Origin of the sequence: Snodgrassella alvi (assembly GCF_002777855.1) — a bacterium.
GTDB classification, from domain to species: domain Bacteria; phylum Pseudomonadota; class Gammaproteobacteria; order Burkholderiales; family Neisseriaceae; genus Snodgrassella; species Snodgrassella alvi_E.
In genome coordinates this window covers 1-230,686 of the sequence record NZ_MEIK01000034.1, presented here as the reverse complement: position 1 = coordinate 230,686, position 230,686 = coordinate 1, and the positions used below count along the sequence as shown (strand labels likewise).

Below are 230,686 nucleotides of genomic sequence, written 5' to 3'. Positions count from 1 at the left end.
CGGCCAACACAAGTTTCCGAACAAATAGTAGGTTGACCACCTTCAATACGTGGATAGCAGAAAATGCATTTTTCTGCTTTACCTGACACCCAATTGTAGTAAATTTTCTTGTATGGACAGCCGGAAACGCACATGCGCCAGCCTCGACATTTGTCCTGATCTATCAGTACGATGCCATCTTCTTCTCGCTTATAAATGGAGCCGGAAGGACAGCTGGCCACGCAGGCTGGATTAAGACAATGCTCACACAGGCGTGGCAGATACATCATAAAGGTGTTTTCAAAAGCGGCATAAATGTCCTTCTGAATGCCATCAAACAGTTTGTCCTTTGAGCGTTTGGCAAATTCACCGCCCAGATCATCTTCCCAGTTTGGCCCCCATTCGATTTTGTCCATCTTCTTGCCAGTTAATACCGACACCGGCCGTGCCGTTGGTGGGGTTTGCATCAGTGGAGCAGCTTGCAAATGCTCGTAATCATAGGTGAACGGTTCATAGTACTGGTCGATGGCCGGCATATTTGGATTAGCAAATATATTTGCCAGTATTTTTAGGCGATTACCCTGCTTTAGCTTAAGTTTACCAGTACGTTCGCGTACCCAACCGCCTTTATATTGCTCCTGATCTTCCCAGTTTTTTGGATAACCAATACCGGGCTTGGTTTCGACGTTGTTAAACCAAGCGTATTCCACACCATCACGGCTGGTCCAGACGTTTTTGCAAGTCACGGAACAGGTATGGCAACCGATGCATTTGTCCAGATTCAGCACCATGCCGATTTGTGCACGTATTTTCATAATTTGTGTTCCTTACTTATTCAGCCGCCGGGGTTGTGGCCGGTGTATCCAGCCAGTCCACCTTGTTCATTTTGCGTACTACCACCAGCTCATCGCGGTTGGTGCCTACCGTACCGTAATAATTGAATCCCCAGGACAATTGAGCATAGCCACCAATCATATGAGTCGGTTTCATTACTACTTTAGTCACAGAATTGTGGATACCGCCACGTTTGCCAGAGAGCTCCGAACCGGGCACGTTGACAATTTTTTCCTGTGCGTGATACATCAGAATCATGGTTTCTGGCACACGCTGGCTAACAACAACGCGCGCGGTTAATGTGCCGTTGACATTAAACACTTCCACCCAGTCGTTATCCTGCAAACCGGCACGTCTAGCATCGATTTCCGACATCCATACATGTGGACCACCACGAGATAGAGTGAGCATGCGCAAGTTATCAGAATAGGTACTGTGAATCCCCCATTTCTGGTGCGGGGTGATGAAATTCAGCACAATTTCTGGATTTCCGTTGCTTTGATGGCCTTTGACATTGAGTGTAGTCTTCAGGTCTACCGTTGGCCGGTAAGAAACCAACCCTTCACCAAACAAGCGCATCCATTGATGATCTTGATAAAACTGCTGACGTCCTGTCAGCGTGCGCCATGGAATCAGTTCATGCACATTGGTATAACCTGCGTTGTAGCTGACTTTTTCACTTTCCAGACCAGACCATGTCGGAGAAGAAATAATTTTGCGCGGCTGCGCCTGAACATCACGGAAGCGAATGGCATCGTCCTCACGTGCAATTGCTAAATGGGTATGGTCGATACCGGTATTTTTAGACAAAGCCTCCCAAGCCTTAACAGCTACATGGCCATTGGTTTCCGGCGCTAAAGTCAAGATCATTTCTGCTGCATCAATAGCACTATGTAGTTTCGGCTGTCCTTTCGCTACACCATCGCTATGTGTATTATTGAGCTTGCGCAGTAAATCCACTTCTACTGCGGTCTGCCAGCTAATCCCTTTGCCTCCGTTGCCAATTTTTTCCAGCAACGGTCCTACAGAAGTAAATTTTTCATAAATGGCGCCGTAGTCACGCTCTACTACCGTCATTTTTGGCATGGTTTTACCCGGTACTGGTTCGCATTCACCCAGTTTCCAGTCTTTAGGGTCAAATGGCTGAGCCAATTCTTCTGGACTGTCATGCATCAATGGTGTTAACACCAAATCTTTGCGCACGCCTAGGTAATCTTTTGCGATTTCGGAAAATGCCTTGGCAAGACCGCGGTAAATATCCCAGTCTGTACGGCTTTCCCATAATGGTTTCACAGCCTCGCTTAATGGATGAATAAACGGATGCATGTCCGAAGTATTCAAATCGTCTTTTTCATACCAAGTAGCGGTGGGCAGCACGATATCAGCATATAAGCAAGTAGTAGACATACGGAAATCTAACACTGTAAGCAAATCAAGCTTGCCTTCAGCAGCAGGCCGTACCTTCACATCCATGGGTTTAATGGCATCGGTTTCATCGCTCATTAATGCATTCTGTGTACCCAGCAGGTATTTCAGAAAATATTCATGCCCCTTGCCCGAAGAACCAAGAATATTTGAACGCCATACAAATAGGTTGCGCGGGAAGTTTTGCGGATTGTCTGGATCATTACAAGCCATATCCAGCACACCGGCTTTCATCTGCTCAACCGCAAAAGCAATCGGGTCTTTGCCCTGCGCTTCCGCATCACGGGTCACATCTAATGGATTGCGCGCCAATTGCGGTGCAGAGGGCAGCCAGCCCATACGCTCCGCTTTTACATTGAAGTCAAGCTGACTCATATTGGCCATCTGGCCTGCATGAGTAGGTGCAATCACTTCTGCCATATCCAGTTTTTCGTGTCGCCACTGGCTGGTATGTGCATAAAAGAACGATGTGCCATTCATTTGCCGCGACGGACGGTTCCAGTCTGCAGCAAAAGCAAGCGGGGCCCAGCCTGTTTGCGGACGCAGCTTTTCCTGTCCTACGTAATGGCACCAACCACCACCGCTCTGGCCAATACAACCACACATCATCAGCATGTTGATAATGCCGCGATAAGCCATATCCATGTGGTACCAATGATTCAGACCAGCCCCCACAATTACCATACTGCGGCCATGAGTTTCATGTGCATTTTGCGCAAATTCGCGCGCCACCTGAATCACCAGCTCCGGTTTAACACCCGTATGCTTCTGCTGCCATAGAGGTGTATACGGTACATCAGCCAGATAATCATCTGTCACACCATCACCACCAAAGCCGCGGTCAATACCATAATTGGCACACATCAAATCAAATACTGTGGTGACCAAAATTTCTTTACCATCGACGCCAGTAATTTTTTTAACCGGAATATTTTTCACAATTACTTCGGCAGCATCTTCGCCACCAAAGTAATCAAAAGACACCCCCATAATCGCATCATGATTTTCGGCCAACGAAATCTGAGCCTGAATATCGGCACTGTCGGATTTTTCCGCGCGCAGATTCCATTTTCCCTGCTCGCCCCAGCGGAAACCAATCGAACCTTTTGGCGCTACAATATCGCCGCTATTTTCATCTATTACCAAAGTTTTCCATTCAGGATGATTAGTTTCATCCAGACCGCCGGCCATCTGGCTGGCTCGCAGGAAATAACCCGGCAGCAAACGACCATTGTCCCGATTCAATACCACTAGATTCGGCATATCGGTTAAGCGGCGGCAGTAATCAACAAAATAAGCCGATGGATTCTGCAAATGAAACTCTTTCAGAATCACATGTCCCATCGCCATCGCCAGCGCTGCATCTGTACCCTGCTTCGGCGCCATCCAGATATCACTGAATTTCACCATTTCGCCATAATCAGAAGACACCGCAACCGTTTTCGTACCCTTATAACGTACTTCAGTGTAAAAATGCGCATCAGGTGTACGTGTCATCGGCACATTTGAGCCCCACACCATCAGATAGTTGGCGTTGTACCAATCCGCAGATTCAGCTACATCTGTTTGTTCGCCCCATGTCTGCGGACTGGATGGCGGCAGGTCACAGTACCAATCATAAAAGGACAGCGGCACCCCGCCAATTAAGCTTAGATAGCGTGAACCAGCAGCGTAGCTCACCATCGACATTGCCGGAATCGGCGAAAAACCAATTACACGGTCAGGGCCAAATTCCTTGATTGTAAATGCATTGGCAGCGGCAATAATTTCATATGCCTCATTCCAGTCCAAACGCACAAAACCGCCCAAACCACGCTGAGATTTATATTTTTTTGCACTTTCTGGATTCTGAGTAATACTCTGCCACGCTTCAATCGCGCCCAGGCTTTGACGTTTCTCGCGCCACATGCGCAGCAAAGACGCTCGAATCATCGGATATTTCACCCGCTGAGCTGAATACACATACCAACTGTAAGAGGCACCTCGCGGGCAGCCACGTGGTTCATGATTTGGCAAATCGGCACGCGTACGCGGATAATCTGTCTGCTGCATTTCCCACGTAATCAGCCCATTTTTAACAAACACGCGCCAGCTGCAGGAACCTGTACAGTTCACCCCATGTGTCGAACGCACCACTTTGTCATGCTGCCAACGCTGGCGGTAAGCATCCTCCCACTCGCGTCCTTCAGCTACCACCGCACCATGTCCGGCAGAAAAAGTTTCCTTGGTTTTACGTAAAAAATTTAGTCTGTCTAAAAAATGGCTCATGAATTTGTGCTCCACAGAGGCCTCAGCCCCTAACAGTTTCTTATTGATTTATAATTTTTAAGCGCTATCGTCCGCGACCACAGCGCCATAACAGCAAACTAGCAGCGCGTTACTGATTGCTTACGCACATAAAACCAGTAATTAATCAGCAGACAGCTCACATAGAAAACAATAAAGCCCCACAATGCCATCGAAACACTGCCAGTAGCCTCAATCGAAGAACCGAAACTTTTTGGAATCAGAAAACCACCATACGCGCCGATGGCACCCATAAAGCCCAGCACCGTGGCTGATTCTTTAGTAGCATGCAATTCCGCACTTTTAACATCACCCTGATGCAGGTGACGGTGAAACAACGAAAAAATCCGTGGTGCCTGCGCATAAGTCGAACCATTACCAATACCACTGAACGCAAACAACAGCATAAAACTACAAAAGAAACCAACAAAATTGCCAGAATTGCTACCCATCGGCTGGCACACCAGCACCCCGATTACCCCGACAATCATCATGGCATAGCTGATTTCAGTTAATTTTGCTGCCGACATCCGGTCAGACAGCCAGCCACCAACCACGCGCAGTATCGCGCCAACAAACGGACCCAGAAAAGCTAGCTTGATGGCATCAATATGCGGAAAAGAACGGCTAATCAACAACGGAAAAGCAGCTGAAAAACCAATAAACGAACCAAACGTACCCACGTACAGCCAGCACAAAATCCAATTGTGCAAACGTTTGAAAATAATTGACTGTTCTTTTAAAGAAGAATGCAGGCTACCAATATCATCCATACCAAACCAAGCTGCCAATGTGCTGAGCACGATAAATGGCACCCAGATAAAGCCGGCATTTTGTAACCACACCTGCGTTGTACCCTGTGGCGTCGTAATAGTTTGTGCATCACCACCCAGCGCCCCGAACAGGCAGGTCGTAATCGCCAGTGGCACCGCTATCTGCACAGCAGATACCCCTAGATTCCCCAGACCAGCATTAATACCCATGGCCTGACCTTTTTCCGCTTTCGGAAAAAACAGACTGATATTGGACATCGAAGAGCTAAAATTTGCCCCGCCGAAACCACACAACAGTGCCAGCACAAACATCGTACTGTATGAAGTATTAGGATTCTGTACAGCAAAACCCAAACCTAATGCTGGAATCAGTAAGCTGGCAGTAGAAATCGTTGTCCACTTGCGTCCGCCGAAAATCGGAATCACAAAAGAATAGAATATTCGTAATGTGGCACCCGAAAGAGCAGGCAGCGCAGCTAGCCAAAACAGCTCGTTACTGCTGAACTTAAACCCCACTAGTGGCAATTTCACCACTGTCACACTCCAAACCTGCCAGATAGCAAACGCCAGCAACAAAGCAGGAACAGATATCCATAGATTTCTGCGAGCCACCGTACGGCCTTTGCTTTGCCAAAACTGACTGTCCTCTGGACGCCACTCTTTTAAAATTTTACCCATATCAACCTCAGATTATTGATGCTTCTGATTTTTCAGAGAAAAATGCATCCAGATTAAGCTAATACACACGGTGCCAAACATCAGCATAAATGAGCTGGAACGAACACCAGTCCAGTCCACCAACACACCGAACATAATCGGTAGCAGAAAACCACCTAGCCCACCAGCCAAACCGACCACACCAGAGACCGTGCCCATATCTTCCGGAAACTCATCAGAGATAAACTTAAATACAGATGCTTTACCTATCGCCAAAGCCACACCCACAACAAATAGCAAAATCGTAAATACCGTAGCATTCAAACCAATATGCATATCAAGATGACCGCTTACCGTACGGATAGACATCTGCGTCTGCGGATAAGACAACAGAAAAAATGCAATCCAACAAACCCACATCACAGCCCAAGTTACTTTATAGGCACCGTATTTATCCGACAGCCAGCCTCCGAAAGCACGCAACACTCCTCCTGGCAAGGAAAAGCACGCAGCCAGTAAAGCAGCTTGTGTGAGTGCAAAGTGATATTCACCAACGTAATAACTCACCATCCACAAAGAAATACCCACATAACCGCCAAATACTACTGAATAGAGTTGACTATATTTCAATACTTGAGGATTTTTCATCAGCAATAGCTGTGCTTTCAGACTAGGCTGTTTGGCATTGGCTAATTTCGGTTCTGGATAACTAAAAAACCAGAAAAGCAAAGTAATCACCAATAAAATTACTGCATATACCCGCGGTACTGCCTGCCAGCCATAAGCAGTAATCAAAACCGGTGCCAGAAACTTATTCAGCGCTGCGCCCGCATTGCCTGCGCCAAAAATTCCCATGGCAAGACCCTGCCGCTCCTTACGAAACCACTTTGCCACGTAAGGTGTACCAACAGAAAAAGAACCGCCTACAAGACCCAGCCACAATGCAATCCACAAAAACTGGCTATATGTATGCGCATATTCCAGCAGCCATACAGCAGGTACACACACCAGCATTAAAAGAAAAAATACAATCCGGCCACCAAAACGATCTGCCCAAATACCCAACGGCACCCGAATAAGCGAACCAGACAATACCGGCATTGCAGTTAGCAAACCAAACTCTGTTTCATTTAAATGCAGCTGTTGTTTAATCGGCAAACCAAGTACAGCAAATACCATCCAAATCATGAAGCAAATAACAAAAGCAATCGTACTGGACGTCAGCACTGTTACCGACTTTCTGACTTCAGAATTCATCTTGCACTTCCCCCAAAAAAATTTGTCCTAGTGTACGTAATCCCTCTTTCATATCCCATTAGTCATCAGATGCAGAATCGATACTTCAAAAGAACAACCATATATAAGCAAACTGGCCTATTGACAAAATCAATAGGCCAGTTCAAAACACAAAATTAAAAAATTACACAGCTACTATCCCATCACTATTTATCCAAACCGTGTTCAACAGCATAAACTGCTGCTTGAACTCGGCTCCCAAGATTAAGCTTGCGCAAAATGTTCTGCATATGAACTTTTACTGTACTTTCAGTCACTTCCAGATTACGCGCAATGAGCTTATTACTGTTACCACGTGCCAGCCAGCGTAAAATCTCCCGTTCGCGTGGCGTTAGCGGTTCCTTCAACTCATGATTTACAGGCTCCTTCCGCCTAAGCTGCGTCACCAACTTACTGGTCATTTCCGGTGAAAGCACACTGTCACCATTGATCGCTTTTTCAATACTATCAAGCAGAAATTCTGTATCAATATTTTTAAGTAGATAACCCCGTGCACCTAGGCGCATACATTCCACTAAATCACCACCGTCTTCAGATACAGTGAGCATCAGCACCACTTGTTGAGGATTATGGCTCATCATTTGCGGCAGTGCCTCTAACCCACGCATCACAGGCATATCTAAATCCAGCAACACAGCATCAGGTTGTAACTGCTGTTGCATTTTTACCCCTTCCAGCCCATCTGTAGCCTCACCCACTACCTCAAAACGCTCACAGCTATCAATTAGAGCACGCAAGCCACGCCGAAAAAGCGTATGGTCATCCACAATCAGAATCCGGTACTTTTTTTCATTAGCCATCTTTATTTCCCAAAAGAATTACTCCTGAGTATGGATATACTGACGTGGTACCATCAGCTCCACACATGCTCCACCCCCCACCCGTGCAGAAATTTTCAACTTTCCATTAATTTTAGCGGAGCGCTCTTTCATTATATGTATACCCACATGTCCTTGCTGCTCCTTCTGCAAGAGTGTATCTTCAGCAAAACCAACACCATCATCCTCAATATTCAGATTCAGCCGGTCTGCCATATATGCCAAACGTACTTCAACAGCATCTGCATGAGCATGTTTACGCACATTTGACAAAGCCTCCTGCACAATAAACACTACCTGTAACTGCACCTCTGGTTCAACTTCATATACATCACCTTCAACAGACCAATCAACAACAATATCAGTTTGTTGTTCAAATCGCTTCATTACTCCTTGCAATGAGCTAATCAGCCCTTCCGTTACCAGCCTAACACGAAAATTCGATAACAATTCGCGTACATCATCATAACATTGCTGAATGCCCTCATTAATAAATTCAAGAGTCTGTGCAGCCTGTTGTTTTTTATACTCACCTAACGCTTTTTCCAGCACCTGCACCTGAATATTCAGAAATGAAAGCGACTGAGCAATACTGTCATGCAAACCCTGTGCCATTAGATTACGTTCTTCCAGAATCGCCATCTGTTTGTCCAACTCATTTAGACGCATACTTTCAATAGCAATCCCAAACTGACTACACACAGTAGAAATCAAGCGCTGATTTTCTTCACTCAACGCAAAAGGCACTTTAGCAAACAGATGCAGCATACCAATTTCATCATCCACAGACTTCACCGCAAAGGTTAAACAAAAAGGCAAAACCTGTCTTATCTGGCAGAAACGATTACGCTCATCAAAAATAGCCAATGATTCAGTTTCAACTACCGGCACAGATTGCAACATCTGAGCACAACGCCCACCATCACAGCGATAATCTCTGAATCTATCCACCTGCTCTTCTGTCAGCCCATCAGATCCAGCCAGCTCAAGCCTCTGAGAATGCCGATTTTTCAACTGCACCACACAGGCATCTGCACCACTAAACACCTTCATTTTATGCATAAACACCTGCACAAGCACTGATAACTCATGCTGTTCTTGAAACAATGATGTCATAGCATACAAAACAGCCAAATCTTGATTACGCTTTACTAACGCCTGTGTTTGTTCCGCTACCCGATTTTCCAGCGTGTCATAGACCTCATTTAACTTAGCAGCCATCAAGTTAAAGCCTTGCGCTACCTTACCAAATTCATTAGCTGTGCCCACTTGCAAGCGCGTATCAAAACGGCCTTTACCAATCTGACTAATACCCTGATTCAAACGGAGTAACGGCGCGATAACCAAATGGTGCAGTAACAGAAGAGAAACAATTGCAGAAAAAATAGCCATCAACAGCACAAGTACCTGTAACCAGCGCAATAACTGAATATTATGAGTATTATCCTGCTCAATCAGCAGTACCAGACGATCAATCACCGCAGTAAATTCACGAGCTTCAGCCAAAAATGCCGCATCGCTCAGATGTCCATTTAAATAAGCATTACGGTCACCAAGAAAATCCTGTAACTGCTCCTCAATCTTTACTACTTGATCAAGAAGCTGCTGATGCCGCCGTCCATTAACAAAACCGGTTTCATGCAAATCATGCAGATGCGTCAGAATTTCTTCAAACTGACGTTGCTCCTGCTCAAACTGCTGCTCCGCTCCTGGTGTTTTCGTTACCAACACCATATAAAACACCCGTTTACGCAAACTCCCAGCTTCATTTATTGCCATACCCAGCTCTTCAAGCCGCCAAGACGTATTCAGCGACAACCCTACTAAACTGGTAGCCAAAAACAGCCACACAGCAATAAGCACCACCAATACTTTAGAAAGCTTCTGCCCACGTAAAAACCAACGGTCAAATTTTTGCCACAAACTTTTCATATCACCCTTGCCAATAACAGAAGGCACAGTAACTTAAACTATAACTATATTATTATTTTAAATTTAAAATCCCATAACATTATTGCGAGCATCAAATAAATTATTCAGATTATAAAACACCAACTATCATACTGTTGCCCTATTCTATTATTTTTAAATACTGAAAAAAAAATTAAAACATGACAAAGCATAAAACACTTGAAACCAAGTTAATCACATTTAAGGTTTAAATATTTACATCGTCAGTATTTCCAAAATAAAAAAATAAGGTGTTAACAACATTAACATTTTTAGTTTACTGACACATATAGACATATTCCCTATTTTTGCCCAGAAATTTTTGATCGATATGGACAATTTAATTTACCGTCTTCTGTAAGAAACAATATAAGAAGATAGAAAAAATAACTTGGAGCAAATTGTTTTAAATCAGTTAGCTTTACAAAATCCTATTTTAATTTATTTTATATTTAAGATAGACAATGCCAGCATATACACTTTATAATCATTATTAACAAATTCAGTTATTTACTTTACCTGTATTTTCTTAATAAGAGGATGAAATGGCAAAACCTGACTTCAAAACTATGTGGACAAATTTTCAGTATGTTAATGTACCCGTTAAAGAAGTAGGAAAAAAAATAGGAGGTAAAGTTCAACAAAATATTGATTCAGAAATTTTCCAGAATGCTTGTGCAATACGAATGAGCTATGCATTAAATTATTCAGGTTTTCCTATCAATCGAGATTCAAGATGGAGCACATCTTCCGGTGCCGACAAAAAATGGTATATATTTAAAGTTACTGATCTAATTCGATTTTTAGAATGTAATTTTGGTAAACCAGACATTATTACCAAATCTACTACGAATATGAGTCAATTTAATGGAGTGAAAGGTCTATTAGTATTTAATGTTTCTATTTGGTCGGATGCGTCGGGTCATGCCACATTATGGGATGGAAGCAAATGTTCTGACCACTGCTATTTTGACGATGCAAATGAGGTGAAAATGTGGAAATTAAAGTAAAACTAATTTTTAGTCTAATAGTAATTTCGATTTCTTCTGCATTCGCACAGGCGCGCCCTCCGTTAAAAAATGATTTGGAAAATTTTACCTTGAGTTATTGTCTTGCTCAGAGTGAAAGCGGAGACATAATGCAGCGGGAGGCAAAAGCGGCTGTAGGCGCCTATGTTGAACTTGGTCGCTATCCTGCTGAAGCTTATGAAGAAGCATCACTGGTTGCACGCAAGTACTCAAAGCGTCCTTATAAAAGTTATCAACAAGGCGTACAGCTAATATTAATGAAATGCATAGATGCTTCACAAAGCAAAGAAATAAAATCAATTAAAAACCGTTTTTCTCAGAGAAAATAATTTTTTACTGAAAATTATATAGATGAAACAAAATTCCTGTTTTCAGATTATTTATTTACAGATAATTCAATAATTTTATTCGTATTTATATAACTTTAATTATCAGGTTTATCCCATCTTAATTAGGCATAAACGAATATACCTTTTCAACACGTGGTAGATCTAAACGTTTCCAACTTTCACAATAAAATAAATTTTTTTGTGTATTAGTTTGTGATCTAAAACGAATTATAATTATTTAAATACATGTAATATATTTTCAGTAAATCATTAATATTTTATATATATTTGCTTTAATCTAGCCAAAATCCTTACCATGTATAGCAAAAAATTTCTAAAACTCATACCTTATTTTCTGGTATCAATATCAATCAACACCATTTCCCAAACATGGGCTCAAAATATATATACCATCGAAAAAATATCTCCCAACGGATTGATTACCGTTTCTTTATCTGTACCAGTTAATACTACCAACAATAAAAATACACAACTATCCTTACGCGACGATATACCAGTTACAAAATCACAAGTTATAAATGTAAGATGCGGACAAACCAAACTGAAACATGACAATTCAGGAAACTGGCTGCTCCCAACAACTTGTAATAAAGTTACCTGGCAAGTAAAACCAGAGCTATCAGATAATAAACCCATAGATTTGGCTAACCAATTAACACTCAAACTGAAAAAAGCAGGCTGGATATTATTTTCAGAATCTTCTTCTTTATTGCGGATCAAACATTCTGAGAGCGCATCCGTACTCACTAGTACAAACAATATCCCCCTGCTTGGCGCCACTTCAACGTTATACGGATGGGCTATCCCTCCGGTAGGTACTGCTCCGGAATTTTACATCATCGGACAACCCGAAACTCAGCAAAAAATCATAGCAGACCTTCCCGTCACCTATGTAATAGACAATCCACAACAAACCAATTGGTCTGAATTGCAGGCTTTACATCAAAAAACCCTACGTTATTTCACAACTATTCTTTCTCTACCCGCAGACCTACCAAGCAATGAAAAATCATTATTGCTAATTTGGCTAGGAACAGAAGCTGAAAACAAACAAGTAAATGGGGCAGCAGGCAGAAGAAGCTTTATCGCCAATTATGTTTATGAAAGAAATCACCGAATCAGTACAAGTGATAATGTGCATAGCCTTTTAGTTATTGCCCATGAGCAATTTCACCAGTATGCCGATATGGTACGTTACAAGCACCCTGTAGATACATCTGTCTGGATAGAAGAAAGTTTAGCTCAGTATTACGCTTTAAAATCTATGCAAAAAGCTTTATCTGCAGATGAATTTGAAGCTATTAAAAATAAATTCTTGTCACAAGATCAAAATATTTATTTCAAATTTAGTGAGATTGAACAACAAATTAAACAAAACAATTACAAAAACTATTCCCTCTTATATAGCCAAGGACCAAAATTTTGGTATGCCATGGATCAGGCACTGCTGTCTTCTTCACAAGGTAAATATGGGCTCGATTCATTATTACCTGTACTAATAAACTCTGACTGCCAAAATGGTCAACTTCCAGCTGCTTTCGTTCAAAAAGCAAACGAAATTGGAGGTAATCAAATAAATAATCTATTAAAACAATATGTTCAATAAGAAGTAAATCAAGATATTTGAAAATAAAATTTTAAATAAGGAAAATTTCTTCTACAAATAACCGTAGTATAAATATACTATTTTAAATCAGATACAACTCTACAGATTTTGGTTTGTAGTGAGTTTTTTCGCATTCTTTTTATTATTTTCTAAAACATAGAATGAATGAATTAAATCATATCCGGTAAACACCGTTCACAGTGGAGCGAAATGTTTCCTGTTTTACAAATCATACTTCTACTTCTAATCATCCGTATAAGAATTTATATAATTCAACAAATTAAGTTTAAACAGTATAAGATAATCTGAGGCCTATTTGGGTTTATTTTAATTTCACAACTTGCTACAAATTCTGCATCCATCCATTTTATCGCAGTGAGTTTGTGATTAAAAAGCTATACAGAATATATGATAAGTTTTTTACTAAAACAGCTCATTTTCAATGGCAGTTGGTGTACTAAAAATATTTTTTACCAATTTCATATTTTTTACTGATTATTCATATTTCTATAAATATCTACAAAATAATAAAAAAAAGAAATGGATTAATGACTATCAATTCAGCTTCTAACTCATTAAAAAAAGATTATTAATAAATTTGATACCTGTAAAAATACCGCAAAAGAATACAGACTTCGGCAGCTCTCCCTTTCATAAAACCTAAGCTGCCGAATCAAAATAATCAAACAATATCGAAGTAAACAATAAAATGTCTCATAAAGAATTTATTGCTATTTATTTGCCAAATAAACGTATATCGTAAATCTGCTTAAAACATTCTCTGTTCAAATCGATTCGGTTTACCTGGCAATAACATAAGAATAATAAACCAGATTTGACCAATAATCGGTATCAGAGTAATCAAAATCCACCAACCCGAGCGATCAGTATCATGCAAGCGCCTAAACTGTAATGATAAAGTAGCAATCCATACTACAAATCCAATTACCAAAACTACAAAATTAACTGTCCAATCACCCCATGTATAAATATCATTAATCGGATGGCCAAGCATTTTTTCAAGTACATACATCAGCAACATACCCAGTACATAGTTGATAACAATCGGCCACCAATAATCAGCACGGTTAGAAGTTCCAGAAAAATTAAAAATGTTGTGCCAGAAACGTTTATAAGACTCAATCATAAATCTATCTCCTAATAATAACCTGTATATATTTACACACTTAAAGACATAAATTTTTATTTCATAAATAGCCAAATTCATCTTAAAACTTATTTTTTTTTACTTCAAACCGTTTAATAATCAAAACAATTAATTACAAAATTTATTTTTCTTATAAAACCTTACGTAAATATTGATTGTTTTAGCTTTTACCTTTTTAATTGATACAATATTTAATTACTTATCAGCAATATTTTGCACTTTCATCTGCTATTTATTTTATTAAACATTGCTGACAAAGCAATACCAAGTAAAACAGCCAAAAATGATTTAATAAAATTTGCCTGTTTATTGATTTTTTTCAAAATAACTGTTCATTAAAACAACAGAATCACAACAGATTAATTAAATCTATACATATAAATACGCTGTTTTAACCATAGCTCTAGAATAATATTAATCAGACAAACTAGTTAATAAATATATAGATATCATATTAATAATATAATAACTTATAGACTTAATTGACTAATCAACTTATAAATAAAAAACCGCATACATAAAGTACACGGTTTGAATAATCGATATTTAGAATAACTAATCATCTAGATGGTTATTTTGCGGAGCAAGTACAGTACGATTACCATTTCCTTCTGCAGCAGAAACAATTCCCTCTGACTCCATTTGTTCCACCAACCGAGCTGCACGGTTGTATCCAATACGCAGCTGACGTTGTACCGAAGAAATACTTGCTTTTCGAGTTTTTACCACCAGTGCCACTGCTTCATCATAAAGAGGATCCAACTCTTCTTCACTATTGCGTAGTGACGCATTGCTAAACATATCATCATCACTGACACCGGCCGTTAAAATATCATCGATATATTTCGGCTCACCAAACTGTTTCAAATAATGCACCACACGATGCACTTCTTCATCAGCCACAAATGCCCCATGCACCCGTTCAGGATATGCTGTACCGGGAGGTAAAAACAGCATATCACCCTGTCCCAGCAGATTCTCAGCACCCATCTGGTCAAGAATGGTTCGGCTATCCACCTTGCTAGATACCTGAAAGGCAATTCGTGTAGGAATATTGGCTTTAATTAAGCCAGTAATCACATCTACACTCGGCCTCTGTGTCGCTAGTATCAAATGGATACCGGCCGCCCGAGCTTTCTGCGCCAAACGGGCAATCAGTTCCTCGATTTTCTTGCCTGCCGTCATCATCAGATCAGCAAATTCATCTACCACAACCACAATATAAGGCAGCTTTTCTAGTGGTTCTGGGTCGTCGCGATTCAACGAAAACGGATTAAACAGCTTTTTATTTTGCGCTGCTAGCTCAGCAATTTTCTGATTGAAACCGGCCAAATTACGCACACCAGCATGGCTCATCAACCGGTAGCGTTTCTCCATTTCATTTACACACCACGTTAACGCATTCGCCGCCAACTTCATATCCGTTACTACCGGTGCCAATAAATGCGGTATACCTTCATAAATGCTTAATTCCAGCATTTTAGGGTCTATCATAATGAGACGCACATCTTCCGGAGTAGCTTTAAACAGCATCGACAGAATCATCGCATTAACACCCACTGATTTACCCGATCCAGTGGTACCCGCTACCAATAAATGTGGAGCTTTGGCCAAATCGGTCACCACCGGCTGTCCAGTAATACCCTGACCCAACGCCAGCGTCAGTTTAGAACGTGATTGCTGAAATACCGGAGCCGAGAATATTTCACTCAACCGAATAATCTGCCGTTTCGGATTAGGAAGTTCCAACCCCATACAGGTTTTACCCGGAATAGTCTCAACCACACGTATAGATGCAAAGCCCAGACTGCGCGCCAAATCCTTTTCTAAGTTTACAACCTGACTGCCACGCACACCCTGAGCCGGTTCAATTTCATAGCGGGTGATAACCGGACCAGCAAAAGCATCTAATACTCGTACCTTAACTTTGAATTCAGCCAGTTTTTCTTCAATGGTAATCCCATTTTCAAGTAAGGTTTCTTCACTCTGTCGTGCAGCAGGGTCATAATACGGCGGCAATAATAAATCCATACCCGGAAGCAAAGGTTTTAAAGACGGAGCTGGTATTGATTTTTGAGGTGCAGTCTGATGCAGTGCCTTTCGTAATGCCATGCCGATTGCTGTTTGTGAATCGGATGCAGGAGAATTTATTTGCTCTGTTGGCAGCGGTTGTTGATTCAACCGGGTAACTACACTCACGCTTCTAACTTCTGGCTTTGCTTCAGATAGACTTTTTTGCACCTGTTCCGGCACTAAATCTGGAGTTGTTTCAAACTCATTATCGCCAGCAGCATCTGGCAACCAATTATCAGAAACTTCGACATCAGTATTTTCTTCTTCCGCTGCGGCCTGCTCAGAATTAAAAGATGATACTTCTTTCTGTTCTTCAGAATCGTTGAAATACGGGTCTTCAGTGGCCAGCACAGGATTTTCAACCACATCCGCTTCTTTGCTGCTTTCCTCATCGGTGTAGGAAACAACTGCATCATGGGTAGGGTTTAAATCACTAAAAGAGGTCGCATTTGCATAGCCATTACTACTTATACCTGACACAGGTGGTGGTATATCCGGCGCATACGTAAATTGATTTCCTACAGAGGGATCAGCATCATGCATAATGCTGTCACGATGTTCGTCCTCATCAAATACTGAAGAGTTGTAATCATCATCTACAGTAAAAGAATCATCCGCTGATGGTACCGCAACTACTGGCGCAGCAGCCATGGCTGCCGGCATCGGCTGAAAAGGTGTAAAACGTGTAGATAGTGGTGTATGTTCACTGCCTGCCACTCCTGTATAGGGGCTTACGGCCGACATATCAGCTACTGGAGTAGTCATCCGCACAGCATGGCGCTTACCAATTCGAGCAGCCGCCGGAATCACACTTTCGCGTACTACAGGCCGCTGAAATTTCTGCTTATTTAAAGGTGAATCGGTTTTAGCCAGATTAGCGTAAATTTCATCTTCCGCAATAACCGGTACACTATAGCCAGAATTAGCATGAGTGAACGTTTCCTGATGGCGCTGACGAGCCAATCTCTGGCGCAACAAATTTAAACGGATATCTTCTTCATTTATGACATGAACCCCATTGTGTTCACTACGCTGTCTAGGTTCGTGATGAGCGTGAGCAGAAAGGGAGTTTGCTGCATGTGCCAGATGCGAAGGAACGCCAACTGAGTTTCCCAATTTGCGCTGAGTAGCCTGCTGTAAATCATTTAAATCGAAATTTTTCAGCGCCCGAGCCTTGAGCAAAGCGGCTTGTTCAGCCTTAGTATGCAAGCGAACTCTGTTTAACGCCGGATCATCAGGAGTAATTTCTCTGGCATGCCTATTCTGCTGTTTTTGGCTATTTACTGGCTTATGCTGCCAGTTAATCTGTATCACCTCTAGCGCCGGAGCAGATTCAGCTACCGCATCCGTTAGAGGATGAGTAGCTACCTTACGTGTAGCTTCTGCTAATGTGATAACTTCCAGTTTTTTCTTCTGATTAAATACCACCGCTGGCTCAGCCACTTCTTCACTGCTTACCAAAATTTTTTCTGTAGTGGACTCTTCTTCCGTATCTGCTATCAGTTCCTTATCAGTGTAGGAGACATCAACCACTTTTGGTTCAGACTCAGTTTTATTTTCGGCGGAAGATTGCATTTCCTGTGTTGAGAAAGAATCTGCTATCGGCAACTGTGTGTTGTTTGCTTCCGGCATTTCTTCAGCAGTTTTTGCCTTCGACTGTAGATATTCTTTATCTAGCGTAGCAGGATAAGGCGTTTCGGTTTTTAAAGGTTTCGGGCTTGCCTCAGTTACAGTAATCTGTCGGGCTAGAGGATGTTTTATGGGCAACTGAGGCTTGCTCGCTACAGAATCCATTGCATCAAGCTCAGCTTGTACATTCTGCTCTGATGTTGCTGACGCAATTTCCGCCGGTGCTGCTGGTACTTTCTGTAAAGAATGTTGTGATTCTGCTGACGATTGTACTTTCTGTTGCTGCTGACTACGCCGCACTGCTAATTTTCTCACTATACTTTTCAGCAATGATACAGGAGCCGGAGCTGGAGACGACACTTTACTGTGCTTTAAATGCTCTTCATAGCGGGTTAAATAGGTCATTTCCAGCTGCCATTTACGCTCTTCAATATTGCGCCACCAGAGTAATGCGCCTATAGCCATAATTAACAGTAATAATACAATCCACCACATACGTATTCACGCTGCCTTTTGGTTAAAATCCGGTTTACAGACTCTTTTATTTTATTCGTGCTCCAACTGCACTTCTAAATTATCAATTAGACGTGTCGTCCCCAGTATAGCAGCCGCAACAATTACCAGATTTTTATCAGAAATCTGAGCTTTTGTCAGCGTTTGTGCGTGTCTGACTTCAATATAATCCACTTGCCAGCCATGCTGTTGCAAATAGGTTGCTGCACTATTTTCTAAAGCAGCAAATTGCCGATTTCCTTTTCGCATTGCTTCAGCCATAGTCCTCAACTGCGCCGATAGCTGCGCTGCCTGTTCACGTTGTTCAATTGTCAGATAGCCATTACGGCTAGACAAAGCCAAACCACTATCAGCACGCTCAATTTCAACTGGAATAATGTCAATATCCATATTCAGATCCTGCACCATTCCCTTTATTACCGCCAGTTGTTGATAATCCTTTTTACCAAAACACGCCACATCCGGCTGCACAATATTAAAGAGCTTTGTCACAATTGTGGCCACACCTCGAAAATGGCCAGGACGACTACGGCCGCAGAGCTCATTCTGAATAGCCGGAGGTTCAACAAAATATTGCTGCGTTCCATTTGGATACAATTCTGTTTCTGACGGCGCAAACACCACATCAGCACCAGCCTCAGTCAGCTTTTCCACATCCTCAGCCAATGTCCGCGGGTATAGCTCAAAATCTTCGCCCACTCCAAACTGAATGCGATTAACAAATATGCTCACCACTACCGCATCAGCATGTGCTTTGGCAGTACGCACCAAAGCCAGATGACCGGCATGCAAGTTTCCCATTGTCGGCACCAGAGCCACCCTTTTCACTTGCTTGCGCCATGAACGCAGTTCAGTAATGGTATGAAATATATGCATTATTTATCCTGTTAGACTTAATCAAATTACACCAGCACAAAATTATGTAAAGTCATGTCTCCATGAAAGCGGGATTATAGCACCGCTAAGCAGTATCACAGTGTACGGATAAAGCTTGTATCAACAGTGAAATATGTTACTATCAAGCCATACATGGCGATAAGGATGCATATTTTGAAATGCAAACCATTGTATGGTAAGCAGCCTTCAGCCAATAATTTCAATAGAATTCAGGGAGTGTATATGAAAATCAAATACTGGCTGACCGCTGTAGCCGCGTGTTCTGCACTGATACTATCTGCCTGTGGTGGCAGCAACAGCAATTCTGCTTCTGCACCTGCTCAGTCCGGTGCAGATAAAACCTATATAGTTGGCACCAATGCCGAATTTGCACCTTTTGAATCCCGCACAGCCGACGGTTCGCTCACCGGTTTTGATATTGATTTGCTCAACGCCATGGCCAAAGCTGGCAATTTCAAAGTACAGTTTAAAGATCAGCCATGGGATGGACTATTTGCTAGCCTCAACAACGGCGATCTAGACATTGTGGCTTCCGGTGTGACCATCACTGATGAGCGTAAACAAAGTATGCTATTTAGTGACCCGTATTTTGATATTTCTATGATGGTACTCACACCAAAAGCCAAAACATTCCATTCGCTGGCTGAATTAAATAATATGCATCGTGTAGCCGTAGCCACAGGCCAAACTGGTGATTTGGCAGTACAAAAAGTATTGGGTGCGCAAAGCACAAAAATTGCCCGTTTTGACAGCGTGCCCCTAGCCATCAAAGAGCTTGAAAATGGTGGTGTAGAAGCCATGGTATCCGATGGTGCCGTAATCAGTAATTATGTTAAAGCCAACGGTGCTGATAAATTCACCATTAATAAGGTACCCGAATTCGGTGTTGACCATTACGGCTTTGTGGTTCGCAAAGGCGATACAGCCACAGTGGAGAAACTGAATGATGCACTGAAAAAAATCCGCGCTAGTGGCGAATATGACAAAATATACGCAAAATACTTTTCCAACTAAACTTTAATTTGCATTCAGAAGAAAAAAAACAGCCCGTTATCCTGAATAGCGGGCTGAACTGTATGGGTCAACATTCTGGCCAAAGCCATATCTACTTTAGTTTCCATTTCTTCAAAACGCATCTGCACATTTGGCTTTTATTTCACAGCGTTCTAAAATAGCCAACTCGTTAAAATAAGCTAAAACTAAAATGAGTTATCAAATAACGGTTTTACCAGCCGGTGAAACTTTTCAGGCACCAGAGGGAGCATCGCTGCTACAGGCAGCAATCGATCAGGGAATCATGCTGCCGCATGCGTGTAAAAGTGGCTGCTGCGGAGCGTGCAAAGCTCAGCTAGTCAAGGGTCAAACTACTGAAATCAACCCACAGTCTGCCCTGAACAGTAATGACACAAATCAGCAGGATATATTACTGTGCTGCCAAAGTGCCAAAACAGACCTAACTCTATATTTGCCCAACTATAATGGCCATTCAGCTCAACCAGTACAAACGCTGACTGCACGAATTGAAGATATTCGCTATTGTGGCCATACTGCCATCCTATCGCTGAAGCTGGCACAGCGAAAACCATTTCATTTCACTGCCGGCCAGTATATCGATATTGTGCTATCCGATAATCAGCGCCGTAGTTATTCGATAGCGGGTTTTGACACAAACCGCCGGCAGTTAATTATCCATGTACGACGTCACCATGGTGGCGTCTTTTCCGAACAACTCTTTGATGGCCGCTTGCGCCCGAAAGACATTCTGCATTTTCACGGGCCACTGGGCAATTTTCAGTTAAACAGCCAGCAAAAACCACTTATTATGTTGGCCTCCGGTACCGGTATTGCACCGATTGAAGCCATGCTGGAAACACTGAAACAACAGCAATTTCAACTACCGGTATCAATATACTGGGGTATGGCAGCAGAAGAAAATTTGTATGATGCTGCCGTGCTGGATAAGCTTTGTTCTGAGTTAGCACAGGCACAGTGGTCAGCAGTATTGTCGCATCCCTCGGCATTATGGAAAGGTGCACGTGGCTATGTTCAACATGCGGCACTGGCTGCTCATCCAGATATGAATAAATATGAAGTGTATGCATGCGGCCATCCGCAAATGATACATCAGGCCAAAAATTTATTTACAAATCAGGCTGGATTGCCTGAAGACGCATTTTTTGCTGATAACTTCACCCCAGCTGTCTGAGTGATCTATGAAACTAACACCCCGTAAACATTATGCACTGAATGTATTACTCTTACTTATTTACAGCATCGTAATGATTTATGCACTGGCCTACCCGCCAAATCCTAACCGCATAATTGAAACATGGCTGGTCAGCATATTATTGCAACGTTTCTGCTCACGACTATGGTGCATCATGATGTGGCTGAGCGCAATCATTGTTCTGTTCTATCATCCTACTGCGACTCTGTACGGAAGACCGAGTTTTGGCATCGTCACTTCATTACTTAGTACCACAGCCAGTGAAGCAAGTGAATACATAGCAGCCATATCATGGCATACCTATGTAATGACAATTGTTCTGGCCGCTATACCGCTACTCATTATGCGTTTCAGCCGCCATACGGCTGTCCCACGCTGGCGCGGCTACTGGGCTATTCCGTTTGTAATCGTACTAATGGTAATGACAGTACAGACAGCGCGCAAAGGCTATACTACCGGTGGATTTGCCTTACGTGCACAGCCAATAGAATTTCTGGCCGATGCTTATCTGCAACCACGTGCCTACTTCGCCGAACTAGCAAAGATGAAAGCCGACTTAGCTAAACCAGATAATTGGCAAATTAGCAGTAGTCAACAGCAATACCGCAACTATGTATTGATTATTGGTGAAAGTGCCCGCGCAGATTATTTACATCTATACGGATTCAAATATCCGGACACCCCATTTCTGGACAAGCACGCCAGCATCATCATGGATAACATGCTGTCTGCCGGTCCCAATACGCCCATCTCGCTCTTACATGGTCTTACCCTTAGCCATGGTAAATCATTCTCAATTCAGAATAATGTGATTACTCTGGCGAAAAAAGCCGGTATGGATACAGCATGGTTGTCAAATCAGGGGGCACTTGGACAATACGATACATCCATTTCAACGATTGCTCATCAGGCCAATCACGTCACATTTCTAAAAACTACCGGCTACGATTTCGGCCAACGCAGTTATGATAATCAGCTCATTGAGCCATTGCAGAAAGTACTGGCTCAGCCTCTGGTTGCTGGTCAGTCCCGCCTGATTGTATTGCACATTATGGGTTCTCATCCCAATCCATGCGACCGGCTACCCAACCCGCCACAGCACTATGTGGAAAATAACAATAGTAATTGCTATATCGATACCATTCGTCAGACAGACACTCTATTAAGCCAGATATATACAACATTGCAGCAAAATGGTGAGCCTTTCAGCATGTTGTATTTTAGTGACCATGGCCTGAGTCATGACAAAAACACTTTTGAGAAAAACAGTTTAGTACGTTCTTCAAGCATCCTGCGCCACAACGACCATTTTTATCAGAATTATCATGTCCCGTTAGTCATTATCAACAGTGGTCAGCCTCGGCAGACACACAATCAGGCTCAGCGTAGTGGGCTGGAACTATTAGACGGAATTGCACAATGGCTGGGCATCCACTCACCACAACTACCATTTGCCAATCAGTTTTTCAGCACGACAAACAGTAACAATCCGCAAGTTCTCGACTTCAACCAGCATTTACAATCCGTCAAACAGCTGCGGAATGATCCTTTGCCTGCAGATTTACAGTAAATAAACTCACTATACTAACTATCTGTAATAAAAAATAAATATCCCTGCCCAATTTATTCAGCAGGGATATAACATTAATTTTGATTTAATTTTCTTAAACATTTTCATTTGATTTGTATCAAAACACACTCAAATGAAAACATTATAATGAATTTACTTTGATTGGTTTCCTCTTGATGTGTGTGTTTAAGTGTGGCGTTTCGCCACACTTTTTTTTATTTTAATTTTAGCTTTCTTAATCAAATCATTCAATTGTTACCGATTCCTTTTTCTTAGAACCGGATTGATTGGCGGTAGAAAAAACCAGCTCCACTTCATCAGACTGCGGCAAATAATCAATCAATACATCCCCCCCTTCACTCAGACGGCCGAAGAGCAACTCATCAGCCAGCAGCTTACGAATACGCTCCTGAATCAACCGGTGCATGGGACGAGCACCCAATGCAGCATCAAAACCGTGTTTGGCCAAATAGCTGCGTAAAGTTGGTGTAAATTCTGCCACCACCTGTTTAGCCAGCAACTGCTGCTCCAGTGCCAACAAAAACTTATCCACGACTTTCGCAATTATCGCTTGATCCAGAGCCGTAAATGGCACAATTGCATCCAGACGGTTGCGGAATTCAGGCGAAAACGCTTTCTCAATAACGGCCAGACTATCGACTTGTCCGCGCTTTCCTGTAAAGCCCAAATTAGGCTTAGCCAATTCAGCAGCACCGGCATTGGTGGTCATAATCAGAATAACATTCCGGAAATCCGCACTGCGTCCATTATTATCCGTAAGATTGGCATAATCCATCACCTGCAACAACACATTGAACACATCCGGATGTGCCTTTTCAATTTCATCCAGTAGCAGCACACAATATGGTTGCTTATTGACTGCATCAGTAAGTAATCCGCCCTGCTCAAAGCCCACATAACCCGGCGGAGAACCAATTAGACGCGAAACAGCATGTGGTTCCATATATTCCGACATATCAAACCGCAGCAAAGGCAAGTCCAGCAGCTGCGCCAGCTGTTTGGCAACTTCAGTTTTGCCAACGCCGGTCGGGCCGGCAAACAAAAAGCTGCCAATCGGCTTATCAGGCTGTTTGAGACCAGAGCGCGCCATTTTAATAGACGCCACCAGTACATCAATAGCTTGATCTTGTCCAAATACTTTTGCTTTTAAATTATCAGCAAGAAAGCGCAATACCTGCTTATCATCATGTGAAACGGTGGTTTCTGGAATACGTGCAACTTTTGCCACAATCGCCTCAATTTCAGCACGGCCGATAACTTTACGTTGTCTGGATTTCGGCTGGGTTTTTTGTGCTGCCGCGGCCTCGTCTATAATATCAATAGCTTTATCTGGCAGAAAGCGCTCATTAATATAGCGAGCAGACAACTCAGCAGCTGCCTGAAGCGCACCTCGCGTATAGCGTACCTGATGGAAATTTTCAAATGCAGGTCGCAACCCTTGTAATATCTGCACCGTTTCAGTTACCGATGGTTCTACAATATCTATTTTCTGAAATCGTCGGCTTAAAGCATGATCCTTATCAAAAATAGTACGGTATTCCTGATAAGTTGTGGCGCCAATACAGCGCATACTACCTTTAGCCAATGCCGGCTTAAGCAAATTAGACGCATCCATCGTGCCGCCAGACACACTGCCGGCACCTATAATGGTATGAATTTCATCTACAAACAATACCGCCTTATCTAGTTCGCCCAATTCTTTAATAACGGCTTTCATCCGTGCTTCAAAATCCCCGCGATACTTAGTACCGGCAAGCAAAGCGCCCATATCCAGCGAAAAAACCACTGATCCTTTGATAGATTCTGGCACCTTATCATGTACCAGCATATAAGCCAGCCCCTCTGCCAGTGCCGTTTTACCCACACCGGCTTCACCTACCAGTAAAGGATTATTCTTACGCCGCCGGCACAAAGTCTGAATCAGGCGCTGCATCTCCTCATTACGGCCAATAAGCGGGTCAATTCGGCCGGCAAGAGCCTCCCTGTTCAGATTAACAGTATAATTTTCTAAAGCTTTTACTTCAGCGTTGCCCGCATCTGCCTCATTATTTTGTTCAGTATTTTTATTCTGAACCGGATTATGATTACCAAGTGTCAGATAGCGCAGCACATCCAGACGGTTCACCGACTGCGATTCAAGAAAATAAACAGCATGGCTGTCCTTTTCAGACATAATAGCCACCAGAACATCCACAGGTGTCACCTTACCTTCAGTATGCGCAGCACGTACATGCACAATTGCCTGCTGCAATACACGCTGAAATCCAAGCGTAGGCTCCAACTCAGACTGCTCTGCCACGCTTTCCGGCAACACCGGTGTATTCTCATGGATACTTTGCTGAAGCTGTTTGGCTAGCAATTCATTATCCACTCCTACAGCCCGTAGCACCCCACTCACATCTTCACTTTGCTGCAACAGGCCGAGCAGTAAATGCTCCACACCAATAAACTCAAACGCATGGTTCCGAGCCTCGGCATAAACATACTGCAGAATTTTTTCTAGTTGCGCCGAAATCATACCCGACCTCCTGACAAAGTAACATTTTCAATTCAGAATGCAACATACAGCATTATCAGCATATACATGAAGCACTCACGTTAAAAATCAAGTAACACCCGCCGAGTGTACCGTGGCATCTAGGTTTTAATACAACATCTCATTCTTCTTCAGTCAGACACCTCAAAGGAAAGCCAGCCGCTTCGGCACGTTCAAGCACCTGATTGCATTTGGTTTCGGCAATATCCTTCTGAAACACCCCACACACACCGCGTCCAGACTCATGCACCATCAGCATAATGGCAATCGCCTGAGTATGTGGCAAATGAAACACTTCCATGAGTACAGTTACCACAAAATCCATCGGTGTGTAATCATCATTCAACAATACCACTTTATAGCGCTTCGGTGGCTTTAACATGCTTTCCTGATTCTGGCTAACAGTTTGTGTTCTAGTATTTGACATTGTGCATAAATCTACATGTATCTGTGGGTTTTTAGTAACGGTTTTAATAATTTTATCATTTTTCGGTAAGCTTGCTTGACGTTAGTTCTTAACCTATGTAAAAAGACTACTTAACAAGTCAGACATAGACTGCCAAACAAATAGTTGTACACCTGTTCACTAATTTGTAGGTTCTACTGTGTCGCAAACTTGTTCTTTATTTTGTTTTTTATGTATAGGAAGTTTCATGGCAACTGGTATTGTTAAGTGGTTTAACGACGCTAAAGGTTTTGGTTTTATTACACCTGATGAAGGTGGTGAAGATTTGTTTGCTCATTTCTCTGCAATCAATATGAACGGCTTCAAAACCTTGAAAGAAGGTCAACGCGTATCTTTTGACGTGACCACCGGTCCAAAAGGTAAACAAGCGGCCAACATTCAGGCAGCTTAATCTTAGCCGGTTGTCCGGTTAGACAAAAATAGCGGCAATGCCGCTATTTTCTGTTTGATACTGAATATACTTACATTCTGCAATTACCAGTAGCCTGTCATTTATTCATATCAGCTCAATTAGGGCCAGTTAGTTAGTTTAGACACATCAAATTTAATAGAATTCAAATAAGAAACTGAATTTGCTAAATAAATGACTGGTCCGATTTTTAATTTATGTATTTAAAAAACCTGAATAATGTCCTGATTCAGAAAATCCTATCCATTCCCCATCAGAATACAATTTCATAAGCAACCATATTAACCACCCTGCTGTTCTATTTATCTAAACTTCTTACCGATCTGCACAAAAAAACCGCAGCCTATTAGAAGCTGCGGTCTTCAACTCAAATCTGATAGTTATTCTGCTTGAACGGATGTTCCGGCTGGAAGCAGTAAATTTAGCACTATCGCCAGTAAAGCACATAGTCCTACACCAGCAAAAGCCATGGTACCGATTTTCACAACCATGCCACCTACACCCACAATCAAAACAGAACTCACAATCACCAGATTACGCGGTTGCATTAAATCCACTTTAGCATCAATCAGTGTTTTTAGCCCCAGAGAAGCAATCGTGCCAAATAGTAGCAACATGATACCGCCCATTACAGGCAACGGAATTGAGCTCAGAAAAGCATTAAATTTGCCAAAAAAGGCCATTAAAATCGCAAACACAGCTGCCCATGTCATAATTACCGGATTACTATTCTTGGTAATCATCACCGCACCGGTAACTTCACCGTAGGTTGTTACCGGAGGGCCGCCGATTAAACCGGCAATACACACACCCAAACCATCTCCAGCTAAAGTTCGATGTAAACCGGGGTCTTTCACATAATCATTACCCGTCACCTTACCAATAGCCATAATTCCGCCAATGTGCTCAATAGCCGGCGCAATCGCTACCGGCAGCATAAACAGCGCAGCCTGCCAATTAACTTGCGGAGTAGCAAAATGGGGAACAGCAAACCACGGCGCCGCAGCCATAGCACTGGTATCCACCATTCCGGTTAGCAATGCCATTATATAACCGGCTGCCACGCCTATCAGAATCGGAATCAAACGCATCATCTTACTGCCGAATACCGTCACAATTACTGTTACCGCAAAAGTAAAACCTGACAAAAACAGCGAATGCGCATAATCCACAACTTGTTTATCACCGGACTTACCCATAGCCATATTACAGGCTACCATTGCCACAGAAAGCCCAATTACCATAATCACCGGACCAATAACCACCGGCGGCAGCAAACGGTGCACCGAAGCCAGCCCGCGCCACTTAATCAGCGCAGCAAAGACAAAATACATAAAGCCAGCAGCAAACAGGCCAAACATAGTCGAACCCAAACCCCATTCCTGCATGGCATATATAATCGGGGCAATAAATGCAAACGAAGAACCCAGATATATCGGCACCTTACGTTTAGTACAAATCTGAAATAATAATGTGCCAACACCCGCACCCATCAGCGCCAGAGCTGGATTTAGCCCTGTTAACAACGGCACCAGAACCATGGCACCAAAGGCCACAAACAAAATTTGTGCGCCGGCCAGCGCTAGTTTAAATTGGTGTCCCACCCAGACACTCCCCATAAAATAATCAAAAACTCTTCATTATAGTCTAGTACCAAATAAAAAATAGTTATAATTTGTCGCCAATCAGCTAAAGCTTGAATAATTTAATTAATTTTTAAATCATAGCCTTATTTGTAAATTTAAAAAATAATTTCCATTAACTCTTGCGTATTTGTTCATTATTGCGCATAATGCGCCTCTCTTTAGCCGGCATAGCTCAGTTGGTAGAGCAGCTGACTTGTAATCAGAAGGTCCCGAGTTCGACTCTTGGTGCCGGCACCAGTTAAAAAAAAGCGTAATCAAACGATTACGCTTTTTTATTTGCAATTTAATCATTACATCTCTCGAATATCAGTCCACAATCTAAGTTTTCCTTTCTACACACCTAATCTAATAATAACGCATCCGCCATACAACCTATGGATTACAACGCTAAACAGCTAAGCCAGCCGAAACAAATCATCCAGTACAAATAATAGACTGACTTTTTATTTTCTGAAGATTTAGAGTCGAAGAAGCCTCCCACTCCTTCAAATCCATTGAGTATCTTGCTTTTCAAGTCATTCCCAACGCTATATTGCACCTTCACCCATAAAAACAGCCATAACTCATCCCAATTTACATAATTGATAACTGAAACAATTAATTCAGGCATTTATATTTACTTTAAAATAATGGTTGTGTTGTTAAACTCTTGACCATGTCCAAAAAAAATATTGTTAGGCAATACTATCCAACTGCATTAGATGCAACCAATAAATAAAATTGATTAATAAATTTTAGTATTTATTAATCAATTCATATTAGAACACCCTCATCACAAATTAATAATTCAATACAGCAAATAACAAAAAATTTAATTAAAATAAATTGTTAATCAATTATCTTCATCTCAAGTAACTATTACATCTGTTAAATTATTGTTAGCAGAAACCAATAATTTGTTTTAGAATATGCAAAAGCTGAACCAATATCGCCCATCCACCTGAGCTGCTCAGGATTACTGGATGGCGTTTTTAATTGTGGCCGACTCAGCATAATGTAACTTGCAATAATCAACTCATGTCTCATACTACCTATCAGTTAAAACCGCATGAACGCCCAATGATGGCCGGTTCCCCTTCTTTTCCGGATCATCCGTGGAAACGCCGCGTCTGCTATGCCATCATCGGCGTGATCGTAGGCTTAACTGCCGGATTTACCAATGGCATGATGCTGGCCAATATTCCTCAGATTCAAGGCTATTTGGGGCTGACACCCGAGCAAGGAGGCTGGATACAAGTCTCTTATTACATGTTTAGTGCCATTATTAGCGTCTTACTGTTTAAAATTCGACAGAATTTCGGCTTGCCACGTTATGTAAGCTATATCGTTACGGGACTAATCATTACCAACTGCCTGCAATTCTTTTTCCATGATTATCATATGGAATTATTTGCTCGCGGCATGAGCGGACTCGTAGGTGGCAGTTTAAATAGCATGGCCATGTACTACATGATGCAAGCCATGCCCGCTATACATCGCGGTAAAGGCATACTACTCGGCCTCGGCTTGACCCAGCTAAGCCAGCCGCTGGCCAGATTTCTTTCCCCTTTGCTGTTGCAGCACGAACAATTTCAGCTAGTGTTCAGCTTTCAGCTTGGCATGGCGTTGCTGGTATGCGGAGCCGTATGGCTACTTCCTATTCCTTCTGGCTATCTGGAAAAATCATTCGAAAAAATCGACCTAATTAGTTTTCCTCTAATGGCTGCAGGTATCGCCTTTATTTCCGCTGGTGCAGTGCAAGGACGCATTGTTTGGTGGGACAAAGACTGGATTGGCTGGCTGTTTGTTGCCGGCGTTGTATGCTGTATGCTTTCCGTAATTATTGAATACAACCGCAAGCGGCCAATGTTTGATATCAAATGGATGATGCATACCAACGGCATGTTGCAGGTATTGGTTTTCGGCTCACTTATCCGCGTAGCCCTGTCCGAGCAAAACATGGGTGCAGCTGGTCTAATGACAGCCTTAAGTCTAAGTAACGATCAGATGATTCATTTCTATGCCGTAACATCTTGTGGCGCAGCATTGGGACTAATGACTAGCGTACTAACATTCAAACCTACCGATATTAAATTACCACTGGTGATTTCCTTCGCCATCATCGCCATTGCCAGCTTTATGGAAGTTGGACAAAATCAGTGGTCGCGACCAGTGAATTTTTACCTACCAGAATTCATGATTGCTTTTGCATCATTATTCTTTTTCGGTCCTGTAATGATGGAGGGTATGATTCGCGCGCTCGCCAAAGATCCTGTTTACATCATGAGCTTCTCCGCTGTATTTGGATTTTCACAAACGGTCGGTGGTCTAATTGGTTCAGCTCTGCTGAACGCCTTTATCACCATCCGTACCCGTGTGCATTTAATCAATAGCGCCGATGGTTCCTATTTAACTGACCCTCAGGTTAATCAGCTTATCCAGCAAAATGCGCAAGCCAGCCAGCGATTCAGCTTCGACAGCACATGGAATCACGCATATGGCGTGAGTAAATTGATTCAGCAAGATACCATGCTGGCACAAGTAGCCGCTTACAATGATTTATTCGTTACCGTAGGCATCGGTTCATTAATCTGTTTTCTAGTAGTTGGCGCACAACGCTGGTGGCATCAGCTACATGGCACCAACCCTATCGGAAAAGAACTCAGAGGCTTTGCAGCAGCACGCCAGCGCGCGATGCAGGAACCGCCCAAACAATAAGCTAAAATAATATTTAGGATAATAATGACAAACACACCACAAAACACATCCGGACAAAAACCGGATACCGAAACAAACAAGCCTGAAACCTCGGCATCTGCCACCCAAAATTTAGGCAGCGCCTCTTCATCAGCACAGACAGGTGACAAACAGACCAGTTCAAATCAAAATAACGGTGCTGCGGCCGCCGGCCAGAATAACACGTCACCCAATCAGTGGCAGCCGCCTAAACGAAAATGGTTTGTCACCGCTATGCTGGTGCTGGTGCTGATGCTGGGTGTACTAATGATTTTACGCGCATGGAAATTGCCACCATTTCGCAATTCCATGGTTTCTACCGATAATGCTTATGTACGAGGCCAGACCACTATCATTAGCCCACAGGTCACCGGCTATGTTACCAAAGTATATGTACAGGATTTTGACGAAGTAAAAGCTGGACAGCCACTTATTCAGATAGATGATCGCATCTATAAACAGAAAGTAGCGGCTGCGGAAGCCGGAATTGGTCTGCAAGATAGCTCCCTAGCTAATTACGAACAAAACCGACGTATCAAAGAAGCCAATCTGGTTGCAAGAGAAGCAGATATAGCCAACGCACAGGCTCAGCTGGAAAAAGCACAGGCCGATATGGCAAGGGTAAATGTGCTAGTGGCAGATGGCTCTCTGTCTTTGCGTGAGCGTGACCAGACACGTGCCGCATTAAAACAGGCACAAACCGGCGTTGCAGAAGCCAAAGCCCAGTACCGCGTTGCTCAGGAAGACCTGAAAAGCACCCATGTCAATAAGGGCGGCCTGAAAGCCAATGTGGATAATGCACATGCCCAGCTAGGTCTGGCACAGATTGACCTGTCCAATACGGTAGTGAGAGCGCCGGAAAACGGACGTCTAAGTGAAATCAGCGTTAAAAATGGCCAACTAGTAAATGCTGGCACACAATTAATGTTTCTGGTACCGGCACGCAAATGGGTAGTGGCCAATTTCAAAGAAGCTCAGACAGCCAATATTCGAGTTGGTCAGCCAGCATGGTTTACCGTAGACGCATTAAACGGCGCCAAAATCAGAGGCACAGTGGAAAAAATCTCACCAGCTGCAGGCAGTGAATTTTCCGCCATCAAACCTGATACTACCACTGGCAACTTTGTCAAAGTACCGCAACGCATTGCCGTACGCATCCGTATCGATAACCATAATGAACTATTTGAACGCCTGCGCCCCGGCATGTCGGTAGTAGTCAGTATTGATACCACTAGGGTGAAAGCATGAACGCCCCATTGATTAAGTTATCCTTACTTACGGCTATGGCTATCAGCCTCAACGGTTGTATTCCTCGTATACCGGCTGTACCGGCCACAGCACGAGTACAAGCCCCCGCTCACTGGCACGAACAATCCACAACAACTAGTCAGAACGCAGATGCTCAATGGTGGAAACAGCTGAATGACCCTGTGCTGGATCAGCTCATCAATGAAGCTCTAACAAACAATATTGATTTAGCTCTGGCTCAGACCCGTGTTCAGGAAGCACTGGCTCAGGAACACGCCTCGCGTGCCTCGTTGCTACCCACACTGGAGGCCAGCGGTGGGACCACCCGCCAGAAAAGCCTGAATGCGTTTGGAGTAGCCACTTTAACACGAGTAGAACAGCCCAGTTTTCAGGCCGCCTATGAACTGGATGTATTTGGTAAAAACCGCCATGCCTATCAGGCTGGCCGTTTAAACCGACAAGCCACTGAAACGGCCGAAGCAGCAACACACCTGAGTGTAATCAGCACCACAGTGAAATCCTATATTACCCTACGAGCTCTGGATGAAAAACTCAATCTGCTACAAAAAACATTAGATGCACGACAGCGCGAACTGAAAATTGCCCAGTCCAAAGCCAATGTTGGTTATACATCCAAACTTGAGCTAAATCAGGCACAAGCAGAGTATGCCGCCACATTGCAGCAGATTCCAGTAGTCCAATCGAGTATCAGCCAGCAAGAACATGCATTGAGTATGCTGGTTGGTTCCAGCAGCCGCACCATTGAGCGTGGTTTACCATTATCCCAACTGCAAGCACCGGCCATTCCTGACATGCTGCCATCTGAACTGATGCAGAATCGTCCAGATATAGTTCAATCTTCATTATTACTGGCTGCCAGTGATGCCAATCTGGCTTTAGCGCGAGCACAGTTTCTACCGTCAGTAAAAATCAGTGCTACTTTTGGCCGCATTTTTTCCACTGCTCCGATTAAAGAACCGGTAAACGTCTGGAGTATAGGCGGCAGTATACTGGCACCCATCTTTGAAGGCGGTAGTATCAAGGCCAACTTTGATTTGAATGTAGCCAGACGCAACGAAGCTGCATGGAATTATCGAAAAACCGTGCTCACAGCGTTAAAAGAAGTGGAAGATCAGCTCTCCGCTAGCTACCGTTTGCAAGAACAGGAACAAGCATTGGAAATGGAGCAGAAAGCACTGGCTAGTGCTCTGCATCACGCTAGCAACCGCTATCATGCCGGATATTCACCTTACTTAGACGTACTGGATAGTCAGCGCAATTTGCTCAGTGTAGAAAGTCAGCTAATTCAGAGTAAAGCGGATTACCTAAACGCACAGGTTTCACTATATCAGGCATTGGGTGGCGGCTGGACACCAGCCATAAACACTGATACCCAGCATTGATATTTGGACTTATTTCTCGAAACAAGCATAATTTTTTAACGGTCAGTCAGCACCCTGCTGCAAATCGGCACAACACCCAGTATGTTAAAATTGATTTTTAATTAGTATTCGTTTAATCAGTTTTATTATGTTTATTGCTTCAGAACACATCGACCGGCTATTACCACAAACCCAGTGCAGGCAATGTGGCTATCAGGGTTGTGCTCCTTATGCACAGGCATTAAGCCGAGGCGAGGCGGCCATTAATCTGTGCACACCGGGAGGTATAGCCGTTATCCGTGATCTGGCGCAATTACTCAATGTACCGGTTATCCCTCCTGCTGACACCAATAAAGCTCAGCAGCCTAAGGCTATAGCCGTCATTGATGAAGACGAATGTATTGGGTGTACCGCCTGTATCAAAGCTTGCCCAGTAGATGCCATTTTTGGTGCAACCAAGCAAATGCATACTGTTATTACCAGCGAATGCAGTGGATGTGAATTATGTCTCCCCCCCTGTCCGGTAGACTGTATCCATATGCAGCCAGTAGCAGACCAATGGTTACCCCGCTCTCGTCTTTTAACTGAAGATATTCAAAATGAGCGCTTTGCCGCTGCTAAACAAGCTCATACCCGTTTCCAACACCGTAACGAACGCTTGCATCGTCTACAAAAACAAAAACAACAGCAACTACAGGCACGGCAGAAGAAAACCACAGCCACAACAACTAAATTAAATTCAGCAAGCAACATCAATCCAGCGGCTCTGATTGCCAAGGCCATGGCTAAAGCGCATACTCAGCAGCAGCAACGACGTGTGCCGGATAATCACGACTCATTTCAGCAACAGCAGATTGCCAAAGCTCAGCAACAGGCCAGCTACCGCCGTGCCATGCGTGATTTCCAGTATGGAAATGAAAAGCAAAAAGCAGAGGCACAGGAATGGCTGCGTTTATACAAACAACAGCACGAATCCCAACAATAATGCGCTTAACCTGACAAAATTAAATAAAAATGCTAAAATTACAGGCTAAATTAAAATAATTTAGCTGTATAAATTAACGAAATTAAACAAATGAAAAAGCTGAAACTGATTCTAGCTACCCTGACTGCCCTGTTGATGGTGAGTGCCTGCGCCATTGCAGACAAACCCAATACCCGTTATCTGTCCGGTAACTGGCAAATTCGTACTTTAAATGGTGAGCCTACTCCTGATACCAGCGCTCGAATCCGTTTCGACCCAAATACACACCAATATTATGCTTTTTTTGGCTGTAATCATATCCAAGGTAACTACCGAGATTTTCGTCACACTCTGCATCTAAGCCAACCGTTCGGTATCGATAAAATGTGTGCCAACATCGAAGATGAACGCACCGGTACCGGTACCCTCGGTTTCGTTAATTCATGGCGTATCATCAACGATACCACCGGAGTGCGGCTGCAACTGCTAGATAAACAGCACTATGTACGTGTCGAAGCTCGTTTATTAAAAGACGCTGACATCGAACAACATTAAGCTTTCCATTACATTATTAGCAATAAATAATCTACAAGCACTTACAAAACAAAATAGCCACATTGTCGTCCGCGACAATGTGGCTATTTAATTACTCTGAATTAATGCGGAGCAATCATATCTTCAGGAATCACCCACTCATCAAACTCTTCGGCAGTGAGAAAACCCAGCTCAATAGCAGCCTGTTTCAGGCTGGTATTTTGCGCATAGGCAGTTTTGGCGATTTTAGCAGCTTTTTCATAGCCGATATGGCGGTTCAAAGCTGTAACCAGCATTAGTGAATGATGCAAATTGGCATCAATTTTCTCACGTACTGGCTCAATACCTTCCGCACAACGCAGATTAAAACTATTACATGCATCTGCCAATAAGCGAACTGATTGCAGAATATTAAACACCAGCACAGGCATAAACACATTCAGTTCAAAGTTACCGGACGCACCGGCTACTGTAATCGTCGTGTCGTTACCCATTACTTGTGCTGCGACCATCGTCATAGCCTCACACTGAGTAGGATTCACTTTACCCGGCATAATACTTGAGCCAGGCTCATTGGCTGGAATAGTAATTTCACCAATGCCACAGCGCGGGCCACTGGCCAGCCAGCGGATATCGTTAGCAATCTTGTTCAGACTTACTGCCAGTGTCTTGAGGCTACCAGAAGCAAACACCACAGCATCACGGCCAGCAAGTGCTTCAAATTTATTTGGTGCAGTTACAAATGGTAAACCGGTCAGTTCCGCTAGTTTTGCTGCCGCTTTTACCGCATATTCCGGATGGCTGTTCAAGCCAGTACCCACAGCAGTACCGCCCAATGGTAATTCATACAACCAATGCAATGCCTGCTGCAAACGTTCCAGACCATGGTCCAACTGGCTAACATAGCCACTGAATTCCTGTCCTAATGTCAGCGGTGTTGCATCTTGCAAATGTGTACGGCCAATCTTAACTATATCTTTGAAGGCTTCAGCTTTAGCCGCCAATGTGTTTCTCAATGCTTTTACTGTTGGCAACAAATGCTGATTAATTTGGATAGCTGTAGCCACATGAATGGCTGTCGGGAATGAATCATTGGTAGATTGAGCATGATTCACATGATCATTTGGATGCACTGGTTTGTAGCTGCCACGAGGCTGTCCGGCAATTTCGTTAGCCACATTAGCCAGAACCTCATTCATGTTCATATTGCTCTGCGTACCAGAACCAGTCTGCCACACAACCAGAGGAAACTGGTCTGCCAGTTCGCCAGCCAAAACACGTTCTGCCGCCTGTACAATCAGTCCGGCACATTCATCACTGATGCGTCCGAGCTGCTGATTGGTCAATGCAGCTGCCTTTTTTACCAAAGCCATGGCCTGAATCATGGCTGGCGGCAAAGTTTCACCACCGATATCAAAATTTTGCAGGCTACGCTGAGTTTGCGCTCCCCAATAAACATTTTCAGATACAGCGATCTCACCCATGCTGTCATGTTCAATACGTGTATTCATAACGTCTCCATGATTGCGCACACATTTTATTTAAAATAAAACAAATATTTGTGCAGCGGTCAGGCATTAACTACACTCGCAGACCCTCTGGAATATATTTAATCCCCATTCTAAAGAAGCTTAATTGTGCAGCGATTCAGCTATCTTAGCCACCAATTTATCACATTTGTAAATAGATATTAATATAAACATAAGATTTGATTATAAATTTCCAACATCATTTACCTATCAACACTAAACTGAACTTAGATATAAATTCCTAAGCTAAGATCCTAACTGCATACCACTCTAACAGCTATTAATTATGAAAAAAAATAATAGAGGGAACAGTTTGTGGCAGAATAGAAACTACCAAACAACACATATAAAATAATGGATATAGCCTTTCAGTTTTCAGCATTACTGGCACTGGGCATAGGTGCACAATGGCTGGCGTGGTATCTGAAACAACCATCCGTACTGTTTCTGTTGTTCACTGGCATAATCATTGGGCCAGTGCTGGGATGGTTTCAGCCTGATAAAGTCATGGGCGACCTCCTTTTTCCGTGTATTTCTTTAGGTGTAGCCATTATCTTGTTTGAAGGCGCCCTTACGCTGCAATTTCACGAAATCAGCCAGCATGGCCGTGTAGTTCAAAATCTGGTGACCTTTGGCACCCTCATTACCATTGCAGTATTATCACTAGCTACTTACTGGTTGTTCAAACTGGATATACGGGTGGCTATACTGTTTGGCGCCCTCGTCTGTGTCACCGGCCCCACCGTTATCGCGCCCATGCTGCGCAGCGTCAGGCCACGTACAAAAATTGCCAATATTCTGCGCTGGGAAGGCATTATTATTGACCCCATCGGCGCCATTGCCGTTGTACTCGTCTATGAGTACATAGTTTCCAACGGCCACGAAAATTCACTGCTGCTTTTTAGCAAAATTGTGCTAGTTGCTGTAATCTGTGGCGGGCTGGGTGCTGTAATTCTCGCCAATGCCATCAAACGCTATTGGCTGCCGGAATACATGCGCAACGTCGTCACCTTCGCATTTGTGCTTATTCTGTTCTCTATTTCCAACTATCTGGAAAGCCAATCCGGCTTGCTCACGGTAACGATTTTAGGACTTACACTAGCTAACTGGCCCCAATTTCCACGCCAAAGTATTCTGGCGTTTAACGAATCCCTTACCTTACTCTTTATTCCGACATTATTCATTATTCTTGCCGCACGTATGGACCTAGCTGCGCTACTTGGTCTTGGCTGGCACGGATTGTTGCTACTGATGATTGCCATGTTCGTTGCGCGTCCGTTGGCCGTTTGGTTTTCTTCTATTCACTCCGGTTTAACCGTGCAGGAAAAACTAATGATAAGCTGGATCGGACCGCGTGGTATTGTCGCAGCCTCGATTGCCTCATTGTTTGCAATGCGTTTAGAGCACCAGCATTTAGCCGGTACAGAATTACTGGCACCATTGGTATTTCTAATAATTATTGGTACCGTGTTGATTCAGGGGCTGGGCGCAAAAACAATTGCTATCATCTTGAAAGTACGCGAACCAGCCAATAACGGCGTACTGATTGTTGGCAGCAATGATGTCGCCCTGATGCTGGCTAATACCCTAAAACAACTGAATATCGATGTTTTGGTTGCCGATTATCACTACATACAGATTGCCCGTGCCCGCATGCAGGGTCTTCGCACCTATTTCGGTAATCCGGTATCAGAAAATGCACAGACACAACTCGACCTAATTGGCATTGGTCATTTATTCGCCGTCAGCCGCGATAAAGAACTGAATACCTTATGTGAACTCCAATTTCGGCATGAATTCGGCGAGCAGAATATCTACCGTATCCGTTTTGCCGAAGAACAGCATTTAACCGCTCGCGCCCAGAAACAACATCAGTTTGTTTCCCGCCAACTGTTTGAAAAAGAGGTGACATTCGGCCGGCTGGAAAACATGCTAAACAAGCAGGCTCGGATAAAAATTACCAACATTACTGCAGCCTACAACTATCAGCAGTACTGTCAAGACCATCCGCAAGCAATTCCTCTGTTCTTACAGGATAAAAACAATACCTTATATATCATCAGCAGTGAATTTCAGCCAGCATCTGCCATTGGCAAAAGATTAATTGCATTGGATTACTGAGCATCGGTTCCGGAAATCTCAGCGAACATTGGCTCATTAAATGATTTGCTGTCTGAATCAGATTACAATTAGCTAATTTTCCGGCCAATCCAACAAGCGCTAATACTGACACGTCTGCCGCACTCGGTGCCAGCAAATATGTAAGCATTGCCAGATAAATCTTCTGCCTGATATAAAATTAATATAAGATGGTTTTATGTGTAAACCATATCGTAAAAATATAAATATTAATTTTTAGTATTTAATATCGATTCAAAAGCTTTCAAACGTTTATGAATCGACAATAGCTCAATAATGGTTTTCCACGAACTAATCAGATATTGGAACGAATCACGCACATTGCCAAACACGTTCAGAATCTGATTAATTAGCCCTAAAGTCATCGTGCCTGCTGCAATCGACGGAGATAATATGAATAAACCGAATAAATTATCCAACTGCATGTACCATGTACTCACCAAATTAAAATAGGCGTAATGAAAATACAATCGGTAGTAATTCACCCTCACCCGCTCAAAAAGCTCTTTTAACGTAGCTGGCTGGGCGCGAGTAATATCATCCTCTCCATATACCAACTCTTTCCGGTAAGCTGCTTCTACTTTCTGATTATTGAATTGCAATCCCGGTAGCTTAATCCCCACCACCATCAGCAGTACCGTACCAAATAAAGACCAGCCTATCGCCGCCCAAACCAGCGAGTATTTAATTTCACCAATCAATGCAAGCACAGGTACATGGCTCGACAATTCAAATAGAATCGGTAAAAAAGCAATCAGCACCATCACAGCCCGTACCAGACTGACACACAATTCTTCCACAATAGTGGCAAAACGCATTGTATCTTCCTGTACTCGCTGAGAGGCTCCCTCTACTGTATGTAATTTTGGCCAGTGGTCTATATAATACTGGTTCATCGCAGTGCGCCAGCGAAACACATAATGGCTGACAAAAAAAGCATTCAGCATAATCATAGTCACCGAAACCATCGCAATCAGCAAAAACGTCAGCATATTCTGATAAATATTACTGATTGGCCCTCCACCACTGCTAAGCATCTTCTGTATCATGTCCCAGAACGGTCCATACCAGGCATTAATCGCCACACTTACCTGCACATTAAACCAGATGTTAAACAGAATTAATGCCGAACCCCATATAGACCAACGCTGCCATGGATGGCGTGCCACCACCGACCAGAAAACCGCGAATATCAACGTAGCCAGCACAAACCAGATATAAAACCACACAAAAGCAGGCGACCAAAAACGTGAAAGGCCAATGGCCAGAGGCTTATCAGCATAGCCTTGCGGAAAGCCGAACCATTCACCTGCAGACTTACCTCCTGTATACCAGAGAGCAATATTTAAACCAATCCACAAAATGGCAGACAAAAAAAACCAACGAGGCTTAGGAAAAAACGACTGGAACACAATTTCATCCTGACAAAAAAAACTACCGGTTAAAAAAAGATGGTTTCAACAATGTCAGCTCGTGCGTCACCAGCCACATGCATGCATCAGCGGAGATTGTAAAGAAGCTATTAAAAAGCGAGTGACTTGCAAAGTCAATCAATATAGTTAAGCCAGACACGGATTTAGTTTAAATATCTGTTTGTTGTGTCTGTATGTGTTAAGCACAGCAATTTGGCTTAGAGCATCCATTTTAAAATGGGTTTGGATTTATTCGTGAAAATTACGTTTCAAAAAATCCACCAGCAGAAAATGAGCAATGGCTAGAAATTTTAAAATATGCCATTTTTTCCACAAAAAAATTATCCTCTATATTAAATATTTATTAGCTTATTTCACTATAAAAAGCAAAGAAACAAACCCATTATTATTATATTTTTAAGCATCAAAAATACTTAAACGGTGCAAGCAAACTAACGTACAGCCGACATCACGTTCCTGTAGTGCTTAATTTTTCATATCATTCAGGGCTATTTTGCAGACCTAAAGTAATTAAATCAATTACCATGCGTGCAGAATTTTGGCCTGCTTGCTGTAAAAACTCATCAAAACTGATGGCAGCATTAGCGTCACCATTATCGGAAATGGCTCGGATGATGACAAACGGGATATGCAACTGATAGCAGGTCTGAGCAATGGCAGCGGCTTCCATTTCCACCGCCAGCACATCAGCAAATTTATTTTTGATGGCACTGTTCTGCTCGGCAGTACCAATAAACTGATCTCCACTGACTATCAAGCCTGTATGGATATGTGCACCAGTGAATACTTGCGCCGCGCAAGTAGCTGCTTCAACCAAAAGCTGACTAGCTTTAAATCTAGGTGGCAGCTGTGGTACCTGACCAGATTCATAGCCAAAAGCGGTAACATCGACATCATGGTGAGCTACTTCTTGTCCTACCACCACATCACCAATCTGCATACCAGCTTTAAGACCGCCTGCACTTCCCGTATTAATCACATAATCAGGTGCATATCGTTCAATAATGATTGCTGTTGTCAGTGCCGCATTAACTTTACCTATTCCGCTGAGTGCCAGCACTACCCGCACACCCTTAATTTCACCTTGATAAAAATGCACTGCCCCAGCCACATCATCCTGACGTTTATCCAATTGAGTTAGTAAATAATCCAGCTCAGGCTGCATGGCAGCAATAACGGCAATTAAAGGTGTTGGCATCATTCAATCTTTGTCATATTTTTTGGATAAAAACAGGATAGCAGAATTTACTTTGTACAGCCAGATAGGCATGAATGCTTTCAATTTCACTGTTACCTAAACCTATCCAAATAATTTGATTTCACATTTAGTAGCAGAATTAAAATAAAGACAATTGCGACTGCTGTAATGCTTTTCCAGCCAGAGCAGCACCCAGCCCACTGCGTCGTTGCTGGCTATTTTTAATTCCCTGAACCATTTGTTTGGCAGTACCACAGAAAATAAACTGCTCCCGAGCACGAGTCAACGCAGTATAAAAAAGCGCTCGATTAAACAGTGGGTCATCTGCTGCAGCGTTAGTCTGAGGAGCCACAAACCATACACTATCGTATTCCGAACCTTGACTTTTGTGTACCGTAATCGCAAAGGCATCTTCGTAAGGAGGCAGACGGCTGAGAACCATCGAACGAAAAGAATTACCATCATTAAAATAGGCACACAGGTGACCAGAATGGTTTTCATCAGGAAGAATGACACCTATATCGCCATTATACAAACCCACCGCATAATCATTCTGAGTAATCATGATAGGTAAACCAGCAAACCAGCTATCAGTATTCAGAAGCAGCCGACTACGCAAAAACTGCCGGTAATGCCGATTAAATGCTTCAGCATCAGCACGCCAAGCTGTTAAAACCATAATATCATTTAGATGGCTAAAAACGGCATCAACATCATGATCGGCCACGGCCTGCCACCATGGCTGATGCAGAGCATACAAATCATGACACATCCGCTGCCAATCAGCCGATCGCACCTGCAACTGTGCCGGAAAACGGCTGACGGCATTCATAGCACTTTCATCATCACCTTTAATACAGGCAGTCGCCAAAGCACCGATACCTTGCGTAGCATCAAAACGGTAGCTGTGACTCAATGTAGCCACATGACTTGCCATTCCAGCCTCACTGCTGGTTTCGGGCAGAATCTGATTCGGCAGCAGCGTGGTAAGATTTTCTTTTAGGGCAGGAGACAACACTGTCGGCCGCGACAACTCTGCTAATACATTACCAGCACCAACAGCTGGAAGCTGATTAGCATCACCGAGCAATATCAGGCGAACATCCTCTTTCAGAGCACGCAACAATGCCCGAAACAAAGATAAATCCAGCATTGAGGATTCATCCACTACCAGAATATCCACCGGTAAAGGATGCTCAGCATCATAAGGGCCTGTTAAAAGAGGCGGTTGTAGCTGAAGCAGCCGGTGTACTGTTTGACCGCCAAGCCGTCCCAGCAAACGTCTACTGTCTTGATCTAAAGGGAGTTTACTTAAAGCTCGCTGCAAGGCATTGGCCATATGTGCTGCCGCCTTACCGGTAGGCGCCACCAAAGCAATATGCGGCGGACGTGATAATTTCCATGCGTGCTTGAGCACTAATCCCAAAATTTTGGCAACAGTAGTCGTTTTTCCGGTACCCGGCCCGCCATTTATAACCACAAAATGCTGTAATAGAGCCAGCGCCGCTGCAAACCTCTGTTGTGCACTGTCTGCATCAGGAAACCACTCAGCCAGATCAACAGCCACAGCCTCCATATCTAAAGGTACAGATTTCACTGTTGCGCGTTTCCACAGATTCTCAGCAATATCCTGTTCAAGTTGCCAGATACGGCCTGAAAACAAATGATTATCCAGCAAAATAAATGGCGTATACGCACCAGCTGCACCTACAAGCATCCGACAATTGCGGACAGATGTCCGGTATTCGCGTGGGACAACAATATAACTGTCCCCCCGATTGAACGCCCACAACAGTGCATTAGCCCAAGGTTGCATCACAGCCCATTCAGCCGGAACAACCGCACCCAGCACCTGAGTCATTGCCGCCAGAGCCGGATGGTCGGGTTGCTCAGAGCCTGCCTGCACTGTTATTTCATTTGCCATACACTGCAACCATCATCAGCCATTAACCCTACAGTTCAGTTTGCTGCAAAAGGTATTAATTTCCCATCTGATACCGTTAATACCTCATCAAAACGTACAGCAAGCTCATCATCATGGGTCACCACTACCAGACTGGTGCCTAGCTCATGTTGCAAATCGAGCATCATATCAAGCACATTACTGGCATTTTTACGATCCAGATTTCCTGTAGGTTCATCCGCCAGAATACAGGCTGGATGAGTAACCAAAGCGCGAGCAATGGCAGCACGCTGCCGCTCACCACCAGATAATTCACCAGGACGATGCGCCAAACGCTGTTTCATACCCACTTTATCCAGCATAGCTCTTGCTTGTTCTTCCGCCTGTGCTTTGGGCATGTGGCCAATCAACAAAGGCATCATCACGTTTTCCAGCGCAGTAAACTCTGGCAGCAAATGATGAAACTGATATACAAAACCCAAATACTGATTCCGCAGCTGACCAATGGCTTTCTGACTCAGCTCAGTAATATCACGCCCCATTAGGCGAATGCTGCCTGAGCTGGGTGTATCCAGACCACCCAAAAGATGTAGTAAAGTGGATTTACCACTGCCGGAAGCGCCCACCACACTGATACTTCGGCCACTCCCGATTTTGAAATTCAAATCATCCAGTACCGATACCTGTAAATGGCCATCATCATAAGTTTTACTGACATGTTCACATTCAATCACATATTCCAGCTTATTCATAACGTAATGCCTCCGCCGGTTGAGTTTTGGCAGCACGCCAGCTCGGATACAGCGTAGCCACAAAAGCCAGTAGCAAGGAAATCACCGCAATAGTACAAACATCAGTAAACTCCACATCCGACGGCAGGTAGCTAACAAAATAAATTTGCGATGGAATCAAATGTTTACCAGTTAGGTGCTCAAAAAAGGCAACAATGCGGCCAATATTCAAACCAAGAGTGACACCAAACAAGGTTCCGAAAAAAGTACCCAGAAAACCGGCTACTGCGCCCTGAATCATGAAAATACGCATCACACCGGCTGGGGAAAGCCCAAGAGTGCGTAATATAGCAATATCTGCCTGCTTTTCAGTTACCGCCATCACTAATGAAGACACCAGATTAAATGCAGCCACCGCAATTATTAGCAGCAAAATAATAAACATCATGCGTTTTTCCATCTGTACTGCATCAAAATAACTGCGGTTTTGAAAAGTCCAGTCACGAATCCAAATTTCATTCTGTAATTTAGGTGGCACAATTTTGCGAATCACATCTGGTGCATTTTGTGGGTCAGCCAGTTTCAACCTTAGACCACTTACATTATTTCCTAGCCGGTAAAGCTTTTGAGCATCACTAATATGGGTTAAAGCCAGCGTATTATCTACTTCATAAATCTTGGTTTTTACTACCCCTACCAAAGTAAACTGTTTCAGGCGCGGCACCATGCCAGCGGGAGTGACATTTCCATCAGGCGTGATAACAGTGATTTTGTCTCCAATATTAGCACCCAGCGCCTCTGCCAAATCCTTGCCCAACAAAATACCGAATTCACCAGATTTCAGTGAAGCAAAACCATTTTTGGGCATGCCGGCACCATAATCCACTACTTTACCTTCCAGTGCGGGATCAATGCCACGAATCTGCACTCCACGTACCTCGCCGGCATTGGCTAACAAAGCTTGGTCCGCTACATAGGGTGCCGTGCCCACCACCTGTGGATTCCCTTGTACTAACTTTTGCAAATCCTGCCAATGCTGATCCAGACTATTTTCATAAAAGCCCATTTCAGCATGCGGAGCGACACTGAGTAACTGATTACGAATTTCTTTTTGAAAACCATTCATCACCGACAGCACCACAATCAAAGTAGTAACTCCGAGTGCGATACCAGCAATTGACACTGCGGTAATGAATGACATAAACCCGTTACGTTTCCTGGCCCGTAAATAACGTAAACCAATCCATGTTTCCAGAGATGCCATGAGTAAAAAATTTCAATAGAAAAAACTGATTGTACCCGAGCGTAACGAGCAGCGTCATGCTCAACACTTACAATAATAATGTTAATATTCGTTAATCAAACAATCGTTTTACACCAGCAACAGTTAAGCATCTCTCATCTCAAGTAAACTAAACCATTCAAATAACTGATTACATTTAACATTTTAAATATTTTATAGAACGAACTTAATCTCTGAACCATAAAACCTAAAAGTACAAACGCATAAATATGTCAGCCTAAAAGCAAACCGCTTATATCAACCCAAGTTCATTCTAACCTTCAAAACACGCTTCCAAATACACAAATACAGCACTATTGAAAGAGCATCTACATAGCAAAAATCAGCTTAGTTTTACCAGAATTAACCGCCTAATTTTGATTATCATCAATACAATATCTTTAATATATGCCATTGTTATATATACTACTTTTGCTCAATAGAAGAGTACAAAGGTTTACGCTACCATGCGCCTATTTCTAATTTTAGACTGATTCTGATTAACTGATAATGCGTATGAATACCCCATCTTCTCCACTATATAATCCGCTTACCCTACCCAACGGGGCCATTCTGAAAAACCGGCTGGTCATGGCACCAATGACAACCTGCTGCGGATTCTATGATGGCACGGTTACCGACAACCTAATTGAATATTACCGCCAGAGAGCTGGCAGCATCGGAACTGTTATAGTGGAATGCGGGTTCGTCGATACCATGGGGCCGGCTTTTCCTGGCGCCATCGGCATACATAACGACGACTGTATCGAAGGTCTGAGCCTGCTTGCTGCGGCTATTAAAGAACAAGGTTCTAAAGCAATTATACAAATCTATCATGGCGGACGCATGGTGGAACCTCAGCTTATCGGCGGCCAAACACCAAAAGCACCCAGTGCCATCGCTATTCCTCGACCAAATGCCACAGTACCGGTAGCTATGAGCGCAGGTGAAGTGGAAGACATGATTATCAAATTCGGCGATGCCGCCAGACGAGCCATAGCCGCAGGCTTCGATGGCATCGAAATTCATGGCGCCAATACTTATTTGATTCAACAGTTTTTCTCACCTCATGCCAACCAGCGACAAGACAAATGGGGTGGTAGCCGTGAAAATCGTACCCGTTTCCCGCTAGCGGTACTAGAAATCAGCCGGCAAATGGCACAAGAACATGCAAATAAAGAATTTATCATTGGTTACCGCTTCTCACCGGAAGAGCTGGAAGTACCCGGGATTACTTTTGAAGATTCCTTGTTTCTACTAGATAAACTAGCACAAACCGGTCTTGACTATGTCCATTTCTCCATGGCTGCGACTTTACGTCCATCCATCATTGATAATGACGACGAAACACCATTAATAGACAAATACATTCAACAGCGTTCAGCAGCGCTGGCTAAAGTACCCGTAATCGGCGTAGGTAATGTAGTAAACAAGGCTGATGCAGAGACAGCCATGGCACACGGCTATGATTTGGTAGCTGCAGGACGAGCATGCGTTGCCTATCCAGATTGGGCAGATCGTATACAGCAATACGATGATTTACAACTGTGCATGAATAGCGATCAGCGTACTGAGCTGTGCATACCCGAGCCCTTATGGCGCTTTCCGCTCATCCATAGTATGGTACGAGAAATCAACACCAAAAAATTCCATGCCGGCACCTACCAGCAGACGGTCAGCGATGACTACGAAAACAAATTCGTTATCAACGTAGAGCTGGGACAGGACTTTATCAAAGATATGTCACTGATAAATGCCGAAGAGCTAGACCATGTTTCCGTCCGCAATTTCAACGAAATCAAAGAGCGGATTCTGGCTGCCAACAGCCCCTATGTCGATGCCATCAGTGGAGCCACATCACAGTGCGATGCCTTTAAAAAAGCTGTAACAAAAGCCATTTCCACCTCCTACAAAGTAGCCAGCATTGTTGAAGGCGGTGATGGAGACGACAAAACCTGTGATGTGGTTGTAGTAGGTAGTGGTGGTGCCGGACTGGCAGCAGCAATAGAAGCTTACGACAAAGGTGCATCTGTCGTCATCATTGAAAAAATGCCAATTGCCGGTGGCAATACCAATAAAGCCTCAGCCGGCATGAACGCCGCAGAAACCCTGTTCCAGCAACAGGCAGGCATTACCGACCATAAAGAATGGTTCTATAACGAAACTCTAAAAGGCGGTAAAAACAAAAACAATCCTGAACTATTACACTACTTTGTCGAACATGCGCCTGCGGCTATCAATTGGCTGGACGCAAAAGGAATCCGCTTAAACAATCTAACAACCACAGGCGGCATGAGCGTAGACCGCACCCATCGTCCGAATAATGGTGCGGCCGTAGGCGGATTTCTGATTAGCGGCTTATTGAAAAACATCAATGAGCGCGGTATCGAACTGATGCTCGATACCTCAGTCACCGATATCGAACTAAAAGATGGACGGATCAATGCAGTAATAGTGAATGACGAAGATGGCAATGAACAACGCATCAGCACCAAAGCAATCATCGTTGCCACAGGTGGTTTTGGTGCCAACGCGCAGATGGTGACACATTACCGACCAGACTTAGCAAATTTTGTAACCACCAACCACAAAGGCGCTACCGGTTCAGGCATTGCCCTGTTACAGAAAATCGGCGCTGGTACCGTTGACATGAATGAAATACAGATTCATCCCACAGTCGAACAAAAAACTGCCTATCTGATTTCAGAATCTATACGTGGCGGTGGTGCCATACTGGTATCACGGCATGGCAAACGCTTTGTCAACGAGCTAGACACACGCGATAAAGTTTCCAACAGTATCATCGCCCTTACCGATCATTATGCTTATATATTATTCGATGAGCAAATACGTCAGGAAAACAAAGCAGCAGATACCTACATCGGCAAAGGACTGGCTGTACAGGCCGATTCTTTAGTTGGACTGGCAGAAAAACTGGATATCAATCCCGAAACCCTCAGCAATACGGTAGAACGCTATAATCGTTTTGTCGAACAGCAGCATGACGAAGATTTCGGCCGCACCACCGGCATGCGCCATCCTTTAAACCAGCCATCATTCTATGCAATTCCGATTGCACCAGGTATCCACCATACCATGGGTGGTGTTACTATCAACACCAATACAGAAGTACTGGATACCAATGCGCAAGTTATTAAAGGGGCATACGCAGCAGGCGAAGTAGCTGGTGGCGTACACGGGGGTAACCGCATCGGTGGAAACGCCATTGCCGATATTATTATTTTTGGTATTCAGGCTGGTGATCAGGCAGCTGCCTATGCAAAAGACCTATAATTATTGATTTTATTTTGCTCATCACCATGTCAGAAATCTGCCATACCTACAGCCAGCAGCTCATGGGAACAACAGTTTCTCTAGAACTTTTTGTAGAAAACCTGCCGGCTGTGTCAGCTGTGTTTCAAACCATACAAGCTTTGGAAACACGATTAACGGTTAACAGAAACCATTCAGAAGTGATGAGCATCAACCATGCTGCCGGCTCACAGCCGGTAGCAGTCAGCAAACTGGTATTTGATTTAATCCGTCAGGCCAAACAGGCCAGCCTACTCCCCCATAGCTGTTTCAACTTTGCCATTGGACCACTGGTTAAACTATGGAAAATCGGTTTTAACGGCCACAGCGTCCCGCCTGCTGAAGAAATTGCCCAGCGGCTGACCCTTGCTAATCCTGAGCTAATAAAGCTAAACGAAAAAAATCATACTGTTTTTCTGACCAGAACCGGCATGGAAATAGATTTAGGCGCCATTGCCAAAGGCTATATAGCAGATATAACCAAATTGGTATTAGCCAGCTATGGCATCCATCAGGCCATAATCAACTGTGGCGGTAATGTATTAACCATTGGAAGCTCGCCCCTCAGCAGCAATCAGCAATGGCATATCGGACTTAAACGCCCGTTTGCCGCCGCAGACAGCCTGCTGGGAATTCTGCATGTGCAAAATAAATCAGTTGTAACATCTGGAATTTATGAACGCTATTTCATCCTGAATGAAAAACTGTATCACCACATCATCGATCCTCAGAGTGGCTACCCTTTAGACAATGAGCTGCAAAGTGTCACCATCATTTCCGACAACTCCTTGACTGGGGATATCTATTCCACAATTCTATATGGCTTGGGAGTAGAACGAGGGCTAAAAGAATTAGAAAAACATCAATATATGGGTGCCATATTTGTGACCAAAGACAAAAAAATAATCATCAAATCCAATCAGCACTTCGAATTTAAATCACTGGCAGATGATTACCAAATTTGCTCATATGAACTAAATTGAATTCCTGCGAACTGCCTGAAATAGCCAATACCCAAATAATAAATCAATATTTTTAATTATCATTATTTCATCAGTAATTCTTTCAGCACCGTTATTAGCCGCTGCTGTTGCTCAACCGTTCCAATACTGATACGCAAAAAATTATCAATCCTAGCTTGTTGAAAATGGCGCACCACCACACCATGCTGGCGCAAAAAGACAGCAATCTCCTCGGCAGCTTTTTCTACGTGACAAGCAAATACGAAATTAGCATAAGAAGGTAAGACTTCAAAACCCAGTTGCCGCAATTGTTCAGTCAGCCAGATACGGTTATCAATGACTTTTTTACAAGTAGTACGAAAATAGCCATCATCCTTGAAGGCAGCAATAGCCGCCGCCTGTGCCACACGATCCAGCGGATAGGAATTGAAACTGTTTTTTACTCGCTCCAGCCCTTCAATCAATTCAGCCTGCCCCAATGCCAGACCAACTCGCATACCAGCTAGCGACCGTGATTTAGATAGCGTCTGCACTACGAGTAGATTAGGATAATCTGCAATCAACTTCACCGCAGAGACACCACCAAAATCAATATAAGCTTCATCTACCAGCACCACACAATCAGGATTAGCTTGCAATATCTTTTCAATCATTGCAAGCGGTAGAATACAGCCGGTAGGTGCATTCGGGTTTGGAAAAATCACACCCGCCACTGCCCCAGTGTAATCTGCCGAATTAATGGCAAACTGCGCATCCAGTGGTATCACACGCGGTTTCACATCATACAACTGACAATACACTGGATAAAAGCTATAGCTAATATCGGGCATCAACAACTGCTGTTTACCTTGAAAAAAAGCTGCAAAAGCGTGTGCCAGCACCTCATCAGAGCCATTTCCCACAAACACTTGCGATTTTTGCAAACCATAGTAGTCTGCTACTGTCTGTTTAAAATTATCTGCATTCGGATCAGGGTATAAACGCAAATCCCCATTTACCGCGTCATGCATTGCTTGCAACACCAAAGGTGATGGTGCAAATGGATTCTCATTGGTGTTGAGTTTAACCAGATTGGAAAATTTAGGCTGCTCTCCGGGCACATAAGGCTGCAACCTTTTAGTATTCTCACTCCAAAATTTACTCATTATATTTCTATTCCTTTGTTGTAAAACTTGGTTACTTACAAACCCACACAATCGCAACCCTGCCCCGTATCACAACCGAATTCATACCGCTACAGGATCACCTGCATAGCTTGGGTTGATCAATAAAGATTCAGCATCACGCGTACTTAATTGCTCAGGCAGCAAATAATCCAATTTTTTAGCCGTTAGCACCATACATGCCGCTTCACTCAGACCACATATATATAAAGTTTTACCTTGCTGATGAAGTTTACGTGCCAACACCTGCAAATGGACAAATACCGTCACATCAGTATGACAGCCTGCACTCACATCCAGATAAACCTTCTGTACTTTCAATGTCCGAACCAAATCAAAACTACGATGGAGTAAGCTACTGGCATTAGCAAACAGCAAAATCTGTGGCAGCGTAATAACAGCTTCCTGTACTACAATCTGCACTTCTGGCAGCAACAACGGCCATGCTCGCAGACGAATAGTATGCCAGCACATCACAATCAAACCTAAAGAAATAATCAGCCATAAACCGGCACAGATACCAAACAACACAATCAGCAGTGCAGAAACACACAACCATAACAAATCACCCCATTGGCGATAATACAAGCGCAACTCACTCCAGTTTATCTGCACGCAGATTGCATAAAGCGCAATCACAGCCAGCACTGGCAGCGGAATTGCACGCCACCATGACCAGCAATAGATCAGTAACAATATCACCAGCGCTGTCAACAACGTCGAACGGGTTAATCGCAGAGCCTGATCATCTACATAACCTACACTGGCCACCATACCGCCAGTCAGCGCAGACAGAATATTAGTCAAACCAGTCAGGCCCGTGCTGTACCGGAAACGATCTGGTAAATATTGGCAAATTTCTACATTAATCAACAATGCAATCGTAGCACTCATAAATACCAGTAAAGCCCAGTCTGCATGTACTAGACTCACTTGCATCCAAACTTGCCAGTTTTGCTGTACCGGAGTAGCCACACCCAGCAATGTAAACGGCCAGATATGGCTGAGCATCCATACCAACAGCAACACCCACAAAGCTTTCGGCTGAGATTGCGTTCGCCAAAACAGCAGTAAAGCAAGAGAAAGAGCAGCCAGCACCACGCTCGGCCAGTTCCAGCTATGCCAGTCTAGCAGTAGCACCCATTGCTCCAGCCATGAGCTATTATTAGCAGCTACACCAAGAATAATCGGTGCCAGCATCACCATCAAAGTCAAGGAAATACCCATTCCAATACCGTGCCATACCGGACGGGCAATCCAGTTCATACAATGTCGTGGCAGAATCACTGTCAGCAATACTAACCAGCCTCCAGTAAACAGAGTCAGCATACTCGCTACCATAAGCCGATCCGACACCGCACCGGCATAGTAAGCTATCGATGCGGTAAGCATCAAAGCTGAAAACGGTGCGGGCGTCAGCAATACTTTATTACGGCCACCAAAAAGAAGGCAGCACAATAGCGCACACAACAAGCTGGCCAGAGCCATAGAAATGGGCAAGCCGGTGATACCGGCACAGGCAAGAGCCATCGGCAAAACATAGCCCAGCATCTTCCAGCCATGTGACAGCCATACAAAAGGCCGCCACTTAAAGCTTTTCAGTTCCAAGGTATTATCCTTTAGCCCAAATCATCAGGATAAATTATCATCAGTCGAACAAAATTCTTGAGCGCCAGATTGCAAACGCAGATGAAGAGCGCGAGCCATTTGCAAGGCCTGCTCAGAATCCTGCGCAAGAACAGTAAAATGTCCCATCTTACGACTCGGACGGACTTGTTTTTTACCATACAAATGTAAAAATGCCGTTGCATGATTCAGCACGACAGACCAGTTCGGTTCAGTTTGCGGAGGCCAGACATCACCAAGAATATTGGCCATACAGCAAGGCTGTAGCAAATCAGCAGCAGCCGGTTTTAAACCACACATTATCCTTACCTGTTGCTGAAACTGATCCGAAATACAAGCATCCATACTAAAATGGCCTGAATTATGCGGCCGAGGTGCCACTTCATTCACTACCAGCTGCATCTTGCTGCCCACAACAAACATCTCAACTGCCATGACCCCTCTATATTCCATGGCCTGAGCCAGCCGGCATGCCATCTGCTCAGCCTGCTGTAAAACTGAAAGAGGCAGTCTAGCCGGCACCAGCGAATATGCCAAAATACCATTTTCATGCTGGTTTTCTGCAACCGGAAAACACACCGTGTGCTTTTCATCAAGCCGTGCCACTACCACCGAAATTTCCGCACGCAAATCTACTTTTTTTTCCAGCACACAGCGCACCTGCCCTAATTCAGCAAAAGCAGACTTCAATTCAGCTATTGTGCTAACCGCTATCTGACCTTTACCATCATAGCCCAGCGTCGCCGTCTTCAAAATTCCTGGTAATAATTCTTCAATATGGCTATCAATATCAGATTCGGCACTAATAACACGATAAGGTACCGTTTTCAGCCCAGCTTTAGCAATCCATTCCTTTTCCTGCTGCCTATCTTGTGCAATGGCCACACATTCACCAGAAGGAGACACAGATGTATATTGTGCCAACCAGCGCATAGACTGAGCATTGACATTTTCAAATTCCGTCGTTACCGCCGCACAATCAGCCATAGCCTGTAAAGCTTTAGAATCATCGAAAGCAGCGCACAAATGCACATCAGCAAATTGAGCAGCAGGAGCTTCAGGATCAGGATCCCATACCATAACCTGATAACCCATTGTTTTAGCAGCAACTGTAAACATTGCTCCTAACTGGCCACCGCCCATAATGCCCAGCATTGAAGGTGGCAGAATACAGGAAGAAAAACAAGACATAATGGTATAGAACAACCCTCAGAATACAAACAATATCATTTTAAAATAATCTTATGCCAAAACAGCTAACCGCATTGAGATCTTATATTTACTCAGTGTCTAATTTACCTGTTAGCAAATCAATATACAAACTATCCAAACAATAACTTGGCAGCTAGGCAGACTGCAAAAAACCTTCATATCAGCCAAATATCAGAATTTTTTATAAAAAATAAAATTCTTTAAATAAATTACCTTAACCAATCAGAGAATAAAGTTAAGTAAACCCAAATATAATATTACCTTCAATTATGTTAACATAATTCAATTCATAATTACAAAATCAAACACAAATGACCAATTACAATCCGTAAATTTAAATTCAAAATTAGAATAACAGAGCAATTAATAGTCAACCTTATTAGACACCACAAACCCAAAATACATTTAAGCAGTTTTCAATTTATTCATAGCTCTAATGAAATTGCTGACTAAAAGCATCACTACAGGGTTGTAATTGCAAAGAGCCGTTAGCCCCATCCACACATAATTTACTATCCCTATCTCGAAGCTGGCGTCCCGTTAGTAACCAGTTATTTCTTCTACTTTGTGTACAAGAAACGACTCCAACATCATGATTTTTAACAGCAAGGCAACGATTGTTCAGCCATACTTTTCCCTGATGGAAATACATAGCCTCACTGATTTCTCCAGCCATACAAGTTTCAAGCAAAACAGGCTGCCATACCGAAGCCATGCTTTTCGTACGTAAACACACTCTATTGAGCGGACGCAAGCTGATACTGGAAGAAACAGGATAAACAGGTGGATAAGGTAAAACTTCAGGATAATCTGGATAAGGCAGAGCAGCAGGATATACGGGCGTATCAGAATAAATTACTGTTGCGCCAGCCGGGGCATCAATATGTACCGTTTTATTAATCGTAGTGGTTCGTGAAATAGGCAAATCAACAATAATATCGCGCTCACCATGGCCAGAATGATATATGACCGCTGCTTGGGTCAAAGCTGGACAACACAGAATACTCATCAATATCAAAATTTGCTTGACTTGTATATTGCCAATCATTATCACCTCCCGTAATCATATCCCAGAAATTATAAATGTCTGATTTCCCAACACTGGTGAATGCGTGTATTGCGAAAATCATCGGGTACAGTATTTCCAGAAATATCCCGAACGATATAGCGTTGAAGCAAACCAGCATTCAATGTGAAACTCCGCAGATTATTCGAGAAAAACAACACTCCCTGTGGCGCCAATAAATGCATCGCCCCATCAATCAACTTCTCCTGATCCCGCTGAATATCAAGAATATCTCGCATTTTCTTACTATTAGAAAAACTTGGCGGATCCATTACAATTAAATCAAACTGCTTGTTCAGTTCAGCCGCCTGCTGCAGATACAGGAACACATCAGCACGCACAATCTGATGCTTTAAACTATCCAATCCATTTAGCTCAAAATTACGTTTCGCCCATTGCAGATAAGTATTTGACAAATCTACTGTCTCGCTTAACATGGCTCCGCCAGTGGCCGCATAAACCGTAAAACTACCCGTATAGGCAAACAAATTCAAAAAACGTTTACCTTCAGCTAGATTACCTATTAACTTGCGAGTATTACGATGATCTATAAATAAACCCGTATCTAAATACTTATCCAGATTTACCCAAAAAGCACGTCCATATTCATGAATAACAAAATCCGTGCCTTCAGCACCGGTTTTTTCATACTGCTCTTTACCTTTCTGACGCGCCCGTCTTTTAACATGAATATTGTCTGCAGGCAGTCCTGTAACGAACTCTATCGCCTCTATCACCCCACCCAGCCATTCCTCATACTCTGCCTTCTGCATCAGCCAGCCAGTATCATATTCCTGCAAATGAACCTGATCCTTATAAATATCCACCGCAAACGGATATTGAGGAATATCACGGTCGTACATCCGCCATGCCTCCAGCCCCTGACGCTGAGCCCACTTACGCAAATGTTTAATATTCTTACCCAGACGGTTCGCAAAAGCACCTATATCATTACTCATAAATAAAACTTTACATATCTGCCATAAACAACCTAATACCCACATTGTAACGGAAAAAACCACCATATCCCCAGCGCATTTAAAACAACCATTTAGTCATCAGGTTGCTAAAAAACCCGAAATAACTTATAATTTAACGAATAATTTGAAGCCATCGTTTACAACCTGAGTTAATTCCGGCGTACCCAGAATCTTTTTTTATGATGTAACGCCATCTACCAATAGCCGCAGCTTTGCTTTCGTTACTTGGTTGTCGCCGATGTATAAAATATCCACACACAAGCTAACGACAACCAATTGCTATCTTTATATTATTTTCCTCCTTGGCTTAAGCTAGCAACAGTTTCCAGTAATCTATTTTCAACAAGATAAACTAGATTATCACGTTTGGTTGGTCGTTTAACCAAAGGAAAATCATGACATTGTCATTTTCAGATTTACATTTAGACAAACAGATTACCAGCGCACTTACCGCCGCCGGATACGAAACCCCAACTCCCGTACAGCTGGAATCCATTCCCGCTGTTCTTAATAATCAGGATGTAATGGTTTCTGCACAGACTGGTTCAGGCAAAACAGCTGCTTTTCTTTTGCCAACGCTACAAAAATTACTTAAACGCAGCGAAAAATCCGGCAAAGGCCCGCGGGCACTGGTATTAACACCCACACGTGAACTTGCCCAGCAAGTTGAAAAAAATGCTCAGATATACGGCAAAAATATGCCTTGGCTGCGCACAGTTACTTTAGTGGGCGGCACCGCCTTCGGACAACAAATCCGAGCCTTAGCACGTCCCATTGACCTGATCGTAGCTACTCCTGGACGATTAATGGATCACATGCGTCAGGGACGCATCGATTTTGGCCGCTTGGAAGTCCTTATTCTGGACGAAGCAGACCGCATGCTAGACATGGGTTTTATTGATGACATCGAAACCATCGTCGCAGCCACTCCTGCCGAACGTCAAACCCTGTTATTCTCAGCCACATGGGATGGCATGGTCGGCAAACTGGCGCAGAAGCTGACCAACCAGCCTCAGAAAATTGATATTGCCCGTGAAGAAAAACAAGGCAAAATCGATGAACAATTACTATATTGTGACGATATTCGTCATAAAAATCGCCTGCTAGATCATTTGTTACGTGATACCAGTATCGATCAAGCAGTAATCTTTACCGCCACCAAAGCTATGTCCGAACAACTGGCTGACGAACTATACGAAAAAGGTTTTTCTGCTAACTGTCTGCATGGAGATATGCCTCAGGGCTGGCGAAACCGCACCTTGATGGATTTACGCAAAGGCCGAATTAAAATTCTGGTCGCTACAGACGTAGCTGCACGAGGCATTGATGTACCTACTATTACGCATGTAATCAATTACGACCTCCCCAAACAGGCGGAAGATTATGTACACCGCATAGGTCGTACCGGCCGTGCAGGTCGTACCGGTTTGGCCATCACTTTTGCTGAAGTGAACGAGTATATCAAAGTACACAAAATAGAACGCTACCTCAATCGAAAACTGCCTGAACATACCATCAGTGGCATGGAACCTACTCGCAAGCGTTCTAGTAAATTTGCCAATAAAGGTCGTCGTTCATTTGGCAACCAAGGCAAAAGCGGCAACTGGAATGCCGGCCGTCGCCATAATAATGAGCAGCAGCCCAACCGTTCACGCCAAAGCAACCAAGCAGGACGTCAGGGCAGCAATCAGCAAAATAGACGTAGCAGCAACAGCCAACCAAAGCATTAATTTTTAATTATCTACACATTTATCGGGCAGCTTTTGCTGCCTGATAACTTCAAAATCATTAAGTTCAGACCATATCTGTTTTTTATCATCAAACAGAACATCTTTACTGTCTTGCAAATTTTTGTTATATCTAATATATTCTTATAACAAAACAAAAACTATTTAAAAGCACAATAATAATATTTAGGCAGGCATAAGCATTGTCACCTTATAGCAGCACCTGCAAAACCAGTATTAATGACAACAGTTGGTGCACAACACCGACAAGCGAGAAAGGATTTAACTATGCAACATCGTCGAAGATTACAAATTTTTCAGGCAGCCAAACGTGCTGCTTTTTACCAGCACGCTCAGCCGGTTAATACAAAAGAGCAGATTCCAGAAGAAAACGAAAAAAACATTATTCTATTGGAAACTGTGCACCAGTAATGGTTCTTAAGTAATACACAACAAGCCATATTGACCAAATATGGCTTGATTTATAATTATCCAGATAATCAATTTATACAATACTGACTCTATTGCAATATACAATCAACATAACATATTACCTACTTCGCTCTTGTTTGATAAATCATTTAAAATATAAAACCAACAAAAATACCAATAGCATTTAATTAAACAAATAGCCCAGTCTCTTCATCAAACAATCCTAACTGGTTTCCTATCTCGATTTGTGCGAAAATTCGGTTTATTTATCGGGCGAACTACCATGTTAGACAGAGAAGGTTATCGCCCCAATGTCGGGATAATCATCACCAACGACCGTAATGAGGTTTTCTGGGGCAAACGGGTACACGAACATTCTTGGCAGTTTCCACAAGGTGGTATCAAACCGGGAGAAAGTCCCGAAGCTGCCATGTATCGCGAATTGATGGAAGAAGTAGGCCTATTGCCACATCATGTCAAAATCATTGGGCGCACACGTGACTGGTTGCGTTATGACGTTCCCACACATTGGATTAAACGCGAATGGCGAGGTTCCTATAAGGGACAAAAACAGATATGGTATCTGCTGCGTCTGACCGGACGGGAGAGTGATATCCACCTGCGTGCCACCCACCATCCCGAATTTGACGCATGGCGCTGGCACCAGTACTGGGCACCAGTAGATGAAGTGATAGAATTCAAACGCAATGTCTATCTTAATGCACTGCATGAATTGTCACGTTTTCTGCATCAATTACCGGAGTGGGCTGAATTCGTACAAAACCGTCAGAACCACGATGATAAATATTCACTGGCTGAATAAAAGCCGCTCGTTCATCCGGCATTAACCTGCCTGATCCCAGCACAAAACAGAAACAAATTACCGAAAAAATAAATTTTTTACGGTAATTTGTTCTATATTGGCAATACCACCAGTCTGAAATAAATTATGAGCAAATCCATAACTTACGATGAATCTAGCGTAACCGTACTCAAAGGTCTGGCACCAGTTAAAGAACGGCCGGGCATGTACACCAGAACCGACAGCCCTACCCACATTATTCAGGAAGTCATAGATAATGCTGCCGATGAAGCACTTGGCGGTTATGCACAAAACATCGACGTCATCCTAAATCAGGATGGTTCAGTAACCGTAAAGGATAATGGAAGAGGCATACCAACTGGATTACATCCAACTGAGCAGGTACCCGTAGTCGAACTGGTTTTTACCCAGCTTCATGCGGGTGGTAAATTTAACAAAAAAAGTGGTGATGGTGCTTACGCTTTTTCTGGCGGACTACATGGTGTCGGCGTTTCCGTTACCAACGCCCTCTCCACCAGATTAGAAGTCACCGTTAAAAGAAACAGCAAAATTTATCAAATCGTCTTTGCCGCTGGAGAAGTTATTCAGCCGCTGACAGAAATTGGCAAATGCGCCTCCAAAGATAGTGGAACAGAAGTTCGCATCTGGCCAGACGGTCATTACTTCGACAACCCACAATACAACATAGCTGAACTTGAACGCACATTGCGTGCCAAAGCAGTATTACTGCCAGGCATCAGTGTCACCCTTACTCGGTATATCAATGGTACAGATGAAGCACAGATACAAAACTGGCACTATCCGAATGGCCTAAAAAGTTATTTACTGAATCTCCTCTCAGATAGCCAGACCGCTACACCTATCTTTGCTAGTGAAAACTATCTAGGCGCCAACCATGACACAGATTTCAATCAAGGCGAAGGTGCAGCTTATGCATTAAGCTGGGTAGAAGAAGGTAATGCACCCAGTGAAAGCTATGTAAACCTTATACCTACAGCTCTTGGCGGCACACATGAGGCAGGTCTCAAACAAGCCGTCTTTCACGCCGTCAATAATTTCATTAACCACCATAACCTGCTGCCACGCGGTGTAAAACTCCAATCAGATGATGTATTTTCCCGCGTCGCTTTTGTATTATCCGCCCGTCTGCTGGATCCACAATTTCAGGGACAAACCAAAGACAAACTCACCAGCCGTGATGCACTTAAACTGGTTGCAGCTATGTGCAGCGACCCGCTAGAGCTCTGGCTGAACCAAAATATCGACACTGGAAAAAAAATAGCCGAACTGGCCATTCGTCAAGCACAGGCTCGCATGCGCTCAACCAAAAAAATAGAAAAGAAAAAAGGATCCGGTGTAGCCGTCTTGCCAGGTAAACTTACAGACTGTGAAAGTGAAGATATACGTGAAAATGAACTATTTCTGGTTGAAGGAGATTCTGCCGGTGGTTCTGCCAAACTGGCTAGAGATAAAAATACCCAAGCCATTCTGCCCTTACGTGGCAAAGTATTAAACAGCTTCGAAATTCATCGCGATCAGTTATTTGGCAATGCAGAAATTCACGATATTTCTGTAGCCATTGGCGTTGACCCACACGGAAAAAATGATAATCCAGATTTATCCGGCCTTCGCTACGGCAAAATCGCCATATTATCCGATGCCGACGTAGACGGTGCTCACATTCAAGTACTACTACTTACCCTCTTTTATACCCACTTTCCCCGTCTGATTGATGCAGGACACATCTACGTAGCCCAGCCGCCTCTATTCAGAGTGGATGTCAACGCACAGGGTAAAAATAAACCAGCGCGTAAACTTTATGCACAGGATCAGGCAGAACTAGATGCCATTCTGGATCGACTGCAAAGCGAAAAGGTTAAAGAAAGTGCCTACAGTATCAGTCGATTTAAAGGTCTGGGAGAAATGAATCCAGATCAGCTTAAAGACACCACCATGAACCCCGATACCCGTTGCCTTTTACAAGTACAGATTAGAGAAGAAGACAGCAACGAAACCCGCAACATCTTTGTTAAACTAATGGGCAAAGGAGAAGCAGCATCCAGACGCGTATGGATGGAAGCAGAAGGAGACAAAGTAGAAACCGATATATAATGAACCATATAACCAATATCGACTTGACCTAAATACATAAGACTCTGTATCAAAGCATATCCGTAAGCAATGAAGTTTTATATAAATGTAACTACAGGTTTTTAACAAATAACAACCTGTAGTTACATTTATATGGTTAAATACGTATCAATGCTTATTTTATTTATTTATAAGAATTAAGCTAATAGTAAAAATAATATAATTAGCTTGTTCAACAATTATCAACTTACATCACGAATAAAAAACTTAAAACAAATGCTGTATAGCAAGAGCCTTCATGCAATACAGACTAAATCTACCCAAAACTTTAGAATTTAAATCAGTACAAAATCCAGCAAAATTAAAACATCTCACAGCATAACCAAATCAAGAGTCACAAACTATATAAACACATACCCTAACTAGAATGTAAAGCAAACTCTAAAAACCAAATCATTGAAATAAATGAACATAAATTTTATTTAATATTAATTTAATTAAAATATGGCAAACAAAGTCGTAAGCCATTTGCTAACTAGATATGTAAATTTATATTTCTACAAAGTAGTCACACAACTCAAAATTGAACTATAAGTCAAAACGGATATTGATTTAAATCAAATGAATGTTCTTTTAGCTATCCAGCATTCTGTCCATATTTAGAATAATGTTATAATAAAAAATAGTTTCTGAAGACCGATAAAATAGACTGAACAAATACTGCAGAATATTACTTTCAATACAACGTCAAATCAGAAAAAAAATGCATCGTAAATAAAAATAAGAATTATCTATAAAGATAATTGATAAAATTTAATAACATTTTTTTGCAAAAAAATTCACCCATCTTTATAATTAACACGGTTACAGTCAATTTTAGAGGAATTTTCATGAAATATGATTTCATCGAAGGCGTATTAAAAACACTAAACAGTACACCTGACATTACATCTTCTGCTGTTATTTCTACTGACGGTCTGCCAATCGCCTCAGCACTGCAAAGTGGCATGGATGAAGACCGAATCGGCGCCATGGCTGCGGCATTACTTTCATTGGGTAACCGCTCTGCTAAAGAAGTATTAAAAGGTTCTTTGGATAACACTATTATTCATACAGATAAAGGCTATATGCTGCTGTTTCAGGCATCTGAAGCCATCTTGTTAACCATCACCACAACACATGAAGCCAAATTAGGTTTGATTCTGTTTGAAGCTAAACGTGCATTGAAAGAACTGGCTGATCATTTTGGTTAATATTCAGTCTGCTTAACCTGAAATGTGCCATGCCTAATTAAATTCCGTACATGCAAAATAGACGATTTATCCAAAACGGTTTTTGTAATCAGCACAACACTGAAATTTTGGTTTAATCTTTCAGTATTGTTTTAAATCCAGTTTCATAAACAGGATTGATCGCTGTCAGGCAAATTCATATAAGCAAAAACCGGTTTTACTGTATGACAGAAAGTTTAATATCTTTAAGCATCCTTTAGATTAAAGCATAGCATATAATTATCGGGCGAAGATTACTCTGCCCCCGAAAAGCATATTCAGAAGTTTTCTGCAGCAATTGACGTATAACACCAAAACAGAAAGAGCTGCTACAAAAACATAATAACACTGAAATGCTTACATTAAGCACACTCATTCTTCACCAGATTAAACCAAATTGAAGGACAAATTAACATGGATATGAGTCGTTGGATTCAGCCAAAACCTCAAAGCGAATCTACAGAGTATAAAATCAAACATTATCAGCAAGAAGGGGAATCCACAGTATATGTTACCAATCAGGAATTTCCCTATCCTGATGGCGCACTGATTGTATCCCGTACTGATCTTGACGGCATCATCACACATGCCAATGATGTATTTGTTGATATCAGTGGTTGGACCCGTGATGAAATTATCGGCGCACCGCACTGCCTCTTACGTCACCCAGATATGCCAAAAGCACCGTTTGCCGACATGTGGGCTACCTTGCAAAGAAATGAACGCTGGTATGGCTATGTCAAAAACCTGCGTAAAGACGGTGGTCATTACTGGGTATATGCAACTGTTATTCCCAACCTGCGTCAGGGCAAAGTTATCGGCTATAGCTCAATCCGTCGCAAACCGAGCCGCGAAAAAGTAAATGAAATGAGCGCGAAGTATGCAGAAATGCTGAAATCTGAACAGGAAGGAAAATAATATGCTAAGTTTAATGGTTGTACCTGATTATTTGCCTGACCAATTCAGTACCTGGTATCTGCTCAATAACTACCTTCAAAAGAAAAGCGATCAGAGTATTTCACTGATCATGCCTCCTTCGTTTGATGAAGTCACAGCTCATCAGGAAAAAGAAAAAGTATCTATGCTTTTTGTTAACCCTTTTGCTGCTGGTACTTACGTACGTGAACAAGGTTATTTACCGCTCGTTAGACCTAAAAATAAATCAGACGAAATTGTTATCGTTGCAGCCGCTGATTCAGACATCAATGCAATTGAAGATCTGAAAGGAACTGTAGAATTAGCTCTTTCAAATAATGAAGATGCTAATTTCATTGGGTTACGCCTGCTAGAACCAGCTAATCTGAGTGATGATGAACTAGTTATCAAACGCAAAGATAATTTCCTTATGGTTGCCTCTGGTGTAATTCGGCATCATGCAAAAGTGGGAATTATCCAATCTGATGTATATGATAGCTTCAACTCAGTCACCAAAGATCAGCTGAAAGTATTATTGAAGAGCCGTATTAACGAAGTATCACACGTTATGCTGTATCATCCTGATGCAGTTTCCAACGCTGAACTTCTGAAAGATGTGCTTTGTAAAATGGCCGATGACGCCGATGGCGCCAATATTGTAAAAGCATTAAACTTCCCTGAAGGCTTTACTGCATTATCAGAAGAAGAAATGGAATTCATGATTGACGTTGTAGACACCATGCGCAAGTAATCAAGCTTGGAATAAACCGTATAGGATACCACCTATACGGTTTAATTTTTGGCTGCCGAATTCCTCTAATCAGAAAAGATAATAATATAGTTATCGACTACTTTATCTTTCAAATATACTGAATAGAAATATATTTTTTTCACCTACTTATCAAGTGTAATAATTCCCTTATTTTATAATTTCATAAATATAGTTAGGTGAAATTTAAAATTAACACTTTCATTTTTTTCTAATAATACAATCAACACATATATTTTTTGAAAAAAAATCTGAAATAAATAAAATTATTTTCTATTAATAACTTGAACATTTAAATATAGATATAAAACCAATCAATTGAAAATAATCAACATCAATATCTGAGCTCATCAATATTAGACAGCAGTAAAGCTTTTACCAGCCATAATTCATAGCAACATACTGGCATACCCAACTGATAATGTATCAATGCTGCCTAATGGAACACAACATGATTCTGTTATAATGGATTAAATCATAATCGTTATCAACAGCTTCAATGGCTACCATTAGCACAACAAAACCTTCACGCTATTTGCCTATATTACTAGCAATAGCAATTTTCATGCAGCAGCTGGATGCCACCATCCTGAATACTGCTCTGCCTTCTATGGCTGCAGATTTAGGCCAATCGCCTTTGAATATGCAATCGGCAATTATTGCCTATGCACTGACGCTGGCCATCATGATGCCGTTGTCAGGCTTTTTATCGGACAAATTAGGTACCCGCAAGCTCTTCATGGGATCAATGGTCATATTTATTATCGGTTCAGTACTCTGTGCAGCCAGCAACAATTTACCCCTGCTGGTATTAGCTAGGATTATTCAAGGATTAGGTGGTGCCATGCTTACGCCTGTAGCACGATTAACCATGATGCAAGCCTATGACCGCTCTAAACTGATTACCGTTATGAATTATGCCATTATGCCAGCACTTATCGGCCCAGTATTAGGTCCGATTATTGGTGGTTATCTGGTCGTCTATATGAGCTGGCACTGGATTTTTTTATTAAACGTACCAATTGGTCTGCTGGGATTACTGGTCACATGGTACATCATGCCCGATTTTAACCGGCCGGCTAATTATTTTGACGGATTGGGTTTCTTTTTATTCTCTGCGTCCGCATTTTGCATGACTCTGACCTTTGAAACCATGTCTCACGCAAATAACATTCTTTTCGGCTGTATGATGGCAGCTGCCGGAATTGGTGCATTATTTGCCTATTTAGCACATGCACGCCAGAACAACCGCGCTTTGTATCCACCTCATCTGATACTGGTACGCACGTTTCGTCTCGGATTGGCCGGTAACCTTGTTAGTCGTTTGGGTATGAGTGCTTTACCTTTATTATTACCCTTACTGTTTCAGGTTGCATTCAGCTACGATGCGGTCAATTCAGGTTGGCTACTGATGCCGTTGGCACTGGCTGCAATATTCGCCAAACCTTTCCTGAAACCATTAATGAACCATTTCGGCTACCGCAACACATTAGCATGGAACACTCGTATCATCGGCATACTTATAATGTCTCTGGCATTTATCAGTGCTGCTACCCCACAATGGCTTATTTTGCTTCATCTGTGCGTACTCGGCGCTTGTAATTCATTACAGTTTACCGGTATGAATACCATTACACTGGCTGATTTGCGGCCTAATCAAGTAAGCAGTGGTACTAGCCTAATGGCAGTTAATCAGCAGCTTGCCTTAAGTTTTGGTATCGCGATCGGTGCCTTACTTTTACAAAACCTTAGCCGAGCCAGCTTTATTCATCAAAATATCACAAGTGCCTTTCGCGTCACTTTCATTATTTTGGGCGTCTTTACCCTGCTTTCCAGCTGGATATTCGCTCGTCTGCATCCTACCGATGGTGATAATCTACTTACCAGAGAAAAATAAATTAATAATAACGTTTTATTTTTTACATAATAAAAAGACTGCCTTAAAAAGGCAGTCTTCCATTCAGCATAAATAAATTAATGAGGAATATCATCACTCAAATATACTGCTGGTTCACTTTTATCATGGGGCAGTAAAATATTCAGTATAATAGCCACAATACCCCCCATACAAATCGCGTTTTGAAACAGAATAGGCAACTGAGCAAATACTTCCGGCTCAAAAGCTACGCCCAACCCCAATCCTAAAGAAGTAGCACAGATAACTGCTTCCCGGCGGCGAATACCAGCTGTGATAATAATACGGATACCTGCTGTAACAATCAGACCAAACATAACCACCATTGCGCCACCAAGAACCGGGCTCGGAATAGTGGTAAAAATTGCGCCAACCCAAGGGAACAAGCCCAATATCACCAAAATCACTGCAATGTATTTGCCTACATGACGAGATGCAACACCGGTCATCTGAATCACACCATTATTCTGAGCAAATGTAGTTAATGGTAATGAACCAAGTGCAGTAGCAATTACAGAAACCAAGCCATCGGCCATGACTCCACCGCGTAAGCGGCTAGTATAGGCTGCTCCGTCCACCGGCTGATTGGATATCATAGCAGTAGCAGTTAAATCACCAACAGCTTCAAATACACTCAGAAGATAAATGGTACCTGCTACCATAAATGCATGCCAGTCAAAAGCAAAACCGTATTTGAATGGAATTGGAATGGTAATCAACGGCAGATCATGTAGATTGGAAAAATCAACAATACCCATAAAAATGGCGATTACATAACCAGAAATCAAACCTACCGCAATACCTGCCATACGCCACCATGCATTGCGAAAGCAGTTAAATAACAGTACGGTAAAAAGAACAAAAGTAGAAAGAGCAAGATTCGGCCATGAACCGAATGTATGATTAGCTTTAGCGGTGAGCCCCCCGCCGAAATCGGTAATCCCGACATGAATCAAGCTTAAGCCTATCATCAATACCACTACTCCACTTACCGTAGGAGTGATAATTTTTTTCAGAAACGGCAATAGCCATGATGCTCCGACTACTAAAAAGGCGCCCACAAAAGAGACGCCCAATAAAGTAGAAATCATGGTATGTTCATTCATCCCGTTTTCCTTCATGCCCAGTCCTAGCGCAATCATCACAGTAACAAATGAAAAATTAACCGATTGAATCGATAACAGCCCAGAACCGATCACCCCGAAACGGTGCACTTGAATATACGTACCGACACCTGAAGCAACCATAGACATCGATACCAAATAGGCAGTCATATCTGCCGGTAGTTTCAGTGCGCCGCCCACCACTAAAGCCGGAGCCACCATAGGTACGAATAGAGCGAGTAAATGGGTTAATGCACTCAGCAAACCATTAAAAACTGGAGGTTTATCCTCCAGACCATAGACCAGATCAGAGCGTTCTTCTTGTTTAACAACAGAGGGATTATCGGCCATGTCAACCTTTCTTATTTGCTTTATACTTGCAAAAAACGAATATAAAGCCCCGTATTTTAAGCTAACCTGATACATTTAATCTACATCAGACAATTGAGTAATAAAATCTTTAACTCAAGCAAACCACTTTTATCAAAACACATTATGAACGGCCTATTTTCCATCAAGGGATAAAATACGCTACAATCATCACATTTTTAGCTCTCCTGTAAAGGGTAGAATTATGTTGACAGGCAGCCTGGTTGCCATCGTAACGCCTATGCATGCAGATGGTAGTATTGATTACGACCAATACAAACAGCTTATTGACTGGCATATCGAATCCGGTACCGACGCTATTGTCGCTGTAGGAACCACAGGTGAATCAGCAACCCTTAGTGTTGATGAACACCTAAACGTAATTAAAACTGCTGTAGAACACGTAGCCGGACGCATTAAAGTGATTGCCGGTACAGGCGCAAATAATACGCACGAAGCCATTTATCTTGCTCGAGAAGCACAGCAAGCTGGTGCGGATATGACACTATCAGTAGTGCCTTACTACAACAAACCCAATCAGGAAGGCATATACCGCCATTTCAAGACCATAGCTGAAGCTACTTCTATTCCGATGATTCTGTACAATGTGCCAGGACGCACTGTTGCCGATATGCAACCGGATACTGCTTTACGGCTAGCTCAGATAGACAATATTGTCGGAATCAAAGAAGCCACTGGCAACATCGGCCGTGCTTGTTATCTGTTTAAACATGTTCCCGAAAATTTTGCAGTTTACTCTGGCGATGATCCTACCGCGATGGCATTCCTATTATGCGGTGGACATGGTGTTATCAGTGTGACAGCCAATGTAGCTCCGAAAATGTTTGCCGACATGTGTCATGCTGCACTACGCGGTGATATAGCCGGTGCTCGAAGCCTGAATGATAAATTACAGCGTTTGCATGGCGACCTTTTTTGCGAACCCAGTCCGGCACCTACTAAATGGGCACTGTCCCGGATCGGTAAAATCAGTCCGGTATGCCGGCTTCCCATTACGGAGTTGACTGAAGCAGGACAGGCCACAGTAACAGCAGCCATGCACGAAGCCGGCTTGATCTGAACATAAGCCTACCATATCAGAAAAATACACACAGAAAGTGGCCGATATGAATATAAGTAAAACCGTTGTCCTGACCCTGCTGGCAGCCAGTCTTGCCGCTTGTGCCAGTAAAAAAGAAAACCTACCTAAACTCGATTATCAGTCAGACAATAAAAAAATTGTTCAGCTGGATGTACCGCCAGATTTGACTGATCCCAATCAAGGTAATCGTTTCAGTGCTCCAGGCAGCTCGCTGATTAATGGTGCCGTCCGTGCCAGTGATCTGAACAAACGCAACAACAAAAACCAGCCCGCAGCCAATACACAGGTATTGACACAAGTACCGGATATTCATTTTCAACGTGATGGCAGCATCCGTTGGTTAACGGTAGACAATAAACAAGCTGCTGAGTTATGGCCTCTATTGAAAGCTTTTTGGCAAGAGCAGGGCTTTACTATAGAACGTGAAGAACCATCTATCGGCCTAATGCAGACCAACTGGGCTGAAAATCGGGCCAAACTGCCTTCAGATGCCATTCGCGGTATATTTGAAAAAGTAGGCTTGGGTGGCGTTTACTCCAGTGGTGAACGTGATATGTTTACCATCCGGTTGGAAAGAAACAATAAGGGTGGTACTGATGTCTTCTTCAGCCAGAAAGGCATGAAAGAAGTCTATACCAGCAAAGATGGTGACAGTACCGCATGGCAGCCACGCCCTAATGAACCTGAACTAGAAGCAGCATTTCTGGCACGCTTCATGCAATATTTAGGTGCAGATGCCAAACAGGTACAGCAACAGGTAGCCGCTCAACAGCAAAATCCCAATGAGAACGCTTTGGCCAGAACCGATGGCAGTAGTGTTTATCTGCTTGGCCCACAGGAACGCAACTGGCGCCGCGTTGCTCTGGCACTGGATCGCGTAGGGCTAAATGTTATTGGCGAAAATCAGAGCCAGTATGCCTATCTTGTGGAAGTGGCCGCTGCTGAAGCCTCATCTGTAACCAACAAAAAACCGGGGCTGTTTAGCCGCATGTTTGGTCGCAGCAAAAAAATCGAACGCGAGCAACAGCCTAAAGAGCAGCCGCGTTTGATGGTATTGGCTCAACCATTAAAAGATGGAGGAACACGCGTCAGTCTAGCCAATGTTGACGGTACACCTTATACCGGTAAAGATGGTAAAAAATGGATTCAGCAACTTGATCAGCAGTTGCGATAAAAACCAAAAGCCTGCTTAAAGCAGGCTTTTTTATTAGCAAACTTTTTACTTTGCACAAAAATTTTCTTTTTTTAATTTACTTTTCAATATTTGATTCTGGTAGCGAAACTCTTAAGCAAACCTAATATAAAAAAAACCATATCGTTAATTACATTAATGTCCTGATATGGATTATTTTTCTTTATAAACTTCAAATATGAGTTAAACACTATCGCACAACAATACTGTAAGATACTTTTAGCAGCTCTTTGATAATCAAATCGTGACTATAAATTATTTTGATAAATAAAACAGTATCAACACAATAATCTTAAGTTTTTAAGAACCATTATCTATAATAAAGCGTCATCAGATACAATAGCTGGCAAATAAGCTACACTTGTTTTTATCTTAAAAAATTCTTGAATCGACTAATATGAAAAAAATGATAATCAGTTATAGTTTTCTATCTATACTGATAATTGCTGCATTTATTATGGGTACCATCTTTTTTGCAGACATCCGTTACCCCTTATGGTACAGCTTGTGTTGTTTTGCAGTTGGTATTACAGGATTGGTTATTATTGCACCCTTTACAATTAAACTGATTAAAATCAGCCAGAAATCCAATCTTACATCACAAAAAACTGACTAGAATTAAACTTTAAAAAAATGAAATACAAAATAATTTTCAAAATTACATGGGGCAAGCTAAACTAAAATAACAATTTTTAAGATTTTATATATTTATTTTAAATACAATGATTAAAATAATTATTCCCTTAAGCATTAACTTTATTCTGTTTATGGTGTCCTTTTACGTTGGCTTTTCTCTTTTTCAAAAAGAGCAACGGCTATCAACATATAGTACTGTATGCTTTATCATCAGTAGTATTAAATGGCATGACATTTGTCAGAATTGTATACAGTTAACGCTTTAACATCTTTCAGAATTAAAACGTGAAACTGATTTAACACAAAATCACCTAATGTCTAAGTAATAAAAAAATTTGTTGCTATACAGTTGTTTTTGAACCTGAGTAAATGACTAAATTCAAATTTTATTAATTATTCTATCGTCATGTATATTCATGTTTATTAAAGCATTTATATTGGGTACTATCTTTTTTACAGATATCCATTATTTCTTATGGTATTTGCCTGTGCTGCTTTGCAATAGCTATTACAGGATTGATTATTATTGCACCCTTTACCATTAAACTGATTAATGTTCGCCAGAAATCTCATCTTAACATCACAAAAAACTAACTAGAATCTAAACTTTAGAAAAATAAAATACATATGGAATTTTAAGATTAAATAAGGTAAACTTCAATTAAATAACATTTCTTTATACTTTTATACATTTTATTTAAAAACCATGTTCAAAATAATAATTCTCCTTAGCATTAGCTTTATTGTATTTATAGTGTCGTTTTTCACTGGCTATTTTCTTTTTCAAAAAGAGCAACAGCTTACAACATACAGCACTGTATGCTTTATTATCAGTATATTTTGTTTAATTGTGGATATTCCATTAAGCTTGAAATTATCTAAACTAGGACAAAAACAAAAACCTTAATATCTACAGTATTAAATGGCATCACTTTTGTTAGATTTGTATTTAGTTAACGCTTTAACATTTTTTGAATTAAAACGTGAAACTGATTCAACGCAAAATCATTAAATTTTAAGTAATAAAACATATTTGTCGCTATACTGTTGTTTTTGAGCCTGCGTAAATGACAAAATTCAAACTTTTATTACTTATTCTAGCATCATGTACATTCATGTTTATTGGCTGGATAATATTGGGCTGCTATTATTGGGTACAAAATCAGCGCAATATTGCGCTGATTTGCTGTTTACTCGCATTTGTTAGCGCATTAGGCCAGTTTGCAGCGTTGGCATTCACATTACGTGAACGTGCTGCCCAGCAAATATATCGGGCTTTATCTTCTAAAGATGTTAAACATGAATAAAATTGTTCTTGCCAGTAATAATCAGGGTAAATTAACTGAGTTCAAGCGTCTGCTACAATCATTAAATATTGAAATAGTGCCACAAGCAGAATTCAATATTCCAGAATGTCCAGAACCTTATATTACTTTTGTTGAAAATGCTTTAGCAAAAGCCCGCCATGCCAGCCGCTATAGCGGCTTACCGGCATTGGCAGATGATTCAGGTATCTGTGCCAATGCACTAAAAGGCGCACCTGGAGTTTATTCCGCCCGCTACGCCGGTACAGAACCCAAATCAGATGCAGCCAACAATGCCAAACTGGATGCCGACTTACAACCATTCAGCGATAAAACTGTATTTTACGTCTGTGTATTGGTGCTAGTACGCCATCCAGATGATCCACAGCCAGTCATTGCTGATGCCATCTGGCGGGGATTGTGGCAATCCACGGCAACTGGAAACAATGGTTTTGGCTATGACCCGCATTTTTATCTTCCCGAACAGCACCTCACAGCAGCACAAATGAGTCAAGACGAAAAAAATCGTGTCAGCCATCGTGCGCAGGCGCTGAATATTTTACTCACTAAATTAAAGCAACAATCCGGTTTAAATCTGCATGTCTGAGTTTTCTCTACCATTGCACAATAACCAGACAGCCACGCCCAATTTGACAAATTTACCTCCTTTATCCCTGTATATCCATGTACCTTGGTGTGTGCGTAAGTGTCCGTACTGTGATTTCAATTCGCATCAGTTGAAACAAGAGCTTGATGAACGGGCTTATATTTCAGCTTTACTTACCGATCTTGAGGCCGAGCTTCCCTATTTCTGGGGTAGGACGGTACATACTGTCTTTATTGGTGGCGGCACGCCCAGTCTTCTATCTGCTGCGTCATTGGAACAATTGTTGAGTGGTATACGTGCCCGCATTAATCTGCAGCCCGCTGCTGAAATAACACTGGAAGCTAACCCAGGCACCTTTGAACGCCAACGCTTTGCCGGGTATGCTGCAGCCGGTATTAACCGTCTGTCAATTGGTGTACAAAGCTTTGCTGACGACAAGCTAGCCACATTGGGACGTATCCATAGTCGTGATGATGCATTAAGAGCTATCGAAGTCGGATTATCCCTGTTTCCCAAAGTAAATATAGATCTGATGTATGCATTACCCGGACAAACTCTTATGCAGGCAAAAGAAGATATTCAAACTGCTCTTGCCACTGGTTTACAGCATATCAGTGCCTATCAGTTAACTCTTGAGCCTAACACTCCTTTTGCCCATACCCCGCCGCCACAATTACCGGATGAAGACCACCTTGCCAATATAGAAGAAGTCGTGCATTCTGCTTTAAAGCAAGCCGGATTTATCCATTATGAGACGTCGGCCTTTGCCCGTTCACATCAGCAATGTCAGCATAATCTGAACTACTGGCAGTTTGGTGACTATATCGGTATCGGAGCCGGAGCACATGGTAAAATATCCAGCGCTCAGTCAATTGTGCGCACCACCCGCAGCCGCCATCCCAAAGACTATATACAAAGCATGCAGCAGCAACCACAACGCGCCATTAGCCGCCAGTCAGTTGCTGCCGGGGATTTGCCATTTGAATTCATGCTTAATGTTTTACGTTTAACAGACGGTGTACCTAGTGCATGGTTTAATGAGCGTACCGGACTTCCACTGTCGGTAATCCAGCAAGCTATCAGTGAAGCTGTTAAACGCGGCTTATTAGATGCCAACCCATTCTTTCTGCGCCCTACAACACTCGGACGCAGTTTTCTCAATGACTTGTTGGCTTTATTTCTGAAAGCCTGATTTTTTTTGACAACCCTTTTAATACGAAGGAGTAGCATTGTGAGCAAAACCATTATTCATACTGATAAGGCACCCGCTGCTATCGGCGCATATTCGCAGGCTGTCCGTGTAGGGGATACAGTATATCTGTCTGGACAGATTCCCTTGGTAGCAGAGACCATGCAAGTTGTTGCAGGTGGCTTTGCTGAGCAGGCTCATCAAGTATTCAAAAACCTACAGGCTGTAGCACAGGCAGCCGGTGGTAATCTGAATGATCTGGTGAAAGTAAACGCCTATCTCACTGATTTAAGCAATTTTTCCACCTTCAACGAAATTATGGCGCAATACTTTACTGCACCCTATCCAGCTCGTGCCGCTGTAGAAGTGTCTGCGTTACCTAAAGGCGTACTGGTAGAAGCTGAAGCTATACTAGTTTTAGAAAAATAACAGTCAGACTCGTTCAGCACAGGCAAGTATTGAGACTGCCTGTAGCTGAACGAACTGGAGAGTAAATATGGCGCAATATGTGATTGGCGATATACAAGGCTGTCTGACTGAATTTCAACAGCTTCTAAATAAACTAAATTTTAATCCCGGTACCGACACTATCTGGCTCACTGGTGACTTAGTCAATCGCGGCCCCCAGTCTCTGGCAACATTGCGTCTGGTCAAACAGCATGATGGCTGTATGCAGACTATTCTCGGCAATCATGATTTGCATTTACTCGCATTGCATTACGGTCATGGCAAACTCAAGCGTGGCGACACCATCAGTGACATTCTCAATGCCCCAGACAGAACAAATTTAATTGACTGGCTACGCCAGCAACCTCTTTACCGTGAGGAACAAGATTATGTGCTGGTACATGCTGGTATTTGGCCGGAATGGAACTGCAAACAGGCACAACGGCTAGCGGTAGAAGTGGAAACCGTATTACAAAACAATCCGCAAGAGTTTTTTGCCCGTATGTATGGCAATAAACCCGTACGCTGGAACAACAACCTCAATGGCGATGAACGGCTGCGTTTTATTACTAACAGCTTCACACGTATGCGTGCACTTACCGTTGATGGCGCCATGGATTTTGATTACAAAGGTATGCTTGGTGATATGCCATCTCAGTTAATGCCGTGGTTCAAAGCACCTGCGAGACAAAATACAGACAAAACCATTTTATTTGGCCATTGGTCAGCATTAGGACTGTACCATCAAGACAATGTTGTTTGTGTCGATACCGGAGCACTATGGGGCGGAAGTCTCACAGCTTACAACCTTAAAAACGGAAGCGTGGTACAGACACCAAGTCAAACAAAGTTAAATTTTGAAAATTAAATGCCGGTAAAATAATAATTAAAATATTACCTTTATCAAAGTGATAAATAGTTTCTGTTCTTAAAACATTGAGTTGTGCAGAGTTTTTTAATCATGTACTATTAACTCAGTAACGATAACGTTTATTTAGTCATTTTTAATACTAACCTACATTAGCTAAAAAAGACTAAGATACATCTATTGCTTCTTTACCTAAGCCAAGTATCATGGCTTATGTTATCTAATAATTTATTCATAAATACTTGAAGGAGTTGTCATGAAAAAAGTTCTAGTTCCTGCTGTCTTGTTAATGCTTGCACTGACTGGTTGTGCTTCCAAATCTCATCACAAAGCCCCCGCTGCACAATCAACTGCAACTGCCGCTGCTACTACTGCCAATGTACAGATTGACGGACGTAAAGAAGTTTCTTACCTTTGCGGTACTGGCAACGCTAAAAACAACTTACGTGTAATGTATGGTCTACAAGGCCAAAACGTTGTGGCTGCACAGGTAAACTATCAGGGTAAACTTTCTCCAGTGATGATGCGTGACGCGCGTGACGTAAATTACAATACATTCGTTTCTCCTGAAGGTATCACTTGGAAAACAGCAATTGCTACTAGCGATACTGTAGATAAAGTAGGCGCTTTAGGCTTATTACAGCCTAGCAAACAGGTTGTTAATGGTCAGGAAAGAATTGTTCCGCAAATCGTTACTCAAAACTGTGTAGTTGATAATGGTACCGTTGCTGTCGCTGCAGCTCCTGCAAAAACAAAAACTGTTAGAACTACTAAAACTGTAACTACCAAAAAAGTATACAAACACAAAAAATAAGTAACCATGTTTAAAAAACGGCAGCCTCAGAGGTTGCCGTTTTTTTTACTGATGAAATTCAGGCTTAAACTTTGGGCTATATCCGGTAATTCATACTTCAGACATATACATTAGGCCTATTTACTCTCATCCTGATGTCTTGAAAGCCTGCATCAGCGCCCTTATTTAAAGGCAGTTATTTTTCCCAACAGTTATGGCGACTGTTGATCAGCAAAGGATCATAAGACATGCAACAATTTGACGGCACCACCATTATTTCCGTTCGGCGCGGCGAAAACGTCGCCATCGGTGGCGATGGTCAAGTGACATTGGGGAACACTATTATTAAAGGTACTGCACGTAAAGTAAGGAAACTTTATAACAATCAAGTGCTGGCTGGATTTGCCGGCGGCACTGCCGATGCCTTCACACTTATTGAACTGTTTGAAAGCAAATTACAGAAACATCAGGGCAAGCTGATGCTGGCTGCCATTGAGCTGGCCAAAGAATGGCGTACCGACCGTGCTTTACGCCGACTGGAAGCCATGCTGATTGTAGCCGACAAAAAAAATACCTTAGTGATTACTGGTAATGGTGACGTACTTGAACCAGAACAAAGCATTGCTGCGATTGGTTCCGGTGGTGCATTCGCGCAGTCTGCTGCGCGGGCACTGATGGAAAATACGGAACTTGAACCTGAAGTGGTGGTTAAAAAATCACTGGAAATTGCCGGTGATATCTGCATCTATACCAACCAGAGCCATACAATCGAAACCTTATAATTGTCTTGACCGATAGTTTAAATCATTAGCATCGGTTCAGCCCTATGATAGGAACAAGATGAGTACAGTAGTAATGACACCAAACGAAATCGTTCATGAACTGGATAAACACATTATCGGCCAGAATCAGGCCAAGCGTGCTGTAGCGGTCGCACTGAGAAACCGCTACCGCCGCAGCAGAGTTGCCGAACCATTACAAAGTGAAATTGTCCCGAAAAATATTCTCATGATCGGCCCCACCGGCGTAGGTAAAACCGAAATTGCACGCCGTCTTGCCCGTCTGGCCAATGCACCCTTTATCAAGGTAGAAGCTACCAAATTTACTGAAGTTGGCTATGTCGGCCGCGACGTAGACAGCATCATTCGAGATTTGATTGAAATAGCCTTGAAAAACATCCGCAGCCAGACCATTGCAAAAAACCGCGACCGAGCTCAGGATGCCGCAGAAAACCGCGTTTTAGATGCGCTACTACCTCCTCCTCGCACAGTTGGCTTTGCAGGAGAACCACAGGAGGCTCAACCGGAAAATCATACACGTCAAAAATTCCGGCAGATGTTACGTAAAGGAGAATTGGACGATAAAGAAATTGAAATTGAAATTGCCGCCACTCCTTCACCAGCCATGTCGGTAATGGGTCCTCCAGGAATGGAAGATTTTACCAACCAGCTGCAAGACATGTTTAGCAACATGGGTCAGGGTAAAACCAAAGCGCAGAAAATGAAAGTCAGCGCAGCGATGAAGATATTGCTGGATGAAGAAGCTGCCAAACTTATCAGCGAGGATGAATTACGTGAACAAGCCATCAAAGCAGTAGAGCAGAACGGTATTGTCTTTCTGGATGAAATTGACAAAATTGCCACAGACAGCAACCGCCATGGTGGCGACGTATCACGTCAGGGCGTTCAGCGGGACTTACTCCCACTTGTGGAAGGAACAACCGTTCAAACCAAATATGGCATGATTAAAACCGATCATGTACTGTTTATTGCTTCTGGTGCATTTCATCTCAGTCGTCCCAGCGACCTGATACCTGAATTACAAGGCCGCTTTCCCATTCGAGTGGAACTAAAAAATTTAAGTGTGGACGACTTTAAAGCCATCCTCACCAGCACAAATGCCAATCTGACTGAACAATATACAGCCTTACTGGCAACAGACGATGTGAAATTACAATTTACCGAAGATGGTATTGCTCGGATTGCAGAAATTGCTTTTCAAGTGAATGAAAAAACCGAAAATATTGGCGCACGCCGCTTGCACACGGTTATGGAAAAGCTACTCGAAGAAGTATCCTTTGAAGCGCCTGCAGGAGACATCGCCATTGATGCAGCTTATGTTAATGCGCGTTTGCAGGATATAGTCGAAGACGAAGATCTGGCTCGATACGTACTATAAACCATCAATGAAGCGGCTGCGGCCGCTTTTTTTATCTGGCTGATTATTTCTTCACCGTATCTCAATTATATCGACGGCGTTTCATGATTACTACACTGACTCAAACCCATCAACCTTATCTTCATCAACGCTATTCATTAACAGGATGGCAGTACCAGCTACTGGCCACCACCATCGCCGCATTAATGATGGCTTTATCCGCCAATATTAGTATCCCATTGCAGCCAGTGCCATTATCCCTGCAATCACTAGCAGTATTACTGACCGGTGCCGGCCTTGGGCGCAAGCTTGGTGTTTTGGCTATACTTGAGTATCTACTACTTGGTGCATGCGGATTGCCATTTTTTGCTGGCGGCCATGGCGGCATTAACGTACTGGTATCGGCTTCTGCAGGTTACCTATACGGATTTGTTGTCAGTGCCTATCTGGCTGGACTAGCTGCTGAACGAGGCTATGATCGGCATTTTCTCAGCGGCTTATGTGCATTTGCTCTGGCACATCAAATTATTTTTGTGTTTGGAGTTGTTTATCTGGCATTTTATCTGCATATCGGCATTTATCATGCAGTAGAACTTGGCTATCTACCCTTTGCCGGTTTTGATTTACTTAAATTTTTTATAGCCAGTTTAATCATGTTTGCCTTGTGGCGGCATTCTGGGTCACTGAATCATTAAGTTTCAAACAAAAATAAACCGTCTAAATGCACAGATATTATTAATAGTCTGCGCTTTTAGACGGGTTGTAGTTCAAGACTGCGATTAAATAGCTGATTCGTTCTGCTCACCGGTACGTATACGTACCGCTTCTTCTACTGGCAACACAAAAATTTTACCATCACCAATTTTGCCCGAATGTGCGGCAGCCACAATAGTTTCAATAGCCTGCTCTACCCGATCATCTGGCAATACCAGCTCAATTTTTACCTTGGGTAAAAAATCCACTGCATACTCCGCACCACGATATATTTCTGTGTGCCCCTTCTGGCGCCCAAATCCTTTCACCTCAGATACAGTCATGCCACTAAAACCAACGTCAGACAATGCTTCCCGAACATCGTCCAGTTTAAAAGGCTTTACAATTGCTTCAATCTTTTTCATACGTGCACTTCCCTATAACTGTATCCACACAAGTAAAAACTACCATAACCGTATCTGAAACTCAAACCAGCACTGCCTTACAACATAAAATTAAGCAAAACTCTTGTTTTTCGCGTAAAATTGCGCCTCAGCCAAAACCCACTATCAAAGTGAGCTTACCTCATCATGTCAGTTGTACTGTCACTGTGCGGCGAGGCCGCACTTTCACCATTCCGTATCGAAAAACTGTTACAGCAGGCAGCAAAACTGCAACTGAACTGCGAGATTCAGATAAACAGCGAATACCGCTATTTCGTGGCTTCATCCGCCGAAATCACATCCGACAATCAACAGAAATTATTACAACTGTTGCGTGCCAGACCACAGAGCAGCCACGAACTGTCTGGAACTCAGCTACTTATTATTCCTCGATTGGGCACCATTTCTCCCTGGTCCTCCAAAGCCACTGATATTGCCCGCAATTGTGGGCTGAGCATGATTGAACGCATCGAGCGCGGTATTCTGTATTCTTTTTCACGCCAGCTCAGTCAGCAGGAACAGGATAAATGGCAAACAATATTGCATGACCGCATGACTGAAAGTGTGCTTACGTCAGAAAAAGAAGCAATAAAACTTTTTCATACCTCATCAGCACAGAGCTTCAATTATATAGACGTACTAGCTGAGGGCAAAAGCGCACTGGAAACAGCCAACCGGCAAATGGGCTTGGCTTTGTCTGCAGATGAAATTGATTATTTGGCAGAAAATTATCAGCAGCTACAACGCAATCCCAGCGACGTTGAGCTGATGATGTTTGCACAAGCAAATTCAGAACATTGTCGCCACAAAATTTTTAATGCTGAATTTATTATTGATGGCAAAACCCAGCCGCAATCCTTGTTTAGCCTAATCCGCGCTACTCATCAGGCACACCCCCAAGGTACACTGGTAGCATATAAAGACAATTCATCCATTATTACTGGTGCGAATATTGAACGCTTCTATCCGCGGCCTAATCAACAACAGCAATATAAATTTAATGCGGAAGAAACCCACATTTTGATGAAAGTGGAAACCCACAATCATCCGACTGCCATTGCTCCCTTCGCTGGTGCAGCCACTGGTTCGGGCGGAGAAATCCGCGATGAGGGCGCAACCGGAAAAGGAGCTCGTCCTAAAGCGGGGTTGAGCGGATTCAGCGTATCCAACCTTTCCATCCCCGAATTTACCCAGCCTTGGGAACAATACACAGCCAGCCGTAATCAGTACGGTAAGCCGACACACATCAGCAGTGCCCTAGATATCATGCTTGATGGCCCAATAGGCAGTGCAGCATTTAACAACGAATTTGGTCGCCCCAATTTGCTGGGTTATTTCCGCACCTTTGAAGAGTTATTTAGCGGCACTATGCGTGGTTTTCACAAACCCATCATGATTGCCGGCGGTCTCGGAAATATTCAGGCACAACAGGTTTTCAAAGATACCATTCCAGCCGGAGCATTACTTATTCAGCTTGGCGGTCCGGGATTACTAATCGGACTGGGCGGCGGCGCAGCTTCTAGCATGAGCACCGGCGCTAATCACGCCGACCTGGATTTTGATTCCGTGCAGCGCGGCAATCCAGAAATGGAACGGCGTGCACAAGAAGTTATTGACCGCTGCTGGCAGATGGGCACCGATAATCCGGTTATATCCATTCACGATGTCGGTGCAGGCGGTCTATCCAATGCCTTTCCCGAATTGGTAAACGATGCCGGTCGCGGTGCCACATTTGAGTTACGCCGCATTCCCTTGGAAGAACATGGCCTGAACCCACTGCAAATCTGGTGTAATGAAGCACAGGAACGCTATGTGCTGGCTATATTGCCTCAAAATTTGGCTATCTTTCAAAACATTTGCCAGCGTGAACGGTGTCCGTTCGCTATAGTAGGCACTGCCACTGATGATGGTCAATTAAAATTACGCGATGATTTATTTGACAATCTGCCGGTAGATATTTCGCTAGATGTCTTATTGGGCAAACCACCCCGAATTACCCGTACTGATTGTACCGTTACCGAATTTATCCCAGCTTTTGACGGCAGCAGGCTAGACATACGCGAAAGCCTGTACCGTGTATTACGCCTGCCAACCGTAGCCAGTAAACAATTTTTAATTACCATCGGTGACCGCAGTGTCGGTGGACTGACCCATCGTGACCAGATGGTAGGACGATTCCAGACTCCTGTTGCAGACGTAGCCGTAACAAAAATGGGCTTTAACACGCTGCTGGGCGAGGCCATGAGCATGGGTGAAAAATCACCTCTGGCTTTATTTTCCGGCGCTGCTTCAGGACGCATGGCCATCGGTGAAGCAGTAACCAACATTGCTGCTGCAGACATTGGCACGCTAGATAAAATCAAACTCTCTGCCAACTGGATGGCAGCCTGTGGTTTTGCTGGTGAAGATGCCCGTCTGTATGAAACAGTGGCGGCAGTATCGACACTGTGCCAGCAACTTAAGCTGAGTATACCAGTTGGTAAAGATTCTCTCTCTATGCAAACCATCTGGCATGATACCGGAGAGGAAAAAAGAGTGGTGTCACCACTCACAGCAGTGATTACCGCATTTGCGCCAGTAAACAACGTCTGCCACACCGTCACACCGGAGCTACAAAATATACCCGATACTACACTGTTAGCAATTGATTTGGGACAGGGTCACAGCCGTATGGGTGGTAGCGCCTTACAACAAGTATGGAAAAATCTTACTGGCCAGGCTCCCGATGTCAATTCCGCCTCTCTATTGGCTGATTTTTTCCGCATTATTCAGTCATTAATTCAGGAACAGAAAATTCTGGCCTATCATGACCGCAGCGATGGCGGGTTAGTGGTCACACTGGCTGAAATGATGTTTGCAGCGCACATCGGCGTCACCATCGACATTGCCTCGTTAATCCGGCAAATCAACGATCTGAGTCACAACCAGAAACTTCAGGATGCAGCAGTACGCTGCCTGTTTAATGAAGAACTGGGAGCAGTGATTCAAATACACAATACCGATTTAGCTCGCATTCAAGAGACTTTTGCCAATGCTGGTATGGCTGATGCCCTGCACATACTGGGTCACATCAATACGACTGACCGTTTGATGGTACATCACGGAAATACAGTTCTGCTAAATGAAAACCGCGTAGATTTACAAAAAAGCTGGAGCGAAACCAGCTATCACATGCAGCGCTTACGCGACAATCCGCACTGTGCAGACAGTGAGTTTGCCTTACTCGAACAAGAGCATTTACCCAGATTATTTGCTGAATTGAGCTTTGATCCGGCCGAAGATATTGCTTTGCCATTTATTCAGCGCGGCAAACAGCCTAAAGCAGCCATACTGCGTGAACAAGGCGTCAACGGGCAGGTAGAAATGGCTGCTGCTTTCAGCCGTGCTGGCTTTGAAGCTTATGATGTACATATGAGTGATTTGCTTACTGGAAGGGTGAGTCTCGAAGATTTTCAGCTACTGGCTGCCTGCGGCGGTTTCAGCTATGGCGATGTGCTCGGCGCCGGTGAAGGATGGGCAAAAAGTATTCTATTTAATCAGCAACTGCGGCAGAAATTTGCCGAATTTTTTGCCCGTCAGGACACGCTGACACTGGGTGTATGCAATGGCTGCCAAATGCTGAGCAATCTAGCTGAAATAATCCCAGGTGCACAATTGTGGCCACGTTTTCGCCGCAACATTTCCGAACAGTTTGAAGCTCGCCTGAGTATGGTGACCGTGCCAAAATCAACATCATTGATTTTGGCCGATATGGCCGGCAGCAGCTTACCGGTAGTGGTGAGTCACGGGGAAGGACGAGCAGATTTCAGCCATCTACCACAGTCTGATTTGCCGTCGGAGCTAGATATTGCCCTGCAATACGTAGACGGTCTCAATCAGGTCACAAATACTTATCCGCTGAACCCTAACGGTTCTCCGGCTGGTATTGCCGGTGTGTGTAGTCAGGATGGGCGAGTAACCATCATGATGCCGCATCCGGAACGGGTCTTCCAGACCGCACAAATGAGCTGGGCACCGCGTAACTGGCCAGAAATGTCTGGCTGGTACCGCCTATTTGCCAGTGCCCGCAAAGTTTTAGGCTAACATCGACAAAGGAAACATCATGCCATTACTGGATAGTTTTACAGTAGACCATACCCGTATGCATGCCCCGGCAGTACGCATAGCCAAAACCATGTCTACTCCTAAAGGGGACGAAATTACCGTATTTGATTTACGCTTCTGTCACCCCAATCAGGACATCCTGCCGGAAAAAGGCATGCACACACTCGAACATCTGTTTGCTGGTTTTATGCGCGATCATCTCAACAGCAACAATGTGGAAATTATCGATATTTCTCCCATGGGCTGCCGCACCGGCTTTTACATGAGTCTGATTGGCTCACCAGATGAAGCCACAGTAGCCAGAGCATGGGCTGCTGCGATGCAGGATGTGCTATCTGTAGCCAACCAAAACCAGATACCTGAACTGAACCGTTATCAGTGTGGCAGCTATATTATGCACTCATTGGAAGAAGCCAAGGCCATCGCCCAAAAAGTACTCGACAGTCAAATAAGCATTAATTACAACAATGACTTGAAACTAGATGAGTCACTATTGCAACACTAAAAGCGAAACACGATTACGACTGTCTAAAAATAAGTGAAGTGGTACACGGCTTATATTTTAGACAGTTTTCATTTTTATTAGTAAAACTAGCCAGATACAGCATAGATTTAAAAGCTGATAAAAAAAAACTAATACAAATTAAAAATAGATAGCAATTTTTACACTTTAATTCAAAACACGCCAAACTTAGCCAAACCATTTGTCTATCAACAAAATCATTACATCACTTAACCCATTCATTATGAAGAAGCGGATATAGTCGGTTTTGACAAGTCTTTTTTTTAAAGCAAAAAACCAGTATATTGTGTTCAGAATAACAGTTGACCACTACATTTTGTGTTGTCACTGTTTTTTTCTGCTTTACTTGTGCTAGAAAGAATAACTCATGAATGCGGTAGCCAATATAAAAGTAACCAAACGAAACGGCCGTTTGGAAGACATCAATCTGGATAAAATTCATCAAGTTGTTACTTGGGCGGCTGAAGGACTGGATAACGTATCCGTATCTCAGGTAGAAATGCGCTCACACATTCAGTTTTACAACGGCATCCGCACAGACGACATTCACGAAACCATTATTAAGGCTGCGGCTGACCTGATTTCTACCGAAACGCCGGATTATCAGTATCTGGCTGCACGGCTGGCAATATTCCACCTGCGGAAAATCGCTTTTGGCCAGTTTGAACCGCCCCATTTATATGATCATGTCACCAGCCTGACTCAGTCAGGCAAATACGATGAACATATCCTGAGTGACTACTCCCGTGCTGAATTCGATGAGCTCAACGATTGTATAGACCACAACCGTGATTTAACTTTTTCCTATGCGGCTGTCAAACAGCTGGAAGGTAAATATCTGGTACAAAATCGTGTCACCAGACAAATTTTTGAGAGCCCGCAGTTTTTATATATGTTGGTTGCTATGTGTCTGTTTGCACGCTACCCGCAGGCCACTAGGCTGGAATATGTTAAAAAATTCTATCACGCTATCAGCACGTTCAAAATTTCCCTACCCACGCCGATTATGTCCGGCGTGCGCACTCCAACCCGCCAATTTTCTTCTTGTGTCCTGATAGAATGCGATGACAGTCTAGACAGCATCAACGCCACCACCAGCGCCATCGTGAAATATGTATCGCAGCGTGCCGGCATTGGCATTAACGCTGGACGCATCCGTGCACTGGGCAGCGAAATCCGGGGCGGCGAAGCTCAACACACTGGCTGTATCCCATTTTACAAAATGTTTCAGGCAGCAGTTAAATCCTGCTCACAAGGAGGCGTACGTGGCGGTGCGGCCACACTATTCTATCCTTTGTGGCATCTAGAAGTAGAAAACCTACTTGTACTTAAAAACAACCGTGGTGTAGAAGAAAACCGCGTTCGCCATCTTGATTATGGTGTGCAGATTAATCGTCTGCTGTATACTCGGTTGATTAAAGGTGAAAATATTACCTTATTCTCTCCCTCAGAAGTACCTGGGCTATATGATGCTTTTTTTGCCGATCAGGATGAGTTTGAACGCCTGTATGCCTTATACGAAAAAGACGATAGCATCCATAGCCGCAGTATTCCGGCTATAGACTTATTCTCATTATTAATGCAGGAGCGCGCTGGAACCGGCCGCATTTATATCCAGAACGTCGACCATTGCAACACCCACAGTCCATTTGACCCTAAGCTAGCACCGGTACGTCAGTCTAATCTATGTCTGGAAATCGCCCTTCCGACCCGTCCGTTAAACGACATAAACGATCCAGACGGAGAAATTGCGCTTTGTACCTTATCCGCTTTCAATTTGGGTGCACTAAAGAATCTCGAAGAGCTGGAAGAGCTGGCCGAACTAGCTACCCGTGCGTTAGATGCTCTGCTGGATTACCAAAAGTATCCAATCAAAGCGGCCGAACTGGCCACGATGAACCGGCGTACACTTGGCATCGGCGTTATTAACTTTGCCTACTATCTGGCCAAAAACGGCGTAAAATACAGCGATGGTTCTGCCATCAGTCTTACCCACCGCACCTTTGAAGCCATTCAGTACTATCTACTCAAAGCTTCAGTCAAACTGGCCAAAGAGCTGGGCGCATGTCCTAAATTCAGCGATACAACATACGCTCAAGGCTTACTGCCGATTGATACTTACAAAAAAGATCTGGATAAAATCTGTCAGGAACCACTTCATCTAGACTGGGAAGCACTGCGTGCCGATATTGTCAAACACGGATTGCGCAATTCAACACTCACTGCACTGATGCCATCAGAAACTTCCAGTCAAATTGCCAATGCCACCAACGGCATTGAACCTCCGCGCGGACTAGTATCCGTAAAAGCATCCAAAGACGGCATTCTCAAACAAGTTGTGCCTGAGTTCGAACGTCTGCACGAGGAATATGAGCTATTATGGGATATGCCAAATAATGAAGGCTACCTGCACTTAGTAGGTATTATGCAAAAATTCATCGATCAATCTATTTCAGCCAATACCAATTACGACCCGCAGCGGTTTGAAGGGCAGAAAGTACCGATGAAACAACTAATTAAAGATTTACTTACCGCCTATAAATTTGGCCTGAAAACCCTCTATTACCAGAATACCCGCGATGGAGCCGACGACATGCAAACCAGCATTCAAGATGACGGCTGCGCCAGCGGTGCATGTAAAATATGATTTTCGGGTGCTCATGCACCCTTTTATTTCTCATTCCATTCATTAAACTAAATAAAGAGTAACGTCATGGCCTGTGAACATCTGTCAATGAACTACAGCACATTCTGTCAGAAACCAAATAACGCCCTGACAGAACCGATGTTCTTCGGTCAGCCAGTAAATGTCGCCCGCTATGATCAGCAAAAATTTGATATTTTTGAAAAACTGATTGAAAAGCAATTATCATTCTTTTGGCGTCCGGAAGAAGTAGACGTATCGCGCGATCGTATCGACTACGCCAACCTACCCGAGCATGAAAAGCATATTTTTATCAGTAATCTGAAATACCAAACACTACTTGATTCCATTCAGGGCCGCAGCCCCAATGTAGCTCTGCTGCCCTTGGTATCCATACCTGAGCTGGAAACATGGATTGAAACATGGTCGTTTTCCGAAACCATTCACTCCCGCAGTTATACACACATCATCCGCAATATCGTCAACGATCCATCCATCGTATTTGATGACATTGTACAAAACAAACACATTATTGCCCGTGCTGAAGAAATTGCCTGCTACTACGATGATTTAATCGAATATACCCAATACTATAATCTGCTGGGTGTCGGCGAACACCAGATTAACGGTAAAACTGTAGTCATCGACCTGCACGAACTGAAGAAAAAACTCTATTTGTGTCTGATGTGCGTAAACGTACTCGAAGCCATACGTTTTTATGTATCTTTTGCCTGTTCCTTCGCCTTTGCCGAACGCGAACTGATGGAAGGCAATGCCAAAATTATCAAACTGATTGCCCGTGACGAAGCATTGCATCTTACTGGTACACAGCAGATGCTTAATCTAATGCGTACTGGCGCCGACGACCCTGAAATGGCACAGATAGCTGCCGAAACCGAAGAGGAATGCTTTCAGCTTTTCCGTCGTGCTGCTATGCAGGAAAAAGACTGGGCGGAATATTTGTTTAAAGACGGTTCTATGATTGGCCTGAATAAAGACATACTTGGTCAGTACGTCGAATACATCACCAACCTGCGCATGCAGGCTGTCGGCTTACCACCAGCCTTTGAGCATGCCAAACAAAACCCGATACCTTGGATAAATGCATGGCTTTCTTCTGACAACGTTCAGGTGGCACCACAGGAGGTAGAAGTTAGTTCTTATCTTGTCGGCCAGATTGACGCAGAACTCAGTGAAGACGATTTAAGCGATTTCGAGCTATAAATCCAGACTTTCCAAAATAAACCAAGCGGACAGAACTGACCGGAATACGATAATACCAAACATGGCTTTAATCACCACTAGCGACAAAACCTTCACTCTGCAACAGGACGAAACCCTGCTGGAAGGTCTGGAACGTACCGGGCACGAAGTGGAATACCAGTGTCGCAGTGGTTATTGTGGTTCGTGCCGCCTCAGACTGCTTTCCGGACAAGTAAGCTATCCAGAGCAGCCCTTGGCATTTATTGCACCAGAAGAAATTCTGCCTTGCTGCTGTAAAGTAGAAACCGATTTACATGTAGTCTGCCATCTGCGTAGCGATACACCTGAACACAATCCTGACCTCTTTGAAAATGATTTATTTCCCGCTGGACAAAATTAAAACGTTTTCCTTTACAGCCCTACAAGGCTGAAGTATCGTAACCTATCCATAATCAATTCTAGGTAAAAGCACATGCTACTTGGCGTCAATATCGATCACGTTGCCACCGTGCGCAATGCCCGCGGCAGTATTTACCCGAGTCCGCTAGAAGCAGCACTATTGGCTGAAACGCATGGTGCAGACCTCATTACCATGCACTTACGCGAAGACCGGCGCCATATTCATGATGCCGATGTATTTGCTGTCAGAAATGCCATCAGCACACGTTTAAATTTGGAAATGGCACTCACGCCGGAGATGCTGGACAATGCACTGGCTGTTCAACCTGCTGATGTGTGCATCGTGCCGGAAAAAAGGCAGGAAATTACTACCGAAGGCGGGTTAGATGTATTATCGCAACAGGATAAAGTAGCAGAATATATTCAAAAGCTCACAGCGGCCGGTATTCGTGTTTCCTTATTTGTTGATGCCGACAGCAATCAGATACAGGCCTGCTGCGAAGTAGCTGCACCCGTTATCGAACTGCATACTGGTGCCTATGCTGATGCCGCCCCACAGCAGAGAAGGCTGCAGCTTGCTCGTATTGAAGAAGCAGCCCATCAGGCCAGCGAAATGGGTATCATCGTCAACGCTGGACATGGTCTGAACATTCATAACGTCGCCCCCATAGCGAAAATTCTGGCTATTCAGGAACTGAATATCGGCCACGCATTGATTGCACAGGCCATTTTTATCGGTCTCCCCCAAGCCATCGAACAAATGAAGGCCGCCATCTTCCGTGCGCGCAGTATTCCTTATTAATCTTTCAGCAGTAAAAGGGACAAAATGATTTACGGCATAGGTACAGACTTAGTCAAAATCGATCGCATCGCCAAAATGTGCAAAACCTACGGAGCCAATGCCGTGGCTGAAAAAATGCTATCTCGGATAGAAGCGCTGGAATGGCCTTCAGCTAATCAGCCGGTTCAATTTCTCGCAAAGCGCTTTGCCGCCAAAGAAGCATTTGCCAAAGCCGTACATACCGGTTTGCGTAGCCCGGTAACGCTTCGAAACATTGGCATCGGTCACAATGAGCTGGGCCGTCCGGAATTTATAGTAGAAAAACCCTTAGCACAATGGCTCAGCCAAAAAAACATCGGCCGTATCCATCTCAGCCTCACCGATGAAGAAAATTATATTGTGGCATTTGTCGTAGCTGAGTATCTTAAATGAATACCGACAAACTGGTAGAAGTTGTAGCCGGCGTACTATACAACCCACAAGGAGAATTTTTGCTTAGCTCCCGTCCAGCAGGTAAAGCATATGCCGGCTACTGGGAATTTGCTGGTGGAAAAGTAGAAACTGGTGAAACCTATTTAACCGCCCTACAGCGCGAATTCAAAGAAGAGCTAGGCATTGACGTCATCCAAGCCACTCCATGGCTCACCAAAATTCACAAATATGAACACGCCCATGTTCACCTGCATTTCTATCGTATTGGTGCCAGACAATGGCGGGGACAACTTTGCGCTCGGGAGCAACAAAGCTGGTGCTGGCAGCAACCGGGTAAGCTTACAGTAACACCCATGTTACCGGCTAATGCGCCTATTTTGGCGGCTCTTTCCATTCCTACGAGGATGAGAGGGCAGTTTAATACCGGTTTTCACACTGTCTCTGCCCAAGAGCCGCAGCTCAAAATACTGCCTTATCACTCTGGTATTGCCGCAGCAGTCAGCATATATGCACCTGCCAATCAATTACAGTATTTGGCACAACAACACCCTATAGACCATATCTGGGCAATCTGCTTTAGCCGTGAACAGTGGCAGCAGGCACAGTCAGCTGCTGCCATTATCTGGCCAATATCCAGTATCGATGATATAAAATTACTGCTTACCCTATTACAACAAGAGCCCTCAAGTGTGCCTGTCATGGTTTTTCAAAAGAAAACTGGTTTAACAACACCGCAACCTGATTGGATGAATCTAGGTGCACATGGCATCATCCACGAGCTGGAATAAGTAATTAAATACCATTTAAAAATCTGCTACCTATTTATTCTCATTTACCAATTCTAAACTGAAACTTTTTGCCAACATCATGTCCCAGCCTGCTAAAAATTCAACAGCTGTTATCATCGGCTTACTGATATTCATTGTGGCCGTACCGTTCATTATTGGCATAATATTCTGGCAAAACAGCCGTATAGATGCGCAAAGCACACTTAGTAACTGCAACATACGCAACGGCTGCATACTGCCTGGTGGTGCCATTATCCAGTTCACCCCACCGGCAGACGTTACCAAACCCTTTAATATCACTATGCGGCAGGTGCCTGCATCAGTTAAACGCATTAGCATCCATTTCACTATGCGCAACATGGATTTGGGTTTCAATCGTACAGACTTTAAGTCACAGGGAAATGGCCTCTGGACGGCTCATCACGCTGTGCTCCCAGTATGTGTTGATGAACGCAACGATTTTCTTGGCGACCTAACTTTGGATGGACAACATTACAATATTGTATTTTCCGCCCCCTGAATACTATATAAGCATTGCATCGCCGGCGCTTTCACCCGTACAATCACACACATTGATTACCTTGCCATCAAAAGGATTCACGCCATGCTCAGCAAAAAATTTTTTGACGATATCAGCGAAAAACTCGGCGATACCATCAGCAATAGCCCCATCAAAGACATGGAAAAAAATGTTAAATCCATGCTAGGTAGTGCTTTTAATCGCATGGATCTGATTACCCGTGAAGAATTTGATATCCAGCAGCAGGTTCTTCTTAAAACCAGGGAAAAACTGGCTGAACTGGAAAGCCGCGTGATAGCACTGGAAGCTTTACTGGCACAAAACAGCAATGCCGACAGCGCACAACCAATATCTTCCGCAGAAAATAATAACACTTCACCTGCCTAAGGAACTAAGCCATGTCATGGGCAGTTGTATATAGTCGTGCACTGGCTGGCATGGCAGCACCATTAGTAGAAGTAGAAGCACATCTGGCCAACGGTCTACCAGCATTTAGTATAGTAGGATTACCGGATACAGAAGTTAAAGAAAGCCGCGACCGCGTCAGAGCAGCTATTATTCAGTCTGGGTTTGATTTTCCAGCAAAAAAAATTACCGTTAATTTAGCTCCCGCAGATTTACCCAAAGAATCTGGTCGTTTTGATCTACCCATCGCCATTGGCATATTGGCCGCTTCCGGCCAGATTGATCCAAGCGCACTACAGACTTATGAGCTGGCCGGTGAACTTGGCTTATCCGGCCAAATAAGGCCTATTCGCGGTGCCATCGCTATGGCGGAAGCAGCACGGCAGGCACAGCGTGCCTTTATCCTGCCTCAAGACAATGCTTTCCAAACAGCTCTCCTACCAGAAGCACAAGTCTTTGGAGCCGAGACACTTGCAGATGTAGTTGCTCATCTCAATTATGAACAGCCACTTAAAGCCATAAATACCGAACATCTACATCAGTATCCTACCGAAATCAGCTATCCAGATATGGCCGATGTACGCGGACAACAAACTGCACGGCTGGCACTGGAAATCGCAGCCGCTGGTGGCCATAGTCTGCTCATGTCTGGGCCACCCGGTACCGGTAAATCCATGCTTGCACAACGTCTTCCGGGTATTCTTCCGCCACTGACCGCCACTGAATTGGTCAGCGTTTGGTCTTTACAGTCACTGTTGCCACACGGACAACAACAATACCAGCAAAATCGTCCATTCCGCTCTCCGCATCATAGCACCTCTGCTGTTGCATTGGTCGGCGGTGGTTCTGACCCGCGTCCAGGTGAAATATCTTTGGCCCATCATGGCATTCTGTTTCTGGATGAACTACCAGAATTTGACCGCAAAGTACTTGAAGTGCTGCGAGAACCTTTAGAAAGTGGCGAAATACACATTTCCCGTGCAGCACGGCAGGCAACTTATCCGGCCAAATTCCAGCTGATAGCAGCCATGAACCCTTGTCCATGCGGTTATCTGGGTCACTCAGTACGAGCATGCCGTTGTACACCTGAGGCCATAGTGCGCTACCGCAACAAAATTTCCGGCCCCCTCCTCGATCGCATAGATCTCATTATTGAAGTACCCAGCTTGCCAGCTAGTGACTTGATTCAGCAGGCAGACGGTGAAAGCAGCTGTAGTATCCGCGAACGAGTCAGCACCGCCCGTGCACGCCAGTATCAGCGTCAGGGTAAAATTAATGCTCAGCTAAGCAACCGCGAGCTGGACAACATCGCTCGCATTAGCCGCGAAGCCAAACAGACTTTAGCCGGTGCCATCGAAAAACTATCCCTTTCAGCCCGCAGTTTTCACCGAATATTACGTATTGCCCGAACTCTGGCCGATATGGATGATAACCATGACGTTGGAAACGGGCACATTTTGCGCGCCATAAGTTTTCGCCGTGCTTTATAATATGAAATAGGGCAAAATAACAGATGCCACCTTCCCTAAACAAGCATCCGGCCCTGATTAAAATTTGCCGTATAAAATGCCAACATAAAGGCTTTCAACATGCATATGTACACACCGATTCGTCAGGCAGGTAAAGGGTTAATCAGCTTTATCGTCGGCTTATTGATAGCAACTGCCATCATCGCCGGTATCCTGTTTTACCTGAATAAAAGCAAGTCTGATTTCAAAACACCAGCTATCCCTGAGGCATCTGAGCCACAAAAGCCGGAAATACTCACTCCAGATAACGGCGCATCTGCAACCCAGCCATTCATTCCCGATGGTGCAGCATCAGCATCTTCAAACAGCCAGTCGCAGACTGTTCCCCCTGCCTCAGAACCGCTAAACATCGGGGGCATTGAAAATCAGGTTACAGGAGTGCATACACCGACAACCAGACCAAATGAAGAGCATAAAGAGCCGGCTAAAACACCCAAAAAAGTACCCTCAGGTAGTAGCAAGACTCATGTCACCCCCGAACAGATACTTAGCAACGGCAGTCTGGAAAAAGCTCAGCAGGCAGCAGAAAAACAACATACTGGCAATAAAGTCTATCTTCAGATCGGTTCCTACAGCAATCGTACCGATGCCGATGCCCAACGCGCTAAACTGGTGATGCTCGGTATCAATAGCACAGTACAGACAGCTAAAGTCAACGGCACAACCAAATACCGTGTACAGACAGACAATCTGAACCAGAATCAAGCTGGCCAGATTAAAAAGATACTGCAACAACATAATATCGATAGCCTGACCAGAGCAGCATCCTGAGTTACACAGCTTTCATAAAAAAACAGGAAATCAACATGCTAAAAAAAATTATTGCCATCATGGCCACTTCATTGGTATTCGCCAGTGGCCTAGTACATGCTTCACTCGTTAACGTAGATTACGTTGTACTGGACAAACCTATACCGCAGCTACATAAAGACAAAGTGGAAGTACTGGAATTTTTCTCCTACAGCTGTATCCATTGCTCCCACCTTGAACCCTATATGCTCAAGGAAATGAAATCTTTCGCCCCCGATACCTACCTGCGTCCAGTACATGTAGTCTGGGATGATGACGTATACTACAATCTTGCCCGTGTCGCCGCCGCAGTTAACAGCACCAATATGAAATTACAGGCAGACCCGCTGATTTTCGACGCCATTTTCAACAAGCACATTGAATTATGGCGACCGGAAGTATTCAATAAATGGGCGGTACAGCAAACCGCCTTTGACGGACAAAAATTGGTTAAATCTTACAACAGTCTGGAAAATGCCGCCGCCGCTACCAGCATGCGTAAAATGGGTGAAAAATACAATATCCTCTCCACACCAACTGTAATTGTAGGCGGTAAATACGAACTTAAATTTCCGCAAGGATTTGCAGCAGGAATGAAAACCCTGAATGAATTAATTGAAAAAGTACGCAATGAGAATAGCGCACGTGCTGCAAGCGCACGTAAACTACCAAAAAGCATAGGCGCATCACTAGCTGCTTCTGCAAATCGGTAGATTTCAGCCTGTGATTTAAAACAATAGTGTGTTTCCCTCAAACACACTATTGTTTTGCATAGAATTTGTGGCTTCAATTTATAAAGAACAGTAAATAAAATGGATATTGTCCTGTTTCTCAAAGCTCTAATACTGGGCATCGTAGAAGGCTTAACCGAATTTTTACCGGTTTCCAGTACCGGCCATCTAATTGTTGTTGGCAACCTGCTTAAATTTCAGACCACTGGCGAAGTATTTGATATCACTATTCAGCTAGGTGCCATCCTCGCTATTATTTTCGAATACAAACACCGCTTTGCCCACATCATCACGCATATCGGCAAAGAACCAGCCACTAACCGTTTTGTTCTCAATCTTGCCATTGCCTTTATTCCTGCCGCCATCATGGGTTTGCTCTTTAGCGAACAAATCAAACATTACCTCTTTAACCCCATTACCGTTGCTACTGCACTGGTTATCGGCGGCCTATTGATTTTATGGATTGAAAAACGTCAAACCCGTTGTCAACCCAAAGTACGCAGCGTAGAGGAAATGCGTCCGCGTGATGCCCTCGTCGTAGGACTAGCACAAATTCTGGCACTAATTCCGGGTACCTCCCGTTCCGGCAGTACCATTATGGGTGGCATGATGTGGGGTATTGAACGCAAAGCCGCTACCGAATTTTCTTTTTTTCTGGCCGTACCGGTGATGATTGCCGCCACTGGCTACGACATGCTCAAACATTTGAATGAATTTACTCGCGATGATTTGCTGCTGATTGCCATTGGCTTCATTGCCGCTTTTCTTTCTGCTCTGGTGGCAGTCAAAGCATTACTGCGCTTCGTTGCCCACAAAAACTATATTCCCTTTGCTTGGTACCGAATCATATTTGGCGGCATCATCCTGCTAACTTGGGTAACAGGCTGGGTAAAATGGTAAGCCAGCCAGTATTGCCTCTGGTATAAAAACGTTAAATTGTGATAAAGTGATGTTTTAACAGACCACAGGCACAGCATTTTCCTGCCTTTTCATGTCCATGTCACACTGTTGCTTCAGCTGCAGTGTGGCTTGTATTTTGTAAGGAATATCAATGCAGTCTTGGCAATTGCCCGAATACATTGCCGACATCCTTCCTTCTGCGGCGCGCCAGCTGGAAAGCGCCAAAGAACAGCTGTTAGCACTTTATCGCGTTCATGGCTACGAACTCGTCTGCCCTCCTCTGCTTGAGTATAGCCAATCTTTACTTACCCGTATTGATGAAGGTTTGTCTCTTAAAACCATCCGAGTTGTCGACCAGCTTAGCGGCCGGCAACTGGGTCTGCGTGCAGATATCACCCCGCAGGTAGCCCGTATTGACGCACATTTACTTTCTGCCAACAGCGGCCTAAACCGTCTGTGCTATGCCGGTTCAGTATTACATGCAAGACCTGACGGCTTTCTAAGCACTCGCGAACCTTTACAGATTGGTGCCGAACTATATGGCCACGCAGGTATCGATGCAGATATTGAGCTGATCGATTTAATGCTGAAAAGTTTAGCTATCGTTAATGTTTCTGCACCCACCTTATCGCTGGGGCACATCGGTATTTTTTATGCTTTAGCTGAAGCTGCCGGACTGGATGATCAGCAAGCTGCTTCACTATTACAGCTAATGCAGGCAAAAGACGCCTCAGCCGTTGAAAAATGTGTCCTGCAATGGCAGCTTTCGCAACAGTGGATTGATGCCTTCATCGCCTTACCCACCCTATATGGAACGCAAGAAGTATTACAGACCGCCCGCACCATATTGCCTGACTTACCCGAAATCAGCATAGCACTACAACAGCTTCAGCAAATATGTGCGGCTTTTGCTAGCAACAGCATCTTTATCGATCTGAGCGAACTGCGAGTAGACAATTACCATACCGGATTACTGTTTGCCGCCTACAGTGAAGACTGGCCAGATGCGTTGGCACGAGGCGGCCGCTATGACGGATTGGGCAAATATTTTGGCCGTAGCCGCCCAGCCTCAGGATTCAGTTTTGACTTACGAGATTTAATTGGGCATCTGCCACCAGTAGAAAAACTACGCGGCATAAAAGTCAGCGTGCACGATGCCCCCGCTGCAAAAAACGAAATAGAGCAACTGCGTTCAGCCGGTGAATGTGTCATCATTGATTACACTCCTGAATGCAACGAAGTTAAAGGATGCGACCGCCAACTTGTCTGGCAAAACCAGCAATGGCAACTGATTCCTTTGTAGCAATAACCAACCTTTAGTATGAGCAGGTAAATCTATATGGCAAAAAACGTCGTCGTTGTCGGTACCCAATGGGGTGATGAAGGCAAAGGTAAAATTGTAGACTGGCTGACCGAACGTGCCTCCGGCGTGGTACGTTATCAGGGCGGACATAATGCGGGTCATACTCTCGTAGTCAATGGAAAAAAAACCGTATTGCGACTAATTCCAAGCGGTATTTTACATACAGGAAAACGCTGTTTTATCGGCTCTGGCGTAGTGGTATCACCAGAGGCCTTACTGAGTGAAATGGCTGAATTACAGCAAGCCGGTATTGATGTCACCAAACAGCTGACAATTGCCCCAACTTGTCCCTTAATATTACCTTACCATATTGCATTGGACCATGCCCGTGAAGCAGCCAAAGGCGATAAAAAAATCGGTACCACCGGCCGTGGTATTGGTCCGGCCTATGAAGATAAAATTGCTCGGCGAGCAGTACGGATAATGGATTTGTTTCAGCCAGATGTCTTAGAGCAAAAAATTAAAGATGCTGTCGCTATCTACAACTGTCAGCTTACTGGCCTGTACGGACAAGAAGCTCTGGATGCAGATAAAATCTATCAGCAAACTTTAGAACTGGCAGACCAGATACGGCCGATGGTTGGGGACGTTTCACGCGAGCTGAACGATATGAACGCAAGCGGCGAATCATTACTTTTTGAAGGAGCACAAGGCACGTTCCTCGATATCGATTATGGCACTTATCCTTTTGTTACCTCTTCCAACTGTATTGCCGGTGCTGCAACAGTCGGTTCTGGTGTCGGACCAACTAAAATCGATTATGTTTTGGGCATCGTCAAAGCCTATACTACCCGCGTTGGCTCAGGTCCGTTCCCGACAGAACTCTTTGACAGCGTGGGCGAAGGTCTGGCACAACGCGGTAATGAATTCGGTGCTGTTACCGGACGTCCGCGCCGCTGCGGCTGGTTTGATGCCGCACTGATGAAACGTTCCATTCAGGTAAATGGTATCTCTGGTTTATGTGTTACTAAGCTGGATGTAATGGATGGTATGGACAGCATCAACATCTGTGTTGGTTACGATTATAATGGTGAAAAAATAGATATTCTGCCTTGCGGTTCAGATGCAGTCTCCGCTTGTACACCTATTTATGAAACCATGCCTGGATGGAAAGAAAGTACCTTCGGTTTGAAAACCTACGATGCATTACCGGCTAATGCTAAAGCTTATCTGAAACGCATTGAAGAAATCTGTGGTGCACCAATTGCCATGATTTCTACCGGCCCAGATCGCGAAGAAACAATTTTGCTGCAACACCCTTATGAATAAATAAGTAAAAAGCAAAAACCCATCAATATGATGGGTTTTTTATTATTGTTAGGTTCCTGAAAAAATTTACCTATTTTATGCTATCAAAAGCCACTTGCTTCTTTCTCATAACCGGCGCAGCTATTTTGCTTTGCGAAAAAGATTGTGCCACCACAAAGCAACACTATCCAGCCAGCGACTGAACCAACCCGCCTCATCCACATTATGCAGTGCTACCACCTGCTGTTCAGCAATTGTCTGGTTTCCAGCCAGAAGCTTTAACGTCCCCATATTCTGTCCTTTATACACAGGTGCCACTACAGGCTGTACAGCATCTAGTTCAATTACAAGCTCTTTAGCTCCATTAGCAGGCACAGTAACATAGGTATCACGCAAAAATCCGACTGGCACCTTTCGATGTGCACCCTTGTAAACTGTGATATCTGCAAGTTTATGTCCCGCCGGATATAAGCGCACCGTATTGAAAGAAGTCAGAGCCCAGCTTAATAGCTTACTGCCTTCAGCAGCTCTGGCCTCACTGCTGTCTGCACCTACGAGTACTGCAATATTACTGCGGTCATTGCGCTTGCTGCTTACAGCCAGATTATATCCGCCATTAATACTATACCCTACAGCCAGACCATCCACCTGATCATCGCGAAACAACAGCAGATTTTGGTTTAACTGCGTTACTCCGTTATAACTAAATGATTTCTTAGCAAACCATTTTTGATACTGTGGAAAATCACTAACCAGTCTCTGTGCTAATATCAGCAAATCTCCCACACTACTGTATTGTCCTTGTACTGGCAAACCGGTGCAATTCATAAAATGGGTATGATGCAGCCCCATTTTCTGCGCTTGTGTATTCATACGCTGTACAAAGGCTTTTTCACTGCCGCCCACTGCTTCAGCCAGCGTTATTGCCGCATCATTGGCAGAAATCACCAGCATACCCTGCACCACTGTTTCAGCCTGTACCGGCACACCCTGCTGTAAAAACATTCTGCTGCCGTCTGTCTGCCAACCAGTTGAAGAAACCTGCAATTGCTGGCGAGCTTTCAGTTTGCCACTTTGCAAAGCATCAAAAACTAAGTAAGCCGTCATCAGCTTAGTCAACGCTGCTGGCTCAATCCGAGCATCCTTATCACGGCTTGCCAGAATCATTCCGCTTTGCTCATCCGCCACCGCATACGCTGCAGCATTAATCACGGGCAATTCCACTGCCTGCGCCATTGGCAGAACTGCCAGCAATATCGTTGCCCATATTCCACAAATTAAATTTCTCATATTTTCTTTTAGCACATTCAAAATCGGCTTTGCCGGCATTCACCCAATCCTTAACGGGATATTATAAACATTTGACCGCACTAGATAAGCAATATTGGCAAATTTACTTGCATAAAAAAAACAGCCGCGTTATCGTTAATTTTTGATTAATTCCGTTAAGCAGACAATCTGCACAATAAAATCAGACTCTTCTTTATAAGCAATCATGAACAAACACGCAAACTACCTCATCCGCATACTCACCGCCGCTGTCTACGATGTAGCCATTGAAACGCCTTTGGATTATGCCACCAACCTATCCGACCGACTCAACAACCACATCTGGCTAAAACGTGAAGATTTACAGCCGGTATTTTCCTTTAAAATCCGTGGCGCCTATAACAAAATGGCCAAGCTGGACAAAACTACTCTAAAAAAAGGGGTTATTACTGCTTCAGCTGGCAACCATGCACAGGGTGTAGCATTGTCTGCGCAAAAACTAGGATGTGAGGCAACAATTGTCATGCCTCAAACCACACCACAAATCAAAATTGATGCTGTCAGAAAAAGGGGAGGAAAAGTCGTATTGGCCGGTGAGTCATACAACGATGCTTATAACCACGCCATGCAACTGGTTACCGAAAGCGGCTTAACCTACATTCCACCATTTGATGATCCTGATGTGATAGCAGGACAAGGCACCATCGGCATGGAAATACTGCGTCAGCATGCCAAACCAATAGATGCAGTTTTTGTAGCCATCGGTGGTGGTGGCCTCGCTGCTGGCGTTGCCGCCTATATCAAAAACGTACGTCCGGAAATCAAAGTAATCGGCGTTGAAACCGAAGATGCTTGCGCCATGAAACAATCCATTGCAGCAGGTAAACGCATCGAATTATCTGAAGTTGGCCTATTTGCCGACGGCACTGCCGTCAAACTGGTGGGCGAAGAAACATTTGCTTTGTGCCGCGACCTTTTAGACGACATCATCATTGTCGATTCCGACAGCATTTGTGCGGCGATTAAAGATATCTTCGATGATACTCGCAGTATTACTGAAACCTCAGGCGCACTTGCCCTAGCCGGCCTAAAAGCATATATCGCTAAGAATCAGTGCCAGCATCAAAATTTGATAGCCGTCACAAGTGGTGCCAACATGAACTTTCATCAGCTTCGTTATGTATCCGAACGTTGTGAACTGACCGAAGGCCATGAAGGTATTTTTGCTGTTACCATACCGGAAAAACCGGGCAGCTTCCGTCACTTTATTGAACTGATAGGCAACCGCAATATTACGGAATTCAATTATCGCTATGGGGATAACCAGAAAGCCCATATTTTTGTCGGTATCCAGAGTAACGACATCGCCGATTTACAGCAGATTGCACAGGAACTAAACAGCAACGGCCTGCCGACCATCGACTTAACCCATAACGAAATGGCCAAACTGCATATCCGCTATATGGTGGGCGGTCGCACTGGAAAAGTAGCCAATGAGCGCCTGATAAGCTTTGAGTTCCCAGAGCGGCCAGGCGCATTAAAACGCTTTCTGTTGCACATGCAATCTGACTGGAATATTTCCCTGTTTCATTATCGCAACCATGGTGCCGATTTCGGCCGCGTATTAGTGGGTCTGGATATTCCTCCTTCTGATACAGAAAAATTCCATACATTTCTGGAACACCTTGGTTATCTATATCAGGAACAGACGCACAATGCTGCTTATCAGCTGTTTCTGAGTGAAACCCCAGACAAAAAATAAATCCAGTATAGACTGTAATAATGGCTTAAATTAACTCAGTCTTAAGTGTTAAAAAAATAGAAAAACAACTGGTAACATTAAAAGACATTATCGGCAGACTGCAACAATCAAATTTTCTTACGCAGAATAAATTGCTCAGCCTGCCATAATTCTTAACTAGATAACAATTCTTGCTTATTTCACCATGCCAGAATTATCAGCTTTATTTTGAGAAAACTTCTTTCAAAAGGGTTATTTTGCCCAAATAAAACTCAAATCAAAATACAAAAAAAGCTAAAGAGTAAACCAATCTTTAGCTACAACAAATAATAAGCAATATACGAATCAAGAATTAATACTGCCAAAATTTATTTTATATTCCGTCGTTCATAAACAGCCTGCGCCAGAGTACCGGCATCCACATACTCCAGCTCTCCACCCAGAGGCATACCGCGAGCCAGCCGCGTAATTTTAGCTGGAAAATCCGTAAGCAACTGTGACAGGACATAAGCCGTAGCATCTCCTTCAGCTGTAAAATTCGTAGCAATAATAATCTCTTCTACTTCATATTCCTGTAACCGTGTAACCAGCTTATCCAGCGCTATAGCCTGTAAATCTGCGCCCTGTGTCGGGTTTACCTGTCCCATCAGCACAAAATACAGCCCATCATGACAATTCGCTGATTCCATACTGGCTACATCCACCGGCATCTGCACAATCATCAGCCGCTTAGCGTCACGAGTTTTATCCGCACAGATGGCACACAATTCACCCTCGCAAAAAGTATTGCATAACCGACAATGATGCACCTGTAACAAAGCAGCCTGAATAGCGGCGACTAATTCCTCCGCACCAGCACGCTTATGCTGTAGCAATTCATAAGCCATACGCTGTGCCGTTTTAGGTCCCACATTCGGCAAGACTTTTAATGCATTGGTTAAACGGCTCAAAGCATCAGTGTTTTTTGTGCTCATTCTGTTACTCATTAACACGCAGCTAAAGATTTAATTTATCAGCCAATATACAATTAGCATTAACAGCCATTTAATTGATTTTATTTCAGATTTAAATCAATTAGAGCATGGCAAAAGCTAAAAGGAAAAAGCTGCAGCAAACGCATGTTCAGCCAATTCATGCTATTTTTCAAGATAAAAGGAAGAGCAACTCATCCAAATTACCCTCCCTGTGTAATAAATTATTTAAAGAAATCACCCATACCAGCAGGCAGATTCATACCTTGCGTAAACTGCCCCATCCGTTCAGAAGAAGTGGCCTCAGCCTTACGCACTGCATCATTTACCGCAGCCGCAATCAAATCTTCTAGCATTTCTTTATCTTCAGCTGCATCGGCAAGCAGAGTATCATCAATATGAATACGCTTAACCCCGTAATGACAATTCATGGTTACCTTAACCATTCCGGCTCCAGATTCACCTTCCACTTCCACATTAGCCAGCTCTGCCTGCGCCTTTTTCATGCGTTCCTGCATCTGCTGCGCCTGCTTCATCAAACCACCTAAACCTGCTTTTCCAAACATAGCAACTTCCTTTTACTTCAAATTTAAACGGAAAAAATTAAACCAAATATTGTAATTAATCTTCAGCCAGACGCAAGCTTTCAGGAATCCAACTTGCGTTAAAGGTATCCATTAGCATTTTCACCGCTGGCTGCGCTTCCAGAATAGATTGTGCCTGCTGCTGAGCTTCAGCATGCAGACGCTGCTGACGCATCTGCGGTGTTTCCAGCGTACTTTGTTCTTGCCAGCTGCAAGTCTGCAGCCGAATCGGCCGCTTATAAACTTCCGAAAGAGTTTCAGCCAGCCGCGTTAATAATTCACGGTTAGCTGTCGGTTCTCCCTGCTCTGCAAGCGCAATCGTCAATTCACCAGTATGTTCTTCATAGGCAGCAACGGCAGAATGTTGGCTGAACAACTGTACAGCTCCAAGCCGGTGTGCCAGCAAAGTTAATATTTCTGGCCAGTTCTCAGCACTTAGAGGCGGAAAACTATTCTGAAGTATTTCCGGTTGTGTTTTATCAGCTGGATCAACAGCTAAGCTGCCTGAGTCAGCCTCCAACTTTAGGGTAGCAAACTGCTCAGGCACATCAGGCTCATCAGAGGTTAACAAAGGCGGTGGCATAGAATTGTCATCAACTGCAACTGACAAATCTGAAGGAACATCTTCCCACGGAGGTGGTAACCCCTCATCAGCCATTGCTGATCTATGAGCATTCACATCAGGTGGAACTGCCTGATAATCAATACCACTAGATGTTGCTGCTGGATTGGTTTCCACGCGTGTAACGGGCTCTGCCTGTACATTTTGCTCAGCTTCAGTGCTTACCCCTTCGTTACCCGATATATCCGCAGATACTGCTGTCTCCACAGATTTAAAATATTGTCCTTCAGCAACCATAAGATTACTATCCGGCGGATTTTGCAGTTGAGTGCCGCTAAGCTGACCATGCAGACGTTGAGTATTTACTGCAGCAAGTGGTGTAAAAGCCAACATGCGCAGCAAAGTCATTACGAACCCGGCCTTCTCATCCGGTGCCAGAGGTAAATCCGCTTTACCTCGTAAAGCGCATTGATAGTAGAGTTGTATTTGTTCACCAGAAAACTGGCCGGCAAAGCGGGTTAAAGCCGCATATTCAGGTTCATCCGATGCAATGGCAGAAGGCACTGTTTGCAAAATAGTTAAACGCTGTAACAATAAAGCCAGCTCTGTCAGCGCACTGTCAAAACCCACTGCACAGCTAGCCATTTCATCAGCCTTGGATAACAAAGCTTTTCCATCACCTGTAGCCAGCGCTTCCAGTAAAGCATACAAATAGCTTTTATCCACCGCGCCAATCATATTGCGCACATTTGCTTCGGTCACCTTGCCAGAACCAATTGCAATTGCCTGATCAAGCAAACTAAGCGCATCGCGCATGGAACCGGCAGCCACTCTACCCAACAGCAGCAATGCCGCATCTTCATAATCAATCTGTTCCTGCTGTAATACATAAACCAGATGATCGTACACCTGCGTGCTGTTCAAATTACGCAACACAAATTGGAGGCAGCGGCTCAATACTGTAATCGGTACTTTTTGTGGGTCGGTTGTAGCCAGAATAAACTTCACATGTTCCGGTGGTTCTTCCAGCGTTTTAAGCATGGCATTGAATGCACTTTTGGACAGCATATGCACTTCGTCAATAATATATACCTTATAGCGTCCCATCGTAGGTGCATACTGCGCGTTTTCCAGCACCTCACGGATATTATCAATCCCTGTATTAGAGGCCGCATCAATTTCCAGTACATCAACGAAGCGTCCAGCATCAATCTGACGGCATGAATCGCACTGATTACACGGTTCGCCATGTTCAACATGCAAACAATTGAGGCTTTTAGCCAGAATACGGGCAATGGTAGTTTTACCTACACCTCGTGTTCCAGTCAGCATATACGCATGGTGCAAACGGCCTTTATCAAGCGCATTCACCAATGCCTTAACCACATGCTCCTGCCCCACTAAATCAGCAAACCTTTTCGGCCGCCATTTACGCGCCAATACTTGATAAGTCATAACCGTCCACAACCGCCAGCCACAGCAGAATCTATACTCAAAAAATGAAATTTTGTCTGTCAGAAATACACAGACAGGCACCACATTGTAACCAAAAACAACCTACAGTGGTTAGGATAAAAGACAGCAAAAAATCGTAGATAACAATAAGAAATCGTTTAGAAGGAATGGTATTAATAAGGCCTGTTAGTAAGAATTCAAGCATTATCAGCAAACGACTTTTTTACATTCTGTAATTCATTGCCATAAGAAGATTAAATACTAAATATGAAACATAATTTACTGCACCCATACCAGCTTTACATCCAACAACTCAGATCAATTTATACAATTGGAATAATGAGCTCAACACATTTCTTTGTAGCTCTAGGTTTGGTACAAAATTCAGAAGGTAGCTTAGCTTATTCGCAAAGCTACCTAGCTCAGCAGTTAGCTTGGACAAAGTGACAAATTAAACATTATAAATTTGCATTAGCATCAGCCAGATTATTGGCAATCTGCCGCACCGCAGCTACATAATGCCGGCTGTGATTATATTGCCAGACCGTATAAAAATTATTTAGCCCAAACCAGTAATCATACACACCGGGTGACATTTCCAGCCGGTACAAAATACCCTTTTCCTGATTGCCTATCTGCGCCGGAATCACCACACCCAGTTGACGCAATTGCCCGGCAGTATATTTTAGGGAAGTTGGCTCATCAATAATCTGTAGTAATTGTGGCGTTGGCTGCATACTCACCTGTACCGCAATCGGTGCACCAGACTGCCAGCCATGTTGCTTCATATAATTGGCCACTGAAGCCAGCGTATCACCGGCATTGCGCCAGATATCCCTATGCCCGTCACCATCCCAATCTACAGCATATTGATGAAAACTGGATGGCATAAACTGCGGCATACCCATTGCTCCGGCAAAACTACCTTTGAAACTAAATGGATCCTGTTTTTCCTCATAAGCCAGCTGCAAAAATTCTGCCAGCTCGCGCTGAAAATAAGCTGCACGGCGCGGATAGTGATATCCAAGGGTAGTCAGCGCATCCGCCACACGATATGAACCCATACTCGCGCCATAATTGGTTTCAATACCCACTATTGCAACCAATAATTGTGGTGTTACACCATAGCGCTTGGAAACCTCCTGAATCACAGCTGCATTATTCTGCCAAAAAGCGTTACCTGTAGTGATACGCACATTATTTGCATTATTCTGAACAAAGGTATACCACGGCTGAGAGGTGCCCGGCTTATCCATGCCACGGATAATACTCGGGCGATAACGTACTTGCCGAAAAAAATTTTCCAGTTGCTCGCGGCTGTAGTGACCACGTTTTATCTCATTATCAATAAAGCGGTTCACATCATTACGGCCTAGCAAATCCAAACCGCTATCGGTTAATGCAAACACTTTTTCATCAGCCTCTGTGGTTACAGTAGCCGTTACAACAGGTTTAATTGGTTTATTCTGGATAGATTGTGTGCTTTGGCAGGCCGCCAGCAATAAGGCTGCACCTGTAATCAGTAGGTATTTCATTATTATGGTTCCTAATATATGCTTTATGCACAGTCTAAACTATTTTTACCATCTATAACAAAAAAGCTGTCTGGAATAATCCAGACAGCTTACGCTTTCCTGATGTGTGGTCAGTTATACTTATTCAGCAGCAGCCACAACGGTTACCGTAATAGCAGCCACAGCATCACTGTGTAGCGCTACTTCGATTTCATATTCGCCAATGGCTTTTAACGGACCATTAGGCAGACGTACATTAGCTTTCACTACTTCCACACCGACTGCTGCTTTAATGGCTTCAGCAATATCATGAGTAGTAACTGAACCGAACAAACGGCCGTCCACACCAGCTTTCTGAGCAACGCTGATTGTCTGACCATCCAGTTTCAGCTTGCGTGCTTCGGCATCGGCCAATACTGCAGCTTGATGAGCTTCATACTCAGCGCGTTTTTCTTCAAATGCAGCCAGATTGGCAGCATTGGCACGCTGTGCTTTGCCTTGAGGAATCAAAAAATTACGGGCATAGCCGTTTTTTACATTAACTAGATCACCCAGATTACCCAGGCCACCGACTTTTTCTAACAAAATAATCTGCATAATAACTCTTCCTTATTATTTATGTTGATCGGTGTAAGGCAGTAAAGCCAGAAAACGGGCACGTTTTACAGCTGTAGATAGCTGACGCTGATAATGTGCTTTGGTTCCAGTAATACGAGCCGGAATGATTTTACCGTTTTCGGTAATAAAATCTTTTAACAAGTCAACTGCTTTATAATCAACCTGTTTGATACCTTCCGCAGTGAAGCGGCAAAATTTTCTACGTTTGAATGATTGACGAGCCATGTCGTTTAACCTTTATATTCGCGAATTTGTTGGATATGCAGTACCGGTCGGGAATGATAAATACCTTTTTGGCTCAGAAATCCAGTGATTTCCACCATACTACCCGGCTGATACGGCCAGTGAGCAGCTAAATCACCTAATGCTTTTGCCTGAATTTCCATTTTCGCCAGAAACCGCTGTTGTAGCTCCATCTGCCACGACTCATGGGTAAGCCACATAGTTAATACCGGCAAACCAGCGGGGGTATAACGTAATTCATTCAGACTTTTAATCTGAGCACAAAGGCATAATTGATTCAGCAAACCAGCCTCAATAAATTAATCAGGCTTCAGCTTGCTCTGAAGTAGCTTCAGTGCTGTTACCTGCTAACAGATTCTTGGACTTCTCGTCTTTCATCATCGGAGAAGCTTCAGTTACTGCTGCGTCCATTTTCACAGTCAGATGACGCAGTACCGCATCATTAAAGCGGAACGCAGTCTCAATTTCGTCAATCACTTCAGGTGTAGTTTCAACGTTCATCAGCACATAGTGTGCTTTGTGAATTTTGTTGATCGGGTAAGCCAGCTGACGGCGACCCCAGTCTTCCAAACGGTGAATTTTACCGTTGGCATCAGTAATCATGGTTTTGTAACGCTCAACCATGGCACCGACCTGTTCGCTTTGATCCGGATGGACAATGAACACGATTTCATAATGACGCATGAATACTCCTTGTGGCTAATCAATCCCTTTACCATGCGAAGTGTAAAGGGCAAGGTTGGAAAATCAGCTATTATAAATATTTTTGCATACAGAATCAAATAATAGTCTGCCATTTCCACCCAAACATTGTGAATAGCTGTTTTATATACAGACATACTATGAGATCTCTGAATGTATCACTGTAGACCAAAATGTAACTTTACTGTTCTTAAGTCACATCATCAACCCAAAACATTTCAGTAGCCATACTAAATTTTGATAACGACGGTTTACAGAACTCCACTAAAACGCCTACCATTAAGGTTATATTCAAATATTGTTTCTTTGCCCCACCATGAATAACTATTTCGACTCCATGTTTGCCCGCAAAGAATTTCTGGCACGCCTGATGGTACACAGCTTAAAAACCAGCAGTGGCTGGCTCGAACTGGCCTTTGCTGTGATAATTATGTTTGGTACGTACTGGCTAAGCTTGAAAATACTGGCCGTCATCAACCGACATACTCAGCAAAGAGAAATCAAATTTCCGGTTCTGTTTCATTTTATTACACGCTTATTATGGCCGGTATTACTGTTACTGTGTACCATCATTGCCATGGTTATCTGGCGCGTCAGTACCGGCGAATCGGTTCTGTGGCTACAGCTTACTGCCTTTACCGCACGCTGGCTGCTGATGATTCGTATCATCATGGCCGTATTGCACAACGCCATACCCAATAACCGCTTCAATGAACGCTATGAGCGGTCTCTTTCTACTTTTTTATGGGTGTGCTTTCTGCTCTGGCTCACCAGTCTGGATACCTTTATTATCCGATTACTGAAATCACTGGCCTTGCCGATAGGTTCAACCAGCCTGAGTCTGTATACCGTCATTACCGGCAGCATTATTGTTGGCATCGCTATCATTATCGCAATGTGGCTATCGCGCATCACCGAACAGCATATACTTAAAGCAGAAAAACTTGATGTAAATCTGCGCTATGTGCTGGTGAAAATTGTCAAAACTCTGCTTGTGGTTGTGGCTGTACTGATTGCGCTTCCAATGGTAGGTATCAATCTCACTATTCTGTCTGTATTCGGTGGTGCCTTAGGTGTTGGACTTGGGTTGGGTTTGCAAAAAATTGCCAGCAACTATGTATCCGGCTTTATCATTTTGGCAGACCATTCCGTGAGACCAGGCGACCGGCTGAATATTAATAATTTTACAGGTTATGTGACCAAAATAACCGCTCGTTTTGTGGTATTGCGCAGCAGTGATGGTTCAGAAGCATTGATTCCTAACGATACCTTTGTTTCCAATACAGTAATCAATGATTCCTATTCCAGCAAAATCATGTCTAACAATCTTACCTTACAGGTTGCTTACAATACCGACCTGCCACAGGCTCTGGAAATATTGAAAGAAGCAGCAGCCAAACAGGCACGAGTGTGCGACGACCCAAAACCAAACAGTTTTGTCACTGGGTTTGCCGATTCGGGTATCAATCTGTACGTTAATTACTGGATTCGCGATCCCGAAAATGGATTTATGAGCATTAACTCAGCCATTTTGCTGGAAATATGGAACCGTTTCAAAGAAGTAGGTATAGAATTTCCATTTCCGCAGCAGGAAATCCGCATACTTAACGATGCAAGCGATCCCATTACCTGTGACAGCATAACGCACCAAGTTACTACTGAAGAAGAACCATCTTTTTCTGAACCACTGCCAACTGCACTCAGCGTTTCTTCTTTTCATGCAGGCCAGCATAAACCTCATGAGTAGTCTTAACACCTATAAAATGCCGGTGTCTGTACTGGTGGTGGTTTATAACAACAACCACCAGATACTGCTACTTGAGCGCGCAGATAAACCCGGCTACTGGCAATCAGTCACTGGCAGTCAAGAAGCCGAAGAAACTCTGGAACAAACAGCCAGACGTGAACTGGCTGAAGAAACTGGTATTATTTCTACCGATATTGTCGACTGGCAGTTTTCAAGCGTGTTTGAAATTTATCCACATTGGCGGCATCGTTATGCACCGGGCGTAACACATAACACTGAACATGTTTTTTCGGTTTGTATAGACGCTTCTACTCCTATTAAACTATCACCACGCGAGCACCTGCTTTACCAATGGTGCCCTCTGGGGCAAGCTGCTGAGCAGGTTTTCTCACCTTCCAACCGTGCAGCACTTATCCAGTTGCCCCAACGCTGGTGATTCTATTTTTCCAACACCTTTCATGAACGCCATCACTATTGCCACTTACAATATTCATAAAGGCATGTCTGCACTAAACCAGAAAGTACAGCTGTTGCAAATGACTACAGCTTTACAGCAGCTTGCTCCAGATATCCTGTTTTTACAGGAAGTACAGGGATACAACAGCAAACGAGCAGACAATATTCCTGATTTTCCTCGCCAACCACATTACCAGATTCTCAGTGAACAACTGGACTATCATGTGAGCTACGGCCGCAATGCACGCTACAAATACCGCGATCATGGCAATGCTATCCTTAGCCGCCACCCCATGATCACTTGCCATAACCTGGATATTAGTGTCAATAAAATGGAACAGCGCGGACTGTTACACTGCGAAGTTCAGCTTCCACAATGGCAAACGCCATTAGTGTGTTTGTGTGCTCATCTCAATCTGCGCGAACCAGATCGTATTAAGCAGTATCAAACTATATATGATTATATTCAAAGTGAAATAGACCCTGCGAAGCCCTTGATTCTGGCCGGAGACTTCAACGACTGGCGCCAGCGTTCTTACAATACTCTTGACCCAAAACTGAATCTGCAAGATGCATTTTGTAATTACCACAATGCACCAAAAACTTTTCCGGCACGCTTACCCCTTTTAAGCCTCGATAGAATTTTCATCCGCCATTTAAAAGTACTGGCAGCCAAACCATTAACTGGTCAGCCTTGGCAGAAACTATCTGACCACCTGCCCTTGTTTGCCATCATTTCTCCTGAAAACGAAAAAAATTCATCAGCACACTAATCGTGCTGCTACAATTAATCAAAAACCATATAGAATAGCAAAAATAAACAATGGGATAGATAATTAGTTAGTAACTATTTTGTTAACCTTAATACCTTAAATATCAGATTGAATTATGCTCGCTTTCTTTGCAAGACAAATACTGAGCCTATTTTCATAATAGTTTTCAGCAGTTTCAGCAGCAAAGTTTTCTCATCATGACTAATTAGCGAATTGCAAGATGCCAAACTGGTTTATGCAGACATCACAAAATATACTGAAGTTTGGCATCAACTCTTTGCTATTTTATTTTTTATTTCTTCTGGTAGTTTTTTCTATTTATATAAGATTCCAGAAAATTTTCAATTGCAAAAACTCATAACACCGTATTTAAACTAAACCTGTTAGTAAAAGATTAATCTTTCCAATTGTTTGGTTTTGTCTCGCACTCACTTAATTAAACAAGCATATTCATCCGAATATAATTCTCTCAGTCAGTCCCATCGCTATTTCATTTACCGGCAACCTTTAATTATTTGCACTTAGTGTAATGCTGGCTATGTGGCTATTTTAATCTCGACAATGATGCCAGATTTCTTTCACTACTATTAATATAATTATAATTATTTTATATTAAAATTTAAATTTCACCATTTAAATTATGATGTTGAATAAAGGCTTTGGTTTGCCATCCATAAAAATACAATCGATAAATTTGCTGTCTTCAAATCATTAGAATTCATTGATAAATTTCACTCGGCATACATTGCGCCCATAACCTCATGCCAAACAATTAGATACAAGTTAGCTGAATGCATATTAAATACAGTATCTAAGCAATCTATTGATAAATTTAAATTATTCAACTAATAACAATATGCATTTACTCGTTCAATTATCAAACAAGCTTCCATGCAATCCCAAAAATCAGAACCTCTTTAGAACAATCAGGCTTCGAATAGACGATTAGAAGTGCCATGTAAAAAGGATTAAAATACCACACTCAATTTCACCAAACCTCACTGGCGGTGATATCAAACTCATTCATACTATTAACAGTATGCTGAGTAATAAAATAATAGGATAGCAATTATGAATTTTCCTCCCCGTATCATGCCAAATACCCGAATGCGAAGAATGCGGCATGATGATTTTTCACGCCGCATGATGCGTGAAACCATCCTAACAGCAAATGATTTTATTTTGCCGGTTTTCGTGCACGAAAAAAGCGGTCGCACTCCGGTCGAATGTATGCCCGGTGTTGAACGGTTATCCATTGATGAATTATTAAAAGTTGCCGAACAAGCACTTGAACTTGGTGTACCAGTACTGGATTTATTTGGTGTACCCAATCCAGAATGTAAAACAGCTGACGGACGTGCAGCATGGGATGAAAATGGTATTATCCAGCGAGCTATTCGCGCTTTAAAATCACGCTTTCCTGAATTAGGTGTAATGGCTGATCAGGCTCTTGATCCCTATACCACTCACGGGCAGGATGGATTACCAGATGCAAATGGCTATATTCAAAATGATGAAACAATAGAAGCTATTATTAAACAATCATTATCTCACGCCGACGCAGGTGCAGATATTCTTTCACCAAGTGATATGATGGATGGGCGCATTGGCGCCGTACGTGAAGCTCTGGAAGAAAATGGTTTCATCCATACCCGCATTATGTCCTATGCTGCTAAATATGCCTCTGCTTTTTATGGTCCGTTTCGTAGTGCTGTAGGTAGTGCAGGAAATTTGGGTAAAGGGAATAAATATACTTACCAGATGGATCCCGCAAATAGCAATGAAGCACTTCATGAAGTCGCACTAGATATTGCTGAAGGTGCTGACATGGTAATGATTAAACCAGGTATGCCCTATCTGGACATCATTCGAAGGGTTAAAGATGAATTTGCTGTACCTACTTATGCATATCAGGTTTCAGGCGAATACGCAATGCTTCAGGCTGCGATACAAAATGGCTGGCTAGATGCGGACAAGGTGATAATAGAAAGCTTACTGGCGTTTAAACGAGCTGGTGCTGATGGCATCCTGACCTATTTCGCACTAGATGCTGCTCAACGGCTCAAACAACAATCCAACGTTTAATTTTTCATTCATCATCAATCCCATAACGATTGCATAGAGCTGCCGTAACCAATCTTCTTCTATAGTTAAAGCCGGCAGCATCCATGCAATCCCAGAACAATCTAAGCTCTACTTTTTTCTCATATTCAGGCTGATCTAAATTACCTTTACACTTAAAAATTTTGATTAAAATTACAGCATCATTTACATACTTATCTAATAACTTTGAAACACTCGAATTTACTTTGCGCTATTACAATTTAAATTAAATAATTCTTGGCTCAGCTATAAAATGGCATATTAATTGCTTTAATGAAAAATGAAATAGGTTAATCTCTATCTAACATTGATACATTAAAAAATTAAATAAAATAGACATCTACATCGATTAAAAACTTTATTTGCGTCGTATTTTAATTAATCTTATCAACCACGTTCATCCTTAGCGATAAAATTACAACACAGCTAATTTTTTTTAACACGAAACTATATTTATATAAAATTCCTTAAAATATAATTTGTTACCTATTTTTATAGCTTATTTTCTATTTTGAAATACAATCAGCATATTCGATATGCGCAATTAAAATTATAAGAGAGCTTATTTTGATATAGATTAATTATTTCTAAGAAAACTAAATTGTAATTCATGTAAATATCATCTTCTCAGATAGCAGCAGGAAGAAAACCAATTTATAATTTTTAGTTATATATCAATTATTTATTCATACACCTAGTAAAGATATTTTCAATTCAGAATTGTAATCCAGTAGCAATAATTGTGTGTTAATAATTGTATTAATATATTAATGTAATTTTTAGACTTTACCCATCCCTTCTTATCGCCATAAAAAAAATAAAAATAAATGTATGATTTGTATATAAAATATAAACAGAAATAAAAACAAGAATAATACTTATTTAACATTCCTTAAATAACATATAGCCACAGGCAATATACAGTTTGCCAACATTGTCTTAAAATAGTAACTCCCGTTTTTTACAAACGTTAATCGTGTTTCCCGTAATGTTGAGGTCGTTACATGAAATTAAGTAAGCTCTCAGGGATAGTATTGACGATGCTGATCGGTTCGCTGTTGTTAAGCGGCTGTGATGCAGCTCTGCTAAACCCTAAAGGCCATATAGGTCAGGAAGAACGCACGCTGATACTGACAGCAATCTGCTTGATGTTGATAGTCGTAATTCCGGTGATTATTATGGCAATTCTCTTCTCTCTGAAATACAGAGAGGGAAGCAATGCCAAATATTCGCCGAAATGGGCGCATTCCAATAAACTCGAGGCCGTAGTTTGGGGCATTCCTATCCTGATTATTCTCATTCTGGGAACAATCACTTGGAAAACCACTCATTCTCTGGACCCGTATCGTCCGCTGGAAAGTGATAAAAAACCAGTAGTAATTGAAGTTATTTCATTAGACTGGAAATGGCTGTTTATTTATCCAGAACAGGGTATTGCTACAGTTAATGAAATCGCTTTTCCGAAAGACACACCGGTGGAATTCAGAATCACTTCTAATACAGTGATGAATTCATTCTTCATCCCCCAGCTGGGTAGTCAGATTTACGCTATGGCCGGTATGCAGACCAAGCTACATCTGGTAGCTGATACTGCCGGTGAATACAAAGGTATTTCATCCAGCTACAGCGGTGCCGGTTTCTCTGGTATGAAATTCACTGCCATTGCTACACCGGATGAAGCCAGCTTCAATCAATGGGTGGAAAAGGTGAAACAGTCGCCAAATACACTTAATGACATGGCTTCATTCAACAAACTGGCTGCGCCTAGTCAATTCCACAAAGTGGAATACTTCTCCAGCGCAAATCCGAGTTTGTACGGCAACGTGATTGCTAAATTTGCCAATCACAATATGCCGGCTACTTTACAGGCCAGTGCCGCCAGCAGTGCTGAGTAAGCTTGCGAGGAAATAAACAATGTTCGGAAAATTATCTTTAGATGCGATACCGTTCCATGAACCAATTGTCATGGTAACGATTACAGCCATCATCGTCATAGGTTTGGCGTTGGTGGGTGCAATTACGTATTTTCATAAATGGACCTATCTGTGGAAAGAATGGTTTACCACAGTTGACCACAAACGCATCGGTATCATGTACATCATTGTCGCAGTGGTGATGTTGGTACGTGGTTTCGCCGATGCTGTGATGATGCGTAGCCAGCAGGTACTTGCTTCCTCTGGTACCAGTGATGGCTTTCTGCCGCCACATCACTATGATCAGATTTTCACCGCCCACGGTGTAATCATGATTTTCTTTGTAGCAATGCCATTTGTTATTGGTTTGATGAACTTCGTCATTCCGTTGCAGCTAGGCGCGCGCGATGTGGCTTATCCATTCCTAAATAATCTGGGTTTCTGGTTTACCGCTGTCAGTGTAGTGCTGGTTAACTTGTCATTGGGTCTGGGCGAATTTGCCCAAACTGGCTGGTTGGCTTATCCACCGCTGTCTGGATTGGAATTCAGCCCTGGAGTTGGTGTAGATTACTGGATATGGAGTCTGCAGATATCGGGTATAGGTACTACGGTAAGTGCGGTTAACTTTATCGCTACCATACTGAAAATGCGTGCCCCTGGCATGACTATGATGAAAATGCCTATCTTTTGCTGGGCTTCTTTCTGTAGCAACATTCTGATTCTGACTTCTTTCCCGATTTTGACTGCATCTGTAGCGATGCTGACATTAGACCGTTACCTTGGCACCCACTTCTTTACCAATGAATTGGGCGGTAACATGATGATGTATATCAACCTGATTTGGGCATGGGGTCATCCAGAAGTTTATATTCTGATTCTGCCAATTTTCGGTGTATATTCAGAAGTAACTGCTACATTCTCACGTAAAACCATGTTCGGCTATACCTCAATGGTATGGGCCACCGTATGTATTACCATCTTGTCTTTCATTGTATGGTTGCACCACTTCTTTACCATGGGCTCTGGTGCCAACGTTAATGCGTTCTTTGGTATCGCCACTATGATTATTTCCATTCCGACTGGGGTGAAAATATTCAACTGGTTGTTTACTATGTATGAAGGCCGTATTTCTTTCCATGTTCCAATGCTGTGGACGGTAGGCTTTATCATTACTTTCTCCGTAGGTGGTATGACCGGCGTACTGTTAGCTGTACCAGGTGCCGACTTTGTACTGCATGGCAGTCTGTTTTTGGTAGCCCACTTCCATAACACTATTATCGGTGGTGTGGTATTCGGTCTGTTTGCAGCGCTCAACTACTGGTTCCCGAAAGCATTTGGCTTCAAGCTGAATGAAACATGGGGTAAACGCGCCTTCTGGTGTTGGTTTATCGGCTTCTTTGTTGCGTTTATGCCGTTATATGCACTGGGCTTCATGGGCATGACCCGTCGTTTGAGTCAGCACATTGACCCAGCTTTCCACACATTGCTGTGCGTAGCTGCTGCTGGTGCTGCCATCATTGCTCTTGGTGTGGTATGCATGGTGATTCAGGTAGTGGTTTCCTGCATACATCGTAAAGAAAATCTAGATGTGACCGGCGACCCATGGGATGGCCGCACACTAGAATGGTCTACTTCTTCTCCAGTACCCTTCTACAATTTCGCTATTCAGCCTCAAGTTGAATCCCGTGATGCATTCTGGGACGAAAAAGAAAAAGGTATTGCGTATAAGAAACCAGCTAAATATGAAGAAATTCATATGCCGAAAAATACAGCTGCCGGTCTCGTTATCGGTGTATTCTCCCTGATTTTCGGTTTTGCCATGATTTGGCATATCTGGTGGATGGCCATCATTGGCTTCGCTGGCATGATTATTAGTCTCATTGCCAAGAGCTTCGACACCGACGTGGATTACTACGTACCGGTTGCTGAAATTGAAGCCATTGAAAGCAAACGTTTTAATGAATTAACTAAAGCAGGACTGAAATAATGTCAACTGAAACCTTGATTCACGGTAAGGCGCCTGAACACGCTCACCACGACAACGGTTCACTGAAGGTATTCGGGTTCTGGATTTACCTGATGAGTGACTTGATTTTGTTCTCTTGTCTGTTTGCCACCTATATCGTGCTCCTGCCGGGCACGGCTGGTGGCCCAAGCGGCAAAGACATTTTCGAGCTCCCTTTTGTGCTGGTAGAAACTTTTGCTCTGTTACTGAGTTCCATTACATACGGTTTTGCCGTACTGGCAATGAATCGCAATAATCAGAGTCAGGTTTTGTTGTGGCTGGTTATAACCTTTGTATTCGGTGCCTGCTTCATTGGGATGGAGCTGTATGAATTCCATCATCTGATTACACATGGTATGGGACCGGATCGCAGTGGATATCTGTCTGGCTTTTTTGCTCTGGTAGGTACCCATGGTCTGCACGTTACCGCCGGTCTGATCTGGATGGCAGTTCTGATGATTCAGGTTGCTTCGCGTGGTCTGACTAGTGTTAATCGTACGCGTATTAACTGCCTGAGCCTGTTCTGGCACTTTCTGGACATCGTGTGGATTTGCGTGTTCTCAATTGTATATCTGATGGGGGTAGCGTTATGAGTCAGTCAAACCATCAAGACCATATTCCACAACATGGCAGTGCTAAAAACTACGTCATTGGTTTTATCCTGTCGGTGGTATTAACTCTGATTCCGTTTCTGATGGTCATGAATCATGCAGCAGACAAGAAAACTTTGTTTGCGGTGATTGTGATTACAGCTGTATTACAGCTTATTGTTCAGTTAGTATGTTTCCTCCATTTGGGCAGTAATCCGGAAGAACGCTGGAATCTAATTTCATTTATTTTCACCGCAATTGTGATTGTATTGCTGGTAGGCCTTTCCATTTGGATTATGTGGAGCCTGAATGCAAACATGGTGTTAGGTTAAAGGCAGTTCATGATTAAGCCATACCTGCAAGTAACTAAACCAGGTATTATCGTCGGCAACCTGATTTCGGTTGTCGGCGGGTTTTTGCTGGCTTCCAAAGGCAGCATTAACGGTTTCCTGCTAATTCTTACTCTGCTGGGCGTGTCTCTGGTAGTAGCTTCTGGCTGTGCGTTCAATAACCTGATTGACCGTGATATCGATCCGAAGATGGAACGTACCAAGAATCGTGTTCTAGTACGAGGGCTCGCCTCTGCACGGGTGACCTTTGCATTAGCCACGATACTGGGTATTGCTGGGTTTGTTGTGCTTTATTTTGGTGCTAACCCGTTGGCCATGTGGTTATCTGTAATGGGCTTTGTGGTTTATGTAGGGATTTATAGTCTCTATATGAAACGGCATTCTGTTTACGGTACCCTTATTGGCAGTCTGTCAGGTGCCGCACCTCCAGTGATTGGTTATTGTGCAGTAAGCAATAATTTTGATGCTGGTGCACTTATTCTGCTAGCGATTTTCAGTCTCTGGCAAATGCCACATTCCTACGCCATTGCGATTTATCGCTTTAAGGATTATCAGGCAGCCAATATTCCGGTTTTGCCAGTGGTAAAAGGTATTGCGGTAGCCAAACACCATATCACGTTTTATATCATTGCTTTTATGTTTGCGACACTGATGCTGTCTATAGGTGGTTATGCCGGATACAAATATCTGGTGGTGGCTGCTGCGGTCAGTGTATGGTGGCTGTGTATGGCACTATCTGGTTATAAAGCGCAGAATAATGACCGTATATGGGCACGTAAACTGTTTGTATTTTCGATTATAGCTATCACTACCTTAAGCATTATGATGTCGGTAGATTTCATGACACCGGCCTCTCCTACTGTATTAAGCTTGGCTGGTTGATACCGTAAACATGAATACATAATAATACGCAAACCACCCCAACCTGCCTTTGTTTCTTTTACAATAGGCAGGTTTTTCTTTTAAGCTGTACTCAATATGAATTCCAACAATAATGATACACACATGAACTCCGCCGAAAGGCGAGCAACATGGGGATTAGGAGCGGTTTTTTCATTGCGCATGCTGGGCATGTTTATGGTTTTGCCGGTACTGACCACTTATGGAATGACATTACAAGGAGCCAATGAAAGCCTGATCGGGCTGGCTATTGGTATTTATGGCCTGATGCAGGCTTTACTACAGATTCCTTTTGGCTTATGGTCAGACCGTTTTGGACGCAAGCCACTGATTGTGGGCGGTTTGATAATCTTCACTCTGGGCAGCATCATTGCCGCTGTAACCACCTCAATCTGGGGCGTGATTTTGGGACGAGCTTTACAGGGTAGCGGCGCAATTGCCGCAGCCGTAATGGCTCTACTTTCAGATTTAACTCGTGAACAGAATCGCACTAAAGCGATGGCTTTTATCGGCATCAGCTTTGGCATAACATTTGCATTGGCCATGGTATGTGGCCCAATTATCACACATGCATTTGGTTTACACGGTCTATTTTGGGTCATTGCCTCACTGGCAGTAATCGCTATTGCACTGACTTTATTTTTTGTACCTGTGAGCAATGTTCATGTGCTCAATCGTGAATCTGGTATCGTGAAGGGTAGCTTTGGCACTCTACTGCGTAATGCACCCTTATTCAAGCTAAACATAGGTATTTTTTGTCTGCATTTTCTACTGATGTCTACCTTTGTTGCTCTGCCTTTGCAACTTGAACAAGCAGGATTTCCAGCATCCAAACACTGGCAAATTTATTTATACACAATGCTGATTGCATTTATTACGGTATTGCCACCGATCATTTATGCAGAAAGTAAGCGCCGGATGAGACGAGTTTTTATCATATGCGTTGCCGGTCTAATGCTTGCAGAAACAGTTTTATGGCTGGCCAATGTTTCCTTTTGGTCCCTAATTATAGGTGTATTGTTGTTTTTTATTGCGTTTAATTTGATGGAAGCCTTGCTGCCATCTTGGGTAAGCAAAGAAGCGCCTGCCGGTTTTAAAGGCACAGCAATGGGCATTTACGCTACGGGACAGTTTCTCGGAGTAGCCTGCGGTGGCACCATCGGAGGCTGGCTGGCTGCACATTGTGGTGCTCATACAGTTTTTTTGTTTGGTACAGGATTAGCTGTGGTGTGGTTGCTGCTAAGTTGTACTATGCAGGAACCACCCTATCTGGCTAGTCTGCGCTTGACGCTGGGCAGCAATCAACTTTTGCCCAAGAATGCACGCCAACAATTATTGCAGCAGAATGGTATTAGCCAAGTTTTGATTGTGCCTGAAGAACACAGCATCTACATTAAAATTGACAGTAAAGTTACCAGCCGCCAGCAGTTGGAAGCTTTTATCAACTCCATCTGCAGATAGGTATCTATTAACAAGACGTTTTTTTCGTATCCGGCTCATAGTTTAAATAAAATACCTGCCAGAATATAACTTGCGCTAATTATTTATTTCTAAGCAGTTTTATTTTTAAACTTGGCCGGATTTTATGGCATTCAATATTGATAATTTTCTTTTTTACCATTTTTCACAGGAATGAAAAATTTATGCCTGCTCAAAGGCCTGCATAATTTCCTGTGCTAGCACAATCTGGCTATCAACTACTTTTGTAGCACCAGCTTGGATAAATAATTGCTTATCCTGTTCATATCGGCTAAACGTCACGATTTGCAACTGAGGATTGAGTGCCAGTGCAGCTTTGATAATTGAAACAATCTCTGTTTTATTTTGGATGGTAATAATCAAATTTCTGGCTTCGGACACAAATACTGCATCAAGCATACCATCAGACAAAGCGTGTCCGTAAGCCACTGGTATCTGACGTGCTCGTAGTTCTGTTACTACGTCAAGCCGGTTTTCCTGAACATATACCGTTTCATTCTGAGCCTGCAAATGCCTGATAATTTCCTGCCCTACCGGACCGGCACCAACGAGGACGGTATGATTGCTGACAGCTGGCGCAACAGCCATGTCTTCATCAACAAAATAAATCGATACCGGTTTAATGGGAGCAGCCACTTTTGCATGAGGCTTATCAGACATCATTCCGCTGTCAATCACGCCTGGTGCTGCTGAGGTAGCCTGTTGATTCTGTTTTTCTAGATACCGGTTAAGCCAGACAAACAGAAAAGGATTACAAATAATGGAAATCAGAGCACTCCCTAATATCAAATCGCTGGCCAAGGGAGGCAATATTTTGTATACCGACCCTAAGCTGGCTATCATAAAAGAAAACTCCCCAATCTGAGCCAATGCTACGGCAATGGTTAATGCTGTTTGTGGCGGATAACCAAATACGCGCACAATCAGAAATGCGCCTGCACTTTTGCCGATTACCACAACCAGCAGGGTTGCTATGAGCAATAAGGGTTCACGAATAATAATGCTGGGGTCAAACAGCATCCCTACTGAAACAAAGAACAAAACTGTAAAAAATTCTCTCAATCCGCTCGAAGCATCTTCAGCTGTGTGATTCATACTGGTTTCACTGATGATGGCTCCAGCAAAAAACGCACCCAGTGCAAATGAGACACCGAAAAGATAATTGGCTAATATGGCGCAACCCAGCGCTACGGCTATAACCGCCAGCCGGAATAGCTCTGGACTACCGGTGCCTACTACACGCTGTAAGGACCAGGGTATGAGACGGCGCCCCAGAAACAGCATCACTATCACAAACGCAATAATCTGAACACTGGTTTTGCCTAGTAAATAAAATAAATCAGCACTCGAAACACTTCCTTGTCCTGACAATACCGGCGCCAGCGCCGGAATCATGACCAGCACAAACACCATGGCTATATCTTCCACAATGAGCCAGCCGGTGGCAATGCGGCCTTGCGTAGAATCCCCCAGATGCCAGCGCTGCAAAGCAGCTATTAAAACTACCGTAGAAGCACAAGATAAAGCCAGCCCAAACACAATTCCGGCACCAGAGCTCCATCCGGCCAGCCATGCCAATAGCCAGCCTAATAGGGTAGCCAGTGCAATCTGTATCAGTGCCCCAGGAATGGCAACACGTTTGACTGCAAGCAAATCGCGGATAGAAAAATGTAAACCCACTCCAAACATGAGCAAAATTACGCCCAACTCTGCCAGCTGCTGTGATAAATGCATATCAGCAGTAAAACCTTTGGTGTACGGCCCGACAATAATCCCTGCAAAGAGGTAGCCAACTAAAGGTGGCATACGTAATTTGTGGGCTATATAACCGAGTATAAAAGCAAAAAATAATCCGCCTACAATGGTTTCTACCAGTGGAAATGAGTGGTGCATTGATTTCTCAGGGTAATAATCAGTAATAGTAAGTAATCTATATTAACGGATAATTCTTGATAAATAAAAGCTTTTATCAGCTTTTCATATATAATTATCGTTTTTTATCTAATCTTTGCATATATTATAGTTAAGTATCCCCATTTATTAATTGCATTAATGAAGGGGACATCAAATCGTACTTATTTCCGAGCCATATTCCATATTCTTAGTTGAATATGAAATATTATTTTTCTGAGCGAAATAGTTAAAATTTTTTAAATTTGTGTCTGCTTGTACTTAATAAGGTTAGTTAAATTCACTATAATATTGGTTTAGGAAAGTTTTATTAATGACTATAAACAGGATACCGCCGGTAGTTGCCTATCCGGGTAAAAGCGCTTTGTTTATTACGCTTGGCATTAAGGACAATGAAACAGCAGTTGCTGATGTTCTTGATTTTATCACCGGTTTTTCAGCTTTAATACGCAGTTTACATGGCCGTTTTCATGATGAACATTTCAATGCGTTAATGGGGATTGGTTCGGATGCGTGGGACAGATTGCGTCCAGCGAAACCCAAACCGAAAGAGCTAGTGCCTTTTACTGAAATCAAAGGTGCTAAGCATACTGCAGTGGCCACACCAGGCGATTTATTTTTCCATATTCGTGCAGACCGTCAGGATATTTGCTATGAAATGGCCGCAATGATTCATGAAATTCTGGGAGAGGCCACTTATCCGATAGATGAGGTCAGCGGGTTCCGTTATCTGGATGGGCGTGCCATTATTGGTTTTGTCGATGGTACTGAAAATCCTGACGACGAACGCAAAATGGATTATGCCGTGGTTGGAGATGAAGATCCGCTGTTTCGTAACGGTAGCTATGCTTTCACTCAGAAATACCTGCACAACATGCAGGCATGGCGACAATTATCAGTTGAGGAACAAGAAAAAACTATCGGTCGGCGCCGATTCAATGATATTGAACTTTCCGATGAGGAAAAACCGCAGACGGCACATAACAATGTCAGCAAAGTTTATGATGCTAAGGGTAATGAACTAAAAATAGTTCGCGCAAATGTTGCTTTTGCCCATCCATCGAAAAATGAATATGGTACATTCTTTATTGGCTATGCTCGTTCATTTGCTGTTACCCGTCAGATGGTTAAACAAATGTTCACCGGTAATGCAGAAGGACATGTTGATCGTCTGCTGGATTTCAGTACCCCAGTGAGCGGCAGTCTATATTTCATTCCTTCTCCTGATTTAATGGATGAATTTGATTCGTAAGTTACTTTTGCATGTTTTATTCAAGGGGAACCTGCTCGAAACTGCGACAGATTCGGTTTAACTCTAATTTATAACATCAACTCAATAAAGGAAAACTGTTTGCATGGGTAGTGTACTTTTTTTACAGGCCATCACCGTTATTTTTTCGTTGTCCATAGTCACGACGCTATTAAATAAACGGTTGTTTGATATGCCACAGGCCATTGGTGTGCCGATTGTTTCTGCAATTCTTGTATTCGCTCTGCAATGGGGTATGAATTTGTTCGGACGCAATCATTTTATTCATGTGGATATCATGGCGTTGAAAGCTGCGGTTGGCCATATTAATTTTTATGATTTTCTGGTTAACGGTGTAATCTGTTTTATCCTGACTTCCTCTGCCCTCAAATTCAAGATTTCCGATTTAAAACGCTACTGGCGTCAGATATTAATTTTGGCCACTCTCGGTTTGTTGTTGTGTTCCGTACTGTTTGGCGGGCTGCTTTATGCTTTCCAGTTTCTGGTAGGAGATTATGTCCCGCTGCTCGTGCTGTTACTACTTGGTTCTGCCCTCGGTGCCACTGACCCTATTGGTATCAAAGGCGTATTGAGCTCAGTTCGCACACCTCGGCATTTGATGGTTAAGCTGGAAGGTGAATCTTTATTCAACGATGCAATGTGTATCGTGGTGTTTATGACCATTCTAACGCTGATTAACGGCCAGCATGTTTCACCCATAGGTGTGATTGAGAATTTCTTCTATGAAATTATTGTAGCCGTGATTATCGGTTTTATCTTTGGTATCGGCGCATTACGCCTGCTACACGGTAAACATGAAAATGAATCACTGATTCTAGCCACTGCCCTGCTCGCTTCTGGATCATATCTGGTGGCCTATTTTGCCCATGCTTCCGGCCCAATTGCCTGTGTGGTTGGAGGTCTAATTGTCGGTAATAAATGGCAGGAAGTATTGCAGAAAAAAGAAATAGATGATGTTAATAATTTCTGGCATGCGGTAGAAGGGATCATCAATTCTTTCCTATTTACCCTGATTGGTCTGGAACTTTTTATTGTAGACATGAGCAAAACGCTGGTTATCGGCGGTATTGTTGCATTCGTGTTACTACATCTGAGCCGCTTTATCGGCAATATTCTGGCCTTTATGCTGTTTCCTAAAGTGCATAAGAAAAGCTACCATGGCAGCCTGACCATTCTGTCATGGGGTGGTGTGCGCGGCGGTATTTCTTTGGCTTTGATTCTAGCCGTAGCCAATATGCCGGCATTGGCCAAATACAGCGATATTCTTGTTGGTTATACTTTTATCTGTGTATTGCTATCAGGTGTGGTATGTGGTCTGGGGTTACCGGAAGTATTGAATGCGTTTTATTACAATCCGGACGAGCCGAAAACCGGTTTTCGCGGCTGGTATCAGCGCCAGTGTCATCGTTTTAACCGCAGTGGCGTGATGTATACAATTGAAGATCGGTCTGATGGTTCAGAATATATTTCAGTTTATAATCCGATTGCTGTAGCTACCGCTGCTGCTGACCCGAGTGAAGAGATTGCTCTAACACCAGAAGAATTAAAACAGAAAGTAGACAAATTGGAAAATCCGGATAATTTTTAATCCGAATCTAAAAATGCCGGCTTGATTAAGCCGGCATTTTTATTAAGTGTTTATCAAGCCATGTAGACCGAATTTTTTATTTCAATTGTGCTTCTATAAATTCTCGTACTGCAGCGGCATCGTTATCCATGATGGTAACACGCTGTGGTAAATCTTCCAGCCCAACCAAATTATCTGGCCGCGGGATTTTGACATTATCACCAACGGCCTCATGGATGGTCTGGGCAAATTTAGCTGGCTGTGCTGTTTCTAGACAAACAATAATTTCACCAGCTTCGCGCAATTGCCGAGCAACTTTTACACCGTCAGCAGTATGCGGATCTATTAGCTTGCCGTCTTCTGCATAAACTTGTGCAATAGTATGCAGACGATCGGTATGTGTGCTTTTACCAGCTGCAAAGCCATACTGGTTGTGGATTTTGTCGAGCAATGGGCTTAGATCAAACCCGCTGCCAGTGGCTACCTGTTGCCAGAGCTGCTGCACTTTAGTGCCATCGTGGTCCAGCAAATCGTATACAAAGCGTTCAAAATTGGAGGCTTTGGAAATATCCATCGAAGGGCTGGATGTAACAAAAGTATGTGCTGCATCCCGCGGACGATAATGTCCAGTATTGAAAAATTCGTTCAATACATCGTTTTCATTGGTGGCAACTATCAGACGGTGAATGGGCAGACCCATACTGCGCGCAATATGTCCGGCCAGTACATTACCGAAATTACCGCTTGGGACACAAAATGATACTTTCTGCTCGTTACTATTGGTGGCAGCAAAATAGCCTTTAAAATAATACACCACTTGCGCCACAATTCTGCCCCAGTTAATCGAATTAACCGTACTCAGATGGTAATTAGCCTTGAAAGCATGATCATTCTGTAAGGCTTTCACGATGTCCTGACAATCGTCGAACATACCTTTGATAGCAATATTGAATATATTGCCGTCCTGTAAGCTGTACATTTGTGCACGCTGAAAATCGCTCATTTTGCCAAAGGGCGATAACATGAACACATTTACTCTGTCTTTACCCCTCAAGGCATATTCAGCTGCTGAACCAGTATCACCGCTGGTGGCACCGATAATATTGAGATAACGGTTTTCACGTCCTAGCACATATTCAAAGAGATTGCCCAATAACTGCATGGCCATATCTTTAAAAGCTAGTGTAGGGCCGTTTGATAGCGCTTGAATATTGACACCGTCATGCAACGTTCTCAGAGGCGTAATTTCATCACTACCAAATACATCTGCAGTATAGGTTTTGCTAATGATTGTCTGTAAATCCGCTTTAGGTATGTCAGTAGCAAATAAGCTGATGATTTGAAGAGCCAGCTCAGCATAGCTCAATGAGCGCCAGTCATGCAGAGTAAATGCATCGATATGTGGATAGCTTTGTGGCAGTAACAATCCACCATCATCAGCCAGCCCTGCCATTAATGCCTGACTAAAGCTTTTTGGTGCTGTCTGCCCTCTGGTACTAATGTATTTCATTGTTTCTCCTGTATGATTCTGAAATCATATCTGAACCATAGTTAATAACGCTGCATTCCGTAGCTGCATTTTTCAGCCTCTGATGCAATTAATACACTTACATTCTGCTGGCGATTTTGTGGATTGACCATTTTGATTACTTCTTCGATGCCGAACTTACGTTTGTTTTGCTCAGCAATACAACTACAATACTGTTTACTCACTCCAGAAAGGTCAATTGTACCGAGTCCACGGATAAGCAGTGGCTTACTCAGCTGACGCTGACACTCATTATTAATCATGTAACCAGCTATGCCGGAGATCAGTCCGTACTCTGCTTTTTTATCATATTGAATACCGACCCCTATCACTACCACTACAAAAACCAGCAGAAACAATATTTTATTCATGAATTTTTGTCAGTTGCATTATAATCAAACCCGAATACAACCACCCTTTTTTTAAGATATGTAATCTCACGATTATACACGCAATGTAAAATCTGAATAGCGGGCAAACTTCTTTCAATCAGGTACAATATCTTACACGAATTGCCGTGTACAGAATGACACGATATGGATTTATTTAATCAAAAACCTTTAGCCCCGCTGGCAGAACAGTTACGTCCGCAGAATCTGGATGAAGTGATCGGCCAGCAACATCTGATTGGTGAGGGTAAACCATTACGGGTCGCAGTAGAAACTGGACATCTACACTCTATGCTGTTGTGGGGTCCTCCTGGCGTAGGTAAAACCACACTGGCACGCATTCTGGCACAGAGTTTCAATGCTCAGTTTATTCCATTGTCAGCGGTTTTTTCCGGTGTTAAGGAAATTCGTGCGGCGGTCGAAATGGCGCAGCTAGCATTACAACATGGTCAGCGCACTATATTATTTGTAGATGAAGTTCATCGCTTCAATAAATCTCAGCAGGATGCATTTTTACCCTATGTAGAAAACGGTCTTTTCACATTTATTGGCGCCACCACTGAAAACCCCTCTTTCGAAGTGAATCCAGCTCTTTTAAGCCGCTCACAGGTTTATACGCTGCATTCGCTCAGCATTGAAGAATTAAAACAGCTTCAGCAGAAAGTATTTAGTCTGCAGGCTTTCAAAAAATTCAGTATTGATGAGGATGCTCAGATACTCATTCTCAATAGTGCCGACGGTGATGGTCGGCGTTTTCTGAATCTTCTGGAACAATTAATTCACACTGCACAGGCTCAGCAGCAAAGTGTTATCAGTGCCGCATTAACGGCCAGTAGCCTTGGCACACAGTTACGTCGCTTCGATAAAGGTGGTGACAGCTTCTACGAACAGATTTCTGCTTTACATAAGTCTGTACGTGGTTCCCATCCTAATGCCGCTATTTACTGGTTTTCACGCATGCTCGATGGTGGCGCAGACCCGCGCTATCTGGCAAGGCGCATTATCCGTATGGCGTGGGAGGATATCGGGTTGGCAGATCCTCGGGCAATGCAAATAGCGAATGATGCTGCCCTCACTTATGAACGTCTGGGCAGCCCCGAAGGCGAACTAGCTCTAGGCCAGGCTGTATTGTATCTAGCCTGTGCTGCCAAAAGTAATGCAGGATATATGGCTTATAATGAGGCACGCGCGTTTGTTAAACAGCATCCCTCCAGTGAAGTGCCTGTACATTTGCGCAATGCACCTACTAAGCTAATGAAAGAGCTGGGTTATGGCCGAGAATACCGTTATGCACACGATGAACCCAATGCTTATGCAGCTGGTGAGACTTATATGCCAGACGGTATGGAAGAACCGTCTTTTTATCAGCCAGTAGCACGCGGGCTGGAAATTAAAATCGCGGACAAGCTGGCATTTTTACATAATCTGGACGAAGAGGCCGGTCAGAATGCAAACAAATAAGCAATCACTCTGTACACTTGAAACCCAGCCATTTGGCTTGATAGATGGAGAAAGTACCACACTATGGACATTGTCCAATAGCAACGGCATGAAGGTATCGATAATGGATTTTGGTGCCATTATTACTTCAATTGTAATACCAGACCGAGACGGCAATGCAGTGGAATGTGTACTGGGCTTTGATAATGCTGAAGACTATGCCAGCAATAGCTACCGTTTCAACAATCCGCATCTGGGAGCAGTAATCGGGCGACATGCTGGCCGTATCAGCCATGCGCAAGCAAAGCTAAATCAGGAATGGATTCAGTTGTCACCCAATCTGGGCGAGCATCACATGCATGGCGGATTTTGCGGCTTCGACCAGAAATGGTGGACAGTGCGTACCACGCACACAGATGACGAATGTGCTTCCATCACGTTGCAATTATTCAGCGCCGATGGAGAAGAAGGCTACCCCGGCAATCTGAACGTTCAAGTTTGTTATACTCTGACAGCTAATAATGAGTTAAATGTTGATTTCAGCGCTGAAACAGACCGAGATACGTTGATTAATCTTACTCAACACAGTTATTTCAATCTAGCTTTGCGTGAAAATACTGTCAGCGAGCATCAGTTATGGTTGTTACCTATGGAAGTAATTGATACAGATGCAGATATGATGCCTACTGGTGAGGTTTCTAAGGCACCAGCAGCACTGGATTTCCATTCTGCCCGCCCTATTGGCAATAGTGTAATTGATACTGCCTATATCTTACCTCCTCATTCCAATCAAAGCATTGTAGCGAGTATTAGCGCGCCAGATACGGGACTTTCCATGGCGGTTAAAACTGATGCACCGGTAATGGTGATTTATAACGCCCAGCATCTGACTGAACAACTGATACCGCAACGTAAAGCACTGCAACCATTTGCTGCCATCTGTTTTGAACCGCAGGGTTATACTGATGCAGCGAACCAGCCAGCTTTTCCCAATAATATTCTTCGGGCTGGGACTACATATAAACAGCATATCAGCTATATATTTAGCCGCAGTCCTATCCAACCCATACGTAGTTAATTCTACTTAGACCTACACCTGCTGGATGAAGGCAAATTAAGGTGTAAAACCCTTTGATTGCTAAACAGAGTAAATCCGGTTCGACTAAGGACTATATCGGTACATTGCTCGTGATAAAATGAATACGTCTTTTACCAACCCTTATTGCTTAGCATGAAATGGAATGATATTCAGGCCATAGCATTCGATCTTGATGGTACGCTGGTCGATTCAATTGCCGATTTGTGTGCAGCGGCCAATCATATGCGTGCCGAAATGAATCTGGCACCTTTACCCGCAGAAGAACTCACCAGCTACGTAGGCGATGGTTTGTCTAGTCTGGTGCATCGTGCTCTCAGTGGAAGTAAAGACGGACAGGCTGATGAAGCTAGCTGGGCACAAGGTTTTACTGCTTTTATTGCTTATTACCGTACTCATCTAAGTGTTCATACCCGTCCTTATCCTGAAGTTGAAACCGCATTAGCTCTATTTCGTAACAGAGGATTACCCTTAGCGGTAATTACTAATAAAAATGAAATTCTTGCAGTGGAATTATTGTGCGAACTGGGACTGGCCGATTCTTTTAGTTTAGTGGTAGGTGGTGACACACTGAGTGAAAAGAAACCCTCCCCTATGCCCTTATTGCACACAGCCGAAGTATTAGGTGTTGCTATTCAAAATTTATTAATGGTGGGTGATTCAGCAAATGACATTCTTGCAGCCAAAGCTGCCGGTGCCTTAAGCTGTGGCGTAACTTGGGGCTATGCCGATATGGGACTACTGGCACAAAACCCCGATACCAAACCAGATATCATTATTGACCATCTGCCTCAGATTGATGATGGCATGCGGCATCATAGCGATAGTGAAATCCGCGCATGAAATCAAAAATCAGCTTACGCGGCCGTGCCATTGCTATATTGGCACGACAAGAAATCAGCCGTGCTGAGCTGACACGTAAATTACGCCCGCATGTAGAAGAAAACGATGATATTGAATCTTTGCTAGATGAACTAGCCGAGCGGCACTGGCAATCTGATGCTCGCTATGCGGAAACCTACATCAACAGTAAAAGCCGTATACACGGCAATCTTCGATTACAGCAAAGCCTTAAACAAAAGGGAGTTAAAGCAGAGCTAATTGCCGATTATCTGCCAAACAAAGCGGAACAAATCAGTAATGCAGTAGCTGTTTTACAAAAAAAATATCGCCGGCCTCCATCTGATTTAAAAGAAAAGCACAAATATATGCATTTTCTAGCCTATCGTGGATTTAGCATGGATATTATCAATACAGCTATGCATCGTGCTTGGGAAGAGAGTATTCTTCCAGAAGAAGAATTTTGGGAATAGCGTATAAAAAGCAATAATAAAAAATTGATGGGTTTGATAAAAAAAGCTGAATTAATTATGCGTTTAGTTTTTGGCAAATCGCGATAATTAAAAAGTCCGGTAATTGGCCGGACTTTTTAATTATTGACAGAATATATCAATGCAGACTGACATCTTCACGTTTCACTCTGTCATTACTGGTGCCGGTAGGTTTGGTTGACCAGTAACCTGCAAGAAACGAACCGGAAATATTATGCCACAGTGAGAATATTGCTCCGGGGATTGCAGCCATTGGCCCAAAAAAATTCGTGCCTAATACTGCAGCCAGACCTGAGTTCTGCATACCTACTTCCAGTGCAAGGGTACGACAAATGGATTTATCAAAACCAAACAGCCGTCCACCCCAATATCCACCAATCAGCCCCAAACCATTGTGCAGAATTACGCCAAATACAACTATAGCCGTTTCAATCCCTATTTTATCACTGCTCAGCGAAACTACCGTCGCCAATACAAGGATAATTACGCACATGGTAATCAATGGCAATGAGGGTACAATTTTTTTTACTTGCTGCGGGATAAAATAATTTATCCCCACTCCGATAGCAATCGGTAATGCCACAATAAGTAAAATTTCCTTGAGCATATTCACTACCGGTACAGCAATAGAAGCTGCAATGTACAATTTAGCCAGTAATGGCGTAGCAAAAATACCCACTACAGTAGACAGCGCACTGATGGTTACCGAGAGTGCAACATCCCCTTTAGACAGAAATACCATAACGTTGGAGGCAGTACCACTGGCTACACATCCTACCAGCACCATGCCTGCTTGCAATTCCGGCGACATGTTAAGCAATCTGGCTATCAGCCAAGCAGCCAACGGCATAATCAGATAATGCAGGCCAATACCGGCCACGATTGGTGCCGGCCGTTTTAATACACGGGTAAAATCGGCTATTTTCAGCGTCATGCCCATGGAAAGCATTACCAGCATCAGCATTTCTGAAATATAAGGTTTCAGTGGTGCGAAAACAGCAGGATTCAGATAGGCGAAGATAGAACATAAGGCTGCCCACAGTGGGAACAGCCTTGTAATGATAGCAATCACGAGAATTTTCTCATGTAATAACAGTAATCAGCTTAGGCAGCCATTGCTTTGATTTTGGCAGCCAGACGGCTTTTATGACGTGCAGCCTTGTTTTTATGGAAAACACCTTTATCAGCAATGCGATCAATCACTTTAACGCTTTCGCTGTAAGTAGCCTGAGCAGCGGCTTTATCACCAGCTTCAACAGCTTTCAATACTTTTTTAACCGCAGTGCGAAAAGCGGTACGCAAGCTGGCGTTGTGAGCACGTTGTTTTAGTGCTTGGCGAGCGCGCTTACGAGATTGTGCACTATTGGCCATCAATATCTCCTAACATACATATACAAATCATGAAACGCCGAATTTTAATGACTTCGCAGCATAAATGCAAGTGCCCTTGTTGTTTTTTAGCTGGCTTCGGCTGGTGGCAAGTAATTAAGATTACTTAGCTTACTCGTGTTTTTCGTCCTTGATGATGGCATTTTCCGGCAGCTGGCGGAAGTAATCACTATGCCAGTATGCTTGTGTCCCTTCACGTATCAGTACCAAGCATACGGCAGCCAGAGGCAGCGCCAGCAGCATGCCTACAAAGCCCAGCAACTGCCCAAAAGCCATTAAGGAAAAAATTACCCAAAAAGGTGACAGGCCAATGCGGTCACCGACAATTTTCGGCGTAACGAAAAAACTTTCCAGAAACTGGCCAATTGCAAACACACCCCATACCATCAGTAGTCCTGTCCAGCCATTAAACTGCAATAAAGCTGCCAGCGTAGCCAGCAACAATCCGGTAAATGCACCCAGATACGGTACAAACACCAGCAAACCAGCCACCATGCCAATCGCAAATCCTGATTCTAGTCCTACCAGAGCGAGTCCCAAACCATATACCAGCCCCATAATGACCATCACTAATAATTCACCGCGCAGAAATTCACCCAGAACAGTATCCATATTAGTGGAAATGCGATTGTAGACCGGTAGAGCTCGGCGAGGAATCAGGTGGCGGATACCGGCTGTCCAGCGGTTCCAGTCGAGTAGAAAGTAGTACAACAGGAATGGCAATAATAACAGATTGGTTATCCATTCCACCATGCCGCTGCCATGCTGCCATACCACTGGCAACACTTTCGAAGCAGCATCCTTAATGCTGGCATTGTGAGTTTGAATCCATTGACCAACATAGCGGGACATGTAATCAGCATCCCAGCGTAGGCGAATATGAAAAGTCTGATTCAGCCACGGAACCAGTTTATGATGAACCCAATTGAGAAAATCTGGCAGCTTTTCATAAATGCTGTCGAGCAGATTAATCAGCATTGGTATGACAATCAGTAACAATACCACGATTACACTCAGCCCTAGCAGCATCACGAGCATGGCTGCAATAGAGCGTGGGATCTTCAAACGGCGCAACTTTTCTACCAGCGGATTAAGAATATAGGCCAGAACCCCTGCTGCTACAAAAGGCATTAATATCGGTTTTAGTCCGATAAACAAACTGATGGTGCCCAGTAGTACTAGCGCGCCAATAATCCATGGAGTAACAGGAGAATGTTTTTTGCTGTTGATATTCATTAAATATACTCTTGCTGATTAAAAAAATAAGCTTGCAGCAATAATCTGGCAGTAATCTGCCTTTTATTATTCTAATAATAACTGAATAAATAACGTTCTGAAATAATTTATCTGCTGAGGTGATTATATCTGTAAATATTACGTAATGATAATTGAATAATCTATCTCATCGATTTCTATCTTCTCACTGCCCAATAAAAAAGCCAGCTGTTCGAACCAATTCGAACAGCTGGCTATAACAAGCCTTCAACAGCTTATTTTTTACGCTGTGGCGGTAAATCAGTACAGGTTCCCATGGCTACTTCAGCAGCCATGCCAATAGATTCACCAAGTGTTGGATGCGGATGAATGGTACGGCCGATATCGTCTGCATCACAACCCATTTCGATGGCAAGACAGATTTCACCAATCATGTCGCCGGCACTGGGGCCGACAATGGCACCACCAATAATCAATCCACTATCGGCATCGAAAATTAGTTTCGTCGCGCCCTCACTGCAACCATTGGCTACAGCTCTGCCAGAGGCTGCCCATGGAAACACTGCTTTAGTGATTTTGACACCATCTTTTTTAGCCTGATCTTCGGTTATACCAGCCCAGGCCACTTCTGGATTAGTATAGGCCACGCTAGGAATTACCCGTGCATCGAAATAGGCTTGATGACCGGCGCAGTTTTCGGCAGCAACGTGACCTTCATGTACAGCTTTGTGCGCTAGCATTGGTTGGCCGACAATATCTCCAATTGCATAAATATGCGGCACATTAGTACGCATCTGTTTGTCTACATTGATAAAGCCACGGTCGGTAACCTCTACACCGGCATTTTCAGCACCAATCAGCTTACCATTCGGGGCACGGCCGGCAGCCACCAGTACTAGATCATAGCGTTGTGGTTCAGCTGGTGCTTTATCACCTTCAAAGGTAACATAAATACCGTCTTCTCTGGCTTCGACTGCTGTGGTTTTGGTGTTCAGCATAATATTATCGAAACGATGTTCGTTTTTCTTTTGCCAGATTCTAACCATATCACGGTCAGCGCCGAGCATCAGGCCACCCATCATTTCCACTACATCTAGGCGTGCACCAAGTGTACTGTAAACCGTGCCCATTTCTAGACCAATGATACCGCCACCGATTATCAACATTTTTTCGGGCACAGATTTCAATGCCAGTGCACCGGTAGAATCGACAATGCGTGGATCCTCTGGAATAAACGGCAGATTCACCACACGACTGCCGGCAGCAATAATGGTGTTTTTGAAAGCCAGAGTAACTTTTTCGCCGGTTTCTGTTTTACCTTCGCCGGAAGTCAGTTTGACCTCAATGTGATGTGGATCGATATACCGGCCATTACCGCGGATAATATCGACTTTACGTGTTTTAGCCATACCGGCAAGACCACCTGTCATTCTGGCAACTACATTTTCTTTGTAGCTGCGTAGCTGGTCTATATCAATTTTTGGAGCCGGATACTCAATACCATTGGCTTTAAGCTCTTTCACTTCGTCAATCACTGCAGCGTTGTGCAACAATGCTTTGGAAGGGATACAACCCACGTTCAAACACACACCGCCTAGCGTGGCATAACGTTCTACAACTGCTACTTTGAGGCCTTCGTCGGCTGCAGCAAAAGCTGCAGAATAGCCACCAGGGCCACCGCCTAACACGACTACATCATATTCAGCATCACTGCTGCCGCTGTAAGTGGCCGCTTGCGAAGCTGCAACGGGAGCTGTTTCACTGGCCGGTGCCGCTGCTTTGGCTGTTGCAGCCGCAGCTTCTATTACAGCAATCACCCCACCCTCAGAAATTTTATCGCCTACTTTAACTCTAACTTCCTTTACCACGCCGGCTATTTCAGCCGGTACATCCATCGTGGCTTTGTCAGTTTCCAGTGTAATGAGGGTATCGTCTACCGCAATGGTATCGCCCGTTTTGATTTCTACCGCTATGATATCAACATTCTGATAATTGCCAATATCCGGTACTTTCAGTTCAATTAAGCTCATGATCTAACCTTTTCCAGACTGTTGTATGTTAAACAACAGTATGTGCCTGCATTTCATGTATTCAGGCTGCCGAAAACGTTTCGGTTTTCAGGCAGCCTCCGGAATTGAAGTTTTACAGAGTAACGCGGCGGAAATCAGCCAGCAGCTGGCTGATAAATACCAGAAAACGCATGCCAGCTGCGCCATCAATCACACGATGGTCAAAAGATAGTGACAACGGACACTGTAAGCGCGGTTCGAACTCCTTACCATTCCAGCTTGGTTTAATCTGCGATTTGCAAACGCCAAGAATCGCCACCTCAGGTGCATTGATAATTGGCGTAAAGCCGGTGCCGCCGATGCCACCTAGAGAAGAAATGGTGAAGCAGGCACCTTGCATTTCCTGTGGTTTGAGCTTTCCTTCACGTGCACGCTTACTCATGTCGGCCAGTTCCTGCGTGATTTCTTTGAGGCCTTTTTTATCAGCATTTTTGATAACTGGTACAACCAGACCATTCGGCGTATCAGCAGCAAAACCGATATTGATGTATTTTTTCAGTATCAGGTTATTGCCATCCAAAGATGAGTTGAATTCCGGAAATTCTTGCAAGGCTTTCACACAGGCCAGAATGATAAAAGCCAGCGGAGATACTTTCAGTCCTGCGCGCTCCCATTCTTTATTCAGTTGCTTGCGGAATGTTTCCAGTTCGGTCATGTCCGCATCTTCTTGCAAGGTGACATGCGGAATCATTACCCAATTGCGTGCCAGATTCTGACCAGATATTTTCTTGATACGGGACAGCTCTTTGACTTCGATTTCACCAAATTGACTGAAATCTACTTTCGGCCATGGCAATAAATCCAAACCACCACCCAGAGCAGTGCCAGCACCACCATGCTCGACTTTCTGCATGACTTCTTTGACAAAATTGCGCAAATCAAGCGGAGTGATGCGTCCTTTGCGACCGCTGCCACTTACTCGACCTAAATCTACACCCAGCTCACGCGCCAGTTTACGCACAGAGGGGCTTGCATGGGCTTTTTCAAACCCTTTTTCGTCGATGTCAGAGCTGCCAAATGCTTGAGAAACATGGCTCTTAATTTCGGCACGCAATTCATTGTTTTCTGCTGATGGCGTAGCTGCAACCTGTTTTTTGATTTCCGCAGCTTGTTTTTGATCCTGTGTAGCCGATTCAGCAGCAGGAGCAGAAACGGCGGCTACTTCGATGAGTGCACTGCCTTCTGATACTTTGTCACCCACCTTCACATGTACAGCGGTTACCTTTCCGGCCACTGTGGATGGGACATCCATGGTGGCTTTGTCGGTTTCGAGTGTAACCAGTGTCTGGTCTACAGCGACTTCATCACCTACTTTGATGTCTACTTCTATAACATCTACATTAGAAAAATTACCGATATCAGGTACATTTACGGCTACTGGCTTGGCTGTGGTAGCTGCCGGCACTGTAGCTGCAGCTTTGGCCGGAGCTTCGGCCGTTTGCGTTGTAGTGGCTGCGTCAGCAGCTTCTACTTTGACAATCACACTGCCTTCTGAAACTTTATCCCCCACTTTTACCAACACTTCTTTTACCACTCCTGCGTGGTCAGCCGGTACGTCCATGGTGGCTTTATCGGTTTCAAGTGTAATCAAAGTATCGTCTACGGCAATTTTATCGCCCACTTTTACAGCCACATCAATGACATCGACACCGGTATAATTACCGATATCCGGTACTTTTATTTCTACAATCTGACTCATCATTATGTCCTTTGGTGACAGCAGGCTGTTGCCTGCGTCCGACAATCGTTAGCTTATACAGCCAACAAAACCTGCCTGAAACCCAAGAGGATTCAGGCAGTCGGTTCATTAGCGTGTCCAGCTCGGTTCTACATCAGCCTTGATACCATATTTGTTGATGGCATCCTGAACAACCTGTTTGCTGATTTTACCTTCATCAGCTAAGCCATTCAGAGCAGCCACCGCTACGTGGTAACGGTTGATTTCAAAGAACTCACGCAAATTGTCACGAGAATCACTGCGGCCGAAGCCATCTGTACCCAACACAGTAAATACGTCTTGTGGGACGTAAGCACGGATACGGTCGGCAAAGTGACGTACATAATCGGTAGAGGCCACCACCGGTCCTTCATGGCCAGACAGCAGTTGAGTAACATAAGGTACTTTCTGGGTATCTGTTGGATGCAGACGGTTGTAACGTTCAATATTGATACCATCACGGTATAGTTCATTAAACGAAGTCACGCTCCAAACATTGGCTTCTACGTCAAAGTCCTGTTTCAGTAGTTCTGCTGCAGCTATCACCTCTTGCAATATCACGCCGGAACCCATCAGCTGCACTTTTAGTTTGCCGCCTTTAGCTTCCTGCAACAAATACATACCGTTTAGAATCTGCTGTTCTATACCTTCACGCTGTGGCATGGCCGGGTGTTTATAGTTCTGGTTCATCAGAGTGATGTAATAGAAAACATCTTCACGGTCTACATACATGCGCTGCATACCATGCTGAATAATTACAGCTACTTCATAAGAGAATGAAGGATCATATGATATACAGTTTGGTATCAGTTCTGCTTGTATATGACTGTGGCCATCCTGATGCTGCAAACCTTCACCGTTTAGAGTAGTACGGCCGGCGGTACCACCCAGCATAAAGCCACGGGCTCGTTGATCCCCAGCAGCCCAAGCCAGATCACCAATACGCTGGAAACCAAACATTGAGTAATAGATATAGAATGGAATCAGTGGATAATCATTGTTTGAATAGCTAGTAGCAGCTGCTATCCATGAACTCATGGCGCCTGGTTCGTTAATACCTTCTTGAAAAATCTGACCGTTTTTAGATTCTTTATAGAACATGAGCTGGTCATGATCCTGCGGAGTATAAATCTGTCCTTTCGGATTCCAGATCGCATACTGACGGAACAAACCTTCCATACCAAAAGTACGGCTTTCATCCGGTACAATCGGCACGACGCGTTTACCGATGTTTTTATCTTTCAACAATGTGCTCAAGATACGCACAAACGCCATAGTCGTAGAAAATTCTCGGTCGCCACTATCTTGTAGTTGTGCGGCAAAATCGCTCAGTGGCGGAATTGGCAGTTTTTCAGAATCGGGGTGACGATATGGTAGGAAGCCACCGAGCTGAGCACGACGCTCTTTCATATATTGCATTTCTTCACTGTCTTCCGGTAAGCGGAAGAATGGAAGAGTGTGTTCCATCTCTTCATCGGTAACCGGAATTTCGAATCGGTCACGGAACTGTTTCAGAGATTTCATGTCCATTTTCTTGGCCTGATGGGCTGTATTTTGCGCTTCGCCAGAAGCACCCATGCCATAGCCTTTAATGGTTTTAGCCAGAATCACAGTTGGACGTCCATCTGGATTGTTCACGGCTTCGTAGTAAGCTGCATAAACTTTATGCGGGTCATGGCCACCACGATTCAGAGACCAAATTTCATCGTCTGACATATTGGCTACCATGGCTTTCAGCTCAGGCGTATTGAAAAAATGTTCCCTTACATAGGCACCATTCTGAGACTTATACATCTGATAATCGCCGTCTACACATTCTTCCATGCGTTGTTTCAGCAGATTGTCTTTGTCTTGAGCCAGCAGCGCATCCCAGCGGCTGCCCCAGATTACTTTCAATACGTTCCAGCCAGCACCGCGGAAGTTGCCTTCCAATTCCTGAATAATTTTACCGTTACCACGTACCGGACCATCCAGACGCTGTAAATTACAATTCACCACAAAAATCAAATTATCTAGGCCATCACGGGCTGCCAGTGCAATCGCACCCTGACTTTCTGGCTCATCCATTTCGCCGTCGCCACAGAATACCCACACTTTACGACCCTGTGTTTTGGCCAGACCACGGGATTCGAGATATTTCAGTAAGCGAGCTTGATAGATACCCTGTATTGGACCAAGCCCCATAGATACGGTTGGAAACTGCCAGAAATCAGGCATCAGCCAAGGATGTGGGTAAGAAGATAGGCCGTGACCATGAACTTCCTGCCGGAAATTTTGCATCTGCTCTTCAGTTAATCGACCTTCTACAAAAGCTCTGGCGTAGAAACCGGGAGCACTGTGTCCCTGGAAAAATACAAGGTCGCCTTCTTGATTTTCTGTTTTACCATGCCAAAAATGATTAAAACCGACATCATACAAAGTAGCACAGGATTGGAAGCTGGCTATGTGGCCACCCAATTCGAGATTTTTTTTGCTAGCGTTCAATACTAGTGCCGCTGCATTCCAGCGTACCAATGATCGAATACGATGTTCTAATTCATGATTACCCGGTGATTTTTTTTCTTTACCAACAGGAATAGTGTTGAGATAGGCGGTAGTGGCTGAAAATGGCATGTAGATGCCACGGCGGCGTATATAGCGCACTAAGCTTTCCATTAAATAATGTGCGCGCTCAGGCCCCTCTTCTTTTAATACTGAACTGAGCGAATCCAACCATTCCTGGGTTTCAATCGGATCGATATCTTGATCATGGAAGTCAGCAGACATAGCAATATCCTCTTTCATATGGGATTGAGTCATGAACAAAACACTTTATGTTGTTGCTATTTCATCTATTTATTTTCTTTTTATCATCAATTACTTTAATTGCTTTACCAAATTGATAAGAAAAAATACATATAAATTCAAACAACTTACAATAATTCAGCATAATCCAAACTGGATAAAAGCATAGATTATTGTGATGCAACATACTGTATTTTCGCTTAAATCGTACCAGTGTAATAGGCAATCGGCAATGTCTTTTTACACCAATTTTCTGATTTAAAACAACCAAACATATGTTCACAAACTAGTATATATCAGCCTTTTAGTCTGTAGATTAAAGGACAAAAAAGGGTAATTCATTGGCGCATAAAGTAAATGAAAGACGGATATAACCTTTAAAATGTTATGAGCATTAACACAAATCATTTATATTTGAATGATTTTAAAAACACAACGCTAAACAAAAAAAAATTATTCTATTAAGCTTAATTTTACACAAACCATTATGCATACAAATATTTTATATTCATTAATAACATATACATAATAAAATGTTTTTTAGATTACAGAATAAACCTTTCAGATCCACTGAAAAAATTTTCTGTATCTTTGTTTTTCTTATTTCTATTTAAATTTATTTTTTCTATTTAAATTTATTTTTATGTCGGCGACTTATTCACATCGAGTTGTTAATTTGAAGATACGGGGCTGATTTTAGTCAGCATCGGTAAGTCTAATACTACATTGAGAAACTATAAAATACGGATTACATAAATCTGTAAGAAGGTATGCAGGTTTGATTCTGTTATCTGAAATTTCCTAAACCATGTTTATTCAGCTACTGCGAAAACCATGATAGTTAGGTACTTTAAACTTTAACCGTTTGTCCCCAAGTTTGGATACAATGCTAATTTGAAAATCTAAAAAAATCTGCACAAAGGACGGAACATGGCAGACCGCAATTATTATGAAATTCTGGGTGTAGACCGCAAAGCCAGCGACGATGATATTAAGAAAGCCTATCGTAAGCTGGTACGCAAATATCATCCGGATGTCAGTAAAGATCCAGATGCTGTAGCCAAAACCAGTGAAATTAATATTGCCTACGAAACTTTGCATGATAAGGAAAAACGAGCCGAATACGACGCTATGCTGGACAATCCGTTTGGCCATGGCGCCCAGCAACAGGCCGGCGGTCGTAGTGGATTTAATTATCAGCAATACGATTTTGACCCCAGCCATTTTGGTCAGAACGGTGCTTTCGGTAATGGTGATTTTCATTTCAACGATTTATTTTCAGCATTTGGCAGCCGTGGGGGACATGGTTTTCAGCAAAACCGTACTGGTCCGATCAAAGGGGAAGATCAGCATGCTGAGTTGGTAATTGACATCGACACAGCCTACCACGGTGCTCAGCGCAGCATGTCACTGGAAATGCCTACGCTCAATGCTCAGGGTCAGATGAGCTACGAGCGTAAAACCCTGAATGTTAAAATTCCGGCTGGTATAACAGAAGGACAACAAATTCGTCTTAGCGGACAAGGCTTGCCGGGTATTAATGGTGGAGCAGCTGGAGATTTATACTTAAAAATCAGTTTCCGCAATCAGGACAACCTGTATGTGCAGAATCGAAAGGATGTATACCAGCGCATCAGTGTGGCACCATGGACAGCAGCATTGGGCGGGAAAATTGACGTCAGCACACCTGCTGGCAAGTTAAGTATGAATCTTCCGGCCAACAGTCACAATGGTCAGAAAATGCGCTTGAAAGGCAAAGGCATACCAGCCAAAGAGGCTGGCGATTTGTATCTGCTGGTTAATATCGTTCTACCCAAGAGCGACACCGAAGCTGACCGCGCCGCATGGCAGGCATTGGCTCAGCACTATGCAGGTTTTCAGCCTGAGAACCACGTTTGATAGCAGGAGCATAACATGAATAATATTCAACAAGATATAGAGTTAAGCTTTGACGATTTGGTTCGCGCCTGCGACAATCAAAGCAGTTGGGTACTGAGTCTGATTGCTGAAAGTGTCATTCCTGCAACTCAGAAACCAGAATTAGCACGCTACACTGGCTATCACATGGCAATTGCACGGCGTGCATGGCGCATTCACCGTGATTTCGATGCCAGTGCCAGTGCCACCGCTCTGATCTTGCAATTATTAGATGAAGTGGAAGATTTGCGCCGTCGCGGTTAGTACAGTATGGTTTTGATTCAGTGAAAGCAAGCTTACTGGTCGTTGTCTGGTAATTGTGCTGACCCCATCCGCCGTAAAATTACATTGGCTTTGCGGCGGATTTCCTTATCGTGCGGGTGGTCAGCGTAGTATAAAGGTCGAGGAACTCGAGCGGCCAACTTGGCTGCCTGTTGTGCCGATAATTGCATAGCTGTACGTCCGTAAATCGTCTCACTTGCCGCTTCTGCACCATATACGCCATAGCCCCATTCAATAACATTCAAGTACAAAGCGAAAATCCTGTCTTTATTCGTTGTGGCTTCCAGTAAGGAAGTGATTACTGCCTCTTCTGCCTTGCGCCAGTAATGGCGGCTTTCAGATAAAAACAGATTTTTGGCCAATTGTTGGCTGATGGTAGAACCGCCAGCCCTAATCTTGCCCTGATGTTCATTTTTTTTAATTGCCGTACGAATGCCGTTCCAGTCGAAACCATCATGTTCGGCAAAGCGTGCATCCTCAGATGCAATTAGCGCTTTTTTCAGATTTGGCGAAATGCGGTTATATGCTACCCATTGGTAATTTAGTTCCGTATCAGGACGGGAAGCAGCCAGTTCATGCATACGCAGCAACATAAATACCGTACGGTGAGGTGCTACAGCACGGTAAGTTAAAAGGCTGCCATAAACGTATGCATTAAACAGCAAAAACAACGTCACCAGCATAATCAATAAACTGCGCACAATTTTCATCTTTTTTCCATTTCCGCGCGCATCTGCTCTGTTACCGGCCGGATATCCGGTCTAAATCCATGCCATAATTCGTAAGAAGCAGCTGCCTGTGCAACCAGCATTCCAAGACCATCTGCCAGCAGCGGACATCCTGCAGTCTTTGCCTGTAGTAGATACGGCGTTAGTTCCGCCGCATACATCATATCGTAGGCTAGTTTGGCCTTTGCCAGCACAGCAGATGGTATGGGCAGGGTCTGCCCATATAAACTCCCAGAAGTAGCATTTATGATAACATCATATTGAGGTTGAATCTGATGATATTCACACCAACTTACTTCATGTTCCTGTGCCAACGACTGTACTTTGTGCACTGTACGGTTGGCAATGGTTAATGAAGCCGGATGTTGCTGCAAAAGTGGTTGAATCACTCCACGTGCCGCACCACCGGCACCCAATAGCAATATGTGCTGATTAAAGAGTGAAAACGACAACAACTCTTCAATCGCTCGCACTAGTCCAACACCGTCTGTGTTGTCGCCAAGCAAACAACCATCATGCCAAAACAGTGTATTGACTGCTTTTGCTGCCTCCGCTCTAGAAGTTAGCTTATCGGCAAGCGTAAAAGCTTCATGCTTGAACGGCACCGTAACATTGGCACCAATGCCGCCTGCTGCAAAAAAAGCCTTTGCAGTAGCCGCAAATTCGTTCATAGGTGCCAAACGACGTTCATAGATTAATTCCCGCCCTTCCTGTGCAGCAAAAGCCTGATGAATCTGTGGCGAGCGACTATGCGCAATCGGATTTCCAAACACAGCAAACATATTGTTCCGTTCCCCTCTGCAAAAAAAATTAGCTGTTGCTATTATCCAGCCTCTACCACGCTATGGCAAAAATGCATGAAAAAACGTGTGAGCACAATAAAAAATTAAATAATTAATGACGGTATAACTCTGATTCAGCCTCATTCGATTTAAAGCTGCCAACTTTTGCTTTTAGGCAAATAAGCTGATTTCCAACATACAATCAGACCTGTATTTAAGCAACATACGTAAAAATTTATTTTTAATTAACCTAAACTTACTATATTATCTACTTAAGACTTAATCGTTTTATATTCGTTTTATCTAACTATACTAAATATAGCCTGATTACATCCAGGTAAACACATAACTACTTATCAATGTTCTGAACCAGCATTCAGTTTGTCTAAAACTGTTGAAACAGCCGGCATTCAGATTCCTTTTATATCTGCACCTAAACGCACAAAGCCATTGATACAGTAATTATCCGGGATGACTCATGCATAAACATCACACTTTCACACCCCACCTAACAAACAAACTGCCCCTTCACGTTAAGCTAGGCTATGCTATCGGACAAATGGCCGATTCAGTAGCCTACAATTTTTTTTATGTTTTTTATCTGTTTTTCCTCACCAACGTGGCCAACATCCCACCCGCGCAGGCCGGTACCATCATACTGATAGCTGTTGTATGGGATGCAGTGGCAGATCCACTGGTCGGGCAATTTTCCGACAATATCAGCCTGCACTGGGGTAGAAGGCGGCCGCTAATGCTGGCGGCAATTCTTCCCTACAGCCTTCTACTGTTGCTGCTCTATACCGATATTCCTGCTCTTAGCATCAATCAGAAAACGGTATATTTCACAATCATTGCCATTCTGTTCTGGTCTACTTACAAAATTTATGTGATTCCCTTTTATACACTTGGTGCAGAAATGACAAACGATTTTGATGAACGTACGTCGGTACGTGTGTGGGCAGGTTATGCTCTGAATATAGCGGTGTTAATTTCTTCTTCAGCACCGCCCTTAATCGTTAAATGGATTGTTGATGCTGGCTACAGCGTAAGCAGTGGCTGGCATGGTGTCAGCTTGATATTTGCTGTTGTTACACTAGGAAGTGGCCTTACTTGCTGGTATCTTACCCGCGGTTACGAATTACCAGCACAGAAAAAAGCATTCTCAGAGCTCAATCCAATTCATTTACTGGCTTTTTTCAAAGCAGTTATTTGCAACATGAAAGAAATAGGACGGCTGTCATCAAGTAGATTTCTTGGTGCTTCGGTGTTTTTCTGGTCGGCAGCCTATGCCCTCAGTACCGGCGCACTTTATTATCTTTTTCTAAATAATCTGGCTTACAGTGAAAAGGAAGCCTCCATTGCTTTCCTAATATTCAGCCTACTCGCTCTGGCGTGGCTGCCGGTGGTGAATTACACCGCACAGAAATTTGACAAAAAAAATGTTTATTATCTATCCATGCTGATCAGTTCTAGCGGTACTGGAATTTTTTTCTTTAGTGGTTTTCCCAACCTTAGCATGCTAATGCTATATTTAATTCTGCTTCAGCTTGGAAACAGTTATTTTTGGACTATTTACTATGCCATGATGTACGACATCTGTGAGCTGGATGATTTTATCAACAGCAAACGTAGGGAAGGCGCAATTACTTCCCTGATGTCATTTTTACAAAAATTTGGTAGTGCTCTAGCCATCTGGTTTATCGGATTGTATCTAGCTCAGCACGGCTACATTTCGTCCAGCGGGCAACAACATATCATTCAGCCACCTCAAGCACAGTACGCGATTCTAGAACTAAACACATGGATTCATGCACTCGCCGGTATACTAGCTGCGTTTTTCTCCATAGGCTATCCTCTCACCCGCAGCCGCTATCAAGCATTACTCAGTGCACTAAATGCAAAAAAAGCGTGCAAGCCCCATAATTCCAGCGATTTCAAACAATTACTTTAATTTTTTTTAAAAAAAGTGTATCCTTTTCTTTCCTATAACAAAAAATGAAACTACAAGGAGATGAAATATGTCTAAAAAACGTGCCCGAGAATTAGGTATTCCATTAACAGGTATCACTGGTAAATACAATGCCATTACCGATGTTACAGGTGTTGAAGTCGGCTATAGTACCGTCGTATACGGTACACCAGATGATTACACCGGACCCGGTTCACCTTTTGCTCGGACTGGTGTTACCGCCATTTTGCCCAGAGGTCGGCAGCGAAGTGCCGTTTTTGCTGGTCGGCATGATTTAAATGGTAACGGAGAACTAACCGGTACACATTGGGTGGACGATTCCGGCCTACTACACGGTCCGGTACTGATCACCAATACCAACAGCGTGGGTATTGTGCGCGACACCACCAGCAAATGGATGATTGACAACCATTTTTACTATCCCTATGTTAACAATGGCCAGCCAGTAGACGGAGTTGGTTATTTTTATCCGGTAGTGGGAGAAACTTGGGATGGATTACTCAACGATATCAACGGATTTCATATCAAACCGAAACACGCTTTAGAAGCCTTGCATAATGCTCATCCAGGAGCGATTGCCGAAGGTAATGTTGGCGGCGGAACTGGTATGATTTGTCATGATTTCAAAGGTGGCACCGGTACTGCATCACGACTGGTCAGCACTGAAGCAGGGAATTTCACGCTAGGGGTACTGGTACAGGCCAACCATGGCATGCGAGACACTTTTCAAATATGCGGAATTCCTCTCAAAGATGAATTCGGTCCAGAGACGATGCCGATTATCAATACCTTTGCCCCCAAACCGGGTACAGGTTCAATTATTGTTATTATCGCCACCGATGCACCCTTACTACCGTGGCAGTTAAGTAAACTGGCTAAGCGTGTACCGATTGGTATTGGCTTACTTGGCGCCTATGGCGATAATGGTTCTGGTGACATTTTTCTGGCGTTTTCTACAGCCAATGAAGATGCATATGGAATTGGGATTAGCAAAATTGATTTCCTTAGTGATGAAATCATCGATCCGTTGTATGTCGCTACCGTAGAAGCTGTACAAGAAGCGGTGCTGAATGCCTTGTGCGCAGCAGAAACTATGGAAGGGCGCGACCATAATCTGGTACAGGCTCTTCCGCAAAACCAACTTGTAGCCATATTAAAAAAATACGGTAAAATTAAATAATTACCTGCTAGTATTACACTACAGCCCGCTAGTAAAGTTAGCGGGCTATTTTGATTTAGCATTTTTTTCTCATCTATCTAAACTAGACTCTTAGAATTGGGTTTTGCCAACCATCTTCAAACTCAAAATTGTTCTGATTAGATAGTAAATAAAGCAAAGCAATTTGCGCCAATCACCCTACTTTCTAGACCACCTTAAACTAATAGTTCAGTATTTCAGATATAAAGAAGAATAAATATTTATAACAACATGTTTTTAAATAAATTAATTTAACAACCACAGTAAAGTCTTCTTTTTTTACATCAGTGCATTTTTTTTACAAAACAATTGTGGCAGAATCAAGATAACTTACAAGAGAGTGCACCACTCTCCATACCTTAATGGGAGTCCTAAAATGTCAATAAAAGAAGTAGTCAGCCTGATAGAAGCAAACGATGCTAAATTTATCGATTTGCGCTTTACCGATACCAAAGGCAAACAACAGCATGTATCTGTCCCTGCCCGAATTGTGCTGGAAGATCCAGAAGAATGGTTTGAAAACGGGCAGGCCTTTGATGGTTCATCCATCGCCGGTTGGAAAGGTATTCAAGCTTCTGACATGACCCTGAAACCGGATGCCTCCACTGCATTCATCGACCCTTTTTATGATGATACAACAGTAGTTTTAACCTGTGACGTTATCGACCCAGCAAATGGTCAGGGCTACGATCGCGACCCGCGTTCCATTGCCAAACGTGCTGAAGCTTATCTGAAATCTACAGGCATTGGTGATACCGCTTTCTTCGGACCAGAACCTGAATTTTTCGTATTTGACGGCGTAGAATGGCAAACCGACATGAGCGGTACCCGTTACAAAATTCATTCTGAAGAAGCTGCATGGTCCAGTGGCGAATCTTACGACGGCCAAAATACCGGCCACCGTCCGGGTGTAAAAGGCGGCTATTTTCCAGTTGCACCTGTAGATTCTGGACAGGATCTGCGTTCAGCCTGCACCCAAACATTAGAAGCCATCGGTATTCCGGTTGAAGTTCATCATCACGAAGTGGCTACTGCTGGCCAGATGGAAATCGGTACTCGTTTTAACACACTGGTTCGTCGCGCAGACTGGACTCAGGACATGAAATACGTGATTCAGAACGTAGCTCATAATTTTGGTAAAACTGCCACCTTTATGCCAAAACCAATTCTGGGTGATAATGGTTCAGGTATGCACGTACATCAGTCCATTTGGAAAGACGGCCAGAATCTGTTCTCCGGAGACGGCTATGCCGGTTTGTCTGATCTGGCGCTGTACTACATCGGCGGCATCATCAAACATGCCAAAGCACTGAACGCACTTACCAATCCGTCCACCAACTCTTACAAACGGTTGGTTCCGCATTTCGAAGCTCCTACCAAACTGGCTTACTCTGCCAAAAACCGCTCAGCTTCTATCCGCATCCCTTATGTAGCCAGTGCCAAAGCGCGCCGTATCGAAGCTCGCTTTCCAGATCCCACCGCCAACCCTTATTTGGCGTTTACCGCCTTACTGATGGCAGGTCTGGACGGTATTCAAAACAAAATTCATCCGGGCGACCCGTCAGATAAAAATCTGTACGACCTGCCGCCAGAAGAAGATGCATTGGTTCCAACCGTCTGCGCCTCTCTGGAGGAAGCATTGGAAGCATTAAAAGCAGACCACGAATTCCTCACTCGTGGTGGTGTATTCAGTCAGGACTGGATTGACAGCTACATCGATTTCAAGAGCGAAGATGTGAAACGCATTCGTATGGCTCCTCACCCACTTGAATTCGAACTGTATTACAGCCTATAAAAGCTCAGCTTTAAACTAATTACTTAGACCGTTCACACTCAGGATCATATTGCCTTCGGCACATTTATCCTGAATGTGTAGCGGTCTTATTTTTAATATAGCTGCATCTAGCATAAACAAAAGCAGCTTAAAGCCAGTCAACATATTCAGCTTAGAACCAAGCAAATTGTCTACAGCCAATTTCGCAGCACTGGACTTTTTCAAATATCCTCATTCATCACACATCTTCACAACAAAAAATCAGAAGTGTATCTTTTTTTGCGATAAGCATATCACCACTCAGCCATTCATAGCAGTTATCACAACGATAAGGTAACATTACGTCTGTCTAAAGTTAAAACATCTTCATTATGACCGCGCAAGATATGCTCGCCACCGTAGACCTTGGTTCAAACAGCTTTCGTCTGCAAATTTGTCATAACCAGAATGGCCATTTACAGGTAGTCGATTCCATCAAGGAAATGGTGCGTCTAGCTGCAGGTCTTGATGATCAGAAAAATCTTGATCAGTCTTCGCAACAACGCGCCCTCGACTGTCTGGCCAGATTCGGTGAACGGCTGCGGGGTTTTAGTCCCGATCAGGTACGTGCTGTGGCCACCAATACTTTCCGAGTAGCCAAAAACATCAGCCAGTTTATGCCTCTTGCCGAAGCCAAACTGGGTTTTCCCATCGACATCATTGCCGGACGCGAGGAGGCACGCCTGATTTACACTGGTGTGGTTCATACTCTGCCACCAAAAGGCGAAAACATGCTGGTTATCGATATTGGTGGCGGTTCAACTGAATTTGTCATCGGGCATGAATTACAGCCTGCCATCACCGAAAGCCTTAGCCTCGGCTGTGTTTCCTACAGTATGCGTTTTTTTCCACGAGGCAAAATAAATAACAAAAATTTTCAGGCCGCCGTCAATAGCGCACGTGCCGAAATACAGCGCATCTCTGTAGCACTCAAAAATATTGGCTGGGGCTATGCTATTGGAACATCGGGTTCAGCCCGTTCCATCCGCGATGTTATCGCCGCTGGAGATGAATCTATTGATGCCATTACTGCAGCGCAGATGCAGAAAATTGCCAGCCGTATCATCACCGCCGGCAGTACCAAAAAAGCCAGACTAGAAGGATTAAAACCTGATCGCCTAGAAGTATTTGCCGGCGGGTTAGCTGTAATGACAGCAGCTTTTGCCGAGCTCAACATCCGCGAAATGACCATCACCGATGCCGCTCTACGCGATGGCGTATTCTACGACATGATTGGTCGCCAGCTTGGCGATGATATGCGCAACCAAACCATTGCTGACTTCCAGAAACGTTACCATGTAGATACTATTCAGGCACAGAGAGTTGCAACTTTGGCGCAAATGATATTTAGCCACCTCACCGCCTCCATCAGCTCAGACCATCCAGAGCAATGGCAGCAGTACGTTCGCTGGGGAGCATTACTTCATGAAATCGGGCTCGATATTTCACACACAGGCTTTCATAAGCACGCTGCATACATACTGGATCAGGCAGATATGCCCGGCTTTTCGCGCAAAGAACAACATATATTGGCCACACTCGTATTGGGACAACGTGGCGACCTGCGTAAAATAGCCGAATTTAGCCAGCAGGAAATGCTATGGCTTGGTATCTTGTCACTGCGGCTAGCAGTACTATTTTGCCGTGCAAGACAGGATATACAGATACCCGTAAATCACTGTGACATCCACTATCACAAAAACAGCCATCAGCTACTCATCAGTCTTGACAAAGAATGGTTACAACATAATCCGCTAACCGCCAGTGCCTTATTGCAGGAATCTGTTCTATGGCAGAAAATAGGACTGCAGCTTGAAATCAAGGCTATCTGAAACCTGTTCAGTGAGGTTGTCTCATGAGTACACCGCAACATGTTTCCAGTAACAAACTGGTTCAGACCCACAACCTACCCAGTCTGGTTCATCGTAGCAACGTGAGCAACATGCCGGCGCAATCCATGACCATCATTCAGATTAATGCCAGCCAGTTTCTCAACCACACCTACACCGAAAATGATATCCGCACAGAAAACATACCGACTCTCAGCAAAGACAGCCTGACCTGGATTCATCTTGTCGGTATAACAGATAACGACCAATTACATGAGTTATTACAGCCTTTCAACATCCACGAACTGGCGATGGAAGATATACTCAGCCGTAAACAACGCCCAAAAATCGAAGACTACGGTCACTATCTATTCGTTGCTGCACGTATTTTTGTCTATAAAAAGCAGAAACTTCAGTACAACCAAATTTATCTCATCATTGGCCAAAACTACATCATCACCTTTCAGTTCGAACCATTAGGATTACTACATATCATTCGCAAGTACATCCAGCACAATTACAGCAGCATTTACAGCAAAGGCATTGATTTTCTGGCTTATTCATTGCTGGACCGTATAGTAGACGATTATTTTGTAACTGTAGATGAATTTGATAACCGCGTAGAAGGACTAGACAAACGCCTATTTAGCAACAGCAACAAAAACCTATTAATGTCCATCCATCAGCTCAAACGCGATGCCATCAGCCTACGCCGTACCCTCTCACCCATACGCGATATCATCGGCCGCATCGTACATAATGAATTTTCTTTATTCAGCCAAGATATACACGTCTATTTACTTGACGTCTACGACCATACGCAGCAACTGATGGAGACACTCGACAGCGCACGCGACACCGTAACAGGCATGATGGATGTACACCTATCCTATCAGTCCAATCACCTTAACGAACAAATGCGCATGCTCACTGTAATCACCATCATTGTCATGCCTCTGAATGTCCTCACCGGCATATATGGGATGAATTTCGATAACATCCCCGAGCTACACTGGCACTATGGGTACTATATCGTCCTTGGCCTGATGGCTACCATCATCATTAGCCTGTTAATTTATTTTTACCGGCGCCACTGGTTATAACCTTTACCAGCTTTTATAATTACACACAGTCTTCAAAGAAAGACAAATATTCACATATAAACACACATATCAAAGGTAAAACCATGGTTCCTACACCCTTACCACCGCAAGGTGCACAGCATCAGCTATCTATGTCCGTACTTATGACGCCAGCATTAGCGAATTTTCATGGTAACGTTCATGGCGGCGATTTACTCAAATTGCTAGATCAGGTAGCCTATGCCTGTGCCAGCCGCTATTCTGGCGAATACGTCGTGACCCTGTCCGTGGATCAGGTAATTTTTAAAGAGCCCATCCATGTAGGTGAGTTGGTGACCTTTTATGCTTCTGTCAATCATGTAGGCCGTACTTCTATGGAAGTAGGCATACGGGTAGAAGCACAGGATATCCAACACCGTAGTGCCCGCCATACTAATAGCTGTTATTTCAGCATGGTAGCCGTCGATAAAAACGGTAAACCTACTAAAGTACCACCATTATGTATCGGCACTGAAGAACAGGCGCGCCGTTTTCAGGAAGGTGCCATCCGTAAGGAAGCACGCTTAAAAGCAGCTAAAGCCAAACACAAACCAACCGTTTAAATATCTTAGAAAGTTAGCATCAATGTTTACAGGCATCGTACAAGGATTAGGTATCGTCACCGCTATCAGCGAAAAGCAGCAATTGCGCACTATACAAGTACGCCTGCCACAAGGCGCCAGCGAAAGCCTCTCTATCGGTGCCTCCGTAGCTAACAATGGCTGCTGCCTCACCATCACGGCTATTAAAGGTGATGAAGTCTCTTTCGATATAATGGCAGAAAGCTTGGCCAGAACCAATCTCGGCCAACTAAATATCGGTGATGCCGTAAACATTGAACGCGCCGCCCGTTATGGTGATGAAATTGGTGGCCATATCATGAGCGGACATATTTTTACTACTACAAGCATAATCCGCATTGACGATACCCCGCCTAATCGGACAGTGTGGTTCAAATTACCAGCTAGCGCCGCTCCCTATATTCTCACCAAAGGCTTTATTGGTTTAAATGGATGCAGCCTCACAATCGGTGAGGTAACCACAGAAGAATTCAATGTCCACCTGATACCTGAAACGATGAACAGGACACTTTTTGGAAGATGTCAGGTAAACGATTGCATCAATCTAGAGATAGATGCTCAGACACAGGCAATTGTAGATACAGTGCAAAAATATCTGCAATTACAGCATAAACAATAAATTCATTGCTGCACCAAATTTTTAAACCCTGTTTTAAAGCATTCTTATCAGCCATTACTATTTAATAAAAAAGGCAGACGGAAAACCTGAACATTAGAAAAGAACAACAATCCAAACCATTAAATGATAATATATGTAAATAATTACTATATATTATTAAGTATATTTAAAATAATAAAGCTATTGCAATTTTTAATTATTTTACACTAGGATACTTATTGTTATGGAATGGTTTATCAGCTGTATGACCACAAATTATTTTAATTTCCAAGGTCGGGCCCGTCGTAAAGAATACTGGTTTTTTACCTTAATAATATTCTTGATTGGCGTTTTAATAGGCATAATCGCATCTGTTCTCGGATTAGAAGAATCAACCATTAAAATGATTCAATTAATTTGGGGTTTAGTATTATTTATGCCAGCCTTAGGGGTACAAGTGCGTCGATTACACGATATCAGTCGTTCTGGCTGGTGGATTTTATTAAACTTAATTCCTATAATCGGCCCACTAGTAATATTTATCTTCAACCTATTGGACTCCACACCGGGTGATAATGAATACGGTCCAAATCCTAAATATTAATACACTCAACCACCTCAGCAATGATGTTCATGAGGTGGTTAAAAATACTTTATAAGAATTTTATTAATATCCAAGCTAATATATTTTATAACTATTCTAGTGAATTAAAATAAAGATAATCTTAACTTAGTTTTCAGTTTAATCGCTTTATCAGATATAGTTTTATGAGAGCGTAAGCATTCAGTGAAAAAAAATATGCACGAAGAATAGTTATAAATTTATGATGATTTATCATATCTTTCCTATTTGATACAGTGTATATATTAATGTTTTAAACAAACCAATGTCAGTTACACCAATGCATGATTAAAAACTTAATACAAGAAATTTCTAAAATCAAAATTTATTCTTAGTCAAAATATAATATTAATCAAATTTCAAATATATTTAATTTTTCTTTTTAAAAATAAAGCATTCGAGAAATAGATGAATTGTCTAACCAATCAAACCAAATTTAAGCTTGAATAACAAATCATATAAATTAATTTAAATTATATTGGTATGGCATTATTTAAATATAATAACACAGTATAAGATAAACTTCTTGCGAGAAAACTTCACTCAACATAATTCTTTATCGGATTTAAATTAAATGCTAAAAAGCGAGAAGCAAAATAACAATAGAATATAATAAAAAGGTTTTCTTATTTAATTATCAGGTTCTTTTTTTATTTTAGTTATCAGCGCTTGGCCTATCTATTTAAGTTTGTTTGAGTTGAACAATTGCATGATAATTGCAAAATTGATGATAGAAATAATTACCATCCCCAAACTAAATTACATGAATAATATATTAGCTTTATCAATTTTTGTGCCGTATCAATACTAAGACACATAATAACCGTCTGGATTTTTGAAATAAAATCCAATAATTTCTATAAAGTAATAGTTGTAATCGGTTGTATTTGGGGTATACCCAAGACTCTATTATCTTTAATATTATTTATTGGTAATGGTTTTCTAATTTTGCTTGCAGCTTGTTTGACGGTCTATCTAACATAATGGTATTTCTAAGGGGATACAGATTATCCAATGGGCCATACATCCCAAACATTCCTGAATAAAAACCTGAAGAACGACCTAACAATAAAATATTTATAAACACGGCGATAAAATATCGTAAACCAAAGAAGAAACAATATTTTGTATTTTTTGCATCAACTGATATTTCAATAGTCTGCATATTCCAACAAACAACAAAGCGGCAAGAGCTTATTGCAGCCTATCTATACAAGTCATCGCGAGTAGTGCAGATTAAAGCATCCGGTATTACTCAATCAGGAGTAAAATACACATTATTTTGCCAAGGGAGCGTTGAAAACATCATGAGCATTGCCACCATTCCAGAAATTATTGCAGACATTAAAGCAGGCAAAATGGTTATTCTTACTGATGCAGAAGACCGTGAAAACGAAGGCGATTTAATCATGGCGGCACAATTTGTTACGCCGGAAGCCATCAATTTCATGATTAAATACGCCCGCGGACTCGTATGCCTACCTTTAGAAGAAGAAATTGTAGACCGTCTACGCCTGCCCCTGATGACCCAGAATAATGGTGCCCAGTATGGCACCAATTTCACCGTTTCCATTGAAGCAGCTCATGGTATCACTACCGGTATTTCTGCCGCAGACCGGGCTCATACCGTACAGGCAGCTGTTTCACCAGCCGCAAAGGCAGAAGATATTGTACAACCAGGCCATATTTTCCCACTGCGTGCACAAAAAGGTGGTGTGTTGGTACGTACCGGCCATACTGAAGCCAGCGTTGATCTAGCCAAACTGGCTGGTCTGATTCCAGCAGCCGTTATCTGTGAAATCATCAATGATGACGGTACCATGGCAAGGATGCCAGAACTAAAGATTTTTGCCGAAAAACACAACATTAAAATCGGAACGATTGCTGATCTGATAGAGTACCGCAGCCGCCATGAAAGTTTGATAGAAGAATTGGGTGTCAACACCATTCATACTACATGGGGTGATTTCACTCAGCATGTGTATGTAGATCAGCTATCAGGGGAAACTCATCTAGCATTGGTAAAAGGCAATCCAGAAACAGTCGATGAAGTATTGGTTCGGGTACACGAACCATTCAGTGCCATGGATTTTTTACAACCGAATCAGCTACACACATGGCCACTACCGGAAGCCATGGCTCGTATTCAGCAAGCAGATGCTGGCGTAATTATTCTTATGCATCGAACCGAAACCGGTGCTACCCTGCTCGACCGTACTTTACCAAAAGGCACTCATCAGGCCAGACAATGGGACAGCAAAACCTATGGCATCGGTGCACAAATACTGGCCGGACTCAAAGTAAAGCGTATGCGAGTAATGGGTAAGCCATCAGCCTTTACCGGTTTGAATGGTTTTGGTCTTGAAGTATCCGGATTTGAAGAACCAACTAAATAATATTTCTTTACGAAACAAGTATATATTTTAGTAGCCCATTTGAAATACAATACGCACCCTCAGGCTGTCCGAACTATCTGATGTCATCATCTGCTGCCATCAGATAATTCGGACAGCCTATTGTAATGTGGCTTTCAAGGATAGAATTTCATGCAACTCACCCCACAAAAATGGGCTGCTTCCGGTTTAACTGTTGGCTGCGTGGTTTTCGGGCTCGGCAGTCTGATTGTCAAATTTGTTTCAATTGGTTCCTATGCCGTAGCCCTGTGGCGCGTATTCATAGGTGGCATCGTTTTTTTGCTGCTCAGCCGACATTTTGGACAAAAATTACCAACTAGCGGTACGGCTAAACGGTTTTGTATTCTGTCCGGCGTATTTTTAGGTTTCGATCTGGCTTTCTGGCATGAAAGTATTCACGCTGTTGGGCCTGGAATTTCTACTTTGCTCAACAGTATGCAGATTTTTTTTCTAGCTGCCATCGCATGGTTTTTCTTCGGTGAACGACAGAGTAAACTACAATTATTCAGCATGCTGTTGTCTGTAATCGGCATTATACTCATTGCCCATCCTGAGCTGCATCACAACAGCCATGGCGGATACGGCATATTTATCGGCCTGATTTCAGGAGGTGCCATGGCTGCCTCTATGGCCTGTATCCGGCAGGCACATCAGTCAGAACCAGTTTCATTATTTCCACTCATGCTGCTGGTAAGTGTAGGTGCAGTAGCTGCATTAATTGTACCCAGCATCCTGATAGACACTCATCGTTTTTGGCCATCAAGCATGAAAGATGTGCTGCTGATAATGATTTACGGCGTAGTCATGCAATGTTTTGCATGGGGATTGATTGCCTATGCCGTACCCCTTTTATCATTAACCTTAACCGGACTGTTATTACTGAGCGAACCAGTGGCTGCCATACTAATAGACTTTTTTATCCTGAATAAACCCATAAACGCACTCCAATGGACAGGAACAGCTTTAACTCTTCTAGCCATCTATCTGGGTTCACTCAAACCAAAACACAATTTGAAAAAAACCGCATAGGCATTCCACCCTATCAGCAAATTCGGTAAAATCAGTCCGATAAATACCAGCATTAGCGTTGTAAGAGCGTGAACATATTAGCCTGTTCTTGCACTTTACGCTTTTGGCTAAACTGACAAAAGGAAATCAAATGAATATCATTACCCCAGAACATAATGGTACCGGTCTGCATATCGGCATTGTACAGGCACGTTTTACTAATCCGATTGGCGTAGAACTGGTTAAAGCCTGCACCGATCGTCTGGTTAAACTAGGGGTAAACGATAACGACATCACACTGGCCACAGTTCCCGGTGCATTGGAAGTACCGCTGGTATTACAAAGCATGGCTCGCAGCGGAAAATTTGACGCTTTAGTGGCTATTGGCGTAGTGATTCGTGGTGAAACCTACCATTTCGAACTGGTATCCAATGAAGCTGCCGCAGGCGTATCCCGCATTAGCCTAGAACACCAAATTCCGATAGCCAATGCCATTCTTACCACCGAAAATGATGCACAGGCACTGGCACGCATGTATAACAAGGGAAGCGAAGCTGCGGTGGTGGCCATTGAAATGGCCAATTTGCTTAAAACCAAATATTAATTATTTTCCGAACAAGGACACCTTATACATGTCAATGATCACTCCACGCCGACGTGCCCGTCAGTTTGCGGTACAGGCTCTGTATCAAGCTCAGCTAAACAAAGAAGAATCTGCCGCCATTATTGCCCAGAATATTCGTGACAATGAGTATTTTGCCAAAGCCGACGGCGAATTATTTACTCAGATTTTTTTCGGCGCCTATAACAATCAGCGCGATTATATGAAACGAATCCGCCCACTACTGGACCGACATGAAGACGAGCTGAGTCCAGTGGAGCGTGCTGTATTGTTAATGGCTTGTCATGAACTTTCCGCTATGCCAGAAACACCCCACCCCGTCATTATTAATGAAGCTATAGAAATTACCAAAACCTTTGGCGGAACTGATGGCTACAAATTCATCAATGGGATTCTGGATAAACTTTCTGCCGAACTGAGAACTACATCTTAAAACAAATTTTATTTTTGCAGAATGACAAGCAGACTGACAAACAGTCTGTTTTTTTTTACAAAACGAGCACTGATCATAATTCATAATATTTAACATATATTGCGTAAAATTCATCATATATTTACAATAGTGTATATAATTTTCTTGAGAATTTTTATGCAAAATAAATCTAATATAAAAATTTCAGTTTCGGATTTAGGCATAAGCCAGCAATCCTGTCCTGCCCTGCCAAAAGATAGACTGGAGCTGGCCTCCCCCGCTCTTCGTATGAGCGCCGTAATGATAAATCAGGTAATAACCTCTTTGATTTTTATACCTTTATATATTCTAATGTGTTTATCGATCCCAGATATATCCGATTACGATACAGATAATGCAACAGATATTCATGAGTATCAAAGTCTAGATTTTGTGAGCTGGATAAGCCAGCCTGCCACAAAAATTATTATTGGTTTAACCTTCATTGCGCTGATTGTTTATACTTTATGGCAGGTTTACTGGATGAGCAAATACGGACAATCTATAGGTAAACGCATTCTTAAAATCTGGGTCATCCGAACAAATGGAGAAAATCCTGGCTTTGCCCGTAATGTAATTTTACGTGAATTAATTTATCAAATTCTAGTAATTGTTTTGAGTTTAATCACATTTGGTATCGGATATTTTGTATTTATGTTAGTTCCTGCTATGGTATTTATTAAAAAATGGAACCGACGTACATTTCAGGATTTTATGGCTGGTACCATTGTTGTTTCTACTAGAAATACCGTTAAAGATGAAAGAATCAGAATTACACTCCCTAAATGAGAAGCTGTATTTGTGATTGTATAATTAATGTCGATTAAGTAAAAATTACGCCACACCTATTTCTTATATTGACATACCACTTACATCTAAAAACTTAAGAACAAATACATAGAAATTCATCAACTATTTTGAATATTAATTTTCAAAACGTTGGGAAAACAAATAACAATCTTTAGAATATTTGATTTTAAATGCTTAAATAATAGCATTGAGTTATAAACTTAACCCATCCTTTTCAATAACCAATAGACAATTATTATGCCTAATAACCTCGAAAATTTTTCTTCTAATCTCGTGGATGCTCAGTCTGAAAAAGAAACAGAAGTTGAGCTGGCTAGTCCGTGGAACAGAATTGCCGCCTACATCATTAATACTCTGTTGACATCGATAGTTGTAACGCCAGGAATAATCATCCTTATCATAGAAATGATTCGATCAAAATCTATAGGTTATAATCTGATAGGTCCTGTATTATGCATAATGATACCGCTAACCATTTATGGAATTTGGCAAATTATATTAATGAGTAAAACAGGTCAATCGTTAGGCAAGCGGTTGATGAATATTAAAGTTATTGGCATGGATGGACGAAATCCTGGATTTATCGGTACAGTTTTACTCCGTGAAATGGTTTTTAATATGATTGTCACTATTGTTTCGTTAATATTAACGTTTATTTTTGTGGGTCTCTTGAATTTTCCTGAGACTTTAACCAGTAATTTTTTTGAATATCTGACACCATTTATTCTACTAGTGATGCTGTTTAGAAAAAAAACCCTCCATCGTACACTTCAGGATTATTTAGCCCGCACAATAGTAATCAAAGTTAATAACTAAACATAGTATGTATTAATTAACTAAATATTTTTATATATAAAATTATTTTTTAAAACAACATAGACTGTTTTAAACTATGATGACAAGCATTAGTGAGTCAGTTAACCAAATCAGATAGAGCAGCGGTATAAGTAAGCTGCTCTATCAACTCACAGATAATCAATCTAGAAAACAACTTTATTCATATCATGCTTTGCTTTCACTCACCTTATTATATAAATTTAAATAATTAATCAAATTATGTTGTAAATACAATAATTATTAAATACATTTAGACAAATCAAGAAAATTAGTTAAAAACAATTTTTTTCATAATTATTTTGCAATGCCAGAGCAGAGAATCTGTTATATTTTATAAGAATCGTTTGCTTCCACAATATATATTGCTAAATAAAATTTTGTAGTTATATATATATTTTAATAATATGCGCTCATTAATATCAGTTAATAATATATTACTATGAAATAATAAGATACTAAGTTCAGCACCATTTGGAACTATTTCTAAAATAATTGTTTATTCTAGGTTTTAAAATATATCGAGTCGGCTTACCGTTTTATCATCTATTGATTCTTATAAGTATTATCATATTACACATTGTCAGCTGTTTTTGGTTCTTAATCTTATCGATATATATAACTGATAATTTCCAATTTTTTTAATCACAAAATATTCTAATGAACCATTTCAGCAATGGAATCTGAAATTGAAGTTGAGCTTGCTTTACCTAAGAAACGAACTATAGTGATTATCATTAACTGGCTATTTTATATCTGGGATTATCGCTAAGAACGATTTTATTTTTGATTGTAATGTTCCAAAGCAAAATGGCTTAAAAATATTGCTATCATATTAGGTGTTTTTCCTTTATTAATCTATTTTGTTGGCCAGAGTGTATTTATGAGCACCAAAGCATAATCATTTGGCAAAAACTAATGAGCATAAAAGTAATCGTGATTAACAGAAACAATCCCAGTTTTATAGGTACAGTTTTAATTCGTTCTGTATTGTCTTTTTCGGGCTAATAGTCATTAATCTAACATTAAATTTGATTTTCTATCCAGATATCATTTCTACATTGAATCAACCCAATCTTATTACACTATTTTCATGTCATTTGGATGATAATGCGCTTCATACTGAGAGTTTCCATCGTACGCTTGAAGACTATCTAGCCAAAACAATTGTAACCAGAGCATAGCTTTGAGTTTACAAACATCAACTGCCTGCGTACCATAGCTGGCAGTTGTTTTACATTTACACATAAAAAACAATACAAGGGAATGCATCATGCCACAATACCGTTCACAGACATCCACACACGGGCGAAATATGGCCGGTGCGCGTGCACTATGGCGCGCCACCGGTGTCGCCGATCAAGATTTTGGCAAACCGATTATCGCTATTGCCAACTCCTTTACTCAATTTGTACCAGGCCACGTACATCTACACAATATCGGTCAACTGGTTGCACGTGAAATTGAGCGTTCCGGCGGGATCGCTAAAGAATTTAATACCATTGCCGTAGATGATGGCATCGCCATGGGGCATGAAGGTATGCTTTACAGCCTACCCTCACGCGATTTGATTGCTGATAGCGTTGAATATATGGTTAATGCGCATTGCGCAGATGCCTTAGTGTGCATATCCAATTGTGACAAAATCACCCCGGGCATGCTGATGGCGTCAATGCGTCTCAATATTCCAACTATATTTGTTTCCGGTGGCCCTATGGAAGCCGGTAAAATTATCGCCACTACAGACGGCCAGCAGCACACACGCAAACTGGATCTGATTGATGCCATGATTGAGGCCGGTAACGACAAAATAAGCGATGAAACCGTTGCCAAAGTGGAACGTAGTGCCTGTCCAACCTGTGGTTCGTGTTCGGGCATGTTTACCGCTAATTCTATGAATTGCCTGACAGAGGCACTAGGCTTATCTTTACCCGGTAATGGCTCACTATTGGCCACTCATAGTCTACGCAAAGAGTTGTTCCTTGAGGCCGGCCGACGAATTGTTGAGCTTGCCAAACGCTATTATGAACAAGATGATAGCAGTGTGCTGCCACGAAGTATTGCAACAAAGGCTGCGTTCAATAATGCCATGAGTCTGGATATTGCCATGGGAGGTTCTACCAATACGGTATTACACCTACTTGCTGCTGCGACTGAAGCTGGTGTGAATTTTAAAATGGCAGATATTGATCAGTTGAGCCGGCATGTACCCTGTCTGTGCAAGGTGGCTCCGGCTACACAAAAATATCATATGGAAGATGTTCATCGCGCCGGAGGTGTGATGGCTATTCTGTCCCAGCTAAATCGTGCCGGCTTGCTGGATACCAGTGTACACACTGTACATATGCCTACATTGGCCGAAGCCATCGCACATTGGGACATCAGCAATCCAGCCAATACTGATGCCCGTCACCGTTATCAGGCGGCTCCGGGCGGTGTACGCTCTACTGAGGCTTTTTCACAAAGCTGCATCTGGCCTGAGCTTGATTTAGATCGCAAAAACGGTTGTATTCGTGATAAAGAGCATGCCTACTCTCAGGATGGCGGTTTGGCGGTGTTGTTTGGTAATCTGGCTGAACGTGGTTGTGTAGTAAAAACCGCCGGTGTCGACGATAGCATTCTGAAATTCACTGGCCGTGCCCGTGTATTTGAAAGTCAGGATGAGGCTGTTGAAGCGATCCTAGGTAATCAGATTGTGGCTGGCGATGTTGTCGTTATTCGTTATGAAGGTCCCAAAGGGGGGCCCGGTATGCAGGAAATGCTCTACCCGACCAGTTACCTGAAATCCAAAGGTCTGGGCAAAGCCTGTGCTCTACTCACCGACGGCCGTTTTTCCGGTGGTACATCCGGTTTGTCTATCGGACATGCTTCTCCTGAAGCAGCCGAAGGTGGCAATATTGGGCTGGTGCATGAGGGCGATATCATTGAAATTGACATTCCGCAGCGACGCATACATTTGGCAGTCACCGATGCAGAATTAGCGCAGCGTCGAGCAGAAATGGAAAGCCGTGGTGCTCGTGCATGGAAACCGGTAAACCGTCAACGCCATGTTTCCGTTGCATTGCGCGCTTATGCCGCCATGACTACAAGTGCCGATACTGGTGCTGTACGTGATGTATCTCAAGTAGAAAGACAAGATTAATTAGTCTAAACATTACCCGTTTTGCAGCGAAATTGAAACTCGATCTGTAAAACGGGTATTTTTTATACTTAATATAACTCTATTTCTGGTTTTGCTCATAAAAAATTATTTGGCAGCCAAAGTTTCTTAATTATTACATCTACATGGTATCAGCAGGAATAGCATGATGCGTGTAATCGTGTTATGTTAACAAGGATATTTCTTGTTTCTTAACTGTCTGACCATGTCTACAGCAGATTTTCCTTTCCCCGTCAGTACCGCCACACAGGCTAAACTGGCCAAGCTCAATATCAATAATATCTGGGATCTGGCTCTGCATCTGCCTTTACGCTATGAGGATGAAACTCATATTACCCCAATTGCCGATGCTCGTGCCGGTATTCCTGTACAGATTGAAGCCACGGTCATTCATCAACAAATCCAGTTTCGTCCCCGTAAACAGTTAATCGTACAAGTACAAGATTTATCCGGACATGTTCTGTATCTGCGATTTATTCACTTTTACCCCAGTCAGCAAAAGCAACTAGCAGAAGGTAAAGTGATTCGGGCGTTAGGAGAAATCAGACACGGTTTTTTTGGTGATGAAATGGTGCATCCAAAAATCCGCACTGATATTGAGCAAGGACTATCAGAAAGTCTAACTCCTGTTTATCCCACGGTTAATGGCCTGAATCAACCTGCATTGCGGCGGCTGATTCAGGCCGCACTGAAACATCTGCCTGACGACGATACATTACCTGATGAATTATTGCAGCAATTGCACTTACCACCATTATTACAGAGTTTGAAATTTCTGCACTCTCCTCCACCAGAATACTCAATACAGGATTTACATCAAGGCACCTTACCTGCCTGGCAACGATTGAAATTTGATGAGTTACTGGCACAGCAACTATCGATGCGGCTGGCACGCCAGCAACGATTAAAAGGACATGCTGCAGCTTTATCTGGTAATGGACACATCAGCAAGCTTCTACAGACAAATTTAGGTTTTGCTTTAACCAGTGCCCAGCAACGTGCTATTAATGAAATCAAAACCGATCTGGCACAAACACATCCAATGCATCGTCTATTACAGGGAGATGTAGGCAGTGGTAAAACCATTGTATGTGCACTGGCCGCTGCTATTGCGGTGGAAGCAGGTTTTCAGGTTGCAATAATGGCGCCCACGGAAATTTTGGCAGAACAACATTATCTGAAATTTCAACAATGGTTTGCCTCTCAAGGCATAACAGTGGGCTGGCTCTCGGGCAGTGTGCGCAAAAAAGCTAGAGAAAAAATCAAAACAGAGCTGGCAAATGGAACAATGCAACTCGCTGTAGGTACACATGCCTTGTTTCAGGAAGATATTTCGTTTCATAATTTGGGTTTAGTCATTGTTGATGAACAGCACCGCTTTGGCGTAGCTCAACGTTTAGCACTGAAAAATAAGGGCAGTGATGTACATCAGTTGATGATGTCTGCTACACCGATACCACGCACATTAGCCATGAGCTTCTTTGCTGATCTAGACGTCTCAGTTATTGATGAATTACCACCGGGACGCACCCCTATAGTGACCCGACTGGTCAATAGTACGCGTCGGCAAGAAGTTGAAAAACTGGTACAACATACCTGCATTCAGGGTCGGCAAGTGTACTGGGTGTGCCCGTTAATTGAAGAGTCTGAAACATTACAGTTACAGACGGCAGTTGATACCGTTGCCCAGTTACAATTGGCACTACCCCAGCTAAACATTGGCCTGATACATGGGCGCATGAAATCGATGGAAAAAGCAGAAGTGATGGCCGCATTTGCGGCTGGCACGATACAGGTGCTGGTGGCTACAACTGTCATTGAAGTGGGTGTAGATGTCCCAAATGCCAGCTTGATGGTCATTGAACATGCAGAACGGATGGGGCTAGCGCAGCTGCATCAGCTACGTGGTCGTGTGGGTCGTGGTTCTGCGGCCAGTCGCTGTGTTTTATTGTTTAGTGAACCGTTGAGCGATTTGGCAAAAGCCCGTTTGAAAGTGATTTATGAAAATACCGATGGATTTGAGATTGCTCGGCAGGATTTGAATATCCGTGGACCGGGAGAGTTTCTTGGCGCGCGTCAAAGCGGTGTACCAATGCTGCGTTTTGCAAACTTGGAAGAGGACTTGCCCTTACTAGAAAAAGCCCGCAATTTGACACCACTGCTGATTAATCAGCAACCACAAGTGGTCAGAAAGCATTTACAGCGCTGGCTGGCGCAACGAGCTGCTTATCTTGGCGTATAAAGGATGATGGTTACCGGATTCAAAATTTACTTACACTTTACTTGCACACAATTTTTAGAAAAATCGATCCCTTTTTAAGTTTTTCTTCATTTATAAGTTCAAAATCACGCTCAAGATTTATCTGTGCATTCTCTAGCTTATTTTATCTAACGATGTCTGAATAAATTGTTTAGGATTATTGAATATAATTATAATGATTTCATTATTTATCAATATATTAATATCATTTGTATTTATATATTTTTTAAAATTATTTCTTTTTTTATGCCATCTTATACTTGAATGATATTTGGGAGCGCAAACCAGCAACTATCATCGGCTAAGACAAAATCCGAAACTGATTTCAAGTGGCCGTTATTCAAAAGTAATTGCCTCACAAGTATTGCTGATAAACATATATTTCAACTTAGCAGATGTATAACTTACTTATAATATGCAGTTATGATTTCAGCCTGACTCTATGACAATCATGAATTATTCAATATTTCAAGTATTTATCTCAAATGCGTCATTGTTTCTGTATTTTAGTACCTACGAATAGTCAAATTATTCTTTTTTCTAATTCAGAAAAATAAAAAAACCTGTTTGAACAATCAAACAGGTTTTTAAAATCTGGCACGCCCACGGGGAATCGAACCCCGGTTACCGCCGTGAAAGGGCGATGTCCTAACCGCTAGACGATGGGCGCGTTAGCTTAATGGTGCACCCGGAGCGATTCGAACGCCCGACCCTCTGGTTCGTAGCCAGATACTCTATCCAACTGAGCTACGGGTGCACTGCTTTCGAACTCGTTTACGAGTCACCGAAAATCAAGAAGCGCGATAATACGCAATAATTTGCTTCTTGGCAAGAAAAAAACCGCACAAAATTAAAAATAATATTTATACACATGATTTAAATAATTATTTATCCATTTAATCAGTGCTAATAATTACAACATGCCAATACCCGACACTTCGCGTGCCAGCTTCGCTGCTGTGTTATCCGTCATCCCGCCAACAAAATCCAGCACTTTCATATAAGCCTGATACAAATTATCGTCACGAGTTAGTTTCTGCTCTTTCAATAATGACAAAGCCAGCTCCTGCCGCTTGCTCATTTTGTCGGTTTTAATAAAGTCATGTACTGCTGGTACCAGCAGACCCAATATCGAACCAAGACAGGGAAAAGTAGCGATTTCGGTAATTAATTTGCTCTGATGACGAAATATGCGTTTACATGCCAAATCCTTAGCAGCATTAAGCGCATCACTAACATCAGGACTTGCCAATTCAATAAGATCTTTACCGCGAAATTCGCCGTTTAATAAATCTCCATGATACTTGATAAAGGTATGCGCGATATCATCTACAGCACGGCCAATGGCGATACCACGCAATCGTGCACAGTGTGCCTGACTAGTGTCTGAATGCAAGTTATATTCCTGATTGATCAGTCTAGATAAAATTTGCTCAACTTCTTTAACCTGCAATAGTTCCAGTTCGACTGCATCTTCTAAATCGAGTAATGCATAGCAAATATCATCAGCCGCTTCCATCAGATAGGATAAAGGATGCCGTACCCATTGATTCTCACCCGCAGTAAGCAAGCCTAGCTGTTTTGCTACGCAGCGAATAAAAGGCAGTTCAGTCTGATAAATATTGAATTTATTTCGCCCTTTTTGTGCTGAACTTGTCCATGGATATTTCATTAAAGCGCCGATAACCGACGCTGTGAGCCTCATTCCGCCATCATTCTGATACATTTCCAGACTAGCTACCAGACGCAGGCTATGTGCATTACCTTCGTAAGTTTCAATATCATTGCGTTCAACGGCACTGAGTTTATGTAAATAATGGGCATGTTGCGGATCACGGAACCATTCACGCAAAGCCTCTTCACCAGTATGGCCAAATGGCGGATTGCCAAAATCATGTGCTAAACAAGCCACCTGTACAATGGCTCCGATATCAGCTGGGTGACTGTCTGGTGGTAAAAAATCACCTTTTGCAAGCATTACGCCGACTCGATTCCCCAGACTACGTCCCACACTAGCCACTTCTACACTATGAGTCAGGCGATTGTGTGTGTGGTCATGTAAAGCAAATGGATGCACCTGTGTTTTACGTGCTAGCCGGCGAAAACCACTGGAAAACACCACACGGTCATAGTCTATATGAAAATCTGTACGTAGAGCTTCTGCACCTTCTTCACTGGACGCGGTTACGGTAGGGACGATACTGCCATTGTTCGGTTTAAAACGCTGGGTACTTAACAGTTGTTTCCAGTTCATCCTGTATCGAGATGTTGTATTCATATTTTGGCAGTTGATAAGCTGAATGCACCCTGATTTTTTCAGTCTAATATCATCTTTCTCAGGCATTCAACCTTGTTTCAACTCTTTTATTCCTTCGTTATTATGCTGCCTCAATGATAACATGCTGCAATCGGCATCGGAATCAGAATTGATTTTTCCATTCGCGTAAGCAGGTAAAAACAGCCAGCGGCTGATTAGCATTTTGTCGCGGCAAACCATGTTGTATTGCAGCGGCGATTACCTGTGGCTGGCTGATACGTAAAAAAGGATTGATAGCGCGTTCATGAGCTAATGTAACCGGCAGAGTTGGCAGCGTTTCAGCTTGTATTGAGGCTTTCTGGATTGCCACATTATCCGGCTCAACTGCATGTGCAAATCTTAGATTGGCCGCAGTATATTCATGTGCTGGATATAACAATGTATCAGGTGAAAGACTGTTTAGACGTTGCAAACTGGCAAACATTTTGGCCATGGCTCCGGGAAGCACCCGCCCGCAACCTGCACTGAAGAGTGTATCACCACAAAACACATGTTGCCGGCTCTCGTCATCGGTGAGTATATAAGCCAGATGATCTTCTGTGTGCCCAGGTATGTGCCATACGGATACCTGTTGTCCGAAAGCTGCAAACCGGCTCCCTTCTGTAACTGGCCAGTTTACCGCCCCCCATCTACCCGACCCAGTAACCACACACTGTGGAAACTGCTGTAACAAAGCAGAAACCCCGTCGACATGGTCATAATGTGTATGGGTCAGCCAGATGGTATTTAGAGTTATCTCATGCTCAACCAGATAATCAATAACACCTTGCGCTTCTCCAGGGTCGACCACAACAGCCTGCTTTTCCTGATGTAACAGCCAGATATAATTATCAGTTAAAACGGATATCGGAAGAATCTGCATCACAGCCCACTCCAACTTTAGCAATACAATAACCAATATTGCAACGCAATCAATGTTTTACCATCATGAATCTGATTACTGGCCAACGCTTTACGCACCTCTTCCCTACTGAGTAAAACAGGCTCGATTATCTCATCTTCGTCTGCACTCAGCTTACTATCAGCTTGCACATTTTCAGCAAGATAAAGATACATTTTTTCATCACCAAAGCCTGGAACGGTGTAAAAAGTGTGAATGAGTTTAACTTCTGTGGCTGTATAAGGGGTTTCTTCAGCCAATTCACGCACAGCAGCGTGAGCCGGATCTTCATTTTTTCCATCCAGCTTACCAGCGGGAATTTCAAGTAAGGCTTCCCCTACCGGATAACGCCATTGACGCACCAATACTACTTTTTGTTCTGATGTTACCGCCAACACTGCAGCTGCACCTGGATGCTGCACCACTATCCGTTGCGCCTGATTACCATTGGGCAGACAAACAGTATCTTCAAATACATTGATAAAGGTACCATGATAAACTTCTTCACTGCTGATTTTAGTTTCGGTTAGATTCATAAAAATAAATTTTTTAGTGTAGTTGAGAACCTTAGCGTAGCCATTTCAACTGTAGTTGACAATATTAGTGGCGCTGCTTTAGCGTAAAATAATTGAATCTGTATCCTGTTTCGGTAGTTTGTTTATGTATCGGTCTATATTTGCGATTGCTGGTGGTGCAGCACTGGGTGCTGTTGTACGTTGGTTATTAAGTATCAGTCTAAACACCATTCATTCCACTCTACCCTATGGCACCTTAGCTGCAAACTGGATTGGCGCTTATTTGATCGGGTTGTCAAGTGGTCTGTTTCTACATTTCGTTAATATAGCCCCTGAATGGCGCTTGTTCGTTATTACAGGATTTCTGGGCGGATTAACCACGTTTTCAACCTTTTCCATGGAATCAGTACAATTACTTCAGTCCCACCGCTATGTACTTGCGCTCACCCATATGCTTTTACATACAGGCGGTTCTCTGCTGCTCACCATATTCGGCTTGTTTTGCATACAGTGGTGGCTAAAATTCGTCTGAAAAATACTATAAATAAGTCATATCAAAGTACTGCCAATAAAAAAACAGCATTGATATGCTGTTGATTCTCTTCTTGCTTCTTCTCAACCGTCTATCGGTCTGAGAGGGGTGTCCAAAATCAGCTGATACAAAGCCGCATCCAGCCAGTGGCCAAATTTAAATCCTATCTGTGGTAGCGTGCCTACATGAGTGAAACCCAGCTGTTCATGCAGGGCGATGCTGCCACTATTAGCCGCATCAATCACCCCCATAAGAATATGCATATCAGCCTTGCGTGCACGTTCAATCAGTTCCTGCATCAGCATGCGCGCCAGTCCCTGTCGACGGCAGTCATCACGCACATAAACACTGTGTTCTACGGTATATTTATTTGCTGGATAATCTCTGAATGCACCCCATGAAGCAAAAGCCAGCAGATCACCTTGCTCGTTCACTGCACCGATTACAGGACAGTTACACGCACGTTTGGCGGCAAACCAGCCATGCATAAATGCCAGTGTACGCGGTTCATAATCATATAGAGCCGTAGAAGAAGCAATCGTATGATTAAAAAGTGCCAAAATGGCTTCTGCGTGCACCTGCTCATTACAATCAACCAGTTTTACCGCAGAATTTTTGCTTGTACTCATCATTATCTCCCATATAAAAAAACTGCCTGTGTAAACAGGCAGTCAATATAAATCAAACCAGACCTTTCTTGGCCAGATAACCTTCATAATCACCCAGATAATATTCAAAGCCACCTTCACCATCTAGCTCAATAATCTGCGTTGCAAGACTGGAAACAAACTGACGATCATGGGATACAAACACCAATGTACCTGGAAATTTTTCCAGTGCCATATTTAGCGCTTCGATGCTTTCCATATCCATATGGTTGGTCGGTTCATCCATAACCAGCACATTTGGTTCTTGTAAAATCAGCTTACCATACAGCATGCGGCCTTTTTCACCACCAGACAGCACCTGTACTTGTTTACCGACTTCATTGCTGCCAAACAACAGCCTCCCGAGAGTGCCACGGATAACCTGTTCATCATCACCTTCTTTACCCCATTGGCGCATCCACTCTGTTAACGTCATCGGTACGTCAAAATCATTTTCATGATCCTGTGGGTAATAGCCAACCTGAGCTTTTTCCGCCCATTTCACACTACCACTATCCGCTTTAATACCTTCGTTATAAGCTTCATCATAAGCTCCTGCCAAGAGTTTCAGCAAAGTGGATTTACCGGCACCATTTGGGCCGATAATTGCCAGCCGTTCCCCCGCATCCAGCATAAGACTCAGCTTTTTGAACAATTGGCGGTCAAATCGTTTAGATAAATCCTGCACTTCCAATGCCTGCCGGTGCAATTTTTTCTTATCATCAAAATTAAAACGGATAAACGGACTCTGACGGCTGGATGGCTTGACTTCCACCATATCGGCCTTAATTTTATCTGCCAGCTTGGCGCGACTGGTAGCCTGCCGTGCTTTAGATTTATTAGCCGAAAAGCGAGCTACAAACTCCTGCAGCTCCTGCAATTTTTCCTTGGCTTTGGCATTGTCTTTCAGTGTACGTTCGCGTGCCTGCGTAGAAGCCAGCATATAATCATCATAATTACCTGGATACAGCGTAATGCCACCATAATCCACATCAGCCATGTACGTACACACTTCATTTAAAAAGTGGCGGTCGTGCGAAATGATAATCATGGTAGATTCATAACTATTCAATACACCTTCCAACCAGCGGATGGTATTGATATCCAGATTATTGGTGGGCTCATCCAGCAGCAGCACATCCGGTTTGGAAAACAATGCCTGCGCTAACAACACGCGCAGCTTAAAGCCCGGCGCCACTTCACTCATGCTAGCATTATGCAAATGCTCATCTATACCAACACCGGCAAGCAATTCAGCAGCTCGGGCTTCCGCCGTATAACCGTCGTATTCTGCAAATTTGGCTTCCAAATCTGCCGCGCGCATATAATCATCTTCAGTTGCATCCGGATTGGCATAGATAGCATCACGCTCTGTCATCGCGGCCCACATTTCAGTGTGCCCCATTAAGACCACATCAAGCACACGCATATCTTCATAAGCAAACTGATCCTGCCGCAGTTTACCCAGACGGAGCCCCTGATCTATGGCTACTTCACCACTTGTAGGCTCCAGATCGCCACCCAGAATTTTCATAAAAGTTGATTTACCTGAGCCGTTGGCACCAATCAAACCATAGCGATGGCCGCCACCGAACTTCACCGATACATTCTCAAACAATGGCTTAGCGCCAAACTGCATCGTAATATTATTGGTACTAATCACAGGAATGCTTCCTTTAAAATCCTGACAAAATAGACTGATTTTAGCACAGGCTTAGGCCGAAATTCCGCAAACCGTATTCCGACATTTACAATAAAGGCATTAAAGTGTAAAAACCACTTTTATTTACCACTGATGCATACTGTCATGACCCGATTAAGCCCCAGAATGATTGCTTTATTATTGCTCTGCGGAGCCATTGCTGGTGTGGCAGGTATGTCCTTAATCGGACTGCTGCATATGATTCAGCAACTTGTCTATGGCATCAGGCGTATTGACGGCATCACTTTTCGAGACATGGTAGAACAAACCAGTGCTATGCATCGTCTGCTGGCTGTGTCTGGCTGCGGCATAATTGGTGGCATTGGCTGGTTTCTGCTGCACCATTTTGGTGCCAAACTAGTAAATATCAAACAGGCCATCAGTACCAGCACCACCCCCATACCGCTAGGTACGAGTGTGATTCATGCGTTGCTACAGATTTTAACAGTGGGTATGGGCTCACCCCTCGGGCGGGAAACCGCTCCACGTGAAATTAGTTCTGCTCTGGCGGATTGCATCAGCCGTCGATTGCAAATCAGCGCCGAGGAACGGAAAATTCTCTTAGCCTGTAGTGCGGCAGCAGGTCTGGCAGCGGTGTTTGATGTACCACTAGCCGGTGCCCTGTTTGCTCTAGAAACGCTACTTTTCAGCTTTCAACGCCAATGCGTGATTGCTGCCTTAATTTGCTGCACAACTGCGGCATGGGTAGCACGGTTGGGTTTAGGCAGTTCAACTTCCTATCAGCTACCGACACTTACTCTTAATAGTACATTATTAGTTTGGGCGTTATTACTCGGCCCTATTATCACCGCCGGTTCTTGGCTGTTACAACAGCAATTAGCTTACTGTAAACCCGCAAACCGCAGCACACCGCGCCTAATTTTTATCAGTGTTGCCGCTTTCGTACTAATAGGTGTACTGGCAATGTGGCTGCCGGAAATACTGGGCAACGGGAAAGCAGGTAATGAATTATTATTTAATGACAGCATTAGTTGGCAATATGCAGCAGCTCTGCTTATTGGCAAGTGGCTTGCCTTGTTACTGGCTACACGAGCCGGTGCTTATGGCGGTTTTATTACACCCTCAATGATGATTGGTGGCCTTGTTGCCTTACTTGCGGCTACCGCATGGAATAGTATATTGCCTCCTGTGCCCTTGATAGCAGCCGTAGTAGTTGGAGCAACAGTTTTTCTGGCAGTACAGCAAAAAATGCCTCTGACCGCAATATTATTTGTAATAGAAATAACCAATATCACACCTGATATTATTATGCCAGTCAGCTTGTGTCTGCTGACTGCTCTTCCAGTACAGCAGGCACTAAACAAATAGAAAATCTGCGCCGAATTCCCTCATTTATACTGAGCAAGTTTCACCCTCTGCCAGCCAGTCGTGTATCTGTAAATACTTGGCTAGCTGAGCTTCAGCAGAACCCGTTTCAGGCTCATACTGATATTCGAAACGGGCAGCAGGCGGCATAGACATCAGGATAGATTCCGTACGTCCGCCAGCATTTAAACCAAACTGTGTGCCTCGGTCACAGAGTAGATTAAATTCTATATAACGTCCGCGCCGGTAGAGTTGAAATTGTCGTTCACGCTCGCCATATGATGAATTCTTGCGCCGCGCCACAATTGGCAAATATGCTTGTGTATAGGCTGAGCTCACCGCCTTTATAAAAGCAAAACATTGAGCAAAATCCCAGCGGTTCAAGTCATCAAAAAACAAACCGCCCACCCCCCGCTGCTCTCGCCGGTGTGGCAAATAAAAATAGCGGTCACACCACTGTTTGAATTCCGGATACACTGCTTCTCCAAATGGCTGACAAGCTGCCTGAGCTACCCGATGCCAGTGTAAAACATCTTCTTCAAACGGATAAAACGGTGTTAAATCAAAGCCTCCACCAAACCACCATACAGGACTGGCGTGCTCAGGATAGGCCACAAACAGACGCACATTGGCATGGCTAGTAGGCACATAGGGATTACGCGGATGGACTACCAGTGATACCCCCATAGCTTCATAAGGTGCTCCAGCCAGATGCTGACGTTGCCGTGTAGCAGAAACCGGCATTGCTTTACCCTTTACATGGGAAAAATTTACTCCTGCCTGTTCAAATACTGTCCCGTCTTTTAGAACCCTCGTACAACCAGAGCCTAAAGCTCCAGACCAATTATCTATTACAAAACTGCCCGTTCCATCAGCTCCTGCCAAAGTATCAGCTAAATCGATCTGTAAATTTTTAAAAAAATCTAAAACTTGATTAAATGCATCACCACTCATGAAAAAACCACAAACTTTGATTAATTAATATATGTATAATGTTAATTAATTTACAGCACAAAACAACCACAGCAACAGAATTTTTAAATCTGTGGATTATTGTGTAAGAAAAAGTATTTTACTGCACATTTATCAACCGCAATACATCAGTAAAAATATCAATAAACCGATAAATGTCTGAATTGTGTCTTTGGCACTAAATTTATTACGCACATTATTAAAATAAGGAAATTTCAATGCAACTTTATCTTTACGACCATTGCCCATTTTGCGTCCGTGCGCGGATGATATTTGGAAAAAAAATAGTACCAGTTGAAAATATTTTTCTGCTAAATGATGATGAAAACACACCCATAAAACTCATTGGCAAAAAAATGGTACCCATACTAGTCAAAGATGATGGCAGCGCCATGGGTGAAAGTCTGGATATTGTGCAATACATCGACAATCTTTCAGACAGTACCCCCTTAAGCCCTACTGTCCGACCAGAAATTCAGGGCTGGATCAAAATCGTTGATACTTACCGAAACTTCCTCACCGCGCCACGTTGTACACAGATTAATCTGCCTGAATTTGCCACCCAAAGTGCCATTGATTATTTCGTCAACAAAAAAACTGCCATCTACGGCGATTTTCAACAGCATCTACTAAACAGCCAAACCTACATCGAACGTCTGAATGCCGACTTAATTGCCTTATCACCACTCATTCACAGCGACCGTGGTGCGAATGGAACTTTTGGCATGGAAGACATCCTGTTGTTCCCGATTCTGCGCAATCTTACTATGGTTAAAGGCATTGAATGGACTGCACCTGTATTAGACTACATGCATAGCATGAGCCGCATTACGCGTATTCCGTTGTTTGATGACCGCGCCATCTGAAACAACCTCTCCCAAAAGTGCAGCCGCTAAATTTAGCGGCTGCTTTTTTATTTAAATAATATTTAAAATTATAAACTTATAATGAATTTTATTAACATTATTGTATTGTGGATTTCACAATACTACAATAGATTAAATATTGATAAAGAATTAACATACCTTTAATTTGAATATTTTGAATATAAATTACAGGCATGATATTTAAATGAATATTCAGCCTACTCTATATTTATTCAAAGCATTAATAAGTAATCAACTTTAGAGGAAATACATCATGTCTAAAACCAAAACCGTTTCAGAAATACTTGTTGATGTACTCACCGCAGCAGGAGTAAGCAACTGTTATGGCATCATCGGCGATACTTTGAATTTTGTCGGCAAAGCCATCCAAAAAAGCAGTATAAACTGGGTACATACCCGTCACGAAGAAGCTGCAGCCTTTGCCGCTGGTGCGGAAGCCATGATTACCAACAAGCTTACAGCTTGTGCCGGTTCCTGTGGACCAGGCAGCCTGCATTTGATTAATGGCCTATATGAATCAAATCGAAACAATGCACCTGTGATTGTCATTGCTAGCCAATTAGCCGCTACTTCAATGGGAACTGGCTTTCCGCAAGAAGTTGATTTTCTCAAAGTCTATCAGGATACCAGCGTATTTTGTCAGATGGTAAATCAGCCACAGGAAGCACAACGCATATTTACGCAAGCTGCTCAGGCTGCCATCAATAAACGTGGTGTAGCCGTGGTCATCCTGCCTAGTGACATCAGCAAGATGGAAATAGCCGAACAACCTATACAAATTTGGCATCCACAGCCGGTAACCAGACCAAATGATCAAGAAATCGAAAAACTAGCCGAAGCCATTAATCAGGGTAAAAAAATCACCATCTACGCCGGCTATGGTAGTAAAGATGCTCATGACGAAGTGATTGCTCTGGCAGAAAAACTAAAAGCTCCGGTGGTACACACTTCACGAGCTAAAGACAGCATTGCCTGGGATAACCCTTATCAAGTAGGCATGACGGGTATGTTCGGCACCAAAGCCGGCTATGAAGCAATCAAGGAATGCGATACGCTTTTATTATTAGGCTGTGGCTTTGCATGGTCTGAATACTATCCTGACCACACCAGCATCATTCAAATTGACCATGATGCCACTCAGCTGGGGCTACGTCATCCAATCAATCTAGGACTAGTTGGAGATGTAAAAACCACTTTGCAAACTGTGCTCCCAAAAATTCAAGCAAGAAGCGATAGCAGCTTTTTGGATCACTACACTGCACTATTTGCCAAAATCATGGAGAAATTTCAATCATTTGCCACCCCGGATGATAAACACCCAATACATCCACAGCAATTAGTTGAATTAATTGATAAATATGCAGATGATGATGCTCTGATTACGGCAGATGTCGGTACACCGATGCTCTGGGGTGCCCGCTATCTAAGCATGAACGGTAAACGGCGTTTTCTCACCAGCCTGAAGCATGGCACCATGGCTAACAGCATGCCTCAGGCTTATGGCTTTCAAAAAGCTTTTCCAGGCAGGCAAGTAATTTCTTTATCAGGTGATGGCGGACTAGCCATGCTGATGGGTGATTTACTTACTGCCAAACAAGAAAATCTGCCCATTAAAATTGTCGTTTTTAACAACAGCTCTCTAAACTTCGTTGAGCAGGAACAAAAAGGTGAAGGACTGGTTGAAGTGTATGTAGACCTGAAAAACGGCGACTTCAAGACTATAGCCGAAGGTTGTGGCTTCAGCGCGCAAAGTGTAAGCAAATCTTCCGAGCTGGAAACAGCCGTTCAAAGTTTTCTGGCACACAAAGGACCAGCTTTGCTGGACGTGGTTATCAGCGACAAAGAACTGATTATGCCACCTTCAATCAGCTATGAGAATGTTAAAAACATGGTTTGGTATGGTTCTAAAGCTATTCTCGAAGGCAAAGGTAAAGATGTTATCGACATGATAAAAAATAATATTTAAACCAAAACTAACAAACTTACTGCTCAGCATCCGGTTGAGCAGTAAGTTTTATTATATCGGTCAGATTTTGGTAAACCATATAAAATATCTATCTTAACGAAACTGCTTCTAAATCAGCCTAAGTTTAGAGTTTGGAATTTTCCCAAATACCACATTACTAAATACAAAAAATCAGAAAAAAAATAATATCCAGCCAATATCCCAAAAAATATCATTTAATAGAATAGCGTAAGATATCTGACACACCTTGGCTCAGAATCATCAGCTACCTTATAGCCTAGACTCATTCTCAATCGAGCTTTGCCCTAAATTGGTTTTGAGATTTCTGTTTTAAAAATCATTGCGGCTTACAGAATTCACACAGTCTAATAATACTTTATAATTAAAATGTTAACTTATTATGTTCAATAATAGCTGCTTTTTTTAACAATCCCTTCAAAACAACAGACATCAAAGAATCAACCATCATTTTATTGGCTTCGCATTAAAAAAAGATATTTCATTTTTAACAACACTTTATTAAAAATTTATAATTATTAAAATCAAATAGTTAAACATTAACAACAATTAATTCTTTTCAATTAAAATGATTTAACGTATTGTTATTTCATAGCTTTTAATCAAATTGATTAAAAGCTATCTGTCTGCGGGAATTTTGTACGGACTGTTTCACAGACCACACAGAAAAACTTCAGGCTAGAAATTAATATGATCATTCACAGCTGTAATAAGCTACCCAGCGATTGAGTTAAGCTCAATAGTTGGGTAGTTTTCGTTTAAAAATCGTTTTGAATCCGCATCAATAAAGATATATAAACGGATACACCCGTTTATTCCTATTTATTTAGCTGACGGACAGCTTTTTTCATCTTACGATACCAAACACGCTGCTGTCGCTTGTCTGGCAATCCACCTGCACCATATTGCCAATCAATATATTGCACCAGCAAAGCTGCCAAATCTGCATTAAGGAGATTATGTTCGGCCAAAAGAGCTTGCAGCTCCAGCGGTCCCATTGCCGCTAATTCATCTTCTTCACCTTCTATTACGGTTTGCTTCAGCAAATTAATACCGTCAGTAAGCGGCTGTGACTGCACATCTCCCTGCCGCCGCAACCAAAAAACTAACGGCAATGCCATAATGATGATGACAATAACAATCATCACAACCAGTACCGATACAGGTAAATTTTTCAAATTTAGCCACGTTAGAATTGATTTCTGGCTTCCTGTATCATAGTTGACAACCCATTGCTGCCAGTAAAACTGGCCATTATCCAAATATTTCTGCAATAAAGGATAAGAAGATGTCAAACTGGCACGCTGACCTGCGGGGAGAGCATCCTCAATTCCTTTTTCTATCCGTGAAGCAGCGGCTGCAGTAGTCGGATCCACACGCTGCCATCTGCCCTTTTCCGCAATCCAGATTTCAACCCATGCATGAGCATCCTTACTTCTAATCTGCCAAAATTTCCCTTCAGGATAATATTCACCACCCTGATAGCCAACTACCACTCGTGCAGGCACTCCTACCGCTCTTGCCAGCCACACAGTGGCATCTGCATAATGCTCACAAAATCCTTCCCTACTTTGAAATAAGAAAAAATCTGTACGATTTATAGGTTCATCACTGGATTGAGGAGCGAGTGTGTATTGAAAGTGATTATTACGAAAATAATCCATTATATGACGAATGAATTCTTCACTACCACCAGATTGTCTGGCCAGCTGCTGTGCCAATTGACGAGTTTGCGGATTTAATCCATCCGGCAGCTGAGTGTAATAATTCAGTAATGCCTCATCCATCTGCTGATATAAATATGGCGTCAACTGAGAATACAAATGAATACGACGTAAACCTTCTCTGCTACGATTTACCCGCACCACATTGCCAACACGCCGATTCAAATCTGGCTGACTATCAGCCAATGGTTGATCAAGCGCTGGAATACGGCCATGGTCATCCTGAAGAATCAGCTGGTAACCCAAAAGCCGATTATTGCTTTGCTGAGCCAAATTATCCTTAGACGGCAGTTGCAAAGAGTCTTCATCTGTATATTGTTCTTTTACTGCCCGCCATTCACCATCATAATTTCTACCCATTACCAGTACACGCCAGTAAAGATCGGCTGGTCTGGGTGTAACATCATTATCAAAGGTAGCATTGAAAACCAACGCATTGTCTAAAACTAAATTACTGACACTACCCGCAACCAGCGTATCCGATATACCTGTTGTAGCAGCTGATTGCTGCGGCTGGGGTATTCCCCATAAGGGCTTATCTTTGCGTGGGACAACAAGAAACAGAATCACCGCCAAGGGAAAAGACAGTAACAGAATCAATGCACCCTGACGAATAGCGGCTGATGGCTGAGTAGCAGCGAGTAAACCTAAAGCCGAAATAAGGCAGAATAAAGCCACAATCAGCCAAGGAGCCATCAGTATGCTCTGATTAAACAATAGACCGCCACCCATTAAAATCAACTGAGCCAGAAGCAGAATTTGCCAGTCACGTAAGGTTTCTCCCTCGAAAGCTTTCAGCATAATCATCAGCATCAGCAAGGAAACACTAGCATCACGTCCAATGATGGTGCCCAGTCGAAAATATATCCATACCGTCGAACCCAGCAATAATATTACCAATGCCCATATTGGCAGCTTTTTAATTTTAGTAAAAAGTAAACCCACACGTATCAGCCAGATCAAGGCAAATGCTGCACCAACACTAATAGGTAAATCAAACAACAACGGTAAAGCTATCCAAGCCAGCATCAGCAACAGTATTAACTGCGTGCGCTTAGGGGGAGATTTACGTAAAAATACCGGATCAGCTAGCCACATTACCATCTACCCAGAGCATTCAGACATTGTGTTCGTTGTGCAGTCGCTGATTCATAGCGCTGCCGCGGTAATTCGAGAATATACTTTTCACCACGGGCATCTGCGGCCAATACTCTAAAGCACATCTTACTGGCCATCTGTTCTACACTGGTGCCCTGCGGATAATCGCGGTAGGAAATCAGCAATGGATCTGCCAGCGGAGCACCTTGTTCAAAATACTTATCCAGTAAATCACCACTTTTAGCATAATGCTTCCATGCAATCTGCCGTGCTGAAATAGCATTCTGGTGTGGAAGTAGATAAGCCGGATCTTGTCCACTCTGACTGATTTGGCTGTTTTGCTCACCACTATTACTTCTTACTGACGAAATAGTATGTTCGATCGGTTCTGGAAAAATAACAATTTCATCTGTAAATTCCCACTGTGTTTTAATCATTATCAGGCCAAACGGAGCCATACTGGCACCGGCTAACATTAGTGTTGGTAAAATGCCGCGCCGTTGTGGTGGTAATGTCCAGACAAAATCAGTATTCTCAGGTGTAATTTTCCACAGCTGCCAGTCCTCTGGAGTACCGCTAATTTCCTGTGCCGTCTGTAACCATAACCAACGTGTTCGTTTACTATTGTCACAGGCACGTAAAGTCAGTACACAATCTTTACCGGCAAAATATTCTGATTGCGGCACAACAGCCAGAATCAGACCACTTAGCTGCCGGAAACTGGCCAGCGCCCCAAATACCAATATCCCAAGCAGCCAAAATACCAGCGCATAAGCTACATTGATCTGATAATTCACCGCCATAATCCACAGCAGAATACAGGCAATAGCCAATCCCCATCCCATGCGTGTCAGATTAAAACGTATATTACGAGCACGCAAAGCTGTATGCCCGTCTATCAACGTGGGAGACGGTGGTTCAGACCACAGCAACATGTTCTAGCATTCCTTTAAGGAGCGTACTGCTTCTAGACTGACTTTGCACTGGTTGCAGGCGATGTGCGCCCACAGACACCCAAACCGCTTTTACATCTTCCGGTACCACATGCGCTCGCCCATGTATCCAAGCATAGGCCTTGGCTGCCTGTACCACTGCCAGACCTGCACGAGGGCTCAGACCAACAGCAAACATGCCCGGAGTCCGTGTAGCTGCCACCAGTCGGTACACATAATCAGCAGCGGCAACAGATAAATTAACTTTAGCTACTTCTGCCTGCCACTGCTGCAATGTTTCCCCATTACAAACGGCTTTTAGGCGTGGTACAAACTGGCGGCGTCCGCCAGAAACATAAAGCTGCTTCTCTTCTTTTTCAGCAGGATAGCCGATACTCAGACACATCAAAAAACGATCAAGCTGCGATTCAGGCAAAGGATAGGTACCGAGCTGTTCAGTCGGATTCTGTGTAGCCACTACCAGAAAGGGCTTAGGCAGTGTATAAGTTTTCCCATCTACAGAAGCCTGCCCTTCTTCCATCGCCTCTAATAAAGCGGATTGCAGCTTGGGTGAAGCACGGTTGATTTCATCGGCCAGTAAAAAGGAATTGAAAACCGGTCCCGGATGAAACACAAATTCGCCACTTTTAGGCTGGAATATACTCACACCAAGCAAATCAGCCGGCAGCATATCGTTGGTGAACTGAACGCGCTGGTATTTCAATCCCAATACAGCAGCCAGTGCATGAGCGAGCGTGGTTTTGCCGACCCCTGGGACATCTTCCAGCAGAATATGCCCGCGAGCTAAAACACAGGTCACAATCTGAATCAGTAATTGTTGTTTACCCAGAATCAGGGCATTAAGCTGTTTGAAAATTGGTTCTAGTTTTGGATTCATGTATTAAAATAGTAGATAAAGGGTATTTGGCAGCAATACTGATAATAGTTACAATGCCTATTCAAAGATAATAAACACATTAAAATTTGTATATTAGATCTTCATGCAAAAAGCATTGATAAAAGTACAAACTGAAAACACAAACTGTATGATTAATAACTAAGTTTAACATTATGTATGCTAAATAGTAAATTAATCAATGCGAATATATTCCACAGCCAGTATCTCAATATTCTCCACCCCATCTGGACCATGCAGGCGTACTTCATCACCTTCATGTGCTTTAAGCAATGTACGTGCCAGCGGCGATACCCATGAAATCTTATTACGACTAGTATCAATCTCGTCGGTACCCACGATGCGTACTGTTTGTTCTATACCATTGCCGCGTAGAATAGTTACCGTTGCACTGAAAAATACCTGATCACTTGCCTCACGTGTTTCTGGGTCAATCACCTGAGCAGCCTCAAGCCGTTTAGTCAAAAACCGAATCCGTCGGTCAATTTCTCGCAACCGGCGTTTACCATACAGATAATCACCATTTTCACTGCGGTCACCATTACCGGCTGCCCAGTTAACCACGTTCACGATTTCCGGCCGTTCCTTGTGTACCAGTTGATAAAGCTCGTCCTGTAAAGCCTGATGACCGGCTGGCGTAATGTAATTGGGCGCAGGTTGCGTCTGCACATCAGACATAATTTGTCTCCATCGTTAACACAAAAAGGCTGTCTGAAAAATACAGACAGCCTGCTTCATTTTCAGCTAAGTCAGTGGTTATTTACGCTGCGCATCCACTGCTGCCAAAGCAACCATATTGACAATACGGCGTACAGAAGCCATAGGAGTAACAATATGCACGGATTCATTCATACCCATCAGAATCGGGCCAATGGTTACACCATTAGAAGAAGTACGCAACAAATTGTAGCTGATGTTGGCTGCCTCAACATTAGGCATCACCAGCAAATTGGCTGCACCTTTAAGCTTGCAGTCCGGCATTAATTTCTGACGCAGTTTTTCATCCAGAGCCAGATCACCTTGCATTTCACCATCAACATTCAGTTCTGGATCTGCTTCTTTAATCAGAGCCAGAGCTTCCTGCATTTTGCTGCTGCTGGGCTGATCCAGTGAACCAAAGTTGGAATTAGACAACAGCGCCACTTTGGGTTCGATACCGAAACGTTTGATTTCATTCACACACATCAGTGTGTTCGCAGCAATTTGCTCGGCAGTAGGTTCAGGATTGACGTAAGTATCAGCAATGAACATATTGCCGGAAGTCATAATGAGTGCATTCATTGCACAAGCATTCTGCTCAGCATTGTTATAGCCAATTACTTCTTCCAGAATATTGAAATGATCATGGAAGCGGCCAACCGTACCACAAAGCAAAGCATCAGCACTGCCCATTCGTACCATCATGGCACCAATCAGTGTAGAGCTGCTAATCATGCGGCGACGTGCCATCTCTTCAGTAACGCCGTGACGTTTGCGCAGCTCATAATAAGCCTGCCAATATTCACGGTAGCGCGGATCGTCCTGATTATTGACAATTTCAAAATCCTTGCCTGACTGAATAGTCAGACCTAGCTTTTTCGCCCGTGCTTCAATAACGGCCGGACGGCCGATGAGAATTGGGTAAGCCAGTTTATGATTGACTATATGCTGCGTAGCATGCAAAACGCGCTCATCTTCACCTTCACACAATACCACACGTTTTACATCTTTCTTCGCCTGTGAGAATACCGGTTTCATAAACAGACTGGATTTGTAAACAAACTGACTCAGTTTTTCTACATAAGCATCCATATCTGCAATCGGACGGGTTGCAACACCAGAATCCATCGCTGCTTTGGCAACAGCCGGAGCAACAACCGCAATCAGGCGCGGGTCAAAAGGTTTAGGAATCAGATATTCACGACCAAAAGACAGCTCGGCATTACCATATGCTGCAGAAACTTCGTCACTCAGCTCGGCTTTTGCCAGCTCAGCAATAGCGTGCACACAGGCTAATTTCATCTGTTCATTAATAGTGGTAGCACCGACATCCAGCGCGCCACGGAAAATGAACGGGAAGCACAATACATTGTTTACTTGATTCGGGAAATCAGAACGTCCTGTACCAATTACAGCATCCGGCCGCGCTGCTTTGGCTTCCGGCGGCCAGATTTCTGGAGTCGGATTGGCCATAGCCAAAATAATCGGGTCTTTAGCCATGGTTTTGAGCATGTCTACGCTCAGAACATTTGGGCCGGACAAGCCAAGGAAAATATCCTTGCCATGTACGGCATCAGCCAGCTTGCGCTGACCATTATCAGGAATGGCAAATAGTTTTTTCGATTCCACCATGTTTTCTTCGCGATTCTGGTAAATTACTCCCTTAGAATCACACACAGTGATGTTTTCGCGTTTCATGCCCAGCGCTACCAAGAGCTCCAGACAAGCAATAGCCGCAGCACCAGCTCCAGAGCAGACTAGCTTAACCTGACTGATGTCCTTACCTACTACTTCCAAACCATTTTTAATCGCTGCTGCGGTAATGATGGCAGTACCATGCTGATCGTCATGGAATACCGGAATATTGCAACGTTCACGCAGTTTTTTCTCAATATAGAAACATTCCGGTGCTTTAATATCTTCCAGATTGATACCACCGAAAGTGGGCTCTAGAGAAGCAATAATATCAACTAGTTTATCTGGGTCAGTTTCGTTTACTTCGATATCGAATACATCAATACCGCCAAATTTTTTGAACAGTACCCCTTTGCCTTCCATTACCGGTTTGCCGGCTAATGCACCAATATTGCCCAACCCCAGCACGGCTGTACCATTGGAAATTACAGCCACCAGATTACCGCGAGCAGTATAACGATATGCATTCAAGGGATCACGGTGAATTTCCATACATGGTGCAGCCACACCCGGTGAATAAGCCAGTGACAAATCATATTGAGTAGCCAGCGGCTTGGTTGGCGTAATCTGAATTTTACCGGGACGGGGTTCTTCGTGAAAATGTAATGCTGCTTCTTTGATTAATTCATCCATATCTGTTCTCAGTCTTAGGTTTTTCAACACCAATAAGCTGTTCTTGAAAGAGCACGCTAAAAGTCACTTCTATCAGAGCAATTTATAAATCATAGGCATTGATAAAAGTAGTTCACATTATAGCGTTATTTAACAAAATCATGCACCGTTTTATTATCTGTATAATCAATTACCATCTAGTAGAAATATCAGCTTTTTCCCCTGCATTGGCATTTTTATAATAGCCATATATGGAATAGAGCATATATAGAAAATTTAGCTTTATGTTAATAAATTAGCCCTACTCTACCAAATATTTATTTACTTTTAAAAAATTATATTTATTGCTTTTTAATTTTTTATAGCTGACTTTCATAACCTAATGTGTATAAAGAAATCTCAACTTATCATTATGCGATTTGCATGATTATAAAACCATACTCAAATGCGAATTTGGTTCCTCAAAATATAATCGCAATCTTGTATTGGATGGCAGTATTTTTCTGCAATCAATCAAAAGATGCTATAAACCACTATAATAAAAGCATAAATTTTATTTTTTGTGGTATCTGTTTGTCTTTGGATACTTTATTGAAATCTATTTAATTTGGCCATTTAAAATATTTTATTGATTTACATATGGTATTTTAGCCAGCCTGTCTTATGGAAGTTACTATGCTGTTAAAAATCAGGCATTTTATTCGAAACTTTTGATTGAGATAAAACTTCGTGATTCATTTTCTGGATTAATAAATAGCCTTTACGTTTAATCAATATTTTACCTGTCGCAGTCATCTTCAATTCTGATATACCTGAGATTATAAAAAAGGTTTATTTAGGCAGAATGATTTAGCATTGTTACTTAGGAGAAGGAAGTCAGGTGGTTATACAATTGATATTAAATTTATATAATTAACGGTTTTAGAATAACGTTATTATGTCCACAACGTGTATATTTTTGAAAATATGCTGACAGTCTAATGCTTTAATTTACAGATTATGCTGTTGGATAAATGAAATCAGGCAATGCTCTAATGACAATCACCTTTTAGTGCCTACATCAGCTCAAAATTAGGTTTTGGTTCAAAAAATCTGTGAATCTAACAAGCAGACTCACAGATTTTACTATATATGGAAAATTTAATGGATTACAGATTCAGTTCCATCTGGATGTTGACTCTGTTGAATGTGCTGTGAAGGTTGGTAATTTCTTTAAATCCGGCTTGCTGATAAAGATGGATGGCCGGTTTCAGGCTAGTATGGCTTTCTACATAAAGTTTTTTTGCGCCCTCTTCTCTGGCTTTGGCAATGATTGCCTCTATCAAATGTCTGCCAATATGTTTGCCCTGTGCCTCTGGAGCCACTGCTAATTTGGCTAGCTCATAATCATATGGGTCACCATGCTGCTTTATCAGGGCACATACGCCTACTGGTTTGCCGTTTTCCAGTGCCACCAATATGTGGCCGCCTTTGTCGAGGATGGCTTGTCTGGGATTATCCAGTAGCTGATAATCACTGTCTTCCATTTCGAAATATTTAGCTATCCACGCTGCATTCAAATCACGAAAAGCAGAATGATAGCGGTCACTGTAATCAACAATTTGCACATTTTCTGCGATATTCATGATGCATCCTTTTATATGAAATTGAGTATCGGCCAGCCATGGCGGTGGGCATACTGTGCTAATTTTTCATCAGGATTGACAGCTACTGGGTCAGTTACTTGTTGCAGGAGTGGTAAATCGTTATGTGAATCGCTGTAAAAATAAACTTTGGTAAAATCGCTCAGTTGTTGCCCTCGTTGTGCCAACCATTGTTGCAGACGGATAACTTTGCCTTCTTTAAAGCTGGGGGTACCTACGTAGCGTCCGGTATAGTTACCTGCTGCATCTGTTTCTAACTGTACGCCGATAATATTCTGAATACCAAATGTTTTTGCAATCGGGGCGATAATAAACTCATTGGTAGCCGATAATAGCAACATTTCATCTCCAGCATCACGATGCCCCTGTACCAACATTTTTGCCATGGTGGAAATATGCGGTACGATAAAGTCACGCATGTATTCGCTATGCATGCTGTCCAGTTCGGCACGGGTAAATCGTGCCAGCGGTGCGAGCTGGAATTGCAGGAATTCATCTATATCAAGACAGCCATTTAGGTAATCCTGATAGAATTTATTGTTTTTCATGTCAACAAACGCTTTGTCGACCAGTCCTTTCTGCATCAGGTACTTCGGCCATTCGTTATCCGAATCACAATTAATCAGAGTATGGTCAAGGTCAAAAATAGCCAGATTCATGCATGTTCCTGTTGTTTAAGTAACTGCCGCAGTAAGGTAAGAGTGATGCGCCGCCCCTGCGCAAGTGAATAATCATTTAAGGTATTAAGCATTAGCAATAGACTGTCCAAATCGCGGCGCCAGTGAGCCAACAAGTAACGGATAACTTCAGCATCCACCGGTATTTGCCGAGCCCGTGCCATGCCTACCAATGCGTTAAATTTCTCTTCGTCGCTTAATGGTTTGATTTCATATACCAAACAAAAAGCCATACGGGTACGTAAATCTTCGCGAATCATAAGCTGCTGGGGGGGGATGGCAGAGCTTAAAAGCAGATTGCCCTGACGGGTATTGCGAAAGTGGTTGAATAAAGAAAAAAGCTGCTGCTGCTCGGCAGGGCTAAGTAATTCAATCTGATCCACAGCAACGCAATCGAGGTCAAACAGCCAATAACCAAGTCCTTCGCTCGCAGCGTCAACATATTCGGCTTTCAGACCGCGCGATTGCGCCTGCGCTACCCATGCTTTTAGTAAATGGCTTTTACCGCTACCGGCTTCGCCCCAAACAAAGATAAACGGATCTGCCTGCTGCTGTAAAACATAAATCAGTTCAGCGTTGGTATGGCCGAGAAATTTGTCAAATCCGGGATAGCTGCGATCATCAAAGTCAAATATCAGTTGGTTCACTACGTTAGACCAGTTTGAAAAGGTAGTGCGGCCTTTGATTGTACGCTGTCTGCTTTGTTTCTTTCAAGCAGCACATTGGAGTAATGCTACTGAGGAATAAGGATTTTACGTTTGCACTTGCCCATGGCAAAAAAGATGACATTATTCTTTTGGCTTTACTCCAAATACTTGTGTCCAAAGCTGCTTTACGACATGATAATTGGCGAGCAAAGTGGCGTCTATGTTGGTGTTGACAGCGTCGCGCAAACGAGTGTTGTGCTGTTGCTGACGATAATACCGATAAGCCATACGACTGCCTTCCGCCATACAGCTGTCAACTAGCCCCAATTCGGCAGCGATGCTGAGCAAGGCAATATTACCGTAATTGTTTAGCAATTGCGGATACTGATGCGCATGTGCCAGTATCAGATACTGCACGATAAATTCCACATCCACTACTCCGCCGCGGGCATATTTTACATTTGTATCTACGGGTGGATGTGTAGGAAACATTTTTTCGCGCATGGCGATGATTTCGTTGCGCAAAGGGACGGTATCACGTTTGCGGCATAATATTTCGCTACGTACCCCATCAAATCGTATGCCCACGTTGCTGTCGCCACCAATGAAGCGGGCTCGGGTTAGGGCCTGATGCTCCCAAGTCCATGCACTTTCACGTTCATAGCGTTCGAATGCCTGTATATGGGTAACAGTAAAACCTGAATCGCCATTCGGGCGCAGCCGTAAATCAATATCGTAAAGGGTACCTGCACCGGTTGGTACTGTTAACCAGCTGGTGAGACGACGAGCCAGACGAGTATACGTATCAATGGCATCGGGATGGTTATCATCAAATACATAAACCAAATCCAAATCTGAGGTATAACCTAATTCTTTACCCCCCAGTTTGCCATAACCAATCACAGCAAAATGCGGGGTTTCAGTGTGACGTCGTGGTAATTGCGCCCATACTCTATTCAGTGCATTATGTATAATTAAGTCTGCCAGTGCAGAAAGCTGATCTGACAACCCTTCTACTGTCCACAAACCGGCCAAATCCTGTACCGCCAGACGAAAAGTCCATGCATGCTGAAACCGGCGCAGAACATCCATCTGCGCCTCAACATCATCATGGCAATCATCCAACAAATTTGTCAGCTCCTGCGCATGTACTGTCCAATCAGTATCCTTGCGCATTAGTTCATTGCTAAGCAGTTCGTCCAATAATACCGGATGCCGCTGTAAGTATGTAGCAACCCAGCTGCTTTGACTCATGAGTCCGGCCAGTTTATCTAAAGCTTCCGGATGCTCATGCATAAAGGCCAAATATGAACTGCGCCGAGCAATGGTTTCTACAAAATCAAGCAATCGGGTTAATGTAGTATCTGGTTGCGGATATCTGGCTGCTACGCTTAGTACAGACGGAATCATGTCATCAAAACGCTGTTGCGCAGATGACGATAGCTGCCGGTACTGGCTACCATGATGTAGTTGTTGCAGACGCTGAATTACATTTTGAGCATTAAAGCCATGTGCTGTTAGTAAAGAAGTTTTTTCTTCGCTATCACTGTCAACCTGCCAGACGCGAACCATATCAGGATTTTGTGCTTTAGCCTTATCGTCCGGCTCAGTGAAAATGGCATTGAAAATCTGGTTAACAGCACAACGGTGCTGATTCAATGCAAAAAGGTAGTGCTCGTAATCGGCATAGCCCATACTTTTCGCTAGCATTTGTTGTTGCTCAGTGCCGGCCGGCAGCATCTGCGTTTGCTGATCATCCCAATATTGTAAGCGGTGTTCGGTATCTCTCAGAAAATGGTAAGCCTGTAGCAAGATATCAACATTTTCTGCTGACAGCATGCCTTGTTCCTGCAAAGCATGCAGGGTTTCCTGTGTGCCTTTTAGTTGCAGGCTGCGTATCTGACCGCCGCGTATCAACTGGAAAATCTGGGCAATAAATTCCACTTCACGAATGCCACCGGCACCCAGTTTGATATTGTCCGCCATGCCTTTGCGGGTCACTTCACGCTGAATTTGTTGATGCAGATTGCGCATAGCATCGTAAGCATTGAAATCCAGATATTTACGGTACACAAACGGCCTTACAAGTGCAGCGATATGATTCGGATAATCGGTTACTAATCGGGCCTTAGTCCATGCATAGCGCTCCCATTCGCGTCCTTGCTGTATCAGATATTGTTCCAGTGCGGTTTCATTTATTACCAATGCACCAGCATCACCATCTGGACGCAAGCGCATATCTACGCGGAAAACCTGCCCATCACCAGTGATATCATTCAGTAGCGATATGATTTTCTGGCCAACTTTGGTGAAAAATTCCTGATTGCTTTTCTGGCGTTTACCGTTGGTGTCACCAGCTTCCGGAAAAACAAAAATTAAATCTATATCAGAGGAAACATTCAGTTCATATCCACCCATCTTGCCCATGCCCACTATACTCAGCCGCTGAAATGTATTGCTGTGGGCACCAATTGGTTCGCCATATAGTCCAGCATAATAAGCATGTGCATACTGTTCAGCGATATTGATGGTGAAATCAGCTAGATGAGTTATGGTGGTGGTGACTTCCTGTAAATCACTCACCCGTGCCAGATCGCGCGCCATGATATGTGCAATTACATAGCGGCGCAGCAGGCGCAACTGGCGTTTCAACTCAGCCTCATTTTCACCAGCCTGCAATTGTGACCAGTTGGCAAAACCGTGAAAATCTTCCAACTTCAGGCGTCTTTCCAGCCATGGAAAAAGTTTGTTCTGGTCGAGCAAATGGTTATCTAGCAGACGACTGAGAAACAATGAATATGGACGGGCTGTGGCGAGAATGTGTGCAGGTGTCATGTTGCTGTTGAATTGGTAACAGTTGTGTGTGAGCATGATACCGCCAGACCTAAATACTGTGAACTGACAACTTTCAGATAATTAACAATGGCTCATCCGTACAATACTGTTGGCATCACCCATTAAATACTAATAAAGGGAATATTCATATCATAATGAATATTCCCTTTTCTTTATACAGATTCAGTTACAATCGTATTGATGTAATTTATTAGTGATGATGGTGGTCGTGGGCACCATGTACATGGCCATGTTCCAGCTCTTCTGCAGTAGCTGGACGGATGTCTTTTACAGTTGCTTTAAAGCGAATGCGCTGGCCGGCTAAAGGATGATTACCATCCACTACGGCTTTACCATCAGCCACATCAGTGATACGGTATACCATCACTTCACCAGTTTCTGGATCGTCAGCTTCGAACATCATGCCCACTTCTACTTCCACCGGAAACACATCCAGTGGTTCGATGCGAATCAGGTCTTCCTCCTGCTCGCCAAAAGCATCATCCGGAGACAATGTAACATCTACTACATCGCCAACTGCTTTATCGTGCAACTGTTCTTCCACCAACGGGAAAATACCATCATAACCACCATGCAGATAGCTGATAGGTTCTTCCGTTTTATCTATCAGCTGGTTATCTGCATCAAACATTTCATAATCCAGCGTCACTACAGAGTTTTTGGCGATTTTCATAATTTTTTCCATAATCAATAAACTGCACGAGCAGCAAACAGGATGTAGTTTAACATGGAACCGGCAACATCACATGCTGCTGATGTTAAGGCACCATCAGGATTGCAGACTGTCCAGTCGCGCCATCATTCCGGCCAATATACTTTTGCCTTCCGAGTGACTGACAATGGGTTCACTACCTTTGCGCCCAAGCAAACGTATATCATCTGCCGGCATTTCATCTATGAAACGGCTGGGTTCATGAAATTCCCACGTTCCGGCACGTTTGCGCTTATGACAATGGGTCAGCGTGAGCGTTTGACGGGCACGGGTAATACCAACATACATCAGCCGGCGCTCTTCATCGATATTGCCTTCCTCCACGCTATCCGCATGCGGAAAAACACCTTCTTCACAACCAACCAGAAACACATATGGGTATTCCAATCCTTTCGAAGCATGCAGTGTGGACATACTCACCATATCCGCATCTTCGTCTTCCTTACCATCCAGCAAGGTCATCAGGGCAATGGTCTGGGCTATTTCAAGTATATTTCTACCGTCTTCCTCGCCTTTTTTACTAATCCAGCCGAGCAAATCCTGTACATTACGCCACTTGATTTCACCTGCACGCCCTTCTTCTGTGTTGAGTAGATGTGCTTCATAAGCAATATCGGACAACAGATTGTGTAGCAAGTTGCCAGCTGCTTCAGTACGTGCGCGTATTTGATAATCCGCAAGCATTGCCATAAACTGCTGTAAAGGCTCACGACTCTTGGCAGATAGTTCTGCCAAAGCACTCATACTGCGCGCCGCCTCGTACAGGCTGCATTGCGCCACTTTGGCATAATTGTTTAGCTTTGCCAGTGTCGTTTCGCCCACTCCACGCCGCGGAGTAGTCACCGCGCGTAAAAAAGCCGGATCATCATCGGGGTTGGCGAGTAAGCGCACATAAGCGAGCACATCCTTAATTTCAGCTTTGTCAAAAAAACTCTGCCCACCAGAAAGACGGTAAGGAATCCGTCTGCTGCGCAAAGCTTCTTCAAATACTCGTGCCTGATGATTACCCCTGTACAGGATGGCAAAATCGCGATAATGCACCGCATCTCCGCCTACCAGTTTCTGGTGCGCAATGCGGCTAACCACCAAATCGGCTTCATGGGTTTCGTTTTTACAGGCAATCACATCAATCATATCGCCAAGCCCATATTCACTCCATAAAGTTTTGGCGAATAATTTAGGATTATGGGCGATTACTTGGTTGGCCACGCGCAGAATACGCGCAGTAGAGCGATAATTTTGCTCCAGCTTGATGATTTTTAAACCTGGATAATCCTGCTGCAACAGACGCAGATTTTCCATATTGGCACCACGCCAAGCATAAATGCTCTGGTCATCATCGCCTACAGCAGTAAATTTTCCTTCCGCTCCTGTAAGCAAACGCATTAGCGCATACTGGCAAGTATTGGTATCTTGACATTCATCCACCAGCAAATAACGCAGGCGCAGCTGCCACTTATAGCGGATGTCTGCATCTGATTGCAGCAGCTCAACCGGAATGCGGATTAAATCATCAAAATCAACTGCCTGATAACTTATTAGAGTATCCTGATAAGAAGCGTACAGCTGCCCTATCTGATGCGTCCAGCTATCATCTGCCTGCCGAATAATAGCTTCTGGTGACAACAGGCTGTTTTTCCATAATGAAATTTGGTGTTGTGCCTTAAATACCATTTCACGGCCACTGCTACCCAGCAACTCGCTGATAATTTTGCCTGCATCGGCACTGTCGAGAATAGAAAACTGTTTTTTATAACCAGCTGCGGTCGCTTCTTCGCGCAGAAAACGCATGCCCAATGAATGAAATGTGCTGATGTTTAAACCGCTGGTCTGCGATTTGTGCAACAAATGCCCTACACGCTCTTGCATTTCCCGAGCGGCTTTATTCGTAAACGTAATCGCGGCAATCTGATGCGGTGGATAACCAGCCTGCTTAATTAGATAGGCAATTTTCTCAGTAATCACACGCGTTTTACCGCTGCCAGCACCAGCAAGTACCAGTAACGGCCCATCCAAATAATGGATAGCCTGATGTTGTTGTGGATTAAGATTCAACATGATTTACTAGATACTTTCCGGCACAATAGATGAGACATCTGCCTGATAACAGCTAATCCTGACATCTGTGAACCGGATAGTAAACTTAAATTTGCCAATCGATCGGCGCCATACCGTGCTGTTGCAGATAAGCATTGGCTTTGGAAAAATGTTTACAACCAAAAAAACCACGGTAGGCAGATAAAGGGGAAGGATGGGGCGCTGTCAGTACCAGATGTTTTTGGCGATTTATCATCGCTCCTTTTTTTTGTGCATGACTACCCCAAAGCATAAAAACAACGTTCTGACGTTCTGCATTTAGTGCAGCAATCACATGGTCAGTAAATGTTTCCCAGCCCAGCTCAGCATGAGAATGAGCCTGACCAGCGCGCACGGTTAAAACTGTATTGAGCAGCAATACACCTTGTTCTGCCCAATGTTGCAGATAGCCATGCTGTGGTATACAAAAACCAGAAATATCCTCTGCTAATTCTTTGTAGATATTAACCAAAGATGGCGGAATAGCAATCCCCTGCCGTACTGAGAAAGATAGGCCATGAGCCTGTTGCGGACCATGGTAAGGATCTTGCCCTAGAATCACCACTTTTACCTGTGCAAACTCAGTAGCCTTAAATGCATTAAACACATCTTGTGCAGGCGGATAAATAATTTTACCGGCCATTCTTTCGGCACGGACAGTTTCCAGAATATGCTGAAAATATGGTTGCTGTTTTTCTGCACCAATTGCCTGATGCCATGTCTGCATATGTTCTCCCCTATATGATTAGGATAATTTCTGCTTTACCCTGATACACACTCATGCAGCCAATTTTAGCATACAGATAAAACCACTAATCATGCTTGAAACGCCAGAAATGAGCCAGAGGACCATAACCGTGTCCTAAATGCCAATGCTGTCCAGCCTCAATGGCGCCATGCACATAGCATTTAGCCACAGCTACTGTATTAGCTAGAGTTTCATGCTGTGGACGTAAAGCGGCAATTGCTGCTGAAAGCGTGCATCCAGTACCATGTGTATGAGATGTTTTAATACGCAGACTTTTAAAGCAAACTGGTTCGCAATCCTTTTCCAGCAACCAGTCTATGGCTTCTTCATCTTCACTGAGATGCCCGCCTTTGACCAGTACAGCCTGACAACCTTCATCCAGCAGAATTTGCCCCTGTTCCAGCATTTCTTCATTTGAAGTAGCCATCGTTTTCTGAGTCAGCAACGACAGCTCAAACAAATTAGGAGTAAGTATATCGGCAAGCGGCATGAGCATTTGCTTCATAGCTTGCACGGTATTTTCTATAGAAAGTGCCGAACCAGAGGTGGCTACCATTACCGGATCTAATACGGTAAAAGGCAGATGAAATTGCTGCAAAGACTCTGCAACGACACGTATACTTTCAATATCCGCAAGCATACCGATTTTGAGCGCATCAATACGGATATCCGACATCACAGCCGAACATTGTGCCTCAATCATATCCGGTGTTACCACCATGACCTTTTGCACACCAAAAGTATTCTGTGCTGTTATTGCAGTAATGACACTTGTACCGTAGGCACCGAGTGCGGCAAAAGTTTTTAAATCCGCTTGTATACCTGCACCACCGCCGGAATCCGAACCGGCAATAGTCAATGCACGAGGGTAAGGCTTGGCCAAGGCCATAAGCAACTCCCAAAATAATTTTTATTAGTCAAGGATTTAATTTATATATACATCCTGCAAAAAAAACAAGTCCATACAAATAAACCAATCAGTTTAAACAACCTGGTTTGTAAAGGGAAAAACCGCCAGAAATAGAATATTTGCAATTAAAAACAGAAATTTAATTCAAACAATCAGTCAGTAAAACTGTGTTCCGCATCAGGAAAAATCTTAGCTTTAACTTCCTGTACATAGGCTCTTACAGCAGCCTGAATACTGGTTTGATTGTGCATGAAATTCTTCACAAATTTTGCTGTTTTACCTGGATAAATTCCCAGCATATCATGCATCACCAGTACCTGACCGTCACAATCGACACCGGCACCAATACCTATGGTTGGACAGCTTACAGATGCGGTTACTTTTGCTGCCAGAGCAACTGGCACACACTCCATCAGCACCATATCCGCTCCGGCTTGTGCATGTGCCTGAGCATCGGCTAGCAATTGTGCCGCAGCTTCACCACGACCCTGAACTTTATAACCGCCAAGCGTATGTACTGATTGCGGAGTCAGGCCGATATGTGCACACACAGGAATACCGCGTTGCTGTAAAAAATGCGTGGTTTCAGCGATCCATTCTCCACCTTCCAGTTTTACCATGTGTGCTCCGGCCACCATCAGCCGAACTGCTGCCGCAAAAGCCTGCTCTTTACTTTGTTGATAAGCACCAAATGGCAGATCTGCCAGTATCAGCGCCTGCTGATTGCCTCGCGCCACAGCCGCAGTGTGATAACAAATATCGTCAACACTAACCGGAATAGTTGAGGCTTGTCCCTGCACGGCCATACCCAAGGAATCACCAATCAGCAGTACGTCAACCCCAGCATCGCTCATCAGACGAGCAAAACTGGCATCGTAACAAGTTAGCATAGCGATTTTTTCGCCTGCGGCTTTCATTTTTTTTAAAGTGTGAATGGTATGCATAAATTGATAAATCGAATAATGATATTTATTAGAAAACACGGCCGGTAGTTATACACAGTCTGTTTCTGCAAGGAAACAACAAATTCATCAATCAGTAAAATTGACAAACAAGCGGCCAAATTGATTGTGCGGCAAAATACCACAGACAACCTTTATACCCGAGCAGATTAACAAATATTTTGCTAAAGATAAATTTAACCGGCACGATGATGCGTACGCTTGCCCCCGACATGACTAATAACCCGTATCTGCTTATCCAGCAATCACGCTAAGCAGCATTTTTTTTACGCTTAAATCCAAACCATGCAAATTGTGTGAATGCGTATACTGATTTTCAATCCAATAAACAAAAACTGTACTTTTTTCTACCAAAAAGTACAGTTTCCAAACTGAATAACACATGCATCAGTATGCAAAAAATATCAAACAAACATCATAATGGCATTGATATTTTTTTACCCCGATTAAACTGCGCTGCACACTTAAATAGCAAAATTACTACAGAAAAAACGGCTGAAAATAACTTTCTTACGCAAAAAAATATTCAGCTTCACTCAACAGCAAAACACATCAGTTATTCGCTTAAATTCAAATAATTACGACTTCCCTGCATATTAGCAATGGTATTAAGCAACAACTCAAAATGATCTTCATTACCCAGAAAATCCAGCTCATTGGTATTGGCAATTAGTAATGGAGCATGCTGGTATAAATGGAAAAAACGGCGATATTCAGCATGAATCTGCTGTAAATAACCAGCAGGAAACAAATTAATCATACCATCCTCACGCTGGCGCAGACGCTTGTCCAGCAATTCATCATCCGCTTCCAGATAAATCACTAAATCCGGTACCGGGAATTTAGGCATCACCTTTTGCTTGATTTGCCAATACAACGTCTGCTCTTCTTCACGCAGAATTATCGGTACATATATCTGGTCTTTCTCCAGCAGAAAATCAGCAACAATACGTGAACGCCGTTCATCTTCAGCATAGATAACATTGATGGCTTCACAACGGCGCATCAGAAAATGCATCTCTGTAGCCAGCCCGTGATTGGCAGCATTTAGATAGAATTTTTCTAAAAACGGATTGCTTTCAGGTATCTCTGATAACAGTAAAGCATCAAAATACTGTGCCAGACGACGGCTCAAAGCTGATTTGCCACTGCCAATAGATCCTTCTACGACAATGTAGCGATAATCCATACTTTTCCCCTGACTTAGTTTTGATCGCCGTCAATAATCGTGGCTGCATCCGGCTGTGCTTTGAGTAATTTTGCCGCCAGAGTAGAGGCACTGCCATGAGTACCGATTACATAGTATGGTGCAATAGCAGCTAGTGGGGCCATCACAAATGCGCGTTCATGCGCACTTGGATGAGGCAATTTCAAATCAGGTTCATTAATGGTCTGATGATTGTAATCAATTACGTCCAGATCGATCATGCGTGGACCATTTGGCACATTGCGCACACGTCCCAGCTTATTTTCCAGTTCTAGCATGGAATGTAGCAATACCTGTGCACTCAAAGTGGTATGCACCAAAACCACCGCATTGACAAAATCAGGCTGGTCAGTCAGTCCCACCGGCTTGGTAAGATAAAGTGGTGAAATTGCCTTTACACGGATACCACTAACCTGATTCAATGCAGCCATAGCTGCTTCAACCTGTTTGCGCGGATTTCCTAGATTAGCGCCCAAAGCAATAACCGCTGTTACTGTTTTCATGCTCCCTCCTGCTTGGATTTGTTAGTGCGTTTATTACGATTTCGTTTCGATTTTGTAGAGGTTGTTTTTACCTGCATCGCAGTGTGAATCAGCTCTTCACGCTCTGCATCCGTTCCCTGCTGAAAATTCTGCCACCACTGCACAGTTTCCTGAGCCACTTCGCCAAGATTGGCGCGCAGACACAGAAAATCAAAAGCAGCACGAAAGCGCGGCTGAGCAAGTAGACGATATGGCCGTCCACCGCGCATTATTTCAAATTGCGGTTGCAGAGACCAGATTTCACGCATAGTAACACCATAGCGCTGTGGTACACCCCAGTGTTTATCTATATGCTGACGTTCGGAAGCCATGGCAGCATGCATGGCTCCATTACTGCGCATACCGCGCGCCTGTTGTTGTATCCAAGCTTCACGCATATGCGGCCACAATACTGCCGCCAGTACAAATCCCATGGAAACGGACTTATCCGCACGCAGACGCTCATCAGTATTTTGCAGAGCCAGCGCAGCTATGTGCTCACTGCCGCCTGCTCCAGGCATCAGTGCATCCAAGAGCGGATGAATATTTTTCAAACCCAATATATCCATCTGACGCAGACATGCTTGCGCATAACCACTGAATAAAATCTTTAACACTTCATCAAATAGCCGTGCCGGTGGCTCCCGCTGAAGCAACTGCGCACATTCGGCAATTGGTTTGGATGTCTGTCTATCAACCGTAAATCCAAGTTTGCCTGAGAGTCTGGCTGCACGCAACATGCGAACTGGATCTTCCTGATAACGTTCCTGCGGATTGCCAATCATCACCAGACGACGGTTGCGGATATCCTCCACGCCATGATGAAAATCCAAAATGACCTGTCTATGTGGATCATAATAAAGTGCGTTGGCGGTAAAATCGCGACGCATGGCGTCCTGTTCCAGCGTACCAAAACTTACATCTTTCATAATCCGCCCCAGCTCATTATGGCTACTGACGGCACCACCACGGAAAGTTGTAACTTCAATGGTTTCTGGCCCCACCATGACATGTACAATCGGAAAGCGTCGGCCAATAATGCGGCTGCGTCTGAATAGTTTACGCACCTGTTCGGGCGTGGCATTGGTGGCGACATCATAATCTTTGGGAGACACACCCAATAGCAAATCCCGCACTGCTCCACCTACCACATAAGCCTCATAGCCTTCTTTCTGCAAACGGGATATCACTTTTTCCGCAGCGAAACTCAGCTCATCCGCCTTAATATGATGTTGTGCAAAGGGTATTTCCCGTTTTCTGCCTTTACTGACAGTCTTACGCGGCAAAACCCTGTGTAACCACTTTTTTAGCATAGAAAATACATAAGCTTATGAAAAAATACTCGCGTGCCACAGCAAACACGACCACTAAAACAGCGTAGTATAACCTATCTATTCGTTTCTCATCATTGTTAGCAGACCAAACACGTACAATTCTGCCTGCTTCTTCACCAGTATGGTGCACTTTGTATATAATAATACACCTGTTTCTAAATAACATATGCAAGAAGAAACTTATATGTATAACTATCAGTCTGACACAACCCAATTTCTGAATAAATACTTAAATGAACACCCAGAGGAAGCTCAGGCTCAGATCCAGCATCGTGGCTTGCTGTGGGATGTTCAGCTAAATTCCGAAGATGAAGCAAATTTTGCTGCCGCCAAACTGCCAAAAAAAGGCTATACCTATTTAACCGAATAATCTCCTGCCGACCTGTCATGAGTCAACGAGCTGGTGTGAATAGTCCTGCGCTTAATACTTATCTGGCGGACGTAAATCCCCAAGAGCACCCTTTACTGGTACAACTGCGTGCTGAAACAGCTCGGCACCGCAAAGGAAATATGAGTATTGCGCCCGAGCAGGCACAGTTGATGACATGGTTAGCAACGCTGATACAAGCACGCCATTATCTTGAAATCGGTGTTTTTACCGGCTACAGCAGCACTGCCATGGCACTAGCTTTGCCGGAAAACGGTCACATAACTGCCTGTGATATTAATGTCACTTACACCGATATCGCCCGCCGTTACTGGCAAGAAGCCAATGTCAGTCACAAAATACAGCTTTATTTACAACCAGCCTTGATAACGTTGGATAAACTGATTGCGGCAGGACAAAGCAATCAATATGACATAGCTTTGATTGATGCCGATAAACCGCCAACACCTCACTATTATGAACGCTGCCTGCAATTGGTTCGCTCTGGCGGCATTATTGCCATAGATAATGTACTGCTGCATGGGCGTGTGGCTCAACCTGCAACCACGCACGAACCAGAAAGCGTTCAGATTATGCGTTCATTTAATGCCAGCCTGAAACATGATTCGCGTGTGCAGCCACTAACCATCCCACTGGGTGATGGCCTGACCTTGATGCAGAAAAAATAATAACAATCACCTAGAGGAGAGCAGCACCAAATGTTCTTATTTAATTATCGTTATCTATTGCTGGCTGCACTGGCTATGATAACCATCAGCTCATGCAGTACCATGAGTACCTCCTCTGCCCCTGAAAATACAACTAATTCAGACGCGCCTGCACCGTATACCCTTCAGACAGCAGACCAATTGAGCCAAATGAAAACTCAGATAATGAGTCTGCAAAGTCAGGTAACCAGCCTACAAAATCAATTGAATGATTTACGCCAGCAACAATCAACCCTATCGCGTTATTTAAATGTACATATTCAGCCTGCTCGGGTGAATCCAATAAAAAATACTGGCAATAGCGATAATACAGATGAAGCCCGACGCCTCTACAACGCCGGACTATATGCTCAGAGTATCAGACTTTTAAAAAATGCAGATAGCGGCAGCAATGGCAGCAAGCTGGCACAGGAGCGCATGTGGTTGCTACTACAAAGCCATATGCGTCTAAATAATTGCGAATCGGTTATCAATATCGGCAAACGCTTCAGCAATTTGTTTCCACAAAATAGCCAAACGCCCAATGCCCTATATCAGGTGGCACAATGCCAGACACATTTACAGCAGCAGGATATTGCCCGTACCACCTATCAACGCATTATCAGTAACTATCCCACTAGTAATGCAGCAAATAAAGCCAAGCATCAACTGAAAAAATAATTTACAAACAGAAGAGCAAAACATGAATATTCCTCAAATCGGCATCATCATGGGCAGCAACAGCGATTATCCGGTAATGCAGCAAGCAGAACAGTTTTTACAACAATTCAGCATACCTTATGAAATAAAAGTGGTTTCTGCACACCGCACCCCAGATTTAATGTTTGAATATGCCGAAAATGCACGCTCCAGAGGACTCAAAGCCATTATTGCTGGTGCCGGTGGTGCGGCGCATTTGCCCGGCATGGTAGCCGCGAAAACCACACTGCCAGTACTGGGTGTACCGATTCCAAGCAAATATATGCATGGCGAGGATTCCTTGATGTCTATTGTACAAATGCCCAAAGGGGTACCGGTAGCCACCTTTGCCATCGGCGAGGCCGGTGCAGCCAATGCAGCCCTATTTGCCATTGCAATGCTGGCAAACAACAATCCCCAGCTAGCTCAGAAACTCACGGAATTTCGAGAAAATCAAAGACAAAATGTTTTAGCGATGAATTTACCCAGTCAGCCAGCCTGATAAATCAAGAATTGGCCTGCACTCATGCTAAATAGCGTTTATTTTCTTCCACACAGTTTGCATCTTTAACAGACTCTTTCTGATAATGATCTCTTAATACTGGTCATAGCTGCTGTTTCTAAGCCATAAGAGTGAGAAAATTAGCTACAGTAGCTTTTTAGTATCAGCTTCCTACCAGTCTATAAATAAAAAAGCGGTTGCCACACCATAGCAGCAACCGCTATTAATCTGCAATACCATTATTTTTCGGTACGCAAATCCTTACGCAGAATTTTGCCTACCGCTGATTTAGGCAGTTCTTCACAAAATTCAATGTCCTTCGGTATTTTATATCCGGTCAGATTCTGGCGACAGTATGCAATAATTTGCTCACGTGTCAGTGCAGGGTCACGCTTAACGACAAATAATTTTATCGCCTCACCTGTTTTTTCATTTGGCACACCGATACAGGCTACTTCCAATACCTCTGGCATAGCAGCTACTATTTCTTCAATTTCATTCGGATAAACATTAAATCCCGATACCAAAATCATGTCTTTTTTACGGTCAACTAAACGTACATAACCTTTGGCATCGATTTCTGCCATATCACCGGTAGCGACAAAGCCACGGCTATCCAATACTTTGGCCGTTTCCTCAGGGCGGTTCCAGTAGCCCTTCATTACCTGTGGTCCCTGTACCCACAACTCTCCTACTTCACCTATGCCCAGTACTTTACCGTTGTCATCTCGAATTTCAATATCGGTATTGGATACTGGTAAACCGGCTGTACCCGTGTATTCAGGATTATTTAACGGATTGGCGCACACGCCTGGGCTGGCCTCTGTCAGACCATAGGCATCGATAATCGGCACACCAGTAATCGCTTTCCATTCCTGCGCCACATTTTTCTGCGTCGCCATCCCGCCACCCAAAACCAGCTTCCATGATGAAAAATCAATTTTTTTGAATTCTTCATTATGAATCAGAGCATTGAATAGCGTATTTACCCCGCTCATTACCGTGACACGATTACTTTGGAGTACTTTAACCAGCGCATTGATATCACGCGGATTGGTAATCAGAATATTTTTAGAGCCGGCATTGGCAAATATCATGATATTCACAGTAAGCGAAAAAATATGATAAAGCGGAAGCGGTGTTACTACCACTTCCTGCCCCGGTACCAGATTGGCCTTAATCCACTCTGATGCTTGCTGCATATTGGCAACAATATTTCCATGAGTCAGCATTGCACCTTTGGATATACCTGTTGTTCCACCCGTATACTGCAATAAGGCCAAATCCTCCAGCCCAAGCGGCACTGGCGTAAAGCGCTGCTTTTTACCCAATGCCAGCGCTTGCGGAAAAGTAATGGATTGCGGAATATGAAATGGTTTCACCATTTTTTTGACTTTGCGCAGCATGAAATTCACCAGCGTGCCTTTCATCCAGCCCAACATATCTCCCATACTGGCGACAATTACCTGTTTTAGCGATGTCTGCTCCAGCACTTTTTCCACCGTATGTGCAAAATTTTCCAGCACAATAATGGCCGTCGCACCTGAATCAATTAGCTGATGCGCCAGTTCACGCGGTGTGTACAGAGGATTGACATTAACCACTACGCCGCCAGCCTGCAATACCCCGAACACAGCCACTGGATACTGCAGCACATTCGGCATCATAATTGCCACGCGCTCACCCTTTTGCAGCTTAAGCACATTCTGCAAATAAGAAGTAAACTGATTCACCAAAGTCGCAGTCTGCGTATACGTTAGAGTGGTACCCATGTTAGAAAAACTCGGCTGCGGTCCGAACTTCTTCACACTGGTGTGCAGCACGTCAATAATTGACGAATAAGCACGAACATCCACTTCTGCGCGCACCCCTTCCTGATAACTTTGTAACCAGATTTTTTCCATTATCTTTTTTCCTTTGCAACAATGCGCCTGATTTAATGTGAAGTAAGGGAACATCAGTCTAAACAGACTGTAAAGAAAACATCAAATCAGTACGACTGCATCATTGCTAGCAAGATGATTGCCCAATTATAGGCAATCGGTTGAAATTAAATTAATTATTATTAATACTGTGGCTATCGGTATCGCTGATAATACCACCACCCAAACACATTTCGCCAGCATATAGGACGGCTGACTGGCCTGGTGTCACAGCCCATTGCGGTTCATCAAATACAAGCTCAGCACTGCCGTTATCAAGATAGCGCAAAGTAGCGGAAGCATCCGGCATGCGGTAACGCGTTTTCACTCCGTAGCGACCTTCAGCCGGCTGCTCAGGCGTTGTAAAACTTAGATCGTGCATAATCAGGCTACGGCTGAATAGAAGCGGATGGTTATGCCCCTGTACCACCAAAAGTTCATTTCTTTTCAGATTTTTTCCAGCCACAAACCATGGTTCGCCATCACCGCCGATGCCTAGCCCTTTACGCTGACCCAACGTGTAATACATCAGACCTTCATGTTCACCTACTACTTTTCCTTCCGGTGTGACCATTGCACCCGGATTGGTAGGTAAATATCGTTGTAAAAACTGCCTAAACGGCCGTTCTCCGATAAAACAGATACCTGTGCTGTCTTTTTTCGTTGCTGTCGGCAACTGTGCCTGCTCCGCCAAACAGCGTACTTCAGTTTTTTCAAGTTCGCCCAACGGAAATAATGCTCGTTGCAGCTGATAAGGCTGGAGGCGATAGAGAAAATAGCTTTGGTCTTTGTTTTGGTCGAGCCCTTTAAGCAGATAATGCACACCATCGCGCACCTCTTTGCGGGCATAATGACCAGTAGCAATTACATCAGCACCACCGGCCAGAGCATGGTCCAGAAAACATTTGAATTTAATTTCCGCATTGCACAGCACATCCGGATTTGGTGTGCGCCCTGCCTGATATTCCTGTAGAAAGTAGGCAAAGACATTATCTTTATACTGGCTGGCAAAATTGACAATGTCTATATCCATACCAATCACATCGGCCACTGTAACAGCGTCAAGTGAGTCCTGCTTGATGGAGCAATACTCGTCATCGTTATCGTCTTCCCAGTTTTGCATGAAAACACCGCGCACATCATAACCGCCCTGTTTGAGCAGCAGGGCAGTCACCGATGAATCCACACCACCAGACATTCCAACAACAATGCGTTGAGATAAATCAGCTTTTGTATTCATTTACATTTATCCAAAATCGGCGCCGATTTTGCCACAGCCGGAGCATAGCGACAACTTACAGGCAGCATTAATACTGCATAAGGCTTACTAACCGCCAGCATAAACACACAATACACTGCAATAAACATTAATGTGTTTACACAAGCAAACATCAATTTGAGTAGGAACAAAATAAAAAACACAGGCTGTCATCACTGCGTAATCTGCCTTAAGCAAATTAATCACAATCCCGACAGCCTGTGCAAATGCAAATCAGACTCAGTTCTGATGCAGGCGGTGCAATACTTCATCCCGCCCCAGTAAAGCCAATACCTGATCAATCGACGGCGTTTTGCCAGTACCACAGACTGCCAGCCGCAATGGCATACCCAATTTACCCATTTTAATATTTTCTGCTTCACAGAATGGCGCAAACAAGGCATGTATACTTTCCGCATCCCACTGCGGTAGCTTTTCCAGCTCAGCGGCAAAACGCTGCATTCGTACCGGTGCATCCATATCCCAGTGTTTAGCCACTTCTTTTTCACTCGGTGTGGCTTTGACATAAAAATAGCTACATTCTGAGGCTAGCTGATTCAAATCCTGAGCTCGTTCCTTTACCAAAGCTATTACATCGGTCAAAGCAGGCTGTTCAGCCACCGCAATGCCCTGCTGTTCTAATCGTGGGCGTACCAGTTCAGCCAGACGTGTATCATCACTGGCTTTGATGTGCTGAGCATTCAGCCACAGCAACTTTTCATGGTCGAAACGGCTGGCAGAAGGGCTGACATCCTTTAAATCAAACCATTGCACAAACTGAGCCATCGTGAAAAATTCGTCATCACCATGCCCCCAGCCCAAGCGTGCCAGATAATTCAACAGAGCTTCTGGCAGAATACCCTGTTTATCATAATCCACCACACTAACTGCATCACGGCGCTTACTCATTTTCGCGCCTTTTTCATTCAAAATCATTGGCAGATGTGCATACTGTGGCAGCGTGGCTCCCATAGCACGCAGAATATTAATCTGTTTCGGGGTGTTATTAACGTGATCATCACCACGGATAACCTGCGTAATCCCCATATCATAATCATCTACCACCACACAGAAATTATAGGTAGGGGTACCATCGGCGCGGGCAATAATCAGGTCATCTAAATCTTGATTGGCTATAGCAATATGGCCTTTGACCAAATCATCCCATGCCGTTTCACCAGTCAGCGGCATTTTAAATCGCACTACCGGCTGCACACCCTCTGGTATTGCAGGTAGAGTTTTACCCTCGTCGGGACGCCAGCGCCGGTCGTACCAGAAATGTTCGCCACGTGCTTCTGCTTCCTGCCGCATCGCTTCCAGCTCTTCACGGCTGGTGTAGTCATAATAGGCATGGCCAGAAGCCAGTAGCTCACGCAATACTTCCGCATAGCGGTCAAAACGCTGCGTCTGATAAAACGGACCTTCATCATAGTCCAGACCTACCCAGTGCATTCCATCCAAAATTGCCTGCACCGATTCAGCAGTAGAGCGTTCCAAATCTGTGTCTTCAATGCGTAACACAAATTTACCCTGATGTTTACGCGCAAATGCCCATGAAAACAAAGCCGTGCGCACACCGCCAATATGTAGAAAACCGGTAGGACTGGGAGCAAAACGAGTACGTATCATGATAACCATTTCAGACGCAGAAAAACCGCTATTGTACGCGTAAGCCAGCCTGAACAAAACCCGTTCATGCTATGCTTGCTATTGCTACCCATAAGCTTTGGAAAGGCGGAATCTTTATGACAACACCGAAACATCTGGCTGTTTACTACACTGGCGGCACCATCGGCATGCAGTCCACTCCTGCCGGATTAGCGCCGGCAAACGATCTGCCGCGTCTGGCCGCCCCCATCTTTCAGGAATTTAGTGAAGAAGTACATTGTGATTGGTTTATCAGCGACCCCTTGATTGATTCGTCTGCCATTACCTTGAGCAACTGGCAACATTGTTTAGAATGGATAGACAGCAAAGCTACAGATTATGATGGTTTGCTGATTCTGCATGGTACTGACACCATGGCTTATACTGCCAATATCATCGCACTGGCACGGCCACAGCTAGGTATTCCTCTTATCTTGACTGGCGCTATGCTGCCACTAGCAGCTGATAACAGCGATGTCCCACTGAATCTGCGCACAGCATTGGCCGCGTTTAGCTTACGCGATTTTAATCAGACTGCTATCGCATTCAACGGCCAGCTCTGGCCAGCAATTGGCAGTGTAAAAATCAGTACCGAGCGGCCGGAGGCTTTTGCCAACCCACAATTTGGTACACTGGCACAATGGTCGGCTACCGAAGGTTGGTTTAACACTAACCTTCCAGCCACACCCCCCTCTACTGCACCGGCAAGCTACGGCATTAGCAACACCGTTCGAATCCATTGTTTTACCCTTACGCCGGGAGCCAATCTAGACATGATTAGCGCCAGCCTAAATCAAAACGCGCCGGACGGAGTGGTACTGCAAAGCTACGGCAATGGCAATACACCAACTGATGCAAGCTTTCTGGCAGCCATTCGACACATCAGTCAACAATCCATACCGGTATTAAATATCAGCCAAGTTTTGCAAGGCAACGCCTCCGCAGTTTATGCCCAAGGAAATGAACTGCGCGCTGCTGGCGTGATTAATGGCGGTAAATGCAACCTGGAAACCGCTGTAGCCATTCTGACTCTTGCCGCTAGCAATCATTGGAGTAAAGAAAAAATTGAAAATCTCTTAGAAGAGCAGCAGCTGATTTAAACGGTTCTACTATGGAGCAGGATAATTTGTCGAAACCAACTTGTTATCCTGCATATCCCGATACACTAAAAAAAATATTATATTTGTTTTTATCTTAATAACATTATTAATAAAAAAATTTTTTGATTAACAAATAAAATCCTCTATTTTCATTCTCATGTATTTCCACTATCACCTGTATCCTGTTTGAAATATTATTATCAAGCATTTATATTCACTATTTAATTTATATATTAACAATTTAACTGATCGCGCTTTACATATTAAACAGCCATTGGGTACCAGCTTTTACAATGTATCAGCAGATATGTGATATAACACTTTTATTTCAGTATAGATAAATTAAACGTGGAAGAAAAAATTAGTTTAAAACAAAAGGCCTATATTATTCTTGGTTCTTTTCTGGTGGCCGCATTCATTATTGGTATTGCCGGTGCGCTACAGGCACCCACTCTCAGCCGTTATCTGGCGAAAGAAGTGCAAGCTAACCCCTATCAAATTGGCCTATTTTATTCAGTCAATGCCATTGCTGGTATTGTTGTGAGTTTTCTTCTGGCGCAATATTCTGATAATAAAGGTATCCGCCGCAATATTATTTTATTCTGTTGTCTGATGGGCATCGGTAACTGTATCACCTTCGCTTTTTCACGCCACTATCTATTACTTATATCTGTGGGTATCTTTTTTTCCGCATTTACGTCAGCTGCGATGCCGCAGATTTTTGCTTCAGCACGTGAATATACCGACCATACCGGACGTAATGTCGTTGTATTCAACGGCATACTCCGCGCCCAGTTATCATTAGCATGGGTTATCGGACCGCCCTTATCCTTTACATTGGCAGTTAAATATGGTTTTACCACCATGTATCTGAGTGCAGCGGCTATGTTCTTGGTTGCCCTACTAATTATTTTTATGTTTTTTCCTGCTATCAGACATTCTGCTCCAGTCAGCAAACCTTCAGAACCAAAAGAAAAAATATTTCGCAACCGCAACGTGATGTTTTTATTTATCGCTTCAATCAGCATGGGCACAGCCAATATGATGTATTTAATTGACATGCCGCTGTATCTGAACCAGATTTTACCATCCGCCCCATCCCTGCCCGGACATTTAATGGGCGTAGCCGCAGCCATTGAAATTCCGGCCATGCTGGTGGCTAGCATGCTGGTACCGCGTTTTGGAAATAAAAACCTAATTTGCTTTGCCGTAATATGTGGCATCATTTTCTATATAGGCATGATTATCAGTCAGAAAGAATGGATTCTGATTGCGCTACAACTATTCAATGGCCTGTTTATCGGTATTGTAGCCAGTATTGGACTGATATATTTTCAGGACCTGCTGCCTGGGCGGACAGGAGTAGCCTCAACACTATTTAATAACTGTATTTCGTGCAGCATTATTCTGGCCGGTATGTTGCAAGGCACCGCTTCTGCCAATTTTGGTCATCATTTAATTTATATCCTTGCTTTAATCATGGTATCGGTTTCCCTGATTTTCTGCCTAATAATTACCAATCCGGTACATAAGACCAAACACCTAAAAAATTGATTCATACATCCTGAGCCATTTCTGGCCATCTTTCAGGCTGAACTCAACGGTTCAGCTTTTTTACAGCATATACGTAAACCAAGATTTTTGTATGGCGAGCGTTCATCAGAAAAAATAATATATGCATAAATTAAGCAATTAAATAACCATATTAAATCAGTTTGTAATATTAATTACCAACATTAATACAGATAAAATTATATAATTCCACTCATTCAGCATTTAAAACCATAATTTTTGCACATGCATCTTTCAGCTGCATTGACAGTGCAAATTTAATCCCGTAACTTATCAAAAAAATCCAAATCTTCTTTTTGGTTAAATAAATACAGTCAGTTAGTGACATAGTTACATCGCATTACCCTACTTTCTGTAAGCGAAAACACCAGCTCAGGCCGGTCTACATTTTTCTGGAGAGAATTTTATGAATCAAACAAGCAACGTGCGTCAGCGCCAGCTGGCTGCCGCCCCGCGTGGTGTTGGCTTTATGTGTGACTTTTATATTGATCACGCTAAAAATGCCGAATTTTGGACACCAGAAGGCAAACGTTATATTGATTTTGCCGGTGGCATCGGCGTCCTCAATACCGGCCACCTACATCCTAAAGTACAACAGGCTGTGGCCGACCAGTTGCAGAAATTTTCTCATACCTGCTTTAATACCGTGCCGTATGAGCTGTATGCCAAAGTCGCCGAAAAAATCAATGCACGTGCGCCCATCTCCGGCGATAAACGTACAATGTTTGTTACTTCCGGTGCCGAAGCAGTAGAAAACGCCATCAAAATTGCTCGAGCCTATACCAAACGGCGCGGCGTCATTGCTTTCAATGGTGCTTTTCATGGCCGTACCAATCTAACCATGGCTTTAACCGGTAAAATTGCCCCTTATAAAGTTGATTTTGGGCCATTTCCAGCCGACATCGTTCATGCGCCCTATCCCAACGCTTTACATGGCGTGAGCATAGAGGATGCCCTTCATGGTCTGCATAATATTTTTAAATGCCATCTGGCCGCCAGCGACGTTGCAGCTATCATCATCGAAGTAGTACAAGGTGAAGGAGGCTTCAATGTTACCCCAAATGAATTCCTGCGCGCTTTACGACAGCTAGCAGATGAACACGGCATTGTGCTGATTTTTGATGAAATCCAATCTGGTTTTGCCCGTAGCGGCAAGCTGTTCGCCACAGAATGGACAGGTGTTGAACCCGATTTAATGACTATTGCCAAATCTCTGGCCGGTGGATTTCCCTTATCAGGCGTAGTGGGCAAAGAAGTTATTATGAATGCACCTGTAGTCGGTGGTCTGGGTGGTACCTATGCAGGTAGCCCGCTGGGTCTGGCTGCGGCTGATGCAGTGATCGATGTGATTGAAACCGAAAAATTGTGTGAACGCGCCACAGTGCTGGGCAACCGTTTAAAGGAACGCTTCAACAGTCTGAAACAAACCATACCGGAAATTGCCGAAGTACGCGGCCCTGGCTCCATGGTTGCACTGGAGCTAGTGAAAGCAGGCACGTCCGAACCCAATGCCGAAATGACCAAAAAAGTTCAGCAGTTAGCACTTGAAAATGGACTGATGATTCTCACTTGCGGCCAGTACTATAACGTCATCCGCTGCCTGTACCCGCTCACCATTGAAGACAATGTATTTGATGAAGCACTAAACATACTTGAAGCAGCTGTGCGTCAGGCTCAATAATAACTACTCACAAGCTGCCGGTGCTCACCGCATATTTGGCAGCCTGTAATGTCTGATACAGTTAATTTGGAAAAAAAATTATGCAACTGCATGATCCTGCACTTTTAAAAACCCAATGTCTGATAAATGGCCAATGGGTAAATGCTGATAACAGCGCTGTTATTTCAGTTATAAATCCGGCCAACGGACACAATCTGGCCGATGTACCACGCATGGGCGCCGCAGAAGCAGAACGTGCTGTCGCCGCGGCACAGGCTGCCTTGAAACCATGGCAGGCCAAATCAGCCAAAGAACGCAGTAATCTGCTGCGCCGCTGGTTTGAGCTGATGATGCAGTATCAGGAGGATTTAGGCATTATCCTAACCTCAGAACAAGGCAAACCTTTAGCCGAAGCCAAAGGTGAAATTGCCTATGGTGCATCTTATCTAGAATGGTATGCCGAAGAAGCCAAACGCATTTACGGCGACACCATACCAGCACCATCCAAAGACAAACGCATTATGGTACTCAAGCAGCCGGTAGGTGTGTGTGCCGCGATTACCCCGTGGAACTTTCCCAATGCCATGATTACGCGCAAAATTGCGCCGGCGCTGGCTGCTGGGTGTACTTTTGTTATCCGTCCTGCATCACAAACCCCGCTCTCTGCACTGGCTATTGCCGAACTAGCTCAACGTGCTGGCATTCCTGCCGGCGTAGTAAATGTTATCACTGGCAGCTCAAGTGAAATCGGCAAAGTACTTACCGAAGACGAACGGGTGAAAAAATTCAGCTTCACCGGTTCCACCGAAGTAGGCCGCAAACTGATTGCGCAATGTGCCGGCACCGTGAAAAAAGTTTCCATGGAGCTGGGCGGCAATGCACCATTTATCGTATTTAACGATGCCGATATCGATGCCGCCGTTGAAGGCGCAATGATTTCCAAATTCCGAAATGCCGGCCAGACTTGTGTCTGTGCCAACCGTTTATACGTACAAAGCGCAGTTTACGATGAGTTTGTCAGCAAACTGGCTCAGGCCATCGCTAAACTGAAAATCGGCAATGGGCTAGAACAAGATGTCACTGTCGGTCCCTTGATTGACGCCAGTGCTGTAAACAAGGTTCAAGAACACATTGCTGACGCAGTAAGCAAAGGTGCAGAAATTGTAACCGGAGGTACTGCAGACCATCACGGCGAACTCTTCTTTCAGCCCACCCTGCTGAAAAATGTGACACAGGCAATGAAAGTGGCACGTGAAGAAACCTTCGGTCCGTTGGCACCGGTATTCCGCTTCGACAACGAAGAAGAAGTGGTCAGCTGGGCAAACGATACAGAATTCGGACTGGCCAGCTATTTTTACAGTCGAGACATCGGCCGTATCATTCGTGTCAGCGAAAATCTGGATTATGGCATGGTAGCCATCAATACCGGCCTGTTGTCGAATGAAGCTGCTCCATTTGGTGGCGTCAAACAATCAGGCCTTGGACGTGAAGGGTCCAAATACGGCATTGAAGATTACCTAGAAATCAAATACATATTACTGGCCGGTATCGATCAGTAAATTCTGAATCTGCGGCAGCATCCTTTCATGCTGCCGCATTCCCCGCTGCAATTATAAAAATCCTGAATGCTTTGCATAAATCAGGAAGACTTTTTGCGGGTTGCAATTGACTTAATTAAGTCAGTCCAGCACTTATTCTTTTAGAGGAGAAAACATTGAGTACATCATCAACATTAAAAAATGGACTGAAATCCCGTCACTTGACCATGATATCTATAGCTGGCGTAATTGGTGGCGCCCTTTTTATCGGTTCGGGTTCAGTAATTTTTCATACCGGTCCGGCTGCCATATTGGCTTATGCTGCTGGTGGTCTATTGGTGATGCTGATTATGCGAATGCTCGGTGAAATGGCCGTGGCTCATCCTGACAGTGGCTCTTTTTCCACATATGCCGATATTGCCATCGGCCGCTGGGCTGGATTCAGTATTGGCTGGCTTTACTGGTATTTTTGGGCTCTACTAATGGGCTGGGAAGCTTATGTAGCCGGTAAAATTCTTAACAACTGGTTTCCGCTGATACCCATTTGGGGCTACATGCTGGCAGTAACCATCGCATTAGTCATCATCAATCTAATGGATGTTAAAAATTACGGCGAATTTGAATTCTGGTTCGCCCTTATCAAAGTAGTCGCCATTGTTCTATTTCTGATTATAGGTAGTCTGGCCATCATGCATTTATGGCCATGGGGACAGGCAGATGCACAAGGATGGTCGCATTTAACCGGTCAGGGCTTTATGCCCAATGGCATCTCATCCGTGGTTACCGCACTGCTTGGGGTTATGTTTGCTTATATAGGAGCTGAAATCGTTACTGTTGCCGCTGCTGAATCCAGCCATCCAGCTACAGAAATCCGCAAAGCAACCAAATCTGTAGTCTGGCGCATTATTCTGTTTTATGTAGGTTCAATTTTTATCACCGTGTGCCTGATTCAATACAACGACCCACATCTGAAGGATGCCACTTGGGGCACATACAGCGTGGTACTTACTTCTCTCGGTATTCCACAGGCACGTCACATTGTTAACTTCGTTGTACTTACATCCGTACTCAGTTGTTTTAATTCCGCTCTATACACCTGCTCACGCATGCTCTATTCATTAGCCAAACGCGGCGATGCCCATCAAATAATGGCCTATACTTCAAAAAACGGCAGCCCACAAATTGGCGTATTAGTATCCTGTGTCTTTACCTTATTGGCCGTATACCTTACCGCCACAGCTAAAATGAATGTTTACGACGTATTGATGACCGCTACCGGCACCATTGCTCTGTATGTCTATCTGGCCATTAGCTTCTCACAATTATTTCTACGCAAAAAATTGGAAAAACAGGGAAAAATCATTAGTTTTAAAATGTGGTGCTTTCCTTGGCTCACCTCTTTGGTTATCGCTCTAATTATTGCATCCATCATCACCATGATATTTGAAGGCACCTATAAATATGAAGTAATCTACACCAGCATACTGGCAGGCGTCATCCTGCTGATGGGTATGTTGGCTCAGGTATTCAAAATCGGCAGCAACCGAACCCGTATTGAATAAACCAAATCGACATCCCATGCAGAAAATTTAATAATCTGAAAAATATTGATACAGCTTAACCGAACTAAATAAATTGTGAATTTATTTACCATCACCAGCTGCAATTCAGTACACTATTCATTTTCAGATTTAAACTGAGCACAATGATTACACAAGAACAATGTCAGCAATGGGATGCTAAAGACACACTGGCAATATTTAAAAACCAGTTTGAATTACCACAAGGGGTCATCTATCTGGATGGTAATTCTCTCGGTGCCAAGCCCCGTCAGGCCACTGAGCAAGCACAGGCTGTAATTAATCAACAATGGGGCACAGACCTGATTAATAGCTGGAACAAAGCCGGCTGGTGGGATTTGCCGGTGCGGCTTGGCAACAAAATCGGCCAGCTCATAGGGGCTAGAGAAAATGAAACCGTCGTTACAGATACCACCAGCCTTAATCTTTTTAAAGTACTGGCAGCCGCGGTCGATATTCAGCAACAAAAAGACAACCGCCGTAAAATCATTATTGCCGAACGTGATTCCTTCCCCACAGATATCTACATGATTGAAGGATTCATGGCGCTGATTAATCAGGGCTATCAACTCCAATTAATCGATACACCGGCTGATCTGGCCGATAGCATTAATCAGCATACTGCCGTGGTTGTGCTGTCACATGTCAATTATCGTACCGGCTACCTGCACAACATGGCATCCACCAATGAACTTGTTCATAGCCATGGCGCACTGCTTATTTGGGACTTATGTCATTCCATAGGTGCCGTACCCATTGATTTAAACAGCAGCAATAGCGACTTTGCCATAGGCTGTACCTATAAATACCTAAATGGTGGCCCCGGTGCACCTGCCATGCTATGGGTGCATCATCGCTATCAAACCGCATTCAGCCAGCCATTATCAGGCTGGTGGGGACACGAAAAACCGTTTGATATGGCAGTTAGCTATACACCGGCGGACAATATTCGCCGTTACCTCTGTGGAACACAGCCCATAGTCTCCATGAGTTTGATAGAGTGTGGCGTTGATATTTTTCTGCAAACCGATATGCAAGCCGTACGACACAAATCGCTGCAACTGACTGATTTACTCATCAATCTCACTGAGCAGGAATGTGCCGGCCTCGGACTTACCTTGATTACCCCGCGCAAACATGAGCATCGCGGCAGTCACGTTAGCCTACGCCATCCACATGGTTATGCCATCGTTCAGGCACTGATTGCGCGCGGGGTAATTGGTGACTATCGCGAACCCGAAGTAATCAGGCTCGGCGTCACACCGCTATACCTGAGCTATACCGATATTTGGCAGGCTGTTCAGCATTTGAAACAAGTATTGATCAATCAGGAATGGGCACAGCCTAAGTTTCATACACGTGGACAAGTAACCTGATAGACCATTCTTTCATTCAGACAGCTAAAAGCCGAGCGTGAATCTTCTGCTCGGCTTGTGCATCTCATCCTAAGGAAAAAAGATGAGCAATTTCGAGCGTATACAGTCGCGGGAAACCGGCCTGCATAAAAAACTATCTGCCAGCCAGATGAGCATGATTGCCATTGGCGGTGCCATTGGTACCGGCTTGTTTTTAGGCAGCAAATTTGCTATCGGCTTTGCCGGCCCTGCAGTAATTATCAGCTATACCCTTGGCGGACTAATTGCATTGGCACTTATGGGCTGTCTGGCAGAAATGACCGTCCAGCACCCAACATCCGGCTCATTTGGCGCTTATGCTGAATTCTATCTGCACCCACTGGCCGGCTTTCTGGTACGCTACAGTTACTGGGCTTGCATCGTATTAGCCGTAGGTACAGAAGTCACCGCCATTGCCGAATACATGAAATTCTGGTTTCCGCAAGTAGATTCATGGATATGGATAGCCCTGTTTTCCTGCTGTTTGATTGGCGTCAATGCTTACAGTGTTAAAGCATTTGGTTCAGTAGAGTACTGGTTCTCAACCATTAAAATATTTGCCATCATAGTATTCATTTTGCTGGCAGTGGCTGTATTGGTATCACAAGGCAGTATCATCCGCATTGAGCACAATCTGTTTGGCTATGGCTTTGCCCCGCACGGATTTTCGGGTATTTGGACAGGAGTGATTATTTCGATATTCAGCTATCTGGGCATCGAAATGATTGCCATTGCCGCCGGAGAAGCCACTCACCCCGAGCAAGCAGTAAAAACAGCTTTCAAAGGTACACTGGCGCGACTGTTGATTTTTTACTTACTTGCTCTCAGTCTGATAGTAATGCTGGTACCATGGCAGGAACTAATCAAAACAGGTAGTACCAGCCCTTTTGTCACTGTCATGCAAAACGTCGGCATCCCGTATGCAGACAGCATCCTTAATTTTATTGTTATCGTGGCCGCACTTTCTGCAATGAATAGCATGCTCTACATCGCCACACGTATGATGTTCAGCCTGTCTCGCGCCAACGAAGCACCACAAATTCTCGGTAAAGTGAAAAGCAACGGTGTGCCATTGAACGCGCTGGCTTTATCTTCTGCGGGGATTGCTGTAGCGGCACTGGTATATATGTTTAAACCGGAAAGCGCTTTTCCAGTAATGATAGCGTTATCTATGTTTGGTGCTTTGTTCAGTTGGGGCGCCGTATTTTTGACCCATCTGTGTTTTCGTATCCGTATGCAGAGACAGCAGCAGACATTAAAATTTCGTGTACCCGGATTTCCTTATATTACGCTGGCCGGTTTAATATCCATCATCAGTATTCTGGTAACCACATGGTTTACACCGATTTTCCACGCCACTCTTCTATTTGGTCTTCCTTTTCTAGTGTGCTTAGTACTAGCCTATCTCATTCAGGCCTGTCATAAAAAAAGCACAGCGAAGTAAACCTTTCCTATTCAAATACAAAAGCAGCTTCGAGGCCTTACTCTGAAGCTGCTTTTTTATTTCTTAAACATTACCACATATTATTACAAATAGATAAAAATAATTTTCTTAATATACTAAATAAAAATATGCTTTTCAAAGGCAATATAATGAACAATATTTGCATATTTATCTAAAAAATTGTCATTACTACTTCAGCACAAACTTATCATTTATTCAAAATATATAATTTGACTATTTATTTTCTGAGAAAATAGAATCAATAAATATATGAGGGAAATCTATACCGAATAAATATCAGCTAAAGTTTCACAATCATGAGTAGAGTATTATTCAGTCAGCTTAAAACACTCCTTCGAATATATTAAAAGATTTGGATTTCTTCACCCGGTGTAAATAATAAGCCGGATTGGCAAGTGTCATTGAGCTAAACATATTTACAAATATTATAATCGAATTTTTTCCACCAATAGCAGAAAGAAAAAAATCAATAAATATTAAGAGAAACAACAAGACAATAGCTTTTCGCCACATGCCTGTACATAAAAAATACAGTGGACCGAAAAATAATGAACCTATATTATTTGCTAATATAAAACGCTTACCCATAGGTAAAGCTTTAAATGCCTCTTTAAATCTTGATGCATTTTTACGTTCAGGCAAACCATTTTCTTCATAAAATTCAAATCTGAACTGCCAAGCTTTGCTCAAGCCCCAATTAGCAAAATCAAAATTTTCCTTACTAGTGTTATCCATCAAGACTCCTACAACTATTGTTAAAAAACAGATTTAATCATTACTTTCATAAAAAAATAATATCGTAAATTAACTAATTTTTCAATTTATCCTTTTTTTCAATTAGCATATATTCGAAATTTCAGTTCAAATAAAATAGAATTTATAGCTAGAAAAATTAATTATTTAAAGTAACTGCCAAAATCTGCTTCAAAACATTTGAATATTTAATACATACTTGCCAATGCAATTAGCATTAATAAATATTATATTTAAGGTTTAAAAATTACTTAGACATAAAAAAAGCTGCCTTAAATAAGGCAGCTTAAACTAAAAAGCCTATTACTGATTCATCGTTAGTAACAAATGATTCATACGTTTCACAAATGCAGCCGGATTTTCCAGCTTACCACCCTCAGCCAACAGTGCCTGGTCATACACCAGCTCAGCCAATTCATTACGCTGAGCTTCGTCTTGTTCCACAGCAATTTTCTTAATCAGCGGATGTTCGGGGTTAATTTCCAACGTAGGTTTCGTATGCGGAATTTGTCCGGCAGCACCCGAAGCCTCAAGCATACGTGCCAGATGCTGGCTCATATCATGCTCACCTACTACCAAACAGGCTGGACTATCTGTCAGCCGTGCCGTTGCCCGCACAGCTTCCACCTTATCGCCCAGAGCAGTCTTGATCTGTTCTACCAATTCTTTATTGTCTTCTTCGGTTTTAGCCTGTGCCGCTTTTTCTTCCTCATCGGCCAAATTACCCAGATCCAGTGAACCTTTGGCCACACTCACCAGAGCCTTACCATCAAATTCCGGCAGACTATTTACTACCCATTCATCCACACGGTCAGTCAGTAGTAATACCTCAACACCTTTTTTCAAGAAGATTTCCAAATGTGGACTGTTTTTTGCTGCGGCATAACTATCGGCGGTAATGTAATAAATCTTTTCCTGACCTTCCTTCATGCGGCCAATATAATCAGCTAATGAAACATTTTGCTCACTACCATCATTATGGGTGGAAGCAAAACGACACAAACCAGCAATCTTTTCCTTATTACTGAAATCTTCAGCAATACCTTCTTTCAGCGTATTCCCGAAAACCTGCCAGAACTCAGTATATTTTTCCGGCTGGTTTTTCTTCAAATCTTCAAGCAATGACAAAACTTTTTTCACACTACCAGCACGAATCGCATCCAGATCACGGCTTTCCTGCAGAATTTCACGTGATACATTTAGTGGTAGATCACTGCTGTCTATCACTCCACGGATAAAACGCAAATAAGAAGGCATTAGCTTTTTCGCGTCATCCATAATAAATACACGTTTCACATACAACTGCACCCCATGCTTCGGTTCACGTTCATATAAATCAAATGGTGCATGTTTAGGGATATACAGCAAACCCGTATACTCATGTCGGCCTTCTACCCGAAAATGAGTCCATGCCAACGCATCATCATAATCATGTGAAACATGACGATAAAATGTCTGATACTGCTCATCACTGATATCATTTTTCGGGCGTTGCCACAGCGCCTGCGCCTGATTCACCACCTCCAGCTCATCAGACAGTTTTACATTACCTTCTTCATCATATTCCGGTGCTTTCTTCATATAAATCGGCACAGAAATGTGGTCACTGTAAGTTGTCACAATGCGACGCAAAGTCCAGTCAGACAACAAATCCTTCTCATCTTCTTTCAGATGTAAAATCACATCAGTACCACGAGAAGCCTTACTAATCGGCTCAACAGTAAATTCACCGTCACCGGCACTTACCCAGCGCACCCCTTCATTTTCAGCCACACCGGCTTTACGACTTTCCACAGTTACGCTGTCGGCCACAATGAAAGCAGAATAAAAGCCCACACCAAACTGGCCAATCAAATTGGCATCTTTCTTATCATCACCTGTCAGCTTTTCCAAAAACGCTTTGGTACCAGATTTGGCAATCGTACCCAGATGCTCAATCACATCTGCTTCACTCATACCAATACCATTATCAGAAACCGTAATCGTTTTGGCTTCCGCATCCGCAGTTACCGTGATTCTGAATTCAGCATCATCACCGAGCAAAGAAGCATTATTCAATGATTCAAAGCGCAACTTATCGCAGGCATCGGCCGCATTGGAAATCAGTTCACGCAAAAAAATCTCTTTATTGCTGTACAAAGAGTGAATCATCAACTGTAACAACTGCTTAACTTCAGTCTGAAAACTGTGTGTTTGTTTCATAATTGTTCTCGAATTACCCAAAAATAATTGTTGTCTAGTAAAAATAAGGGCAGCCCGATTCAGTTTCAAGCCAAACAGCTAATCAAATCCGCAGCATTCTAAAGTATAAAATTCCACGGTTCACAAACAGAAAATACCCCTGTACTCGTTTCACACAAAACTAATTGCTACAATATCACCTTTACACAAGTCTACCAAAACAGACACAACATCATGAACACACATCACTGTCTGCCTGATACAAGGGCATTTCCAACTGATCCAGTCAAAAACGACCTGCTCATGCATGCAGCCAGCTTGGCCAACCCCACATCCAAAGCACAGACCACCCTTGCCCGCGAAAGCCTGCATGTAGAAATCAGCCGCATGCTGGCTCAAAATCATTACACTAACCTCGCCGTAGCCTTGTCCATGGCAGCCAGCAGCAAGATATACAACATCCTCTGGGAAAGCCTAGAAAACGTCTTACAGGCACACACCCCAACAGAAGTACAATGGCTCGCACTGCCTGTTATCGTTGTAGGTGGAGCCAAAGAAAATATTTGTCTTCCCGACACCATCCCAGTAACTGCCATAGCTGAAATCTTTAAAAACCAACCATGGACAGACGCATGGCAAACCATCCAATGGGCACCACACCTCATCAATGACACCACCCTGACCCACATCAAAGCCAATCAATGGTTCGCTGCCAAGCAAAATCCACAAAGCGCTGCAGAATTTCTCGGCCAGCTGCCGCACACCCCGCTTATAGTGGAAACAGGCCAATCAGTACAAGTATTTTACGCACTTGGCTTTGCCGGCTCAGACATCCTACCAGCCCTCAGCCATCAGCTAGCAGATACCGCCCTACCCCTGATGCAGGTTTGGCAAACCCATCTAGCTAGTGCCGGAGCCACATTATTTACTAATCCGCTGCCACCGCAATCACCACTCAATGCCTTACGCAGCGGCAGTGCCATGCGTTTGCGTATGGCATGTGATGTATTTACCACCAATGCCATCCGTTCTATTCGCTTGCAAAGCCCGCGCGTGGGCGTGGTTATCGCAGCACAAGATGGTGGCAATATCCTGTTTGGATTCAACGCTACCGACAGCGCATTCGAACTTCAGCCGCAGATTTTCCGCTGGCCGCTTACTCAAGCGGATGATATCGACACCATCGTACAAAATTTCATAGATTTACTGGCCGAATGCCATGTTGAAAACATCCACCTGCTGCATGAGCCCATCAGTGCGCAAGCACAACTACCCAGCTATGCCCAATCTATCAACATGATCGGGCATAATCCATTATTTCCGCGGAGTCATTGACATGCCGGCCACCAAAGTATTATTTGTCTGTTTAGGTAACATCTGCCGTTCACCCATGGCCGAATACATCCTGCGCAAACTCGTAGCAGAAAAAGGGCTGAGTGAACAAATTGAAATAGCCAGTGCCGGTACATCCGGCTGGCACAACGGCCAAGACATGCATCAAGGCACAAAACAAATTCTCAGTGCTCATAATATCAACAGCGATGGATTTCAAAGCAGCGAGGTCAGGCCAGAAGATATCGCCATTTACGATCATATCATCGCCATGGATGACAAAAATCTACATGATTTAGCCCGTATTTTCGGCGATAGCCGTCCAGACAAAGTTTACAAAATTACCGACTTGCTACCAGAAAGTGAATACGATTATGTCCCCGATCCTTATTTCAGCGGCAATTTTAGCGAAACCTACACCATCATCCATGCAGGCTGCATTGCATGGTTAAATCATTGGCAACGCCAACATATACAAAAACTCTAGCTTGCTTCATCTCAATACAAACCATAGAGCAGCCTACTCAATAAAAAAGCAATATGGTAAAATTAATACCATATTTCAATTATTTGATGGCGTTCAAACCTGCCAAAGCCAAAAGCTTTGGCATTGTTTTGATACATAAAATCATCATAGAAACAAGGATTTTAAAATGGCAGGACACAGCAAGTGGGCCAATATCCAGCATCGTAAAGGGCGTCAGGATGCCAAACGCGGCAAAATCTTCACCCGCCTGATTAAAGAAATTACCATTGCCGCCAGACTAGGTGGTGGTGATCCATCAGCCAATCCGCGTCTGCGTCTGGCAATGGACAAAGCCACCGATGCCAACATGCCTAAAGACAATATTCAGCGTGCCATAGACAAAGGCACTGGCAATCTCGAAGGTGTCGAATATGTAGAACTGCGCTATGAAGGGTATGGTACAGGTGGTGCTGCAGTGATGGTAGACTGCCTCACCGACAACAAAACCCGTACCGTAGCCGATGTACGCCATGCCTTTACCAAGCACGGCGGCAATCTGGGTACAGATGGTTCTGTAGCCTTTCAGTTTGCTCATCAGGGCTATTTACTCTTTAGCCCCGACGTTGATGAAGATAGCCTCATGGAAGCCGCCCTCGAAGCCGGTGCGGATGATGTAATCATACAGGAAGACGGTTCAAAAGAAGTCATTACAGAGCCTTATCAGTACAGCAGCATCAAAGAAGCACTCGAACAGGCAGGATTTCATGCTGCTGACGGCGAAGTCACCATGCGTCCGGTCAACGAAACGGTACTAGAAGGTGAAGAGGCAGAAAAAATGCAACGCTTACTTGATGCTCTCGAAGATCTCGACGACGTTCAGAACGTCTACACCACCGCGGTACTGGAAACCGAATAAGGCCAAACGGACTGCTATCCAGTCCGTTTTTTCTTACCTCCCCTCAACAGGCACAAAACGCTCAGATTCATGCAAGCCACTACCCAATTTTTTCAAACTGCTTCTGCCGGAGAATGTGCCGAAGTTCTCGATTTTTGGTTAAATGAATGCAGCATAGATGAAGCACCGGATACAGCAACCATACAGCAATGGCAACAGCTATTTTTACAGCGCGGCAATAAATTCATTCGCCTTGCATCTTTGTGCCAGCAATGGCTCAGCGAAGCAGAATCCCGATGAAAACTACCCTTTATTTCAACAAATGGCTGCTCATTGCCATCGTGTGGTTTCTAGCTAGCATTTATTTTCTGTTTTTCAAATCCAGCGGCAATCCTGTGCCTATTCCACAGTTCGATAAAATCTGCCACTTCGGCCTGTTTTTTGGCCAATTCTGGTTATTGGCCAAAGCCTATTTCAGTGCTGGCCTCACCATACCCCAACGTCTGCTTCTCATCAGCGCCATTATCTGGGCAGCCACCAGCGAAATAATTCAAGCACTGTTTACCACTCGCAATGGCGATATAATGGATGCCATTGCCGACCTTAGCGGTGCCATACTCGCACTATGGCTGGCTCAACAAATACAAACTGCTCGCCGTAACGGCAGCAGGGAGAAATACTAATAATGGATACTGACATCAACGTTTACCGGCAGCGACGCCAACATGTACTTAGTCAAATTGGCGAAGATGGAGTGGCTATTATTTTTGCCGCACCCGAACAAAGACGCAGTAACGACACCGAATACCCTTACCGACAGGATAGCTATTTTCATTATCTCACCGGTTTTCCCGAACCTGGTTCAGCCCTGATTCTCAACGGGCGCGAGCACAGCGCTACCTTACTGTGCCGCAACAAAGACCCCGAACATGAAATCTGGAATGGTTTTCGCTATGGCTACAGCGCTGCGCGCGAAGTATTTGCGTTTGATTGCGCCGATGACATCAGCCAGTGGCCGGCTTACCTCAAAAAAGCCCTGTCCGGCCATCGCCACCTGTTTGCCCTCTGGGGACTCTATCCCGACAATGATTCGAAAGTGCAGGAAGTATGGTATGAAATTGCTCGCATAGCTAATTACCGCAAAACCAACGGCAGCACAATCGCACCTGAGAGCATGGTGAATCTTGCCACCATACTCGACCCTATGCGCCTAATAAAAGATGAGCACGAACAAAAAATCATGCGCATCGCTACCGAAATCAGTGCACAAGCACACATACGAGCCATGCAGACCACACGTCCGGGGCAATTCGAGTATCAGGTAGAAGCAGAAATTCTGCACGAATTCATGCAGCGCGGAGCACGTTTTCCCTCCTACAACAGCATCGTAGCCGGTGGCAAAAACGCCTGCTGTCTTCATTACGTCAGCAATAATTGCCAGCTTAAGCCAAATGAGCTACTCATGATTGACGCCGGTGCTGAGTATCAAATGTACGCCGGCGACATTAGCCGTACCTTTCCCATAAACGGCCGTTTTACAAGTGCTCAAAAAGATGTTTACGACATTGTACTGGCAGTTAATCAAGCCAGCATAGCTTCCACGGTCAAACAAGCAAACTGGCAAACCATCAGCACTGCGGCTATCCAAATGCTTACTCAAGGACTTATCGATCTAGGCATACTGCATGGCAGTCTGGAACAAAACATCGAAGCGCAGACTTACCGCCGTTTTTACATGCATGGCCTTGGCCACTGGCTAGGTCTAGATGTTCATGATGTGGGTGGCCGTTTCGATAATCAAGAACAACCTATATTACTACAGCCAGGCATGGTTACCACTATAGAGCCCGGTTTGTATATCAGCGCCGCAGATGATATACCAAACGCATTTCACAATATAGGCATTCGCATCGAAGACAACATATTGGTAACGGAAAACGGCAATGAAGTCCTCACTGCCTCCGTACCCAAAACCATTCCTGAAATAGAAGCGTTAATGCAACATTAACTGAGCATCTCAGAAACATCAGCGCAAAAAAAAGCAGCCAGTAATTGAACTGGCTGTTTTTTCAGCTTAATGCATTAATGATTGATTTGTCGCGCTGCCAGCTCCTGCTGAGCTGTGGCAACCACATTACTGCCAAACAAAGCATTAACATCCGCTTCATCAAATACATAACGTTCATGACAGAAATCACAGTTCACCTCTACACTGCCTTGCTCAGCTACAGCTTCACCCACCTCTTGTCCGCCCAGCAATAACAACATATCGCTAACCTTGCCACGCGAACAAGTACAGGCAAACTCCACATTTTGCGGTGAAAACAGCCGTACCTCATGTTCATGAAACAGGCGAAAAAGTAAAGTCTGCACATCCAACTTTAACAACTCATCTGCTGTCAGCGTTTCTGCCAGAGCACACAATTCAGCCCAGCTATCATCATTGATATCTTGTTCAGGCAGCCTCTGCAATAACAACCCGCCTGCCTTTGATTCATCAGCGGCCAGCGTAATATGCGTGGCCAGCTGCTCAGAACGTGCCATATAATTCATCAGCATCTGTGCAATACTGTTTCCGGCTAGCTCCACCATACCCTGCCAAGATTCACCCTGAGCTGGCTGTAAAGTCAGCACAAACATACCGCCCTCACCCAGCAAATCCACAAGCGACATATTTTCATCGATTTTTGCAGACTCATCCCAGCGTGCTGTAGCTCGGCAGGTAGCAGCCGATGTAGCTTCAGCAACGAGCATCTTCAGCACACCTTTACCCTGCACCTGTACAATCAGATTACCATCAAACTTCAGATTGCTCGCCAGCAGCACCGCTGCAACAGTCAGCTCACCCAAAGCACGGTGAATCGCCTTAGGATAAGCCTTATTCTCTGCTACATGCTGCCATACTTCTTGCAAATTCACATGCAGACCACGCACCGGACAATCATCAAACACAAATCGTGTCAACTGATCCGCCGATATCAACTTAGTTTCTGCCATCATCAAAACCCCGACAAAATAAAGAATTAATATGGCTGCTACTACATAAAAATCAAGTTACATACCCCAATACAAACAATCCGCAATGCTTATTTTTTAAGCAAAACATCAGTTTGCCTCACAACCTTTAAAACCATCACATATACACTTATAAAAAAATCTTCTCCCATTCCTAAATCAAAAACAATAAGTTTAAACTGAAAAAATCAATTTTAAATAATCTTAAATAGATATAAATCTTAAAAACATAAATTCAATTAACACATACTTTAAAATATTTAATTCAGAATTAACCTTAGCACTAACAAACATCCATACCAATAGATAGTAAAAATTCATTAGAAATATTAATAGAAACACAATAAAAAATTAAATATTTCAATACACTAATCCATAATATAACTTGATGGAATAATAAATTTGTGTTATTTTAATAATTCATAACACCAATTAAACACCTATATCTATGAAGAACGAATTGGAGAACGCACTTGAATTTTATCCAAAAAATTACCCAAATATCATTGGGGATAGACTAACCAGCATTCATTAAATATTCAGCAAAACAACAGCTGAAATCATTTCTCCCAAGCAACGAAAATATCAGGAAATTATTATGTCCGACATACAAAATACCTCAGAAATGAACACCATTATCTTATCTGAAGACAACGGCTATCAGCCAGATAGGCAATGGAAAAGTGATCGTTATATATTTCAGGGCAGTCAAGGTAAAGAATTTTCCATTGAAGACAAAGGTATTGCTGAATTACCATTTTTAAATCAATGTAATGAGCTTGTACTACAAGGTGCAAAGGCTTCAGGTATTGTATTCACTCGCGAAGATGACGATTTAATCATCCATCCTTATGGCAACGCAGACAGCATCAGACTACCGTCTTATTTTTATACCCCCCAATACCGTGCATTCACTATTATCGCTGAAGATAAGATACTAGATGTGGTGGATGTAGCCTTAGGCGTGGCACAACAGACAGGCCAAAATGTAGCAGATATTCTGAATGAGCTCAGCCAGCAGGAAGTAGAGTCTGCTGCAGTTGAAGGCGATACATTAGGCCAATGGCCACTTAATAATACTGCACCTGCTACCCACTTAATTGGAGGCAAAGGTAACGATACATTATATGGCTTAGGGAGCTATAGCATTCTTGATGGTGGAGATGGTGATGATTATATAAGCGTTGAAAACTCAGAATATACTATCATAAATGGTGGAAAGGGTAATGACTATATAAAGACCACTGCCCGAAACAGCTTATGTTTATTCGAAAAAGGTCATGGGCAGGATATTGTTGATGCTGCAGCGTACAACAATTATGATTTTAAATACATGAATGAATTTGTATTTAAGGGTGCATCTGCTGATCAAGTACAGTTTATTCAACAAGGAGATAATCTCCTTGTTAAAGCTTATGGCAATGAAGATGTTGTCACTATTTTGAATTTCTTTATTTACGAAAAGGACGATTTCAAATTTACTTTTGATGATCGCTCATTAACCGCTAAAGATATTCCGGCCGATATAAAAGTTATACCAGCCATTGACACCAGCTCTGACAATGTAGCACTTGATGATAATGACCCAAGGCAATATGACGATCTAGTTTTAACTGGCACCGCTGGAGAAGATATCTTATACGGAAGAAAAGGAAACGATATTCTGACTGGCGGCAGTAATACTGATATGCTAATGGGTGGCGATGGAAATGATATTTTAGATGGTGGCAGCAACAATGATTATCTGGATGGCGGAAACGGAGATGATATTCTGATTGGTGGTACCGGCAACGATATGCTTTCCGGCGGCACTGGCAACGATACATATATTTTTGGCGCCAAACACGGGATGGATTCTATCTATGAATCTGAGTTTTTAGATGGAGAAATGAATACTCTAAATTTCACAGAATATAACAGTAATGAGCTTTGGTTCAACTTATTCCAAGGCCAGCTAACCATTACACATATTGGTTCATGTGATCAGGTAGTGGTAAGTATGTGGGGAGACTATTCTAACTCTGACCATTACAATATTGTTACTGCTGATGGCAAACAGATAGGAGCCAGCCAAATTAAACAACTGGTTGATGCTATGGCTACATTTGACACAGCTCATGGGATTGATCGTCATGATTATAACAATCAAGCAAACTTATTATTATCAGCTGATATGGTTAGCCAGATGCAGCAATTTACCCAACAATCCCAAGTTTCTTCCATGTGGGGATAAATAGTTACACGTATTTTGTTCAATCACACCTGCCATTTCCATAATGGCAGGTAAATTTATTACTACCAAAATCTCGGTGTAGATACTAAAAATGATGCGATGTTAGCAAATAATAGTAATAAATATCCTGATAGGTGGTACACGTATGATTAGCTATATTGAAGTTCAGGAGCTAATCACTATTTCTTTTCCTTTAATCATAGGCAAATTCACTAGAGCGGCATAAAGAAGTAGATTATATTAGTAAGTTGATTAGTTTTATTACTTAACAGTATTGCTATTAAGTTATATTTATATCTGATTACACATCAAAACAAATAAAACACCGTTATTTCCAGATATCTCAAATCCACATCAGCCTTAGTCTTTGCCATTTTTACAGTATTCTTCTTTTTTCAAGTTATATAAATCAGAATTAACAGTGAATATCTATAGCCTTAAAACTAATATAAAATTACAAGAATAAATATATATTTTTTTGTATCATCTAAATTTTATGCTAATTTATCCAGCAATATGACCGGAGACATCAGTATGAGAAATTTATTAATAACGTATACTAAAACTGTCTGTTTATCCGGCCTACTTTTGCTTACAGGATGTTCTGATAATAATAAAGATAATGCAGCCAAACACCAGACCATACCTTTCGTCAATCAAGACCGGTTTGGCCGCTTTGATTCCATCGGTAATCTGGGGGGTAAACCGATCAGTATTCCCAGTGGCGTTCTTTATACTGAAGTGAGCTATATTGGTGCCACAGAAAATTTTGATACAAGCAGTATAAATAAGCAACCACCTATTACCTATCAGATGCCTATAAAAGAATTAGATTTTGATTATCGACTAACCGATGGTGCAGTAAAAAGCAAAAACGAACAAACTGATAGTGATTATAAACAAGATATCAAAATCTTAATTCCAAAGGCCAAGCATTTTCCATGGGGTTATACTAATGTATATAACTTATTCAGCCCCAATCAACCAAGAACTTTCAACCAGTGGTTTAATAATATTCTGAAATCGACAAAAGAAACTTGGAATTTTGAATATTTCAAACAGGCAAATAAAATATTTGGTTTAACTTATTATCAGGCCAATAACGGTATAAACCCTAAAACCAATCAACCATGGGAAGATAATCTCATCGGAAATGATTTATATATTTATCAGGATTCAAATAATGACATTAAAACCCTAATCCTATGCGATACGGTCGGTCAGATAAAATATTGTAAGCATGATTTTTTCATCAAAAATTTTCCGGTAAAAGTCAGTATGAGTTACGACCGTACCTATCTCAAGTTATGGCGGCAAACCGAAAAAAATATCGCTGCCATACTGGATAGCTGGGTAGTCACTAATGATGGCAAATTAATTAAAAAGCAGGCTGGCAAAGTATAAATCTAAAAGATGCATAGCTGTTGCACCACTGACTGCAGAAATTATTTTTGGAACAATACATGCATAACTGATACAACCTCATTCAGCTAATTTGCCATTTTTTAAGAGAAATTCCGGTTTGCTTGCTATTTTACGCTAATTATATTTGGTAGATTGCATATATATTAAAACATAATAATCCATTTAGAGTTAATTTTTCATTACATTAGTTAATTTTTGTGTATGTTTTTGTTTGCATTATTCTAAAATTATGCCAATTTATATGTTAGTCCTACAGGAGACATCAGTATGAGAAATTTATTGATTTCGTATGCTAAAGCTGTCTGTTTAACTGGCCTGCTTTTGCTGTCTGGCTGTTCTGATAAGGATAAAGACAAAGCCAAACAGCAGCCAGTACCATTCATTAATCAAGACCGATTTGGCCGTTATGATTCCATTGGCAATCTGGGCGGTAAACCAATCAGTATTCCAGACGGCGTAGTACTTCACTGGGTACGTTATGTTGGAGACCCTGGTGATTTTGATGCAAGCAAAAAAGCACAAGAATACAAACGTCCGCCTATTACCTATCAGCTACCCATTGAAAGCTTTGGTTTGCTTTATCGCCTTACTGATGGTGCACTCATGAGCTATAAAGAACAAACCGAAATAGATTATTTACATGATAATAAAACACTTATTCCTAAAGGTGAGCCTTTTCCGTGGGGTTATACAATTGTTTATAATCTATATAGCCCTAAACAACTTAAGACTTTCAATCGATGGTTTAATGATATTCTTGAATCTTCAAAAGAAAGCTGGGATTTTGAATATTCTAAGCAGCCTAATAAAGTATTTGGTCTAACTTATTATCAAGCCAATAACGGTATAGACCCCAGTACCAATCAGCCATGGACAGATAATATTGCAGGACGAGATCTGTATATCTATCGGGATTCAAATAATAACATTAAAACCCTTATCCTTTGCGATACTGTTGGTCAGGTACAATCTTGTCATCATGATTTTTTTGTTAGTAATACTCCAGTAAAAGTCAGTATGAGTTACGACCGTACCTATCTCAAGTTATGGCGGCAAACCGAAAAAAATATTGCTGCCATACTGGATAGCTGGGTGGTCACTAATGATGGCAAATTAATTAAAAAGCAGGCTGGCAAAGTATAAATCGAAACAGATGCATACCTGTTGCACCACTGACTGCAGAAATTATTTTTGGAACAATACATGCATAACTGATACAACCTCATTCAGCCAATTTGCCATTTTTTAAGAGAAATTCCGGTTTGCTTGCTATTTTACGCTAAATATATTCGGTAGATTGCATATATATTAAAACATAATAATCTATTTAGAGTTAATCTTTCATTACATTAGTTAATTTTTGTGTATGTTTTTGTTTGCATTATTCTAAAATTATGCTAATTTATATGTTAGTCCTACAGGAGACATCATTATGAGAAATTTATTGATCTCGTTTACTAAAGCCGTTTGTTTAACTGGCCTGCTTTTGCTGTCTGGCTGTTCTGATAAGGATAAAGACAAAGCCAAACAGCAGCCGGTACCTTTCATTAATCAGGACCGATTTGGCCGCTATGATTCCATCGGCAATCTGGGCGGTAAACCAGTCAGCATTCCTGACGGCGTAATACTTTACGGGGTACATTATATTGGTGACCTTGGTGATTTTGATGCCAGCAAAAAAGCACAAAAATACAAACGTCCACCTATTACTTATCAGCTACCCATTAAAAGCTTTGGTTTGTTTTATCGCCTTACTGATGGTGCGCTGATGAGCGATAAAGAACAAACCGAAATAGATTATTTGAATGATAATAAAACTTTGATTCCTGAAGGTAAGCCCTTTCCATGGGGACACATGATTGTTTATAATTTAGTAAGTCCTAAGCAATTCAAAAATTATAATCATAGGTTTAAAAATATTTTAAAATCGTCAAAAGAAAGCTGGGATTTTGAATATTCTAAGCAGCCTAATAAAGTATTTGGCTTAACCTATTACCAAGCCAATAACGGTATAGACCCCAGTACCAATCAGCCATGGACTGATAATATTGCAGGACGGGATCTGTATATCTATCGAGATGCTAATAATAACATTAAAACCCTTATCCTTTGCGATATTGTTGGCCAAGTACAATCTTGTCATCATGATTTTTTTGTTAGTAATTTTCCAGTAAAAGTTAGTATCAGTTACAACCGTACCTATCTCAAGTTATGGCGGCAAACCGAAAAAAATATCGCTGCCATACTAGATAGCTGGGTGGTGACTAATGATGGCAAATTAATTAAAAAGCAGGCTGGCAAGATATAAATTGAAACAGATGCACAACTGATACAACCTCATTCAGCCAATTTTGCCATTTTTTAAGAGAAATTCCGGTTTGCTTGCTATTTTACGCTAATTATATTCGGTAGCTTGTATATATATTAAACATAATAATCCATTCAGAGTTAATTTTTCATTACATTAGTTAATTTTTGTGTATATTTTTGTTTGCATTATCTTAAAATTATGCTAATTTATATGTTAGTCCTACAGGAGACATCAGTATGAGAAATTTATTGATTTCGTATGCTAAAGCTGTCTGTTTAACTGGCCTGCTTTTGCTGGCTGGCTGTTCTGATAAGGATAAAGACAAAGCCAAACAGCAGCCGGTACCTTTCATTAATCAGGACCGATTTGGCCGCTATGATTCCATTGGTAATCTGGGCGGTAAACCAGTCAGTATTCCTGACGGCGTAGTACTTCACTGGGTGCGTTATGTTGGAGACCCTGGTGATTTTGATGCCAGCAAAAAAGCACAAAAATACAAACGTCCACCTATTACTTATCAGCTACCCATTAAAAGCTTTGGTTTGTTTTATCGCCTTACTGATGGTGCGCTAATGAGCTATAAAGAACAAACCGAAATAGATTATTTGCATGATAATAAAACTTTAATTCCTGAAGGTAAGCCCTTTCCATGGGGACACATGATTGTTTATAATTTAGTAAGTCCTAAGCAATTCAAAAATTATAATCATAGGTTTAAAAATATTTTAAAATCGTCAAAAGAAAGCTGGGATTTTGAATATTCTAAGCAGCCTAATAAAGTATTTGGCTTAACCTATTACCAAGCCAATAACGGTATAGACCCCAGTACCAATCAGCCATGGACTGATAATATTGCAGGACGGGATCTGTATATCTATCGAGATGCTAATAATAACATTAAAACCCTTATCCTTTGCGATATTGTTGGCCAAGTACAATCTTGTCATCATGATTTTTTTGTTAGTAATTTTCCAGTAAAAGTTAGTATCAGTTACAACCGTACCTATCTCAAGTTATGGCGGCAAACCGAAAAAAATATCGCTGCCATACTAGATAGCTGGGTGGTGACTAATGATGGCAAATTAATTAAAAAGCAGGCTGGCAAGATATAAATTGAAACAGATGCACAACTGATACAACCTCATTCAGCCAATTTTGCCATTTTTTAAGAGAAATTCCGGTTTGCTTGCTATTTTACGCTAATTATATTCGGTAGCTTGTATATATATTAAACATAATAATCCATTCAGAGTTAATTTTTCATTACATTAGTTAATTTTTGTGTATATTTTTGTTTGCATTATCTTAAAATTATGCTAATTTATATGTTAGTCCTACAGGAGACATCAGTATGAGAAATTTATTGATTTCGTATGCTAAAGCTGTCTGTTTAACTGGCCTGCTTTTGCTGTCTGGCTGTTCTGATAATAATGACAAAGCCAAACAGCAGCCGGTACCTTTCACTAATCAGGACCGATTTGGCCGCTATGATTCCATTGGTAATCTGGGCGG

General features: G+C 43.1%; 186 protein-coding genes and 3 tRNA genes (1 of these 189 cut by a window edge). 112 read left to right on the top strand and 77 right to left on the bottom strand.

Going from position 1 to position 230,686, the window contains the following annotated elements; genetic code table 11:
* From narH to BHC43_RS06760, 6 genes are all read right to left on the bottom strand, one after another.
* Nucleotides 1-794: the 5' portion of a nitrate reductase subunit beta gene (narH, locus tag BHC43_RS06785; RefSeq protein WP_100156885.1), read on the bottom strand. The gene continues 757 nt to the left of window position 1, outside the view; 794 of the gene's 1,551 nt are visible here — the first part of the coding sequence; the start codon lies at nt 792-794; its stop codon lies off the left edge, out of view.
* A gap of 16 nt (nt 795-810) precedes the next feature.
* Nucleotides 811-4,506 (bottom strand): nitrate reductase subunit alpha, encoded by a 3,696-nt coding sequence (locus BHC43_RS06780; protein ID WP_100156884.1) that lies wholly within the window; start codon nt 4,504-4,506, stop codon nt 811-813.
* 98 nt (nt 4,507-4,604) lie between these two features.
* On the bottom strand, nt 4,605-5,975 hold the full coding sequence (locus BHC43_RS06775) for a NarK family nitrate/nitrite MFS transporter (RefSeq protein WP_100156883.1): 1,371 nt from the start codon (nt 5,973-5,975) through the stop codon (nt 4,605-4,607).
* A gap of 12 nt (nt 5,976-5,987) precedes the next feature.
* Complete coding sequence (locus BHC43_RS06770) at nt 5,988-7,211, bottom strand: MFS transporter (RefSeq protein ID WP_100156882.1); 1,224 nt, start codon at nt 7,209-7,211, stop codon at nt 5,988-5,990.
* A 185-nt stretch (nt 7,212-7,396) separates the two neighbouring features.
* Nucleotides 7,397-8,050 (bottom strand): response regulator, encoded by a 654-nt coding sequence (locus BHC43_RS06765; RefSeq protein ID WP_100140038.1) that lies wholly within the window; start codon nt 8,048-8,050, stop codon nt 7,397-7,399.
* 18 nt (nt 8,051-8,068) lie between these two features.
* Nucleotides 8,069-10,000, bottom strand: a complete 1,932-nt coding sequence (locus BHC43_RS06760; protein WP_100156881.1) for a histidine kinase — start codon at nt 9,998-10,000, stop codon at nt 8,069-8,071.
* A gap of 563 nt (nt 10,001-10,563) precedes the next feature.
* Here BHC43_RS06760 and BHC43_RS06755 point away from each other — a divergent pair.
* The 3 genes from BHC43_RS06755 to BHC43_RS06745 all read left to right on the top strand — a co-directional run bounded on the left by BHC43_RS06755 (nt 10,564) and on the right by BHC43_RS06745 (nt 13,002).
* A complete protein-coding gene (locus BHC43_RS06755) occupies nt 10,564-11,028 on the top strand; it encodes a type VI secretion system amidase effector protein Tae4 (RefSeq protein ID WP_100140036.1) in 465 nt (154 codons plus the stop codon).
* Nucleotides 11,013-11,375, top strand: coding sequence for a T6SS amidase immunity protein Tai4 family protein (locus BHC43_RS06750; protein ID WP_100156880.1), 363 nt, complete (start codon nt 11,013-11,015; stop codon nt 11,373-11,375). The genes BHC43_RS06755 and BHC43_RS06750 overlap by 16 nt, the downstream gene beginning before the upstream one ends.
* A gap of 316 nt (nt 11,376-11,691) precedes the next feature.
* Nucleotides 11,692-13,002, top strand: coding sequence for a hypothetical protein (locus BHC43_RS06745; protein WP_100156879.1), 1,311 nt, complete (start codon nt 11,692-11,694; stop codon nt 13,000-13,002).
* Nucleotides 13,003-13,771: 769 nt separating this feature from the next.
* Here the strand turns inward: BHC43_RS06745 and BHC43_RS06740 are convergent.
* The 3 genes from BHC43_RS06740 to panC all read right to left on the bottom strand — a co-directional run bounded on the left by BHC43_RS06740 (nt 13,772) and on the right by panC (nt 19,261).
* A complete protein-coding gene (locus BHC43_RS06740) occupies nt 13,772-14,149 on the bottom strand; it encodes a DUF805 domain-containing protein (RefSeq protein WP_100140033.1) in 378 nt (125 codons plus the stop codon).
* 576 nt (nt 14,150-14,725) lie between these two features.
* Entirely contained in the window at nt 14,726-18,367 is a 3,642-nt protein-coding gene (locus BHC43_RS10905) for a DNA translocase FtsK (protein WP_257377997.1), read from the bottom strand.
* Between the two features lie 51 nt (nt 18,368-18,418).
* On the bottom strand, nt 18,419-19,261 hold the full coding sequence (panC, locus tag BHC43_RS06730) for a pantoate--beta-alanine ligase (RefSeq protein ID WP_100156878.1): 843 nt from the start codon (nt 19,259-19,261) through the stop codon (nt 18,419-18,421).
* A gap of 243 nt (nt 19,262-19,504) precedes the next feature.
* Between panC and BHC43_RS06725 the strand changes: the two genes are divergently transcribed.
* From BHC43_RS06725 to BHC43_RS06715, 3 genes are all read left to right on the top strand, one after another.
* Nucleotides 19,505-20,296, top strand: coding sequence for a basic amino acid ABC transporter substrate-binding protein (locus BHC43_RS06725; RefSeq protein WP_100140235.1), 792 nt, complete (start codon nt 19,505-19,507; stop codon nt 20,294-20,296).
* 190 nt (nt 20,297-20,486) lie between these two features.
* Entirely contained in the window at nt 20,487-21,488 is a 1,002-nt protein-coding gene (locus BHC43_RS06720; protein ID WP_100156877.1) for a 2Fe-2S iron-sulfur cluster-binding protein, read from the top strand.
* A gap of 7 nt (nt 21,489-21,495) precedes the next feature.
* Nucleotides 21,496-23,079 (top strand): sulfatase-like hydrolase/transferase, encoded by a 1,584-nt coding sequence (locus tag BHC43_RS06715; RefSeq protein ID WP_100156876.1) that lies wholly within the window; start codon nt 21,496-21,498, stop codon nt 23,077-23,079.
* A gap of 244 nt (nt 23,080-23,323) precedes the next feature.
* On the opposite strand, the gene clpA is transcribed toward BHC43_RS06715, so the two are convergent.
* Nucleotides 23,324-25,618 (bottom strand): ATP-dependent Clp protease ATP-binding subunit ClpA, encoded by a 2,295-nt coding sequence (gene clpA, locus BHC43_RS06710; protein WP_100156875.1) that lies wholly within the window; start codon nt 25,616-25,618, stop codon nt 23,324-23,326.
* A gap of 139 nt (nt 25,619-25,757) precedes the next feature.
* Nucleotides 25,758-26,063 (bottom strand): ATP-dependent Clp protease adapter ClpS, encoded by a 306-nt coding sequence (clpS, locus tag BHC43_RS06705; RefSeq protein WP_100140028.1) that lies wholly within the window; start codon nt 26,061-26,063, stop codon nt 25,758-25,760.
* Nucleotides 26,064-26,289: 226 nt separating this feature from the next.
* Here clpS and BHC43_RS06700 point away from each other — a divergent pair, with 226 nt between their 5' ends.
* Nucleotides 26,290-26,493 (top strand): cold-shock protein, encoded by a 204-nt coding sequence (locus BHC43_RS06700; RefSeq protein WP_025330479.1) that lies wholly within the window; start codon nt 26,290-26,292, stop codon nt 26,491-26,493.
* Between the two features lie 398 nt (nt 26,494-26,891).
* Here BHC43_RS06700 and BHC43_RS06695 read toward each other — a convergent pair whose 3' ends face one another.
* Nucleotides 26,892-28,130: a uracil-xanthine permease family protein gene (locus tag BHC43_RS06695; protein WP_100152432.1), complete on the bottom strand. Its 1,239-nt coding sequence runs from the start codon at nt 28,128-28,130 to the stop codon at nt 26,892-26,894.
* A gap of 188 nt (nt 28,131-28,318) precedes the next feature.
* Here BHC43_RS06695 and BHC43_RS06690 point away from each other — a divergent pair.
* The 6 genes from BHC43_RS06690 to BHC43_RS06665 all read left to right on the top strand — a co-directional run bounded on the left by BHC43_RS06690 (nt 28,319) and on the right by BHC43_RS06665 (nt 35,021).
* Nucleotides 28,319-28,394 (top strand) — tRNA-Thr (locus BHC43_RS06690).
* Nucleotides 28,395-29,174: 780 nt separating this feature from the next.
* A complete protein-coding gene (locus BHC43_RS06685; RefSeq protein WP_100156874.1) occupies nt 29,175-30,854 on the top strand; it encodes an MFS transporter in 1,680 nt (559 codons plus the stop codon).
* A 24-nt stretch (nt 30,855-30,878) separates the two neighbouring features.
* On the top strand, nt 30,879-32,120 hold the full coding sequence (locus BHC43_RS06680) for an HlyD family secretion protein (protein WP_100156873.1): 1,242 nt from the start codon (nt 30,879-30,881) through the stop codon (nt 32,118-32,120).
* Entirely contained in the window at nt 32,117-33,523 is a 1,407-nt protein-coding gene (locus tag BHC43_RS06675; RefSeq protein ID WP_100156872.1) for an efflux transporter outer membrane subunit, read from the top strand. Before BHC43_RS06680 ends, BHC43_RS06675 begins: the two co-directional genes overlap by 4 nt.
* Before the next feature lie 127 nt (nt 33,524-33,650).
* Nucleotides 33,651-34,487: an RnfABCDGE type electron transport complex subunit B gene (locus BHC43_RS06670; protein ID WP_100152429.1), complete on the top strand. Its 837-nt coding sequence runs from the start codon at nt 33,651-33,653 to the stop codon at nt 34,485-34,487.
* Nucleotides 34,488-34,577: 90 nt separating this feature from the next.
* Nucleotides 34,578-35,021: an META domain-containing protein gene (locus tag BHC43_RS06665; RefSeq protein WP_100156871.1), complete on the top strand. Its 444-nt coding sequence runs from the start codon at nt 34,578-34,580 to the stop codon at nt 35,019-35,021.
* 101 nt (nt 35,022-35,122) lie between these two features.
* On the opposite strand, the gene fumC is transcribed toward BHC43_RS06665, so the two are convergent.
* A complete protein-coding gene (gene fumC / locus BHC43_RS06660; RefSeq protein WP_100140021.1) occupies nt 35,123-36,511 on the bottom strand; it encodes a class II fumarate hydratase in 1,389 nt (462 codons plus the stop codon).
* A 372-nt stretch (nt 36,512-36,883) separates the two neighbouring features.
* Between fumC and BHC43_RS06655 the strand changes: the two genes are divergently transcribed.
* Nucleotides 36,884-38,650 (top strand): cation:proton antiporter, encoded by a 1,767-nt coding sequence (locus tag BHC43_RS06655; RefSeq protein ID WP_100140020.1) that lies wholly within the window; start codon nt 36,884-36,886, stop codon nt 38,648-38,650.
* Nucleotides 38,651-38,877: 227 nt separating this feature from the next.
* On the opposite strand, the gene sbmA is transcribed toward BHC43_RS06655, so the two are convergent.
* The 5 genes from sbmA to BHC43_RS06630 form a co-directional block, all read right to left on the bottom strand.
* On the bottom strand, nt 38,878-40,080 hold the full coding sequence (gene sbmA, locus BHC43_RS06650) for a peptide antibiotic transporter SbmA (protein WP_100156870.1): 1,203 nt from the start codon (nt 40,078-40,080) through the stop codon (nt 38,878-38,880).
* 499 nt (nt 40,081-40,579) lie between these two features.
* On the bottom strand, nt 40,580-41,299 hold the full coding sequence (locus BHC43_RS06645; RefSeq protein WP_100156869.1) for a 5'-methylthioadenosine/adenosylhomocysteine nucleosidase: 720 nt from the start codon (nt 41,297-41,299) through the stop codon (nt 40,580-40,582).
* Nucleotides 41,300-41,438: 139 nt separating this feature from the next.
* A complete protein-coding gene (recD, locus tag BHC43_RS06640) occupies nt 41,439-43,223 on the bottom strand; it encodes an exodeoxyribonuclease V subunit alpha (protein WP_100156868.1) in 1,785 nt (594 codons plus the stop codon).
* A 35-nt stretch (nt 43,224-43,258) separates the two neighbouring features.
* Nucleotides 43,259-43,954 (bottom strand): lipoprotein-releasing ABC transporter ATP-binding protein LolD, encoded by a 696-nt coding sequence (gene lolD, locus BHC43_RS06635; RefSeq protein ID WP_100156867.1) that lies wholly within the window; start codon nt 43,952-43,954, stop codon nt 43,259-43,261.
* A complete protein-coding gene (locus BHC43_RS06630) occupies nt 43,947-45,197 on the bottom strand; it encodes a lipoprotein-releasing ABC transporter permease subunit (protein WP_100156866.1) in 1,251 nt (416 codons plus the stop codon). Before BHC43_RS06630 ends, lolD begins: the two co-directional genes overlap by 8 nt.
* A 534-nt stretch (nt 45,198-45,731) precedes the next feature.
* Between BHC43_RS06630 and BHC43_RS06625 the strand changes: the two genes are divergently transcribed.
* Both BHC43_RS06625 and BHC43_RS06620 read left to right on the top strand, forming a co-directional pair.
* Nucleotides 45,732-48,509: a flavocytochrome c gene (locus BHC43_RS06625; RefSeq protein WP_100156865.1), complete on the top strand. Its 2,778-nt coding sequence runs from the start codon at nt 45,732-45,734 to the stop codon at nt 48,507-48,509.
* A 26-nt stretch (nt 48,510-48,535) separates the two neighbouring features.
* A complete protein-coding gene (locus BHC43_RS06620) occupies nt 48,536-49,510 on the top strand; it encodes an FAD:protein FMN transferase (protein WP_100156864.1) in 975 nt (324 codons plus the stop codon).
* Between the two features lie 62 nt (nt 49,511-49,572).
* Here BHC43_RS06620 and hisC read toward each other — a convergent pair whose 3' ends face one another.
* The 5 genes from hisC to BHC43_RS06595 all read right to left on the bottom strand — a co-directional run bounded on the left by hisC (nt 49,573) and on the right by BHC43_RS06595 (nt 55,515).
* Nucleotides 49,573-50,634 (bottom strand): histidinol-phosphate transaminase, encoded by a 1,062-nt coding sequence (hisC, locus tag BHC43_RS06615; RefSeq protein ID WP_100156863.1) that lies wholly within the window; start codon nt 50,632-50,634, stop codon nt 49,573-49,575.
* A gap of 81 nt (nt 50,635-50,715) precedes the next feature.
* Entirely contained in the window at nt 50,716-52,260 is a 1,545-nt protein-coding gene (locus BHC43_RS06610) for a SulP family inorganic anion transporter (protein WP_100156862.1), read from the bottom strand.
* Between the two features lie 24 nt (nt 52,261-52,284).
* On the bottom strand, nt 52,285-53,469 hold the full coding sequence (locus BHC43_RS06605; RefSeq protein ID WP_100156861.1) for a 5-(carboxyamino)imidazole ribonucleotide synthase: 1,185 nt from the start codon (nt 53,467-53,469) through the stop codon (nt 52,285-52,287).
* 454 nt (nt 53,470-53,923) lie between these two features.
* Nucleotides 53,924-54,499, bottom strand: coding sequence for an RICIN domain-containing protein (locus BHC43_RS06600; RefSeq protein ID WP_144078746.1), 576 nt, complete (start codon nt 54,497-54,499; stop codon nt 53,924-53,926).
* 68 nt (nt 54,500-54,567) lie between these two features.
* On the bottom strand, nt 54,568-55,515 hold the full coding sequence (locus BHC43_RS06595) for a class I SAM-dependent methyltransferase (RefSeq protein ID WP_100140004.1): 948 nt from the start codon (nt 55,513-55,515) through the stop codon (nt 54,568-54,570).
* A gap of 416 nt (nt 55,516-55,931) precedes the next feature.
* On the opposite strand from BHC43_RS06595, the gene BHC43_RS06590 reads away from it, so the two are divergent.
* The 8 genes from BHC43_RS06590 (at nt 55,932) to BHC43_RS06560 (ending at nt 65,461) form a co-directional block, all read left to right on the top strand.
* Nucleotides 55,932-57,266 carry a DEAD/DEAH box helicase gene (locus tag BHC43_RS06590; protein WP_100140002.1) on the top strand — a complete coding sequence of 445 codons (1,335 nt, stop codon included), beginning with the start codon at nt 55,932-55,934 and terminating at the stop codon, nt 57,264-57,266.
* Nucleotides 57,267-57,551: 285 nt separating this feature from the next.
* The gene (locus BHC43_RS10720) at nt 57,552-57,695 is read left to right on the top strand and encodes a hypothetical protein (protein WP_180295874.1); all 144 of its coding nucleotides are present in this window, start codon (nt 57,552-57,554) and stop codon (nt 57,693-57,695) included.
* A gap of 283 nt (nt 57,696-57,978) precedes the next feature.
* On the top strand, nt 57,979-58,518 hold the full coding sequence (locus BHC43_RS06585) for an RNA pyrophosphohydrolase (protein WP_100140001.1): 540 nt from the start codon (nt 57,979-57,981) through the stop codon (nt 58,516-58,518).
* 126 nt (nt 58,519-58,644) lie between these two features.
* Nucleotides 58,645-60,630, top strand: coding sequence for a DNA topoisomerase IV subunit B (locus BHC43_RS06580; protein WP_100156859.1), 1,986 nt, complete (start codon nt 58,645-58,647; stop codon nt 60,628-60,630).
* Nucleotides 60,631-61,499: 869 nt separating this feature from the next.
* Entirely contained in the window at nt 61,500-61,862 is a 363-nt protein-coding gene (locus BHC43_RS06575; RefSeq protein ID WP_100139998.1) for a roadblock/LC7 domain-containing protein, read from the top strand.
* 432 nt (nt 61,863-62,294) lie between these two features.
* On the top strand, nt 62,295-62,798 hold the full coding sequence (locus BHC43_RS06570) for a PAS domain-containing protein (protein WP_257377996.1): 504 nt from the start codon (nt 62,295-62,297) through the stop codon (nt 62,796-62,798).
* A 1-nt stretch (nt 62,799) separates the two neighbouring features.
* Nucleotides 62,800-63,546 carry a PhnD/SsuA/transferrin family substrate-binding protein gene (locus tag BHC43_RS06565; protein ID WP_100139996.1) on the top strand — a complete coding sequence of 249 codons (747 nt, stop codon included), beginning with the start codon at nt 62,800-62,802 and terminating at the stop codon, nt 63,544-63,546.
* A gap of 517 nt (nt 63,547-64,063) precedes the next feature.
* A complete protein-coding gene (locus BHC43_RS06560) occupies nt 64,064-65,461 on the top strand; it encodes a DHA2 family efflux MFS transporter permease subunit (protein ID WP_100139994.1) in 1,398 nt (465 codons plus the stop codon).
* Between the two features lie 77 nt (nt 65,462-65,538).
* Here the strand turns inward: BHC43_RS06560 and BHC43_RS06555 are convergent, their stop codons facing one another.
* Nucleotides 65,539-66,933, bottom strand: coding sequence for a nucleobase:cation symporter-2 family protein (locus tag BHC43_RS06555; RefSeq protein ID WP_100156858.1), 1,395 nt, complete (start codon nt 66,931-66,933; stop codon nt 65,539-65,541).
* Between the two features lie 223 nt (nt 66,934-67,156).
* On the opposite strand from BHC43_RS06555, the gene dapA reads away from it, so the two are divergent.
* From dapA to BHC43_RS06495, 11 genes are all read left to right on the top strand, one after another.
* The gene (dapA, locus tag BHC43_RS06550) at nt 67,157-68,032 is read left to right on the top strand and encodes a 4-hydroxy-tetrahydrodipicolinate synthase (protein WP_100139991.1); all 876 of its coding nucleotides are present in this window, start codon (nt 67,157-67,159) and stop codon (nt 68,030-68,032) included.
* 46 nt (nt 68,033-68,078) lie between these two features.
* Nucleotides 68,079-69,227, top strand: coding sequence for an outer membrane protein assembly factor BamC (gene bamC / locus BHC43_RS06545; RefSeq protein WP_100156857.1), 1,149 nt, complete (start codon nt 68,079-68,081; stop codon nt 69,225-69,227).
* Nucleotides 69,228-70,948: 1,721 nt separating this feature from the next.
* Nucleotides 70,949-71,188 (top strand): NGO_0222 family membrane protein, encoded by a 240-nt coding sequence (locus tag BHC43_RS06535; protein WP_100152414.1) that lies wholly within the window; start codon nt 70,949-70,951, stop codon nt 71,186-71,188.
* Nucleotides 71,181-71,792 (top strand): RdgB/HAM1 family non-canonical purine NTP pyrophosphatase, encoded by a 612-nt coding sequence (gene rdgB / locus BHC43_RS06530; RefSeq protein ID WP_100152413.1) that lies wholly within the window; start codon nt 71,181-71,183, stop codon nt 71,790-71,792. The genes BHC43_RS06535 and rdgB overlap by 8 nt, the downstream gene beginning before the upstream one ends.
* Entirely contained in the window at nt 71,785-72,984 is a 1,200-nt protein-coding gene (gene hemW / locus BHC43_RS06525; protein ID WP_100156855.1) for a radical SAM family heme chaperone HemW, read from the top strand. Before rdgB ends, hemW begins: the two co-directional genes overlap by 8 nt.
* 39 nt (nt 72,985-73,023) lie before the next feature.
* Nucleotides 73,024-73,410 (top strand): RidA family protein, encoded by a 387-nt coding sequence (locus tag BHC43_RS06520; RefSeq protein ID WP_100139985.1) that lies wholly within the window; start codon nt 73,024-73,026, stop codon nt 73,408-73,410.
* Nucleotides 73,411-73,477: 67 nt separating this feature from the next.
* Complete coding sequence (locus BHC43_RS06515; protein WP_100139984.1) at nt 73,478-74,296, top strand: symmetrical bis(5'-nucleosyl)-tetraphosphatase; 819 nt, start codon at nt 73,478-73,480, stop codon at nt 74,294-74,296.
* 256 nt (nt 74,297-74,552) lie between these two features.
* Nucleotides 74,553-75,110 carry a hypothetical protein gene (locus BHC43_RS06510; RefSeq protein WP_100139983.1) on the top strand — a complete coding sequence of 186 codons (558 nt, stop codon included), beginning with the start codon at nt 74,553-74,555 and terminating at the stop codon, nt 75,108-75,110.
* 227 nt (nt 75,111-75,337) lie between these two features.
* Entirely contained in the window at nt 75,338-75,871 is a 534-nt protein-coding gene (gene hslV / locus BHC43_RS06505; RefSeq protein ID WP_100139982.1) for an ATP-dependent protease subunit HslV, read from the top strand.
* Nucleotides 75,872-75,929: 58 nt separating this feature from the next.
* Nucleotides 75,930-77,267 (top strand): ATP-dependent protease ATPase subunit HslU, encoded by a 1,338-nt coding sequence (gene hslU / locus BHC43_RS06500; RefSeq protein WP_257377995.1) that lies wholly within the window; start codon nt 75,930-75,932, stop codon nt 77,265-77,267.
* Between the two features lie 83 nt (nt 77,268-77,350).
* Nucleotides 77,351-77,941, top strand: a complete 591-nt coding sequence (locus tag BHC43_RS06495) for a biotin transporter BioY (protein WP_100139981.1) — start codon at nt 77,351-77,353, stop codon at nt 77,939-77,941.
* An 84-nt stretch (nt 77,942-78,025) separates the two neighbouring features.
* On the opposite strand, the gene BHC43_RS06490 is transcribed toward BHC43_RS06495, so the two are convergent.
* Complete coding sequence (locus BHC43_RS06490) at nt 78,026-78,364, bottom strand: P-II family nitrogen regulator (RefSeq protein WP_100139980.1); 339 nt, start codon at nt 78,362-78,364, stop codon at nt 78,026-78,028.
* A gap of 165 nt (nt 78,365-78,529) precedes the next feature.
* Here BHC43_RS06490 and purL point away from each other — a divergent pair, with 165 nt between their 5' ends.
* From purL to BHC43_RS06410, 16 genes are all read left to right on the top strand, one after another.
* Nucleotides 78,530-82,465, top strand: coding sequence for a phosphoribosylformylglycinamidine synthase (purL, locus tag BHC43_RS06485; RefSeq protein ID WP_100156854.1), 3,936 nt, complete (start codon nt 78,530-78,532; stop codon nt 82,463-82,465).
* A 19-nt stretch (nt 82,466-82,484) separates the two neighbouring features.
* Nucleotides 82,485-82,991: an S-ribosylhomocysteine lyase gene (gene luxS, locus BHC43_RS06480; RefSeq protein WP_100156853.1), complete on the top strand. Its 507-nt coding sequence runs from the start codon at nt 82,485-82,487 to the stop codon at nt 82,989-82,991.
* 385 nt (nt 82,992-83,376) lie between these two features.
* Complete coding sequence (nrdA, locus tag BHC43_RS06475) at nt 83,377-85,656, top strand: class 1a ribonucleoside-diphosphate reductase subunit alpha (RefSeq protein WP_100156852.1); 2,280 nt, start codon at nt 83,377-83,379, stop codon at nt 85,654-85,656.
* Nucleotides 85,657-85,743: 87 nt separating this feature from the next.
* On the top strand, nt 85,744-86,877 hold the full coding sequence (gene nrdB, locus BHC43_RS06470) for a class Ia ribonucleoside-diphosphate reductase subunit beta (protein ID WP_100157080.1): 1,134 nt from the start codon (nt 85,744-85,746) through the stop codon (nt 86,875-86,877).
* Nucleotides 86,878-86,938: 61 nt separating this feature from the next.
* Entirely contained in the window at nt 86,939-87,256 is a 318-nt protein-coding gene (yfaE, locus tag BHC43_RS06465) for a class I ribonucleotide reductase maintenance protein YfaE (protein WP_100139976.1), read from the top strand.
* 72 nt (nt 87,257-87,328) lie between these two features.
* A complete protein-coding gene (locus tag BHC43_RS06460) occupies nt 87,329-88,057 on the top strand; it encodes a pyridoxine 5'-phosphate synthase (RefSeq protein WP_100156851.1) in 729 nt (242 codons plus the stop codon).
* Nucleotides 88,058-88,081: 24 nt separating this feature from the next.
* Nucleotides 88,082-88,468 (top strand): holo-ACP synthase, encoded by a 387-nt coding sequence (gene acpS, locus BHC43_RS06455; protein ID WP_100156850.1) that lies wholly within the window; start codon nt 88,082-88,084, stop codon nt 88,466-88,468.
* Nucleotides 88,465-89,256, top strand: coding sequence for an NUDIX domain-containing protein (locus BHC43_RS06450; protein ID WP_100156849.1), 792 nt, complete (start codon nt 88,465-88,467; stop codon nt 89,254-89,256). Before acpS ends, BHC43_RS06450 begins: the two co-directional genes overlap by 4 nt.
* Nucleotides 89,257-89,335: 79 nt before the next feature.
* A complete protein-coding gene (locus tag BHC43_RS06445; RefSeq protein WP_100139972.1) occupies nt 89,336-89,776 on the top strand; it encodes a hypothetical protein in 441 nt (146 codons plus the stop codon).
* 84 nt (nt 89,777-89,860) lie between these two features.
* Entirely contained in the window at nt 89,861-90,163 is a 303-nt protein-coding gene (locus tag BHC43_RS06440; RefSeq protein WP_100139971.1) for an accessory factor UbiK family protein, read from the top strand.
* A gap of 11 nt (nt 90,164-90,174) precedes the next feature.
* Entirely contained in the window at nt 90,175-91,671 is a 1,497-nt protein-coding gene (locus BHC43_RS06435; RefSeq protein ID WP_100156848.1) for a YifB family Mg chelatase-like AAA ATPase, read from the top strand.
* Between the two features lie 99 nt (nt 91,672-91,770).
* Nucleotides 91,771-92,481 carry an SPOR domain-containing protein gene (locus tag BHC43_RS06430; RefSeq protein WP_100156847.1) on the top strand — a complete coding sequence of 237 codons (711 nt, stop codon included), beginning with the start codon at nt 91,771-91,773 and terminating at the stop codon, nt 92,479-92,481.
* A gap of 35 nt (nt 92,482-92,516) precedes the next feature.
* Nucleotides 92,517-93,212, top strand: coding sequence for a thiol:disulfide interchange protein DsbA/DsbL (locus BHC43_RS06425; RefSeq protein WP_100156846.1), 696 nt, complete (start codon nt 92,517-92,519; stop codon nt 93,210-93,212).
* Nucleotides 93,213-93,311: 99 nt separating this feature from the next.
* Entirely contained in the window at nt 93,312-94,130 is an 819-nt protein-coding gene (locus BHC43_RS06420; RefSeq protein ID WP_100139967.1) for an undecaprenyl-diphosphate phosphatase, read from the top strand.
* A 151-nt stretch (nt 94,131-94,281) separates the two neighbouring features.
* Nucleotides 94,282-95,433 (top strand): ATP phosphoribosyltransferase regulatory subunit, encoded by a 1,152-nt coding sequence (locus BHC43_RS06415; protein WP_100139966.1) that lies wholly within the window; start codon nt 94,282-94,284, stop codon nt 95,431-95,433.
* A gap of 36 nt (nt 95,434-95,469) precedes the next feature.
* The gene (locus tag BHC43_RS06410; protein ID WP_100156845.1) at nt 95,470-96,762 is read left to right on the top strand and encodes an adenylosuccinate synthase; all 1,293 of its coding nucleotides are present in this window, start codon (nt 95,470-95,472) and stop codon (nt 96,760-96,762) included.
* Between the two features lie 120 nt (nt 96,763-96,882).
* Here the strand turns inward: BHC43_RS06410 and BHC43_RS06405 are convergent, their stop codons facing one another.
* Complete coding sequence (locus BHC43_RS06405) at nt 96,883-98,031, bottom strand: D-alanyl-D-alanine carboxypeptidase family protein (protein ID WP_180296711.1); 1,149 nt, start codon at nt 98,029-98,031, stop codon at nt 96,883-96,885.
* Between the two features lie 205 nt (nt 98,032-98,236).
* On the opposite strand from BHC43_RS06405, the gene ilvA reads away from it, so the two are divergent.
* Nucleotides 98,237-99,772 (top strand): threonine ammonia-lyase, biosynthetic, encoded by a 1,536-nt coding sequence (gene ilvA / locus BHC43_RS06400; RefSeq protein ID WP_100156844.1) that lies wholly within the window; start codon nt 98,237-98,239, stop codon nt 99,770-99,772.
* 347 nt (nt 99,773-100,119) lie between these two features.
* Here the strand turns inward: ilvA and recR are convergent, their stop codons facing one another.
* The 8 genes from recR to rpsF form a co-directional block, all read right to left on the bottom strand.
* Nucleotides 100,120-100,725: a recombination mediator RecR gene (gene recR / locus BHC43_RS06395; RefSeq protein ID WP_100139962.1), complete on the bottom strand. Its 606-nt coding sequence runs from the start codon at nt 100,723-100,725 to the stop codon at nt 100,120-100,122.
* Between the two features lie 221 nt (nt 100,726-100,946).
* Nucleotides 100,947-101,288: a YbaB/EbfC family nucleoid-associated protein gene (locus BHC43_RS06390; protein ID WP_100139961.1), complete on the bottom strand. Its 342-nt coding sequence runs from the start codon at nt 101,286-101,288 to the stop codon at nt 100,947-100,949.
* 55 nt (nt 101,289-101,343) lie between these two features.
* Nucleotides 101,344-103,323, bottom strand: a complete 1,980-nt coding sequence (dnaX, locus tag BHC43_RS06385; protein ID WP_100156843.1) for a DNA polymerase III subunit gamma/tau — start codon at nt 103,321-103,323, stop codon at nt 101,344-101,346.
* A 458-nt stretch (nt 103,324-103,781) separates the two neighbouring features.
* On the bottom strand, nt 103,782-104,858 hold the full coding sequence (gene mltB / locus BHC43_RS06380; RefSeq protein WP_100139959.1) for a lytic murein transglycosylase B: 1,077 nt from the start codon (nt 104,856-104,858) through the stop codon (nt 103,782-103,784).
* A gap of 120 nt (nt 104,859-104,978) precedes the next feature.
* On the bottom strand, nt 104,979-105,434 hold the full coding sequence (gene rplI / locus BHC43_RS06375; protein WP_100139958.1) for a 50S ribosomal protein L9: 456 nt from the start codon (nt 105,432-105,434) through the stop codon (nt 104,979-104,981).
* Between the two features lie 15 nt (nt 105,435-105,449).
* Nucleotides 105,450-105,680, bottom strand: a complete 231-nt coding sequence (rpsR, locus tag BHC43_RS06370; RefSeq protein WP_025330416.1) for a 30S ribosomal protein S18 — start codon at nt 105,678-105,680, stop codon at nt 105,450-105,452.
* A gap of 5 nt (nt 105,681-105,685) precedes the next feature.
* Nucleotides 105,686-105,982 carry a primosomal replication protein N gene (gene priB, locus BHC43_RS06365; protein ID WP_100152393.1) on the bottom strand — a complete coding sequence of 99 codons (297 nt, stop codon included), beginning with the start codon at nt 105,980-105,982 and terminating at the stop codon, nt 105,686-105,688.
* A gap of 19 nt (nt 105,983-106,001) precedes the next feature.
* The gene (gene rpsF, locus BHC43_RS06360) at nt 106,002-106,382 is read right to left on the bottom strand and encodes a 30S ribosomal protein S6 (RefSeq protein ID WP_100139956.1); all 381 of its coding nucleotides are present in this window, start codon (nt 106,380-106,382) and stop codon (nt 106,002-106,004) included.
* 334 nt (nt 106,383-106,716) lie between these two features.
* Between rpsF and BHC43_RS06355 the strand changes: the two genes are divergently transcribed.
* The 10 genes from BHC43_RS06355 to BHC43_RS06310 all read left to right on the top strand — a co-directional run bounded on the left by BHC43_RS06355 (nt 106,717) and on the right by BHC43_RS06310 (nt 118,698).
* The gene (locus BHC43_RS06355; RefSeq protein WP_100152392.1) at nt 106,717-108,147 is read left to right on the top strand and encodes a mechanosensitive ion channel family protein; all 1,431 of its coding nucleotides are present in this window, start codon (nt 106,717-106,719) and stop codon (nt 108,145-108,147) included.
* Nucleotides 108,140-108,583: a dihydroneopterin triphosphate diphosphatase gene (nudB, locus tag BHC43_RS06350; RefSeq protein ID WP_100156842.1), complete on the top strand. Its 444-nt coding sequence runs from the start codon at nt 108,140-108,142 to the stop codon at nt 108,581-108,583. Before BHC43_RS06355 ends, nudB begins: the two co-directional genes overlap by 8 nt.
* A gap of 22 nt (nt 108,584-108,605) precedes the next feature.
* Entirely contained in the window at nt 108,606-109,376 is a 771-nt protein-coding gene (locus BHC43_RS06345; protein ID WP_100152390.1) for an endonuclease/exonuclease/phosphatase family protein, read from the top strand.
* Between the two features lie 1,071 nt (nt 109,377-110,447).
* A complete protein-coding gene (gene hemB / locus BHC43_RS06340) occupies nt 110,448-111,461 on the top strand; it encodes a porphobilinogen synthase (protein WP_100152389.1) in 1,014 nt (337 codons plus the stop codon).
* Nucleotides 111,462-112,483: 1,022 nt separating this feature from the next.
* The gene (cyoA, locus tag BHC43_RS06335; protein ID WP_100139952.1) at nt 112,484-113,374 is read left to right on the top strand and encodes a ubiquinol oxidase subunit II; all 891 of its coding nucleotides are present in this window, start codon (nt 112,484-112,486) and stop codon (nt 113,372-113,374) included.
* 19 nt (nt 113,375-113,393) lie between these two features.
* The gene (gene cyoB / locus BHC43_RS06330; protein WP_100139951.1) at nt 113,394-115,379 is read left to right on the top strand and encodes a cytochrome o ubiquinol oxidase subunit I; all 1,986 of its coding nucleotides are present in this window, start codon (nt 113,394-113,396) and stop codon (nt 115,377-115,379) included.
* Nucleotides 115,379-115,990: a cytochrome o ubiquinol oxidase subunit III gene (locus tag BHC43_RS06325; RefSeq protein WP_100139950.1), complete on the top strand. Its 612-nt coding sequence runs from the start codon at nt 115,379-115,381 to the stop codon at nt 115,988-115,990. The genes cyoB and BHC43_RS06325 overlap by 1 nt, the downstream gene beginning before the upstream one ends.
* Nucleotides 115,987-116,319, top strand: coding sequence for a cytochrome o ubiquinol oxidase subunit IV (gene cyoD / locus BHC43_RS06320; protein ID WP_100139949.1), 333 nt, complete (start codon nt 115,987-115,989; stop codon nt 116,317-116,319). Before BHC43_RS06325 ends, cyoD begins: the two co-directional genes overlap by 4 nt.
* Before the next feature lie 9 nt (nt 116,320-116,328).
* Nucleotides 116,329-117,219, top strand: coding sequence for a heme o synthase (cyoE, locus tag BHC43_RS06315; RefSeq protein ID WP_100152388.1), 891 nt, complete (start codon nt 116,329-116,331; stop codon nt 117,217-117,219).
* Between the two features lie 123 nt (nt 117,220-117,342).
* Entirely contained in the window at nt 117,343-118,698 is a 1,356-nt protein-coding gene (locus BHC43_RS06310; protein WP_100157079.1) for an MFS transporter, read from the top strand.
* 180 nt (nt 118,699-118,878) lie between these two features.
* On the opposite strand, the gene BHC43_RS06305 is transcribed toward BHC43_RS06310, so the two are convergent.
* On the bottom strand, nt 118,879-120,609 hold the full coding sequence (locus BHC43_RS06305) for a cation:proton antiporter domain-containing protein (protein ID WP_100139947.1): 1,731 nt from the start codon (nt 120,607-120,609) through the stop codon (nt 118,879-118,881).
* 331 nt (nt 120,610-120,940) lie between these two features.
* On the opposite strand from BHC43_RS06305, the gene BHC43_RS06300 reads away from it, so the two are divergent.
* Together BHC43_RS06300 and BHC43_RS06295 are read left to right on the top strand one after the other, a co-directional pair.
* The gene (locus BHC43_RS06300; RefSeq protein ID WP_100156841.1) at nt 120,941-121,879 is read left to right on the top strand and encodes a Dyp-type peroxidase; all 939 of its coding nucleotides are present in this window, start codon (nt 120,941-120,943) and stop codon (nt 121,877-121,879) included.
* Nucleotides 121,880-121,982: 103 nt separating this feature from the next.
* The gene (locus tag BHC43_RS06295; protein WP_100139945.1) at nt 121,983-123,485 is read left to right on the top strand and encodes a cation:proton antiporter; all 1,503 of its coding nucleotides are present in this window, start codon (nt 121,983-121,985) and stop codon (nt 123,483-123,485) included.
* Between the two features lie 76 nt (nt 123,486-123,561).
* On the opposite strand, the gene thrC is transcribed toward BHC43_RS06295, so the two are convergent.
* Together thrC and BHC43_RS06285 are read right to left on the bottom strand one after the other, a co-directional pair.
* Complete coding sequence (thrC, locus tag BHC43_RS06290) at nt 123,562-124,974, bottom strand: threonine synthase (protein WP_100156840.1); 1,413 nt, start codon at nt 124,972-124,974, stop codon at nt 123,562-123,564.
* Nucleotides 124,975-125,015: 41 nt separating this feature from the next.
* Nucleotides 125,016-125,363, bottom strand: coding sequence for a hypothetical protein (locus BHC43_RS06285; protein ID WP_100139943.1), 348 nt, complete (start codon nt 125,361-125,363; stop codon nt 125,016-125,018).
* 165 nt (nt 125,364-125,528) lie between these two features.
* Between BHC43_RS06285 and BHC43_RS06280 the strand changes: the two genes are divergently transcribed.
* From BHC43_RS06280 to recX, 4 genes are all read left to right on the top strand, one after another.
* Entirely contained in the window at nt 125,529-126,842 is a 1,314-nt protein-coding gene (locus tag BHC43_RS06280; RefSeq protein WP_100156839.1) for a replication-associated recombination protein A, read from the top strand.
* Entirely contained in the window at nt 126,829-127,899 is a 1,071-nt protein-coding gene (locus tag BHC43_RS06275; RefSeq protein ID WP_100156838.1) for an aldose epimerase family protein, read from the top strand. The genes BHC43_RS06280 and BHC43_RS06275 overlap by 14 nt, the downstream gene beginning before the upstream one ends.
* A 153-nt stretch (nt 127,900-128,052) precedes the next feature.
* Entirely contained in the window at nt 128,053-128,760 is a 708-nt protein-coding gene (locus tag BHC43_RS06270; protein ID WP_100156837.1) for a phosphoglycolate phosphatase, read from the top strand.
* Complete coding sequence (gene recX / locus BHC43_RS06265; RefSeq protein WP_100156836.1) at nt 128,757-129,230, top strand: recombination regulator RecX; 474 nt, start codon at nt 128,757-128,759, stop codon at nt 129,228-129,230. Before BHC43_RS06270 ends, recX begins: the two co-directional genes overlap by 4 nt.
* 136 nt (nt 129,231-129,366) lie before the next feature.
* Here recX and panS read toward each other — a convergent pair whose 3' ends face one another.
* From panS to aceE, 6 genes are all read right to left on the bottom strand, one after another.
* Nucleotides 129,367-130,320 (bottom strand): ketopantoate/pantoate/pantothenate transporter PanS, encoded by a 954-nt coding sequence (gene panS, locus BHC43_RS06260; protein ID WP_100139938.1) that lies wholly within the window; start codon nt 130,318-130,320, stop codon nt 129,367-129,369.
* A gap of 32 nt (nt 130,321-130,352) precedes the next feature.
* Nucleotides 130,353-130,619 (bottom strand): 30S ribosomal protein S20, encoded by a 267-nt coding sequence (gene rpsT / locus BHC43_RS06255; protein ID WP_100156835.1) that lies wholly within the window; start codon nt 130,617-130,619, stop codon nt 130,353-130,355.
* A 129-nt stretch (nt 130,620-130,748) separates the two neighbouring features.
* A complete protein-coding gene (locus tag BHC43_RS06250; RefSeq protein ID WP_370389361.1) occupies nt 130,749-131,867 on the bottom strand; it encodes an AI-2E family transporter in 1,119 nt (372 codons plus the stop codon).
* Nucleotides 131,868-132,127: 260 nt separating this feature from the next.
* Nucleotides 132,128-133,882, bottom strand: a complete 1,755-nt coding sequence (lpdA, locus tag BHC43_RS06245) for a dihydrolipoyl dehydrogenase (RefSeq protein ID WP_100156834.1) — start codon at nt 133,880-133,882, stop codon at nt 132,128-132,130.
* 112 nt (nt 133,883-133,994) lie between these two features.
* On the bottom strand, nt 133,995-135,620 hold the full coding sequence (gene aceF, locus BHC43_RS06240; RefSeq protein ID WP_100156833.1) for a dihydrolipoyllysine-residue acetyltransferase: 1,626 nt from the start codon (nt 135,618-135,620) through the stop codon (nt 133,995-133,997).
* Between the two features lie 108 nt (nt 135,621-135,728).
* Nucleotides 135,729-138,437, bottom strand: a complete 2,709-nt coding sequence (gene aceE, locus BHC43_RS06235; protein WP_373885636.1) for a pyruvate dehydrogenase (acetyl-transferring), homodimeric type — start codon at nt 138,435-138,437, stop codon at nt 135,729-135,731.
* A gap of 915 nt (nt 138,438-139,352) precedes the next feature.
* On the opposite strand from aceE, the gene BHC43_RS06230 reads away from it, so the two are divergent.
* Together BHC43_RS06230 and BHC43_RS06225 are read left to right on the top strand one after the other, a co-directional pair.
* Nucleotides 139,353-140,321: a DnaJ C-terminal domain-containing protein gene (locus tag BHC43_RS06230; RefSeq protein ID WP_100156831.1), complete on the top strand. Its 969-nt coding sequence runs from the start codon at nt 139,353-139,355 to the stop codon at nt 140,319-140,321.
* A 15-nt stretch (nt 140,322-140,336) separates the two neighbouring features.
* Nucleotides 140,337-140,603 (top strand): chaperone modulator CbpM, encoded by a 267-nt coding sequence (locus BHC43_RS06225; protein WP_100139932.1) that lies wholly within the window; start codon nt 140,337-140,339, stop codon nt 140,601-140,603.
* Nucleotides 140,604-140,635: 32 nt separating this feature from the next.
* On the opposite strand, the gene mtgA is transcribed toward BHC43_RS06225, so the two are convergent.
* Nucleotides 140,636-141,331 carry a monofunctional biosynthetic peptidoglycan transglycosylase gene (gene mtgA / locus BHC43_RS06220; protein WP_100156830.1) on the bottom strand — a complete coding sequence of 232 codons (696 nt, stop codon included), beginning with the start codon at nt 141,329-141,331 and terminating at the stop codon, nt 140,636-140,638.
* Nucleotides 141,328-142,131 carry a shikimate dehydrogenase gene (aroE, locus tag BHC43_RS06215; protein WP_100156829.1) on the bottom strand — a complete coding sequence of 268 codons (804 nt, stop codon included), beginning with the start codon at nt 142,129-142,131 and terminating at the stop codon, nt 141,328-141,330. The genes mtgA and aroE overlap by 4 nt, the downstream gene beginning before the upstream one ends.
* Before the next feature lie 478 nt (nt 142,132-142,609).
* Between aroE and BHC43_RS06210 the strand changes: the two genes are divergently transcribed.
* The 14 genes from BHC43_RS06210 (at nt 142,610) to BHC43_RS06135 (ending at nt 157,983) form a co-directional block, all read left to right on the top strand.
* On the top strand, nt 142,610-144,082 hold the full coding sequence (locus BHC43_RS06210) for an MFS transporter (protein WP_100156828.1): 1,473 nt from the start codon (nt 142,610-142,612) through the stop codon (nt 144,080-144,082).
* Between the two features lie 67 nt (nt 144,083-144,149).
* A complete protein-coding gene (locus tag BHC43_RS06205) occupies nt 144,150-145,280 on the top strand; it encodes a DmpA family aminopeptidase (protein WP_100139928.1) in 1,131 nt (376 codons plus the stop codon).
* A gap of 394 nt (nt 145,281-145,674) precedes the next feature.
* On the top strand, nt 145,675-147,093 hold the full coding sequence (glnA, locus tag BHC43_RS06200) for a type I glutamate--ammonia ligase (RefSeq protein WP_100139927.1): 1,419 nt from the start codon (nt 145,675-145,677) through the stop codon (nt 147,091-147,093).
* A 350-nt stretch (nt 147,094-147,443) separates the two neighbouring features.
* The gene (gene ppx, locus BHC43_RS06190) at nt 147,444-148,943 is read left to right on the top strand and encodes an exopolyphosphatase (RefSeq protein ID WP_100152374.1); all 1,500 of its coding nucleotides are present in this window, start codon (nt 147,444-147,446) and stop codon (nt 148,941-148,943) included.
* 23 nt (nt 148,944-148,966) lie between these two features.
* Complete coding sequence (corA, locus tag BHC43_RS06185) at nt 148,967-150,043, top strand: magnesium/cobalt transporter CorA (protein WP_100156826.1); 1,077 nt, start codon at nt 148,967-148,969, stop codon at nt 150,041-150,043.
* Between the two features lie 83 nt (nt 150,044-150,126).
* Nucleotides 150,127-150,624, top strand: coding sequence for an acyl-CoA thioesterase (locus BHC43_RS06180; protein ID WP_100139923.1), 498 nt, complete (start codon nt 150,127-150,129; stop codon nt 150,622-150,624).
* A gap of 22 nt (nt 150,625-150,646) precedes the next feature.
* The gene (locus BHC43_RS06175) at nt 150,647-151,261 is read left to right on the top strand and encodes a riboflavin synthase subunit alpha (protein ID WP_100156825.1); all 615 of its coding nucleotides are present in this window, start codon (nt 150,647-150,649) and stop codon (nt 151,259-151,261) included.
* Nucleotides 151,262-151,484: 223 nt separating this feature from the next.
* Entirely contained in the window at nt 151,485-151,844 is a 360-nt protein-coding gene (locus BHC43_RS06170) for a DUF805 domain-containing protein (RefSeq protein ID WP_100156824.1), read from the top strand.
* A gap of 1,325 nt (nt 151,845-153,169) precedes the next feature.
* Nucleotides 153,170-154,258 (top strand): bifunctional 3,4-dihydroxy-2-butanone-4-phosphate synthase/GTP cyclohydrolase II, encoded by a 1,089-nt coding sequence (gene ribBA, locus BHC43_RS06160; RefSeq protein ID WP_373885635.1) that lies wholly within the window; start codon nt 153,170-153,172, stop codon nt 154,256-154,258.
* Nucleotides 154,259-154,408: 150 nt separating this feature from the next.
* Entirely contained in the window at nt 154,409-155,305 is an 897-nt protein-coding gene (locus BHC43_RS06155) for a DMT family transporter (RefSeq protein WP_100156822.1), read from the top strand.
* A 130-nt stretch (nt 155,306-155,435) separates the two neighbouring features.
* Nucleotides 155,436-155,888, top strand: a complete 453-nt coding sequence (gene ribH, locus BHC43_RS06150) for a 6,7-dimethyl-8-ribityllumazine synthase (protein WP_100139918.1) — start codon at nt 155,436-155,438, stop codon at nt 155,886-155,888.
* A gap of 34 nt (nt 155,889-155,922) precedes the next feature.
* Nucleotides 155,923-156,339 (top strand): transcription antitermination factor NusB, encoded by a 417-nt coding sequence (nusB, locus tag BHC43_RS06145; protein WP_100152718.1) that lies wholly within the window; start codon nt 155,923-155,925, stop codon nt 156,337-156,339.
* A gap of 156 nt (nt 156,340-156,495) precedes the next feature.
* Nucleotides 156,496-157,146 (top strand): RDD family protein, encoded by a 651-nt coding sequence (locus tag BHC43_RS06140; protein ID WP_100156821.1) that lies wholly within the window; start codon nt 156,496-156,498, stop codon nt 157,144-157,146.
* A gap of 258 nt (nt 157,147-157,404) precedes the next feature.
* A complete protein-coding gene (locus tag BHC43_RS06135) occupies nt 157,405-157,983 on the top strand; it encodes an RDD family protein (RefSeq protein ID WP_100139916.1) in 579 nt (192 codons plus the stop codon).
* A 1,098-nt stretch (nt 157,984-159,081) separates the two neighbouring features.
* On the opposite strand, the gene BHC43_RS06130 is transcribed toward BHC43_RS06135, so the two are convergent.
* Nucleotides 159,082-159,276: a hypothetical protein gene (locus tag BHC43_RS06130; RefSeq protein ID WP_100156820.1), complete on the bottom strand. Its 195-nt coding sequence runs from the start codon at nt 159,274-159,276 to the stop codon at nt 159,082-159,084.
* Between BHC43_RS06130 and ilvD the strand changes: the two genes are divergently transcribed.
* Both ilvD and recG read left to right on the top strand, forming a co-directional pair.
* The gene (gene ilvD, locus BHC43_RS06125) at nt 159,275-161,143 is read left to right on the top strand and encodes a dihydroxy-acid dehydratase (RefSeq protein ID WP_100156819.1); all 1,869 of its coding nucleotides are present in this window, start codon (nt 159,275-159,277) and stop codon (nt 161,141-161,143) included. The genes BHC43_RS06130 and ilvD overlap by 2 nt on opposite strands.
* Before the next feature lie 223 nt (nt 161,144-161,366).
* Nucleotides 161,367-163,403: an ATP-dependent DNA helicase RecG gene (recG, locus tag BHC43_RS06120; protein ID WP_100156818.1), complete on the top strand. Its 2,037-nt coding sequence runs from the start codon at nt 161,367-161,369 to the stop codon at nt 163,401-163,403.
* Nucleotides 163,404-164,016: 613 nt separating this feature from the next.
* Here the strand turns inward: recG and BHC43_RS06115 are convergent.
* From BHC43_RS06115 to BHC43_RS06095, 5 genes are all read right to left on the bottom strand, one after another.
* Nucleotides 164,017-164,091 (bottom strand) — tRNA-Glu (locus BHC43_RS06115).
* Nucleotides 164,092-164,101: 10 nt separating this feature from the next.
* Nucleotides 164,102-164,178: transfer RNA gene (locus BHC43_RS06110), tRNA-Arg, on the bottom strand.
* A gap of 156 nt (nt 164,179-164,334) precedes the next feature.
* Nucleotides 164,335-165,675 (bottom strand): deoxyguanosinetriphosphate triphosphohydrolase, encoded by a 1,341-nt coding sequence (locus BHC43_RS06105; protein WP_100156817.1) that lies wholly within the window; start codon nt 165,673-165,675, stop codon nt 164,335-164,337.
* A 166-nt stretch (nt 165,676-165,841) separates the two neighbouring features.
* A complete protein-coding gene (gene gloB / locus BHC43_RS06100) occupies nt 165,842-166,600 on the bottom strand; it encodes a hydroxyacylglutathione hydrolase (RefSeq protein WP_100156816.1) in 759 nt (252 codons plus the stop codon).
* Between the two features lie 17 nt (nt 166,601-166,617).
* Nucleotides 166,618-167,154: an NUDIX hydrolase gene (locus BHC43_RS06095; RefSeq protein ID WP_100152363.1), complete on the bottom strand. Its 537-nt coding sequence runs from the start codon at nt 167,152-167,154 to the stop codon at nt 166,618-166,620.
* Nucleotides 167,155-167,278: 124 nt separating this feature from the next.
* On the opposite strand from BHC43_RS06095, the gene crcB reads away from it, so the two are divergent.
* Complete coding sequence (gene crcB / locus BHC43_RS06090; protein WP_100139909.1) at nt 167,279-167,665, top strand: fluoride efflux transporter CrcB; 387 nt, start codon at nt 167,279-167,281, stop codon at nt 167,663-167,665.
* Between the two features lie 83 nt (nt 167,666-167,748).
* Here the strand turns inward: crcB and BHC43_RS06085 are convergent, their stop codons facing one another.
* The gene (locus tag BHC43_RS06085) at nt 167,749-168,294 is read right to left on the bottom strand and encodes a GNAT family N-acetyltransferase (protein ID WP_100156815.1); all 546 of its coding nucleotides are present in this window, start codon (nt 168,292-168,294) and stop codon (nt 167,749-167,751) included.
* Nucleotides 168,295-168,346: 52 nt separating this feature from the next.
* Nucleotides 168,347-169,975: an ABC-F family ATPase gene (locus BHC43_RS06080; RefSeq protein ID WP_100152361.1), complete on the bottom strand. Its 1,629-nt coding sequence runs from the start codon at nt 169,973-169,975 to the stop codon at nt 168,347-168,349.
* Nucleotides 169,976-170,119: 144 nt separating this feature from the next.
* Here BHC43_RS06080 and BHC43_RS06075 point away from each other — a divergent pair, with 144 nt between their 5' ends.
* Nucleotides 170,120-171,343: a chloride channel protein gene (locus tag BHC43_RS06075; RefSeq protein ID WP_180297438.1), complete on the top strand. Its 1,224-nt coding sequence runs from the start codon at nt 170,120-170,122 to the stop codon at nt 171,341-171,343.
* Nucleotides 171,344-171,367: 24 nt separating this feature from the next.
* Here the strand turns inward: BHC43_RS06075 and hemF are convergent, their stop codons facing one another.
* Nucleotides 171,368-172,294 carry an oxygen-dependent coproporphyrinogen oxidase gene (gene hemF / locus BHC43_RS06070; RefSeq protein ID WP_100156813.1) on the bottom strand — a complete coding sequence of 309 codons (927 nt, stop codon included), beginning with the start codon at nt 172,292-172,294 and terminating at the stop codon, nt 171,368-171,370.
* Nucleotides 172,295-172,530: 236 nt separating this feature from the next.
* On the opposite strand from hemF, the gene grxB reads away from it, so the two are divergent.
* Nucleotides 172,531-173,178, top strand: coding sequence for a glutaredoxin 2 (grxB, locus tag BHC43_RS06065; RefSeq protein WP_100156812.1), 648 nt, complete (start codon nt 172,531-172,533; stop codon nt 173,176-173,178).
* 274 nt (nt 173,179-173,452) lie between these two features.
* Nucleotides 173,453-175,165, top strand: a complete 1,713-nt coding sequence (locus BHC43_RS06060) for a thiamine pyrophosphate-dependent enzyme (protein ID WP_100156811.1) — start codon at nt 173,453-173,455, stop codon at nt 175,163-175,165.
* Between the two features lie 836 nt (nt 175,166-176,001).
* Here the strand turns inward: BHC43_RS06060 and BHC43_RS06055 are convergent.
* The 17 genes from BHC43_RS06055 to pcnB all read right to left on the bottom strand — a co-directional run bounded on the left by BHC43_RS06055 (nt 176,002) and on the right by pcnB (nt 197,131).
* Nucleotides 176,002-178,005 carry a transglutaminase family protein gene (locus tag BHC43_RS06055; RefSeq protein ID WP_180297437.1) on the bottom strand — a complete coding sequence of 668 codons (2,004 nt, stop codon included), beginning with the start codon at nt 178,003-178,005 and terminating at the stop codon, nt 176,002-176,004.
* Nucleotides 178,005-178,940 carry a hypothetical protein gene (locus BHC43_RS06050; protein WP_100156809.1) on the bottom strand — a complete coding sequence of 312 codons (936 nt, stop codon included), beginning with the start codon at nt 178,938-178,940 and terminating at the stop codon, nt 178,005-178,007. The genes BHC43_RS06055 and BHC43_RS06050 overlap by 1 nt, the downstream gene beginning before the upstream one ends.
* Nucleotides 178,924-179,835 carry an AAA family ATPase gene (locus tag BHC43_RS06045; RefSeq protein WP_100152355.1) on the bottom strand — a complete coding sequence of 304 codons (912 nt, stop codon included), beginning with the start codon at nt 179,833-179,835 and terminating at the stop codon, nt 178,924-178,926. Before BHC43_RS06045 ends, BHC43_RS06050 begins: the two co-directional genes overlap by 17 nt.
* A gap of 192 nt (nt 179,836-180,027) precedes the next feature.
* Entirely contained in the window at nt 180,028-180,531 is a 504-nt protein-coding gene (greB, locus tag BHC43_RS06040; RefSeq protein ID WP_100139899.1) for a transcription elongation factor GreB, read from the bottom strand.
* Between the two features lie 78 nt (nt 180,532-180,609).
* Nucleotides 180,610-182,880 carry an NADP-dependent malic enzyme gene (locus BHC43_RS06035; protein ID WP_100156808.1) on the bottom strand — a complete coding sequence of 757 codons (2,271 nt, stop codon included), beginning with the start codon at nt 182,878-182,880 and terminating at the stop codon, nt 180,610-180,612.
* Nucleotides 182,881-184,007: 1,127 nt separating this feature from the next.
* Entirely contained in the window at nt 184,008-184,484 is a 477-nt protein-coding gene (locus BHC43_RS06030; RefSeq protein WP_100139897.1) for a GNAT family N-acetyltransferase, read from the bottom strand.
* A gap of 11 nt (nt 184,485-184,495) precedes the next feature.
* The gene (locus tag BHC43_RS06025; protein ID WP_100156807.1) at nt 184,496-185,161 is read right to left on the bottom strand and encodes an HAD family hydrolase; all 666 of its coding nucleotides are present in this window, start codon (nt 185,159-185,161) and stop codon (nt 184,496-184,498) included.
* Nucleotides 185,158-185,826 carry a DnaA regulatory inactivator Hda gene (hda, locus tag BHC43_RS06020; RefSeq protein ID WP_100139895.1) on the bottom strand — a complete coding sequence of 223 codons (669 nt, stop codon included), beginning with the start codon at nt 185,824-185,826 and terminating at the stop codon, nt 185,158-185,160. The genes BHC43_RS06025 and hda overlap by 4 nt, the downstream gene beginning before the upstream one ends.
* A 141-nt stretch (nt 185,827-185,967) precedes the next feature.
* Nucleotides 185,968-188,697: a bifunctional [glutamate--ammonia ligase]-adenylyl-L-tyrosine phosphorylase/[glutamate--ammonia-ligase] adenylyltransferase gene (gene glnE, locus BHC43_RS06015; protein WP_373885634.1), complete on the bottom strand. Its 2,730-nt coding sequence runs from the start codon at nt 188,695-188,697 to the stop codon at nt 185,968-185,970.
* Between the two features lie 175 nt (nt 188,698-188,872).
* Complete coding sequence (locus tag BHC43_RS06010; protein ID WP_100139894.1) at nt 188,873-189,355, bottom strand: FKBP-type peptidyl-prolyl cis-trans isomerase; 483 nt, start codon at nt 189,353-189,355, stop codon at nt 188,873-188,875.
* Nucleotides 189,356-189,451: 96 nt separating this feature from the next.
* Entirely contained in the window at nt 189,452-191,452 is a 2,001-nt protein-coding gene (gene rep / locus BHC43_RS06005; protein ID WP_180297436.1) for a DNA helicase Rep, read from the bottom strand.
* A gap of 85 nt (nt 191,453-191,537) precedes the next feature.
* Nucleotides 191,538-192,197 carry a uracil-DNA glycosylase gene (ung, locus tag BHC43_RS06000; RefSeq protein ID WP_100156805.1) on the bottom strand — a complete coding sequence of 220 codons (660 nt, stop codon included), beginning with the start codon at nt 192,195-192,197 and terminating at the stop codon, nt 191,538-191,540.
* An 85-nt stretch (nt 192,198-192,282) separates the two neighbouring features.
* Nucleotides 192,283-193,107 carry a bifunctional hydroxymethylpyrimidine kinase/phosphomethylpyrimidine kinase gene (gene thiD, locus BHC43_RS05995; protein WP_100156804.1) on the bottom strand — a complete coding sequence of 275 codons (825 nt, stop codon included), beginning with the start codon at nt 193,105-193,107 and terminating at the stop codon, nt 192,283-192,285.
* A gap of 173 nt (nt 193,108-193,280) precedes the next feature.
* Nucleotides 193,281-194,072, bottom strand: a complete 792-nt coding sequence (gene panB / locus BHC43_RS05990; protein WP_100140224.1) for a 3-methyl-2-oxobutanoate hydroxymethyltransferase — start codon at nt 194,070-194,072, stop codon at nt 193,281-193,283.
* A gap of 574 nt (nt 194,073-194,646) precedes the next feature.
* Nucleotides 194,647-195,279 carry a deoxynucleoside kinase gene (locus tag BHC43_RS05980; RefSeq protein ID WP_100139891.1) on the bottom strand — a complete coding sequence of 211 codons (633 nt, stop codon included), beginning with the start codon at nt 195,277-195,279 and terminating at the stop codon, nt 194,647-194,649.
* A gap of 14 nt (nt 195,280-195,293) precedes the next feature.
* Nucleotides 195,294-195,800 (bottom strand): 2-amino-4-hydroxy-6-hydroxymethyldihydropteridine diphosphokinase, encoded by a 507-nt coding sequence (gene folK / locus BHC43_RS05975; RefSeq protein ID WP_100156802.1) that lies wholly within the window; start codon nt 195,798-195,800, stop codon nt 195,294-195,296.
* A complete protein-coding gene (gene pcnB / locus BHC43_RS05970; protein WP_100139889.1) occupies nt 195,797-197,131 on the bottom strand; it encodes a polynucleotide adenylyltransferase PcnB in 1,335 nt (444 codons plus the stop codon). The genes folK and pcnB overlap by 4 nt, the downstream gene beginning before the upstream one ends.
* Before the next feature lie 205 nt (nt 197,132-197,336).
* Between pcnB and BHC43_RS05965 the strand changes: the two genes are divergently transcribed.
* The 4 genes from BHC43_RS05965 to purE are packed head-to-tail and all read left to right on the top strand — an operon-like array spanning nt 197,337 to nt 199,427.
* Nucleotides 197,337-197,522, top strand: coding sequence for a DUF3460 family protein (locus tag BHC43_RS05965; RefSeq protein WP_100156801.1), 186 nt, complete (start codon nt 197,337-197,339; stop codon nt 197,520-197,522).
* Nucleotides 197,523-197,539: 17 nt separating this feature from the next.
* Entirely contained in the window at nt 197,540-198,208 is a 669-nt protein-coding gene (locus BHC43_RS05960) for a class I SAM-dependent methyltransferase (RefSeq protein ID WP_100156800.1), read from the top strand.
* Nucleotides 198,209-198,238: 30 nt separating this feature from the next.
* Entirely contained in the window at nt 198,239-198,907 is a 669-nt protein-coding gene (locus tag BHC43_RS05955) for a tetratricopeptide repeat protein (RefSeq protein ID WP_100156799.1), read from the top strand.
* A 28-nt stretch (nt 198,908-198,935) separates the two neighbouring features.
* Entirely contained in the window at nt 198,936-199,427 is a 492-nt protein-coding gene (purE, locus tag BHC43_RS05950; protein ID WP_100157076.1) for a 5-(carboxyamino)imidazole ribonucleotide mutase, read from the top strand.
* A gap of 239 nt (nt 199,428-199,666) precedes the next feature.
* Here purE and BHC43_RS05945 read toward each other — a convergent pair whose 3' ends face one another.
* From BHC43_RS05945 to gltX, 3 genes are all read right to left on the bottom strand, one after another.
* Nucleotides 199,667-201,331, bottom strand: coding sequence for an AMP-binding protein (locus tag BHC43_RS05945; protein ID WP_100156798.1), 1,665 nt, complete (start codon nt 201,329-201,331; stop codon nt 199,667-199,669).
* Between the two features lie 151 nt (nt 201,332-201,482).
* Nucleotides 201,483-202,589 (bottom strand): tRNA 2-thiouridine(34) synthase MnmA, encoded by a 1,107-nt coding sequence (mnmA, locus tag BHC43_RS05940; protein ID WP_100156797.1) that lies wholly within the window; start codon nt 202,587-202,589, stop codon nt 201,483-201,485.
* Between the two features lie 258 nt (nt 202,590-202,847).
* The gene (gltX, locus tag BHC43_RS05935) at nt 202,848-204,239 is read right to left on the bottom strand and encodes a glutamate--tRNA ligase (protein ID WP_180297459.1); all 1,392 of its coding nucleotides are present in this window, start codon (nt 204,237-204,239) and stop codon (nt 202,848-202,850) included.
* Nucleotides 204,240-204,352: 113 nt separating this feature from the next.
* On the opposite strand from gltX, the gene BHC43_RS05930 reads away from it, so the two are divergent.
* From BHC43_RS05930 to BHC43_RS05900, 7 genes are all read left to right on the top strand, one after another.
* Nucleotides 204,353-205,354 carry an asparaginase gene (locus BHC43_RS05930; protein WP_100156796.1) on the top strand — a complete coding sequence of 334 codons (1,002 nt, stop codon included), beginning with the start codon at nt 204,353-204,355 and terminating at the stop codon, nt 205,352-205,354.
* A 348-nt stretch (nt 205,355-205,702) separates the two neighbouring features.
* Nucleotides 205,703-206,908, top strand: coding sequence for a sugar efflux transporter (locus BHC43_RS05925; RefSeq protein WP_100156795.1), 1,206 nt, complete (start codon nt 205,703-205,705; stop codon nt 206,906-206,908).
* Nucleotides 206,909-207,332: 424 nt separating this feature from the next.
* Nucleotides 207,333-208,607 (top strand): 4-aminobutyrate--2-oxoglutarate transaminase, encoded by a 1,275-nt coding sequence (gene gabT / locus BHC43_RS05920; protein ID WP_100139880.1) that lies wholly within the window; start codon nt 207,333-207,335, stop codon nt 208,605-208,607.
* A gap of 80 nt (nt 208,608-208,687) precedes the next feature.
* Entirely contained in the window at nt 208,688-210,145 is a 1,458-nt protein-coding gene (locus BHC43_RS05915) for an NAD-dependent succinate-semialdehyde dehydrogenase (RefSeq protein WP_218966476.1), read from the top strand.
* A gap of 155 nt (nt 210,146-210,300) precedes the next feature.
* The gene (locus tag BHC43_RS05910; RefSeq protein WP_218966475.1) at nt 210,301-211,686 is read left to right on the top strand and encodes an amino acid permease; all 1,386 of its coding nucleotides are present in this window, start codon (nt 210,301-210,303) and stop codon (nt 211,684-211,686) included.
* 143 nt (nt 211,687-211,829) lie between these two features.
* A complete protein-coding gene (gene kynU, locus BHC43_RS05905) occupies nt 211,830-213,080 on the top strand; it encodes a kynureninase (RefSeq protein WP_100156792.1) in 1,251 nt (416 codons plus the stop codon).
* Nucleotides 213,081-213,162: 82 nt separating this feature from the next.
* Entirely contained in the window at nt 213,163-214,542 is a 1,380-nt protein-coding gene (locus BHC43_RS05900; protein ID WP_100156791.1) for an amino acid permease, read from the top strand.
* A gap of 342 nt (nt 214,543-214,884) precedes the next feature.
* On the opposite strand, the gene BHC43_RS05895 is transcribed toward BHC43_RS05900, so the two are convergent.
* Nucleotides 214,885-215,298, bottom strand: a complete 414-nt coding sequence (locus tag BHC43_RS05895; RefSeq protein ID WP_100156790.1) for a DUF2628 domain-containing protein — start codon at nt 215,296-215,298, stop codon at nt 214,885-214,887.
* A 321-nt stretch (nt 215,299-215,619) separates the two neighbouring features.
* The gene (gene htpG / locus BHC43_RS05890) at nt 215,620-217,518 is read right to left on the bottom strand and encodes a molecular chaperone HtpG (RefSeq protein WP_100156789.1); all 1,899 of its coding nucleotides are present in this window, start codon (nt 217,516-217,518) and stop codon (nt 215,620-215,622) included.
* A gap of 213 nt (nt 217,519-217,731) precedes the next feature.
* On the opposite strand from htpG, the gene BHC43_RS05885 reads away from it, so the two are divergent.
* The 6 genes from BHC43_RS05885 (at nt 217,732) to BHC43_RS05860 (ending at nt 222,198) form a co-directional block, all read left to right on the top strand.
* Complete coding sequence (locus tag BHC43_RS05885) at nt 217,732-218,832, top strand: conjugal transfer protein (RefSeq protein WP_100139873.1); 1,101 nt, start codon at nt 217,732-217,734, stop codon at nt 218,830-218,832.
* A 1-nt stretch (nt 218,833) separates the two neighbouring features.
* Entirely contained in the window at nt 218,834-219,316 is a 483-nt protein-coding gene (locus BHC43_RS05880) for a low molecular weight protein-tyrosine-phosphatase (protein WP_100156788.1), read from the top strand.
* Nucleotides 219,317-219,482: 166 nt separating this feature from the next.
* The gene (locus BHC43_RS05875) at nt 219,483-220,211 is read left to right on the top strand and encodes a YebC/PmpR family DNA-binding transcriptional regulator (protein ID WP_100139871.1); all 729 of its coding nucleotides are present in this window, start codon (nt 219,483-219,485) and stop codon (nt 220,209-220,211) included.
* A 69-nt stretch (nt 220,212-220,280) separates the two neighbouring features.
* A complete protein-coding gene (locus BHC43_RS05870) occupies nt 220,281-220,490 on the top strand; it encodes a dioxygenase (protein ID WP_100139870.1) in 210 nt (69 codons plus the stop codon).
* Nucleotides 220,487-220,873: a VanZ family protein gene (locus BHC43_RS05865; protein WP_100156787.1), complete on the top strand. Its 387-nt coding sequence runs from the start codon at nt 220,487-220,489 to the stop codon at nt 220,871-220,873. Before BHC43_RS05870 ends, BHC43_RS05865 begins: the two co-directional genes overlap by 4 nt.
* A gap of 2 nt (nt 220,874-220,875) precedes the next feature.
* The gene (locus BHC43_RS05860) at nt 220,876-222,198 is read left to right on the top strand and encodes an aminopeptidase P N-terminal domain-containing protein (RefSeq protein ID WP_100156786.1); all 1,323 of its coding nucleotides are present in this window, start codon (nt 220,876-220,878) and stop codon (nt 222,196-222,198) included.
* 74 nt (nt 222,199-222,272) lie between these two features.
* Here BHC43_RS05860 and hslO read toward each other — a convergent pair whose 3' ends face one another.
* Nucleotides 222,273-223,187: an Hsp33 family molecular chaperone HslO gene (gene hslO / locus BHC43_RS05855; RefSeq protein WP_100157074.1), complete on the bottom strand. Its 915-nt coding sequence runs from the start codon at nt 223,185-223,187 to the stop codon at nt 222,273-222,275.
* Nucleotides 223,188-223,803: 616 nt separating this feature from the next.
* Here hslO and BHC43_RS05850 point away from each other — a divergent pair.
* The 5 genes from BHC43_RS05850 (at nt 223,804) to BHC43_RS05830 (ending at nt 230,286) form a co-directional block, all read left to right on the top strand.
* On the top strand, nt 223,804-225,438 hold the full coding sequence (locus BHC43_RS05850) for a calcium-binding protein (RefSeq protein ID WP_100156785.1): 1,635 nt from the start codon (nt 223,804-223,806) through the stop codon (nt 225,436-225,438).
* A gap of 534 nt (nt 225,439-225,972) precedes the next feature.
* Entirely contained in the window at nt 225,973-226,842 is an 870-nt protein-coding gene (locus BHC43_RS05845) for a hypothetical protein (protein WP_144078745.1), read from the top strand.
* A gap of 288 nt (nt 226,843-227,130) precedes the next feature.
* Entirely contained in the window at nt 227,131-228,006 is an 876-nt protein-coding gene (locus tag BHC43_RS05840; RefSeq protein ID WP_100156783.1) for a hypothetical protein, read from the top strand.
* Between the two features lie 289 nt (nt 228,007-228,295).
* Nucleotides 228,296-229,171, top strand: a complete 876-nt coding sequence (locus BHC43_RS05835) for a hypothetical protein (protein ID WP_100156782.1) — start codon at nt 228,296-228,298, stop codon at nt 229,169-229,171.
* A gap of 239 nt (nt 229,172-229,410) precedes the next feature.
* Nucleotides 229,411-230,286 (top strand): hypothetical protein, encoded by an 876-nt coding sequence (locus tag BHC43_RS05830; protein WP_100156508.1) that lies wholly within the window; start codon nt 229,411-229,413, stop codon nt 230,284-230,286.
* Nucleotides 230,287-230,686: the final 400 nt, after the last annotated feature.

Bases quoted from the DNA above. Each gene is read 5' to 3' on its own strand.
- BHC43_RS06175 (WP_100156825.1), top strand. From the start codon at position 150,647: ATGTTTACAGGCATCGTACAAGGATTAGGTATCGTCACCGCTATCAGC.
- BHC43_RS06035 (WP_100156808.1), bottom strand. From the start codon at position 182,880: ATGGATGAATTAATCAAAGAAGCAGCATTACATTTTCACGAAGAACCC.
- rpsF (WP_100139956.1), bottom strand. From the start codon at position 106,382: ATGCGTCATTATGAAATCGTGTTCATTGTCCATCCGGATCAAAGCGAA.
- BHC43_RS05960 (WP_100156800.1), top strand. From the start codon at position 197,540: ATGAGTCAACGAGCTGGTGTGAATAGTCCTGCGCTTAATACTTATCTG.
- BHC43_RS05965 (WP_100156801.1), top strand. From the start codon at position 197,337: ATGTATAACTATCAGTCTGACACAACCCAATTTCTGAATAAATACTTA.
- BHC43_RS05895 (WP_100156790.1), bottom strand. From the start codon at position 215,298: ATGGATAACACTAGTAAGGAAAATTTTGATTTTGCTAATTGGGGCTTG.
- pcnB (WP_100139889.1), bottom strand. From the start codon at position 197,131: ATGCTAAAAAAGTGGTTACACAGGGTTTTGCCGCGTAAGACTGTCAGT.
- BHC43_RS06535 (WP_100152414.1), top strand. From the start codon at position 70,949: ATGACAAAATTCAAACTTTTATTACTTATTCTAGCATCATGTACATTC.
- rep (WP_180297436.1), bottom strand. From the start codon at position 191,452: ATGTTGAATCTTAATCCACAACAACATCAGGCTATCCATTATTTGGAT.
- BHC43_RS06310 (WP_100157079.1), top strand. From the start codon at position 117,343: ATGAACTCCGCCGAAAGGCGAGCAACATGGGGATTAGGAGCGGTTTTT.
- purL (WP_100156854.1), top strand. From the start codon at position 78,530: ATGTCAGTTGTACTGTCACTGTGCGGCGAGGCCGCACTTTCACCATTC.
- thrC (WP_100156840.1), bottom strand. From the start codon at position 124,974: ATGAAATACATTAGTACCAGAGGGCAGACAGCACCAAAAAGCTTTAGT.
- BHC43_RS06760 (WP_100156881.1), bottom strand. From the start codon at position 10,000: ATGAAAAGTTTGTGGCAAAAATTTGACCGTTGGTTTTTACGTGGGCAG.
- BHC43_RS05875 (WP_100139871.1), top strand. From the start codon at position 219,483: ATGGCAGGACACAGCAAGTGGGCCAATATCCAGCATCGTAAAGGGCGT.
- BHC43_RS06305 (WP_100139947.1), bottom strand. From the start codon at position 120,609: ATGCACCACTCATTTCCACTGGTAGAAACCATTGTAGGCGGATTATTT.
- ung (WP_100156805.1), bottom strand. From the start codon at position 192,197: ATGCAGACATGGCATCAGGCAATTGGTGCAGAAAAACAGCAACCATAT.
- BHC43_RS06685 (WP_100156874.1), top strand. From the start codon at position 29,175: ATGTCTCATACTACCTATCAGTTAAAACCGCATGAACGCCCAATGATG.
- clpA (WP_100156875.1), bottom strand. From the start codon at position 25,618: ATGATTTCGGCGCAACTAGAAAAAATTCTGCAGTATGTTTATGCCGAG.
- htpG (WP_100156789.1), bottom strand. From the start codon at position 217,518: ATGAAACAAACACACAGTTTTCAGACTGAAGTTAAGCAGTTGTTACAG.
- BHC43_RS06765 (WP_100140038.1), bottom strand. From the start codon at position 8,050: ATGGCTAATGAAAAAAAGTACCGGATTCTGATTGTGGATGACCATACG.
- hslV (WP_100139982.1), top strand. From the start codon at position 75,338: ATGCAACAATTTGACGGCACCACCATTATTTCCGTTCGGCGCGGCGAA.
- BHC43_RS06630 (WP_100156866.1), bottom strand. From the start codon at position 45,197: ATGGCATCTCTGGAAACATGGATTGGTTTACGTTATTTACGGGCCAGG.
- cyoB (WP_100139951.1), top strand. From the start codon at position 113,394: ATGTTCGGAAAATTATCTTTAGATGCGATACCGTTCCATGAACCAATT.
- BHC43_RS06575 (WP_100139998.1), top strand. From the start codon at position 61,500: ATGAAATATGATTTCATCGAAGGCGTATTAAAAACACTAAACAGTACA.
- folK (WP_100156802.1), bottom strand. From the start codon at position 195,800: ATGAAAACAGTAACAGCGGTTATTGCTTTGGGCGCTAATCTAGGAAAT.
- BHC43_RS05845 (WP_144078745.1), top strand. From the start codon at position 225,973: ATGAGAAATTTATTAATAACGTATACTAAAACTGTCTGTTTATCCGGC.
- BHC43_RS06280 (WP_100156839.1), top strand. From the start codon at position 125,529: ATGGATTTATTTAATCAAAAACCTTTAGCCCCGCTGGCAGAACAGTTA.
- cyoE (WP_100152388.1), top strand. From the start codon at position 116,329: ATGATTAAGCCATACCTGCAAGTAACTAAACCAGGTATTATCGTCGGC.
- BHC43_RS06345 (WP_100152390.1), top strand. From the start codon at position 108,606: ATGAACGCCATCACTATTGCCACTTACAATATTCATAAAGGCATGTCT.
- BHC43_RS06605 (WP_100156861.1), bottom strand. From the start codon at position 53,469: ATGTCTTGTTTTTCTTCCTGTATTCTGCCACCTTCAATGCTGGGCATT.
- crcB (WP_100139909.1), top strand. From the start codon at position 167,279: ATGTATCGGTCTATATTTGCGATTGCTGGTGGTGCAGCACTGGGTGCT.
- BHC43_RS06415 (WP_100139966.1), top strand. From the start codon at position 94,282: ATGCAGTCTTGGCAATTGCCCGAATACATTGCCGACATCCTTCCTTCT.
- BHC43_RS06295 (WP_100139945.1), top strand. From the start codon at position 121,983: ATGGGTAGTGTACTTTTTTTACAGGCCATCACCGTTATTTTTTCGTTG.
- BHC43_RS06445 (WP_100139972.1), top strand. From the start codon at position 89,336: ATGTCCCAGCCTGCTAAAAATTCAACAGCTGTTATCATCGGCTTACTG.
- thiD (WP_100156804.1), bottom strand. From the start codon at position 193,107: ATGGCCTTGGCCAAGCCTTACCCTCGTGCATTGACTATTGCCGGTTCG.
- BHC43_RS06555 (WP_100156858.1), bottom strand. From the start codon at position 66,933: ATGGCCGATAATCCCTCTGTTGTTAAACAAGAAGAACGCTCTGATCTG.
- BHC43_RS06085 (WP_100156815.1), bottom strand. From the start codon at position 168,294: ATGAGTACAAGCAAAAATTCTGCGGTAAAACTGGTTGATTGTAATGAG.
- gabT (WP_100139880.1), top strand. From the start codon at position 207,333: ATGAATCAAACAAGCAACGTGCGTCAGCGCCAGCTGGCTGCCGCCCCG.
- BHC43_RS06585 (WP_100140001.1), top strand. From the start codon at position 57,979: ATGTTAGACAGAGAAGGTTATCGCCCCAATGTCGGGATAATCATCACC.
- BHC43_RS06095 (WP_100152363.1), bottom strand. From the start codon at position 167,154: ATGAATCTAACCGAAACTAAAATCAGCAGTGAAGAAGTTTATCATGGT.
- BHC43_RS05900 (WP_100156791.1), top strand. From the start codon at position 213,163: ATGAGCAATTTCGAGCGTATACAGTCGCGGGAAACCGGCCTGCATAAA.
- BHC43_RS06560 (WP_100139994.1), top strand. From the start codon at position 64,064: ATGGCTACCATTAGCACAACAAAACCTTCACGCTATTTGCCTATATTA.
- BHC43_RS06430 (WP_100156847.1), top strand. From the start codon at position 91,771: ATGCATATGTACACACCGATTCGTCAGGCAGGTAAAGGGTTAATCAGC.
- BHC43_RS06695 (WP_100152432.1), bottom strand. From the start codon at position 28,130: ATGGGGAGTGTCTGGGTGGGACACCAATTTAAACTAGCGCTGGCCGGC.
- rpsT (WP_100156835.1), bottom strand. From the start codon at position 130,619: ATGGCCAATAGTGCACAATCTCGTAAGCGCGCTCGCCAAGCACTAAAA.
- BHC43_RS06745 (WP_100156879.1), top strand. From the start codon at position 11,692: ATGTATAGCAAAAAATTTCTAAAACTCATACCTTATTTTCTGGTATCA.
- BHC43_RS05870 (WP_100139870.1), top strand. From the start codon at position 220,281: ATGCAAGCCACTACCCAATTTTTTCAAACTGCTTCTGCCGGAGAATGT.
- BHC43_RS06155 (WP_100156822.1), top strand. From the start codon at position 154,409: ATGCAACTCACCCCACAAAAATGGGCTGCTTCCGGTTTAACTGTTGGC.
- BHC43_RS05865 (WP_100156787.1), top strand. From the start codon at position 220,487: ATGAAAACTACCCTTTATTTCAACAAATGGCTGCTCATTGCCATCGTG.
- BHC43_RS06420 (WP_100139967.1), top strand. From the start codon at position 93,312: ATGGATATTGTCCTGTTTCTCAAAGCTCTAATACTGGGCATCGTAGAA.
- BHC43_RS06435 (WP_100156848.1), top strand. From the start codon at position 90,175: ATGTCATGGGCAGTTGTATATAGTCGTGCACTGGCTGGCATGGCAGCA.
- BHC43_RS06495 (WP_100139981.1), top strand. From the start codon at position 77,351: ATGATTACTACACTGACTCAAACCCATCAACCTTATCTTCATCAACGC.
- dapA (WP_100139991.1), top strand. From the start codon at position 67,157: ATGTTGACAGGCAGCCTGGTTGCCATCGTAACGCCTATGCATGCAGAT.
- BHC43_RS06050 (WP_100156809.1), bottom strand. From the start codon at position 178,940: ATGTTGCTGTGGTCTGAACCACCGTCTCCCACGTTGATAGACGGGCAT.
- BHC43_RS06655 (WP_100140020.1), top strand. From the start codon at position 36,884: ATGGATATAGCCTTTCAGTTTTCAGCATTACTGGCACTGGGCATAGGT.
- BHC43_RS10905 (WP_257377997.1), bottom strand. From the start codon at position 18,367: ATGTGGTGGATTGTATTATTACTGTTAATTATGGCTATAGGCGCATTA.
- BHC43_RS06450 (WP_100156849.1), top strand. From the start codon at position 88,465: ATGAATACCGACAAACTGGTAGAAGTTGTAGCCGGCGTACTATACAAC.
- BHC43_RS06135 (WP_100139916.1), top strand. From the start codon at position 157,405: ATGCCTAATAACCTCGAAAATTTTTCTTCTAATCTCGTGGATGCTCAG.
- BHC43_RS06075 (WP_180297438.1), top strand. From the start codon at position 170,120: ATGACCCGATTAAGCCCCAGAATGATTGCTTTATTATTGCTCTGCGGA.
- acpS (WP_100156850.1), top strand. From the start codon at position 88,082: ATGATTTACGGCATAGGTACAGACTTAGTCAAAATCGATCGCATCGCC.
- BHC43_RS05930 (WP_100156796.1), top strand. From the start codon at position 204,353: ATGACAACACCGAAACATCTGGCTGTTTACTACACTGGCGGCACCATC.
- BHC43_RS06515 (WP_100139984.1), top strand. From the start codon at position 73,478: ATGGCGCAATATGTGATTGGCGATATACAAGGCTGTCTGACTGAATTT.
- lolD (WP_100156867.1), bottom strand. From the start codon at position 43,954: ATGAATAAGCTGGAATATGTGATTGAATGTGAACATGTCAGTAAAACT.
- BHC43_RS05830 (WP_100156508.1), top strand. From the start codon at position 229,411: ATGAGAAATTTATTGATTTCGTATGCTAAAGCTGTCTGTTTAACTGGC.
- luxS (WP_100156853.1), top strand. From the start codon at position 82,485: ATGCCATTACTGGATAGTTTTACAGTAGACCATACCCGTATGCATGCC.
- corA (WP_100156826.1), top strand. From the start codon at position 148,967: ATGAGTACACCGCAACATGTTTCCAGTAACAAACTGGTTCAGACCCAC.
- BHC43_RS06205 (WP_100139928.1), top strand. From the start codon at position 144,150: ATGTCTAAAAAACGTGCCCGAGAATTAGGTATTCCATTAACAGGTATC.
- BHC43_RS06580 (WP_100156859.1), top strand. From the start codon at position 58,645: ATGAGCAAATCCATAACTTACGATGAATCTAGCGTAACCGTACTCAAA.
- recD (WP_100156868.1), bottom strand. From the start codon at position 43,223: ATGGCAAATGAAATAACAGTGCAGGCAGGCTCTGAGCAACCCGACCAT.
- BHC43_RS06180 (WP_100139923.1), top strand. From the start codon at position 150,127: ATGGTTCCTACACCCTTACCACCGCAAGGTGCACAGCATCAGCTATCT.
- grxB (WP_100156812.1), top strand. From the start codon at position 172,531: ATGCAACTTTATCTTTACGACCATTGCCCATTTTGCGTCCGTGCGCGG.
- recR (WP_100139962.1), bottom strand. From the start codon at position 100,725: ATGAGCACAAAAAACACTGATGCTTTGAGCCGTTTAACCAATGCATTA.
- BHC43_RS06030 (WP_100139897.1), bottom strand. From the start codon at position 184,484: ATGAATATCGCAGAAAATGTGCAAATTGTTGATTACAGTGACCGCTAT.
- hemW (WP_100156855.1), top strand. From the start codon at position 71,785: ATGTCTGAGTTTTCTCTACCATTGCACAATAACCAGACAGCCACGCCC.
- BHC43_RS06285 (WP_100139943.1), bottom strand. From the start codon at position 125,363: ATGAATAAAATATTGTTTCTGCTGGTTTTTGTAGTGGTAGTGATAGGG.
- BHC43_RS06625 (WP_100156865.1), top strand. From the start codon at position 45,732: ATGAATACCCCATCTTCTCCACTATATAATCCGCTTACCCTACCCAAC.
- nrdB (WP_100157080.1), top strand. From the start codon at position 85,744: ATGAACTACAGCACATTCTGTCAGAAACCAAATAACGCCCTGACAGAA.
- rplI (WP_100139958.1), bottom strand. From the start codon at position 105,434: ATGCAGATTATTTTGTTAGAAAAAGTCGGTGGCCTGGGTAATCTGGGT.
- aceF (WP_100156833.1), bottom strand. From the start codon at position 135,620: ATGAGTCAGATTGTAGAAATAAAAGTACCGGATATCGGTAATTATACC.
- BHC43_RS06770 (WP_100156882.1), bottom strand. From the start codon at position 7,211: ATGAATTCTGAAGTCAGAAAGTCGGTAACAGTGCTGACGTCCAGTACG.
- BHC43_RS06460 (WP_100156851.1), top strand. From the start codon at position 87,329: ATGCTACTTGGCGTCAATATCGATCACGTTGCCACCGTGCGCAATGCC.
- BHC43_RS05915 (WP_218966476.1), top strand. From the start codon at position 208,688: ATGCAACTGCATGATCCTGCACTTTTAAAAACCCAATGTCTGATAAAT.
- fumC (WP_100140021.1), bottom strand. From the start codon at position 36,511: ATGAATACACGTATTGAACATGACAGCATGGGTGAGATCGCTGTATCT.
- mltB (WP_100139959.1), bottom strand. From the start codon at position 104,858: ATGAAATACCTACTGATTACAGGTGCAGCCTTATTGCTGGCGGCCTGC.
- ribBA (WP_373885635.1), top strand. From the start codon at position 153,170: ATGAGCATTGCCACCATTCCAGAAATTATTGCAGACATTAAAGCAGGC.
- recX (WP_100156836.1), top strand. From the start codon at position 128,757: ATGAAATCAAAAATCAGCTTACGCGGCCGTGCCATTGCTATATTGGCA.
- cyoA (WP_100139952.1), top strand. From the start codon at position 112,484: ATGAAATTAAGTAAGCTCTCAGGGATAGTATTGACGATGCTGATCGGT.
- ppx (WP_100152374.1), top strand. From the start codon at position 147,444: ATGACCGCGCAAGATATGCTCGCCACCGTAGACCTTGGTTCAAACAGC.
- cyoD (WP_100139949.1), top strand. From the start codon at position 115,987: ATGAGTCAGTCAAACCATCAAGACCATATTCCACAACATGGCAGTGCT.
- glnE (WP_373885634.1), bottom strand. From the start codon at position 188,697: ATGCTCACACACAACTGTTACCAATTCAACAGCAACATGACACCTGCA.
- mtgA (WP_100156830.1), bottom strand. From the start codon at position 141,331: ATGAAAATTGTGCGCAGTTTATTGATTATGCTGGTGACGTTGTTTTTG.
- BHC43_RS06775 (WP_100156883.1), bottom strand. From the start codon at position 5,975: ATGGGTAAAATTTTAAAAGAGTGGCGTCCAGAGGACAGTCAGTTTTGG.
- BHC43_RS06490 (WP_100139980.1), bottom strand. From the start codon at position 78,364: ATGAAAAAGATTGAAGCAATTGTAAAGCCTTTTAAACTGGACGATGTT.
- BHC43_RS05880 (WP_100156788.1), top strand. From the start codon at position 218,834: ATGCCGGCCACCAAAGTATTATTTGTCTGTTTAGGTAACATCTGCCGT.
- BHC43_RS06740 (WP_100140033.1), bottom strand. From the start codon at position 14,149: ATGATTGAGTCTTATAAACGTTTCTGGCACAACATTTTTAATTTTTCT.
- BHC43_RS06570 (WP_257377996.1), top strand. From the start codon at position 62,295: ATGGATATGAGTCGTTGGATTCAGCCAAAACCTCAAAGCGAATCTACA.
- BHC43_RS06105 (WP_100156817.1), bottom strand. From the start codon at position 165,675: ATGAACTGGAAACAACTGTTAAGTACCCAGCGTTTTAAACCGAACAAT.
- aroE (WP_100156829.1), bottom strand. From the start codon at position 142,131: ATGTTTGCTGTGTTTGGAAATCCGATTGCGCATAGTCGCTCGCCACAG.
- BHC43_RS06510 (WP_100139983.1), top strand. From the start codon at position 74,553: ATGAAAAAAGTTCTAGTTCCTGCTGTCTTGTTAATGCTTGCACTGACT.
- rpsR (WP_025330416.1), bottom strand. From the start codon at position 105,680: ATGGCTCGTCAATCATTCAAACGTAGAAAATTTTGCCGCTTCACTGCG.
- BHC43_RS06725 (WP_100140235.1), top strand. From the start codon at position 19,505: ATGAAAATCAAATACTGGCTGACCGCTGTAGCCGCGTGTTCTGCACTG.
- yfaE (WP_100139976.1), top strand. From the start codon at position 86,939: ATGGCTTTAATCACCACTAGCGACAAAACCTTCACTCTGCAACAGGAC.
- dnaX (WP_100156843.1), bottom strand. From the start codon at position 103,323: ATGACTTATCAAGTATTGGCGCGTAAATGGCGGCCGAAAAGGTTTGCT.
- BHC43_RS06755 (WP_100140036.1), top strand. From the start codon at position 10,564: ATGGCAAAACCTGACTTCAAAACTATGTGGACAAATTTTCAGTATGTT.
- BHC43_RS06675 (WP_100156872.1), top strand. From the start codon at position 32,117: ATGAACGCCCCATTGATTAAGTTATCCTTACTTACGGCTATGGCTATC.
- BHC43_RS06720 (WP_100156877.1), top strand. From the start codon at position 20,487: ATGAGTTATCAAATAACGGTTTTACCAGCCGGTGAAACTTTTCAGGCA.
- BHC43_RS06390 (WP_100139961.1), bottom strand. From the start codon at position 101,288: ATGTTTGGAAAAGCAGGTTTAGGTGGTTTGATGAAGCAGGCGCAGCAG.
- BHC43_RS05980 (WP_100139891.1), bottom strand. From the start codon at position 195,279: ATGGATTATCGCTACATTGTCGTAGAAGGATCTATTGGCAGTGGCAAA.
- BHC43_RS06440 (WP_100139971.1), top strand. From the start codon at position 89,861: ATGCTCAGCAAAAAATTTTTTGACGATATCAGCGAAAAACTCGGCGAT.
- hslU (WP_257377995.1), top strand. From the start codon at position 75,930: ATGAGTACAGTAGTAATGACACCAAACGAAATCGTTCATGAACTGGAT.
- BHC43_RS06060 (WP_100156811.1), top strand. From the start codon at position 173,453: ATGTCTAAAACCAAAACCGTTTCAGAAATACTTGTTGATGTACTCACC.
- bamC (WP_100156857.1), top strand. From the start codon at position 68,079: ATGAATATAAGTAAAACCGTTGTCCTGACCCTGCTGGCAGCCAGTCTT.
- glnA (WP_100139927.1), top strand. From the start codon at position 145,675: ATGTCAATAAAAGAAGTAGTCAGCCTGATAGAAGCAAACGATGCTAAA.
- BHC43_RS06300 (WP_100156841.1), top strand. From the start codon at position 120,941: ATGACTATAAACAGGATACCGCCGGTAGTTGCCTATCCGGGTAAAAGC.
- BHC43_RS06230 (WP_100156831.1), top strand. From the start codon at position 139,353: ATGGCAGACCGCAATTATTATGAAATTCTGGGTGTAGACCGCAAAGCC.
- nrdA (WP_100156852.1), top strand. From the start codon at position 83,377: ATGAATGCGGTAGCCAATATAAAAGTAACCAAACGAAACGGCCGTTTG.
- BHC43_RS06025 (WP_100156807.1), bottom strand. From the start codon at position 185,161: ATGAATCTGGCTATTTTTGACCTTGACCATACTCTGATTAATTGTGAT.
- BHC43_RS06565 (WP_100139996.1), top strand. From the start codon at position 62,800: ATGCTAAGTTTAATGGTTGTACCTGATTATTTGCCTGACCAATTCAGT.
- hemB (WP_100152389.1), top strand. From the start codon at position 110,448: ATGAATTTTCCTCCCCGTATCATGCCAAATACCCGAATGCGAAGAATG.
- BHC43_RS06425 (WP_100156846.1), top strand. From the start codon at position 92,517: ATGCTAAAAAAAATTATTGCCATCATGGCCACTTCATTGGTATTCGCC.
- recG (WP_100156818.1), top strand. From the start codon at position 161,367: ATGTCTACAGCAGATTTTCCTTTCCCCGTCAGTACCGCCACACAGGCT.
- mnmA (WP_100156797.1), bottom strand. From the start codon at position 202,589: ATGAATACAAAAGCTGATTTATCTCAACGCATTGTTGTTGGAATGTCT.
- BHC43_RS06275 (WP_100156838.1), top strand. From the start codon at position 126,829: ATGCAAACAAATAAGCAATCACTCTGTACACTTGAAACCCAGCCATTT.
- BHC43_RS06590 (WP_100140002.1), top strand. From the start codon at position 55,932: ATGACATTGTCATTTTCAGATTTACATTTAGACAAACAGATTACCAGC.
- BHC43_RS06620 (WP_100156864.1), top strand. From the start codon at position 48,536: ATGTCAGAAATCTGCCATACCTACAGCCAGCAGCTCATGGGAACAACA.
- BHC43_RS05840 (WP_100156783.1), top strand. From the start codon at position 227,131: ATGAGAAATTTATTGATTTCGTATGCTAAAGCTGTCTGTTTAACTGGC.
- rdgB (WP_100152413.1), top strand. From the start codon at position 71,181: ATGAATAAAATTGTTCTTGCCAGTAATAATCAGGGTAAATTAACTGAG.
- BHC43_RS05860 (WP_100156786.1), top strand. From the start codon at position 220,876: ATGGATACTGACATCAACGTTTACCGGCAGCGACGCCAACATGTACTT.
- BHC43_RS06140 (WP_100156821.1), top strand. From the start codon at position 156,496: ATGCAAAATAAATCTAATATAAAAATTTCAGTTTCGGATTTAGGCATA.
- ilvA (WP_100156844.1), top strand. From the start codon at position 98,237: ATGAACAAACACGCAAACTACCTCATCCGCATACTCACCGCCGCTGTC.
- BHC43_RS06355 (WP_100152392.1), top strand. From the start codon at position 106,717: ATGAATAACTATTTCGACTCCATGTTTGCCCGCAAAGAATTTCTGGCA.
- panC (WP_100156878.1), bottom strand. From the start codon at position 19,261: ATGCATATATTTCATACCATTACTGAACTGCGTTCATGGCGCAAGCAA.
- BHC43_RS06670 (WP_100152429.1), top strand. From the start codon at position 33,651: ATGTTTATTGCTTCAGAACACATCGACCGGCTATTACCACAAACCCAG.
- BHC43_RS06045 (WP_100152355.1), bottom strand. From the start codon at position 179,835: ATGAATCCAAAACTAGAACCAATTTTCAAACAGCTTAATGCCCTGATT.
- aceE (WP_373885636.1), bottom strand. From the start codon at position 138,437: ATGACTCAATCCCATATGAAAGAGGATATTGCTATGTCTGCTGACTTC.
- hisC (WP_100156863.1), bottom strand. From the start codon at position 50,634: ATGAGTAAATTTTGGAGTGAGAATACTAAAAGGTTGCAGCCTTATGTG.
- BHC43_RS06270 (WP_100156837.1), top strand. From the start codon at position 128,053: ATGAAATGGAATGATATTCAGGCCATAGCATTCGATCTTGATGGTACG.
- BHC43_RS06210 (WP_100156828.1), top strand. From the start codon at position 142,610: ATGCATAAACATCACACTTTCACACCCCACCTAACAAACAAACTGCCC.
- BHC43_RS05885 (WP_100139873.1), top strand. From the start codon at position 217,732: ATGAACACACATCACTGTCTGCCTGATACAAGGGCATTTCCAACTGAT.
- BHC43_RS05955 (WP_100156799.1), top strand. From the start codon at position 198,239: ATGTTCTTATTTAATTATCGTTATCTATTGCTGGCTGCACTGGCTATG.
- BHC43_RS06130 (WP_100156820.1), bottom strand. From the start codon at position 159,276: ATGATGCATTCCCTTGTATTGTTTTTTATGTGTAAATGTAAAACAACT.
- greB (WP_100139899.1), bottom strand. From the start codon at position 180,531: ATGTCTGATGTGCAGACGCAACCTGCGCCCAATTACATTACGCCAGCC.
- BHC43_RS06600 (WP_144078746.1), bottom strand. From the start codon at position 54,499: ATGAGTATTCTGTGTTGTCCAGCTTTGACCCAAGCAGCGGTCATATAT.
- BHC43_RS06595 (WP_100140004.1), bottom strand. From the start codon at position 55,515: ATGAGTAATGATATAGGTGCTTTTGCGAACCGTCTGGGTAAGAATATT.
- ilvD (WP_100156819.1), top strand. From the start codon at position 159,275: ATGCCACAATACCGTTCACAGACATCCACACACGGGCGAAATATGGCC.
- gloB (WP_100156816.1), bottom strand. From the start codon at position 166,600: ATGCAGATTCTTCCGATATCCGTTTTAACTGATAATTATATCTGGCTG.
- BHC43_RS06325 (WP_100139950.1), top strand. From the start codon at position 115,379: ATGTCAACTGAAACCTTGATTCACGGTAAGGCGCCTGAACACGCTCAC.
- BHC43_RS05850 (WP_100156785.1), top strand. From the start codon at position 223,804: ATGTCCGACATACAAAATACCTCAGAAATGAACACCATTATCTTATCT.
- BHC43_RS06780 (WP_100156884.1), bottom strand. From the start codon at position 4,506: ATGAGCCATTTTTTAGACAGACTAAATTTTTTACGTAAAACCAAGGAA.
- BHC43_RS06645 (WP_100156869.1), bottom strand. From the start codon at position 41,299: ATGCCAACACCTTTAATTGCCGTTATTGCTGCCATGCAGCCTGAGCTG.
- BHC43_RS06055 (WP_180297437.1), bottom strand. From the start codon at position 178,005: ATGTGGCTAGCTGATCCGGTATTTTTACGTAAATCTCCCCCTAAGCGC.
- panB (WP_100140224.1), bottom strand. From the start codon at position 194,072: ATGCATACCATTCACACTTTAAAAAAAATGAAAGCCGCAGGCGAAAAA.
- BHC43_RS10720 (WP_180295874.1), top strand. From the start codon at position 57,552: ATGCAACATCGTCGAAGATTACAAATTTTTCAGGCAGCCAAACGTGCT.
- BHC43_RS05945 (WP_100156798.1), bottom strand. From the start codon at position 201,331: ATGGAAAAAATCTGGTTACAAAGTTATCAGGAAGGGGTGCGCGCAGAA.
- BHC43_RS06680 (WP_100156873.1), top strand. From the start codon at position 30,879: ATGACAAACACACCACAAAACACATCCGGACAAAAACCGGATACCGAA.
- hslO (WP_100157074.1), bottom strand. From the start codon at position 223,187: ATGGCAGAAACTAAGTTGATATCGGCGGATCAGTTGACACGATTTGTG.
- BHC43_RS06715 (WP_100156876.1), top strand. From the start codon at position 21,496: ATGAAACTAACACCCCGTAAACATTATGCACTGAATGTATTACTCTTA.
- BHC43_RS06665 (WP_100156871.1), top strand. From the start codon at position 34,578: ATGAAAAAGCTGAAACTGATTCTAGCTACCCTGACTGCCCTGTTGATG.
- clpS (WP_100140028.1), bottom strand. From the start codon at position 26,063: ATGTCAAATACTAGAACACAAACTGTTAGCCAGAATCAGGAAAGCATG.
- BHC43_RS06410 (WP_100156845.1), top strand. From the start codon at position 95,470: ATGGCAAAAAACGTCGTCGTTGTCGGTACCCAATGGGGTGATGAAGGC.
- hemF (WP_100156813.1), bottom strand. From the start codon at position 172,294: ATGAGTGGTGATGCATTTAATCAAGTTTTAGATTTTTTTAAAAATTTA.
- BHC43_RS06405 (WP_180296711.1), bottom strand. From the start codon at position 98,031: ATGAGAAATTTAATTTGTGGAATATGGGCAACGATATTGCTGGCAGTT.
- BHC43_RS06170 (WP_100156824.1), top strand. From the start codon at position 151,485: ATGGAATGGTTTATCAGCTGTATGACCACAAATTATTTTAATTTCCAA.
- BHC43_RS06010 (WP_100139894.1), bottom strand. From the start codon at position 189,355: ATGAAAATCGCCAAAAACTCTGTAGTGACGCTGGATTATGAAATGTTT.
- lpdA (WP_100156834.1), bottom strand. From the start codon at position 133,882: ATGAGCTTAATTGAACTGAAAGTACCGGATATTGGCAATTATCAGAAT.
- ribH (WP_100139918.1), top strand. From the start codon at position 155,436: ATGAATATCATTACCCCAGAACATAATGGTACCGGTCTGCATATCGGC.
- nudB (WP_100156842.1), top strand. From the start codon at position 108,140: ATGAGTAGTCTTAACACCTATAAAATGCCGGTGTCTGTACTGGTGGTG.
- BHC43_RS06225 (WP_100139932.1), top strand. From the start codon at position 140,337: ATGAATAATATTCAACAAGATATAGAGTTAAGCTTTGACGATTTGGTT.
- BHC43_RS06700 (WP_025330479.1), top strand. From the start codon at position 26,290: ATGGCAACTGGTATTGTTAAGTGGTTTAACGACGCTAAAGGTTTTGGT.
- nusB (WP_100152718.1), top strand. From the start codon at position 155,923: ATGATCACTCCACGCCGACGTGCCCGTCAGTTTGCGGTACAGGCTCTG.
- BHC43_RS05835 (WP_100156782.1), top strand. From the start codon at position 228,296: ATGAGAAATTTATTGATCTCGTTTACTAAAGCCGTTTGTTTAACTGGC.
- kynU (WP_100156792.1), top strand. From the start codon at position 211,830: ATGATTACACAAGAACAATGTCAGCAATGGGATGCTAAAGACACACTG.